This window comes from Noviherbaspirillum sp. (assembly GCF_036563305.1).
Lineage (GTDB): Bacteria > Pseudomonadota > Gammaproteobacteria > Burkholderiales > Burkholderiaceae_D > Noviherbaspirillum.
Map to the genome: position 1 here is coordinate 1 of NZ_DATCMQ010000011.1, position 225983 is coordinate 225983.

Consider the following 225983-nt stretch of genomic DNA (forward strand, 5'->3'; position numbering starts at 1 on the left):
GGAAGACTTCCGCGCAGCATTCAAGAAGAAGTTCAACGCCGACGTCCAGATCTACGCACCGTACGTGTACGACGCGGTCATGGTGATGGCCGAAGCAATGAAGAAGGCCGATTCCAGCGATCCGAAGAAGTACCTGCCCGAGCTGGCCAAGATCAACTACAAGGGCGTGACCGGCAACATCGTGTTCGATGCCAAGGGCGACATCAAGAACGGCACGCTGACCCTGTACACCTACAAGGGTGGCAAGCGTGAGCAAGTGGCTGTCGTGAAGTAACAGCAGTACCGACGCGGCCGGCATCGCGCCGGCCGCGTTTTCTTTTCCGAATCCATACGCCGGCCTCGCTGCCGCGCCGCCCCATGCAGGCTCCGAACAGAAAGCGCATCGGCATCATTGCCGGCTCCGGCCCGGAGGCGGGCATCGATCTCTGGAACAAGCTCCTGCGCGCCAACCGGCGCCTGCACGGCAGCGCATTCAGGGGCGATCTCGACGCGCCCGCGGTCACCATCATCTCCGAGCCGGCGCTGGGACTGTCTATGGAGCTCGACCGCAACGACGGGCCGGTATGGGAATGCCTGCGTGCCTGCGCCACCGACATCGCGCAGCGCACCGACTACTTTGCCATCGCCTGCAACACGCTGAACCACTACCAGCCGCAGATCGAGGCGCTCGGCCTGCCTGCGCGGTTCGTTTCCTTCGCCGACGTCGTGCTCGACCATCTCCGCGACCGTGGCGTGGGCCGCGTCGCCTTGCTGGGCGCGCGGCCGGTGACCGATCTCGGCCCGTGGTCGCACTACCGCAAGCTGGCTTCCGAGGTCGAGGTCGAGCTGCCGCGACCGGCGCAGGCGGCTGCCTTGCATGCCCTGATCTATGCGGTGAAGGCGCAGGGCGGCGACAGCGGCGAATTGCAGTCGCGGTTCCGCGCACTGCTCGACGGCATCGAGGCCGATACCGTGCTGCTGGCCTGCACCGAACTGCCGCTGATACCACTGCAGGAGACCGGCAAGAATGTGGTGGACGTCACCGATCTGGTCGCGCTGCGCCTGGCGGAACTGTCCAACCAATGACAAGCAAGGGATACAGCGCGCCATTAGCCGCAGACACATCGCCCTGATCTACGCCGGCGGCACCGTCGGCATGACAAAGACGGCGCGGGGCTATGCGCCGATGGACAACTTTGACGCGGCGCTGGCCACGCTCCTCGACGGGCAGGGCGAACGGCTGCCGCGCTACACCCTCCACGCCTACGCCGATCCGATCGACAGCTCCAACGCCACGCCGGCCGACTGGCTTCGTATCGGCAGCGACATCGCGGCCCGCTACCACGAGTACGACGGCTTCGTCGTGCTGCACGGGACCGACACCATGGCCTACACGGCGGCCGCGCTGTCGTTCATGCTGCAGGGATTGCGCAAGCCCGTGATCGTCACGGGTTCGCAGATTCCGCTCGATGCAGCACGTTCCGATGCCGCCCGCAACCTGGTCGGCGCCCTCACGCTGGCAGCGTCGGACGACATCAATGAAGTCGCGCTGTTCTTCGATACCCGACTGCTGCGGGGCAACCGCAGCACCAAGGCCAGCGCCGCGCGCATGGCCGCCTTCGACAGTCCGAACTACCCTTGGCTGGCGGAAGCAGGCATCGACATGATGTTCAATCGTGGCGCCCTGTTGCCGCGGCCGGCGCGCGAGGCCTTTGCGCTGCCTGCCGCCTATCCCGGCATGGTGCTTTCCCTGCGTTTCGTGCCCGGGATGCCGCTGGCGGCCCTGCAGGCATTGCTCGCGCTGCGCCCGGACGCGCTGATCCTCGAGTGCTATGGCGCCGGCAATGCGCCGGACCGTGATCCGGTCTTGCTCGATCTGCTCGCCCGCGCCTCGGCGGACGGCACGGCGGTCGTCGCCTGCAGCCAGTCGCCGCACGGGCGGGTCGCGATCGGCACCTATGCGGCCGGTGCCGGCATGGGGGCGGCGGGCGTGGCCGGCGCGGCCGACATGACCTTCGAGGCGACCTATGCGAAGCTGCACCATCTGCTTGCGCTTGGCCTGGATGCCGCTGCGATCCGCGACCGGTTCGTCGTGAGCCTGAGCGGCGAAGTCACTGCCTGAGCGCAGCCGCAGGCGGCGCGTGCGCAGTGGCGGACGCTCTGCGCGGCGCAAGCCGGGCCATTCATGCAACAATGTGCGCCTCCGTTTCCAGGGATCGCACGCATGTCCATCGTCAGGGATTTTTCGCTCTCCGCGCTGGCAGCCGGTTTTGTCACCGTGCTGGTCGGCTTCACCAGTTCCGCCGTCATCGTGTTCCAGGCCGCGGCCGCACTCGGCGCAGGGCCGGCCGAGATCGGGTCCTGGATGGGCGCGCTCGGGCTTGGCATGGGCCTCACCTGCATCCTGCTGTCGCTGCGCTACCGGGTGCCGGTGGTGACCGCATGGTCGACGCCGGGCGCCGCGATGCTGATCACTGGCGCCGCGGGCGTAACGCTCGGCGAGGCGACGGCGGCGTTCCTGGTGTCCGCGGCGCTGATCGCGCTGTGCGGCTTTTCCGGCTGGTTCGAGCGCGCGATCAACCGCATCCCGGTGTCGATCGCCTCCGGCATGCTGGCAGGTGTTCTGCTGCGTTTCGGCATGGATGCCTTCGTCGCGATGCGGACCCAGTTCCTGCTGGCCTTCGCCATGTTTGTCGTCTATCTCGCCGGCCGCCGGCTGTTTCCCCGTTATGCCGTGATCGCCACGCTGGGGCTGGGCGTCGCCATCGCGGCGGCACAGGGCCTGCTGCATCTCGGTGACGTGCGGCTGGAATTTGCACAGCCGGTGTTCGTCACGCCGCACCTGTCGCTGTCGGCCATGGTCGGCGTCGCGCTGCCGCTGTTCATCGTGACCATGGCATCGCAGAACGTGCCCGGCGTCGCGGTGATCCGCGCCTCCGGATACAGCGTGCCGGTGTCGCCGGTGGTCGGCTGGACCGGCGTGGCAAACCTGCTGCTGGCGCCCTTCGGCGGCTATGCCCTGAACCTTGCGGCCATCACCGCTGCCATCTGCATGGGACGGGAGGCGCACGAGGATCCGGCGCGCCGCTACGTCGCGGCAGTGGCGGCCGGTTTTTTCTACCTGCTGGTGGGGCTGTTTGGGGCGACCGTGGGCGCCTTGTTTGCGGCGTTCCCCAAGGAGCTGGTGCTGGTGATCGCCGGGCTGGCGCTGTTCGGTACGATCGGCAACGGGCTGGCAGCGGCGCTGGCCAACGAACGCGAGCGCGAGCCGGCGCTGGTGACCTTCCTGGTCACCGCGTCCGGCGTCACGCTGTTCGGGGTCGGCTCGGCATTCTGGGGCCTGGTCGCGGGCGCGCTGGCACTGGTCGTGCTGAACTACCGTCGTGCCTGAGGGCGGCGGGGGAGCGGGGCGTTCAGTCGTCCTGGACGACTGACTTCGCGTAGCTCGGCCGGTCGATCTCGACGATTTCGGCGCACAGCTGGACCGACAGGCCGGCCACCCGCGGGCAGGCCGACTGCAGCACTTCCAGCATCAGGCCGGCGACCTTCTTCTTGGTGTCGGCGTCGCGGCCGCTCAGGATCGCGAGCTGCGCATGCACGAAGCCGCGCTGCGCCTCCACCGTGCCGATGACGAAGTCGTGCAGCGCGCGGGCGCGCGCCTTGATGTCGACTTCCGTGAACTCACCGGTCGCGGCAAGGGCGCGGTTCAGGCTGCGCAGGATCGGCAGGGGATCGAAGCCATCCAGGTTTGCCGTGTATTCGAGGGTGAGGTGCGGCATCAGACGCTGCCCTCCTTCTCGATCACCAGGATGCGTGCCGCGCCTTGCGGGTGCGCCACATGTTCGCATCCGATGCCGGCGAAGAACACGTCGCCGGTCGCCAGCCTGGCCACCTTCTCGGCCCCGTCCTCGCGGTAGTGCATGTCGACCGTGCCGTCGAGCACCGCGAAGACTTCCTCGCCGTCGTTCACGTGCCACTTGTACGGCTGGTCGGTCCAGTGCAGCCGGGTCGTGATCCCGTTCATGCTGGCGATATCCAATGCGCCCCAGGCGCGTGCCGCGGTGAATTCACGGCTGCGGATGATTTTCAAAGTCGCTCCCTGTTTGTCGGTCTGTTCAATCTGTCTGTACTTCGGCCGCCGCCAGCTTCGCGCCGGGTGCGGGAAACAGCGATCCGAAGCCGAACGAGAATTCGCTCGGCCCGTGCAGCTGCAGGTACTTCAGCCGCTCCTTCGCCTCGGCGATCGTCGGCCGGTGGTCCGGCCGAATCCACCACATCGCGGTCCAGGCCTGGTCGAGACGCTCGAACCATTCCCTGCGTCGCTTCATCGTGCCTGCGTGGGCGCCGCGGTACACGAATTCCTTCAGGTCGGCGGGCGACCGCCACACCGACAGGTTCACGATGACGCGCTCGTCATCATACGCCTGGAGCGCGGTGGCATCGTTGGCCCCGGTGCCGTCCGACTTCAGCCGCCAGACGAAACCGGGACTGGACTCGGCCAGGGCATTGATGCGGTCGAGCCGTTCGACGAAGGCGGCCATCACCGGGTCGCCGATCGCCCCGCGCATGCGGGCAATATTGACCTGCGCGAGATGACAGCCAGAGTGCATCGCCGTTCCCGTCGGTGCCGACTCAGCAGCCGGCGTCACTGCAGCCGCGCGCCCGTTGCAGCAGCGCCGGTGCAACCGGGGCTGGCGTCAGCACCCGGGCAAGGCGGCGCAACACCGGGGCTGCGCCACGCAGCTTCTGCAGCGGGCCGCCGCGGCGATGCTCGACGCCGGCGTCCTGTTCCGCCTGCAACACGGTCAGGCGGCCGGGAACGGCAGTGAAGCAGTCACCCGCATGCAGGAAATAATCATGACTGATGCCCTCGACCGTGATCCATACCTGGCCGCTCCTGACACGCAGGGTCTCGGCGCGGGTGGCGGTGCCGGAGATCACTTCTCCGGCCTGGAGTGATAGCATCTGGTTTGTGAACAGGCCTCTCATGGTCGTATGCTCCTATCAGTGCCCCGGCGCGCTGCTGCGGGTTGCAGAAGCAGGCTTTTTCCTGAAGCACGATGTCATTCTAGTGCTTGCCATCGGGATGGCTAAACGATATATTTTTGCTTCTCTTGTTAGGGATGCTCACATGTCAGACTTCCGGCGACTGCCCAATCTGGCTGCGCTGCGCGCGTTTGAAGCAGCCGCCCGCCATGGCAATTTCTCGCGCGCCGCCGAGGAAATCCACGTCACGCACGGCGCCATCAGCCATCAGGTCCGGGCGCTGGAAGAGGAGCTTGGCGTCACCCTGTTTGTCCGCAACGGCAAGCGCATCAGCGTCACGCCGGACGGCGAGCGCTTCGCGGAGACCCTGCGGCGCGCGCTCGCCGAGATCGCCGGCGCTGCCGACGCGCTGCGCGTCGACGCCCGCGGCAAGAAGCTCACCGTCACCGCGCTGCCATCCTTCGCCGCACGCTGGCTGTCGCCCCGCCTCGGCCGCTTCATCGAGCAGCATCCGGACCTGGAGGTGATGCTGCAGTCGAGCGGCGCGCTGACCGACTTCGTGCGCGAGTCGGTCGACATCGGCGTCCGCTTCGGCAAGGGCAACTATCCCGGCCTGGCCACCGAGAAGATCATGGACGACCATTACTACCCGGTGGCCAGCCCCCGCTACAACGGCGGCAGGCTGCCGCGCACGCCGCAGGAGCTTGCGGGAAGCACGCTGCTCCGGTGCGAAATGGAGCCCTGGACGCCGTGGTTCCGCGCGGCCGGCCTCGACGCTTTGGAGCCGACCGGCGGCCTGGTTTTCCAGGACTCGTCGATGCTGGTGCGGGCGGCAGCGGAGGGGCATGGCATTGCGCTCGCCCGGCACGCCATCGCCATGACAGAGATTGCCTCCGGCGAGCTGGTGCGGCTGTTCGACGTGACGGTACGGTGTCCGGATTCCTATTTCCTCGTCTGCCCGCCGCAGGCGCTGCAGAAGCCGCAGGTGCAGGCCTTCCGCAGCTGGTTGCTGAAGGAACTGGAGGCGTTGCCGGCGTTGTAGGGGAGGGGCGGATGGCAGCGTGGCCGCCGCTACGCCTGCCCATGTCGATTCCGGGCGCCGCCGTTCGTCGCAGGGCCAGAGGGACTTCCTCTGTCATCGGGAGATCACCATGAGCGCCAGCAATACTGTCCGCCTTCACCGCGTCCTCCGCGCCTCTGCCGAGCGCATCTATCGGGCCTTCCTCGACCCTGGCGCGATGGCCAAGTGGCTGCCGCCGCATGGCTTCACCGGCAAGGTGTACCAGATGGATGCCGAGGTCGGCGGCAACTGGCGGATGTCGTTCACCAACTTCACGACCGGCCACACCCATGCTTTCGGCGGCACCTACCTGGAACTGGTCCCGGGCGAACGCTTGCGCTATACCAGCCAGTTCGACGACCCTCAGCTCCCTGGCGAGATGGTGACCACCGTCGTCCTGACGACGACCGCGGTCGGTACGGTGCTGCACATCGAGCAGGAGAATATCCCGTCCATGATCCCGGTCGAGGCCTGTTATCTCGGATGGCAGGAATCGCTCCTGCTGCTGGCGAGTCTGGTGGAGGCGGAGATTCCGGGCTGATGCGTCCGGGCGTGAAGTGGCCGCCATTGCGCCGCACGCCCTGCGCGCCGCGGACCGCCCTTGCCCGTCGCAAGCCGCCCCCTTTCAGGAACGCCCCGCGGTATGGGAAGATGCGGACGAGCGGCCTGTGCGTCGCGCGCCGCTCCCCGCACCGTTTCCAACCGAAAGGAAGTCCGCACCATGAAGCTCATCGGCATGCTCGATTCCCCGTTTGTCCGCCGCGTCGCGATTTCGCTGCAACTGCTCGGCCTGCGCTTCGAGCACGAGTCGCTGTCGGTCTTCCGCAGCTTCGACGCGTTCGGCAGGATCAACCCGGTGGTGAAGGCGCCGACCCTGGTTTGCGACGATGGCACGGTGCTGCTGGACTCGACGCTGATCCTGCAGTATGCCGAGGCGATGGCGCGGCCGCGCTCGCTGCTGCCGTCCTCCGTGGCGGCGCTGCAGGCCGACCTGCGCGTCATCGGCCTGGCGCTTGCGGGGTGCGAGAAAGCGGTGCAGATCGTCTACGAGCGCAGCCTGCGTCCGAGCGAGAAGCTGCATCAGCCCTGGGTGGACCGGGTGACCGGGCAGTTGCTTGCCGCCTACCGCGAACTGGAGAGCGCAGTCGCACGCACGCCGCTGGCGGATTCCAGTGCGGCCATGAGCCAGGCGGGCCTGAGTACCGCGGTGTCCTGGCACTTCACCCAGCAGATGCTGCCTGAACTCGTGCCCGCCGCGGAATTCCCGGTGCTCGCCGCCTATTCCGCCCGCGCCGAAATGCTGCCGGAGTTCAGGGCGGCCCCCTATGGGGACGCCACCTTTCGCCAGCAGGACTGAGCCTGCGGGAACGGGCAGCCGGCAACGGCAGCGCGACGGCCGGCGCTGACGGGCAAGCCCAGCCGGTCGCCGCCTACAGCACCACCTTCACCATCGGATGCGAGCTCAGTTCCCGGTAGAGGTTGTCGAGCTGTTCGCGGCTGGTAGCGACGACGGTGACCGTCAGCGACAGGTAGGTGCCCTTTGACGAAGGGCGCATTTCCATCTTTCCGGCGTGGAAATCAGGATCATGGCGGGTGACGACCTCGACCATGGTTTCGGCGAAGCCGTCCTGCATGACGCCCATGATCTTGATCGGGAAGTCGCTCGGGTATTCGATGAGGGTATCGGTGGGAGTGGCCATGATGTGAAGTGGCGGTCGGGCGCCGGGAAGGCGGCGCCGCGCCGCTGCAAGTGCACGCGCCGGAAGGCGCAATGCCGGCATTTTACGCCTTCTTGGCTTCCTGATAAGCCGCGTGCAGCTTGCGGAAGACCGGGCCTGGGCGGCCGTCGCCGACCGGGCGGCCGTCGATGCTCGCCACGGCGAGGATTTCCTTGCTGGCCGAGGACAGCAGCACCTCGTCGGCCTGCATCACTTCCTCCCGGGTGATCGGGCGCGAGGCGAAGGGAATGCCGCCGGCGGCGCACAGTTCCTCGATGAAGCCGTAGCGGATGCCTTCCAGGATCATGGCGTCCCGCGGGGGCGCATACAGCTCGCCGTTCCTCGCGATCCAGACATTCGACGCCGAGCCCTCGCTCAGCCAGTCGCCGCGAAACTGGATGACCTCGGTGGCGTCATGTTCGACGGCGAATTGCGCCGCCAGCACATTGCCCAGCAGGGAAGTCGACTTGATGTCGCAGTGCAGCCAGCGCTTGTCGTCCATCGTGACGCAGGGGACGCCGTTCGTTACCGCCTGGGGCGACGGCGGGGAGAACGGGTTCGTCATGATGAACACGGTCGGCGTCACTTCCTTCGGAAATGCATGTCCGCGCCTGGCGACGCCGCGCGTCACCTGCAGGTACACCAGCTGGTCGTCGGCCGGATGGGCGGCGGCCACCTGGTCCACCAGGCGCAGCCATTCCTCCTCGGCGTGCGGATTGGGGATGCCGATCTTGTTCAGGCTGCGGAACAGACGGGCGATGTGCTGACGCGCACGGAATAACTTTCGTGCATACATCGGCACGACTTCATAGACGCCGTCGCCGAAGATGAAGCCGCGATCGAGCACTGGAATCCTTGCCTCGGACAGCGGCGTCATCGCGCCGTTGAGGTAAACCAGGGGGTCTTGCATTGGGTGGGCCTTTCGTGAAGTGATGCTTCATTCTTGCACAGCCGGCCGGCCCTCCTCATGCAAAAAAAGTATGCGGGCAAACAAAAACGGCGGCCTGCGTTGCAGTGCCGCCGTTCTTGCCGGTGCGCGCGGCGCATCCGGCATCATGCGCAGGGTGATTACTGCATCCAGAGACGGACGGAGTCCCAGGCGCGACCGAAGATGCTGGCCTGGTTGACCTGTTCCAGTGCGACCACCGGCAGCTCGGCCAGCGGCTTGCCGTCGACGACCATCTTCAGCGTGCCGACCTTGCTGTTCTGGGCGACCGGCGCCACCAGCGGATCGGTGCGCTCCAGCACCGGCTTCATCTTGTCGGCGACGCCCTTCGGTACGGTGACGAACACGTCATGGGTGAAGCCGATCTTGACCTGGTTCTGCGAACCCTTCCAGACATCCGGGGTGGCCACTGGCTGGCCCTTTGCGTACAGCTTCACGGTGTCGAAGTTCTGGAAGCCCCAGTTCAGCAGGCGCTGGCTTTCCTGCGCGCGGACCTGGTCGGACACGGTGCCGAGCACCACCGACACCAGCCGGCGGTCGCTGCCGCCGTTCGGGCGCTTCGCGGTGGAGATCAGGCAGTAGCCGGCGGCAGCGGTATGGCCGGTCTTCATGCCGTCCACCGTCGGGTCCAGCCACAGCAGGCGGTTGCGGTTGGGCTGCTTGATCTTGTTGTAGGTGAACTCCTTGGTGGAGTAGATCTTGTAGAAGTTCGGATGGTCGTTGACCATGCGCGTCGCCAGGATGGCCAGGTCGCGCGCGGTCGAATAGTTGTCCGGGCTGGGCAGGCCATGGGCGTTGGCGAAACGGGTGTTCTTCATGCCCATGCGCTCGGCCTCGCGATTCATCAGGACGACGAAGGCATCCTCGGTGCCGGCGACGGCTTCCGCCAGCGCGACCGCCGCATCATTGCCGGACTGGACGATCAGCCCATACAGCAGGTCGTTGACCGAGACCGGGGTGGCCGGGTCGATGAACATCTTCGAGCTGCTCGCGTCGACCTTCCATGCGCGTACCGAGACATTGACCATCTGGTTCAGGTCGAGGCGCTTTTCCTTGATGGCGGAAAAGCTCAGGTAGGCCGTCATGATCTTCACCAGCGAAGCCGGCTCGATGCGCATGTCCGGCTCGTGCGCGGCAAGCTGCTGGCCGCTGGTCGCATCCAGCAGCAGCCAGGACTTGGCGGCGATGGTCGGGGGAGGAAGCGCCTGCGCGAACGCGGCAGACATCGAAAAGACGGCGGCTGCAAAAGCAGCAAGAATTTTTTTCATGGGCGTACTGTGAGATCCCGCCGGCATCAGCGGATTGCTAGGAGAAACAAGGAACGAATTATAGCTTCGCGGCATTGCCTGCCGGACTGACCGAAGCAATTTGAACACTCCGGCAAGCATTTCCAGCAAGAAAGTTAGCGATGCCAGCTTTCGACCACAAAATTCTTAATGTGTTGCAATTTGCGGTGAAAAAAATGATCGGCGCCGGGCACCACCAGGACCGGGAGGTCCTGCGGCCGGGCCCAGTCGAGCACGTGCGCCAGCGGGATGGTCTCGTCATGCTCGCCATGAATCAGCATGGTATTGGAAGGCACTGGCGGCACCTCCCACTTTCCGGCGGCGGTACCGACGAGAACCAGGCGTTCCGCGCCGCCGCCGGATTCCGCCAGGCGCTGCTGCAGCCGGGCCAGCACCACCGTGCCGAATGAGAAGCCGCCGAAGGCCACCGGCAGCCCGGCGAATTCCCGCGTCATGTGGGCGAGCAGCGCCGCCATGTCGTCCGTCTCGCCATTGCCGGCATCGTAACTGCCTTCCGACTTGCCGACGCCGCGGAAATTCATGCGTGCCGTCGCATAGCCGAGCGCGACGAAGGCGCGCGCCAGCGTCTGGGCCACCTTGTTGTCCATGGTGCCGCCGTATAGCGGATGCGGATGGGCGACCAACGCGACACCGCGGGGCGCCGCTTCCGGCAGGTCGAGCGCGCACTCCAGCACGCCCGCCGGGCCGGTGATTGAAAAGCGTCGGGTCTGCGCGTTCATATCTTCAGCCGGTCCACCGGCCTGCCCTTGACCAGGTGCTCGTCGATGATCTCGTCGATGTCTTCCTTGTCCACATAGGTGTACCACGTGCCCTCGGGATAAACCACCAGCACCGGGCCTTCCTCGCATCGGTCGAGGCAGCCCGCCTTGTTGATGCGCACCTTGCCCTGGCCGCTGAGGCCGAGTTGCTTGATGCGGGACTTCGCGTGTTCCTGCGCTTCCTTGGCCGCCTTGTCGGCGCAGCAGGGGCGACCCTCTTCCCGATGATTCAGGCAGAAGAAGACATGATGTTGGTAATACGGCTTGTCGGACATGTCGGTGTCTGGGGAGGCGATGCGGAGAACGGCAATCATACACCCGCATCCCGCCGCGCGTTTTCAGTGGCGGCGGTGCATCGGATGCAGGAGGAACCAGAGCGCGATGAACGGCCAGCACACGGACAGGAAGTGGGCGGCGCCGTTGAAGTTGAGGAATTTCCCCTGGGTCCAGGCCTGCAGGGTGGCGACGAAATACGGGTTTGCCGGCACCAGGTTGATGATCGCAAGGCCGGCGAGCAGGCTGGCGATCGCGAGCCGTCGCCGCGCGACCGCAGGCGCATACGCGAGGCCGCTCATCATCATCGCGCCGACCGCAAGGCCGCCGCGGGCGCCGGGGGTCAGCCAGGCCAGCGCGTTGGCCGGCGTAAACAGGACTGCGTTGGCAAGCGCCTTGGCGGCGATGGCGGCGATCGCCAGCGTACCGACCAGCAGCACGGTCGGGGCCTGCTTGCGCAGCACGCAGGACATGGTCAGCAGCGCGCCGGTCATGCCCAGCGCGGTGATCAGTATCTCGGCGAGCCAGTAGTCCTGGATGTCCAGCCCCAGCCCGGGCGCGAGCAGCGCGGCGAGGTCGATCGGGGTGCCGGCCCAGTCGGAAAGCCAGTCGGACAGGATGGGCATCAACTGGCCATGGCCGAACAGGTAGCCCTGCGGGTAAATCTGCGCGAGCGGCCACAGCCCGAGCACGATCAGGCCGCGGCCGGCCTCCGGCACCAGCCAGTTGCGGCGCACATGCAGCAGCCGGCTCTGCTGCAGGAAGAACGGCGTCAGCAGCATGCCCGCCAAGGCCCCGGCCGCCGCGCCCGCGGTGTTGGTGATGAAATCGAGATTGGAAGAGACCCGGTTGGGCAGGAAGGTCTGCAGCGCCTCGAGCGAGCCCGACAGCAGCATGCCGGCCGCCAGCGCGACCGCCGCCGCCCACCCGCCGCGCACGGTCGGATACAGCGCGAACACCACCAGCGCGCCGAACGGCAGGTAGCCGACCACGTTCGTGACGACGTCGAAACCCGTCCAGTAGTGCGGAAGCGGCAGCAGCAGGAAGCCCCACATCCGCAGCCCGATATCCTGCCATTGGGCGAACGGGTACAGGCTGGCGTAGATGATCAGGAAGCTGTACGCCAGCAGGCCGACGCGCGCGAATGTCGAGACCTGCGCGTGATGGACGCGGGTATCGGCATCGAGCTGAAGGCTGTCGTCGTGGGGCTGCATGCGCATGGTACGGCTACCGCTGGCGGTGACCGCCTATTCTCTCAGATGCGTGGCGGCGGGCAAGCTATTTGAGGTCCAGGGTGCCGAGCCAGGTGATCAGGTCGGCGACGGCCGCGTCGCCGGCGGCGGCCAGCGCCGCGGCACCCCCGGCGGCATCGGCGCTCGGCGCGGGCGCTTCCTGCACGAAGGCCCTGTGCGCCAGCAGCGTGCGGCCGCGAAAGACGGAGGCGCGCAGGCTGACGCGGCCGCGACTGCTCGACGGGCTGTCGAACACCTGCGTGAAGTCGTCCGCCTCGATGCGCAGCACGGGCACGTTGGCCGCGCCCTGCGACGCCGCCAGCGCCACGCCGCCGGCGCCGCTGATGCGTGATTTCAGCTGCTGCAGCAGCAACTGCGAAGGCGGCATGGTCCAGCGCGCATGGGCATAGGGACTCGGCTGCAGCGGCTTGTCGTAGCTGAGCCGATAGAACAGCAGCGTGCTGTCGAGCCAGCTCGGCGTGGCAATGCTGGCGATGCTCAGGGGCGGCAGCGCCGGCAGCGCCGTGGACGCCCGCGTTTGCAGCGGGCCGAGGTCGTACAGGCTGGGGGTATCCGGGCCGCGCGATGCGCAGCCGCCGAGCAGGATCAGTGCGGCGGCAAGCAGCAGCGGGGGGCGCGGGTTCAAACGCTTGCGCATGGGTTGCTCCCTCATTTCGAATCGAATCCCGGCTCGCCCGGACCCGGCGCCGACCGGGGCGCGCCGAACAGCACGCTCTGCGGCCGTTCGCTCAGGTTGTCCAGCGCCCGGTTCAGCGAACGCAAGGATGTGCGGACATCGGTGGCGAGCGGCAGCGTCTCGTACTCCAGCCGTTCGGCGACCGCGCCGACGCGCTCTGCCGTGTTGCTGATGGTCGCGATCGGGCCGTCCGGCTGCTGCAGGTTGGTGGACAGCCGGTCCAGGTTGTTCAGCAGGCCGCTGGCGTCGCGCGACAGCGTGTTGAGCGAGCCCAGCGTCTGCTGCGCCTGTGCGGTGAGTGCCGGCATGCGCGAAAGCGTCGGCTGGAGCTGGCGCGGGATCGCCTCCAGCTGGCTGGCGGCGCTTCCGATGCTGTCGAACGCGGCCAGGATCTTTTCCTGGTTGGCCGGCTGCAGCAGGTTGTTGATGCGCGAGGCGACTTCCTCGGTCTGCTGCAGGATGGCCAGGCCGCGGTTCTGCAACTGGTCGAAGATGCTCGGCCGCATCTCGATGCGGGCAATGCGCTCCGGTGCGCTCTCCAGCTTGACCGGCTTGCTGCCGTCGTCGTCCAGCTGGATATAGGCGATGCCCGTCACGCCCTGGTAGCCGAGGGTGGCGAAGGTCGACTGCGTGATGGGCGTGTCCGGCCGCACGCTGATGTGCACCAGGATCTGGCCGACTTCGCCAGGATTGAAGGTGATGTCGTCGACCTTGCCGACGTCGAGTCCGCGGTAGCGTACCGCCGCCTGCGGATTGAGGCCAGGAATCGACTGTTTGGTGGCGATCTGGTAGGGGACGTATTCGATCCGGTCGCGGTTGAACCAGAGGCCGGCGACCACCGCCGCCGCCAGCAGCACGATGGTGAACAGTCCGGCCATGAAGGCGTGTGATTTATTTTCCATGATCTTTTTCCAGGTTCTTTTCGCGCAGCACCTCGAGCGCGCGCAGGCCGCGTCCCCCGAGGAAGAAACGTTCGACGAACGGATGCTGCAGGGCGACGATGCGCTGCGGCGCGTCGACAGCGACCACCCGCTTCTCCGCCAGCACCGCGATCCGCGTGGACAGCGCGAACAGGGTGTCGAGGTCGTGCGTGACCATCACGACGGTCAGCTTCAGCTGCCGGTGCAGGGCGTCGATCAGCGCGACGAAACTGTCCGAGAGGTCGGGATCGAGCCCGGCAGTCGGCTCGTCCAGGAACAGCAGTTCGGGCTCCAGCGCCAGGGCGCGCGCCAGCGCGACGCGCTTGATCATCCCCCCGGACAGATCGGCCGGCATCTTCAGCGCGTCGCGCGGCGTGATGCCCACCATGTCCAGCTTCAGCAGCGCGGCGTCGCGGATCAGCGCTTCCGGCAGCACCCGCAGCTCGCGCATCGGCTGCGCAACGTTGTCGAAGGCGGTCAGCGCCGAGAACAGGGCGCCCTGCTGGAACAGCATGCCCCAGCGCGCCCGCAGCTGGCGGCGCCGATGGCCGACCAGCTGGTTGAGGTCCTCACCGAACACTTTCACGCTGCCGCGGGACGGATGTTCCAGACCCAGCATCTGCCTCAGCAAGGTCGTCTTGCCGGAGCCCGACCCGCCGACCAGGGAAAGGATTTCGCCCTGCCGCACCACCAGGTCCAGGTCCTGGTGCACCACCACGTCGCCAAAGCGCGTCCACAGCTTGTCGATTTCAACGATCGGGGCTGCCATCAGTAGAAGCCCACGCCCTTGAACAGGATCGCAAACACCGCGTCGGCCACGATCACGACGGTGATGGCCGTGACTACCGACAGTGTCGTGCCTTGCCCCAGGCTCTCGGTATCCGGCTTTACGCGCAGGCCGAAATGGCAGGCGACCAGCGCGATCAGGATGCCGAAAACGATGCCCTTGCCGATGCCGATCCAGTAGTTGGCCACCGGTACCGCGTCCGGCAGCTCGCGCAGGAAATAGCTGGCCGAGAGCCCGAGTTCCAGCTTGGCGGCGGCCATACCGCCCAGCAGCGCCACCGCATCCGTCCACACGACCAGCAACGGCATCGACAGCGCCAGCGCCAGCACGCGCGGCATGATCAGCCGGAAGCCGTGCGGCATGCCCATCACCAGCATCGCGTCGAGTTCCTCGGTCACCCGCATCACGCCGAGCTGGGCGGTGATCGCGGAGCCGGAGCGCCCAGCCACGAGGATCGCCGCCAGCAGCGGGCCGAGTTCGCGGATGACGCTCATGCCGAGGATGTTCACCAGGTAGATGTCGCCGCCGAAGGTATGCAGCTGCTGTGCGGACAGGTAGGACAGCACCACCCCGATCAGGAATCCGACCAGCGCCGTGATGCCGAGCGCGCGGTAGCCGACGTGGAACACGTTGGCGGAGATTTCCTTCCAGGGGCCGCGGCCGGGCCGCATGGCGAACGCCGCCAGATCCAGCGTGAGCTGGCCGAGCAGGCCGATGAAGCCGGAAAGGTGGCTCGCCAGCGCTCTCAGCCGGTCGTGCAGCGCGCCCGGCGTGAACCGGCCGGGACCGGGCGGGGGGAGCTGAAGGTTGCCGGCCTCCTCCAGGCGGCGGAACACCGCTTCATGTGCGGGTGCGACCGCCAGCGCGTGCGGCCGGGACCGGCCCCAGGCATTCCAGAGGAGCTGGGCGCCGATGTGATCGAGCGCGGCGAGGCCGTTCAGGTCCCACGCAGTGGCATTGCGGGCGGTGGCAAGCTGGTCCTGGATCTTGCGCATGACGCCGCGTCGGGCGAGCGCATGGACCTGCCACGCGCCTGTCGCCGCCGCAGTCTGCTTCTCCCTGTCGAAGCTGAGGACGGGTACTTGTAGTTCTGGCATCCAGTTAGTGTAAGGGAGAATTTGGCGCCGGGCATGCATGCCGCCATGACACAACTCAGCGGATTGGCGCATGCAAGCGTGCGGGCTTGCTTGCAGGCATGGCGACCCCTGCGCGACGCCGCTACAATGCCGGCATGATGATCGCACCCGCCCCGGACCCGGACCGCGTCGTCGCCCTGTGCCGCCCGGCGGCCCAGGACGTGACCGTCAGGGTCATTGAAGAAACCGGCTCCACCAATGCCGACCTGATGGCGGCGCTGCCCGGCCTGGCCGGCCCGATGTTCCTGCTGGCGAAACACCAGACGGCAGGACGCGGCCGCGCCGGCCGCGAATGGCAGTCGCAAGCCGGGAAGTCCCTGACGTTCTCGCTTGCCTGGAAATTCGCGCGGCCGCTGCACGGGCTGGTCGGTCTGCCGCTGGCCGTCGGCGTCGCGCTGGCGGAAACGCTCGCCGTGTTCGGCGCCGAGGTGCGGCTGAAGTGGCCGAACGACGTTTTGCTGCAGGGGCGCAAGCTGGCCGGCATCCTGATCGAATCCGCCGCCGCCGGCAGCGGCAGCTGGGCAGTGATCGGCATTGGCATCAACATGGGGCTGGACGCCGAGGCATCGGCCCGGGTCGGCCGGCCGGTCGCGGGCCTGCCCTGGCTGGCGGCGCTGGACCAGGATGTCTTCCTGGCGGCGCTGCTGAGCACGCTGGCGGAGACGCTCGACCTGTTCGGGCAGCAGGGGCTGGAACCGTTCACCGGGCGCTGGAATGCCTTGCATGCCTATACGGGCCAGCCGGTGATGATCCTGGAGGATGGCAAGGTGTTGCATGAGGGCGCCGCCGCGGGCGTCGACGCCGTCGGCCGCTTCCTGGTCGATACGGCCGCCGGCCGCGTGGCCGTCATGGCCGGCGACATCTCTCTGCGCGTGAAGGAGTAGGCCATGCTGCTGCTGATCGATGCCGGCAACACCCGGGTCAAGTGGGCCCTCGCGCCGGATGGGCGGGGCGGCGGCCGGGCGCTGGGGCAGTGGGTCGCCTCGGGCATGGTCGAGCATGCGCAGGTCCGTGAACTGGCCAGCGGCTGGCAGGGCCACAAGGTGACGCACGCGCTGGTCTCGAATGTGGCCGGGCAGGCGATGCGCGAGGCGCTGGAAGCGGTGCTCGGCCTGCAGCCGGTGCCGCTCGAATGGTTTGCGTCGGTGCCGGGAAGGGCAGGGGTGCGCAACGGCTACCGCAATCCCGGTCAGCTCGGATGCGACCGCTTCGCGTCGGCAATTGGCGCCCATGCGCTGTTTCCCGGCGAGGCGCTGCTCGTCGCCACCTGCGGCACCGCCACCACGGTCGATGCGCTCACCGCGGACGGGCTTTTCCTGGGTGGTATGATCCTGCCCGGACTCGGGCTGATGGCGAGTTCGCTGGCGCGGAACACCGCCCAGTTGCCGCAGGTGGCGGAACACCTGGACGTGAGCGAGCCCTTCGCCGACCACACGGACGCCGCCATCGTCAGCGGCTGCCTGGCGGCGCAGGCCGGCGCGATCGACCGGGCGCTGGCGGCGCACGGCAGGAAGCACGGCGCGCGCCGTTGCATCCTGTCCGGCGGCGCGGCGCGGCTGATCGCGCCGCACCTGGCATCCACCCCGACCATCGTGGACAACCTGGTGCTGGTGGGCCTGCACCAAGTCGCTATGGATACCTGATGCTGAAAATCCTCTTCTCGGTACTGTTGCTGGCCAACGCCGGCCTGTTCGCCTGGCAGCGCGGCTATCTCGAAAGCCTGGTGCCGAGCGGACGCGAGCCTGCGCGCATGGACAACCAGATCAATCCCGACAAGCTCCGGCTGCTGCCGCCTCCTGCGCCCGCAGAGGCGGCGCCGGCGGCGGGCGCCGGCAACGCGCCGTCGGAGGGACAGGACAAGGCGGCCACGCCGGCGCAGGCCCCGGCGATTCCCGCACCGGTTCCGGCACAGCCGCCGGCGTCACCGGCGCCTGCGTCCGGACGCAGTAACGCGCCGGCGCCCGCGGCCGATACCAGGGCGGAGGCAAGGACGGAAGGCATGCCGGTCCCGGTGAACGCGGATGCCGCGGCGCCTGCGCCCCAGCGCCTCGCGTGCACGGAGATCGGGGACTTCGACGCGGACGGGGCAAAGCGCTTCGGCGCCCGGATCGCCGCGCTCGACCTCGGCGGCCATGCGACGCGCCGGCCGTTGCAGGAGGTCAGTTCGCATGTGGTGTACATCCCGCCGCAGCCCGACAAGGAAGCGGTGGAGCGCAAGGCCGGCGAACTGCGCCGTCTCGGCGTCGAGGACTTCTTCATCATCCTCGACAACTCCCCGCTGCGCTGGGGCATCTCGCTCGGGGTGTTCAAGCAGGAGAGCGCCGCGAAGGCGCACCTGGCGGCGCTGACGGAGCGCGGCGTGCGCAGCGCGCGCATCGGGCAGCGGATGGCGCCGAGCGGCATGTTCGCGTTCCAGTTCCGCAAGCTGGACCCGGCGCAGCAGGACGCGCTGGACCGGCTCAGGGCCGGCTTCCCGCAGCAGCAGCAGCGCGCCTGCCAGGACTGAGGCTTACAGCAGGTTGCGCTGCTCGACCATCTCGCCGCCGATCACCTGGTAGATCACGACCGTACCGTCCTTGATGTCACCCTTCTCGTCGAACTCGATACCGCCCTGGATCTTGCCGGAGAACGACGCCTTGGTCAGTGTCGGCAGGAAGGTCTGCGGACTGGTTGAACGGCCTTCCTGCATCGCCTGTGCCAGTACGTGGATGCCGTCGTAGGACAGCGCGGAGTAGGCGCCCGGCTTGCCGAACTTGGCCTTGTACATCTCGGAGAATGCGATGCCCGCAGACAGCCAGGAAGAAGGCACGCCGGCGATGGTGCAGTAGTAGTTGTTGTCCGCGCTGCCCTTCGCCTTGCGAACCGTCGAGTTGTCGCACATGGCGTCCGCCACCACGAACTTCGCTTCCGAGCCGGCTGCGCGCAGGGCGACCAGCAGCGGCATGCCGGCCGCTTCGTCGCCGCCGAAGAACACCGTGTCGGCGCTGGATGCCGCGATCTTCTTCGCAACGTCGGTGAAATCGGCGCCCTTGGCGTCCAGTCCCAGCCGGGTTGCCTGCAGCATCTTCGACTGGACGCCGCGTTCGACCTCGTCCGCGATGCCGGTACCGAAGGTGGTGCGGTCGTCGACGATGTACAGGGTCTTGCTGCGCAGCTTGTCGCGGATCAGGTTGGCGAGCGCCGCGCCCTGCTGGATATCGTCGGCCGTGATGCGGAAGGTCGTCTTCAGGCCCATGCGCGTGTACTTCGGATTGGTCGAGACCGACAGCTGCGGAATGCCGGCGGCGGCATACACCGGCGCCGCCGCGATCGAGACGCCTGAATTGAAATGGCCGAATACGGCGGAAACGCCGGCGCCCGCCAGGCGCTTGGCAACGGCAACGCCTTCTTCCGGCGACGCCTTGTCATCCTCGATCGCCAGCTCGAAGCGGGCGCGCTTGCCGTCAATGTAGAAGCGGTCGGCGTTGAGTTCGTCGACGGCCACCTGCGCGCCGTTGGCGATGTCCTTGCCGTATTGCGCCAGCGGCCCGGACATCGGCGCGGCGACCCCGATCTTGACGGTGACCTCGCGGCTGCACGCGCCGAGAAGGATGATCGCAGCGAGGCTGCAAGCGATGGATGTCATGCGGTTCATTTTTCCCTCCCGGTGGATGCACGGATGCAAATTGATCATAAGAGGGGTTTGGGGAAATTTAATTTGTTTATTTTCCTTATGGAAAATATTTTATTCTGCCGACGAGCGGCTGCATGCCATCGCCTACTTGTCGGGACGGCAGGTGTCCGCCTGCATGTCGAGTAGCGTTTGCAGGCAGGCGGGGCAGAAACAACGGGCCTCCCCGTCCTGTTGCCGCACATAGGCGGCCGGCGGCAGTGCCGGTAGTCCGGTGCACCAGCAAGGGCCGCGGGCGCCGTCGGCCATGCCGCATTCGAAATGCGCGCCGCAGCGCTCGCATGTGCTCATCGGGCGTCCTCGTCGTCGCCCGGGGTCATCCTGCGCATCGCCTCGCGCAGCAGCCGCAGCTGGCCCTCGAAGTTGCGGCAGGCTTCGCAGCCCAGGAGGTGGACGCGCATGCGGGCGCGCTCGCCGAAGGTGAGGCTGCGGTCCATGCCCTCCGAGGCCAGCCGATGAGTTTCCTTGCAGGTTGTTCCCAGGCTCATGGGCGTCTCCCGAACCAGTTCAGGTCGAGGCACTCGCGCAGCTGCACCCGGGCGCGGTACAGGATGACCCAGGCGTTGGCAGCGCTGATGCCGAGTTCGCGGCAGATTTCGTCGGTGTCGAGTTCCAGCCACTCGCGCATGATGAAGATGCGTGCCATGCGCGGCGGCAGGCGTTCCAGGCAGATCTCCATCACGCGGAAGAAGTCCTTCTGCTCCAGCGTGGCATCCGGGTCGCCCCATTGCCGCGGCATGTCGATCACATGCCCGTCCGGCCGGAACAGCGCGTCGATGAAGTCGTCGTCGCTCTCGCCGTCGGCCGGCGCCAACGGCACCTCGCGCTGCCGGCTGCGCAGGCTGTCGATGATCTTGTGCTTGAGGATCCCGGTGACATAGGTCCGTAACGAGGATCGTCCCGCGTAGCTGTCCGGCTTCTCCAGCACCGCCACCAGCGTGTCCTGCACGACGTCCTCGGCGGTGCTCGGATTCCTCAGCTGCAGCAGGGCAAAGCGCACCAGGGCGGGGCGCAGGGATTCGAGGTCGCGATGCAGGAGGGCGCTGTTCATGCGGGTGGATTGTCATTTGGGCAAATGCCCTGGTGCGGCTAGTCTACCGCAGCGGGAATTCAGCGGCAGGGCCTGCAACGACGGCGGGCTTTGCCTGTAAAATCGCGAAGTTCTTTTTCAGGATCCACCATGACCAACCCCGCCGCTCCCACCGCCGACCTGAGTGCGGTATCCCCGCAGATCAAAGCGGAAATCCTGGCCGAGGCGCTGCCCTACATCCGCAAGTTCCATGGCAAGACCATCGTCGTCAAGTACGGCGGCAATGCGATGACCGAGGAGAGGCTCAAGCACGGCTTCGCGCGCGACGTGATCCTGCTCAAGCTGGTCGGGATGAACCCGGTCGTGGTGCACGGCGGCGGCCCGCAAATCGACAATGCGCTGAAGAAGATCGGCAAGCAGGGTACCTTCATCCAGGGCATGCGCGTCACCGACGAAGAGACGATGGAAGTGGTCGAGTGGGTCCTCGGCGGCGAGGTGCAGCAGGACATCGTCATGCTGATCAACCACTACGGCGGCCAGGCCGTCGGCCTGACCGGCAAGGATGGCGGGCTGATCCGCGCGCGCAAGATGCAGATGCCGGACAAGGACAACCCCGGCCAGTTCCTCGACATCGGTTTCGTCGGCGACATCGACGCCATCAACCCGGCGGTCGTCAAGGCGTTGCAGGACGATGCCTTCATCCCGATCATCTCGCCGATCGGTTTCGGCGAAGACGGCCAGGCCTACAACATCAACGCCGACGTCGTCGCCGGCAAGATCGCGGAGATCCTGAAGGCCGAGAAGCTGATCATGATGACCAACATCGCGGGCGTGCAGGACAAGAAGGGCAACCTGCTCACCGACCTCACCGCGCGCGAGATCGACGAGATGTTCGCCGACGGGACGATCTCCGGCGGGATGCTGCCGAAGATCTCCTCGGCGCTCGATGCGGCGAAGTCGGGAGTCAATACGGTGCACATCATCGACGGGCGGATCGAGCATTCGCTGTTGCTGGAGGTGCTGACGGAGCAGGCGTTCGGGACGATGATCCGGTCGCACTGAGTCTCGCCCCGGCCGACGATTGCGGCCTCGGGGCTTCGCCCCTTCGGACGCCCGGAAAGGAGAGGGGTCCCGCGGGAAATGAATCCGCGGGACCCCTCTTTTTTCTTGGGCTGCGTTCACGCGGCGCTGCCAGCGCAACTGCCACGAATTTCAATCTTCGACATCCTTGCGGCGGGAGACAGTTGGCGCAAGCGATTCATCGCGATAGCGGCTTTTGCTTGTCGTGCGGTTCTTCGGTGCTCCTGCGCTGTTGCTACTCCGTGGGGGCCAGTCCCGGCTAGCCCCCACGGAGTGGCCACAGCATCGGGGCACCGAAGAGAAGATGGTGCGAGGTGCGAGGTGCGAGGTGCGAGGTGCGAGGTAGGAGGTACGAGCAGAGAGCAGAGGACAGCCGCGAACCACGGTGGACCAAGCGGAAAATCCCAACACCCTCTCAATAAACCTTCTCCACCTCCACGCCCCTCTCCCGCAACAACGCCGGCACTCCCCCCTCCCCAACAAGATGCAGCAACCCCACCCCCACGAACGCGCTTTCCCGCCGTTCCAGCAGCCGCACGATCTTGTCCGCCATCTCCGGATTCCGCTTCTGCAGCAGCACCTTGTAGGTGAACGATGACGACACCGATCCGTCGCCGAGCGCGTCCCGTACGATCCCCTCAATCTCGTCACCGTTCCCGGTGGCCCACGCCGCGATCAGGGCCTTTGCCTTCTTCATTGCCTTGCCGTCTTCCAGTTCGGCCAGCTGCTCGCGCAGGTACTGCTCCTGCATCGCATCGTCCATGCCGTCGAAGAGCGACATCTGGTATTCAGCCGATTCCAGTTCATGCACCGACTTTGTCTGCACGTCGGCGACCGACAGCAGGAACATCTCGACGCCTCGCGCGCGCTGGTAGCCGCTGCGCTCAAGGTCGAGGCCGAGCAGCAGGTTGGCCAGCAGCCAGGGCTTGAAGCGGCGCATCGTCTCCCATGCAAGGCCGGCGCGCTGCAGCGCCTGCTGCAGTTGCGCGAGGACCGGGGTGCTCAGGTGGCGGCTGACGTCGTCGCCCGCAGCATATACGCCGTGCTTGTCCAGTGCCGCCTGAAACAGGGCGCCGTCGCGGATGTCGATCTCGAGGACCAGCTTGCTGGCCTGCGCCAGGGCATGGGTGACTTGAGCTTCGAGAGGGAAGAAGGCGGGCGTGCCGACATGGATGGTGCCGAACAGGTAGCTGGTCTGGCCGTGATGGCGAATCCGGTAGAGCGCGCCGCGGGCGGGGATGCCGGCGCCGGCGGCGGCGTGGACCGGCGGCGCTGCTTGTGCGGAAGCCGCTGCTGCTGCATTATTCTCCGCACCTGCGGGCACGGACAACAAGGCCGCGACCGCGCTTAGCAAAACTGCAATCCTGCCCTTCATGATTCTCCCTGCGCGCCTGTATGCTCTCCATGGCATGGCGTCGAAACGACTCTAACAGATGCCAAAACCGATTTGGTTGTTCGACCTCGACAACACCTTGCACAACGCCTCCCACGCAATTTTCCCGGCGATTAACGCCAACATGAACGCCTATATGGCGAAGGTGCTCGGGCAGGGCGGCATGCCGGCCGACGCCGAGGCGGTGAATGCCGCGCGCCTGCTGTACTGGAAGCGCTATGGCGCGACGCTGCTCGGCATGGTCAAGCATCACCAGGTCAGCGTCGATGAATTCCTGCACGAGGCGCACCGCTTCGACGACCTGTACACGATGATCCGCGCCGAACGGGGACTGGCGCGGCTGCTGCGCCGCCTGCCGGGACGCAAGATACTGCTCACCAATGCGCCGCGCCGCTACTCGCGCGAAGTGCTTCGCCACCTCGGACTGCATCGCCATTTCGCGAGGCATATCCCGATCGAGTCGATGCGGGTGCACGGCAAGCTTCGGCCCAAGCCGTCGCGCCACCTGTTGCGACAGCTGGTGGCTAAAGAGCGCGTACCCGCGCGCCGTTGTGTACTTGTCGAGGACACGATCGACACGCTCAAGGCAGCGAAGGCGGTCGGCATGCGGACCGTCTGGGTGACCCAGTACCTGCGGCCCGGCCCCAACGACAGCCGTGTCGCTCCCGGCCTGCCGGCGCCGGTGTTCACAAAGCGCCCCGGCTATGTCGATGTCAAAGTAAAATCGGTAACGCAGCTGCCAGGGAGGCTGCGTGAATAATTAGACAACTACATATAAAAATCATGGCAAGCATGAAACCAGGAGAACGCAAGCTGCAGATTCTGCAGACGCTTGCAGCAATGCTGGAGCAGCCAAAAGGGGATAAGGTCACGACGGCGGCGCTCGCCGCCAGGCTGGAAGTGTCCGAGGCTGCGTTGTACCGCCACTTCGCCAGCAAGGCCCAGATGTTCGAGGGACTGATCGAGTTCATCGAGTCCACGGTGTTCGGGCTGATCAACCAGATCAGCGAGCAGGAAGAGAGCGGCCTGGCGCAGGTGCAGGGGATCGCCGCCATGCTGCTCAGTTTTGCCGAGCGCAACCCGGGCATGACGCGGGTGCTGATCGGCGACGCCCTGGTGAACGAGGACGACCGGCTGCAGCAGCGCATGAACCAGTTCATCGAACGCGTCGAACTGGCGCTCAAGCAGTCGCTGCGCATCGCCGCCACCCAGGGCCAGGCGCAGGAGGCCGAAGTCGCGCTGCGTGCCAACATGGTGACGAGCGTGGTGCTGGGGCGCTGGCATCGTTTCGCCAAGAGCGGCTTCCGCCAGAGTCCGACCGAGAACGCGCAGGCGCAGGTCGCACTGCTGCTGCGCTGAGCACGACACCAGGCGCCGAAGAATCGCTGTTTTTGCAATCGCGCCGCCGAATTTGCATCGATTCTGCAGGCCTGCCCTGACGCTGCATCCCGCGCCAGCCGCTACGCTTTCGTGCAATCTTCGGCGCGCATCGTCCTGCCGCAGCGAGCGCCCCTGCAACTGCGGCGAATTGCAAACCTGAGTACACTCACTGCTTTGCAAAAACGGCCGGCCTCCGGCGTCCTCATGTCCGACACCAAGCATTTCCCCGTCGTCGCGTTCGCCGCCCTGCTGGTCGGCGGCATGGCCATCGGCTTTGCCGGCATCTTCATGCGCCTGTCCGATGTCAACCCGATTGCCTCCGCGTTCTGGCGCATGGCGCTGGCCGCACCCTTCCTCTGGGTATGGGCGCTGGCGGTAGCGAGGCAGGACGTCGCCGACGGCAAGCGTACCGACTTCACTCGGGGACTGGTGCTGGCGGGCGTCTACTTCGCCGCCGACATGGCGCTATGGCACCTGTCGCTGCATACCACCACCGTCGCCAATGCGACGCTGCTGTCGAACTTCGCGCCGATCTTCATCGCCCTGTGGGTGTGGTTCGCTCACCGCGTGCGATTCTCGCGCATCTTCATCATCGGCATGAGCTTCGCGCTGGTCGGCGCGGTGCTGCTGGTGGGGCCAAACGCGTCGGGCGGCGGCCATGGCGGGGGCAGCAAGCTGCTGGGCGACGCGCTCGGCCTGAGCAGCGCGGTCTTCTATGCCGCCTACCAACTGGTCGTGAAGGACGCGCGCAGCATGTATTCCACCGCGCGCCTCATGGCGTGGAGCACCACCATCACCGGCCTTGCGCTGCTGCCGTTCGCGCTGCTGTCGCCCGGCGATTTCTGGCCGGCCCAGGCTGCCGGCTGGATGCCGCTGCTGGCGCTGGCGCTGGTCGCCCAGATCGGCGGCCAGACCGTGATCGCCTATGCGCTGGCCCATCTCCCGGCCTCGCTTTCCTCGGTCAGCCTGCTGATCCAGCCGCTGACCGCGGCCGTTGCCGCGTGGTTGATCTTCGCCGAGGCGATCGGGCCGCTGCAGATGCTGGGCGGCGCGCTCCTGCTGTGGGGCATCTACCTGTCCAAGCGGGGCAGCTGACGATGGTCGCGGGCGTACAATGGCGGTATCCGGCATGCCGTCGCCCGGCCTGATCAGCACGCCGCTTCGCAGGACGCCCGCATGATGTCTTCCCGCACGATGCCGCCCGAATGCTTTGCCTTGCTCGACGATGCAGGGGCAGGGCAGGCCGATCCCCGCTCGCGTCTCTATACCGGCCATGCCGGCACGCTCTCCTGCAATGACGGCCGCGAGCTCGCCGCGCTGCTGGCGAAGATGGAGGCGGCGCTGCGCGAAGGCCTGCACGCGGTCGGGCTGTTCGACTACGAGCTGGGCGCGCAGATGCAGGACATCGCGCCCCGGGAGGGCGTCATGCCGACGGCGCGCATCCTGCTTTTCCGGCAGTGCGACATGCTCTCGGCCGGGCAGGTCGATGCGTGGCTGGCGCAACGGGAGGACGGGCAGGGGCCGGCGGGCATCGCCGGCGTGGAGGCGGACACCGACGAGGCCGCCTTCAACCAGGCGATTGAACGCATCCGCGCCTGGATCGCCGCCGGCGATACCTACCAGGTGAACTACACCTACCGCTTGCGCTTCGATGCCTGGGGCGAGCCGTCGGCCCTCTACCGGCGGCTGCGGGAACGCCAGCCGGTACCCTACGGCGCGTTGGTCGCCCTGCCGGACGGCGCGGCGGTGCTGTCGCTGTCGCCCGAGCTGTTCATCCGTTGCGACGGCGGCATGCTGACGGCGCGGCCCATGAAGGGTACTGCCGCCGCCTGCGGCGATGCCGAAGCCGATGCGCGCAGCGCCGACGCGCTCGCCGCCGACCCCAAGAACCGCGCCGAGAACCTGATGATCGTCGATTTGCTGCGCAACGACCTTGGCCGCATCGCCGCCACGGGCACCGTGCAGGTGCCCGCCTTGTTCAGCGTCGACCGCTACAGCAGCGTGCTGCAAATGACCTCCACCGTGCAGGCGCGACTGCGCCCGGGAACCGGACTGGCGGAGGTGTTCGGTGCGCTGTATCCCTGTGGCTCGATCACCGGCGCGCCCAAGCGGCGCACGATGCAGATCATCCGGGAACTGGAGCGCCATCCGCGCGGCCTCTATACCGGTGCGATCGGCTGGTTCGACGCGTCGGCCGGGACGGCGGCGGCCGGCGACTTCTGCCTGTCGGTGCCGATCCGCACGCTGGTGCTGCAGCCGCCGCATGGCGTCAGACTGCGCCGGGGCGAGCTTGGCGTCGGCGCCGGCATCGTCCATGACAGCAATGCCGCGGAGGAGTACGCCGAGTGCAGGCTGAAGGCAGGGTTCCTGACCGGCATGCGCCAGGGCTTTGACCTGTTCGAGACCATGCACGCGACGCGCGACGGCATACGCCATCTCGCCCTGCACCTGCAGCGCCTGCGCGGGTCCGCACGCTACTTCGGTTTCGCCCTCGACGAGGCCGCGCTGCGGGAGCACCTGCGCCGGACCTGCGACGGACTGGGCGGGGCGGGGCAGTGGCGCCTTCGCCTTGCGCTGCATGGGGACGGCACATGGACCGTGCACTCGGCACCGCTGGCGCCGCTGTCCGGACCGGTGGATGTCTTCATTTCGCGACAGGCCTGTGCCTTCGACGACCTGTTCCTGCGCCACAAGACGACACTCCGCGCAGCCTACGATGCAGGCTGGCGGGCCGCGGAGGCGCGCGGCGGCTTCGACATGCTGTACTTTAATGACCGCGGCGAGCTGACGGAAGGCGGCCGCAGCAATGTCTTCCTGAAGCTGGACGGCGCCTGGCTCACGCCACCGCTGGCGGCCGGCCTGCTGCCCGGCGTGATGCGTACCGTCCTGCTGGCCGACCCGGCGTGGCAGGCGAGCGAGCGCACGATCACTCGCGAGGACCTGCTGCGCGCCGAGGCGCTGGTGGTGTGCAATGCCCTACGCGGTCCGCTGCCGGCCCGCCTCGTCCTTGACTGAATCCGGCTGGAATACCACCAGCCAGGTGGCGGCGATCACCAGCGCGCAGCCCGCGATCGTCGCCATCGTGATCGGCTCCCCGAGGAACAGCGCGCCCCAGCCCAGTGCAAACAGCGGGATCAGGAAAGTCACGGTCAATGCCCTGGTCGGACCGATGTCCGCGATCAGGCGAAAATAGATGAAGTAGGCGACGGCGCTGCACAGCAAGGCCAGCATGGCGGCGATCAGCAGGACGAACGCGGTCGGCTCCGCGCGCACCGGCGCCAGCGGCAGGAAGGGCAGCAGCACCAGCGTCGCAGCGAGCTGGGAGCCGGTCGCCATCTGCTGTGCACCCACGGCATTCGACTTGCGTTTCGAATACACCCCTGCCAGCGCGTAGCACAGGGCCGCACCCGCGCAGGCCAGCGTGGCGACCAGCACCTCGGGCGTAAACGCCACCGGACCCAGGCGCACCAGCAGGGCCACGCCGACGATGCCGCTGGCGAGACCCGCCAGCTTGCGCAGCGTCAGTTGCTCGCCGAGCATCAGCGCGCCGGCCAGGGCACCCCAGAGCGGGCTCGTTGCGTTCAGGATGGCGGCGTACCCGGCCGGTATCGTCAGCGCGGCATACGAGAACAACGCGAAGGGCAGTGCCGAATTCAACGTGCCGAGCGCGAGGAAGTGCTTCCAGTGGGCGCCGAATTGCATCGGCTTGCGCCGCACGGCCATGAACAGCAGCATGGCGAGGCCCGCGATTGCCACGCGCGCCTCGGCGGTCCACAGCGGTCCCAGGACCGGCGCGATCATGCGGGTGAACAGGAAGGACGCGCCCCAGATGGCGGCGAGGACGACAAGTCGGATCAGGTCGGTGCTTTGCATGGCAGGCCAGTCTAAGGAAGATGCGTCAGCATAGTCCTTGCGGAGACCCCGCGCTGGCCGCATTCGGACACCTCAGTCCACCAGCGTCGCCTCCTGCAGCGGCCGCTGCCGGGACGCAATCAGCGCGCCGGCGGCCAGCGCCGCCGCCGAGAACACGAGGCCGCCGCGCAATCCACCGCCTGCGTCCGAGATCCATCCCGCCACCGTCGGCCCGACGATCTGCCCGAACGCGAAGACGGTCGTGAAGGCGCCGATGCCGGCCGACCAGAGCGGCGCGGGCAGGTTGTGCCGGACCAGCGCGGTGGTGGAGGCGACCACCGACAGGAAGACGGCGCCGAACAGCAGGCCGGATGCAAACACGGCCGGCGTTGCCGCGGTGAGCACCGGCAGCAGCGTGGCCAGCGCGAGCAGGCCGTTGAGGATGGCGAGCGCCTGGCCGCCCTTGTAGCGGTCGAGCAGACCGGCCCAGATGCGCGACGAGGCGAGCACGGCGAGGCCCAGCAGCGCATAGAATGCGGTGATCGCCCGCGCCGCCATGCCCTGCTCCCGGAGCAGCGCGACGACGAAGGTCATGTAGCCGATATAACCGACGCCGAACATGAAATACCCTGCCAGCCCGAAGGCGAAACTGCGCGGTCGGAACCCGCCGCGCGCCGCAGCCGCGGACGCCGCGCCGTCCACTGCCTGTGCGGGCAGGGCCATGAGCGCCGTCATCGCCAGGCAGGCCGCGCCCAGCGCCAGCCACGCCCACTGCCAGCCATGCGTTGCCCCGTGCCGTGCCGCCGTCTCCAGCGCCGCGGGCACGGCAAGCGCGGCCAGGGTGATACCGATGCCGGTGCCCCCGTAGTACAGGCCGATCAGGAAGCCGGCGCGCTGCGGATGCAGGGCGCCAAGGCGGGCCGCCAGCAGGCCGCCGGAAATGAAGATGAAGGCGCTGGCGAACCCGGCAAGGACACGTTGCGTCATCAGCGCCGCCGTATCGGTCATCATGCCCGACAGCAGCAGGAAGGCAGCGGTCAGCAACGCCCCGCCGAGCAGCGCGTGCTGCGCGCGCAGGCGGCGCATCAGCATCGGCGTCAACAGCGCGCCCACGAAGTAGCCGGCGGCATTCGCGGTGTTCATCGCGCCGGCCAGCAGGTAGCTCCAGCCGAGGTCATCGCGCATCGGCGGCAGCAGCAGGCCATAGGAAAAACGCGAGAGTCCGAGCGAGATGGCGGCGCCCAGCGACAGGGCAAGCGCGGTCAGCCGCGGTCGGCGCAATGCAAACCCGGCCGCCGGTTTCACAGGCGGCGTCCCGGCGCCAGCACCATCGCCATCGCGGCCAGCACTACCAGGCCGCCGAACAGGGTGGCGGCGCCGACCGCCTCGCCGAGGAACAGCACGCCCCATCCCATGCTGAACAGCGGGATCAGGAACGAGACGGACATCGCTCGTGTCGGTCCGACCCGGACGATCATCGGAATGAACAATGCCTGCGCCAGCCCGGACGACAGCAGGGCCATCGCGAGGATGCAGCCCAGCGCCAGCGGAGACGGCATGGCGTCCGGCAGCGCAAACGGCACCGTGGGCAGCATCATCAGCCCGCCGAGGGCCAGCGAACCCGCCGCCATCGCGATCGGATGGATGTCGCCTGGCCGCCCGGTCTTCTTCACCACGATGGTGGAAAGCGCGTAGCCGGCCGCGGCAAGCAGGCAGGCGCCGACTGCGACCGCCGTCGCCAGCGTCGGTGGCAGCGTACCGGCGCCGACCAGGATGGCCACGCCGGCAATGCCGAGCACCAGTCCGGCCAGCTTGCCCATGGTCAGCCGCTCGCCGAGCAGCATCACCGACAGCAGCGCGCTGAACAGCGGTGCGGTGGCGTTCAGCACGGCGGAATAGGCGGCGGGCAGAGTGAGGGCGGCGAAGGAGAAGCAGGTGAACGGCAGGACGCCGGCGAAGAAGCCGACCAGCGCGAACGGCTTCAGGTTGCGCCGCCAGTGCATCTCCACCTTGCTCAGCCGTGCGTATGTCAGCAGCGCGCCGCCGGCGATCGCGGTGCGCAGCGTGGCGGTCAGCAGCGGGCCGGCTTCGGGCACCGCGATGCGCAGGAAGATGAATGAGCCGCCCCAGATTGCGGAGAGAAAGACCAGCTTGGCGAGGTCGGCTGCCGTCATGTCGGGTGGGAGATGCAGCGAGGAAAGAAGCAGTCGATTGTAGCACCGGGCCGAAACCGTCGTCTGAAGGCCTTTGCGCCTCGGTCGCTTGCAGCAGCGCAAGGGTCCGTCGACGCCGCGATGGCGCCGTTGCGATGCGCCAAAGGTGCCCGTCGCGAACCGGCGAATAATCGCTCGGGAAGGGGAGATTGCAAAATGTTCAAGGATTCAAATCTGCCGTGCTGCTGCGCGCTGGCCTTGGCTGCCTGCCTCGCCGTACCGCTGGCCGGGTGCAAGGCCGACGGCGCCGCGCATGCCGTCTCGAATGACAGTAGTACCTTTGCCATCCGGCCTTCCGCCGAACGGGAGGCGCGGCACTTCGATCTGTATAACCACTACCGCGCAGTACACGACCGGCCCCGCCACCAGATCGCCGACAGCCTGCAGGACGACGGCGGCAGTCGGCCGATGCTGCGGGACGCGGCCCTATCGCTTGCCGGCGTCGCAGCCGAGTGCTCCAGCCGCGCCTTCACGGACGATTAGTGCGTGCCGCAGACGGCGCAGCCAGGGCTGCGCGCCACCCGGATTTCGGTCCATTCCATGTGGCGCGCGTCGAGCAGCAGCAGGCGTCCGGCGAGTGACCGGCCAATGCCGGCCAGCAGCTTCAGCGCTTCCGCCGCCTGCATGGTGCCGATGATGCCGACTAGCGGCGCGAACACGCCCATGGTCGAGCACAGCACTTCCTCGAACTGCTGGTCCGGGGGGAACAGGCAGGCGTAGCAGGGGGCGTCGTCCCGGCGACTGTCGAACACCGAGACCTGCCCGTCGAAGCGGATCGCCGCGCCCGACACCAGCGGCACCCTGCGCGCCACGCACGCCTGGTTCACCGCGTGCCGCGTCGCGAAGTTGTCGCTGCAGTCGAGCACCACGTCGGCCTCGCCGGCCAGTTCCACCAGCCGATCGCCCTGCAGCCGTTCCGCCAGTGCCACCACCTCGACCTCCGGATTGATCTCCTCCAGCGCCGCCTTCCCCGATGCGGCCTTCGGCTGCCCGACGCGGCCGGTGGTATGCATGATTTGCCGCTGCAGGTTGGTCAGGTCGACGCTGTCGTTGTCGACCAGGGTGATTTTTCCCATTCCGGCGGAGGCGAGGTAGAGCGCGGCCGGGGATCCGAGCCCGCCGGCCCCGACCACGAGCGCATGCCCGTCGAGCAGCTTCTGCTGGCCTTCTATGCCGATGTCGTCGAGGAGGATGTGGCGCGAATAGCGCAGCAGCTGATTGTCGTTCATGTCTGGTTGCCTCCTTGCCGACGGATGGCGCCTGCAATGAAAAAGGCCGCATCGCTGCGGCCTTTCTTTGCCCGGGAAGGCCTTACTTCTTCTCGGAGGTTCCGTTGCCGTTGGTCGTTTCGTTGATCGTGTTTTCCTTCTTGCTCTCGACCTTCGCCGATTTCGAGAGCTGCACCGGCAGGCCCTTCAGGTGATTCAGCGCCTGGGCAAGCTGGAAATCGTCCTTGCTGCCGAGCTCCAGCGGCTTGCGCTTCTTCTCGAGGGCGGCCAGGCGCTGCTCTTCTTCGAGCTCGTCAAGCTTGCGGGCGGCCTCTTCCTTGTCGCGGTCGTTCTGCAGATGCTTGGTCAGATCCGCTTCGCGCAGCCGCAGGCCGTTCAGGCCGTCGCCTTCAGGCGTCTCGTCCACCAGCAGGTCGGGCACGATGCCCTTGGCCTGGATCGCGCGGCCGTTGGGGGTGTAGTAGCGCGCGGTGGTGAGCTTGACCGCGGTGTCCGCGGTCAGCTGGCGGATCGTCTGCACCGATCCCTTGCCGAAGGTCTGCGTGCCCATGATGGTGGCCCGCTTGTAGTCCTGCAGCGCACCTGCAACGATTTCCGAAGCCGACGCCGAACCGGCATTCACCAGCACCACGATCGGCACCTTCTTGGCCGCTTCCGGCAGGCGCGCCAGCGGGTCGCTGCCGGACATGCGCGACGAGGTGTAGAACTCGCGGCGCGCATAGAACGTCTGCTTGGAATCGGGCAGCTGGCCGTTGGTGGACACGATCGGCACGTCCTTCGGCAGGAACGCGGCCGACACGCCGATGGCGCCGGGCAGCACACCGCCGGGGTCGTTGCGCAGGTCGAGCACCAGGCCCTTCAGGTTCGGTTCCTGCTGGAAGATGGCGGTCAGCTTCTTGGCCATGTCGTCGACGGTCGGCTCCTGGAACTGGGCCACGCGCAGCCAGGCGTAGCCCGGCTCCACGACCTTCGACTTCACGCTCTGCACGCGGATCTCCTGGCGCGTGATCGAGACGATGACCGGCTTGTCCTCATCCTTGCGGGCGATGGTCAGCGTGATCTTGGTGTTCGGCTCGCCGCGCATGCGCTTGACGGCCTCATCCAGCGTCAGGCCCTTCACCGGCGTGTTGTCGAGGCGGGTGATCAGGTCACCGGCCTTCAGCCCCGCCTTGAACGCGGGTGAGTCCTCGATCGGCGAAATCACCTTCACGTAGCCGTCTTCCATCCCGACCTCGATGCCGAGGCCGACGAACTTGCCCTGCGTGCCTTCACGCAGCTCCTTGAATGCTTTCTTGTCGAGATAGGCGGAGTGCGGATCAAGCGACGCGACCATCCCGGAAATCGCCTCGGTCAGCAGCTTCTTGTCCTCGACCGGTTCGACGTAGTCGCTTTTGATCAGGCCGAACACGTCGGCCAGCTGGCGCAACTCCTCGAGCGGCAACGGCGACGCGCTCTTCTGCGCGCTTGCCTCGAATTGCATCGAACCTGCGATGCCGGCCACGACACCAAGACCGATCAGGCCGAAATTCTTGAGTTTGCTGCCCATGTATCACCTAGTAGTTATCCACCCCAGAGGGTCGATTGCGCGGCCTTGATGCCGCATTTCAAAGTATAAACCCGATTGTTCATTGCCGCCGCTGTTGCCGGCGCTGGCAATCGTGTCCCCGGTCCTGACCGAATCGCCGACGCGCTTCAGCACCGCCTGGTTGTTGCCGTAGATCGTCATGTACTGGTTCCCATGGTCGACGATCACCAGGTTGCCGAAGCCGCGCAGCCATTCCGCGAAAATCACCTGTCCGGCTGCCACCGCCTTGACCTCGGCGCCTTCCGTTGCCTTGATGAAGAGGCCCTTCCACGCCGGACCGTCGCTGCGCTTGCTGCCGTACTTCGCGAGCAGGTCGCCCTTCACCGGCAGCCGCAGGCGACCGCGGAGCGCGCTGAAGGCCTGCCCCGGGCCACCGTCTTGGACGGTGGGGTCCGGGACGAGTTCATTCCGCGCCAGGCTTTTCGGCGGTTCGTCGTCATCAATTGCATCAGGATTGGACGGCGCCGTCTTGACGGAACGCATTTTTGCCGCCGCCTCGCTTTTCGCCTTCGCACGCGCAAGCTGTTCCTGGCGCCTTTTCTCCTGCGCCGCGGCTTCCGCCTTGCGTTGTTCTTCGATTAACCTGCCGAGCCGGTCGACCAGGGCGCTCAGCCGCACCGCATCGCGCTCGATGTTGCCGACTTCCTTGCGTTGCGCCGCCAGCCTGGTCGACAGCTGGGCCAGCAGGGCGCCGCGGCGGGACTTTTCTTTTTCGAGCTGGGCCTTCTGCTGCCGCTGCTCGGCGGCGATCTCGTCGAGGTCGTCCTTGGCTTGCTGAGTGTCCGCGCGGTTGGTCTCGATCGCCGCCAGGTTGGCTTGCAGCGATTCGATCAGCCTGGCCTGCGCCTGCGATACGTAGCCCATGTACTGCAGCTCGCGATTGATCCGGTTGGGATTGTCGCCCGACAGCAGGAGCTTCATCCGGTCTTCGTTGCCGGCGACGTATTGCCGGCGCAGCAGCGCTGCAAGACGCTGCTGCTGCCCGGCGATGGTGCGCGCGAGGCGTTCCTGCTGCTGCGCCAGGCGTGCCAGCCGCGCCTCGACTTCGCGTTGCTCGTCCGCCAGCTCATGGAGCGCGCGGTTTGCTTCCGATATCGCCTCCTCGGAGCGGGCGAGGGCGTCGGCGGCATGGCTCTTCGCAGTCTCGGTCTGGGAAATCTCGCGCTTGAGCGCGCCGAGCTTCTGCTGCAGCTCGGCGCGTTCCGCCTCGGCGACGCGCTTCTGCCTGGACCGCTCGCTGACCTTGTTCGCATGTGCCGGGGGAAGGCACAGCAGGAGCGCCGCGACGAGCGCCGGCAGGTAGCCCGCGAGGTGGAACTTGCGCTGGTGCTTCAACGGGGAATCCTGTCCGGCGTGGTGGGGATGGCGCGGGATGCTACTTCGCCTTGCCCTGGCTGGCGACTGCCTTCATCGCCGCTTCGATCGCGGCCTGGTCGCCCAGGTAGTAGCTCCGGATCGGATTCAGGTTGGCATCCAGCTCATAGACCAGCGGCTGGCCGTTGGGGATGTTCAGGCCGACGATGTCCTGGTCGCTGATGCCGTCCAGACTCTTGATGAGCGCCCGTAGGCTGTTGCCGTGCGCCGAGATCAGGATCTTGCGCCCGGCGCGGATGGCCGGAGCGATCGATTCGTCCCACGCGGGCATGACGCGCGCCACCGTGTCCTTCAGGCATTCCGTCAGCGGAATCTGCTCGTTCTTCAGATGCGCGTAGCGCGGATCCTTGAACGAGGTACGGGGATCATCGGCGGCCAGGGGGTTCGGCGGCACGTCGTAGCTGCGGCGCCAGACCAACACCTGCTCGTCGCCATACTGCGCGGCCGTCTCTGCCTTGTTCAGGCCCTGCAGCGCGCCGTAGTGGCGCTCGTTCAGGCGCCAGTCGTGCTCCACCGGCAGCCACATCAGGTCCATTTCGTCCAGTGTCAGCCAAAGCGTGCGGATCGCGCGTTTCAGCACCGAGGTATAGCAGAGGTCGAATTCGAATCCGGCTTCCTTCAGGATACGGCCGGCCTGCCGCGCCTCGTTGATCCCCTTTTCGGTCAGGTCGACGTCGGTCCATCCTGTGAATCGGTTCTCCAGGTTCCAGGTGGACTCGCCGTGGCGCATCAATACGATTTTGTACATGGTAGAGAGTGGAAAGGTAAGAAAACGGCCCAAGCGGGAAGTGCGGCTTGAAATGCTATATCGGCTTCTATTTTATAATGTTGGGATTGCTTAAAACCATTGGAGTACCGTGAAATTTCTCATTGATAACGTCTGGCTGATCGCCATCGCGCTGATTTCCGGGGGCGCGCTGCTCTGGCCCGGGCTACAGCGCCGCGGCAAGACCGTCTCCACGCTGCAGGCAACCCAGTTGATCAACCAGGGACGCGCCCTGATCCTCGACGTGCGCGACCCGGCCGCATTCAATGCAGGCCATCTGCGCGACGCCAAGAACATTCCCATCAAGGAACTGTCGAACCGGATCGGCGAACTCGACAAGTTCAAGGCCAAGACCGCCATCGTGGTCTGCCAGTCCGGCGCCCAGGCCGGGAAAGTCGCTTCCCGCCTGAAGGCCGCGGGATTCAGCGAAGCCGTCTCGCTTGAAGGCGGCATCGCCGCATGGCAGTCCCAGGGCCTGCCGCTCACCAGATAAGGAATTCAGATCATGACCGCACGCGTCCTGATGTACAGCACCGGAGTTTGCCCCTATTGCGCGATGGCCGAGCGCCTGCTCAAGTCCAAGGGCGTGGACAACATCGAGAAGGTCCGCATCGACCTCGACCCGGAGCAGCGCGCCGAGATGATGCAGAAGACCGGCCGCCGTACCGTTCCGCAGATTTACATCGGCGATACGCATGTCGGCGGTTTCGACGACCTGAGCGCGCTCGACCACGCCGGCAAGCTGGATCCGCTGCTGCAGGGAGCTTGATCTCCCTTCCCGGAGCCGGCATGCGTTAGTGCTAACATTGCGTCCTCGAGGACGGCGCGAAGCCGTCCTTTTTCCTTCCCGTACATTACGAAAGCAGCCCATGTCCGACCAGAACCAACAGCCCGTATTCCAGATCCAGCGCGTGTACCTGAAAGACCTGTCGCTGGAGCAGCCGAACTCGCCGGCGATATTCCTGGAGCAGGAAGGCCCGAACATCGAAATCGCGGTCGACGTCGGCGTCGAAGCCCTGGCCGAAACCATCTTTGAATCGACGGTCACCATCACCGTCACCGCCAAGGTCAAGGACAAGGTGGCCTTCCTGGTGGAAGGCAAGCAGGCCGGCATCTTCGAAGCCGCCAACATTCCGCCGGAGCAGCTCGATCCGCTGCTCGGGATCGGCTGCCCGAACATCATCTATCCCTACCTGCGCGCCAATATCGCCGATATCATCACCCGCGCGGGCTTCCCGCCGGTGCACCTGGCCGAGATCAACTTCGAGGCGTTCTACCAGCAGCGGCTGCAGGCATTGCAGCAACAGCAGCAGGGCGGGTCCGGTCTGGTGATGCCGGACGGCACCGCAGCCGTCAAGCAGTAACCGGAAAACGGGCAGGCCGCATGATGCGCCTGCCGCCTATTGCAGGGAGAGCCTGATGAAGATTGCGCGTCTGGCCTTGCTGGGCGCCGGCCTGCTGAGTGCGGCCGGTGCCGCGCAGGCACTCGAGTTCAAGTCGGTCGGCGCAACCCCGGCCATTCTCTATGACGCGCCCTCCAGCAAGGGCCGCAAGGTGTTCGTCGCACCGCGCGGCATGCCGGTCGAGGTAGTGCTCACCTACGGGGAATGGACCAAGGTGCGTGACGCCGCCGGCAGCCTGTCGTGGGTGGAGTCAAAGTCGCTGTCGCCAAAGCGGACCGTCATCACCGGTGCGCCGGGCGTGCGCGTGCGCGAGTCCGCCACCGATACGGCCAACGTGGTGTTCACCGCCGAGAAGGGCGTCCTGCTGGACTTCCTCGATGCCAGCAATCCTGGCTGGGTGCGCGTGCGGCATATCGACGGCCAGGCCGGTTTCATCCGTGCCGGCGAGGTCTGGGGCGAATAAGGCCCGGACACGATCCAGCAGGCGCGGAGCAGGGCGGAAGGCCGCGCACGCGGCCCCACAGAACCGATGGCGGTAAGCGTAGCGACACCCGGAAGATCCACATGAACATCACGATACTCGGCGCCGGCGCATGGGGCACCGCGCTGGCGATACTCCTTGCCGACCGCCATCCCGTCGTCCTCTGGGGGCGTTCGTCGGACGCGATGCGGGAGGCCGCCGAACACCGCGAGAACCGTGCCTACCTGCCTGGATTCCCGCTCCCGGCTCCGCTTGCCCCGACCGCGGATTTCGATGCCGCCGTTGCCCACGCGGGCAAGGACGGGCTGCTGATTGTCGCGACCTCGGTGGCGGGCCTGCGTCCGGTCGCGCAGCGGTTGCGACCGCATGCCGTGCCGAACCTCGTCTGGCTGTGCAAGGGGCTGGAGGAGGGCAGCCGGATGCTGCCGCACCAGGTGGTGAGCGAGACCCTGGGGGAGACGCTGCCGCACGGCGCATTGTCGGGACCTTCCTTTGCCCAGGAGGTTGCGCGCGGGATGCCGTGCGCGCTGACGATCGCCTCGGCGTCGCAGTCCCTGCGCGACCAGGTCGTGCAGGCGGTGCATGCGCGTGCCCTGCGGGTCTATTCCAGCGACGACCTGACGGGCGTGGAAGTCGGGGGCGCGGTGAAGAACATCCTTGCGATCGCCACCGGCGTTACCGATGGCCTCGGACTCGGGCTCAATGCGCGGGCCGCGCTGATCACGCGCGGCCTGGCGGAAATCACCCGCCTTGGCGTTGCGCTCGGCGGACGGACGGAAACCTTCATGGGGCTTACCGGGGTCGGCGACCTTATCCTGACCTGCACCGGCGACCTGTCGCGCAACCGCCAGGTTGGCCTTGCCCTGGCGCGCGGGACCAAGCTTGAAGCGATCGTGCAGGAGCTCGGCCATGTCGCCGAAGGCGTGCGCTGCGCGCAGGCGGTGCGCGCGCTGGCGAGGGAGCGCGGTGTGGAGATGCCGATTACGGAAGCGGTCGCCGCGGTGCTGTTCGACGGCGAATCGCCGGCAGCAACGCTGGAAAGATTGCTCGCGCGGGACCCGCGCAGCGAGGCCTAGGCAGGATCAGTCGTCGTCCTTGCTGTTTTCTCCCTTGCGCAACATCGTCATCAGCAGCGAGGCGTCTTCCAGCGCCGACAACGAGTAGGGGGTGTGGCCGTACAGGTAGAGCATCTCCCCCGCTGACAGCCGTTGCGCCTGGTCGCCCGTCTGCACATCGACCGTGCCCTCAAGGCATTGCAGGGTCATCTCCCCTTCGACGTGATGTTCCGGGACGGACTTACCCTTCGGCAACACGAGGCGCATCACCTCGACGTCATCGGTGCGGAACAGTGCTGTCGAAGCTGCCGCGCCTAGCCGAGGGCCAAGCGGGCGGACATCAATCGGCTCTCCGGGGCCGGGGTGGGGCAGGGACATGAGGGCTCTCCTCTTCTGTGCACGCGATACCTTCCAGACTCCGCGGCCGCCCGCTTTGTTCCTTTCACAAAACCATAGCGCTGCTGAGGCGCAATGCTTCAGGTCCGATGCGGTGGCCGAAAAATTTCTCCCGGACGAAAAACTATTTGATCCGGCTCAAGTCAGAGTGTGGGCAGGGAGGGCAATCTGCCGCCTGCCGCCCATTAATAACTACAGTAACGGGCGCCGCCGTGACGAGCCGGCCGAGAGAAAGTTTCTGTCATCTCAAGGTTCTTCCAGGAAATTAGACCGATAATGCCCCTGGCTCCAGTGCCCTGGGTGCGGAGGTCATGCCCCCGGCTCCCGATTTATACTAGGCCCTTGTCGTCCTTCACTTCTATGGAAAACATGCGCAATCATCTCGCCAACCTGTCCCGTGCAACCCGCCTTGCCAAGACCCGCGGCTTCACCCTGATCGAAATCATGGTGGTGGTCGTCATCATGGGCATCCTTGCCGCCCTCGTGGTGCCGAAGCTGATGGGTCGCGCGGACGATGCCCGAATCACTGCCGCTAGGCAGGACATCTCCACGATGATGGCGGCGCTCAAACTCTACCGGCTCGACAACCAGCGCTATCCGACCACCGAGCAGGGCCTGCAGGCACTCGTCAGCAAGCCCACCTCGGGACCCGCCGCCAACGGCTGGAAGAGCGGCGGCTACATCGACAAGCTGCCGAAGGATCCCTGGGGCGGCCAGTACCAGTACCTCTCGCCGGGAGTGAAGGGCGAGGTGGACGTCTTCTCCTACGGCGCCGACGGCCAGCCCGGCGGCGCCGGCAATGATGCCGACATCGGTTCGTGGGACCAGTAAGCCAAGCCATCCGGCAGCCGCAACGACGCGCCGCCGCGCGCGGATTCACCCTGCTCGAGCTGCTGGTGGTGCTGGTCATCGCCGGCATCCTGCTCGGCATGATTGCCTTCAACGCGATGCCGGGCGAACGCCAGGCGCTGCAGAACGAAGCCCAGCGCCTGGCGCTGCTGATGCAGCTGGCGCGTGACGAGGCGATCGTGCGCAACCGCCCGATCGCCTTCGAGGCGGACGGCGACCGCTATCGTTTCCTGGTGCGCGACGGCCAGACCTGGACCGTCCTGAGGGATGACGAACTGCTGCGCGAGCGGCAGTTCGAGCGCACTCCGCTGGCGCTCTCGATCGCGCCCCAGGTTGCCGCAGACGACGGCCCGCTGCGGATCGTGTTCGGCCGCGAGCCGGTCGACAAGCCCTTCCTGCTCACCCTGTCTTCCGGCGAGACCAGCGTCTCGGTCCGCGCGGATGGGGTGGGGCATTTCACCGTGGAGTGACGCAGATGCGCTCGCGTTCCTTCCAGTCCAGCCTTGGCTTCACCTTGCTCGAAGTGCTCGTGGCGCTGGTCGTGGTCGGTACCGCGCTCGGCGCCAGCCTGCGCGCGGTCGCCAGCCTGACCCAGAACAGCGTCGGCCTGCGTTCGGCCATGATGGCGACCTGGTCGGCCGAGAACCATCTGGCCAACATCCGGCTACGGGGCGAATTCCCCGAGTTCGGAAAGCGTAGCGTCGAATGCCCGCAGGGCGAATTGCGCCTGGTGTGCGAGGAGGAAGTCATCGCCACCCCGAATCCCTATTTCCGCCGGGTCGAGGTCAACGTGTTCGATGCGGAGAACCCGGGCCGCCGCATCATCAAGCTGTCGCAGATCGTGGGGCGCTGAACGATGAGACCGCAGCGCCGCAGCCGCGGCTTTACCCTGATCGAACTCCTGGTCGCCATCACCGTGATGGCGATCGTCGCCGTGCTCGGCTGGCGCGGCCTCGACAGCATCATCCGCGCCCGCGTCTCGCTGAACGACGAGCTGGCACTGACCCGCGGCCTCCAGCTCGCCTTCGCCCAGATGCAGAGCGATTGCGCGAACATCGCGCAGGCGGCGGATATCGGGAACCGGCCGACGCTCGCCGCCCAGGCCGGCAGGATTGCCCTCATTCGCATGACCTATGCCGAGAACCAGCCGTCACGGATACAGGTCGTGAGCTACCGGGTGGAGGATGGCCGGCTGGTGCGGCGCGAATCGGTGCCGACGCGCGAACTGCAGGCGCTCGATGCGGCATGGAGCAATGCCATCGGCGACCGCGACGCCACCCAGGGCGTCGTGCTGAGTGCCAACGTGGGCGGCATGGGTGTGCGCAACTGGAACCTTGCCGGCGGCGGCTGGCAGGCCGCGAACGGCATCGTCGGCGGCACGCCGCAGGCCGGTCAGGTCGTTCCTCCCCCTGCCGGCGGCGGCGCGCCCGCGGCGTCGAGCCAGGCGCAACAGGGACCGACGGGCATCGAGGTATCCCTGCAGCTGAACGGGCAGCCGGCCAGCCTGGTGAAGGTCTTCCTGCTGGGGGCCTCATGAGGACCCGTCTCTCCCGCCAGCGCGGCGTCGCGGTGATCACCGCCCTGCTGCTGACGACGCTGGCCATCACGATCGTCGCCAGCCTGTTCTGGCAGCAGCAGGTGCAGGTGCGCTCGATCGAGAACCAGCGCCTCCAGCTGCAGAAGCAATGGATCCTGCGCGGTGCGCTCGACTGGAGCAGCCTGATCCTGCGCGAGGACAAAATCGTCGACACCCGGGGCGGCAAGCCCGGCATCGACCACCTGGGCGAGCCCTGGGCAGTGCCGCTGGCAGAGACCCGGCTCGACCAGTACGTGGACAATCCGCAAGCCGCCGGCGACATGCCGGATGCGGCGCTTTCCGGCGGCATCGTCGACGCCACTTCCCGCTACAACCTCGGCAACCTGGTCAAGGGCGGCCAGTTGCAGCCGGAGGAGGTCGCGGTCTTTGGCCGCCTGCTCGGTTTCCTCCAGCTCAACCCTTCGCTCGCCCAGGCCGCCGCCAACCTGATGCAGAGCGCCGCGGCCAGCGCAGGCGCCGGCGGCACCGGAACTGGCGCGCCGGCCAGCACGCCGGGCGCGGGATCCGGCAGCCAGCCTCTGAAGATGATGCAGGTCGAGGACCTCCTGGCGGTACCCGGATTTACGCCGGAGGCCGTTGAGAAGCTGAAGAATTACGTGGTATTCATTCCGCTGCAGCCTTCGCAGGAGGGCAACAAGCCGGTGCCGATCAATGTGAACACGGCGCCGGCGGAGGTCATTGCCGCGAGAATTGCTACACTTCCGCTGTCGGAAGCAACCAGCGTTGTTGCCAAACGTCAAAACGCGGCATTCTCGGATGTGCAATCTTTCGTGACCGCCCTGGGCCGGCAGTCGCTCAGTTCCACCGGCCTGGCGGTAAGCACTGACTATTTTCTGATCAACGGCATTGTTCGCCTGAACCGCGCGGGAATGGAAATGCAAGCAATGATCGACCGGGGCGGACTGAACGCCAGGAAGCCCAAGGTCCTGTGGATCCGTCAGAACTAAGAAAAAGAGAAACGACATCTTGAGCACACTCTTCATTCGCCTGCCCTCCCATGCCGTGGCCCAGGGCCTGCAGCCGGGCATGCCCCTGTACTGCGAGTTCGCGCTGTCCGGCGCCGGCCGCAACGTGGAGCGGGAAGGAGTCGCCGCGCTGCCCGACATGGGCGAGATGGTGTCGCGCGCGCAGCGCGTCGTGCTGCTGCTTGCCGCCAGCGACGTCACGCTGCTGCGGGTGCAGGTGCCGCCGCTGTCGCCCGCGCGACTGCGTGCGGCGCTGCCGAACATGGTGGAAGACCAGCTGATGAGCGACCCGGCCGAGTGCGTCGTCGTCGCCGACAATACCCGCAACACCACGCGCACCGTCGCCGTCATGCAGCGCAGTTGGCTGGAGGTGCTGTCGCGCACGCTGCTCGGCCTCGGCGCGCGCAGCGTCACCGCCCTTCCAGCTCAGCTCTGTCTGCCCGCGGCTCCCGGCGCCGTCAGCGCCGCCGTGGCCGAGCACGGCCTCGACGTCGATGTCGCCGTGCGCCTGGCCGAGCATGAAGGTATCGGCCTGTCGGTCGTCGCCGATCAGCAGGAGTCGGCCGCCTTCGAGGTGCTGCAGTCGCTGGCAGCGGTGGTGCGCGAGGGCCCGCTCGATCTTTACGTCCCGCCGCCGCGGTTGCGCGACTACGAAGAATCGCTGCATATCGCGCCTGGCCTGAATGAACGCATCACGGTGCACGCCGACAGCTGGCAGCGTTGGATCGCCGCCGCAGGCGACGCGCCGCTCGAGATGATGGCCGGCCTTGGCGCCGCCGCCGGTCCCCGCCTGGACTGGAAGCGCTGGCGCTGGCCGCTGGCGCTGGCGGCGGCCCTGTTGCTGGTCAACGTCATCGCCCTGAATATCGACTGGTTGCGAATGCGTCGCGAAGCGGACGCGCTCAGCGCCGGGATGATCCAGACCTACCGCGCCGCGTTTCCCAAGGACCCGGTGGTGATCGATCCGCTGGCGCAGTTGCGGCAGAAGCTGTCGGCGTCGCAACGCGGCACGGGCCAGCTCGCTCCCGACGATTTCCTGGCGCTTTCCGCCGCGTTCGGCGAGGCATGGAACGGCGCGGGGAACAACCCCGGCGTGCTGGCAGGCCTCGAATATCGTGATCGCGTGCTGAATGTCCGGCTCAAACCGGGCAGCGAAGTGCAGATCGAGCCGCTGCAAAGCGCGCTGGCATCCCGCAACCTGTCGATCAGCCGGAGCGGCGACAACCTGTTGCAGGTCAGGAGCGGCAAATGAACGCAACGACAAAGTCAGCAACACGCGTGGGCGGATGGAAGCAGTCGGCCGCCGCATTCTGGAACGACCGCAACCAGCGCGAACGCAGGATGCTGGCGGCTGCGGCGGCCGTCGTCGTGCTGGGCCTCATCTACGCGCTGTTGATCGATCCGGCGCTGAGCGGGCGCGGCGACCTCGAAAAGCGGCTTCCCGCGCTGCGCCAGCAGGCGGCGGAAGTGCAGGCCCTGGCGAAGCAGGCCCGCGATGTGCCGGCAGCGCCGGCAGCGGCCGCGCCGGCGACGCCGATGACGCGCGAGAGCCTGGAGACCGCGCTCTCACGCAAGGGATTGAAGGCGCAGAACCTCAGCGTGACCGGCGAGCTGGCGAAGGTGCAGTTGAACGGCGTACCTTTCTCCGCGCTGGTCGACTGGCTGGTCGAGATGCAGGGCGCCCCGCGGGTGTCCGTGCTGGATGCCAATATCGAGGCGCAGGCACAGCCGGATACGGTCAATGCGACGCTCACGCTGCGCCAGCAGCGCGGCGAGCAGGCGCGCTGAGGGGCCGGGCGTGCGGCGATTCCTGTTATGGTTGAGCGCCGGCCTGTTGGCAGTGCTGGCAACGGTGGTGGTGTTCTGTCCGGCGTCGTGGATGTCGGTGCTGGTCGAAAGGCAGACCGGCGGACGGCTGACCCTGGGCGATGCGCAAGGGACCTTGTGGCGCGGTTCGGCCTTCGTCGGCGGCGCGCCGAGCGGCAGCGATCCGGTCACGCCGCTGTTGCCCGGCCGCTTCAGCTGGACACTGTCTCCGCTGGTCCTGCTGGGCCAGGTCGACGCCGCCGTGAGCAATCCCGATGCGCTGGCCCAGGAGCTGCGCATCACCGGCAGCTGGAACCAGTGGCAGGTCAATGCCGGCAGCATGATGCTGCCGGCCGAGCGTCTCGCCGGCCTCGGCGCGCCGCTCAACACGATACAACCGGCCGGGCGCATCCGGCTGGAGTGGACGCCGCTGCGGCTGACCCGCGCAGGCAACGAGATCGCGGTCGGCGGCACCACGACGCTGCACATGGAGGACATGGCCTCGCGTCTGTCACCGATCAAACCCCTGGGCGCTTACCAACTGATAATGGATTGGCGCGGCAGCCAGGCGGCGCTTGAGTTGAAGTCGGTGCGGGGGCCGCTCTTGCTTAACGGCAGCGGGTCACTGACGAACGGCAGGCTGCAGTTTTCAGGCAGGGCGGAAGCAGAAGAAGGGCAGGAAGACAGGCTGGCAAATCTCTTGAATTTGCTGGGACAACGCCGGAGGATCGGCGACAAGGACGTAATCGCGCTAGAGTTCAAATGAAAAAAAATCCATCAGCAGCAACATCGGGCAAGGGCGGCTGGCGCCGCCTCGGGGCAACCGCAATGCTGGCCTGCTTCATCGCCGGCCAGCCGTTCGCCGTCGTCCATGCCCAGGACCCGTCCTCGAACCAGGCCACGCTCAATTTCGTCGGCGCCGACATCGACTCGGTGGTGAAGGCGATCGGGCACTACACCCGCACCACCTTCGTCATCGACCCGCGGGTCAAGGGCACCATCAACCTGGTGTCGGAGCAGCCGGTGAGCAAGGCGCAGGCGCTCGACATGCTGGGCTCCGCGCTGCGACTGCAGGGCTACGCGATGGTGCGCAGCGGCACGGTCACCAAGGTGGTGCCGGAAGCCGAGGGCAAGCTGCAGGCCGGCCCGATCCAGACCGGTGAGGTCCGCGGCGACCAGATCGCGACGCAGATCTTCCGTCTCAGCTATGAATCGGCGAACAACCTGGTGCAGATCCTGCGTCCGCTCATCTCCCCGAACAACACGATCAACGTCAATCCGGGCAACAACAGCATCGTCATCACCGACTATGCCGACAACCTCCGCCGCCTCGGCCGCATCATCGCCTCGCTCGACGTGCCGGCCACCGGCGACATGGACGTGGTGCCGGTCCGCCATGCGGTGGCCACCGACATCGCCGTGATGGTCAATCGCCTGATGGAGGGCGCCGCCGCGCCCGGCGCCGCCGATCCCGGCCGGGTGTCGGTACTCGCCGACGCCCGCACCAACTCCCTGATCATCCGTGCGCCCTCGCCCGCGCGGGCCAGCCTCGCGCGGTCCTTGATCCAGAAGCTGGACCAGCCCACCGCGCAACCCGGCAACGTGCACGTCGTCTACCTGCGCAATGCCGATGCGGTGCGGCTCGCGCAGACATTGCGTGCCGTCGTCGCCGGCGACTCGTCCTCGCAGCCCGGCGGCCAGGCCACGCAGCAGCAGCAGCCGCAGCAGCAGAACAGCGGCCTCAACAGCAACACCGGCAACCAGCAGGGCGGGCTCGGGCAGGGGGCGATGAACCCGTCCGGCGTGCAGACGCCGGTGGCCCTGCCGACCGGCGGACCCGGCGGCTTCATCCAGGCCGACCCGGCCACCAACACCCTGATCATCACCGCGAGCGAAGCGGTCTACCGCAACCTGCGGACCGTGATCGACCAGCTCGACGCGCGCCGCGCCCAGGTCTACGTCGAATCGCTGATCGTCGAGGTGTCGGCGGAGAAGGCCGCCGAGCTCGGCGTGCAATGGCTCGGCCTGTCCGGCGACGATGCCAGCCGCTACCGCGTCGGCGGCGGCACCGCCTTCTCCACCGGCGGCAACAACATCATCAACCAGGTCGTGGCCGCCAACAGCGCCAACGGCACGCTGGCGCCGCCGGGCAACGGTCTCACGCTCGGCGTGTTCCGGCAGATCAACGGCGCCCTCGGCCTGGGCGCGCTGGCCCGGGCACTGGAAACCGATGCCGGTGCCAACATCCTGTCGATCCCGAACCTGATCACGCTCGACAACGAAGAGGCGCGCATCATCGTCGGCCAGAACGTGCCGTTCATCACCGGCCAGTACACGACGCAGGCTTCCGGCGGCGCCGCAGGCGTCAACCCCTTCCAGACGGTCGAACGGCGGGACGTCGGCCTGTCGCTGCGCGTGCGTCCGCAGATCTCCGAAGGCGGCACCATCAAGCTGGCGATTTACCAGGAAACCTCGAGCATCCGCGATACCACGAATGCAGCCGGGATCATTACCAACAAGCGCTCGATCGAGTCCAACGTGCTGGTCGATGACGGCCAGGTCATCGTGCTCGGCGGCCTGATTCAGGAAGAAGGCCAGGACGGCAACGAGAAGGTGCCCGGACTTGGCGACGTGCCGGTACTCGGCAACCTCTTCAAATACCAGACGCGCAGGAACACCAAGACCAATTTGATGGTCTTCCTACGTCCGACCGTGATCCGCACCGCCGAGCAGAGCGTCGACGTGATGGCAAATCGCTACGACTACATCCGCGGCGTGCAGACGCAGGGCCAGAGGAGCAATTCGCTGCTGCTGCCCAACGCGGTGGCGCCGACCCTGCCGCCGATGCAGGACGGCCAGCCGGTCGGCGGCGCGATGCTGAATATCGTGCCGCAGCGGTCGCCCCAGCAGGCGCCGCCGCAGCAGGCGCCGCAACAGCCCGGCGTCCCGGCGTCGCCGGCGCCCATTCCGAACAGCCCGGCGCCGCCGCCGGAGCAGAACCTGAACAGAACGCAGTAACAGAGAGTGAGTAACGCCATGACCGATGCCCGACTTCTACCCTATGCATTTGCACGCGACCACGCCGTGCTCGCGCGCCGCAGCGAGGCGGCGGCCAATGCCGTCGAGGTATGGGTATCGGAAGCCACCGCCCCCTCGGCCATCTCCGAGGTGAGCCGCCGTTTCGGCCGGGTCAAGCTGAAGTCGCTGCCGCGAGAGGACCTCGAAGCGGCGATTGCCAACGCCTATGCCAATTCCGGCGGCGACGCCGCCCAGGTGGTCGACGAGGTGGAATCCGACCTCGATCTCGCCAAGCTGATGCTGGACATGCCGGCCATCGAGGACCTGCTGGAGTCGGCCGACGACGCCCCGGTGATCCGCATGATCAATGCGCTGCTGACCCAGGCCCTGCGAGAGGAGGCATCCGATATCCACATCGAGCCGTTCGAGCAGGTGTCGGTGGTGCGCTTCCGGGTGGACGGCGCCCTGCGCGACATCGTGCGGCCGAAGAAGGCCATCCACGCATCGCTCATTTCCCGTATCAAGATCATGGCCCAGCTCGACATCGCCGAGAAGCGCCTGCCGCAGGACGGCCGCATTGCACTGCGGGTTGGCGGCAAGGCGGTCGACGTGCGTGTCTCGACGCTGCCGACCGGCCACGGCGAGCGCGCCGTGCTGCGTCTGCTGGACAAGGAAGGCGGCCGCATGGACCTGAGCCATCTCGGCATGAGCGCCGACGTGCAGCAGCGTTTCGACAGGCTGATCAGCCAGCCGCACGGCATCGTGCTGGTGACGGGCCCGACCGGCTCGGGCAAGACCACCACCCTGTATGCCGCCCTGACCAAGCTGAACGCGCCCGCGACCAACATCCTGACGGTGGAGGACCCGATCGAATACGAGCTGGCCGGCGTCGGCCAGACCCAGGTCAACGCGCGCATCGACATGACGTTTGCGAAGGCGCTGCGCGCCATCCTGCGCCAGGATCCCGACGTCATCATGATCGGCGAGATCCGCGACCTCGAGACCGCGCAGATCGCGGTGCAGGCATCGCTGACCGGCCACCTGGTGCTGGCCACCCTGCACACCAACGACTCGGCGGCGGCGATCACCCGCCTGCTCGACATGGGCATCGAGCCCTTCCTGCTGTCCTCGTCCCTGCTCGGCGTGGTCGCCCAGCGGCTCGTGCGCAAGCTGTGTCCGGTCTGCCGCCGGCACGACGGCCAGCAGTGGCATGCGGTGGGCTGCGACAAGTGCGGGATGACCGGCTTCCAGGGGCGCGTCGGTATTTATGAACTGCTCGAAACCACCGACGAGATCCGCTCGCAGATTCACGACCGTGCTTCCGAGGCCGACATCCGGGCCATTGCCCAGCGCAACGGCATGCGCACCATGCGCGAGGACGGCGAGCGCTGGATCGCCGACGGCATCACCACGCCGGCCGAGCTGCTGCGCGTGGCGAAAGAGTAAAGAAAGATCATGCCCGCATTTCGCTATGAGGCCGTCGACGCGGCCGGCGCCACCCGGAAAGGCGTGATCAACGCCGAAAGCCCGCGCGGCGCCCGTTCCGACCTGCGCGCGCAGGGCCTCGTGCCCATCGTGGTCGACGCCATCGCCGCCCAGGTCGATGAACTCGGCCAGGCGCGGCGGCGCACCTTCGGCGACCGCCTGTCCACGACCGAGCTCGCGCTGTTCACCCGACAACTCGCCAGCCTGCTGGAAGCCAGCCTGCCGCTGGAGCAGGCATTCACCGCCCTGCTCGAACAGGCCGAGCGTACTTACGTGCGCGACCTGGTCGCGTCGATTCGCGCCGAGGTAATGGGCGGCTCCTCGCTGTCCGACGCCTTGTCCCGCCATCCACGCGACTTCACCGACATCTACCGGGCGCTGGTCGCCTCGGGCGAACAGATCGGCCAGCTGTCGCGCGTCCTGTCGCGCCTGGCGGACTACATCGAACGCCGCAATTCGCTGGTGCAGAAGGTGCGGCTGGCATTCACCTATCCGGCGATCGTGACCGTGGTCGCGTTCGCGATCGTGATCTTCCTGCTGGCCTACGTGGTGCCGCAGATTGTCTCGGTGTTCGCCAACACCAAGCAGAAGCTGCCGCTGCTGACCGTCATCATGCTCGCCATCTCCGATTTCGTCCGCAGCTACGGCTGGATCGTGGCCCTGGCCCTGGTCGGCGGCTTCCTTGCGTGGCGAAGCGCCCTGAAGAATCCGGACATCAAGTATCGCTGGCACCGCTGGCTGCTGACCGCGCCCTTGTACGGCAAGTTCGAGCGCAGCCTCAATACCGCCCGCTTCGCCAGCACGCTGGCCATCACGACCGGCTCCGGCGTGCCGATCCTGCGCGCGCTGCAGACGAGCCGCGACACGCTCTCCAACGTCGCCATGCGCGAGCAGGTCGAGGAGGCCACCACCAGCGTGCGCGAAGGGGTGGGGCTGGCGCGGGCGCTGGCGACACACAAGCACTTTCCCCCCATGCTGGTGCACATGATCCGGGCCGGGGAGGCTACCGGAGAACTGCCGGCGATGCTGGAACGCGCATCCAATGCGCAGGAGCAGGACCTCGAGCGTCGCGCGCTGACCATCGCAGGCCTGCTGGAACCGGCGCTGATCCTGGTGATGGGCGTGGTGGTGCTGCTGATCGTGCTGGCCGTGCTGATGCCGATCATCGAAATCAACCAGCTGGTGCGGTGACCAAGAACAACAACTAGAAAAGGATAGAGATGAGGCGCTTGCCGCTCGTTGCGAGTTTTCTGCTGTTCATCCTGCTGTGCGCGTCGATTGCGTACTGGGCGATGCAGTTGTTCAAGCCGCCGCTGCGTCCGGTCGCCGCACCGCCGCGCGCGGCGCAGGCGGAAATCCGGCCGCAGGCTGCGGCGGCCCTGTTCGGCGCCCGCAGCCGCGCTGCCGCGGCATCGAGCAACTATCAGCTTCGCGGTGTGATTTTCTCCGGCAATCCGCGCGACAGCGTCGCGATCATCAGCGCGGACGGCAAGCCCGCCCAGGCGATACGGGTGGATTCGGAGATCGTGCCGGGCGTGACGGTGAAGGAGGTGCACCGCGGCTACGTCCTGATCGCCGAAGGCGGCGCGACCAAGCGGCTCGAGTTGCCGGAGGACGCGCCGTCGCAGGCGATCAGCACCGCCGGCGCAACGCCTTCGCCGGCACTGCCGCCAGTGCAGCGCACGCCGATCCCGATGCCCAGCCTGCCCGCACCTACCCGTGCCCAGACTGCAGCGGCAGGGGGGCAGGTGCCGCAGATCGGTCCGACCGGCGGACTGCCGAATGGCCCTGGTACGCAGCAGCAGCAGCAGGGTCAGCAGCCCGCGGCTCCGGTGCCCGGACAGGCGCCGATGGGCAATGCCACGGCGCCGCCGCCCAGCGTCGGATTCGTGCCGCCCCAGCCCGGCGCTGTCCCGACACCGGGAACCGAAGGCCTGGCTCCCCCGCCGCCGCCTGCGCAGAATCCCGCCGTACAGGGGCAGGGCGCCCAGCAATGAAAAAGGCCGCGGATGCGACGCGGCCCATGCCATCAATGTCCGCCTGCGGACAGCTTCTTCAGCAGGCGCGCCGGCAAGCCCGGCACCGCCGGCTTGTTCGTCCCGCCTGATGACTTGTCCTGCCGCGCCGGCGGGTCCTGCCGATGCCCCTTCGTCGCCTTCCGGGAAGGCTCCGCGCGTAACGTCATCTTCTGCCGCTTGGCCAGCGCCTTGTTTGCCATGACCGTGTCTACAGGACGTAGCGCGACAGGTCCTCATCCACCGAGAGCGCGCCAAGCTTGTCATTGACGTAGGCGGCATCGATCGTGACGACCTGCCCGCTGGTCTCCGATGCGCCAAAGGAAACTTCCTCGAGCAGCTTCTCCATCACCGTGTACAGGCGGCGCGCGCCGATGTTCTCGGTCTTTTCATTCACCGAGTACGCAATCCCGGCCAGGCGCTCGATGCCATCGGGGGTGAACGCGACCTTCACGCCTTCCGTCTCGAGCAATGCCTCGTACTGCCGCGTCAGGCACGCGTCTGTGCTGGTCAGGATGCGTTCGAAGTCGGCGGGCGACAGCGACTCCAGTTCGACCCGGATCGGGAAGCGTCCCTGCAGTTCAGGAATCAGGTCCGAGGGCTTGGCGAGGTGGAAGGCGCCCGATGCGATGAACAGGATATGGTCGGTCTTGATCATGCCGTACTTGGTGTTCACGGTCGTGCCTTCCACCAGCGGCAGGAGATCGCGCTGCACACCGGCGCGCGACACGTCGGCGCCGCCGTTCTCCGACCGCGTCGCGATCTTGTCGATCTCGTCGAGGAAGACAATGCCGTTCTGCTCGACGTTGGCAATCGCCTTCTGCCGCAGCTCATCCTCGTTGACCAGCTTCGCGGCTTCCTCTTCGAGCAACAGCTTCATCGCCTCGCGGATCTTGAGCCTGCGCTTCTTCTTGCGGGAAGCGCCGAGACCGGAAAACATCGACTTGATCTGCTCGGTCATCTCCTCCATGCCCGGGGGCGCCATGATCTCCATGTGGGGGGGGACATCCGCCACTTCGATTTCGACTTCCCGATCGTCGAGGGCGCCCTCCCGCAGGCGCTTGCGGAAGGTCTGGCGCGTATTGCTGCCGCTGCCGCTGCCCGCGTCCTCGCCGGCGGCCGGCGGCGTGGCACTGAAGCCGAAGTCCCGCGGCGGCGGAAGCAGGATGTCGAGCACCCGGTCCTCCGCCGCGTCCTCGGCCCGCGCACGCACCTTGCGCATCTCGGATTCGCGCGTCTGCTTGATGCCGATGTCGACCAGGTCTCGCACGATCGTATCGACGTCGCGCCCGACATAGCCGACCTCGGTAAACTTGGTCGCCTCGATCTTGATGAACGGTGCGTCGGCGAGCTTTGCCAGCCGTCGGGCGATTTCGGTCTTGCCGACGCCGGTGGGGCCGATCATCAGAATGTTCTTCGGGGTGATCTCGTGCCGCAGCGGCTCGGCGACCTGCTGCCGGCGCCACCGGTTGCGCAATGCGATCGCCACCGCGCGCTTGGCGCGCGCCTGGCCCACCACATGCTTGTCGAGTTCGGACACTATCTCTTTCGGGGTCATGTTCATGATGTCTGGTACCGTTAATCGAGGGTTTCGATGGTGTGCGAGAGGTTGGTGTAGATGCACAACTCGCCGGCGATGGTCAGCGCCTTGCTGACGATCTCCTTCGGCGACAGCTCGGTGTTCTCCTGCAAGGCCTTCGCCGCGGACTGTGCATAGACGCCCCCGGAACCGATGGCGCCGACCCCGGCCTCGGGCTCGAGCACGTCGCCGTTGCCGGTAATGATCAAGGTCGACTCGCGGTCGGCCACCAGCAGCATCGCCTCCAGCCGCCGCAGGATGCGGTCGGTACGCCAGTCCTTGGCCAGCTCGACCGAAGCGCGCATCAGATTTCCCTGGTGCTTTTCCAGCTTTGCCTCGAAGCGTTCGATCAGGGTGAATGCGTCGGCGGTGCCACCGGCAAAACCAGCCAGCACCTTCCCCTGGTACAGCTTGCGCACCTTGCGGGCGGTGCCTTTCATGACGACGTTGCCGAGCGTGACCTGGCCGTCGCCACCGAGCGCGACGATGTTGCCGCGACGGACAGACAGGATGGTCGTGCCGTGAAATTGTTCCATGCTTGCCCCTGGTAATCCCTTTGCAGTAATCCGCTGCAAGTGAGGGCGGGCGAACGGAAAACAAGTGGCCGGCAGGCGCGCGGCAGCCGCGACGCCGCATGCAGCGGCGACAATGGCAGCAGATGGGAAACGATGCGGAGGTCGGAAGCGGATAAAGCGGGTGAAAGAAGCAGCGGGCGCCAGCGGCACCCGCGCTTCAGTTCTTGCGGGGAATGATGCGAACCAGCTCGTGCAGACCGATCACATGGAACAGTTCGGCGACCAGGTGGTTCACCTCGCGGAATTCCAGGGCCTTGCCGGCGCTGCAGAAAGGAGCCAGGCCGGTCAACATCCGGCCTGCCGCGTTGAAGTCGACGCGCGCGAGCGGGGCGCAATCGATGATGGCCGGCTCGTGATCGTCGGCCCAGGCCGCAATGGCGACGACCAGTTCGTCGACCCGTCCTTCGATCACCTTGGGCATGACGTAGGCTTCGGTGGTCTCCGCCGGCGGCGCATCGCCGGCGGCGGTCGTGACCTGTCCCTGCGGGGCGCTGAAGGCCGGCGGCGACACCTCGAAGGTCACGCAATAGTCGATGCTGACTTCCTCGAACTCGTGTTCCCGGTTGAGCAGCCGCAGGACTTCCAGCAGCAGCAGCCAGGCCTGTTCGTTGTCGCCCCGGCGCCCCACTTCCAGTGTCGCGCGTATCTTGTCGGCGAGTTCGGCGGCGCCGACCAGGATCAGGTCGTGTCCCGATTTCTGCAGCCGGTTCAATGCTTCGAGCAGCATGCCGCAGCCGGTCCCGTCGACATCGGTGACGCGCGCGAACTCCAGGCGAATCGTGCGGTAGTTCGATGCCAGCTTCTGGATGCGTTCGATCTGCTTCGCGCAGCCGGCGTCGAGCTTGCCGGTGAAAGGTACTGCCGGGGTGGCGGACGCCGCTTCCTTTGGCGCCTGGTCGCGATTGCCGGCCCAGCCAGGCGGAGACGTCTCGAACTTGTTCGCATAGGCGACGGCGAGCTGTTCAAATTCCTGCTGCTTTCCGGCGATCTGGTACAGGTCGAACAGCATCAGCCAGGCGCGGGCCGCGGCTTCGCCCAGGTTGTCCTCGGCAATCGCTGCGCTCAGCATCTGCTCGGTCAGCACTTGCTGCCCGTTCGCATACATGATCGCCGCCTCCTCGACCACCGCCGCCGCTTCGGAGCTCAGTTCGGCGAGCGCGCTGACCGCGGTCTGGCCGTCGAGCAGCATTTCGGTGGTGTCGCCGAGTTCGGGCGAGGCCGCTTGCCGGGCTGGCGCCTCGGGCTCGCGCGTGCTAGCCGGAGCGCGCGGCTTGTCGGCCGCGGCGGGAGAGGCGGGCGCCGGCTTCGGCGTCCGGGTGTGCGGCTGTGTGGTGGTCGGTACGGTGACGAATTCCGACGACATTTCGGATTCGATGGCGTCGATCTTCAGCGCGGTGGCACGTGCCGCCTGCGCGTCGCGCTTGACGTTGGTCGAGCGGCTGCTTTTCGTGCCGCCGGAACGGCTGCCGGAAGAGGAGCTGCCAGCGGAACCGCTGCCGGAGGAACTACGCTTGGCGCGCGAAACGTCCTTTTCGGCCGTGGTGGCCGTCTGCCGGTCCTTCTTGCCAAAAAGCGAAAAAATCCCCACGTGTGTCCTTGTTATGCGGCGTTGCGTCTTCCCTGATCCAGGGGAGGGCTTTGTCGGTCTGAAAAGATAACACAACAAATTGCCGGCGGCACATCATTACATCCCGCTGCGATTGCTTTGTCAAACCGCGGCCATGTGGTTCGTTTTCCTGCAACGTTCCCGAGGAAGGACTGCCCGCCCCGGAAAACAAACAAGCGTACGCGCCTGGCGGCGGCGTACGCTTGTCAGGGAGGGGATACGGCGGCGGATTCAGTCGCCGTACAGTTTCTGCTTCAGCTCGCGTCGCTGCTGCGCTTCCAGCGAGAGGGTTGCGGTAGGACGGGCCAGCAGGCGCGGGATGCCGATCGGCTCGCCGGTCTCCTCGCACCAGCCGTATTCGCCGGCGTCGATGCTGGCGATCGACTGCTGCACTTTCTTCAGCAGCTTGCGCTCGCGGTCGCGGGTGCGCAGTTCCAGCGCATGCTCTTCCTCGATGGTGGCGCGGTCCGCCGGATCCGGTACCAGGACAGTTTCACGCAGGTGCTCCGTCGTTTCCCCCGCATTCTTCAGCAGGTCGCGCTCCAGCTGCTGCAGGCGGGCCTTGAAGAAGGCGAGCTGGGCCTCGTTCATGTAGTCCTCGTCGGACATCTTGAGGATCTGTTCTTCGGTCAGCAAGGAGCCGTCTGCAGGGACGGCCGGTGTCGGTTTAGTTGTTTTGGTAGCCACTTCGCTTACTTTCGAAACTACGGGTTTTTCTATTGTATCTGCTAAATCCGGGGCTGCTTCCCTGCCGGCGGTCGATGCCTGGCGCTTCGCAGTCCCGCTTTTCGCAGGCGTCGCGGCCTCTATCCTGCCGGTCCTTCCGGACTGGACGGGCACTCCCGGCACTTTTGCCGCGACGGCCGCCTTTTTTGTTGCTGCCTCCTTCACGGCTTTGGTGCCTGCCCCGCTGTCAGGGGCAAGGGTGCTTTTTACCGTGCTTTGGGCCGGTTTGGCAATGGATTTCGATTTGGCTGCGGAAGCACTGCCGCGCTTGGCAGTGGCGCTTGCCTCCGACGTCGCCGTAGCAGGTGCCGCCGCCTTGCTCTTGGCGGTCTTGGCGGCGCTGCCCTTGGCGGCGGATCTTGTAACGGTTGCGTTCATGTCGTCCCCTCATTGAACTGCCCGAAACCTTCGATCTCGCCCGAATTCCGGTCCCGCATCATCCGGGCGGGAGCGGGCCGTCTCAAGCACCTTTGCCGGCGCCATTGTGTCACTGTGCCAAACGGCCGGCGATGCTGCTTGAACCTTGATCAAAAGTACAAATAGTTTATACCAAACACTGTTCCAGACCCTTCATAAAAGTTTCTTCAGGGAGATTCTTCCCGATGAATACCATCTTGCTGCCGCGCTGCTCGCCTTCGGCCCACTTGGCACCGATGTCGGTACCCATCATCTGGTGCACGCCCTGAAAAACCACCTTGCGGTCCGCGCCATCCATCCAGAGCACACCCTTGTAGCGCAGCATGCGCGGCCCGAACACCTGCACCAGGCCGCCGAGAAATTCGTCGAGGCGGGCCGTGTCGAATGGCCGGTCGCTGCGGAACACGAACGCGGCGATGTCGTCGGCGTGACGGGCATGATGATGGTCGTGCACATGGTCGTGCCCGCAGTGCGCGTCGCACGCGTGTCCGTGGTCGTGCTCATGCTCGCCCTCATGCGCGTGGTGTCCGTGGGCGTCTTCCGCCGCCAGGAAGTCCGGATCGAGTTCCAGCTTGTCATTCAGGTTGAAGCCGCGCAGGTCGAGCACTTCGCCGATCGGCACCTGGCCGAAGTCGGTCCTGCCGATCGCGGCGCGCGGGTTGATGCGGCGCAGGCGGGCGGTGAGGGCGTCGACCCGCGCAGCGTCGACCAGGTCGGTCTTCGACAGCAGCAGCTTGTCGGCAAACCCGACCTGGCGCTGTGCCTCCTCGTGCTCGTCCAGTTGCTGCATGGCGTGGCGCGCGTCGACCACGGTGACCACCGCATCCAGCAGGTAGTGCGCGGCGACCTCGTCATCCATGAAGAATGTCTGCGCCACCGGGCCGGGGTTGGCCAGGCCGGTGGTCTCGATCACCACATGGTCGAAGTCGAGCTCGCCTGCGGCACGTTTCTGCGCCAGCGTGCCGAGCGCGACGATGAGGTCGCCGCGTACGGTGCAGCAGACGCAGCCGTTGCTCATCTCCACGATCTGCTCATTGCTGTCCTGGACCAGGATCTCGTTGTCGATGTTCTCCTGGCCGAATTCGTTCTCGATCACGGCGATGCGATGGCCATGCGGCTCGCGCAGGATGCGGTTGAGCAGGGTGGTCTTGCCGGCGCCGAGGAAGCCGGTGAGGATCGTGGCGGGTACGAGTTTCATGTCTTCCGTGCGCAGTCGGCGCACCATCCTTTCACTGTGAATTCGATGTCGTGGCTGCGGAACCCCTTGCCCAGCGCTTCCTGCAGCGCCTTCTGGACCATTCCGGCTTCGGCGATGCTGTCCAGGCAGAATACCTGCGTACAGCGCGTGCACTTGAAGTGGCCGTGCTGGTGGTCGGGGGCCGCATGCTCGGCGCCGGCGCTGTAGCGGAATATCCGGTCATCGCCCGGGATCTTGTGTGCCAGTCCGGCGTCGGTGAGGCAGTCGAGGGCGCGATACAGGGTCACCCGGTCCATGTCGGCGAGCGCGTCCTGCACATCCTGATGGCTGTATGCCCGGCGGGCATCGAGCAGGGCGGCCAGCACCCGGACGCGGGCCGTCGTGATGCGCACCGAGGCGGCGCGCAGCTGTGATTCGGCGAGCGCCGCGTTGCTGCCTTGGCCGGTATCCGCGCCGGCCGCGCTGGTCCTGCTGGTCATGTTCGGGTCACCTGAAAGCGCGAATGAAAATTATGACGCAAATCTGCAATCAAGTTGCAAGTCTTCGCAGCATGGTGCATGGCGGCCTCAGGGCTTGCACAGCATCAAGCCCTTCAGGTATTCGCCTTCGGGAAAGGCGGTAGTCATCGGATGGTCTGCGCCGGCGGACAGGCGCTTCACGATGCGGGCATCGACCCGCGCGTCATTGGCTGCGCCGGCAACGATCTTCTGGAACAGGTCGGCACTGATGGCGCCCGAGCAGGAGTAGGTGAACAGCAGTCCGCCCGGCCGCAGCAGCTGGAAGCCGAGCAGGTTGATGTCCTTGTAGGCGCGCGCCGCCCGCTCCGCGTGCGCGGGCGAGGAGGCGAACTTCGGCGGATCGAGCACGATCAGGTCGAACTGCCGGCCCTGTTCGCGCAGCGTGCGCAGGGTCTTGAACACGTCGGCGTCCCACCACTCGGCCTTGTCGCCGTCGAAGCCGTTGAGCGCGACGTTGCGCTTACCGATCGCCAGTGCCTCGCCGGAGGAGTCGATCGACACCACGCTGGACGCCCCGCCCTTGAGCGCCGCCAGCGAGAAGCCGCCGGTGTAGCAGAAGCAGTTGAGCACCTCCCGTCCGGCCGCGTGCGCCATCACCAGTGCGCGGTTGTCGCGCTGGTCGATGTAGAACCCGGTCTTGTGGCCGTTCTTGATGTCGACGGCGTAGCGCACGCCGTTTTCCGTCACCGGGACTTCCGGGCCGGGTTCGTCGCCCGCCAGCACGCCGGTAACGAGCGGCATGCCTTCGCGCTCGCGCACCGAGGCATCGGAACGTTCGTACACGTTGCGGCAGCCGGTTTCGGCGATCAGCGCCTGCACCAGCGGCACTTTCCAGGCCTCGACCCCGGCCGACTGGAACTGGCAGACCAGGAAACCGGCAACGCCGCCGTACCAGTCCACCACCAGGCCGGGGAAGCCGTCCGCCTCGCCGAATATCAGCCGGATCGCATCGGTGTCGCGCACGGCTGCCGCCCGGTAGTCGATCGCCTGCCGGACACGGCGCTTGATCAGCGCGTGGTCGACGGCTTCGTTTTCGCTGAAGGTCCAGACCCGCGCCCGTATCTGGGAATGCGGACTGTGGGCGGCGCGCGCGAGGAACTGGCCGGAGGCGGCGCGCACGACGGCGGTGGCGCCCGCACGGTTGCGTTCCTCCGGCTTGCCCTCGATATGTTCGATGGCGGTGGGAAAGATCCAGGGATGGCGCCGCAGCAGGCTTTTTTCCTTGCCCGGCTTGAGTGTGATGGTCAGCATGGAATTGTCCCGAAAGGGGGTCAGCCCGGCTTGTCCGATTTCTTCGCGCGGGGATGGGTGGCGTCGTAGACCTGGGCCAGGCGCTGGAAATCCAGCGAGGTATAAATTTGCGTGGCAGCAATGGAGGCGTGGCCGAGCATCTCCTGCACTGCGCGCAGGTCGCCTGAGGACTGCAGCACGTGCGTGGCGAACGAATGCCGCAAGACGTGCGGATGGACGTTGACGGGAAGGCCGAGCGCCCGCGCGTGCCGGGTGAGGCGCTGGTACAGCGCATTCGGCGATATCCGGTTGCCGCGCGCGCTCAGGAACAGCGGGCGGGGATCTCCCTTAACGAGGGTGTCGCGTACCTGCAGCCAGGCTTCGATCGCAGCCAGTGCCGGCCCGCCGACCGGCACGCGGCGCTGCTTGCTGCCCTTGCCGGTGACGCTGACCTCGCGCTCGGCGAGATCGACCCAGCCTGCCGACTGGTAGTCACCGTCGCGGATGAAGCGCACATCGAGGCCGCTCAGTTCCGACACCCGCAGGCCGCTCGAGTACAGCAGTTCGAACATCGCCCGGTTGCACCGCTGCTCCGGGCTGTCCGGGTCTCGGCCAGGCATGCCTTCCGCCACCACGCGCACCGCATCGTCCGCGGACAACGCTTTCGGCAGCGGCCTGTCCCGCTTCGGCGGCTTGACGCCTTCCACCGGGTTGGACGGCAGCGGGTCATGGTCGGCAAGCCAGTCGAAGAAACCGCGCCAGGCCGACAGCTTGCGCGCGATCGACCGCGGGTTGAGGCCGCCGCCATGCAGCTGCGAGGCGAACTTCCGGACGTGGAAATGGCTGACCGCGACGAATGCGGGCTCGCCGGGGAGCGACTGCACCAGCCCGGCGAGTTCCCGCAGGTCGCGGCCGTAGCTGGCGATCGTGTGGGCCGAGAGTTTGCGCTGCCTCAGGCTGTCGAGATAGCCGGCGATGCGCGACTGGTTGCTGGCGGCGCTCACGACGGGACAGCTCAGTCGAGCAGGCAGGTCAGGGCGGCGCCAGCGGTGTCGGCGATCTTGGTCAGGAAGTCGGTCGCCATGTCGCTGGTGAAGCGTTCCGCATCCGGGGAGGCCAGCACCAGCAGGCCGAAGGCTTCGGTGGCGCCTTCGACGCGCAGCGGCAGCATCGCGATCGACTTCGGTTGCTCCGCCTCCTCGATCCAGGTCGCCGCCTCGAATTCCTGGTTCGGCCCGCAATAAGGCGCCGTCAGTCCATTGCAGAAGATGCGGGCATCGTCCGAGACTGGGCTGGCGAACCAGGTGTGGGCGAACTGTTCGGACACGCCCCAGATGCGCAGCGTCGCATGCGGCACCCCGAAGATGGACTGCAGTCCGGCAACCAGCGTGTGCGGCATGTCGACGTCGTTACGGGCGCTGAGCAGCGAGCGCGTCCAGAGGTGGAATTTCTCGGTGATCGCGTCGTTGTCCTGCGCAATGCGCAGCAGCTCGGCAAGCCGCAGTTCCATCAGCTTGATCTTGTCGCGCAATACCTCCATCTGCCGCTCCTGCAGCGAAACGGCGCGGCCGGTGAGCGGGCTCGACAGCTTGACCCTGGCCAGCAGTTCGCTGTGTTCCTCGAAGAAGTCCGGATTGTCGATCAGGAATTCGGCGATGGTGTTGGTATCCAGTTGTTGGCTCATGGTCTGCGTCGGTCGGCTTCGGTCTGCTTGATTAAGGGCGCGGGATTGCGAGGTTGCGGTGGACGGGCAAGCGGTGATTCTAACCGATGGGTTTCAGACATCGATCGTGCCTTCGAATACGCAGACGGCGGGACCGGTCATCAGCACCGGCGCGTCGCCGCCGTCCCAGGCGATCCGCAATTCGCCGCCCCGGGTGTCCACCCTTACCGGCGAGTCCAGCAGGCCGCGCCGGATGCCGGCAACCACTGCCGCGCAGGCGCCCGTGCCGCATGCCAGGGTTTCGCCGGCGCCGCGCTCGTACACCCGCAGCCGGACGTGGCCGCGGTCGAGCACCTGCATGAAACCGGCATTGACCCGGTTGGGGAAGCGCGGATGGTGCTCGATTGCCGGGCCATCGGAGGCGACCGGGGCCAGTTCCGTATCAGGCACCACTTGCACCGCATGCGGGTTGCCCATCGAAACCGCGGAGATCCAGACGGTTTTGCCGGCAAGCTCCAGCGGCCACAGCGTGTCGTCGCCCTCGCGCCGTCCCTCCAGCCCATCGGCCTTGAAAGGCACGCGCTCCGTCTGCAGGATTGGCGCGCCCATGTCGACGGTAATGGCACCGTCGGCCTCGAGCCGCGGTTCGATCACGCCGGACAGGGTTTCAACCCGGATCGCGCGCTTGCCGGTCAGGCCTTTTTCCGTGACGAAGCGGACGAAGGCCCGGGCGCCGTTGCCGCACTGTTCGACCTCGCCCCCGTCGGCGTTGTAGATCCGGTAGCGGAAATCGGTGTCGGGCGAGCGCGGCCGTTCCACAACGAGGATCTGGTCGGCCCCGATGCCAAAGCGGCGGTCGGCCAGGCGCTGCCATTGTGCCGGCGTGAAATCGACCTGCTGGTTGACGGCGTCGATCACGATGAAATCGTTGCCGGCGCCATGCATCTTGGTGAATGTGAGTTTCATCCCGCGATTATAGGGGCTGGCCGCCGCCACTGTCGCCTCCGCCGGCCGGCCGTGCCACCCCTTTTGGCGTCTTGTAGCGGTCGTAGCTCCAGAAATACTGTGCCGGGCACCGGGCGATCAGGGCTTCCATGGCGGCATTGATGGTGGCGGCCTGTTGTTCCGCCGTGTCGCCGAGCGCTTCCTGCAGCCGGGCAAAGCGCACCACGAATCCGGCGCCGCGGGGCATGCGTTCGGCATAGGTGAGGATGACCGGCGCGCCCGACATCTGCTGCAGCTTGCCGGGCAGGGTCATGGTATAGGCCGGCTTGCCGAAGAAGGGTGCCCAGACGCCCTCGCCGTTCTGCGGCACCTGGTCGGGCAGGATGCCGATCGGCTCGCCGCGCCTCAAGGTCTTGAGCAGCGTACGCACCCCGGCGAGCGTCGCCGGCGCCAGCTTGAGCCGGCCGCGTGCCCGGGCGCCTTCGATCAGCGGTTTCAGCGCCTGCTTGCGCGGCGGGCGGTACATCGCGGTCAGGGGCGTCCTGGCCGCCACGACCTGGGCGGTGATCTCGAAGCAGCCGAGGTGCGGGGTCAGGAAGATCACGCCGCGGCCGCCGTCCAGCGCCTCCTGCACCGCGTCCCAGTTCTCGACTTTCACGCTGGCCTGCACGCGGCGCTCCGCCGCGCACCAGACAAAAGGCAGCTCCAGGATGTTCTTGCCGGCTTCGCGGATCGCCGGGGTCAGGTTGCCGTCGAACCCGGCTTGCCGCATGTTGGCCGCCAGTCGCCGGCGGTAGGAGGGCGATCCCAGGTACACCAGCCATCCGGTCATCGCCCCGATGGCATGCAGGACAGGCAACGGCAGCGCGGAGAGCAGGCGGAATAAGGTGACAAGCATCAAGGAATGGACGCCGGCTGCCGCCGGCGGTTTGTTATTTCTTTGCAGACGCGTAAAATAGCATACCGTTGCCACCTGTCCCCCGACAGCCGGCAACGCCGCCGAGTTAACAGACAACTTGCGAGGCGGCTGATAAATCTCGCTAAAGCGTCGCAGGCTCGCAGAATCGGCCGCGACATGGTCGAATTCACATCAGCAAGGAGCCTGCAATGGCAAACGAATATCTCTTCACTTCCGAATCCGTCTCCGAGGGGCATCCCGACAAGGTGGCGGACCAGATCTCCGATTCCATCCTCGACGCCATCCTGGCGGTCGATCCCAAGGCCCGCGTCGCGGCCGAGACGCTGTGCAATACCGGCCTGGTGGTGCTCGCCGGCGAAATCACCACCCACGCCAATGTCGACTACATCGGCGTTGCCCGTGACACCATCAAACGCATCGGCTACGACAACGCCGACTTCGGCATCGACTACAAGAGCTGCGCGGTCATGGTCTGCTACGACAAGCAGTCGCCGGACATCGCGCAGGGCGTCGACGAAGGCCGCGGCATCGACCTCGACCAGGGCGCGGGCGACCAGGGCCTGATGTTCGGCTACGCCTGCGACGAGACGCCTGAACTGATGCCGGCCGCGATCTACTATGCGCACCGCATCGTCGAGCGCCAGTCGCAACTGCGCAAGGACGGCCGGCTGCCGTGGCTGCGCCCCGACGCGAAGTCCCAGGTCACCCTGCGCTACGTCGACGGCGTGCCGGTCGCCATCGACACCGTGGTGCTGTCCACCCAGCACGCTCCGGAGATGGAACACAAGGCGATCGAGGAAGCCGCGATCGAGGAAATCATCAAGCCGGTGGTGCCGTCCGACTGGCTCAAGAACACCCGCTACCTGGTCAACCCGACCGGTCGGTTCGTGATCGGTGGCCCGCAGGGCGACTGCGGTCTCACCGGCCGCAAGATCATCGTCGACACCTATGGCGGCGCGGCGCCGCATGGCGGCGGCGCGTTCTCCGGCAAGGACCCGTCCAAGGTCGACCGCTCCGCCGCCTATGCCGGCCGCTACGTCGCCAAGAACATCGTCGCCGCCGGCCTCGCCAAGCGCTGCCAGATCCAGGTCTCCTACGCGATCGGGATTGCGCGCCCGACCTCGGTCATGGTCACGACCTTCGGCACCGGCAAGATTGCCGACGACAAGCTGGCGGCCCTGGTCCAGGAACTGTTCGACCTGCGCCCGAAGGGCATCGTCCAGATGCTCGACCTGCTGCGCCCGGTCTATGCGAAAACCGCCGCCTACGGCCATTTCGGCCGCGAGGAGCCGGAGTTTTCCTGGGAGCGCACCGACAAGGCGGCGGCGCTGCGCGCTGCGGCCGGGCTGTAGGACGGGCCTGGCCGGATGCTGCGTCCCCTGGGACTTGCCGTTTTACTGGCGGCCGCTTGCGCTGTCGGGCCGGCGGCAGCCGAGTCCGCGCCGCCGGCTTCTCCCGCAGAGTGGTGCAAGCGCCTGACCCAGCGCCTCCCCGGCGTTTCCCAGCAGGACTGCGAACGCGCCCAGCTCGCGCCGAGCGGGGCGGTGTCGCGCAACGGCTTTCCGATCCTGACCCGTGCGGTGCCGCCGAAAAGCGGCAAGAAGGATGCGCTGCGGGTCCTGCTGCTCGGAGGCATACACGGCGACGAGCTGACGGCGGCCGCCATCGTCTTCGAATGGATGCAATGGCTGCAGGGGCCGCAGGCGCAGGAAATGCACTGGCATGTTGCGCCGGTCGTCAATCCGGACGGCCTGCTCGCGGCCAAGCCCCAGCGCGTCAATGCCAACGGTGTCGACCTCAACCGCAATTTCCCGACGCCCGGCTGGGAGCGGGATGCCAAGCACTACTGGGTCAAGACCACCGGCCGCGATCCGCGCCGCTTTCCCGGACAGACGCCCCTTTCCGAGCCGGAATCGCGCTGGCTGGACGAGGAAATGGACCGGTTCAGGCCGGACGTGATCATCTCGGTCCATGCGCCGTTCGGGGTGCTTGATCTCGACGGGCCCGCCAAGGCGCCGCGCAGGTTCGGGCGGCTCCATTTCAGCCGTGTCGGTGTCTATCCCGGCTCGCTGGGCAACTACGGCGGCATGCACAAGAATGTCCCGGTCATCACCATCGAGCTGCCGAACGCGCTGGAAATGCCGGCGAAGGCGGAGGTCCGGCGCATCTGGGTCGACATGGTCGAATGGATCGTGCGCAGCGTGCCGCAGGGCGGCGCGGTCCAGCGCGTCTCGACGCGGACAGAAGCGCACTCCCACTGATTTTTTCGCACAGGCCGGGGTATAATCCGCGGTTCCAAGGAGCGTTGCAGCATCGCCGCCCGGCGATGTCAGGCTTGGAGATCACACGCAACGGCGCTCACGTTACTTTTTTCTATCTTCAACAGGAAAGGAGGGCGTGATGAGCGCCGTTATTTCAACATCTGCCGATGCGTCGGCAACCGCTTCCCAGGACTACTTCGTCGCCGACCTCGGCCTGGCCGATTGGGGCCGCAAGGAAATCAAGATTGCCGAGACGGAAATGCCCGGCCTGATGGCAATCCGCGAGGAATACGCCGCCGCGCAGCCGCTGAAAGGCGCGCGCATCACCGGTTCGCTCCACATGACGATCCAGACCGCGGTGCTGATCCAGACGCTGGAAGCGCTCGGCGCGCAGGTGCGCTGGGCATCGTGCAACATCTATTCGACCCAGGACCATGCCGCCGCGGCGATCGCCGCCAATGGCACGCCAGTGTTCGCTTTCAAGGGTGAATCCCTGGACGAGTACTGGGAGTTCACCCACCGCATCTTCGAATGGAAGGACGGCGGCTATTCCAACATGATCCTCGATGACGGCGGCGATGCCACGCTGCTTCTGCACCTCGGCACGCGCGCCGAGAAGGACCAGTCCGTGCTGGCGAACCCGGATTCCGAGGAGGCGACCTGCCTGTTCAACTCGATCCGCAAGCGCCTGGCCATCGATCCCACCTGGTATTCGACCCGCCTGGCCCAGGTCAAGGGCGTGACCGAAGAGACCACCACCGGCGTGCACCGCCTGTACCAGATGCACAAGGAAGGCAAGCTCGCCTTCCCGGCGATCAACGTCAACGACTCGGTCACCAAATCCAAGTTCGACAATCTCTATGGCTGCCGGGAGTCCCTGGTGGACGGCATCAAGCGTGCCACCGACGTCATGGTCGCGGGCAAGATCGCGGTCGTCTGCGGTTACGGCGACGTGGGCAAGGGGTCGGCGCAGGCACTGCGCGCGCTGTCGGCGCAGGTGTGGGTGACCGAGGTGGATCCGATCTGCGCCCTGCAGGCGGCAATGGAAGGCTATCGCGTCGTGACCATGGAGTACGCGGCGGAGCACGGCGACATCTTCGTCACCGCAACCGGCAACTACCACGTGATCACCCACGACCACATGAAGCGGATGAAGGACCAGGCGATCGTCTGCAACATCGGCCACTTCGACAATGAAATCGAAGTCGCCGCATTGCGCCAGTACACCTGGGAGAACATCAAGCCGCAGGTCGACCATGTGATCTTCCCCGACGGCAAGCGCATCATCCTGCTGGCCGAAGGCCGACTGGTCAACCTTGGTTGCGGCACCGGCCATCCGTCCTACGTGATGAGCTCCTCGTTCGCGAACCAGACGATTGCGCAGATCGAGCTGTACACCAATACGGCCGCGTATCCGGTCGGCGTCTACACCCTGCCGAAACACCTCGACGAAAAGGTCGCGCGCCTGCAGCTCAAGAAGCTCAATGCCCAGCTGACCGAGCTGACCGACGAGCAGGCGGCCTATATCGGCGTCGCCAAGCAGGGACCGTACAAGCCGGAACACTACCGCTACTGATGCGGCGCGGCCACGGCGTGCCGCTTTTCGCGGCGTGCCGGTTCCTGCCGCCTCCCGTGCATGCGCCGGCCTGCGATGCCGGCGCATGCAATGTGTTTTCCCGAACCTGAGCAGAGGACTTGCCATGCGTTTGCTGATTACCTGGCTGATCAATGCCGTATCGCTGTTTGCGCTGCCTTACCTGATGCAGTCCATCCGTGTCGAAAGCTTCGTCGTCGCACTGATCGCGGCGCTGGTGCTGGGACTGGTGAACACGCTGGTGCGACCGGTATTGTTTTTCCTGACGCTGCCCGCGACCGTGCTGACGCTCGGCCTGTTCATCTTCGTGCTCAACGCGTTGATGTTCTGGCTGGTCGCCACCTTTGTGGACGGCTTCCAGGTCGCCGGCTTCTGGTCGGCGCTGATCGGCGCGATCCTGTACAGCCTGATTTCGTGGGCGCTGTCCGCCCTCCTGCTCAACTCAAAAAATGACTGACAAAAACTTCAGCATCGAATTCTTCCCGCCGAAGACGCCCGAGGGCGCGGAAAAGCTGCGCGCGGTGCGCGCCCGGCTGGCAGCCCTGCAGCCACGGTATTACTCCGTCACTTTCGGCGCCGGCGGATCCACGCAGCAGGGCACGCTGGAGACGGTGCGCGAGATCAAGGCGGAAGGGCACGACGCCGCTCCCCACCTGTCCTGCATCGGCAGCTCGCGCGAAAGCCTGCGCGCCATCCTCGCCGAGTACAAGGCCAGCGGCATCCGCCGGATCGTCGCCTTGCGCGGCGACCTGCCGAGCGGCTATGGCGCGTTCGGCGAGATCCGGTATGCCAATGAACTGGTGGAATTCATCCGCGCCGAGACCGGCGACTGGTTTCACCTTGAAGTGGCGGCCTACCCCGAGGTGCATCCGCAGGCCAAATCCCCGCAGGACGACCTGCAGAATTTCGTGCGCAAGGTGCGGGCCGGCGCCAATGCCGCGATCACGCAGTATTTCTACAATGCGGACGCCTACTTCCAGTTCATCGACGCCGCCCGCCGCGAAGGGGTCGAGGTGCCGGTGGTCGCCGGCATCATGCCGATCACCAATTACGCGCAGCTGACCCGGTTCTCCGACATGTGCGGCGCCGAGATTCCGCGCTGGATACGGCTCAAGCTGGCCAGTTACGGCGATGACGCCGCGTCGATCAAGGCTTTCGGGCTGGACGTCGTGACACGGCTGTGCGAGCGCCTGCTCGCCGGCGGCGCGCCCGGACTCCACTTCTATACCCTGAACCAGGCCAACGCCACCCTGGAAATCTGTCGCCGCCTCGGTCTTTCCGGCGGCTGACAGACCGCCGCCGTCCGGACTGCAGGTGTTGCGTTTACCTGTACGTCCGGCATGAATTTTCATTTCCGGTACCCTTTCCGTGCGGAAACGAACTATTATTTCGTTTGACCGTGCCCGCGCACGTGCCGCTCTATGGAACGCGGTTTTTGCTGTCAGCCGCGAGAAGAAAAGGGAGACCCGACGATGAAATTTTTTAGACTTGGTATGGCGGCACGCCTGTACGCCGCGTTTGCTGCCGTGCTGGCCCTGGTTGCCGTCCTGCTTGCGGTCGCGGCTGCCAACACCAGTGGCGACGCCAACAGCCTGGTGCTCGGCTGCGGCATACCGGTGCTGCTCCTGGTGGCCGTGACCGGCTGGTGGGCAATCCGGGCGACCATCGGCTCGCTGCAGGAAGTCCTCTCCACCGCGGAGCGCCTCAGTGCCGGCGACCTGACGATACACGTTGACGCCGCGGGCGACGACGAGATCGGCCGCCTGATGAAGGCGCTGGGCGAACTCAAGGACCGGGTGTTCAAGATCGTCGGCAACGTCCGCGCCGGCACCACGACCGTCGCCACCACCTCGTCCCAGATCAACCGCGACAACACCGCGCTCTCCACCCGGACCGAGACACAGACGGCGTCCCTGGAAACCACCGCATCCTCCCTGGAAGAGCTGACCTCGACCGTCAAGCACAATGCCGACAACGCACAGCAGGCCAACCAGCTGGTGGCATCGGCAGCCGGACTCGCGACCCGCGGCGGCGAAGTGGTGGGGCAGGTGGTCGACACGATGGGATCGATCAAGGACAGTTCACGCAAGATCGTCGACATCATCAGCGTGATCGACGGGATCGCCTTCCAGACCAATATCCTGGCGCTCAATGCGGCGGTGGAAGCCGCCCGTGCGGGCGAGCAGGGCCGCGGCTTCGCCGTGGTCGCCAGCGAGGTGCGCACCCTCGCACAGCGTTCGGCCAGCGCCGCCAAGGAAATCAAGGAACTGATCGTCGACTCGGTGGAGAAGGTCGACGCCGGCAACAAGCTGGTCGACGAGGCGGGCAAGACGATGGGCGACATCGTGCAGGCGGTGCAGCATGTCGCCTCCCTGATCCGCGACATCAGCGAAGCCAGCCGCGAGCAGAGCATCGGCATCGAGTCGGTCAACCAGGCCGTCACCGAGATCGACACCATGGTCCAGCAGAACGGCATCTTGCTGCAGGACGCGATGAAGACCGCCGGCAGCCTGAACGAGCAGGCCGTGTCGCTGCTGCAGTCTGTGGCCGGATTCAACCTCGGCTCGCGGGAGTACGGCGACCGCGACGAGGCGATCGCCCTGGTGAAGCAGGGCGTCGCCTTCATGAAGCAGCACGGCCGCGAAGCGCTGATCGCCGAGATCAACAAGCTCGGCAAGGGGCAGTTCATCGACCGCGACCTCTACCTCAGCGCCTACAGCTGCGAGAATCACCAGGTGATCGCGCACGGCAGCAATCCGCGCGTGATCGGCGCCGACGGCTCGCAGAGCAAGGACACCGACGGCAAGTTCTTCATTCGGGAAATGATCGCGACCGCGAAGAGCAAGGGATCGGGCTGGGTCGAATACAAGTGGGCGCACCCGGTCACCAATGCAAACGAAGTGAAGAACTCCTACTTCGAACGTTGCGGCGACCTGTCCATCGCTTGCGGCGTGTACAAGCGTTAGGCCTGCTCGGTGATGATCGTGTCGAGCGCGACGTCGAAGGCGTCGGGCTCGAAGCGCACCCGTGCGCTTGCATAGGCGATCCCCGCGGTCTTCGGTCGCGGCGCCTGCGCCAGCGTGCGGTCGTAGTATCCCCCTCCGTAGCCCAGCCTGTAGCCGGCTTCGTTGAAGCCGACGCAGGGCACCAGCAACGCCTCGGGCACGCATTCCACTCCTGACACCGGTACCGGCACGCCATGCGCGTCCCTGCGTGTCGGCTCGCCCGGCCGCCATGCGACGAAGACCAGCGGCCGCGTTGCGCTCGTGACGGTCGGCAGCGCCAGCCGCACGCCGCGCGCGTCCAGCTCCGCATAGGCGTGATGCAGTTGCGGTTCGCTGCGGATCGGCCAGTAGACGCCGAGCGTGCGGACGCCGTGGCGCGCGCACCAGGCGAGCACGTTGCTGCCGATCGCCGCGTCCCAGACATGCCGAACTTCGGGAGCGATCGCTTGTCTCTGTGCAAGCAGCATGGCCCGCAGGCCGGCTTTTGTCGAGGTGTCATCAGGCATGGCGGGGTGCGATCACTAGGGTTACGCATGCTATTCTAAAAGCCGTTGTCCCGACTTAACTGAGAAAGCATTCTTGATGTTTCCAACAAAATGGATTGCCGGCGCCGCGCTCGCAACCGCGTCCATCGCCCTCGTCGCGCCGCAGGCACAGGCAAAGAAGCCGGTTGCCGCTTCCGCCTTCGCCAGCGACGACGACGTCTTCCTCGCTTTGCGCGATGCGTCCCGCAGCAATGACGCCGCGCGTGCCGCGGAGCTGGCCGGGCGCCTTGGCAATTATGCCATTCCTTCCTATGTCGATTATTTCCGCCTGCGCCCGCGCCTGGCGACCGCATCAGAGCAGGAGATCCGCGACTACCTGACACGGTACGACGGCCAGGCGATCGCCGACCGGCTGCGCAACGACTGGCTGCTGGACCTGGGCCGCAACCGCAACTGGACCCTGTTCGACGAGCAGTACCCGTTGTTCGTGCTGAATGACGATACCCAGCTGAAGTGCTACGCCCTGATGTCGAAGGCATTGAAAGGCCAGGACGTGGCGGCGGAGGCGCGCGCGCTCCTGACGACGCCGCAGCAGTACGGCGAGGCCTGCCCGGCACTCATCGCGACCCTGGTCGAGAACGGCCAGTTCACGGTGGAGGACGTCTGGTCCCAGGTACGGCTCGCATCCGAGCTTGACGCGGCTGCGGTCGCCCGCCGGATCGCGCCCCTGACCGACGCCAACGAGACCACGCTGATGCAGGCCTTCGACCGGCCGGCCGCGGTCCTGGCGCGCGGACCCGGGAAGACGCGGGCCGCCCACGAGACCTTCATCGTCGCGCTCGGGCGCACGGCCCGCAACGATATCGATGCGGCGATCAAGGCGCTCACCGCCGGGGCGGACAACCTGAACGGGAAGGAGCGGGCCAACGCCTGGGCGCAGGTCGCCTATGCCGCCTCCTTCAAGCTGCTGCCCGAGGCCCCGGTGTTCTGGCGCCGCACCGAGGACATCGCGCTCTCGCCGGAGGCGCACCGCCGCAAGGCGAGGATGGCACTTCGCGCCGGCGAGTGGAAGCAATTGCGCGAGGCGATCGAGGCGATGCCCGCGTCGCTGCGCAGCGAGCCCGCATGGATCTACTGGCTGGGCCGGGCGTTTCGCGTCGAGGGCCGCAAGGACGAGGCGAACCGGCTGTTCGAATCGCTCTCCGGCCAGACCGGGTTCTACGGCCAGCTTGCGCTGGAGGAGCTGGGGCGGCCCGTCACGCTGCCGCCGCGGCCGCAGCCCTTGAGCGCGGAAGAGGTGGCCGTCATGGCGAACAACGCCGGCCTGCGCCGCGCCCTCAAGTTCTTCGACATGAACCTGCGTTTCGAGGGCGTGCGGGAATGGAACTGGGAACTGCGCAGGATGAACGACCGGGAGCTGCTTGCGGCCGCCGAGTTTGCGCGCCAGAAGAACGTGCTCGACCGCATGGTCAACACCTCCGACCGGACCAAGGCCGAGCTGGACTTCACCCAGCGTTTCCCAATGCCGTTCCGTGACGTCATGAGCGCCGCCACCGAGCGTATCCAGCTCGACATGGCGTGGGTGTACGGCCTGATCAGGCAGGAGTCGCGGTTCGTGCAAAACGCCCGTTCGCATGTCGGCGCATCCGGCCTCATGCAGCTGATGCCGGCCACCGCCAAATGGGTGGCGCGCAAGATCGGCCTCAGCGATTTCTCGCCGCAGCAGGTGAACGAGATCGGCACCAATGTCACGCTCGGCACCAACTACCTGAACATGGTGCTCAACGATCTCGAGGGTTCGCAGGCGATGGCGACCGCCGCGTATAACGCGGGCCCCGGGCGCCCGCGCGCCTGGCGCTCGACCCTGTCGCGGCCGGTGGAGGGCGCCGTGTTCGCCGAGTCGATCCCGTTCTCGGAGACCCGCGACTACGTGAAGAACGTGCTGTCCAATGCCACCTATTACGCGGCCCTGCTCGAAGGCAAGCCGCAGTCGCTGAAGGCACGCCTCGGCACGATCGCTCCCCAGGGCTATTCGCCCAGCGAACTCCCCTGAGTCGCAGAACGGGCGGCAGTGCCGCCCGTTCCTTCCATTCTTCCTTCCTGTTTGCAAACGCCGGCAAAAGCTTTATCCTCGAAGACCGCCCCCCGCGGGCATTTTCCAGCTTCGGACCCGACGCATGCAAAGCACTGAACTCGACCCGACCCTTTCCCAGACCCTCGACGCAGCAGGCCGCGCCGGGCTGAAACTCGTCATCGGCAACAAGAACTACTCGTCCTGGTCGATGCGGCCATGGCTGGCGCTGAAAGCCTTCGGCATTCCGTTCGAGGAGGTGCGGGTCCTGCTCGGCCAGCCCGACAGCTCGTCGCGCATTGCCGCCTACTCGACGGCGGGCCGCGTCCCGGTGCTGATCGACGGTCAGACCACGGTGTGGGATTCGCTCGCGATCTGCGAGTACCTGGCCGAGCAGTTTCCCGACAAGGGCATGTGGCCGCGCGACCTGGCCGCCCGCGCGCTGGCGCGGTCGATTTGCGCGGAGATGCACTCCGGCTTCACCGCCTTGCGCTCGGCAATGTGGATGAACATCAAGGCCAGCTTTCCCAGCAAGGGGCGCACGCCGGAAGCGCAGTCGGACATTGCCCGCATCTGCGAGCTCTGGGAAGACTGCCTCGCCCGCTCGGGAGGCCGTGGCTTCCTGTTCGGCGACTTCACCATCGCCGACGCCTACTTCGCGCCGGTGGTCATGCGTTTCCGCACCTATGGCGTGTGGCTTGCCCCGACTGTCCAGGCCTACGTCGACCGGGTGGTCGCCCATCCGGCGGTCGCGCAGTGGATGCGCGAGGCGCTGGCCGAAACCGAGTGCCTGGAGAAGTACGACACCTATCCCGAATGATGCGGCAGCAATGAAGACCTATGTCGTCGGCGGCGCGGTGCGCGACGCCCTGCTTGGATTGCCGGTGCAGGATCATGACCACGTGGTGGTCGGGGCGACGCCGGAGCAGATGCTGGCCGCCGGCTTCACGCCGGTGGGCAAGGACTTCCCCGTGTTCCTGCATCCGGAGACGCACGAGGAATACGCGCTGGCGCGGACCGAACGCAAGACCGCGCCGGGCTACAAGGGCTTCCTGTTCCATGCCGACCCCGACGTCACGCTCGAGCAGGACCTGATCCGGCGCGATCTTACGATCAATGCGATGGCCCGTGACGAGGCAGGCACCATCGTCGATCCCTTCGGCGGGCAGCGCGACCTGCAGGCGCGCGTGTTCCGCCATGTGTCGCCGGCCTTTGCCGAGGACCCGGTGCGCATCCTGCGGCTTGCGCGGTTTGCCGCGCGTTTCGACGGCTTTACCGTGGCGCCGGAAACCGAGGGCCTGATGCGCGCGATGGTCGATGCCGGCGAAGTCGACGCGCTGGTGCCGGAGCGCGTCTGGCAGGAGCTGTCGCGCGGCTTGATGGAGCGCAGGCCGTCGCGCATGTTCGCGGTGCTGCGGGCCTGTGGCGCGCTGGCCCGCATCCTGCCTGAACTCGATGCCCTGTGGGGCGTTCCGCAACCGGAGAAACACCATCCCGAGGTGGACACCGGCGTGCATGTGATGATGGTGGTCGACACTGCCGCCGCGTGCGGCTACCCCCTGCCGGTCCGGGTCGCGGCCCTGCTGCACGACCTCGGCAAGGGCGTGACCGCGCCGGAGGAATGGCCGAAGCACCACGGGCATGAGGGTCGCAGCGTCCGGCTGGTCGAGCAGGTCTGCAAGCGGCTGAAGATTCCGAACGATTGCCGCGACCTGGCGGTGATGACCGCGCGCGAGCACGGCAATGTCGGCCGCGCCCTGGCGCTGCGGCCGAACACCATCGTCACGTTGCTGGAGCGCTGTGACGCCTTCCGCAAGCCGCAACGTTTTGCCGGGATGCTGCAGGCCTGCGAGTGCGACCACCGCGGCCGCCTCGGCTTTGGCGAGCGGCCGTTTCCGCAGGCAGGGCACCTGCAAGCCGCCCTGGACGCGGCGCGCTCGGTCAACGCCGGCGACGTGGCCCGCGGGCTTGCGGACAATCCGTCGCGCATTCCGGAGGCGGTCCACGCCGCCCGGGTTGGCGCGGTCGCCGCCGCACTGGCTACGGGGAATTGAATCGCGCGCGCCGCCACCGGGCGGCGCGGCAAGGCGGTCAGCGAATGAAGCGGCCGTCCCTGCCGATCATCGTCAACTCGACGAATTCGCTGCCGGTGTGGTCGTCCGGCCCGTAGGTCACCATCAGGCCGCCGAAGTCCAGCCGCTGCATCGATTCCAGCGCCCGCACGAAACCCTGCCGCGTCGGCTGCGGGCCGGTGCGGCGCAACGCCTCCACCAGCACCTTGGCATTCACGAATCCCTCCATGGCCGCATAGGACACGGTGATCTTGCGCTCCCGGGCCAGCAGGTTGAACTCCTGCCCGAGCGGCGTGCTGATCAAATGCGGCGCCGGCGTGATCTGCGACACGATGACACCGGCACCGGCAGGACCGAGGTCCTTCACGAACGCGTCCGAGGAGTTGTTCGACATGGTCATGATTTGCACCTGGCTACCCTGCGCGCGGATCTCCTTGATGACTTCGATCGTGTTCTTCGCGGAGCTGACGATGATCACCGCCGCCGGCTTCGCCTTGATGACTTCTGCCGCCGCCGCCTTGTAGTTCGGATTGACGCGGGCGAACCTGACCACGCCCGCCGGTTCAAGCTTCTGTGCCGCCATGGCTTTCCTGAAGCCTTCCAGGCCGTCCAGCCCGAAGGCGTCGTCGACATGCAGGATGGCGATCGAGCGCACGCCCACCGTGTTGAAGTGCTCGACCGCGCGTATCACCTCGTCCTGGTATTTCGCGCGGATGTTGAACAGCAGCTTGCGGGCCGGCTGGTGGAACACGGCCGCACCCGTGCTCGGCGCCAGCAGCGGCACGCCATTGGCCTCCAGCAGCGGCAGCAATGCCTGGGTATGCGGCGTTCCCCGCCCCTGGAACATCGCGAAAACGCCGTCTTTCTTGACCAGGATCTCGCCGTTGGCCACCGTCAGCGCCGGGTCGAACTTGTCGTCCAGCGTCTTGAGCGCGATCTTCCGGCCGTGCACGCCGCCCTGCTTGTTGATGTGATCGATATAGGCCTGTGCGCCTTCGTTCACTTCCCTGACCGGGCCGGCGACCGTGCCGGTGACGCCGACGGTTTGTCCGATCAGGATGGAGTTTGCCGTGACACCGGTTTCGGCGCGTGCGGCGAGCAGTGTGCTTCCGCACAGGAGGGCGAGGAGGAATCGCAGGCGCAAGGCTGGCATGTCATTTCTTTCCTGAACAGTGTGAACCATTGTTGATTTGAGGAAATAACGGGACAATTGTGGTTTTTACGTACGTCCCCGTGACACCCGTGCCCGCGCGATTGACGCCACTCAGCTGTACCGGATAAAAGTCGCATCAAGCCGCCCGTTACCGGGAGATCGCCTAGAATGAAGTTTGTGCAGTGCACAAGATGCGGACCCTGCCTTCCTTGCATTCCGCTTCCATCCTTTGATAACCATTTGCCCGGCACGCCCATGGATCCCCTGTCCGCTCCCGAGATTGCTGCCCCCTCCCGTCCGTCCGTCCGGGTCAAGTCGCTGTCGGAGCGCGACCGGCGGCGCCTGCTGATGCACTTTCTCGCCCTGGATGACAGCGACCGCCTGTTGCGTTTCGGGACCGCCCTGCCCGATGAGCTGATCACGCGCTACGTGCAGAAGATCGATTTCTCGCGCGACGCCGTCTTTGGCGTCTATAGCGAGAACCTGCGGCTGATCGGGGTCGGCCACCTGGCTTTCGCGCCACGGGAGACTTCGCCGCTGCTGACGAACGCCACCGTCAAGGAACGCATTGCCGAGTTCGGCGTGTCGGTGCTGCCGGAAGCGCGCGGGCTGGGCGTCGGCTCCAGGCTGTTCGAGCGGGCCGCCATCCATTGCCGCAACGAGGACGTGGATACCCTTTACATGCACTGCCTGGCCACGAACCGGACCATGATCCACATCGCATCCAAGGCCGGCATGCAGATTCATCGCGACTACGGCGAAGCCGACGCCTACCTGCGCCTGACGCCTGCAAGCCCGGGCACGATGCTGGCCGAGGCGGTCGAGGAGCAGTTCGCCGCCATCGATTACGGCCTCAAGGCGAATGCCAAGGCGGCGATGAAATGGTGGCGGCGGCTGCCCGGCATACGGCGGAAGTAGTCCGCCGCTTCAGACCAGCGGCAGCGCGGTGGTGTCCTTGATCCGCTGCAGCGCGAAGCTCGACCGTACGTCAAGCACCGCCGGATGCTTGAGCAGCGTCTCCATCATGAAGTGGGAGAAATGCTCCATGTCCTCCACGTGCACCCGCAGCAAAAAATCCATCTCCCCGGTCATCGCATAGCACGCGACCACCTCCGGCCATGCGGCAACCGAGGCGGAAAAATGGGTGCGGGGCGAGCGGCTGGCGGCACCCGGCACCTCGCTGTGCTTCTCCAGCCGCACATTCACATAGGCGAGCAGGCCGAGCCCGATCTTGTCCGGATCGAGCAGGGCGACGTACTGCCGGATCACTCCCGACTCCTCGAGCTGCTTGATCCGCCGCAGGCAGGGCGAGGGCGACAGGTTCACCCGTTCCGCCAGCTCCTGGTTGCTCAGCCGGCCTTCCGCCTGCAGGATCGCAAGGATCTTGCGGTCCGTCTTGTCGAGTTTGATGCTTGGCATGTTCATTCAGAATAGGAAAAGAAACAGCAATATTATTGCCAACTTTTGCAAGACGCAGGTTGATTTGGCAATTTTCTGCCTGAAGGCCTTGACTATACTTCCGTCATCCATTTGCCAGGACAACATCGGGAACAACCCGGGCGCGGCAACGACACCAGTTCAAGTGACGGAGACGAGATGAATACAAGCGTGGACCAGGCGGACTTCTTCCGCACCCTGGAAGAGAAATCGGACAACGGCAAGCTGCGCGGCGACTACAGCCAGTGCGACGAGCGCTACGTGGTACGGCAGGACTGGGATGCGTATACGCCCGAGCAGCACGCATTGTGGCGGCGCCTCTACCAGCGCCAGGCAAAGCTAGTCCCCGGCCGTGCATGCCAGGTATTCCTCGACAGCCTGGCGAAGATGGACGCCGCCAACGAGATTCCCCGATTCGACCGCACGACCGAGGCGCTTTACAAGGCCACCGGCTGGGAGCTGGTGGCCGTTCCGGGACTGGTGCCCGACCAGACCTTCTTCGAACATCTCGCCAACCGCCGCTTCCCGGTCACCGTCTGGCTGCGCGAGCCGCACGAATTCGACTACATCGTCGAGCCCGACGTTTTCCACGACTTCTTCGGCCATGTGCCGCTGCTGTTCAACCCGGTGTTTGCCGACTACATGGAGCAGTACGGCAAGGGCGGCCTGAAGGCGAGCCGGCTTGACGGACTGAGCAACCTGTCCCGCCTCTACTGGTACACGGTGGAATTCGGCCTGATCCAGACCGCGGAAGGACTGCGCGCCTACGGCGCCGGCATCCTGTCTTCCGGCGGAGAAGTGGAATACTGCCTGACCGATCCCCGCCCGCGCCGCGTCGCATTCAATGCCGAACGTGTGATGCGCACCCTGTACAAGATCGATTCGTATCAGGAAACCTATTTCGTGATCCGGGATTTCCAGCAGCTGTTTGAAGAGACGGCGCCGGACTTCGCACCGGTGTACGAACGCCTGAAACAGCAGGAAGTACTGGCGGCGAACACGCTGCTTCCCGGCGAGACCGACCTCCCGCCCAATCCGGCCTGACGCCGCGGGCGCGCGCGGTCGCTTAGCTGGAGATCCGGCTGCGCAGGAGCGCCCGGAGTTCGGCAGGCGTCAGCCGTCCGTTGCGGTCGCCGTCGAGGCGGTCGAAGGATTCGACGACATGGCCCATCTTTGCACGCTCCGCTTCCATCTTGCTCAGGCCGCCGTCACCGTCCGCATCGGCGGCGCGGAACTGATCCTGGAAGCGGGCGAGATGGGAAGAGGGACGGGGTGCGGGCACAGCCTGTTCGGTCGCAATCGCGAGGCCGGCGCCGAACAGCGTACCGAAGGCCATGCACAGCAATATCGGATGCATTTTTTCCTCGGAGATACTTTCAACGACCGGTCAACTTTAAGGAGCGCTCCGAAGCTTGACGAAACCATTTACGGCTTGTTACAGCTTCGGGCAAGGTATCGGAATGGTGCAGCGTGCATTGAGCACGACCGGCGCCTGTGCTAATGTCCACGGCGTCAAAAGAATGAACGGCAGGTCCAAAAGATACTGTCGGTTTGACAGCGAGACGATCGCACCCAAGAACACAATTTTTGGCATGGAGACTGAATGAACGCACCCCTCTCCTCCGGACAGCGCCTGCTGCTGGAGAACGTTTCCCTTGATGACAAGTTCACGCTGGAGCGCGGCAGGGCATTCCTGACCGGCACCCAGGCGCTGATCCGGCTGCCGATGATGCAGCGGCAGCGCGACTTGAAGGCAGGGCTCAACACGGCCGGCTACATCACGGGCTACCGCGGCTCGCCGCTGGGCGGCGTCGACATGACCGCCATGAAGGCGCGCAAGTACCTGGAAGCGCACCATGTGAAGTTTCATCCGGGGATGAACGAAGACCTCGCCGCGACCGCGGTCTGGGGCACCCAGCAGGTCAACCTGTTCCCGGGAGCGAAGTACGACGGCGTGTTCTCGATGTGGTACGGCAAGGGACCCGGCGTGGACCGCTGCGGCGACGTGTTCAAGCATGCCAACATGGCGGGCACCGACCGCCACGGCGGGGTGCTGGTGCTGGCGGGCGACGACCACGCCGCCAAGTCCTCCACCACCGCGCACCAGAGCGAACACATCCTCAAGGCCTGCGGCATTCCGGTGCTGTACCCGTCCACCATCCAGGAATACCTCGACTACGGCCTGCACGGCTGGGCGCTGTCGCGCTACACCGGGCTGTGGGTGTCGATGAAATGCGTGACCGACCTGGTCGAGTCCGGCGCCAGTGTCGACCTCGATCCGGAGCGTACGCGCATCGTGCTCCCCGACGACTTCGAGCTGCCGCCCGGCGGCCTCAACATCCGCTATCCCGACGCCGTGCTGGACCAGGAAGCGCGGATGAACAATTTCAAGTGGTATGCGGCGCTGGCCTATGCGCGTGCCAACAAGCTGAACCAGGTCGTCTGGGACAGCCCGCGCGCGCGCATCGGCATCATCACCGCCGGCAAGTCCTACCTCGACACCCGGCAGGCGCTGGCCGATCTCGGCATCGACGAGCAGGTCGCGCACGACATCGGCATCCGCCTGTACAAGATCGGCATGACCTGGCCGCTGGAGGCGGAAGGCGTGCGCGCGTTCGCGCAGGGGCTGGAAGAGATCATCGTGGTCGAGGAAAAGCGTCAGATCCTCGAATACCAGCTCAAGGAAGAGCTGTACAACTGGCGCGACGATGTGCGCCCCCGCGTGGTCGGCAAGTTCGACGATACCGGGGAATGGAGCAGCAACCACCGCGAAGGGCATGGCAACTGGCTGCTGCCGGCGACCTACGAGCTCAATCCTGCGCAGATCGCGCGTGCGATCGCCACCCGCATCTCGAAATACTTTGCAGGACATCCGATCGAGCAGCGGGTGAAGGAGCGGATCGCGTACCTGGAGGCCAAGGAAGCGGTGCTGAAGGCCGGTACCGGAAAGCCCGATCCGGCGCGCGACCGCACCCCGCATTTCTGCTCCGGCTGTCCGCACAACACCTCGACCAAGGTACCGGAAGGCAGCCGCGCGCTGGCCGGCATCGGCTGCCACTACATGGTGCTGTGGATGGACCGCGAGACGTCCACCTTCACCCACATGGGCGCCGAAGGCGTCACCTGGGTTGGCCATGCGCCCTTCACCGAAGAACAGCATGTGTTTTCCAACCTGGGCGACGGCACTTACTTTCATTCCGGTATCCTCGCCATCCGCGCGGCGGTGGCGGCGAAGGTCAACATCACGTACAAGATCCTCTACAACGACGCGGTCGCGATGACCGGCGGCCAGAACGTCGACGGTCCGCTGGATCCGGCGATGATCTCGCGCCAGATCGCCGCCGAAGGCGTGCAGCCCATCGTGGTCGTCACCGACGATCCGGACAAGTATCCGGCCGGGGTCAACTGGGCGCCGGGCGTCACGATCCGCCATCGCGACGAGCTGGACGCGGTGCAGAAGGAGCTGCGCGGGGCCAAGGGCGTGTCCGCCGTCATCTATGACCAGACCTGCGCCTCGGAAAAGCGGCGCCGCCGCAAGAAGATCGGACCGGACGGCAAGCCGGCCTATCCCGATCCGGCCAAGCGCGCGGTGATCAACGAGGCGGTCTGCGAAGGCTGCGGCGACTGCAGCGTGCAGTCGAACTGCCTGTCGGTGGAGCCGCTGGATACCGAATTCGGCCGCAAGCGCCAGATCAACCAGTCCTCGTGCAACAAGGATTTCTCCTGCGTGAAAGGCTTCTGCCCCAGCTTCGTGACGGTCGAGGGCGGCCAGCTCAGGAAGCCGAAGAAAGCCGCAGTCGGCGATGATGCGGGGACGGCAAAGCTGCCCATCCTGCAGGGCAACCGCCTGCCGCAACCGCAGCTGCCCGGGACCGCGCACCCATTCGGCATCATCGTCACCGGCGTCGGCGGCACGGGCGTGATCACCATCGGCCAGATCCTGGCGATGGCCGCGCACCTGGAAGGCAAGGGCGTGTCGGTGCTGGACATGAGCGGCCTTGCCCAGAAAGGCGGACCGGTGATGTCGCACGTGCGCCTGGCGGACCGCCAGGAGGACATCCATTCGACTCGCGTGGGTACCGGCGCGGCCGACCTGGTCATTGGCTGCGATGCCATCGTCACCGCCGGCCGGGACGCCTTGTCGCGCATGGGAGAGGGACGCACCTACGCCGCGGTGAACACCACGGGCACGCCGACGGCGGCGTTCGTGAAGAACCCGGACTGGCAGCATCCGGGCGCGCTTGCCGAGCGCGACATCCAGGCAGCATGCGGCAGCGACCGCGCCGATTTCATCGACGCCGGCAGGGTGGCGACCGCACTGATGGGCGACAGCATCGCGACCAACATGTTCATGCTCGGCTATGCATGGCAAAAGGGATGGGTGCCGCTGTCGGAGGCGGCATTGATCAGGGCGATCGAGCTCAACGATGTATCCGTCGAGTTCAACAAGCAGGCGTTTGTCTGGGGCCGCAACGCGGCGCACGACTGGGCCGCGGTGGAACGCCTGGCCGGACTCAACGGGGTGCAGGCGCAGGTCATCGCGTTCAAGCGCACGCCGTCGCTCGACGACCTGATCCGCTCGCGCAGCGAATACCTGACGAAGTACCAGGATGCCCGCTATGCGGCGCAGTACCGCGACTTCGTCGAGCAGGTGCGGTCGGCGGAGCGCGGCGTCGTGGGCGAGCGCACGCCGCGCCTGACCGAGGCGGTGGCGCGCTACCTGTTCAAGCTCATGGCCTACAAGGACGAGTACGAGGTCGCGCGCCTGCATTCGGACGCGGCGTTCCGGTCCAAGATCGAGGGCATGTTCGAGGGCGACTACAAGGTGAAATTCCACCTTGCGCCGCCGCTCCTGGCACGGCGCGATGCGGATGGCCACCTGGTCAAGCGGGAATTCGGGCCGTGGATGATGAAGGGCTTCGGCCTGCTCGCGAAGTTCCGGTTCCTGCGCGGCACGCCGTTCGACGTGTTCGGCCATACCGCCGAGCGCAAGGGCGAGCGGGCGCTGATTGCCCGTTATCGCGAGACGGTGTTGTCGCTGCTGCCGAAGCTGACGGAGTCCAATGCCTCGGTGGCCGCCGCGATCGCCAGCATTCCGGAGGACATTCGCGGCTTCGGCCACGTGAAGGAGCGGCACCTGAAGGCGGCCATGGAGAAGGAGGCGGCATTGCTGCGGACCTTCTTCGATGGCCCGGCTACGGGCGGGGCCAACCCGTCCCAGCACGCCGCCTGAAGCGGTGCGGAGGCCGCCGCGGCTGGTACGCGGCGGCTTCTCATTTCCTGCATGAGAATCAGCCCGAGAAACACGATGTACGAAGACCTGCTCTCCCGATGGATCGAAGCCGATCCCTTGCGCATGCGCGCCCTCCATCTCGCCTTCGAACTCGATCTTCCCGACTGGTGCATTGCCGCCGGCTTCGTGCGCAACCTGGTGTGGGACAAGTTGCACGGCTTTGCGACGCCGACGCCGCTCGCTGACATCGACCTGGTGTACTTCGATCCTTTCCAGGTCGGACCGGTGCGCGACCGCGAACTCGAGGCGCACCTGGCCACTGTCGATCCGTCCTTGCCCTGGTCGGTGCGCAATCAGGCCCGCATGCACGAGCGCAACGGCGACGCGCCGTATGTGGACACGCTCGATGCGATGCGGCACTGGGTGGAGCTGGAGACCGCCGTCGGGGTACGCCTGAATGCGCAGAAGGAGATCGAGATCGTCTCCGCCTTCGGCCTCGATACGCTGTTCGCAAAGAAGCTGACGCCCAACCGCCTGCGCTACAAGCCTGCGGAATTCAGCGCGCGGCTGAATGGCAAGAACTGGCTGTGGACCTGGCCGCAGCTGCAGGTCGATGCTTGAGCATGGTGTGAACGCGCCCCGGATTCTGGCGCCCGTTCGGTCGAGCTGGTACTTCAGGGCCGACAGAGCGCGTAGTCCTTGACGTCGTCAAGTCCCCCGTTTTCTAAGAACCGATTCGATGAACGCCGCCGGACGAAATTCCGGCACGTCGACAACATTGCCCCGCTTTCCTGCGTCCGCGCAGGATGTCCCGCTGTCAGCACGGCACAATGGGCCCGTGCATAGTACAAGCGAGGAGACGTGGTGGAGGCGGGCGAGCAACAGGCATGCATGATCGGCTGTGCGGGCTGGAGCATACCGGGAGCCGAGGCCGCGCGTTTCCCGGGCGCGGGTACGCACCTGGAGCGCTATGCGGCAATATTGCCGGCGGTTGAAATCAACTCCTCGTTCTACCGGCCGCACCGGCCGGCCACCTACGCCCGGTGGCGCGACAGCGTGCCGGAGGATTTCCGCTTTTCCGTGAAGATGCCCAAGGAGATCTCGCACCTGCGCAAGCTGGCGGGATGCGAGGAGCCGCTGGAACGCTTTCTCGCCGAGTGCGGCGAACTGCGGCAGAAGCTTGGCTGCCTGCTGCTGCAGCTGCCGCCGGGCCTGGCCTTCGATCCTGTCGTCGCCGCGGCCTTCCTTCGCCTGCTGCGCACCGGGTGCGGCGCCGACGTGGTGTGCGAACCGCGCCATGCGAGCTGGTTCGGTGCGGAGGCCGCCGCCTTGCTCGAGGAACATGGCATCGCGTACGTCGACGCCGATCCGCCGGTGCGGCCGCTGCCGACACCGCAAGCGCGGCCGGCACGGCTTGCCTACCTGCGTTTGCATGGCTCGCCGCGCATCTACTACTCCCCCTATGCGGATGGCTTCATCACCGCGCTCGGCGCGCGCGTGCGCCAGCTGCAGGGGGCGGGCATGCGCGTCTGGTGCGTGTTCGACAACACCGCGGCCGGGGCGGCCGTGCCTAACGCCCTGTCCCTGCTTGCGGAGGTGGCGCCGCCTCCTCCCGCGCACCGGCGCCCTTGACGACGGTCACCGTGCAGTCGGCCTCGGCCACGACCTGCGACGACACGCTGCCGAGGTAGCGCCGCAATGCCGATGCCCCGCGCGAGCCGATGACGATGTGGTCGACGTCGTTGAGCCGCGCGTAGTCGACGATGGCGCCGGCGGGATCCGGCGCCTCCAGCACGTGAAAGGTGATCTTCTCCGGCGGGATGCCGAGCGGCCGTGCCCAATGCTTGAGGCTCACCAGGTGCTTGACATGGATATTGCGACCCTGGCGGTCGACGTGGTCGTCCATCCCGATGCGGCTGGTCCTTTTCACGGTCACGCATGCAAGGCGCGCTCCCGGCGCGGTCTGCAGGATGCGGCGCGCGGCGACTCGCAGCGACTCCGCCAGTTCTTCGGAACCGTGCGTGATGTCGATGGCGACCGCGATGATGGGCGCGCGGGCCAGCTGCTGCTCCGCCGACTGCATCGGCGCCGATTCCATCCCGACCGCGTGGAACCAGCGGCGTGCCACCGTGAGCAGGCCGTCGCGCGCCTGCTTGGCGGCGCGCGACGTCAGCTTCACCTGGTCCGGGTTCTGCAGTTCGAACGCCAGCTGCGCGGCGGTATCGTGACGGGCCGACGGGTCGACCTCGAGGCAACGCAGGATGATCTCCTGCAGCCAGGGCGGCACCCGGGGATTGATGGCGCGCGGCGGCACCGGGTCGCGGTAGAGGCGGCGGCGCAGGCCTCGTACCGAGTTCGGATGGCCGTGAGGACGTTCGCCGGTGAGGAGATGGTAGAGCAGCACGCCGAGCGCGAACAGATCGCTGCGCGGATCGTTGCGTATATGCAGGACCTGCTCCGGCGAGATGTACGGCCCGGTGCCCATCGGCAGGCGGAACTCTTCCGCCAGCAGGTCCGGCAGCTTGTCGTGGCGCGACAGGCCGTAGTCGATCAGGATCGCCTCGCCGCTTGCCCGGAACATGATGTTGCTGGGCTTGATGTCGAGGTGGATCACATGCTGACGGTGCAGGTCATGCAGCGCGCTGGCCACGCGCGCGCCGATGGCGACCACCTCGTCCACCGCCAGGGGAGCGTGGTCGAAGCGCGCGCGCAACGATTCGCCGGCGATGCGCTCCATCACGATGTACGGATGGCCGGTGAAGTCGCCGGAGGCGATGAAATGCGGGACGTGGATGCCGGCGAGCTTCGGCATGATCATCTGCTCGACCTCGAAGCCGACGATCGCCGTCGGGTCGTCGTTGTCGCCGAGGATGGGAATTTTCATCAGCAGCGGCGCCTCCCCGGGAACCGGGGCGACCCGGCTTACCGCCCAGAGGAAGGCCATGCCGCCCTTGTGCAGGCGTTGCTCCAGGCGGAAGCCGTCGATCTCCATGCCCGCCTCCAGCCGCTGCATCTCAGCGTCCTTCAAGCAGGCGCTGCGCGAGGCCTTCCGGCAGGCCGGCGGCGCGTATCCGGGCGGCGGCGGCGTCGGTGTCGTAGGGCACGCGGAAAAAGGTCAGCTCGTGGGTGGTGTCGTCGAACAGCGCATAGCAGGCAGCCGGGTTGCCGTCGCGCGGCTGCCCGACCGAGCCCGGCAGCACCAGCCAGCGCCGCTGGGTGCTGAGCGGGATGCTGCTGTCGCCGGCCGGCACGAAAGAGGATATCTTCCCGGTCATCGACAGGTTGTACAACGCCGGTTCATGCACGTGTCCGGCGAAGGTGGTACGGCAGTGCGTCGCATGCATGCTCTTGACAGCCTCGAGCGTGCCGGTGATGTACTCCCAGCTGCGGGGATCGGCCGCGGTCGCATGCACGAACAGGCAGTCGCCGGATTCCCGCGTCAGCGGCAGGCTGTCCAGGAACTGCAGCTGTTCGGCGCCAAGCTGTGCGCGGGTCCATTCGACCGCCTGGCGCGCCTGCGCATGCATCTGCGCGCCGCCGGCCTGCGCCACCGCGGCGTCGTGATTGCCCTGGACCGCGATCGCTCCTTCGCGGACGTATGTCATCACGGTGTTGACTACCCAGCCAGGATCGCCGCCATAGCCGACGAGGTCCCCGAGGAAGGCATGGCGCTGCGCGCGTTTTTCCTGCGCGTGGGCTAGGCAGGCGGTAAGCGCTTCACGATTGGCGTGGATGTCGGTGAGTATGGCGATGAGCATGGTCGGCTGGGCGGTTCGGTGACGGCGGGCGCGAGGGCAGGGCGCCCGCGATCGCCATCGTACTCCCCGATTCTTTGAATTTGCTTACAAGCAGACACCGGAAATGTGATTTTCCGGAAACTTCGCCGGAGACCGGGTTTCCAAGCAATGCCCTTCCGTCATGAAATGCACAATGCGCCACGCCAGTTTTTCCCCTGCACAAGGCCGCCCGGACCGGTGGCTGCACCGGCTGCTGCCGCTCTGGCTGATACTGGCCGTGCTCGTGCTCGTGCCGGTGCATGCGCAGTCGCCGCCGGCAGCGTCCCCGGCGCCCGCCGCCGGCGTACCGGCAGGGTCCGCCGCCCCTGCCGCTGCTGCCGCCCCCGCCCCCGCAGCCATTCCTGTGCCGGACGTCGCGGTGCGGGCGGAAAACGCGCTCGCCGACATCCGCCAGCTGGAGGAACGCATCCGCGGCAAGGATATCGACGAGACCGCCGCCTCGAGCATCGCGCAGCTCGAGCGCGAGACGGCATTCCGCCTGCGCGAGGTGCGCCAGCTGAAGAACATGAACGTGTCGCTGGAAACCGTGCAGGGACTGGAGGAAGCACTGCGCGACATCGAGACGCGCAATGGGCCTGTGCTGCGCGCGCTGACCCAGGCCGCCTTGCAGGTGGACCGCGATCTGAAGGAGCTCGACCGTCTTGAGGAAACCTGGAACGTGACCATCGCCGCCGCGGCCGGGGCCGAAGCGCCTCCGGCGGTGGTGACGCGCGCCAGGGAGGTCGTGCGCGCCATTGCCCAGGCCAAGAAGGGCGTGCTGGACGACAGGGAAAAGGTGCTGGCGCTGCAGGGACGCGCCACCGACATCGGGACCCGCATCGGCGAGGCGCGCGTGCCGCTGGCGGCGGCCGCGGAACGCGCGGTCACCCGCCTGCTTTACCGCGACAGTCCGCCGCTGTGGAGCGGCGAGTTCTGGGTGAGCCCGATCGCCAACTTCTCCGATGAAGCCCGGGACAGCCTGCAGAACCAGGCCAACACCCTGGCGGATTACCTGCGCACGCAGCAGGACGGCTTCATCCTGCACCTGATGTTCTTCGTTGCCGTCATGGCCATGTTCATCGCTGTCAGGAACCGGATGGATGCCGCCCCCATCAGCGAGGACGGCCCCGGCAGCCGCCAGATCTTCGACATGCCCATGGTCAGCGCGCTGCTGCTCGCCCTGCTGTGCAGCAGCTGGTTCTATCCGCGTCCGCCGCGCACGCTATGGCTGCTGATCGGGGTGCTCGTGGCCGGGCCCTTGCTGGTGTTTGCGCGGCGCGTGGTGGAAACGCGCATCTATCCGCTGCTGCTCGCGCTCGTTGCCTTTTACCTGGCCGACCGCTTGCGCGCGCTGTTCGCGCCCTTGCCCGGCGTACACCGGGTCCTGCTGCTGCTCGAAGTGCTCAGCCTGATCCTGTTCTTCCTCACCTGGCTGCGCCACCATCGCGGCGCGCCCCAGGAAGTCGCGCCGGAGCAGCGGCTGGCGTGGCGGCTCTCGCTGTTCGGCATACGCGGCGCCCTGCTGCTGGCACTGGTCGTGCTCGGCGCCGCGGCGGGCGGCTACACGCGTTTTGCAGACCTGCTGATGCGGGCGCTGCTCGCCAGCGGCTATACCGCGGTGGTGCTGTACGCGCTGACGCGCGAAGGCCTGGTGAAAGGGCTGCTGCATGTTCCGCCCATCTCCTTCCTGGCCGGGGTGCGGCGGCATCGCGCCACGATCGCACCGCGGCTCAACACCTGGCTGAAACGATTCGCCTTCCTGCTGTGGCTGTTGTTGAGCCTGCAGGCGCCGGGCTTCCTGCCGCAGCTGATGGCATTCCTGGCGTCGGCGTGGAACGCATCGTGGCAGATCGGCACGCTGAACATCTCGGTACGCGAAATCTGCCTGTTCTTCCTGATCCTGTGGACGACCTGGATGCTGTCGCGGCTGACGCGCTTCCTGCTGGAAGAGGAGATCTTCTCGCGGGTGCGGCTCGACCGCGGGCTGCCGTACGCGGTGTCGACCACCGTGCACTACATCATTCTGCTGTCCGGTTTCGTGCTGGCGCTGACGGCCGTCGGCGTCGACATGACCAAGTTCACGATCGTCGCCGGCGCGCTCACCGTCGGCGTGGGCTTCGGCCTGCAGAACATCGTGAACAATTTCGTGTCCGGGCTGATCGTGCTGTTCGAGCGTCCGGTCAAGGTCGGCGACACCATACAGATCGGCGACATGGTGGGGCGGGTGCAGCATATCGGCATCCGCGCGACCATCGTCCACAGCACCAGCGGTGCGGAAGTCATCATCCCGAACGGCAAGCTGATCGCCGACCAGCTTACCAACTGGACGCTGTCTAGCCAGCTGCGCCAGCTCGCGGTACCCGTCATCACCAAGCCCGATGTCAGCGTCGCGCAACTGAAGGGTTTGCTGCTCGATATTGCCGGCGGCAACCGGCAGGTGCTGGAGACGCCGGCGCCCGAGGTGCTCTTCCTGAAGCGTGGCGTCGACCTGTTCGAATTCGAGCTGCGGGTCTGGACCGGCGACCTTGATGCATGGCTGCAGGTACGCAGCGACCTGATCACCGCAATCAACGATGCATTGAGCAGCAGTGCACTGGCAGCGGCGGCGGCATTGCCGCAGGCGCCGCCGGAACAAGCGGGGCCGACCGCGCAACCGGGGCCGCCGCCGAACGGCTGAGTCGATGGCCGGATACCGGCGGGCACATGCAGGAGGCAGGCGCCGCAGGTGCGGTTGCTGTCCGCAACGGCGGCGTCCGTCTAGGGCGTCGCGCCGCCTGCCGATCCCGCCGAACCGGCAGTACCGGCCGTGCCGCCGGACGCACCCGACGGTCCGGCGGCGTCGATGCCGCCCGGCGCGCCGCTCTCGCCGGTCGAAGTGTCGTCGCCCTGCCTGCCTACGTGCCGTACCGTCACGCCATCCTGCAAGCCCTGCAGACGGCCGGCGCCTTCCGGACTGAGGCTGGTGCTGCCCGGCGCGTTGCGGTTGACGAGCTGGTCCGGCGTGACTTCGACAGCGTCGGCCGGATCGCCGGTAGACGAAGCCTCGGTGTCGGGATGCATGCGGTCGGCGAGCAGATTGGATCCGACGAAGCCGGTCGCGGTGCCGACCGCCGAGCCCGCACTCGCCGTGCCGGTCGGCGCAACCCGCGCCGTGCGGTCCGGCTCGGACGGCGAGGACAGTTGCTCCAGCACCTGGCCGACATGCTGCCGGCCGCCACTGCCGCCGATGTCGGTGGCGATGTCGCCGAGCGAGACGATGCCGACCAGACGCGGCGCGTCATCGTGCGACAGCACGGGGACGCGGCGGATCTGGGTATCGGCCATCTGCCGCATGACCTCGTCCACCGGCTGATCCTCGAAACACCAGCGCACGTCGGTGCTCATCACCGCGTCCACCGCCGCATCGTCCGGCGCGAGTCCCGCCGATACGCCGCGAACCGTGATGTCGCGGTCCGTGACCATGCCTACCAGGCGCTCGCCGTCGCACACCGGGAGGGCGCCGACATTCAGGTCGTCCATCAGTTGCGCCGCGCGGCGCAAGCTCTCGCGCGGCGACACGGACTGGACGTTGCGTGTCATGACTTGGGAAACCATCTGCATTGTCATCACCTTTCATTGCAAGAACAGGGCGTGGCCGTCGCATGGCGGCCGCGTGTCGTCGGCGCGCGCGCTGCGCAGGCAGCAGCGCCGCCAGTCGTGGTGGGATAGCGCGAGCGCTGCCTTAGTTCAAACCGCGCGGCACGGCTGGCATTCCTTATGCAATCCATCCGGACGTCGCCGTTCCGCCGCGTAAATGATTCCCGGCCGGCGGCGCTCAGGGTAGCGGCTTGCCCTGCATTGTTTCTACGAAAGGAAGCACCATGGACCTCAACGACAGGCTGCTCGGCGCGGTGATGCAATCGGATGCCGCGGCGATCGAAGCCTGCCTGGCGCAGGGCGCCGGCGTCAACGTCACCGACCTGGACGGCTGGACCGCGCTGCACTATGCGGCCGGACTGACGGATACCGGCATCAGCCGCATCCTCCTTGCCCGCGGGAGCGATGTGCTTGCGAAGGACAAATACGGGATGACGCCGCTGCATATCGCCGCGCTCGGCGGCAGCGGTGCGATGGTATCGCTCCTGCTCGATGCGGGCAGCGCTCCCGATGAGAAGGATCTCTACGGCGTCACGCCCTTGTCGCTCGCCGCCGGCAACGGGGCCGACGAGGTCGTATGGGAACTGCTCCGGGCGGGAAGCAGTGTAGATATTACCGATGACCTCGGCTATACGCCGATGCATTGGGCTGCCAGCAACAGGAAGACGGAGGCCCTCAGGCTGTTGCTGCAGGCAGGCGCCTCGGTGCTCGCGCAGGACAGCGACGGCGCCACGCCGCTGCACCTCGCCACCTTTGCAGGCCATGCCGATGTGGCCAACCTGTTGCTGTCCGCCGGTTGCGTCGTCGATGCCCGGGACCGCGAGGGACGCACCGCGCTGCATGTTGCGGCGCAGGAAGGGCGCGGATTCCTGGTGACGATGCTGGTCGCGGCCGGCGCCGACCCCAACGGGCGCGACCATCACGGCGACACGCCGCACGACCTCGCCACTGCACAGCATCATGAGACGGTGGTGCGGCTGCTGGCGGATGCCGGCCGCAAGAGAGGCGGCCAGCAGGGCGATGCGCCGGCCTACGGCCCGCCGCGTGCCGTGGCGGGCAAAACCCGGCAGGGAAAGAACTGGAGATAGGCCTGGGTCAGGCCCCGCCGACAAACTGGCGGTAGCCTCGTGCGCGCAGTGCGCAGGCGGGACATTTTCCGCACCCATGTCCCCAGTCGTGCAGCGCCCCGCGCTCGCCGAGGTAGCAGGTGTGGGTGTCGGTCCGGATCAGGTCCACCAGCGGCGCGCCGCCGAGCTCCCGTGCCAGCCCCCATGTCGCCGCCTTGTCGATCCACATCAGCGGCGTCTCCAGCTTCAGGCGCGATGCCATGCCGAGATTGAGCGTTACCTGCAGGGCCTTCATCGTGTCGTCCCGGCAGTCCGGATACCCGGAGAAATCGGTTTCGCACATGCCGCCCACCAGCACATCCAGCCCGCGCCGGTAGGCGAGCGCCGCGGCCACCGTCATGAACAGCAGGTTGCGGCCGGGGACGAAGGTGTTGGGCAGGCCGTTCGCCTGCATGGCGATCTCGGTATCGCTGGTCAGGGCCGTGTCCGAGATGGCCCCGATCACGCCGAGGTCGACAACATGGTCTTCGCCGAGCCGCCGGTCCCATTCGGCGGACAGCAGGCGCAGCTTCTGCAGCAGCGCGGGACGCACCTGCATCTCGACCGCGTGGCGTTGTCCGTAGTCGAAGCCAATGGTCTCCACGCGGGCATGGCGTGACAGCGCCCAGGCGAGGCAGGTGGTGGAATCCTGGCCGCCGCTGAAGAGCACCAGCGCGCCGTTGTTGATGGTCATGTCGGACACCGTGTATCGGAAAAAGCCGGATTCTAGCGCTTCACCTGCTGCAGCGTCTGCTCGATGTAGTCGCCGTCATCCTCGCTGTAGCGGAGCTGTACCGGGTACCACTCCATGGATGGCGCCAGCCACAGGTCGAGCTGCTGCTCCTTCGAATCCGCCGGGGGCGTGCGCACGATATGCAGCGTATTCAGCTCGCCGGCGCCGGTGCTGATCTTCTCCTGGCCGATCGCCTTGAAGGTCCAGCGGTCGACGTCGCGGCGGCCGGCGACGTCGAAAGTCCACTGCGCGCCGGTTTTCGCCTTCGACGGCGCGGCGCGCGCCACCGAGATCAGCTGCCACAGCACGCTGCCGCGGTCCTGCTCGCCGCCCCTGATCGGTGCCGTCTCGCCGGATTCGTTGAAGCGAATGGTCTTGCCGGCGCGGTCGAAGGTGGTGGTGGTGGCGTCGCGCCGCATCCGCTTCTCCTGGAAGGCCGCGGGGGCCAGGCCGTAGGCGTCGATCGTGCCTTCGCTGCGGGTGTCGAGGATCTTGCCCAGCAAGGCCGCCCTGACCTGGTTGGTGGTGCTGAAACTGCCGGCGGAAGCCGTCCATTTCGTCACTGCCTCGCCCTCCAGCGAAAGGCCCTTCTGCTTCGCCTTGATGGCGTAGCGCAGTTCGACGGGCGGTGGCGGATTGAGCTTCTGGCGGACGGCGGCGGGCTTGGCCGCCGGCGCAGAGGTTGCCGCCTGGGCGGCGCCGAAGATGGTTATGCCGGCCAGCACGGCCGGCAGCGTGGTATGAAGGATGCGCATCATGGATTCGGGCGCGGTGCGCCGGGCGTCAGTTCGGTCAGGGACATGTCGAGGAATTCTCCGTTTGCATAATTATGGCGCACCCGCACCGGATACCATTCGAGCTGCGGTGCCAGCCAGATGTCGATGCCCTGGTCGCGGCGGCCGCGCGGCTCGCGCTGCAGGTGCCACGCACTGTAGCTGCCGTGCGGCGTCTCCACCTGCTCGATGCCGAGGACGCGGATCCGCCAGCGGTCCGCATTGCGCGCGCCGGCCACCACGATGTCGAGTTCGCCGCCGGATGCGAAGCGGTTCGGGTCGCCGCGGCCGAGTGCAGCCAGTTGCCAGGAGATGCTGGCACGATCCTGCGCGGCCTCATCCAGCGGGTGGGAAGCCGCGGACGCGGAGAAGCCGATCCTGCCGCCTTGCCTGTCGAAGGTGGTGACGGCTGTTTCCCGTCGCCACGGTTTCTCCGTGTAAAACTCGGGCGCAATGCCCGACGGGTTGATTATGCCCGTGCTCCGGAAGTTCAACACCGTGATCCGGAACAGGACGGTAATGCTCGCCTCGCCGTCGATGCGGTAGCGGCCATCCTCTGCCTGCCACTCGAAGCGCCCGGTGCCGTGCCAGTTCTGGCCGTCGCGCAAGGCGGTCACCGCATATTCCAGCGCGGCGGACGGCGGCGGGTCGGCAGGCCAGGGGCTGGCCGCCGCCGCTTCTTCCTCGGCCGGTGCCGCCGGCATTGCACTTTCCGGCGGCGACGAGCCGGTTCGCCCCGGGTCGGACGTGGCCGGCTCCTGCGCGGGGGTCGCGTCCGCCGCCGACGTTGCTGCCGTTGCTGCCGCGGCAGGGGCGGCTGGCGCCGGGGGCTGCGGCTTCGGCCTGGGCCGGGGCTTTGGCTTCGGCTGCGTTGCCGCCGGTGCGGCCTTCGGCGGTGGCGCTGGTGGCGGCGGCGCCAACAGCGCCACGCTGACCGGCGGCGATTCGGGAGCCGATTCATTCATCGGCAGCCCAAGATGGCCGCTTGCCCAGCCGATGGCGAGCAAGTGCGTGAAGACGGACAACGCGAGGATGAGCAGCCAGCGCCAGGAGCGGCGATGCGGCCGGGGATGCATGACGGACATGCCGCTAGTGTAGCAATCCGCGGCGCGGCGCGGCGCGCCGCAGCATCCTTGCGCTGGCGCACATGACAGCCCCTGGCGCCCGGCGCATACTGCGGTTTTCACCGCTCCGGCCGCGGAGCGGACAATCCCGCCAGAGGAGCATGATGATGACAAACCCGAACATGCCGAATATGCCGCACATCCCGGGGATGGACGCCATGGCCGATTCCCTCGAATTCGTGAAGAAGCTGTGGGGCAGCATGGGGATTCCCGGCGTCGGCGGAGCCGGGACCGGGACGCCCGGCATGTCGGGCATTCCCGGCATGAACATTCCCGGCATCGTGATGCCGACGCTTTCCGTGGAGGAGATCAACAAGAAGATCGCCGACCTGAAGGCGGTCGAATCCTGGCTCAACCTCAACATGGGCATGCTGCGCAGTACCATCCAGGCGCTGGAAGTGCAGGCGGCGACCATCAGTACCCTGCAATCCATGGGCGAGACCTTTGCCGCGGGCATGAATGCCGGGTTCAAGGACGGCGGGTTTGCCGGGGCAGCCGCCGCGGGGTCCGCCGGCGGCGCAGCCGGCGACGGCGCGCGCGGCGACGGCGCAGCCACCGGCAACGGGAATGCGGAAGGCGCTCCCCGGCCGACCAGCAAGGACCAGAGCGACGCCGCCGCGCTGACCGCGCCGCTGGTCAATGCCGCCGCCTGGTGGAACATGCTGCAGGACCAGTTCAAGCAGGCAGTGGATACGGCAATGGCGGAAAACGCACCGGCAACGACGCCGGCAACGGAGAAGCCGGAGGCCGCCAGAACGGCCGCGAAGGGGCGGTCGAAGGCAAGGAACGGCGAGTCGGCGCCGCCCAAGGCCCCGAAGTAGTTCAGGCCCGGGTGCCCGGCACCCGTCCCGACAGTGCGGCGACGGCCGCGTTGTCGGTCGGGAAGAAGCGTTCCGGCCCCAGCGCCGCGACAAAACCCGCCTTTTCCAGCATCTCCGTGACCTGTTTCTTCACCGCCGACAGGTAGAGTTCGATGCCCTCGGCCTCGAGTGAGGCCTTCAGCTGGGCCAGGGCATCGGTGCCGGTGGTGTCGATGTCGTTGATGCCGCTCGCGCACAGCAGCACCCGGCGGACATGGGGTGCTTCCCGGGAGCGGTCATTGATGAAGCGCTGCAGCGCTGCGGACGTCAGGAAATTCAGCGCCGCGTCGATGCGCACTGCAAGCAGGTCCGGCGCCAGCGGCGGCAACTGAAAGCGGGCGCGGTCGCGCAGCGTGCCGTCCCCGTGCAGGCTGACCTCGATGATGCGCGGCGCGGTGCGGCGGTACAGAAAGGCGCCCATGGTCAGGCCGACGCCGGCCACCACGCCCCAGTGCAGGCGCGGAATCGAGGACAGCGTCACCGCGAACGTGACCACCGCGATGACGCCATCCAGCCGCGACACCTTGAAGATGCGGCGCACCGCGCGGAAGTCGAGCAGCGAGAACACCGGCATCATGATCATCGCGGCCAGCACCGCCCTTGGCAGGTGGCGGATCAGGTCGGTCAGGAACAGCAGGCTGAACAGCACGCACAGCGTCGCCACCAGCGTGGCCCACGCGCTCTGCGCGCCGGCATACAGGTTGAGCGCCGAACGCGAGAACGAGCCGCTGACCGGAAAGGCGCCGGTGAACCCGCTCGCCACCTTCGCCATTCCCTGGCCGAGCAGCTCCTGGTTCTCGTCCCAGCGCTCGTTGCGCTTGCGGCTGAGCGCCTTGCAGCTCGACATCGCCTCCGTGAAGCTGATCAGCGCCAGCACCAGCGCCGCAGGCCACAGCTCCTGGTGGCTCGCAAGGGGGATCGCGGGCGGCCAGTGCAGCGAAGGCAGGCCTGCCGGGATCGCGCCGACCACGGCGCCGCCCATGCCGGCGTAGTCGATGGCGATGCTGGCTGCAATTCCCAGCGCACTGACCGCCAGCATCCCCGGGAAGGCCGGCAGCAGTCGCTTGAACGCGTACAGCAGCAGCAACGCGCCGAGGCCAAAGCCTGTGCTCAACAGTACATGCGGCGCAGCGCCGGCCAGAGCCGCGGACAGCGTCCCGAGCGTATTGGCCCCTTCCAGGCCGGTCAGTGCCGGCAGTTGCGACAGGATGATGATGATGGCGGCCGCGTTGATGAATCCGGTCATGACGGGCTGCGACACCAGGTTGGCGATACGCCCGAGCCGGAAGGCGCCGAGCGCGAACTGGATCAGTCCCGAGTACAGCGACAGCCAGATCGCGAGCGCGACCCAGGACGCGCTGCCGGGGGCGGCCATCGACGCGAGCGAACCGTAGGTGAGCAGGCTGGTCAGCGCGACCGGGCCAACCGCTAGCAACGGCGCGGAGCCCCACAGGATGCCGATGACCGCCGGCAGCAGGGCGGCGTACAGGCCGGTCTCCGGCGGCATCCCCGCGAGCGCCGCATAGGCGACGGCCTGCGGTATCAGAACCAGGCCGACCGTGATGCCCGCCCAGAGATCCTGGAGGAGGGACGCGCGGGTAGGCCTAGGCCAGCCGAGGAAGGGAAGCAGGGGTCGGATGCGCTGGAGGAGTTTCATGCCGTTCGATCATCGCCGCGGTATTCCCTGGCGGCACTCATACCGGAACGATACGGCAGTTCGGCAATAATTGCTCGGCCGGCCTCAAAACGACGAGGCCCGCGCTGTCAGAGCGCGGGCCTGTCGGGTCTCCTCACCATCCTCGAGAATGGATTCTTTATCAACACACGGCGTGAAGGGGCCGTGGCTGGAGTCTACAAGCCGATACTTAGCGGAATCTTAAGACGGGGTGCCATGCTGCTTGCCCTTGCCGCGCAGGCGTGCCTACAATCCGTCGCTCTCCCTGATCTTCGTCGCCCCAACCGGCGCTCCCCCCGATGAAAGTACTCCTGGTCGAAGACGACACCATGATCGGCGAAAACATCCAGATCGCGCTCGAGGGCGAAGGCATCCTTGCCGAATGGGTGCGTGACGGCGCCGCAGCCGAAGCGGCGCTGGCCGCCAATGCCTATGACGCGATGCTGCTCGACCTCGGCCTGCCGCGCAAGGACGGCATCGACGTGCTGCGCGGCCTGCGCGCACGCGGCAACAACATGCCGGTGCTGGTCATTACCGCCCGCGACACCATCGCCCAGCGGGTGCAGGGCCTCAACAGCGGCGCCGACGACTATCTGGTCAAGCCCTTCGACCTGGAAGAGCTGATCGCCCGCCTGAATGCCCTGGTGCGCCGCGCGCGCGGCGCGGTGGAGCCCGTCTACCGCAACGGCGAGGTGGAGGTCAACACCGCAACCCGCCAGGTCATGGCCGGCGACAGGCAAGTCATCCTGTCATCGCGCGAATGGACCATCCTCGACGCGCTGGTCACCCGACCGGGCGCGATCCTTTCGCGCGCCCAGCTGGAGGAGCGCCTGTACGGCTGGTCCGGCGACGTCGAGAGCAACGCCGTCGAGGTCTATATCCACGGGCTGCGCAAGAAGCTCGGCCAGCAGTTCATCATCAATGTGCGCGGCCTCGGCTACATGGTCGAGAAGACCGCATGATGCGCTCGCTCCGCATCCGCCTGATCCTGCTGCTCGGGATCGCGATCGCCGGCGCGACGCTGCTGCAGTTCGCGGTGACCTTCAACACCTCGATGAAGAAGGCCGACACGCTGTTCGATTACCACATGCAGCAGATGGCGATGGCCCTGCAGGACAGCAATTTCGAGCAACCCGACTGGTACACCACGCAGAAGGAAGATGAGATCAACTTCGACTTCGTGATCCAGGTCTGGACCGACGACGGCGTGCGCGTCTACCAGTCGCGCCCCTATCGCTCGCTGCCGGAGCAGGGCATCCTCGGCTACTCCACCGTCACCCTCGACAACGGCGACTGGCGCATCTACTCCGTGCACACCGACACCCGCGTGATCCAGGTCGCGCAGAAGATGGACAGCCGTCGCGACCGCTCGATCGACCTGACGCTGCAGTCGGTATGGCCGATCATCCCGGTGTCGCTGCTGCTGCTGGCTGCCGCCTGGTGGGTGGTGACCTCGGCGCTGGCGCCCCTCAACCGTATCGGCAACGACCTCGCGCGGCGCGACGCCGGTTCGCTGGCGCCGGTGTCCGATGCCGGCGTGCCCAAGGAAGTCTCGCGGCTGGTGGCCGAACTCAATTCCCTGCTGGTGCGGGTCGATGGCGCGCTGCAGTCGCAGCAGCGCTTCGTCGCCGACGCCGCCCACGAACTGCGCTCGCCGCTCACCGCGCTCAAGCTGCAAGTGCAGACCCTTGCCCGCGCGCGCGACGACGCGGCGCGCGGCCACGGCATCAGCCGCCTCCTGGCCGGCGTCGACCGCGCATCGCGGCTGGTCGAGCAGTTGCTGTCGCTCGCGCGCGAAGATCCGCTGGCCCACGAGAGCGGCCCGGTCGAAGTCGACCTCTCGGCCTGCCTCGATGCGGCGGTGGCGGACGTCGCCGTGCTGGCCTCCGCCCGCGCCATCTCGCTGCAGCGCACGCCGTCGGGACCGGCGGTCGTCAACGGCGACGGCGAAAGCCTCCGCATCATGTGCCGCAACCTGCTCGACAACGCGGTGCGGTACACCCCGGAGGGCGGCACCGTGCGTGCCGATCTCGTCGCGGGCGCCGACGGCGCGGAACTGCGCGTGGCGGATTCCGGCCCCGGCATCAGTGAGCAGGACCGGGGCCGGGTGTTCGACCGCTTCTACCGGCTGCCCGGCACGAGTGCCGGCGGCAGCGGCCTCGGACTGGCGATCGTGCGGGCCATCGCCGATCGGCACGGCGCCGACATCCAGCTCGGCCAAAGCGATCTGGGCGGCCTGCTGGTCGCACTGCGCATGCCGCTTTCCCATCCAGGCCCGCGCATCGAGGAGGCGGCAGCGGCGGATGCCTGAGCCCTTCCCGACCTTAAGTTTCCCTTAAGCATACTGGTGCAAGATACGTCGCATGCACGGCAAGCGCCGTGCGGCAGCCACCCGTTGGCGTGCCATGCCGTACATCGGCCTGCCGGCGCAGGCAAGTGGGGTTCCGTCCGTATCGGGGCCGCACGCAAAGAGCAACGACGTTGCACAACAGAGGAAGGCATTGCGCCTTTTTAAGCCCCCCTTCAGCAAGGGGGATTTTTTTGCCGGCGATGCCCTTTGACGGATGCCGCGCGCCGCCGCTTGGCGAGAGCGTTCCAGGACCCGGAGCTTTGGCAGTATCGAAAGACACGTGCAGCGGACCCGCGTCCGCCAGGTGCCCGCAGACCCGCATTCATTCGCACCGGCGCCATGGCGCGCCTTGACGCGCTGCCGGAAGACATGCGCGGTTTCGTCCTTGACAACGTGCCGTCGGTGCCGTTCCTCGAAGCGCTGCTGCTGGTGCGGCGAACGGTAACCCGCATGGAACGCGCGGCGCCTGGCACATCGGCTGTACATCAACGACATGGCGGCCGCGGCCCTGCTGAAGCAACTGCAGCAGGCAGGCCTCCTCGCCAGCGCCGGTGAAGGCCAGGGCAATTTCGTCTTTGCGCCGGCCCCGCCCGGGCTCGAGGACCCGGTAACCCGCCTGTCCGAGGTCCATCGCTTCCGTCTGGTCTAGATCACCAGGCTGATCCATGAAGCCGGCGCGCTGCGCGCCGCGCAGGACGCGGCAAGGCTTCCACCCGGGGACGGCTGAACCTCCCCGTCCCCGGCGCGATACTGCGCTTTCGCAATGCCCCCGTTTGCGCCGCGTCAGACAATGCGCGGTTGCAGTGAAGGCACGAGATGAACAAGAAGGGAGAAATGCATGACCGAAATCATTCTGTCGGCGGCCGACCTGGTCTGGCCGCTGGCATTCGCACTCGCATGGGTGCTCGGCGAGCTGGGCCACCGCTTCACCGGCCTGCCCAGGGTGAGCGTCTACGCGCTCACCGGCTTTCTGCTGTCCTTCTGGCAGACCGGCTTCCTGCCCCGGATTTCCGACAGCGCGATGCTGCTGCTGGCGAATATCGCGTTCGGCCTGATCCTCTTCGAGTTCGGCTACCGGATCAACCTGCGCTGGCTGCGCACCAACTTGTGGATCGGCGTCAGCGGCGTGGTCGAGGCCGCGCTGACCTTCGCCCTGGTCTACTTTGTCGCGCATGCGCTTGGCATGCCCGGACTGCAGGCGATGCTGCTGGCCGCATTGGCGATTCCGACCTCGCCCGCCGAACTGATGCGGGTCGTGAATGAGCGCCGCAGTTCGGGGCAGGTGACGGAACGGGCGCTGCACCTGAGTGCGCTCAACTGCTTCCTCGCCGTCTTCGCCTTCAACCTCGTCGTGGGCCTGTGGACCTTCGAAAGTTCCGGCAGCGCATGGGGCGCCGTCTCCAACAGCCTGCTCGTGCTGCTGGTATCGGGCGCGCTCGGCGCCGTCGTCGGCCTCGCCGTGCCCGGACTGCTGCGCAAGCTCGGGACCCTCGGCGCCGACGCCACGCTGGTGTTCGCGCTGGCAGTGATCCTGCTGGCGGCGCTGGCGCAGACGCTCAAGGTTTCGCCGATGCTGGCCGCGCTCACCTGCGGCTGCGTGGCGCGGCACCGGCGCGTCACGCTCAACCAGACGCAGCGCAATTTCGGTGTGCTCGGCGACCTGCTGACGGTCCTGCTGTTCGTGGTGATCGGCGCCGGCCTGTCCTGGGCCCGCGTCTACAACGGCCTGGCCATCGGCCTGGCGCTGCTTGCCGCGCGCTTTGCCGGCAAGCTGATCGGCACCACCATCTTCGCCCACGCCAGCGGTACCTCGTGGCGCAAGGGGGTCCTGAGCGGGATCGCCTTGTCGCCGATGTCGGTACTGGTGGTCCTGCTGCTGCTGCAGACGAGGCAGATGGGTGTCGATCTGCTCGACCAGCTGGCGCCCCTGAGCACCGCGGCGCTGTTCCTGGCGATTGGCGGCCCCATCCTGGCGCAGTGGGCGCTGCGCCTTGCACACGAGACTTCCGACGACGAGGAGCAATAAGCGATGCCGCTCGAAACATTCAAGACATCCAATCCGCTGACGCTGGGCGTGGAGCTGGAGCTGCAGCTGGTCAGCCTGAGCGACTTCGACCTGATCGATGCCAGCCCCGACATGCTGGACCTGCTCGGTCGGCGCAAATTTCCCGGCAATGTCGTTCCGGAGATTACTGAAAGCATGATCGAAATCTCGACCGACGTGCATACCGGCCATCGCGGGCTGCTGGAGCAACTGCACGAGATCCGGGACGCGCTGGTGCGCGCCGGCGACACGCTCAATGTCGGGGTGTGCGGCGGCGGCACGCATCCGTTCCAGAAGTGGGCGGAGCGGAAGATCTTCTCCAAGCCGCGCTTCAAGCAGGTCTCCAGCCTGTACGGCTATCTTGCCAAGCAGTTCACCATCTTCGGCCAGCATGTGCATGTCGGTTGCAGCAGCGGCGACGACGCGCTGTACCTGCTGCATTCGCTCAACCGCTACATCCCGCACTTCATTGCGCTGTCGGCGTCCTCGCCGTACTCGCAGGGCAGCGACACGTTGTTCAATTCGGCGCGCCTCAATTCGGTGTTTGCGTTTCCGCTCAGCGGCCGTGCCCCTTTTCTCCTGTCGTGGGACGACTTCCGCCACGACTACTTCGCCCGCATGGAGGAGACCGGCATCGTCAGCAGCATGAAGGACTTCTACTGGGATATCCGGCCCAAGCCGGAATTCGGCACCATCGAACTCCGGGTCTGCGACACGCCGCTCACGGTCGACCGCGCCGCAGCGCTGGCGTGCTATCTCCAGGCCCTGTGCAGCCACCTGCTGGAAAGGTCGGAGCCGCCGCCGGAAGAAGACGACTATCTGGTCTACAACTACAACCGTTTCCAGGCCTGCCGTTTCGGTCTCGACGGCACCCTGGTCCACCCGCAGTCGCATGAAAGCCTGTCGATCCGGGAAGACATCCTGGCAACATTGCGCAAGCTGGAACCGCACGCCGAGAAGCTCGGCAGCACCGCGGCCCTCGAGCACCTCTACCAGGTCAGCCACAGCGGCAGCGATGCCCATTTCCTGCGCCAGGAGCGCATGAACAGCGGCAGCACCGAGGGCATGGTCGACGCAGCCCTGCAGCGCTTCCGCATGTAAGACCCCGGTTCGCGGCACTTGTCGCGCCGGCCGCGGTCATACGTCCTGCAACGCCCGGGCAGTGGGCGGATCGTTGGATTGCCGGCCCGAAAACATGCGGGACCGCCGGGGAAAAATGGCAAAAACACATTCTGCGGCCTGAATCGCCGCTCCATTTTCGCCGGGAGGCGGTCGCCCGCCCCGGCCTCGTCTGCTTTTCTTGGTAGAATCAAACACTTAACCCATACATGAAGGTGCGTAATGCTGTACCCAGAATTATTCAAATCGCTCGAACAGGTTCGCTGGAACATGGAAACGGATATTCCCTGGGATAAGTTCGACGCTTCCAAGCTGTCGGACGAGCAAGCGCAGACCATCCGGATGAATGCAATCACCGAGTGGTCGGCACTGCCGGCAACCGAAATGTTCCTCCGCGATAATCGCGGCGACAGCGACTTTTCCGCATTCATGTCGGTCTGGTTTTTCGAGGAGCAGAAGCACTCCCTCGTGCTGATGGAATATCTCCGCCGCTTCCGCCCGGACCTGGTGCCCACCGAGGAGGAGTTGCACAACGTGCGCTTCGAATTCGACCCCGCGCCGCCGCTGGAAACGCTGATGCTGCACTTCTGCGGCGAGATCCGCCTCAACCACTGGTACCGCTGCGCATCGGACTGGCATACGGAGCCGGTGATCAAGCACATCTACAAGATCATCAGCCAGGATGAGGCACGCCACGGCGGCGCCTACCTGCGCTACATGAAGAAGGCGCTGAATGAAGCCGGCGACGCAGCGCGCGCGGCTTTCGCGAAGATCGGCGTGCTGATGGCGTCCGCACGCCGCACCGAAAAGCCGCTGCACCCGACCAATCTGCACGTCAACCAGGCGCTTTTCCCCAACGACACCGTGCAGAGCCGCCTGCCCGACCCGAACTGGCTGGAGCGCTGGCTCGACGGCCAGATCAAGTTCGATGGCGAATGGGAACGGAAGGTCGTGGAACGGATCCTGCACAACATGTCGCTGCTGTTCGAGCGCACCTTCGAATCGGTGCAGGACCTCAATCGCTATCGCAAGGAAATCACGAACCGCCTCGGACAGAGCGGGGCGAAGCCCGCGGCGGCCTGAGGTCGCGCAGGGGGCCGCTTCCGGCGAAGCGCTACACTAGAGGCCGCAGGCATTCCGCCTGCGGCCTTTTTCATTTGCCATGCCCGAATTCGAAAAGAAGATCTGTCCCCGCCCGGCGCTCGCCGAGCGCATCGCCGGCCTGCCCCGGCCGGTGGTACTCACCAACGGCGTGTTCGACATCCTGCACCGCGGCCACGTGACCTACCTCGCCCAGGCGCGCGCGCTTGGCGCCTCCCTGGTCGTGGCGGTGAATACCGATGCGTCGGTGCGCCGCCTCGGCAAGGGTGACGACCGGCCGGTCAACGCTTGCGAAGACCGGATGGCAATCCTTGCCGCGCTGGAGTCGGTCAGCCTGGTGGTGCCGTTCGGGGAAGACACGGCGCTGGAGGTGGTGCAGGAGGCCCGACCCGAGATCTATGTGAAGGGCGGCGACTACGACATGGCGGCGATCCCGGAAGGGCAGGCCGTCAACGCCTACGGCGGACGAGCGGTGGCCATCGCCTTCGAGCATGACCGTTCGACCAGCAAGCTGCTGTCGAGGGTGCGCAAGCAATGAGCAGCTTTCCCAACCTGGTTCCGCTGGCGGAGCTGACGCGCGGCGGCCACGCCGAATCCGTGCATTTCGGCGCCGTCGCCGTGGTCGACACCGCTGGTCGTGTGCTCTACAGCGCGGGCGATCCGGATTTCCCGACCTTTACCCGGTCGACGATCAAGCCGTTCCAGGCGCTGCCCCTGCTGCGCGGCGACGGCCATGAAAGATTCGGCTACGGCAGCCGTGAACTGGCGCTGCTGTGCGCCAGCCACTCCGGCGAAGACATGCATACGGCGGTAGTGCAGGGCATGCTCGACAAGTCGGGCTGCGACGAAGGCCACCTGCGCTGCGGCTGCCATCTCCCGATGCGTTACGCGGGAACGGACCAGTTGCCTCCCGCTGGCGTGTCGTTCAACCAGTTGCACAACAACTGCAGCGGCAAGCACGCCGGCTTTCTCGCCTATTGCGTGCAGCACGGATTGCCGCTGGAGCATTACCTGGATTCGGGACACCCTTTGCAGCAGGCAGTGCGCAACCATGTCGCCGCCGCTGCCGGGCTGCCGCCGGAGGCGCTCGACCAGGGGATCGACGGTTGCTCGGCGCCGAATTTCGCCATGCCGCTGTCACGCCTGGCACACGCCTATGCGCGGCTGGCCCAGGGAGCCCGGGATCCGGAGTTCGGCAGTCTCTACGCCCTCCTGTTCGACGCGATGACGACGCATCCGGAACTGGTCTCGGGTACCGGCCGCAGCGACCTCGCGTTCATGCGCAGCGCCCCGGGAGACTGGGTCGCGAAAGTAGGCGCCGAGGCGGTACAGGTCATCGGCGTGCGCTCCGCAGGCCTGGGCATCGCTGTCAAGGTGGTCGACGGCAGCAACCGGGCCTTGTACCCGGCCGTGATCGCCGTGCTGCAGCAGATTGGCCTGCTCGCGGATACCGCGGCCTCGCCCCTGTCGGAATGGGAGCGGCCGCAGATGCAGAGCTTCCGCGGCGTCAACACCGGCGAGATACGCGCTGCGCTGCAGCTGCGCAAGCATTGACCAGGAGGCAGGATGAAGAACAGACCGAAACCGGTGCTGGCGGGCGCTGTTTTTTCCACACTCGCACTGCTGTTCGCTGCAGCAGCGCCGTCGGTGGCGGCCGAGAGTCCCTATGCGGGGCAGGAGCAGCGCGCGATCAAGGCATTGTCGCAGCAGGAAATCGACGACTACCTGCAAGGGCGCGGAATGGGAACATCGAAGGCCGCCGAGCTGAACCGCTACCCGGGGCCGCGTCATGTGCTGGACCATGCCCGGCAGCTGGAGCTGACGCCGGCGCAGGCCGCCGGCGCGCAACAACTGTATGACACGATGGCGAGCGAGGCCGCGGGCATCGGCCGGCGCATCGTCGACAAGGAGGCGGCGCTGGAGGCGCTGTATGCGGGCGGACGGGCGGACGGGCAATCCACCCGTGCGCTGGTGCGCGAAATCGCGTCGCTACAGGCGGACTTCCGCATCGTCCATCTGGACGCGCACCTGGCGATGCGCGCGCTCCTCACGCCGGCGCAGATCGCTCGCTACGATGCACTGCGCGGCTATGGGGGCGGGCAGCCGCAGCAACGTGGCGCGGCCGACGCCACGCCCGCCGGCCATGGCGGCCATCGGGCTCACAGCGGCGGCCATCACGGCCGCTGAAAGCGTCCAAGGGGCTGCCGGATCCGTCAGTGACCGTGCTGATGCCCGCCTGCGGCGGCCTTGTCCTGCACGCTGGCCTCGACGGCAAGCTTGCCGGCCTTCTCGAAGTGCAGCGTCAGCGGAAACCGCTCGCCGGCCTTCAGCGGCTGCCGCAGGCCCATCAGCATCAGGTGATAGCCGTCGCCTGGCTTCATCTCCACCCTGGCCGATGGTTGCAGTTCGATGCCAGGGACTTCGCGCATTCTCATCACGTTGCCTTCCATTGACATCGTGTGGATCTCCACCGATTTCGCCACCGGTGTGGATGCACCCACCAGCTTGTCGGCGCGCTTGCCGCCGTTCTCCAGGGTCAGGTAGGCGCTACCGGCCGGCTGGCCGGGCACGGTCGCCCGTGCGTACGCCTGGCTGACCCGCAGGTCCTGCGCCTGCACGCAGGCGGCGGCGCCGAGCGCGGCGATGAAGGTGATGAGCGGGCGAATCTGCATGTTGTCTTCCTTTGGTGAATTGGGCTGGTCAGCTGCCGCCGGCGAAGCCATTCTGGCGCCAGGCTTCATACACGACGACGGCGACCGTGTTGGACAGGTTCAGGCTGCGGTTCTCGGGACGCATCGGCAGGCGGATCCGTTGCGCCGCCGGAAAAGCGTCGCGCAGCTCGGGCGCGAGGCCGCGCGTTTCGGAACCGAACACAAAGAAATCTCCCGGCCGGAAGCCGACACCTGCAAACGGCGTCGCGCCGTGCGTCGTGAGCGCGAACATGCGCGCGGGATCGGGATTTTCCGACTGCAGGAAAGCCTCCCAGCCGGAGTGGACCTTCATCGTCGCGTAGTCATGGTAGTCGAGTCCGGCACGCCGCATCTTTGCATCATCGAGCGGAAAGCCCAGCGGCTCGACCAGGTGCAGGCGGGCGCCGGTATTTGCGCAGAGGCGGATCACATTGCCGGTATTCGGCGGAATTTCAGGTTCGACAAGCACCACGTTAAACAATCACCACTCCTTCAATCAACGGTACGGGCGAAGACGAGCGCAGTCACGCGCGCGGCACCGAAGCGCTTGAGTGCGCGCGCCGCCTCGCTCAGCGTTTCCCCCGTGGTCATCACGTCGTCCACGACGGCGACATGTGCGCCGTGTACCTGCCGCAGGTGCGACGGCGCAACAGTGAACGCCCGTCGCATGTTCCTGCGCCGCTCGTCCGGGTGCAACAGCGCCTGCGGCAGGGTGTCGCGGCGCCGTTCCAGCAGCCGCAGGTCGAGCGGCAGCTGCAGCAGCTGCGCCAGCGGCCGGGCGATTTCCGCGGCCTGGTTGAAGCCGCGCTCCGCTAGCCGGGCACTCCCCAGGGGCACCGCGGTGAGCAGTGACGGCCGCGCCACCTGCGCCGCCTGGCACGCCGCATGCAGTTTCTGCGCAAGCAGCGCCGCGAGCGGCAGCCTGCCGCCGAACTTCAGGCCCAGCACCAGCTGCTCCAGCGGCTGGACGTAGTCGACTGCCGCCACCGCGGCGTCGAAGGCGGGCGGACGTTGCAGGCAGGCGCCGCAGATATGCACTGCCGATGCATCGGCCGGCAGCGGAATCGCGCACATCCGGCAGCGCCCGATGCGGGCAGTGAAGAACTGGCGGTTGCAGCCGTCGCACACGATGTCGCCGCTCTCGCCGCCGCATAGTGCGCAGGCGCACGGGATCAGCGCACGCACAATGCCGGACAGGCGTTGCGATCGGTGTAGGGCTTTCGTCAACATGGGAGCAGGGCGGATGCCAAGCGTGTAAACTCCGCCATTATCTCATTGCATCGCGCCTTCACTTGTCTTCCTCACCCAATGACCAAAGCGCAAGCGGTCCGATCGATCTCGGGCTCGTGCGTCGGCTGTTCCAGTCACCCCGCCATTTCGCCGATTCGGATTTCCTGCGGCGGGAGATCGCGTCGCGCATGCACGAGCGCCTTGCGTTGATCAGGATCGCGCCGCGGCGGGTGCTGGATATCGGCTGTGGCGACGGCCCGGACCTCGGACGCCTGCAGGAGCAATACCCGCGAGCCGAAGTGCTCGGACTCGACGCTTCGGAGCGGCTGCTGCGTGAGGCACGAAGCCGTCACCAGGCCGCAAGCTCCGCCGTGGGCCGCCTGCTCGGTCGATGGTTGCGCCAGGGCACCCCGCACTTGGGACCTGCCGGCCTGGTCTGCGCGGATCTGGCACAGCTTCCGCTGCAGACCGCCGCCGTCGACCTGGCCTGGTCCAATCTGGCGTTGCACTGGCATCCGCAACCCGATCGCGTGTTCGCCGAATGGCGACGCATCCTGGCGGTCGACGGGCTGCTCATGTTCTCCTGTTTCGGGCCGGACACCTTCAAGGAAGTGCGCGCCGCGTTCGCCGAGGCCGACCGCGATGCGCATACGCTGGCCTTTGTCGACATGCACGACTTCGGCGACATGCTGGTGAATGCCGGCTTTTCCACGCCGGTGATGGACATGGAAACCATCACGGTGACTTACGAGGACGTCGACAAGCTGATGCGCGATGTCCGGGCATGGGGCGGCAATCCGCTGCTGACGCGGCGCCGCGCGCTGCTCGGACGCGCCGCATGGCAGCGCGCGCGGCAGGCGCTGGAGGCAATGCGGGGGGCGGACGGTCGCATTTCGCTGACTTTCGAGGTGGTGTACGGGCACGCATTCCGCCCGGCGCCGTCAAAAACGGCGGGTGGCGAATCGATCATCCGCTTCGAACCGCGTCGCAAGTAGGTTTTGCAAGGCCGGAAAAGCCGGCGGCGAGAGTGTGAGAAGGACATTTGCCTCTTGATAACCGCCCAAATTCCGACTTATACTTCCGTGGTTTTGCGCTGTGCACGCGTCTCCCCGGACCGAACCAGGCAACAATTCACGACCACGCGCGATATCTCCAGGCTGATTGCTCGATACTGCCGCGGCGCCAGTTTCCGATTCTTCCGGCTGTGTGCGGCGTTCCGTCCTTCGTAGCAATTCCTTTCGTGGCCGCCGAAGGCCCATGCGATCCATCCGGGGATGTTGTCATCGGGAATCGTTTTTGTTGTATGCTCCCCTGCTGTCGCAAGCGGCCAGGGCAGGGCAAACAGCTGCCGTTGATGCCTTTTCGATCCTGCTCGCGGGTGAAGGAACCGGAAGCGGTGCCGCAGACGAATGGAACAGACGCCGGATGGCGCCCGGAGTGGCGCGTTCGGGAGATGGACAGAATTCCAATTTAAGGCTTTTGAGGAAATTATGAAACTTGCGAAGCGCGTCCAATCCTTGATGCTCGGTGCGTCGCTGCTGGCCGCCGGCCTGCCCGCGTGGGCAGTGGTCGACAGCGAGGGCGGTCCCGCCGTCCGCCAGCTGAACTTCCAGCAACCCGTCACCCGGATCGCCGAGGAAATCTATTCGCTGCACAATCTGATGCTGATCATCTGCCTGGTGATCTTCATCGGTGTGTTCGGCGTGATGTTCTACTCCATCCTCAAGCATCGTCGCTCGCTCGGCCACAAGCCTGCCTCGTTCCACGAAAGCACCGCAGTCGAAATCGCCTGGACCATCGTGCCTTTCCTGATCGTCATCGGGATGGCCCTGCCGGCTACCAAAACCGTGGTCGCGATGAAGGACACGTCCAATGCGGACATCACCATCAAGGCGACCGGTATGCAGTGGAAGTGGGGTTACGACTACCTGAAGGGCGAAGGCGAAGGCATTTCCTTCCTGTCCGCGCTGTCCACCCCGCGCGAGCAGGTCGTCAACGCCTCCGTCACCAAGAACGACAACTACCTGATCGAAGTCGACAACCCGGTCGTCGTCCCGGTCAACAAGAAAATCCGCATTGTCACCACCGCCAACGACGTGATCCACGGCTGGACCATCCCGGCCTTCGGCGTGAAGCAGGATGCCATCCCCGGTTTCGTCCGCGACACCTGGTTCCGCGCGGAGAAGATCGGCACCTACCGCGGCCAGTGCGTCGAGCTGTGCGGCAAGGAACACGCGTTCATGCCCATCGTCGTCAACGTCGTCAGCGAAGACGACTACAAGAAGTGGGTCGACGGCAAGAAAAAGGAAATGGCCGCACTCGCGGACGATCCGAACAAGACCTGGACCGTGGATGAGCTGAAGCAGCGCGGCGAAAAAGTCTATGCCGCCAACTGCGTCGCCTGCCACCAGGCTACCGGCAAGGGTGTTCCGGGCGCATTCCCCGCGCTCGACGGCTCCCCGGTGGTCAACGGTCCGCGCGCGGAACAGATCAACGTCCTCCTGAACGGCCGCAAGGCAATGCCGGCCTTCAAGGGAACGCTGTCCGAGACAGATATTGCTGCGGTGATTACCTACACGCGCAACAGCTGGTCCAACAAGGCCCAGGAAAACATCGTACAACCGGCTGAAGTGCTGGCCGCGCGCAAGTAATCGCATTAGGAGATTGATATGAGCACCACCGTAGTTGATCACGCCCACGATCACTCCCACGACCACGCGCACGACCATCCTCACGGCTGGCGCCGCTGGTTGTTCGCCACCAACCACAAGGACATCGGTACGCTGTACCTGTGGTTCTCGTTCGTCATGCTGCTTTCCGGCGGCGTGCTGGCGCTCGGCATCCGCGCCGAACTGTTCCAGCCGGGCCTGCAACTGGTGCAGCCGGAGTTTTTCAACCAGCTGACCACCATGCACGGCCTGATCATGGTGTTCGGCGCGATCATGCCGGCCTTCGTCGGCTTCGCCAACTGGATGATTCCGCTGCAGATCGGCGCTTCCGACATGGCGTTCGCGCGGATGAACAACTTCTCGTTCTGGCTGCTGCCGCCCGCGGGCATCCTGCTGGTCGCATCCTTCCTCGCGCCCGGCGGCGCCACCGCTGCCGGCTGGACGCTGTACGCGCCGCTGTCGACCCAGATGGGCATCGGCATGGACATGGGCATCTTCGCGATGCACATCATGGGCGCGTCGTCGATCATGGGCTCGATCAACATCATCGTCACCATCCTCAACATGCGCGCTCCCGGCATGACGCTGATGAAGATGCCGATGTTCTGCTGGACCTGGCTGATCACCGCCTACCTGCTGATCGCCGTGATGCCGGTTCTCGCAGGCGCCATCACGATGACCCTGACCGACCGCCACTTCGGTACCTCGTTCTTCAACGCGGCCGGCGGCGGCGACCCGGTGATGTACCAGCACATCTTCTGGTTCTTCGGCCACCCCGAGGTTTACATCATGATCCTGCCGGCGTTCGGCATTGTTTCGCAGATCATCCCCGCATTCGCCCGCAAGCCGCTGTTCGGCTATGCATCGATGGTTTATGCGACTGCTTCGATCGCGATCCTCTCGTTCATCGTCTGGGCACATCACATGTTCACCACCGGCATGCCGGTGACCGCGCAGCTGTTCTTCATGTACGCGACCATGCTGATCTCGGTGCCGACCGGCGTGAAGGTGTTCAACTGGATCGCCACGATGTGGAAGGGCTCGATGACCTTCGAGACCCCGATGCTGTTCGCCGTCGGCTTCATCTTCGTGTTCACGATGGGCGGCTTCACCGGCCTGATCCTCGCGGTCACCCCGATCGACATCCAGATGCAGGACACCTACTACGTGGTCGCGCACTTCCACTATGTGCTGGTTGCCGGCTCGCTGTTCGCACTGTTCGCCGGCTTCTACTACTGGGGTCCGAAGTGGACGGGGTACATGTACAACGAGACCCGCGGCAAGATCCACTTCTGGGGTTCGATCATCACGTTCAACATCACCTTCTTCCCGATGCACTTCCTGGGACTGGCCGGCATGCCGCGTCGCTACGCCGACTACCCGGCGCAGTTCACCGACTTCAACATGATTGCCACGATCGGCGCGTTCGGCTTCGGCCTGATGCAGGTGTACTTCCTGTTCGCCGTGGTGCTGCCGTCGATCAAGGGCGGTGCGAAGGCGGCCGACAAGCCGTGGGACGGCGCCGAAGGCCTGGAGTGGACCGTGGCCAGCCCGGCTCCTTTCCACACCTTCGAAGTGCCGCCGACGGTGAAGTAACCGGAAGAAAAACGGAAGCGGCGGGTGCAAGCCCGCCGCGAAAACGATGCCCGATCCGCGCAAACCGAATAACCTGAAAACAGGCCTGATCCTGGCGTCGATTGCGCTGATGTTCTTTATCGGCCTTTTCGTCAAGAAAATCTGGCTCAGCTGACATGACTCCTCGGACCGATACTGGCGGAACCCGCAAGCTCAACAGGCAAATGCTTGGCAAGCTGCTGGTGATCGCCGTGATGATGTTCGGTTTCGGATATGCGCTGGTGCCGATCTACAAGAAGATCTGCGAAATCACGGGCATCAACCTGTTGACGCCGAAAGACGTCACAGTCGAGGAAATAGGAAATACGCAGGTCGACAAGACCCGCACCATTACGATCGAGTTCGATGCAACGGCGCAGGGCCCGTGGCGTTTCCGCCCGACGGTCTCCAGCATGCAGGTGCATCCAGGCGAAATGGCGCAGGTCGTCTATGAAGTGGTGAATACCCAGCCGCGCAGCATCGACGCGCAGGCGATTCCAAGCTATGCCCCGCAGCAGGCATCGGCGCACTTCAAGAAGATGGAGTGTTTCTGCTTCAAGCAGCAGACGCTGGGCCCCAACCAGGCAAAGCAGATGCCGGTCGTGTTCTATATCGACCCGGCGCTGCCGAAGGACGTGAGGACAATCACCTTGTCGTACACCTTCTTCGAAATCGGTGGGCCGGGCAAGAAATCGAGCTGAATATGGACGATTTGAAGAAGGCGTCGCAGCGCAAGGCGTCCTTCGGGGCGACAGTGAAGGCAGTGTTGTGGTCGTTTTTCGGCGTCCGGAAGAAAAGCGACTATGAACAGGATGCGCAGCAACTGAATCCGGTGCATGTGATCATTGCCGGCATCATCGGCGCGCTGATCTTCATCGCAACCTTGCTGTTGATCGTGAAGAGTGTCGTCGCGCAGTAACTAATTTGATATTTGTATCGGGAGATGGAGATGAGTTCTCAACACGCTACCAAGGTGCCGTACTACTTCGTACCCGGCCCGTCGATGTGGCCGGTGCTCGCAGGTGCATCGATGCTGGTCACGATGGCCGGCGCGTCCGGCTGGGTCAATGGCCTCGGCTGGGGACCGGCGGTAACCATCGTCGGCATTCTGGCCGTGCTGGTCGTGCTGTACAAGTGGTTTGGCGACGCCATCGCGGAGTCGGAAAGCGGCCTGTATGGCCCGCGCATCGATCTGTCGTACCGCTGGAGCATGAGCTGGTTCATCTTTTCCGAAGTCATGTTCTTCGCCGGTTTCTTCGGCGCGCTGTTCTACGCCCGGGCTGTGACCGCGCCCTGGCTCGCCGACCTGGACCACAAGATCCTGTGGCCGGACTTCTCGCCGCAGTGGGGCAACACCCCGGCCGGCACGATCGACCCGTTCACCAAGATGGGTCCGTTCCCGATCCCGACCATTAATACCGCGCTCCTGCTGGCCTCCGGCGTCACGCTGACCATCTCGCATCATGCACTGCGCGCCGGCGTGCGCGGCAAGGCGATCTTCTGGCTCGCCGCGACCATCCTGCTGGGAGCGGTGTTCATGGGCTTCCAGGTGTACGAGTACATGCATGCGTACAGCGACCTGAACCTGAAACTGACCTCCGGTATCTATGGTTCGACCTTCTTCATGCTGACCGGCTTCCACGGTTTCCATGTGACGCTCGGCGCGATCATGCTCGCGGTGATCCTGTACCGCCTCATGAAGGGCCACTTCACCGCCGACCAGCATTTCGGCTTTGAAGGTGCTGCCTGGTACTGGCACTTTGTCGACGTGGTCTGGCTCGGCCTGTACGTCGTCGTCTACTGGCTCTGAGCAGAAACTGCAGTGATGCAAAAGCCGCACCTCGGTGCGGCTTTTTTACTGAGGCGCGCGCCGGCTCGCCGTGCGCCTTCAAACGTGATACGCGGGCGACATCGCGCTGGCGCTTGCCGCAGGCAGCTACGGGTTGTCAGGCCGGCAAGGGAACACAGGCGGGATCAGTCCCATTGCGCGAGATCGCAACGGAACGCGACAGACAAGCGGCAGTCGGATTGCGCGACAGGCCCGAAGCAGGTGTAGTTGGAAAGCCAGGCGGCGCCCGAGGGACGCTGACGCGTGCTTAACGGATGCCGGTGGGCTGAATCCAGCCCTGGCTGTGGGCGATCAGGATCAGCACGAACAGCGTGATGGAAAATCCGACCCGGAACGCAAGTGCCTTCACCGTGCGATTGCTCTTGCCCTTGTCGCGCATCAGGAAAACGAGCGCGGAACCGAGGCTGGCAAGGATCAGGATGAAGGCGATGGCGACCAGGATTTTCATGAGATTCGACAGGGGCGCCGAGGCGCGCTGCAGTGCCCGCCGCGCCAAGGGCAGCAAGGCGGCGGAAATCGGAAAACACACATTGTAATGCCAATGACCTTCCGCTTCAGATGGATTCCCTTCATTGCCGCACTCTGCGTGGCCGCGCTCGGTTTCGCGCTCGGGCAGTGGCAGACCCGGCGCGCGCTGGAGAAAGAGGCCATCGAGGCAAGGATGATCGATCGCGCTTCGGCGCCGCCGCTGATCTTGAGTTCGGCCCTGCAGCACCCAGATGACATCGAGTTCCGCCGAGTGCGCGCCAGCGGCGAGTTCATGCAGGACTGGCATGTCTACCTCGACAACCGGCCGCATGCCGGTGTAGCGGGTTTCCACCTGCTCACACCATTCAAGCCTGCCGGCAGCGACAGCTACGTGCTGATCGCAAGGGGGTGGCTGCCGCGCGACCCGGTAGAACGTACCCGCATCCCGCAGGTCGCGACGCCGGCCGGAACGGTGCAGGTGGAAGGCGTGGCCAGGCGCAATACCGGGCGCGTGTTGCAACTCGGTGACGCCGCGCCGCTCAGGCCGGGCGCCATCGTCCAGAATGTCGAGATCGAGGCGCTCGCGCGCGCCGCGGGCATCCGCCTGCAGCCCTTCATCATCGAGCAGGGCGGGGACATGGATGACGGCCTGGTGCGGGACTGGCCGCGGCCTTCTAGCGGCGCCGAGAAGCACCGCGGCTATGCGTTTCAATGGTATGCGCTGGCACTGATGGCGCTGGTATTTTTCGTAGTGACTGGATTCAGACGTGGAACAAGATAAGCAAAAAAGAGGCGGACGCTGGAAGCTGTTCGCGGTGCTCGCGGTCTGCGCATCGCCGATGATCGCGTCCTATCTCACCTACTATGTGATCAAGCCCGAGAGCCGGACCAACTACGGCGCACTGATCGATCCTCGCGCCTATCCGATCCCCGCGCTCGGCGCCACCTCCCTGGACGGTAAGCCGGTCGCGCTCGACGCGTTCAAGGGCAAGTGGATCATGCTGCACAGCGCCGCAGCGGACTGTGACGAAGCGTGCCGGAAGCGCCTGCACGACATGCGCCAGCTACGCCTGGCACAGGGCAAGGACATGGACCGCATCGAACGCGTGTGGCTGGTCACCGACGACAAGCCGGTGGAGACCATGCTGATGCGCGAATACGACGGCACGCACTTCCTCCGGGTACCGGAGCAGGCACTGAACAAATGGCTGCCGACCGAGAACGGTACCGTGCCGCAGGACCACATCTACATGATCGACCCCCTGGGCAATCTCATGATGCGTTTTCCAAAGGACGCGGACCCGAACAAGGTGAAGAAAGACCTTTCCAAGCTGCTGAAGGCTTCCCGCATAGGATGATGGAGCAGCAATGCTGATACAACTCGCGATCATGGGCCTGCTGGCCGCGATGCTGCCGCTCGCCATCGTCTGGGTGTCGAACAATCCCGACAAGTACCGCAAGCTGGTCTGGGTCACGGTTTTCCTGACCTTCGACCTGATCATGTTCGGCGCCTTCACCCGCCTCACCGACTCCGGCCTCGGCTGCCCCGACTGGCCCGGTTGCTACGGCCATGCCAACCCGCTGCAGGCGCACGAGCACATCAGTGCCGCCGAAGCCGCGATGCCGACCGGTCCGGTGACCGTCGTGAAGGCATGGATCGAGATGATCCACCGTTACCTGGCGATGGGGGTCGGCGTGCTGATTATTGCCATCATGGTCATTGCCTGGCGCCGCTGGCTGCAATCGCGGAGGCAGGCACTGCGCTTCTCGCCGGGGTTGCCGACGATGCTGTTCGTATTCGTCTGCCTGCAAGGCGCGTTCGGCGCCTGGACCGTCACCCTCAAGCTGCAGCCCGTGATCGTCACCATCCACCTCATGCTCGGGATGGTCCTGCTGGCCATGCTGACCTGGCTCGGCGCCCGGCAGTCCGGGGACGGCCGGGCGGTTGCCATCAATGCCAGCCCGCTGAGCCTGTCGGCCGCCGCCGCCATGGTCCTGCTGGCCGTGCAAGTCGCGCTCGGCGGCTGGGTCAGCACCAACTACGCGGCGCTGGCATGCCTCGACTTCCCGCTTTGCCATGGGAAGGTCGTCCCCGAGATGGACTTTGCCAACGGGTTCGCGCTGTGGCGCCATCTGGGCAAGACCGTCGATGGCGACTGGCTGCCGTTCCCCGCCCTGACCGCGATCCATTGGGTGCACCGCAATTTTGCCTTCGTTGTCGTCCTGTTCATTGCCTGGGTCGGCTACAAGGCCATGCAGCGGGAAGCAACACGGCGCACCGGAAAGCGCCTGCTGATCCTGGTGTGCTTGCAGTTCATCACCGGCATGTCAACCATTTTCCTGCAGTGGCCGCTGGCGCTGGCCGTGATCCACAATGGCGGGGCCGCCGCCCTCGTGCTGCTGCTGACCATGTTAAACTTCGAGGTTCGCAATTCGGCGCAAGGCGCCGCGGACCGGGCGCCGACCCGGCTCTCGCCCGCATGAGATCCAAGTGAATACTCTGACTATCCCTCCCAACCGGCTGGCCCAGTACTGGGCGCTCACCAAGCCCCGCGTCACGCAGCTTGCGGTGTTCTGCGCCGTGATCGGCATGTTCCTCGCGTCGCCCGGACTGCCCGACTGGAAGATCCTGGTGGCCGCGACCATCGGCATCTGGCTGCTGGCGGGGGCTGCGTTCGCGGTCAATTGCCTGGTCGAGCGCGAGATCGACTCGCGCATGGCGCGTACCGCGCGTCGGCCGATGGCCCGGGGCGAGCTGACGGTGCCGCAGACCCTGGTCTTCTCCGGCGTCATCGGCGGCGCCGGCATGTGGGTGCTGTTCACCTTCGTCAATCCGCTGACCATGTGGCTCACCTTCGCCACCTTCGTCGGTTATGCCGTGATCTACACCATGCTGCTCAAGCCGGCGACGCCGCAAAACATCGTGATCGGCGGGCTGTCCGGCGCGATGCCGCCCGCGCTCGGTTGGGCAGCGGTCGCCAACGATGTCCCGATGCAGGCATGGATCCTGGTGCTGATCATCTTCGTCTGGACCCCGCCGCACTTCTGGGCGCTTGCGCTGTACCGCAGGGATGATTATGCGAAATCCGGATTGCCGATGCTGCCGGTCACGCATGGCCTCAAGTTCACCCAGTTCCACATCTGGCTGTACACGATTGCCCTGGTCGCGACGACCATGCTGCCGTTCGCGGTCCAGATGAGCGGCCTGCTTTACCTGGCCAGCGCCGTCGTGCTCGGCGCGATCTTCCTGCGCTATGCCTGGCGGATGTACCGCGACTACAGCGATCTTCTTGCGCGCCAGACGTTTGCCTATTCCATCGTCTACCTGTCGCTGCTCTTTGCGGCGCTGCTGGTCGACCACTATTTCAGATTCTGATCGTGATGCCTCTCCTGTCCCTACGTTCCCTCGCGCCGCTCACACTGGCGGTGGCCAGCCTGTTCCTTGCCGGGTGCGACCGTCAGCAGGGCGAGGGCGCCCAGATGGTGCTGTCGCCGGTGAACTCGACATTCAAGAACACCGACGTCACCGGCCTTGACTATGCAAAGGGCTTCTCGATCAAGGATCATAACGGCCAGCTGCGTACCCTCGAGAGCTTCAAGGGCAAGGCGGTCGTCGTCTTCTTCGGCTACACGCAGTGCCCCGACGTCTGCCCGACCACCATGTCGGAGATGGCAAACGTCATGCAGCAACTCGGCCCGCTGGCGGACCGGGTGCAGGTACTGTTCGTGACCGTCGATCCGGAGCGCGACACGCCGGAACTGCTGTCGAAGTACGTGCCCGCCTTCGATTCCCGCTTCCTCGGCCTGGTCGGGGACAAGGCCGAAACCGAGAAGATCGCGAAGGATTTCAAGGTATTTTTCCAGAAGGTGCCGGGCAAGGAAGCCGGCAGCTACACCATGGACCATACTGCCGGCAGCTACGTATTCGACCCCGAGGGCAGGATCAGGCTGTTCGTCCGCCATGGCCAGGGCGCAGAGCCGATCGCCCACGACCTCAAGCTGCTGCTGTCCTGATACCGGCCCCGACGGTCGGGAAAAGAAAAAAGGCGCTCGTTATCGAGCGCCTTTTCGTTTGGGACGTTGCCGCCCGGTGCCTCAGGCGTACGAGGCCAGCGTGCTTTTCATTTTCTTCAGTGCTGCGCTTTCGATCTGGCGGATGCGCTCCGCCGACACGCCGAATTCGTCCGCCAGTTCATGCAGCGTCGCGCCAGAGCCGTCGTCGTTGGCCAGCCAGCGCGCCTCGACGATGCGGCGCGAACGCGGGTCGAGCTTGGCGAGGGCGGTTTCCAGTCCTTCCGATTGCAGCCGGTCGAACTGACGTGCCTCGATCTCCCTGGTCGGCTCGTTCGACTCCGACGACAGATAGGCGATAGGAGCGAACTTGTCGTCCTCGTCATCCGTCGGCGCATCAAGCGCGATGTCATGGCCGGACATCCGGGTTTCCATCTCGATGACTTCCTCGCGCTTGACGTTCAGCGTCCTCGCCAGGTCATCAACCTGCGCCGGCGTCATTGCATCCAGCCCGGCCTTGTGGCTGCGCAGGTTGAAAAACAGCTTGCGCTGGGCCTTGGTCGTCGCCACTTTGACCAGGCGCCAGTTCTTGAGGATGTACTCGTGGATCTCGGCCTTGATCCAGTGCATCGCATAGGACACCAGGCGGACACCCTGTTCCGGATCAAAGCGTTTCACGGCCTTCATCAGGCCGATATTGCCTTCCTGGATCAGGTCCGCGTGCGGCAGGCCGTAGCCGAGATATCCGCGGGCGATGGAGACCACCAGCCGCAGATGCGACAGCACCAGTTTCTGGGCGGCGCCCAGATCGTTTTCATTGCGCAGCCGGCGCGCCAGCGAGGTTTCTTCCTCCGGCGTCAGCATCGGAATGCGGTTAACGGCGGAAATATAAGCTTCGATATTGCCGAGATTGCCGGAAAAACCTAGCGCCAGGGCCTTGTTGCCAAACGGGACCAGTGCAGATTGTGCTTCCATTCTTTCTCCTTGCTTCCCAAGCTGCTGCAGGCAGGACTGCCTGCAGCCTTCATGGCAAGTATATTAGCACTCCGGTAGGGAGAGTGCTAATCGCCGCTTTTTACCGGACCGATAGGGGCTGCCTAATTGCATTCCTGACAAGGCGAGCAATTACTTTAATGGACCGCGTGGCTGCCTTGTTGCGGGCCGTCAAGATCTGCCGTCAGGCAAGCCGGGCCAGGTAGCGTCTGACGCAAAGGGCGGCGCCCATCAAGCCCAGTAAGGCGCTGGAACCCAGGAGCAGGACGGAAATGCCGGGGGGCAGCGGGGCCATCCGGAATTCGGACGCATATAGACGGGCAAAGTCTGCGATGGCGCCATTCAGCGGCTGCAGCGCAAGCGCGACGACGGCCAGGGCCAGCGCGCCGGCAATCAGCCCGAGCAGGGCGCCCGCATAGTAGAACGGCCGGCAGACGTAGCTGTCGGTTGCGCCGATCATCCGGCACACCTCGATCTCCTCGCGCTGCGTCATGACCTGCAGCCGGATGGTATTGAATACCACCGCAATCACCACCACCCCCAGGGTGGCTGCGAAGAACAGCAGCGCCAGCCGCAGCACCCGCAACAACGCCGCCAGACGTTTCACCCAGGCCGAGTCGATCTGCACGTATTCGACGCCGGGCAAGGCCTTGATGCGGGAGCCGATGTCTTCCGCCCTGGCCGCCCCGGCCGGGTCCTGCACGCCGGAGAGTTTCAGTACGTAGCCGTCGGGAAGCGGATTCTCTCCGAGCGCGGTGATTGCTTCCGACAGGCCGGACTTGTCCTTCAATGTCGTCAGCGCGCGCTCGCGGGGGATGAACTCCAGGCGGCCGGCAGCGCCTGACTCCTGGACGATGCTGCGAATCTTCGGGGCGAGGCCGTTGGCCTGCTCGCGGCTGGCGTCGAGTGCCAGAAAGATGCTGATCTCGGGTTCCACGGCGAGCTGCTCGGATACGGGACGTACATTTTCCAGGATGGTCAGCCCGGCGAAGGGCAGCGCCAGCGCGATCGCGACCACAAGCGCGTTCAGGATGAAGCTCCCGCGCGATCGCAGGACATGGCGCAGCGCATCCGCCAGCGCAAGGGAATGGAGGCGTAGCCAGCCGCTCATGCGTAAACCTCCGGCGCCGGTTCGACAGCAGGCACGCCGGTCAGGCGGCCGCGCTCGAGGTAGATCACGCGGGAGGCATTGCGCAGGATCGTCTCGTCGTGGGTTGCGATCAGGCAGGTGACGCCCACGCCGTGAAACGCCTCCAGCGCGCCCATCACGCGGTTCGCGCTCGCGCGGTCGAGGTTGGCCGTGGGTTCGTCGGCGAGGATGATCTGAGGCCGGTTGACGATGGCCCGGGCAATCGCCACCCGCTGCTGTTCGCCGCCGGACAGCGCCAGCGGCTCGCTGGCGGCATGGTCGAGCAAGCCGACCTTGTCCAGCGCGGCGCGGGCGCGTTTCTCGGCGTCCGCGCGCGGCGTGCCGGTGACCAGCAGCGGCAAGGTCACGTTGGCCAGAACGCTGCGATCGGTCAGCAGACAGTGCGGCTGGAAGATCAGGCCGAGGTTGCGGCGCAGGTAGGGCAGGCCGGATGCCTTCAGTCTCCCGACATCCTGCCCGTTGACGGTGACGGTGCCGCTGCTCGGCCGCTCCATTGCCGCAATCATCCTGAGCAGCGTCGACTTGCCCGCGCCGGACGGGCCGGACAGGAACACCAGCTCGCCCTTGTCGATCCGCAGGTTGATGTCGGACAGCGCCGGCGCATTGCCGGCATAGAACTTGGATACCTGCTGAAATTCGATCATGACAGCAGCGCGTCCACAAATTCCTGGGCGTTGAACGGCTGCAGGTCCTCGATCTTCTCGCCGACGCCGATGAAATAAACCGGGACCGGCCGGGTCTTGGCGATCGCCGCCAGCACGCCCCCCTTGGCAGTGCCGTCCAGCTTGGTCACCACCAGGCCGGTAAGCTGCAGCGCGTCGTCGAAGGCCTTGACCTGGGCCAGCGCGTTCTGGCCGGTGTTGCCATCGATGACCAGCAGCACTTCGTGCGGAGCGCCGTCCATCCCCTTGCCGATCACCCGGCGAATCTTCTTGAGCTCCTCCATCAGGTGAAGCTGGGTGGGCAGGCGCCCGGCGGTATCGACCATCACGACGTCGAGCTTGCGTGCCTTCGCCGACTGCACCGCGTCGAAGGCCACCGCGGCCGGATCGCCGGACTCCTGGGCGATCACGGCGACGTTGTTCCGTTCGCCCCAGATTGCCAGCTGTTCACGTGCGGCGGCACGGAAGGTGTCGCCGGCGGCAAGCAGTACCGACTGCCGGTGTGCCTGCAGGTGCTTGGCCAGCTTGCCGATGGTGGTGGTCTTGCCGGCGCCGTTGACGCCCGCGATCATCACGACCAGCGGCTGCTGCCGTCCGAGCACGAACGGCTTTTGCAGCGGCGCGAGCATGTCGACCAGCAGGGCGCGCAGCGCCGCCTTCACCTGCTGCGCGTCGGTCAGCTTTTCGCTCCGGACCTTTTTCTTCAGCGCGTCGAGCAGGAAGCGGGTCGCCTCGACACCGGCGTCCGCCATCAGCAACGCGGCTTCGAGCTCATCGTAGAGATCGTCGTCAATGCGCGCGCCCACGAACAGGGTGGTGAGGCTGGAGGAGGTCTTGGACAGGCCCGACCGCAGGCGCTGCATCCAGGACTGCTTCTGCTCCTGGGTCTGCACGTCGGCGACCAGTTCGGATTCGTCGTCCTCCTCGACTGGCAGGACGTCGGTCGGGGTAGCCGGAGCGGTCGGAATGGCGGCCTCGGACGAGGCCGGGGTTGCTTGCGTCGCTCCTTCTGCCGGCGCCTCGTCCTTCTTGAACCAGGATGGAATCCAGGACGACTTCTGTTCGGCGGGCGCCGCGGTCTCGCCGGTGGCGCCTGCGGTTTCCGCTGCGGCGTCCGGGGCGGTGTCCTGCACCGGCGCCGCGTCTTTCTGTTTTTTCTTCAGGAAACTAAACATCTGTGGAGGCGGGATAAGCGATCAGGCGCGCGCAAAGGCGCACGACAGAAAGAAGATACAATCGGAACCTCATTTTTGCGGCGCCGGGGCAACCCGGGTTTCCGCATCAAAACCAGCCTCGTATTTTATCAGAGCACAGACCATGAAATTTCGGATTGCCCTTACCGCGGCGGCCTGGGCGCTCGGCCTGTTCGTGCTGCCGGCGCATGCCCAGGATGCGCAGGAGTTCATGCTGAAGAACGGCATGAAGGTGATTGTGAAGGAAGACCATCGCGCTCCCACGGTCGCCCACATGGTGTGGTACCGGACCGGCTCGATCGACGAACAGAACGGCACCACGGGGATTGCCCATGCACTCGAGCACATGATGTTCAAGGGTACCAAGACCCTGAAACCGGGCGAGTTCAGCCAGCGGGTGGCAGCCCTCGGCGGCCGCGAGAATGCCTTCACGAGCAAGGACTACACCGCCTATTTCCAGCAGATCGAGAAGTCAAACCTCGAAAAGGTGATGGCGCTGGAGGCGGATCGCATGGCCAACCTGATATTCAGCAAGGAAGAATTCGGGCGCGAGATCCGGGTGGTGATGGAGGAGCGGCGCTGGCGCACCGAGGACCAGCCGATCCCGCTGTTGTACGAAGCGCTGTACGCGACCGCGTTCATGGCCCACCCTTACCGCCATCCGATCGTCGGCTGGATGAGCGACCTGCAGAGCATGACCGTGCAGGACGCAAAGAACTGGTACGACCGCTGGTATGCGCCCAACAACGCAACCCTGGTTGTGACGGGGGATGTGGAGGCGAAGAAGGTGCTGGCGCTGGCCGAGAAGCATTACGGAAAGATCGCGCGCAAGGCGGTGCCGGAGACCCGGCCGCAGGTCGAGCCGGAACAGAGGGGGATCCGCCGCACCACCGTGAAGGCGCCGGCCGAAAATCCATACGTGGTGCTGGCATTCAAGGTGCCCGCCATGCGCGACGTCGAGAAGGACGACGAGTCCCACGCGCTGGATGTGCTGGCCGCCATCCTCGACGGCTACGACAACGCCCGCCTGAACGCGCGCCTGGTGCGTACCGAGCGGGTGGCCAATTCGGCGGGCGCCGGCTACTCCAACATCAGCCGCGGCCCGGCCCTGTTCCTGCTGGACGGCACGCCGGCGGACGGCGTGACCACCGCGGAGCTGGAGAAACTGCTGCGCGCCGAAGTCGAACGGATCGCCAACGAAGGCGTCTCGGAGGAAGAGCTGCAGCGCGTGAAGACGCAGCTGATCGCCAGCCAGATCTACAAGCGCGATTCCATCTTCGGCCAGGCGATGGAGATCGGCACGATGGAGATGTCGGGCATCTCCCACCGCCAGATCGACCGCATCATCGAGAAGCTCAAGGCGGTGCGGGCCGATCAGGTCCAGGCGGTGGCAAGAAAGTATTTCGGCGACGACACGCTGACGGTGGCCACCCTGGTGCCGCTGCCGCTGTCGGAGAAGAAGACGCCGCCTGCCCCCAAGGGCCTGCGGCATTGATTGCACGAGGATAGGAAGATGATCAAGCGTTTCTGGTGGGTGGCGGCAATCGCGTTTTCGGTCTGTGCGCCGGCATATGCCGCCCTGCAGATCCAGTCCTGGACTTTGGACAACGGCGCCCGCGTCCTGTTCGTTGAGAACCGTTCCATTCCCATCCTCGATGTCAGCGTGGAGTTCGATGCCGGTTCGCGCCGCGATCCGGCCGGCAAGGCGGGAACGGCCGATCTGACGGTGGCGATGCTGGCCCGCGGACTGCGCGAGGCGACCGGGCCCCGGTCCGAGCCGGCAATGAGCGAGGCCGCGATATCGGACGCGTTCGCGGACCTTGCCGCCCAGCGCGGCGGCGGCGCCGGTGCCGACCGGGCGGGCGCAACCCTGCGCACGCTGTCCAGCAGCCGGGAAAGGGAAACCTCGGTCGCCTTGCTGGCGCGCATCCTCGCGCACCCCGCGTTCCCGGCGGACCTGCTTGCGCGCGACAAGGCACGCACCATCGCGGCGATCAAGGAGGACGAGACCAAGCCGGAGTCGATCGGCAACAAGGCCTTCTGGCGCATGATGTACGGCGACCATCCGTATGCCCAGCACGAGACGGTGGCATCGGTCGAGGCGATCGGCCGCGACGACCTCGTCAACTTCCACCGTACCCACTACGTTGCGAACCGCGCAGTCATTTCGATGATCGGCGACGTCAGCCGCAACGAGGCGGACGCCATCGCGCGCGAGCTGACAGCACGCCTGCCGCAGGGCGCGCCGCTGCCTGCGCTGCCGCCGGTCCAGCTGCCGCCGCCGCGGGAGCAATACATTGCCCATCCGGCTTCGCAGGCGCACATCCTGCTCGGCGTGCCGGCAATCGTGCGCGGCGATCCCGATTATTTCCCGCTGCTGGTGGGGAACTACACGCTGGGCGGCGGCGGCTTCGTGTCCCGCCTCACGCATGAGGTGAGGGAGAAGCGCGGCCTCTCCTACAGCGTCTACAGCTATTTCAACCCAATGGCGCAGGCGGGGCCGTTCCAGGCCGGCCTGCAAACCCAGAAGGACCAGGCCGACGAAGCCCTGAAGATCGTGCGCAGCACCATCGCCGATTTCCTGCGCGAAGGCCCCACGCAGCAGGAGCTGAAGGCCGCCAAGGACAACCTGGTCGGCGGCTTTGCACTGCGCATCGACAATAACCGGAAGATCCTCGACAACATCGCGGCGATCGGGTTTTACGGACTGCCGCTCGACTACCTCGACACCTGGACCGCGCGCGTCTCCAAGGTGACGGCGGCGGAAATCCGCGCCGCCTTCCAGCGCAAGATTGCGCTCGACAAGATGACCACCGTCGTGGTCGGCAATGAGAAATAAGCCTGCGCGTTCCGGCCGCGCCCACGCCGGTCCGGCACGTCAGGTGCGCATCATCGGCGGCCAGTGGAAGCGTACGCCGCTGCCCGTACTTGATGCGGAGGGGCTGCGTCCGACCCCGGACCGGGTGCGCGAGACGGTGTTCAACTGGATCGGGCACTTCGTCGGCAATGACTGGACCCCGCTGCGTTGCCTGGACCTGTTTGCCGGCACCGGCGCGCTCGGCTTCGAGGCAGCCAGCCGAGGCGCGCAAGCCGTCACCATGGTCGAATCGGGCATGCCTGCGCTGCGGCAGCTGCAGGCCAACCAAGCCAAGCTGGACGCACGCCAGGTGAACATCGTGCGCGGCGACGCGCTGGCGGTGCTGCAGTCGCTGCAAAGCCGCGGCGAGCGCTACGACCTGATCTTCCTCGATCCACCCTACCACCAGGACTGGCTGGTAAAAATACTGCCCCTGTGCGAACCGTTATTGAATGTTTCGGGCATGGTATATGCTGAAGCTGAAATGCCGCTCGACCCCGCGTCGGGCGCGGACTGGCTGCAGCGCTGGGAGGTGCTTCGCAACGACCGCGCGGGCATGGTGTTCTACCACTTGTTGCGCCGCAATAGCCCACCTTAAATTCAGGCATAATGCGCGTTCCGGAATTTGTACAGAATTGGTCAGGGAGCCGCGATGGTTACAGCTGTTTATCCAGGAACATTCGATCCGCTCACCCGCGGACACGAAGATTTGGTCCGCCGGGCGTCGGGGCTGTTTGACAAGCTGGTGGTCGGCGTGGCCGACAGCAAGAACAAGAAGCCGTTCTTTTCCCTCGACGAGCGCCTGTCGATCGCCAACGAGGTGCTTGGGCACTATCCGAACGTGCAGGTGCAAAGCTTCTCCGGCCTGCTGAAGGATTTCGTGCGCGCACAGGATGCGCGGGTGATCGTGCGCGGACTGCGCGCCGTGTCCGACTTCGAATACGAATTCCAGATGGCCGGCATGAACCGCTACCTGCTGCCCGACGTCGAAACCCTGTTCCTCACGCCATCCGACCAGTACCAGTTCATCTCCGGCACCATCGTGCGCGAGATCGCCACGCTGGGCGGAGACGTATCCAAGTTCGTTTTCCCGTCCGTGGAAAAGTGGCTGAAGAAAAAATTGGCGGCCGGAGGCGGCCAGTAATTCCCGCAGCAATCAGGACAACATCATGGCCTTGATGATCACCGACGAGTGCATCAACTGCGACGTCTGCGAGCCCGAATGCCCCAACGACGCGATCTACATGGGGCCCGAGATCTACGAGATCGATCCCAACAAGTGCACCGAATGCGTCGGCCATTTCGACGAGCCGCAATGCCAGCAGGTGTGCCCCGTCGAATGCATCCCGTTCAATCCCGCCTGGCGCGAGAGCAGGGATGAACTGCAGGCCAAGTACGAGCGGCTGCAGGCGTTCCTGAAGCCCGCTGCCTAGGCGGCGGCCACCACCCGGTTGCGCCCGTCCGACTTGGCGCGGTAGAGCGCGCGGTCGGCGCGCGCCAGGAAGGCTTGCGACAGCACGTCGAGGGGACTCTTGTCGCTGCTTCCGAGCGACGCCACCCCGATGGAGACCGTCACCGCCTGCGTGTGTCCGCCCGCCAGCTGCAGGGGTTGTTCGGACACGCTTTGCCGGATGCGCTCCGCGACGCTCATCGCATCGTCCAGCTCCGCCTCGATCAGCAGTACGACGAACTCCTCCCCGCCGAAGCGGCCCAGCGCATCGCTCAGCCGCAGCTCGGCCTTGATGCGGCCCGCGACTTCCCGCAGCACTTCGTCGCCGGCCTGGTGGCCGAGGCTGTCGTTGATCTTCTTGAAGTGGTCAATGTCGATGTACATGCACGACAGCGCATAGCCCTGGCGACGGCTGCGGCCCAGCTCCTCCAGCAGCCGCCGCTCCACGTAGCGGCGGTTGTTCACCCCCGTCAGCGGGTCGGTCAGGCCGATATGCTTGAGTCGTTCATTGTTGATCACGTTCTCGAGGCAGATGGCGATGATGGAGGCGCGGTGCTCGATGAAGTCGGTGCCCATGCCGGGCAGGAAACGGCCCTTGTCGCGGCTGCCGAGGTTGAGGCAGCCGATCATCTGGCCGCGCCGCAGCAGCGGCATGATCGCCACGCTCGCCGGCGGCCGCAGCGGCTCGGGAAACATCGCGCCATGCATCTGCTCGGTGTAGTCCGCGAGCACCGGGCGCGACAGGCGGCCGGCCAGTTCGCCGAACTCGGATTCGTCCTGCACGAAGATCAGCTGCGGCCATGCGGAGAGGCTGATGTCGAGGCCGGCGAGCATGCGCCGGATCTCGTACTCCGGATCCAGCAGCGAGAGCGTGACCGGGTCGAGGCCGGAAGCGCGCGCAAAGGACTGGAACAGGGTTTCCAGCAGATCCCGGAAACCGGAGGCGGCGATGAACTGGAGGTCGAATGCCTGGTGGCGGCGCAGGATCTGCTGGTTATGCTCGGCCTGTTCCAGCAGCTGCGAAAGCTGTGCCTGCAAGCGCCGGTTTTCCGCCACCAGTTCACGTGACATCCGCACTCTCCAAGTGAAATTCAGGCCGCGGGCGGCGGCCCGATGGCCGTCGTCAGAAGGCGATGCGGACGTCGACTTCCTGGCCGATCCGCAGTACCTGCCCTTCACCTTCGAGCAGGATCGTGTTCATGCCGAAGGCAACGCCGCCGCCGACCCGCGCATTGGTCCGGTACGTCTGCATGACATCCAGCGGATCGGCCCCGGCCTCGCCGGACGCCTGGTCGATCGAGGGAATGCCGCAGCGCGCGCAGGGCTTCACCGGCTTGAGCAGCGCGTCACCGATCCGGATGTGCTCCGCATGATCCTCCTCGAAGGCGCCGGCGCCGCTGATCACGATGTTCGGCCGGAAGCGGTTCATCGGCAGCTTCTGGCGCCCCTGGGCCTGCAGCTTGCCGTTCAGGTCGTCCAGCGACTCCTGCGAAATCACGAGCATCGGGAAACCGTCCGAGAACAGCGTCGGCGCCTCTGTATCTCCTGTCCATTCCGCGCTGGCGGTGCGCTTCGCGTCGGCATGGAAGCGCACCAGCCGGCAGGGCGTGCCGAGGAAGTTGCTGAACCAGGTCGCGGTGGTCTCGTCGCAATCGTAGGCCCGGATCGTCTCGCCCCAGACGCGCACCTCCAGCGTGCGTTCATCTTCCGGCGCCGGCAGTCCCAGCGGCACTTCCAGGCGCAGCATGCCCGGCGCACGCAGCTCCAGCGTGTCGGCCTTGATGCGCGGGACGATCAGCGCCATGCGCGGATACTCGCGCTGCGTCATGAAGTTGCCGCTGAGGTCGACCACCATCCATTCACGGTCGTAGATCTGCTCGACCATCAGGCCGGCGGGCGTCACGACGGCTTCGCGCAGGGCGATGCCGGCGCATGACTTGACGGGATAGAGGTTGAGTTCGGTGAGGATAGGCATCGCAGCGGCGTCAGACGTTGAACAGGAAGTTGAGCACGTCTCCATCCTTGACGATGTACTCCTTGCCTTCTGCGCGCATCTTGCCGGCTTCCTTCGCACCCTGTTCGCCCTTGTAGGCGATGAAGTCATCGAAGGCGATGGTCTGCGCGCGGATGAAGCCGCGCTCGAAGTCGGTGTGGATCACGCCGGCGGCCTGCGGCGCGGTGGCGCCGACCGGTACGGTCCATGCCCGCACTTCCTTCACGCCGGCGGTGAAGTAGGTCTGCAGGCCGAGCAGCTTGAAGCCGGCGCGGATCAAGCGGTTGAGGCCCGGCTCCTCCATGCCCATGTCGGCCAGGAACGCGCCCTTGTCCTCTTCTTCCAGGTCGGCGATTTCGGCCTCGATGGCGGCGCAGATCGCCACGATCGGTGCATTCTGCTCGCCGGCGTAGGCGGTCAGTTGGTCGAGCAGCGGATTGCCGCTGAAGCCGTTTTCCGCCACGTTGGCGACATACATCGCCGGCTTCGCGGTGATCAGGCACAGCGGCTTGATGATCGCCATTTCCTCGGCGTCGAGTCCCAGCGCGCGCACAGGCCGTGCCTCGTTCAACTCGGGGACGATGCGCTCCAGCAGTGCCACCAGCTTCTGCGCGTCCTTGTCGCCCGACTTGGCCTTCTTGCCTTCGCGCTGAATCGCCTTCTCGACCGTGCCGAGGTCGGCCAGCGCAAGTTCGGTCTGGATCACGGCGATGTCGTCGAGCGGACTCACCTTGCCCGCGACGTGCACCACGTTCGGGTCTTCGAAGCAGCGCACCACGTTGACGATCGCATCGGTCTCGCGAATATGCGCGAGGAACTGGTTGCCGAGTCCTTCGCCTTTCGACGCGCCGGCGACCAGGCCGGCGATGTCGACGAACTCCACGACGGCCGGCACGATGCGCTCGGGTTTCACGATGGCGGCGAGCGCGGCGAGGCGCTGGTCGGGCACCTCGACGATGCCCACATTGGGTTCAATGGTGCAGAACGGATAGTTCTCGGCGGCGATGCCGGCCTTGGTCAGCGCATTGAACAGGGTGGATTTGCCGACGTTAGGCAAGCCGACGATGCCGCATTTGAGACTCATGGAACGCTTTCTGATCAGTGTTGAAGGACTGCGCGCATTACTGCGCGTTAGGTGGAGCAGCCCTGGAGATGACGGAACGCAAATTGCCGCCAGCTCGCAAAGCGCCAATTGTAACCCTGCTGCATCGGCTTATCCAAAGCCGGGGGCGGGCGAGGGTGGGGGCGGATGCCGTTTCAGAGCGGCTGCACCAGGCCCGGGTCCGGCTTCTCGGCAAAGGAGGCGAGCGCGTCGCGCAGCCGTTCGCCTTCGCCGATGGCAAGTTGCCAGTTCAGGATGCGGGCGTCATGGTTGAGGCCGTAGTAATGGAAGTCGTTCCGGTCCGGCAGCTTGCCGCGCGACAGGGTCTGCAGGAAGGCCCGTGACGGCGACACCAGGACGACGTTGTCGAGCCAGCCTCGGTTGACGCCGACGCCTGCACGTCGCCAGGGCAGCGACTTGTCCAGCCAGCCCGGAATGATGCGGTTGCCGAAGTGCGGATACAGCACGAGGCCGCCTTCCGGATTGCCGGCCACGCGCGAGTACGGCAGCGCCAGGTGGTAATCGATCAGGCCGCCGTCCCAGTAGGTGCCTTCCGGCGCGCCGGGGATGCCGGCAACCGGTTCCATCGTGAACGGCAGGGTGCCGGAGGCGAGCAGGGCCCGTCGCAGGTTGCCTTGGTCCAGGCTGGCGAACTGCGTGTCGAAGCTGTCGAACTTCGCTTTCAGCCAGAACAACGGATCCCGTGCATCCCCGATCACGACCCGGGCCAGATGATCGGCCAGGCGCGCGCGCGAGGCGAGGTTGCCGAGCACCGCAAGGCCGAAGCCTGAGCTGAGCGCGAGATTGCGGCGCGGCGCGCGGAGCAGGCCCCGGCCGCGCGATACCAGCACCTGCAGTCGGTAGTGCGGATGGCTGACGATCTCCGCTTCATGCCCGTCGAGCAGGCCGCCGAGCACGTTCTGGCAGGTTTCGGTGACATAGGCAGCGGATGGCCGGTGTGGGTAGCGCTGGCTGCAGTACAGCGTGCCGAGCCGTTCGAACGCGGCGACGGGATCGGCGGTGCAGGCCGCCGCCATCCGCCATGCGCCGATGGAGGCGCCGATCAGCGTGCGCTCGCGCGGCGCGGAAGGCAGCCAGCTGCCGAACAGCCACTGGTCCAGCTTCTGCAGGATCAGGCCCTTCGGCCCCCCGGCTGCACCGGGCACGACGGCGACGTCGGCGGCGCGCAGTCCATGCGCGTGCAGGTGCGCCAGTGCTTTCGGCCCGGCATGGATCGCTATCGGACTGGGCTTCTTCATCATTTTGCGCTGTGCAGCTGCATCATCGCCGCTTCGAACTTCCCCTCGCAGAGCAGCGGCACCACGTCGATGCTGCGGCTGATCGCGTCGTCGATCAGCGGCTGTTCTTCCTTGCGCGGGCGGTGCAATACAAAGTCGACGACCGGTTGCTGCAGGTTCAGGCTGCGCGGATGGCCGATGCCGATCCGCAGGCGCCAGTAGTCCTGCGTCCCAAGCGCGGCGGTGATGTCCTTCAGGCCGTTATGGCCCCCCGAGGATCCGCCCTTCTTGATCTTGGCGCTTCCCGGATGCAGGTCGAGTTCGTCGTGCACCACCAGCACGTCTTCAGGTGCGATCTTGTAGAAGCGGGCAATCGCGCCGACCGACTGGCCAGAGCGGTTCATATAGGTTTGCGGCTCCAGCAGCCAGACTTCCTGCCCCGCGATGCGGGTCTTGCAGGCGAGGGCGTTGTAGCGGCTTTCGCGCACGAGTGCGCCGCGCGCCAGCTGGTCGACCAGCCAGAAACCGGCGTTGTGGCGCGTTTGTTCATACTCGGCCCCGGGGTTGCCGAGGCCGGCGATCAGGCGGATGGGCATGCTTGCGAAGCCCTGCGCCGGCGGCGCGGGGCGGTGACTGACGAAAGCGCTGATTATCCCGGAAGTGCGGCCTCTGCGTCCAACCGGCGCCCATAATAAAAAACCCCGCCAGCGGGGCGGGGCTTTTTTCCGGCGCTGCCGATTACTTCTTGTCGCCGCCTTCTTCCGAAGCAGCAGCATCGTCTGCCGAGACCTGGCCAGCCGGAACGCTTGCATTGGCGATGGTCGGGTTTTCCTGGCCATGCAGCACAGCGGTCACGCCCTTGGGCAGCTTGATGTCCGACAGGTGGATCGATGCGCCTGCTTCGACGTTGGACAGGTCGACTTCGACGAATTCCGGCAGGTCGCCCGGCAGGCAGGAGATGTCCAGTTCGTTCATCACGTGGCTGATGACTGCGCCGCCCAGCTTGACGGCCGGCGAGATTTCCGCGTTCACGAAGTGCAGCGGCACCTTCACGTGGATCTTCTGGTTCTGGTCGACGCGCTGGAAGTCGACGTGCAGCACGAGCTGCTTGAACGCGTGCATCTGGAAGTCACGCAGCAGGACCTTCTCGACCTTGCCTTCGACTTCCATGTCGAGGATGGACGAGTGGAACGCCTCCTTTTTCAGGGCGTGGAACAGTGCGTTGTGGTCCAGCGCGACCGTGACCGGCGCGGCGCTGCCGCCATAGATGATGCCCGGGGTCTGGCCGGCATTGCGCAGGCGGCGGCTCGCTCCGGTCCCCTGCTCCTTGCGCGGAAATGCGACTACTTTCATGTCAAAACTCCATTGATGGCAAGGCCAGGCCTTGCGTTGAGGCTCCCCGCGACCAGGGAGCCGGAAAACCTTCGTCCGCACGAGGCGGGCGAAGGGAAATGCGAAATCTTAATCGGCGAACAACAGGCTGACCGAGTCGCCCTTGGTAATGCGCTTGATGGTTTCCGCCAGCAGGTCCGCGCAGGTAAGCTGACGAATTTTCGGGCAGGCCAGGGCTGCGGGCGACAGCGGGATGGTGTCGGTCACCACCAGCTCGTCCAGCGGCGAGGTCGCAATGCGCTCGATCGCCGGGCCGGACAGCACCGGGTGCGTACAGTAGGCGATCACCTTCTTCGCGCCGCGGTCCTTCAGCACCTCTGCCGCCTTGGTCAGCGTGCCCGCGGTGTCCACCATGTCGTCCATGATCACGCAGTTGCGGCCTTCGACTTCGCCGATGATGTGCATGACTTCCGAAACATTGGCCTTGGGACGCCGCTTGTCGATGATCGCCAGGTCGCAGTTCAGGCGCTTGGCCAGCGCACGTGCGCGCACCACACCGCCGACGTCGGGCGATACGACCAGCAGGTCGTCGTAGTTCTTGGTGATCAGGTCGCTCAGCAGCACCGGCGACGCGTAGATGTTGTCGACCGGGATATCGAAGAAACCCTGAATCTGGTCCGCGTGCAGGTCCATGATCAGCACGCGGCCGACGCCGACCTGCTGCAGCATGTTGGCGACGACCTTGGCGGAGATCGCCACGCGCGCCGAACGGGGGCGGCGATCCTGGCGGGCATAGCCGAAGTAGGGAATGGCGGCGGTGATCCGGCCGGCGGAAGCGCGCTTGAGCGCATCGACCATCAGCAGGATTTCCATCAGGTTGTCGTTGGTGGGTGCGCAGGTCGACTGCAGCACGAAGACGTCCTTGCCGCGGACGTTCTCGTTGATCTCGACCATCACTTCGCCGTCGGAAAACTTCGAGACGACTGCCTTGCCCAGTGGAATACCCAGTTGCTTGGCTACCCCGGCTGCCAGCTCCGGGTTAGCGTTGCCGGTAAAGACCATCAGGTTTTCAAGCGCCATGGGACACCCTGGATACTATGTGGAGTTGGAGTTGAAAAGCCGCCAAGGCTTGACTGTCGTCCTGCGTTGGCGGCTTTTGGTTCTTGCTTTGTATTTAATGGCAGGGGAACAAGGATTCGAACCTTGGTATGCCGGAATCAAAATCCGGTGCCTTAACCAACTTGGCGATTCCCCTACACAAACGGTTGCCTGTCATTCTGCATGAACAGCCTGCCAGGCGAATTCTTTGGCTACGATTCCAGCAGGTGCGAGAGCGGGTGGCGCTCGATCGACTTTGCTTTCCAGACTTTCCAGCCAGGCTTACCGGTAGTCCCTGCCGCCTGCAGTACGGCATCGGCTTCGTGCTTACGCGCGAAAGCGCAAAACACACATGCGCCGGAACCGGTCATCCTTGCTTCGCCAAACTGCCGGAGCCATTCGAGGGCTTCGGAGACCGGCGGGAAAAGCCTTTCGGCTACTGCTTGGAGATCGTTTTTCCTGAAGCGAAAGGCCGCGTCAGGAAAGTCCGTTATTCTGACGGCTTTCGAATCCCTTGTCAATTCCGGATTGGAAAATATCGCCGCCGTCGGGACGGCCACGCCGGGCTCGAGCACCACGTACCAGCAGTCCGGCGTCGCCACTTCGGTCAACGCTTCGCCGACCCCTTCGGCAAATGCATTGCGCCCGAAAATGAAGAACGGCACGTCGGCGCCGAGACGCAGCCCGAGCGCCATCAGTGCACGGCGATCCAGTCCTGCCTGCCACAGATGGTTCAGCACCACCAGGGTCGTCGCGGCATCGGAGGAGCCACCGCCCAGTCCGCCCCCCATCGGCAGCCGCTTGTCGATGCCAATATCGACGCCGGCATGCCGGGCGCGCTCCCGATCCGGCATCGCCTCTTTCAGCAGTCTGGCTGCCCGGACCACCAGGTCATCGTCTTCCGGCACGCCTTCGATCGGGGTCGTCCTGCGGATGATGCCGTCGTCCCGGCACGCAAAGTCCAGGCTGTCGCCGGCGTCCAGCAACTGGAACACGGTCTGCAGCAGGTGGTAGCCGTCCGGCCGGCGGCCGGTGACATGGAGGAACAGGTTCAGCTTGGCGGGAGCCGGGCAATTCTTCAGGACGCTTGCCATGTGTCGATCACGATGCGGATGGAAACTTCGCCTGCCTGCTGGGTATTGCGGGCGAGGTCGATGCGGCGCGGCCGGCCGTCGTCCGACCAGGCGGCATAGTGGATGCGCCAGCCGTCGCGGGTGAGCAGCGTGTCCCGCGCGGGGGAGGCGACGGCCCGGCGGCCCTCGGGATCGGTGGCGAAACCCTGCAGCCAGTCGCGCATGCCGGCGACCGGCAGCGGCCAGCCGAGCGCCTCGGCGGTCAGCGTGTCGACGTCGGCCGCCACCCGCAACGGCTGTCCCGCCTGGGTCATGGTGGCGCCGGCCGGACCGGCTTCGATCAGCGCGACAGTCTGGCCGAGCGGGGACAGCAGGGTGACCGTCGTGCGTTCCGCTGTCTGCGCCCAGGAGAAGCTGCCATGGATCGCTTCTTCCTTCTGCGGCCCCTGGTACCGGACCGACAGGCGCCCGCCCAGCGACAGCTGCTGCCGGAAGGCGCGCTCCGCCGTCGCGGCAGGGCCATCCGGGGCGGCGGTCGGGCTGACGGTGGCGCAGGCGGACAAAACCAGGGTGGACGCGATCGCCACCCGGATACCGACGGGCAGGGTCATAGCCGGACGTTGAGCCGTGCGAGCGTGCTCTTCAGCGTGTCGTTCTGCGGGTCCTTGTTTTGCGCATCGCGCCAAAGCTTCTGCGCATCGTCGCGCTGGCCGCGTACCCACAGGACCTCACCCAGGTGCGTCGCGATCTCGACGTCCGGACGCAAGGCGTAGGCGCGGCGCAGCAGGTCTTCCGCTTCCTTCAGGCGGCCGAGCCGGAACTGGATCCAGCCCATGCTATCGATGATGAAGGGATCGTCCGGCGCCAGCTTCAGTGCCTTCTCGATCAGCGCATGGGCTTCGTCGAGGCGAATGTTGCGCTCCGCAAGCGAGTAGCCGAGCGCGTTGTACGCATGCTGGTTGTCGGGGGCGAGCGACATGATCTTGCGCAGCGCGCTTTCCATCTCATCCCACAGCCCGCGTTTCTCCGCCAGCATCGCGAAGTCGTAGAGCAGGTCGGTATTGGACGGGAAGCGCTTCATCCCCTGGCGCAGCACGTCCAGCGCCGCAGGCAGCTGGCCGTTGTCGCGCAGGAGCTGGCCCTCCGCAATGATCAGCTGGGCCTGCTCGCGCTCGCCGCTCGCGGGCACTTCCTGCAGCAGCTTGCGCGCCGCGTCGAGTTCGCCGCGCTTGGCCATCACCTGGGCGCGCTTGACTTGCGCGCTCAGGAAGGCTTCACCGGGCTCGATCTGGCCGAGCCACTTCAGCACCGCCTCGCTGTCCTTGCGCTCCTCGGCGATCTGCGCCAGCAGCAGCAGTGCCTGCGACGGATCGCGTTCCTCGTCCGGCCTGGATTCCAGCACGGACAGATACCGGGTCAGGTAAGCCTCCGCCGCCTTGAGGTCATTGGTTTGCGCAGCCAGCACGCCGAGGGCGTACAGCGAGGTCAGGTCGTCGGGTTCGTCCTTCAGCAGCGTTTCGAATTCGCGGCGCGCCTCGGGATATTCCTTTTGTTCGACCAGCAGGCGCGCATGCGCGAGGCGTACATCGCGCGATTTCGGATAGCGGTTGAGGAAGTCGCGCAGGATGCCGGTAGCGGCAGCCTTGTCAGGTGTGACCTGGGCCAGCGCCAGCACCGCCAGCTCCGAATCCGGCTTGCTGCGCAAGGCGGCCTGCGCCTCCCTGCGCGCACGTTCGGCGTCGCCGTTGGCAAAGGCGGCCTGCGCCAGCGCGAGCCGGGCTTCAGGCAGGTCGCGGTAGGGCGCGAGCACCTCCTCCAGCAATGCAAAGGCAGCGGTCTTGTCCTTGGCCCGGGCCAGCAGGCGCTGCATCTGGAAAGCCAGCAGGCCACGTGTCTGCGGTCGGGCTTCCTTCAGCCTTTGCTCAAGGATCGGCTTCGCTTCCGCCAGGTTTTCGGTGAGGATGGCGAAACTCAGGTAGTACTGCGCCGCCTCGTCGGACTCGGGCGCGATGCTGCGCCACAGTCGCACCGCCGCGAGCGCCTCGTCGACCTGCTTGGCGCCCAGCGCAATCTCCGCAGCACGCCGCGCGAGACGCGGGTCGCGGGTCTGCTGCGCCGCCCCGAGGACGGTCACGTAGGCCGATTGCCATTCGCCGCGCTGCAATGCGATTTCCGAACTCAGCAGCTTGAAAAGCAGCTCCTCGCTCAGGTCCATTGCAGGCAGCGCTTCCTCCACCTTTTCTTCGCCTGCGGCGCGGGACGTCTGCGCGACCGGCAGCCGCCGCGGAGAGGTGCGCCCCTGCGCCTGCGCGACGTCGGATGCCGCGATCGGCGGAATGTCCGCCTTCTGTGGCGCGCGCGTTGCGCACGCCGCGAGAGCGATCGGCAGAGTTACAATGAGAAGCGTGTTTTTCAAGGGGATTTCCCGAAGAATAAGGCCTGGGCCATTTTACGCCCAATGTCATGCGGCTGCGCTCGGCGGTGACCGGGTCCCGCCCGCGCGATCCCTGGATCGTCGTTCGCTGTCCGGAAGCATGCCGGCATTCCGCGGTGCCCGACCCGGAAGCCCGGCCTCGCGTGACGCCAGGGCTACTGATAGCACGCTCGCACGGCATCAAATTTGTCATTCTGCAAAAAGTACGCCTTCCATGCCCGAACTGCCCGAAGTAGAAGTTACCCGCCGCGGCGTCGCGCCGCATCTGGATGGCCGCCAGGTCACGTCCGTCGTCCTGCGGCATACCGGCCTGCGCTGGCCCTTTCCATCGGACCTGCCCGCGCTGCTGCGCGGCAGGCGAATTCTTTCGACGGGGCGGCGCGGGAAATACCTGCTGATCGGCTTCGAGCACGGCACCCTGATTGTCCATCTGGGGATGTCGGGTCACCTGCGCATCCTTCCGGCCGACACGCCGGCGCAGAAGCACGACCACTTCGACCTCGTCATCGGTCCGCAGGTGATGCGCCTGACCGATCCCCGCCGCTTCGGGGCGGTGCTGTGGCACGACCGCGAGGACGGCGACCTGGAAGAGCACATTCTGCTGCGCAGCCTTGGCGTCGAGCCTCTGCTCGACGGCTTCAACGGGCAGCTTCTCTACCGGCTGACACGCCACCGGAGCGCGCCGATCAAACAGGTGTTGCTTGCCGGAGACATCGTCGTTGGCGTCGGGAACATCTACGCATCCGAAAGCCTGTTCAGGGCAGGCATCAATCCGAAGACGGCCGCACATCGCATCGGTCCTGCGCGGTACGGCAAGCTGGCGGAGGCAATCCGGGAAACGCTGACCGCCGCCATCGCGAAAGGCGGCAGCACGCTGCGCGATTTCATGGCGGCCGATGGGCAGCCGGGCTACTTCCAGCAGAGCTATTTTGTCTACGACAGGGCGGGCGAGGACTGCCGCACATGCGGCAGCCTGGTGCGACAGTTGAAGCAAGGACAACGCTCGACCTTCTATTGCCCAAATTGTCAAAAGTAGCTCCGGAATGCTAGATTGCTGCATATCACTATCAAGACCGGGGTTACCGTGAGCAATCTGGTGCAGAAGTTCCAGGAATACAGCGGATGGCGCAACGCGGTGCTGTCCGCACTGGCGCGCTACCGCGCCTGCGTCGAATCAGCCGAGCTGAGCGATGCGGCCGGGGAGCAGCGCCTGGCGCGCCTGGCGGCCCGGCTGACCGATGACAAGCTGTCGATCGCCTTCGTCGCCGAGTTCTCGCGCGGGAAATCCGAGCTGATCAATGCAATCTTCTTTGCCGATTACGGCCAGCGCATCCTGCCGTCCTCGGCCGGCCGCACGACCATGTGCCCGACCGAGCTGCTCTACGACGAGACCTTCCCGCCTTCGATCCGGCTGCTGCCGATCGAGACGCGGGCGCAGGCAGCGTCGACCAGCGACTTCAAGGACCAGAGCCATGTCTGGACGGTTCTCCCGCTCGACATCCATTCCGGCGACGGCATGCTCGAGGCGTTCAAGCAGGTCAGCCTGACCAAGCGCGTGTCGGTCGAGGAAGCCAGGCTGTACGGCCTGTACCACGAGGACGATGCGGATTCGGCCATGGCCGTCGGCGAGGACGGGCTGGTCGAGGTATCGCAATGGCGGCACGCCATCGTCAACTTCCCGCATCCGCTGCTCAAGCAGGGCCTGGTGATCATTGACACCCCGGGCCTCAATGCGATCGGCACGGAGCCGGAGCTGACGCTCAACCTGATCCCCAACGCGCATGCGGTGCTGTATGTGCTGGCGGCGGATACCGGCGTCACGAAGAGCGATATCGATGTCTGGCGCGACCACATTGGCGCAGGACCGGCGCGCATGGTCGTGCTCAACAAGATCGACAGCATGTGGGACGAGCTGCGCACGGCATCCGAAGTGGAAGAGCAGATCGACCGCCAGGTGGGAAGCGTCGCGCAGACGCTCAGCTTGCAGAAGGGACAGGTCTTCCCGATCTCCGCGCAGAAGGGGCTGGTCGGCAAGGTCAATCGCGACGCCGCGCTGCTGGCGAAGAGCCGCCTCCCGCAGCTCGAATCCGCGCTGTCCGAGGAACTGATCCCGCGCAAGCAGGAAATCGTTCGCGAGCAGCTGGTGACCGAGATCGACGAGCTGGCCGGCGCAAGCCAGTCGCTGCTTGCGGCACGCAGTCGCAGCGTGGTCGAGCAGCTGGTCGAGCTCAGGAGCCTGCGCGGCAAGAACCAGAACATCATCGAGCACATGATGAAGCGGGTCGACCTCGAGAAGAAGGAGTTCGACGGCAGCCTGTTGAAGCTGCAGGGCACGCGCGCGGTCTTCACGCGCCTGTCGACCGAGGTATTCACCAACCTCGGCATGGATATCCTGAAGCAGGACATCGCCGAGACCCGCAAGGCGATGGAGGAGAGCCGCTTCACAGCCGGCATCCGGGCGGCGGTGAAGGAGTTCTTCACCCGCGTGCGGTACAACCTCGGCCAGTCCGCCAGGAAGACCGAGGAAATCACGGCGATGATGAGCGTGATGTACCGGAAGTTCTCGACCGAGCACGGGCTCGCGCTGTCGTCCCCGATGCCGTTCTCCCTCGACAAGTACCAGAAGGAGATCGCGCTGATCGAGGCCGTCTATCACAAGCAGTTCGGTGCAGCCGCGGTACTCACCATGCCGCAGGTGGCGCTGATGTCGAAATTCTTCGATTCGATCGCCTCCCGCGTCAAGCAAAGCTTCCTGCAGGCCAACCGCGATGTCGAGGCCTGGCTGAAGGTGGTGATGGCGCCGCTGGAAGCCCAGATATGGGAACACAAGCAGCAGCTGAAGAAGCGCCGGCAATCGATAGAGCGCATCCACGTCGCCACCGACAGCCTGGAAGAGAAGGTGGCCGCGCTGGAGGCGATCCAGAACGAACTTGACGAGCAAAAGGCGAGGCTGGACGCACTGGAAACCGAATTGCGCAACGCGGTCCGCGCCGAACTCTCGGCACTGAAAGCGGCGGCCTAGCGAAAATGAAGAAACTGCTGGACCCGGCGCCCGCCGAAACGGGCGCCGCAGCGCCGTTGCCGCCCGGCGCCGGTTTCGCCGAAGAGGTGATCGCGTGGCAGCAGCAGCATGGGCGTCACGCGCTGCCGTGGCAGAACACCCGCGATCCGTATCGCGTCTGGCTGTCCGAGATCATGCTGCAGCAGACTCAGGTCAGCGCGGTCATTCCCTACTACCAGCGCTTTCTGCAACGCTTTCCGGACGTCGGTGCACTCGCCGCGGCTTCTTCCGAAGACGTGATGGCGCACTGGAGCGGCCTCGGCTACTACAGCCGCGCCCGCAACCTGCACCGATGCGCCCGGCAGGTCGTTGCCGAATACGGCGGCAGCTTTCCGCAGGATCCGCTGCAGCTCGCGGCACTGCCGGGGATTGGTCGTTCCACCGCAGCGGCGATTGCCGCCTTTTCCTTCGGCGCCCGCGCTGCCATCCTCGACGGCAATGTAAAGCGCGTCTTCTGCCGGGTCTTTGGCATCGACGGGTACCCGGGCGCGAAAGCCGTGGAAGACAAGCTATGGCAGCGCGCAGAAGCGCTCCTGCCGCAGACCGGGATGGAGGCGTATACCCAGGGCCTGATGGATCTCGGCGCTACCCTGTGCACCCGCAGTCGCCCGTCCTGCGCGCGTTGCCCGCTGGCGCATCGTTGTGTCGCGCTGGCGCAGGGCAGGACCCATCTGCTCCCCATGCGCAAGCCGAAGAAGGCGATCCCGGAACGGCATACCGCAATGCTGGTCGTCACCAGCGGCATGGAGGTGCTGCTGGAACAGCGACCTGACAGCGGTATCTGGGGCGGACTGCTGTCGCTACCGGAACTGGATCGGGGCGCCGGGCCGGATGCCATTTCCGCTGCCGCTGCCCGTTTCGGCCATCCCGGGACATGCGAGAAGCTGCAAGCGTTCTCGCATGTCTTCACGCATTTCAGGCTGCATGTCGATCCCTACCGCGTGCGGCTGGAGCGACGGGAAGAACGGGTGGCACAGAGCGGCTACGTCTGGTACGCCGCGGATGGGCTTGCCGATGCGCCATTGCCGGCGCCGGTGAAGAAGCTACTGCTGGCTGTATTCCGCGCCGACCTGTTCGGCTGACCATTCCACCCGGTTGCGGCCGAGCTGCTTGGCGCGGTACAAGGCGGCGTCCGCGCGCGCGATGAGGTCGGTCAGCTTCTCGCCGGGGCGGTACTCGGCGACGCCGATGGATAGCGAAATGTGCTTCTGCGGCAGCACCTTCTGGAAATCGAGGAAGTGGGCGTAGACCCGCAGGCGCTCCGCATGCATGACCGCGCCTTTCACGTCGGTGTCGGGCAGGATCTGCATGAACTCGTCCCCGCCGTAGCGCCCCAGGATGTCGGTATCGCGAATGGTGTTGCGGGCGGTCCGGGCAAATTCCTTGAGGATGGTGTCGCCCACAAGGTGACCGTTGGTGTCGTTGATCTGCTTGAACCGGTCGATATCGATCAGGCAGATCGAAAAAGGAACGCCCCGGGTTCCGGCCTGCAGGCGGGCCTGTTCGAGTTCGGTCTGCAACTGGCGGCGGTTGTACAGGCCGGTCAGCTCGTCCCGTACCGACTTTTCCTCGTAGTGTTCGAGCTGGTAGCGCGTTGCCCGCAGCAGCTGGCGCATGTTCTGGATCTGCTTGCCGACCAGGATCATGCCGGGCAGTGTCAGTGCAAGCACGCACCACTGCACGAGATCGGCGCGGAACATGTCGTTGAAGCCGGCGCTCTGGCCGCGCTGCAGGATGATCCCGAGATAGGTGGACAGGCAAAGGATGGACAGCAGGATGAGCGACGAGGTCGTCAGCCGGAAGATACCGAATGAAAAGGCGATCAACATGAACGGCACCAGCGCGATCTGGGTCGCGCGTTCCATCCACGCCACGCCGAGCATGATCCCGAGCGATACCACCAGCTGCGGCAGCATCAGGCTCGGCTCCCTGAAGCGGGCATGGTAGCCGAGGCGGAACATCGCATAGAAGCCGGCGATGCTGCCGACGACGATAAGGGCGATCACGACGAACTTGGTCCCGCTGATGAAACCCTGGCGGTAGAAGATGAACAGGCTGAGCGCGTACAACAGCGAGATCAGGCTGATCGGGGAAACCTGCGGCATCCGTACCGGCGGCATGGTCCTGCGTCGGTTGATCGACTCGGACCGCAGGGTCTCGCGTGCGTCATCCATTAACATACGATATGCGCTCAAGATGGTACCTGACAGGGCCTGCGAGGCAGGAAGCAAGGGGTTTGGCGAAACAGGAAGGCGACCCCTGCATTTATCCTATGAATGCCTTTGGCCGATTTTGCGCACCGACAAACGGGTTCAAGAAAAGGCGCGGGGCAAGGGACGGGGCAGGGCGGCCGGCCGCCGACGATATTCTTTTGGCATTTCCGGCGCGACGGCGACGGTCAGACGATGCCGTGCTGCTGCAGAAACTGGTGCACCACCGCGAGGCGCGACTGCGCATCGTCCAGTTCAAGCAGTTTCTGACGGGCCTTGAGCGGAATCGGCAGCAGCTCGCACCAGCGGTTGGCGATCCAGCCGGCGCTGTCGAGCCGGAACGGCTGCGAAAATGGGCTGATGAAATCGCCGCCCTGTTCGTTCCGTCCCTGCCGCTCGATATTGTCGATCACCGTTTTCAGCGCCGTCGCGCATTGCACGTGCAAGGCGTCGGGAGGCTGGACGGCATCCGCCGGCAGCATCGCGACCCGCGCTTCCAGGCGCTGGTCCTGCAGCACGCGGCTTTCCAGTATGCGGAAGCGTGCGCCGCCTTCGGTCTGCAGCATCATCATCCCGAGCTGCGGCACGTCCCACGACCGGATATGCGCCAGCGTGCCGACCTCCTCGGGCTCGGCCGCAGCCCCGACTTCCAGGCCCGACCTGATCAGCACCACGCCGAACGGCTGGTCGCGCTTCATGCATTCCCTGACCATGTCGACATAGCGCGTCTCGAATACCCTGAGCGGCAGCACGCCCTGCGGGAACAGGACGGTCTTCAGGGGAAAAAGCGGCAGCCATTCGTTTTGCTGCATGGACGGTCGGATTGGGTGGGAGGTGTCAGGACAGCTCGCGGTGGCGCAGGAGTACGCGCTCGCTCAAGCGGCGGAAGTGTTTTGCCAGCTGCTCGACCATGTACACCGAGCGGTGCTGGCCGCCGGTGCATCCGATGGCGACCGTGAGGTAGCTGCGGTTGTCGTTCTTGAAAGCGGGCAGCCACTTCTCGATGAAGGTGCGGATGTCCGCCATCAGCTCGGCGGCATGGGCCTGGGAATCGAGGAAGGCAATCACCGGCTCGTCGCGCCCGGTGAATGGGCGCAAGGCCGTATCGTAGTACGGATTGGGCAGCACCCGGACGTCGAACACCAGGTCGGCATCGAGCGGCACACCGTACTTGAATGCGAAGGACTCGAACAGGAGCGTCAGCGCGGTCCTTTCGGTTTCGACCAGGTCCTTGATCCAGGAGCGCAGCTTGTTGGCGGAGAGGCCCGAAGTGTCGATCATGTGCCCGAGTCCTTCGATCCCCGACAGCATTTCGCGCTCGCGCAGGATGCATTCGGTGAGCGTGGGCTGGTCCTCCGAAACGCGGTCGGGGCGCACCCGGTGCGACAGCGGATGGCTGCGGCGGGTCTCGGAAAAGCGGGTGATCAGGGACTCGGTCTTGGCCGTCAGGAAAAGCACCTTCACGTCATGACCTTCGCGCTTGAGCTGCTGGATGTCGCCGGGCAGGCTGAGCAGCGAGTCGGCGCTGCGGGCATCCATCGCCACGGCGAGCGGTTCGCCGCCTTCCTCCATCCGCGTCTCAACCAGCTGCCGCAGCAACTTGGGCGGCAGGTTGTCGACGCAAAAATAGCCGGCATCCTCCAGGGCGTTGAGCCCGACGGATTTTCCGGAACCGGAGATGCCGGTGATGAGTATGATGCGCATGCGGCAATCATACCGTAAGCATCTGCCGGTCGCATGCGCGCAGGCGGGCATGGCGGCGCTAGTCGTTGCCCATCGCCCTTTGCTGGCGCTCCATGAATTCCTTCAGCGTATCGATGCCGCGCAGCTGCAGGATGGTATTGCGCACGGCGGCCTCGAGCAGGACTGCGAGATTGCGGCCGGCCTCGACCGGAATCACGACCTTGCGGATCGGAAGGCCCAGCACCTCTTCCGTCTGCGAATGCAGCGGCAGACGCTCGTAGTTCTCCTCCAGGGTGCTGCGGCGAACGAGGTGCACGATCAGCTTGAGCCGCATCTTGCGCCGCACCGCGGTCTCGCCGAAGATCGTCTTGATATCCAGCAGGCCGAGGCCGCGCACTTCGAGCAGGTTCTGCAGCAGCGGCGGGCAGCGGCCTTCGATCATGTTCGGGGCAATGCGGGCGAACTCCACGGCGTCATCGGCCACCAGACCATGGTTGCGGGAGATGAGTTCGAGACCGAGCTCGCTCTTGCCCAGGCCGGACTCGCCCGTGATCAACACGCCCACGCCCAGCACATCCATGAAGACGCCGTGCATCGTCACCCGTTGCGCCAGTTCCTTGGACAGGTAGACGCGCAGGTAGTCGATCACCTGTGCCGCGGGCAGCGGGGTCGAAAACAGCGGTATGTTCTTCTCGTCGCAGATCGCCAGGATGTAGGGCGGCGTTTCCAGGCCCTGGGCGATGATGAACGCCGGCGGCTCGCCGGCGACCAGTTCTTCGGTCTGGTACTTGCGCGACGCCGGCGAGAGACGGTTGTAGTACTGGATCTCCTGGTGGCCGAATACCTGCAGGCGGCCCGGGTGGATCAGGTTCAGGTGGCCAACCTGGTCGGCGGCGGAAGTGGCGTCACCCGAAATCCGGCGCTCGCCCCCGGGGAAGCCCGCGAACCAGCCGAGCTGCAGCGCCTCGCGGGTATCGTCGAACAGCTGCTGGATCGTCAGATGGGTGGAAGCGGGCATGCGCTTGCAGGGTCAGGCGTGGATGCTGGGTTGCCACGCGAGGATCCGCGCATGCACCGAAACGGGGTCCGGATCGCTCGCCAGCACCTGTCGGAAAGCCTCGTCGGAGAACATTTCGGCGACCTCGGAAAGGATTTCGAGATGCTGCTGGGTGACGTGGTCGGGGATCAGCAGGAAAACCAGCAGGCTGACCGGCTGGCCGTCCGGGGATTCGAAGGGGATGGCTTCCTTCAGCCTGACGAACGCCGCGAGCGGCGCCTTCAGTCCCTTGATCCGTCCATGGGGTACCGCCACGCCGTGACCGAGGCCGGTGGATCCGAGGCGCTCGCGGGCGAACAGGTTATCCGACACAACCGAGCGCGCGATGCCGCAGTTGTTCTCAAATATCAATCCTGCCTGCTCGAATGCGCGCTTCTTGCTCGACACTTCCAGATCAAGCACGACATTGTTCGCTGACAGGATTCTCGCCAGATTCGTCATTTTGGGGAAAGCCCTTGGTGCACTGCACAAAACACGGTTTCGAGACGCATTATAGGCCTCTTTGCGGGATGCGTAATCCAAAGGATAGGATCCCTTCCAGAACGCCCATTGATGCCGAGCAGGAAAGCAACGCCCCGCCGATGTCGCGTATCAGCAGCAACGGCGCGGGGCTTGGACAAGCTGCTGCAGAAAAAGTTTTTCAGGAGCAAACCCGACCTTGCCTTTCTACTGGCGTGCGTTGCGCGCGTTGGACGGACGCTGTCCGGTGGTGAAATTGCTGCGCCAGGGATTGATATCCAGTCCACCCCGTCGGGTGTAGCGGGCGTACACCGCCAGCTTCTGTGGACGGCAGCGGCGCAGGATATCCATGAAGATGCGTTCCACGCATTGCTCGTGGAATTCGTTGTGATTCCGGAAACCGATCAGGTAGCGCAGCAGGCTTTCCTGGTCGATCGGCGCACCGACATAGCGGATCTGCACGCTGCCCCAGTCCGGCTGGCCGGTGACCAGGCAGTTCGACTTCAGCAGGTGCGACACCAGGGTCTCTTCCACCGGAGACTCGTCGTGACGCGCCTGCAGCAGGCCGGCATCGGGCGTGTAAGCGTCGACTTCGATGTCCAGGCGGTCGAGGAGCAGACCGTCGAGCTCGCCCATCTGCAGGGTGCCGAAGGCGTCCGGCAGCGTCAGTTTCACATTGACGCCGCTGCCGAAACCATCCGACAGGTCGGCCCGCAGCATGTCTGCCAGCGCTTCAGGGCTTGCCACCCGCGTCTGGTTGAAGGAATTGAGGTAGAGCTTCAGGGACTTGGATTCGATGATGTTGGGCGAATCGGCCGGCACCATGAAGCTGGCGACCGCCACCTGGGGCTTGCCCCGCATGTTGAGCCAGGACAGTTCGTAGGCATTCCAGATGTCCATGCCGAAGAACGGCAGGGTGCCACTGACGCCGATCTCATCACGCTTCTGCTGGCGTCCGATCGGGAACAGCAGCGAGGGCGTGTACTCCGCCTGGTAGGCGGTCGGTTTGCCGAGCGGCGAAGCGTCGGGCTGGTTGGGGGTGGTCATACGCAAAAATTTCTAGGACAGCCGGCACGTCGTGTTGTTCACGCGCCCGCCGCCAGGTTACAGGAACAGCTTGTACGCCGGATTGTCGCTCTCGTCCCAGTAGCGGTAGCCGAGGCCGGCGAGGAATCCGCGGAAGTCCTTCATCTCCTTCTTCGGCACCTGCAGGCCGACCAGGATGCGGCCGACATCACCGCCCTGGTTGCGGTAGTGGAACAGGCTGATGTTCCAGTTCGGCGCCATGCAGGCAAGGAAGCGCATCAGCGCGCCGGGGCGCTCGGGAAATTCGAAGCGGTATAGCAATTCGTCGTGCGCAAGCGGGCTCTTGCCGCCGACGAGGTGGCGGATGTGCAGCTTGGCCAGCTCATCGTGCGTCAGGTCGAGCGCCTTGAAGCCGTGCTTCTCGTAGTTGCTGGTGATCCTGCCGGATTCCTCGCTGTTCGAGATTTGCAGGCCGACGAACACATGCGCCTGTTTCGAATCGCTGATCCGATAGACGAACTCCGTCACATTGCGCGGGCCGGTCAGTTCGCAGAAGCGCCGGAAACTGCCGCGCTCCTCCGGGATGGTGACTGCGAACACCGCCTCGCGTGCCTCGCCGACCTCGGCCCGGTCCGCGACGAAGCGCAGGCGATCAAAGTTCATGTTGGCGCCGCACGCGATCGTGACCAGGTTCTCGTTGCGCACCGGTTTCCTGGATGCCTTGGCGCGCTCGATGTATTCCTTGGCACCGGCAATGGCCAGCGCACCGGCCGGCTCGAGGATGCTGCGGGTGTCCTGGAAAACGTCCTTCAGCGCGGCGCAGACGGCGTCGGTATCCACCAGGATGATGTCGTCGACATACTTGCGCGCAAGACGGAAGGTCTCTTCGCCGACCAGCTTGACGGCGGTGCCGTCGCAGAACAGGCCGACGTCGGGCAGCGTCACGCGCCGGCCGGCCTTCAGGCTGCGCGCCATGGCGTCGGAGTCGGTCGACTGCACCCCGATGATCCTGATGTCGGGCCGCACCGCCTTCACGTAGGCGGCGACGCCGGAGATCAGGCCGCCGCCGCCGATCGCCACGAAGATCGCGTGGATCGGGCCGGGATGCTGGCGCAGGATCTCCATGCCGATGGTGCCCTGGCCGGCGATCACGTCCGGATCGTCGAACGGATGTACGAAGGTCAGCTTCTGCTTCTTTTCCAGCGTCAGCGCATGGTTGTAGGCGTCGGTATAGGAATCGCCGAACAGCACGACCTCGCCGCCACGCGCCTTCACCGCGTCGATCTTGACCGGCGGCGTGGTGGTGGGCATGACGATCACCGCACGGCAGCCGAGTCGTCTGGCGGACAGCGCGACGCCCTGCGCATGGTTGCCGGCCGAGGCGCAGATCACGCCGCGCTTGAGCTGCGCGGGACTAAGGTGCGCCATCTTGTTGTAGGCGCCGCGCAGCTTGAAGCTGAACACGCTCTGCACGTCCTCGCGCTTCAGGTAAATCCGGTTGTCCATCCGCTCGGAGAGGGTGGGGGCAAGCTCCAGTGGCGATTCCACCGCAACGTCGTAGACGCGCGCAGTGAGGATTTTCTTCAGGTAGTCGGTAGTCATCGGCATGCGGTTTTCGGCAGATCCCGTGCGACGCGCAAGGGAACTCGTCATTATAATGGACGCCCCTTGCCTTCCCGCATCTCCTGCCTCCGATGATCGAAACCGCAACACGCTGGCTGCTGGAAGTCCTCGCCGTTCCCGACGTCGGGCTGACCTCGGTCTTCCTGATCAGCATGCTGTCGGCGACGCTGCTGCCGATGGGGTCCGAGCCGGCGGTATTTGCGGTCGTGAAGGCCAATGCGTCGCTGTTTTGGCCGGCGATCCTGGTGGCGACGCTCGGCAATACGATCGGCGGCGTGATCGACTACTGGATGGGCTATGGGGCCAAGCAAGCGTTCGCGAGGGAGCGGGAGAGCCGCTGGTTCGGCTGGCTGCAGCGTTACGGGGCCAAGACCATGCTGCTGTCCTGGCTGCCCGGTCTCGGCGACCCGATCTGCACGCTGGCGGGGTGGCTCAAGTTGCCATTCTGGCCATCGGTCGGCTACATGGCGATCGGGAAGTTCCTCCGCTACCTGACCATGACCGGCGCGCTGCTCTGGATCCCCGACGGCTTCTGGCGGCAGCTGGCAACCTGGCTGTAGTTGCCTTCCCCCGCCAAAATCCGCTGGCTTGGAAAAGAATTCAACATTTTCAATGGTTTAGCCACACGTCGTGTAAGGCCGTTCAGACCTCGCCTATGGCAATACGCTAAAATGCGCCTTTAATGCTTAGCGCACCACCTTAGATGAACGCCCCAGCACAAATCCAGGCACTGATTTCCGATGCGCAGAGTGAAGCGGCACCCACCCGCCTGCGCGAGATACCCTACAACTACACCTCCTTCTCCGATCGCGAGATCGTGATCCGCCTGCTTGGCGAGGACGCGTGGCGCCTGCTCGACGAGCTGCGCGGCGAGCGCCAGACCGGTCGCTCGGCGCGCATGCTGTACGAGGTGCTCGGCGACATCTGGGTGGTGCGGCGCAATCCCTACCTGCAGGACGACATGCTGGAAAACCCGCGTCGTCGCCAGGCGCTGGTCGACGCACTCACGCATCGCCTGAACGAAGTGGAGAAGCGCCGCCTGACCAGCGACCTGGCCGAGGCGGGCGACCCGCATGCGCGCCGTCGTAGCGCCAGCGTGGAAGCGCTGGTGAAGGCCGCGCGCAAGGCGGTGGCCGATTTCGGCGAGGAGTTCCGCAGTACCTACGACCTGCGCAAGCGCGCGACCCGGGTGCTGGGCCGCTATACCGCGAAGGACAACATCAAGTTCGACGGATTGTCGCGCGTATCGCATGTGACCGACGCCACCGACTGGCGTGTCGAGTATCCGTTCGTGGTGCTGACGCCGGATTCGGAGGACGAGATGGCCGGCCTGGTGAAGGCCTGCATCGAGCTCGGCCTGACCATCATCCCGCGCGGGGGCGGCACCGGCTATACCGGCGGCGCCGTGCCGCTGACGCCGATGTCCGCGGTCATCAATACCGAAAAGCTGGAGCAGCTCGGCGCGGTGGAAATGACCACGCTGCCGGGCGTGGACCGGCCGTACGCAACCATCTATTCCGGCGCCGGCGTCGTTACCAAGCGCGTGTCGGACGCGGCCGAGAAAGCCGGCTTCGTGTTCGCCGTTGATCCGACCTCGGCGGAGGCTTCCTGCATCGGCGGCAATATCGCGATGAACGCCGGAGGAAAGAAGGCGGTCCTGTGGGGCACGGCGCTCGACAACCTGGCGAGCTGGCGCATGGTCGACCCCAACGGCGACTGGCTGGAAGTGACCCGGCTCGACCACAACCTCGGCAAGATCCACGACGCCCCGGTGGCGCGGTTCAAGCTGGAGTGGACCCATCCGGCCGAGAAGGGCAAGGCGGCCGAGCCGTTCCGCACCGAATACCTGGAGATCGAAGGCCGCCGCTTCCGCAAGGAGGGGCTGGGCAAGGACGTTACCGACAAGTTCCTGGCCGGCCTGCCGGGCATCCAGAAAGAGGGCTGCGACGGGCTGATCACTTCCGCCCGCTGGATCCTGCACCGCATGCCGAAGTTCGCCCGCACCGTCTGCCTCGAGTTCTTCGGCCAGGCGCGCGATGCGATCCCGTCCATCGTCGAAATCAAGGACTTCCTCGACGCCGAGGCGAAGAAGGGCGGCGCGATCCTGGCCGGCCTCGAGCATCTCGACGAACGCTACCTGCGCGCGGTCGGCTACGCGACCAAGTCCAAGCGCGGCGTGCTGCCGAAGATGGCGCTGTTCGGCGACATTGTCGGCGACGACGAGGAAGCGGTCGCCCGCGCCGCATCGGAAGTGGTGCGCATAGCCAATACCCGTGTGGGCGAAGGCTTCGTCGCCGTCAGCCCGGAGACGCGCAAGAAGTTCTGGCTGGACCGCGCGCGCACCGCGGCGATAGCCCGGCATACCAATGCATTCAAGATCAACGAGGACGTGGTCATCCCGCTCGACCGCATGGGCGAGTACACCGACGGGATCGAACGCATCAACATCGAGCTGTCGATCAAGAACAAGCTGCAGCTGGCGGAAGCGCTGCGCGACTTCTTTGCGTCCAGCCACCTCCCGGTCGGCAAGAGCGAGGATGCCGATGCCGACATCCCGGCCGAGGAATTGCTGGAAGACCGCGTGGTGCAGGCCCGCCAGCTGGTCGACCAGGTCGGCGCGCGCTGGAGCTACCTGCTGGCCAACCTCGACAAGCCGTTGCGCGAAGCGCACGACGACCTGGCCGCGCTCGGCCTGTCCATGACCTGGATCGACGAGCGCCTGCAGCGCCAGCCCGATGCCGCGCTGTTCCACGTGCTGCAGGACCGTACGATACGCGTTTCCTGGAAGGCGGAACTGCGCGCGCCGCTGCGCCAGATATTCAACGGCGCGGCATTCAAGCTGATCCTCGACGAGTGCAGTGCGCTGCACAAGCGGGTGCTGCGCGGACGCGTGTTCGTCGCGCTGCACATGCATGCCGGCGACGGCAATGTCCATACCAATATCCCGGTCAACTCGGACGACTACGAGATGCTGCAGGATGCGCATGCCGCCGTGGCGCGCATCATGGTGCTGGCGCGCTCGCTCAACGGCGTGATCTCCGGCGAGCACGGCATCGGCATCACCAAGCTGGAGTTTCTGACCGATGACGAGATCAAGGACTTCCGCGACTACAAGCTGCGGGTCGATCCGGAAGGCCGCTTCAACAAGGGCAAGCTGCTGAATGACCCGGCCATGCCGTCCGACCTGCGCAATGCCTACACGCCGTCGTTCGGCCTGATGGGGCATGAATCGCTGATCATGCAGCAGAGCGATATCGGGGCCATCGCCAACAGCGTGAAGGATTGCCTGCGCTGCGGCAAATGCAAGCCGGTCTGCTCGACCCACGTGCCGCGCGCCAACCTGCTCTACTCGCCGCGCAACAAGATCCTCGCCACGTCGCTGCTGGTGGAAGCCTTCCTGTACGAGGAGCAGACCCGGCGCGGCATCTCGATCCGCCACTGGGAGGAGTTCGAGGATGTGGCCGACCACTGCACCGTCTGCCACAAGTGCGTGACGCCGTGCCCGGTCGACATCGATTTCGGCGACGTCTCGATGAACATGCGCAACCTGCTGCGCAAGATGGGCAAGAAGTCGTTCAACCCGGGCACCGCGACCGCGATGTTCTTCCTGAACGCCACCGATCCTGCCACGATCAACGCGACGCGCCAGGCGATGACCGGCATCGGCTTCAAGGCGCAGCGGATGGCGAACGACGTATTGAAGAAGTTTGCGAAGAAGCAGACCAAGGCGCCGCCGGCGACCCACGGAAAGCCGCCGGTGAAGGAGCAGGTGATCCACTTCATCAACAAGAAGATGCCGGGCAACCTGCCGAAGAAGACCGCGCGCGCATTGCTCGACATCGAGGATGACAAGGTGGTGCCGATCATCCGCGACCCGAAAAAGACCACGGCGGATACCGAGGCCGTCTTCTACTTCCCGGGATGCGGCTCCGAGCGGTTGTTCTCGCAGGTCGGCCTGGCTACGCAGGCGATGCTCTGGCATGTCGGCGTGCAGACCGTGCTGCCGCCGGGCTACCTGTGCTGCGGCTATCCGCAGCGCGGCGCCGGCCAGTACGACAAGGCCGAGAAGATGATGACCGACAACCGGGTGCTGTTCCACCGCGTCGCCAACACGCTGAACTACCTCGACATCAAGACCGTGGTGGTCTCCTGCGGCACCTGCTACGACCAGCTGCAGAGCTATGAATTCGAGAAGATCTTCCCGGGCTGCCGGATCATCGACATCCATGAGTTCCTGCTCGAGAAGGGCGTGAAGCTGGAGGGGGTGGACGGGGTGCGCTACATGTACCACGATCCCTGCCACAGCCCGATGAAGCAGCAGGATCCGCTCAAGACGGTGAATGCGCTGATCACGACCGCCGATGCGCAGAAGATCGAAAAGAACGACCGCTGCTGCGGCGAATCCGGCACCTTCGGCGTCAGCCGTCCCGACATCTCGACGCAGGTCCGATTCCGCAAGGAAGAGGAGATGCGCAAGGGCGCCGACAAGCTACGCGGCGACGGCTTCGGCGGCGAGGTCAAGATCCTGACCTCCTGCCCGTCCTGCTTCCAGGGCCTGTCGCGATACAACGAGGACGCAGGTACCAGCGCCGATTACATCGTGATCGAGATGGCGAAGCACCTGCTCGGCGAGAACTGGCTGCCGGAGTACGTCTCGCGGGCCAACAACGGCGGCATCGAACGGGTACTGGTGTAATCATGGGCAAGCAAGCATCCTGCGAACTGTGCGCACAGGCCGGCGGCGAGGTCATCTACCGGGATGACAACTACCGCGTCGTGCTGGTCGACGATGAACGCTATCCCGGCTTCTGCCGGGTGATCTGGAACGCCCATGCACGCGAGATGACCGACCTGACCGGGCAGGAGAGGGCGATTCTGATCGCCGCCGTCTGGCAGGTCGAGGAGGCGGTGCGCGAGGCGATGCAGCCGCACAAGGTCAACGTCGCCAGCCTCGGCAACGTCGTGCCGCACCTGCACTGGCACGTAATCCCGCGCTACGAAAGCGATGCGCATTTTCCCAACCCGATCTGGGGCGAGGTCATGCGCACGCCGGACTCGGCCGACCTCGAACGACGCCGCGCGATGGTCGCGCAGCTGCGCGCGCTGTTGCAGGACCGCTTCCAGGAATCGCTGCTCTAGGACACCGACATGGCCGATACGCCTTCCCCGACCGCGCTCACCGTGCACAAGCAATCCCGTACGCTGGACATCGCTTTCGATTCCGGCGAGCGCTTCGTGCTGCCGTTTGAATTCCTGCGCGTGTATTCGCCGTCGGCGGAAGTGCGCGGCCATGGCGCCGGCCAGGAGGTGTTGCAGACCGGGATGCGCGAGGTGCTGCTGACCGCCGTTGAGCCGGTGGGCAATTATGCCGTCCAGCTGACGTTTTCCGACGGCCACAACTCCGGCATCTATTCCTGGGACTACCTCTATTCGCTCGGCAAGGACCAGGAGAAACTCTGGGCCGACTACCTTCGCCGCCTGGAGCTGGCCGGATTCACTGCCGAAACCGGGCGCGACGCCCCGATGACCGCCAAGGGCAGCGCCTGCGGACACCACCACTGAGCCTGCCCGGGTTTGCGCCCGGCAACCCTATTTCTTCCGTGTTTCTCGCCTTGCGGAACGCTTGCCGGTCGCGCTGGTCTGCACTTGTATAATGCGGCCTGGATCAACGAGGCTGGCGTCATGACCAATACCACCCATTTCGGTTATCAAACCGTCGCAGAAGAAGAGAAGGCGCACAAGGTCGCCGAGGTTTTTCATTCCGTCGCAGCGAAGTACGACGTGATGAACGACCTGATGTCGGCCGGCATGCACCGCCTCTGGAAGACGTTCACCATCGCACAGGCGGGGGTGCGCCCCGGCTTCAAGGTGCTGGACATCGCCGGCGGCACCGGCGACCTGGCGAAGGCCTTCGCCAGGCAGGCGGGTCCGAGCGGCGAAGTCTGGCTCACGGACATCAACGAATCCATGTTGCGGGTCGGACGCGATCGCCTGTTGAACAAGGGCGTACTGACCCCCACCTTGTTATGTGACGCAGAAAAGCTGCCTTTCCCGAGCGACTACTTCGACCGCGTCACCGTCGCCTTCGGCCTGCGCAACATGACGCACAAGGACCAGGCGCTGGCCGAAATGCGGCGCGTGCTCAAGCCGGGCGGCAAGCTGCTGGTGCTGGAATTCTCGAAGGTGTGGGAGCCGCTGCAGAAGCCGTATGACGTGTATTCATTCTCGGTCCTCCCCTGGCTGGGCCAGCGGATCGCGAACGATGCGGAAAGCTACCGCTACCTGGCGGAGTCCATCCGGATGCATCCGGACCAGGATACGCTCAAGGGGATGATGCAGGACGCGGGGCTGGAACGTGTGGAGTACTTCAACCTGACTGCCGGCGTGGCTGCGCTGCACACCGGCATCAAACTGTAGGAGCTGGCCATGAAGAAATACCTGATCGCACTGATGATTGCCGTCAGCAGCATGTCCGTCGTGGTGGCGGATGCGGAAGCCAAGCGCCTTGGCGGCGGCGGATCGTTCGGCCGCCAGTCGCAAGGCATCGGCAGGCAGGCGACGCCGCCGTCATCGGCCAACCAGCCATCGTCCGCGCAGCGCGCGCAACCGAACTCGCCGGCCGCCGCGGGCGCGACCGCCCCGCGTCCCAGCCCGTGGCGGGGGATACTCGGCGGCGCGTTGCTCGGCCTCGGCCTCGGCGCATTGCTGTCGCACCTCGGGATCGGCGGCGCGCTTGCCAGTGTGATCGGCACCCTGCTGACGTTTGCGCTGATCGCACTGGCGATCATGTTCATCCTGCGCCTGGTGCGCGGCAAGAACGGCGGCGGTCGTGCCGGCCAGCCGGCATTTGCGGGTGGCTACGGTAACCAGCCGATGGCGCGTACACCGGAGATCGGATCGCGCGTCGACCAGCCGTCCCGCCCGCTCGCCTTCCAGGACGTCAATGATGCAGGAACCGTCGGGGCGGCCGGTGCCGCCGCCATGGACATCCCGGCCGATTTCGACGTGCAGGGCTTCCTGCGCCATGCGAAGACCTATTTCATCCGCCTGCAGGCGGCCTGGGACCGTGCGGACGTCAGCGACATCCGCGAATTCACCACGCCGGAAATGTTCGGCGAACTGCGCCTGCAACTGCAGGAGCGGGGCGCGTCGCCCAACCATACCGACGTGATGTCGCTGGAGGCGGAACTGGCGGGCATGGAGCGGACCGGGGACGAGTACGTCGCGAGCGTGCGCTTCTCCGGCATGATCAAGGAGGAGCAGGACGGGTCGGCGCAGCCGTTCTCCGAGGCCTGGAACCTGGTCAAGCCGGTGTCGGGGCAGGGTGGATGGCTACTCGCAGGCATCCAGCAATTGTCCTGACCCCGGGATTACTCCCGGCAAGCTGTTAAACTTGGGCCGCCCGTGACGTCACGGGCGGCTTTGTTTTGCGACCATGATTCCATCTCTGTTTTCCGGTCCGGTCTCCGGCTCGGCTTCCGCCGTCGTTAATCATCTCCTGGCATCCGAGCCCTGGGCGCGGGAGAAGCTCGTCCGGCATGCCGGCAAGGTCGCGCTGTTCGACGCCGGCCCCCTGTCGCTGCGCCTGCAGGTGACGGCCGATGGCATGGTCCGGCAGGCCGAGGAGGGCAGGGCGCCGGAAGTGACGATACGCGCCAGCCTGGGCGACCTGCCGCTGATCCTGCGCAATCGCGAGCAGGCGTTTTCCTACGTGCAGATCGACGGCGACGCCGACTTCGCGCATACCATCTCGCAACTGTCCCAATCGCTGCGCTGGGAAGCGGAAGCCGACCTGTCCCGCCTGGTCGGCGACGTCGCCGCGGTGCGCCTGGTACAGGGCGCGCGCGGTGCGGCCGATGCCGTCCGCACCACCCATCGCAAACTGGCCGAGAACCTGGCCGAATATTTTCTCGAGGAGCAACCGGTGCTGGTACGGCCGCAGGCAGTCAACGATTTTTCCGCCGAGGTCACCCGGCTGCGCGACGATGTCGAACGCCTCGTCAAGCGCGTCGACAAGCTGAAGGGACGCCGCTAAATGTTCTTCAGGTTTCTGCGGCTGTTCAAGATCGCGCGCGTCGCGGTCAAATACGGGCTGGACGACATGGCCGTTTCCGGGCTGGCCAGCCCGCGCCTCGCCCGTGTGATTGCCACCCTGGTCTTCTGGCGCGACATCTCCGCGCCGCGTGGCAAGCGGCTGCGCATGGCGCTGGAGGAGCTGGGGCCGATCTTCGTGAAGTTCGGCCAGGTGCTGTCCACCCGGCGCGACCTGATGCCGCCGGACGTGGCCAATGAACTCGCGCTGCTGCAGGACAGGGTGCCGCCCTTCGACAGCGCCCTCGCGGTACGCCAGATCGAGAAGTCGCTCGGCGCCCATCCGGAGGAACTGTTTGCCGAGTTTGACCGGGAGCCTGTCGCGTCCGCGTCCATCGCCCAGGTGCATTTTGCCCGGCTCAAGGACGGCACCGCGGTCGCGGTGAAGGTGCTGCGCCCCGGCATGAAGCGCTCGATCGAGGAAGACATTGCGCTGATGAAGGTCGCCGCCGGCCTGATGGAACGCCTGTGGGCGGACGGCCGCCGGCTCAAGCCGCGCGAGGTGGTCGGCGAGTTCGACAAATACCTGCACGACGAGCTCGACCTGATGCGCGAGGCGGCCAATGCCAGCCAGCTTCGCCGCAATTTCACGGGTTCCGACCTGTTGCTGGTGCCGGAGATGTTCTGGGACTACTGCTCGACCTCGGTGATCGTGATGGAGCGCATGCGCGGCATTCCCATCTCGCAGACCGAGCGCCTGGTGGCGGAGGGCGTGGACCTGAAGAAGCTGTCGCGGGACGGCGTGGAGATTTTCTTCACCCAGGTGTTCCGCGACGGCTTCTTCCATGCCGACATGCATCCGGGGAACATCCTGGTCTCGGTCGAGCCCGAAACGTTCGGGCGCTACATCGCGCTGGACTTCGGCATCGTGGGCACGCTGACCGACTTCGACAAGGACTACCTGTCGCAGAATTTCCTCGCCTTCTTCCGCCGCGACTACAAGCGCGTGGCGGAAGCGCACATCGAGTCGGGCTGGGCGCCGAAGGATACCCGCGTCGACGAACTCGAGTCCGCCGTGCGCGCCTGCTGCGAGCCGATCTTCGACCGGCCGCTGCGCGACATTTCGTTCGGCCAGGTGCTGCTGCGCCTATTCCAGACCTCGCGCCGCTTCAACGTCGAAGTGCAGCCGCAACTGGTGCTGCTGCAGAAGACCCTGCTCAACATCGAGGGCCTCGGACGGCAGCTCGATCCGGACCTCGACCTGTGGAAGACGGCCAAGCCGTATCTTGAACGCTGGATGCAGGAGCAGGTGGGCTGGCGGGGCATGATCGCCAAGCTGCGCGAAGAGGCACCTCATTACAACAAGGTGCTGCCGCAGCTGCCGCGCCTGGTGCACCAGGCCCTGACCGGCGCCTCCGAGCGTCCGCAGGAGACCGTCGACCTGCTGCGCCGGGTGCTGGACGAACAGCGCCGCACCAACCGGCTGCTCACCTTCGGTGTCTACTTCGGCGGTGGCCTGGCTGCCGGGATCGTCATCGCGCAGATGCTGCAGCGATGGGCGCAGTTCCTGCACTGGTAATCGATGGCGCCCGAATTCACCTCCCGTGATCCGTCGCAGCCGCAGTTCTGGTCGGATCGATTCGAACGCAAGTTCACGCCCTGGGACCGGGGCGGCGTGCCCGAAGCCTTCAGGACGTTCGTCGCCGGCGCGGCACGCCCTTGCGCGACCCTGATTCCCGGCTGCGGCGCCGGCCACGAAGTCGCCCTGCTGGCTGCGGCTGGCTGGGACGTGACGGCGATCGATTTTTCCCCCGCGGCGGTCGCTGCGGCGCGGCAGGCGCTTGGTCCGCTCGCCGACCGCGTGCAGCTCGCCGACTTCTTCAGCTTCGCGCCATCCACGCCGCCCGACCTGATTTACGAACAGGCTTTCCTGTGCGCGCTGCCGCGCGACCGGTGGCCGGCCATCGTCGAGCGCTGGGCGCATCTCCTGACGCCCGGAGGCCTGCTCGCCGGGTACTTCTATTTTGACAATGCTGAAAAGGGACCGCCGTTTGGCGCGGACCCCGGGCAACTGCGCCGGATGCTCGCGCCCCATTTCGCGCAGGTAGAGGACCACGCGGTGACCGACTCCATCCCGATTTTTGCCGGCAAGGAACGCTGGCAGGTGTGGCGGCGCCTGCCGCTGGCCGACAGCGCGCGGTAGGGCCGCAACAAGGGGGCGGCAATGCGGTGCCGGCGACGCGGAATCGGCATCGATTTTCACTATAATTGAGCCCACTTTTTCTACGGAGCAAGCCCAGATGAACGCCACCCTGATCTCCTTCGTCGTGCTGTATCTGCTGGGCACCCTGGCGCTGGGGGTCTGGGCCGGTACCCGGGTGCGCAGCACCTCCGATTTCGCGGTGGCCGGCCGCAGCCTGCCGCTCATCATGGTCATCACGACGACGTTCGCGACCTGGTTCGGCGCTGAAACGGTGATGGGAATACCGGCGCGGTTCGTGCAGGGCGGGTTGAACGCCATCGTCGAAGACCCGTTCGGCGCCGGCACCTGCCTGATCCTGGTCGGCCTGTTCTTCGCCGCGCGCCTCTACCGGCTGAACCTCCTGACCATCGGCGATTTCTTCCGGCAGCGCTACGGCAAGGGCGTCGAGGTGTTCTGCTCGGTCGCGATCATCCTGAGCTACCTGGGGTGGGTGGCGGCGCAGATCACCGCCCTCGGCCTGGTGTTCTCGGTACTGACCAACGGCGCCATGTCGGAGACCACCGGCATGATCGTGGGGACGCTTGCCGTGCTTATCTACGTCGTGGTCGGCGGTTTCCTCGCGGTGGCATGGACCGATTTCATCCAGATGATCGTGCTGGTGGTGGGTCTGTCCGTGATCGCCTTCTTCTCCGCCGACCTTGCCGGCGGCGCCGACAACGTACTTGCCGTCGCCACCGAGCAGTCGCTCTGGAACTTCCTCCCGCAACCGGGCTTCACCGAGCTCGCCGGTTTCATCGGCGCCGGCCTGACCATGATGCTGGGCAGCATTCCGCAGCAGGACGTCTTCCAGCGCGTGATGTCGGCCAAGGACGCCGCAACCGCGCGCAAGGGCGCCGTGATCGGCGGCGTCAGCTACATCCTGTTCGCCTTCGTGCCGATGTTCATCGTGCTGTGCGCGGTGATCGTGATGGGCAATGCCGGGCTGGAGATGGCGAAGAACGACTACCAGCGCCTGCTGCCGACCTTCGTGCTGACCCAGATGCCCCTGATGATGCAGATCCTGTTCTTCGGCGCGCTGCTGTCCGCCATCAAGAGCACGTCGTCGGCCACCCTGCTCGCGCCATCGACCAGCTTCGTCGAGAACATCCTCAAGAACCTGCGCCCGGGCATGACCGACCGCGAGCAGCTGTTCGCGATGCGGGTCAGCATCGTGGTATTCGCGGCACTGGTGCTGGCCTACGCGATCGCCATGAAAGGCACGTCGATCTACGACCTGGTGTCGTCGGCCTATCAGGTCACGCTGGTCGGCGCATTCGTGCCGCTGACCCTCGGCCTGTACTGGAAACGTGCGACCACGCAGGGCGCGATCTTCTCGATCGCTGCCGGCGTCGGCACCTGGATCCTGTTCTTCCCGCAGGTCAGCGGCCTCGGCGACGCCTTCCCGCCGCAGCTTGCGGGCCTCATCGCCGCGTTCGCGGGCATCTTCGTCGGTAGCCTGATGCCGCAGGTGCTCAAGAATCACCGCGAGGACCTGGCCGGGCACCGGCACGGCGCGGCGACGCAAAGCTGAGTAGCCCGGACAAAACGAGGCGACGGGATAGACCCGGTCGAAGCAGGCGGCAGGATGCAGGGTCGGGTATCCGCCTGCTTTCCACGATGACAGGCCGGCATCCAATATTTCCTGAAAAACCTTTATAATTCAGGGTTTTGGATAATTTTTGCGGAGATATCCCATGCCGATCTATGCTTATCGCTGCGAAACCTGCGGTTTTTCCAAGGACGTATTGCAAAAGGTCTCTGACGCGCCGTTGACGGAATGCCCGTCCTGCGCGAAGAGCACTTTCAAGAAGCAGGTGACCGCGGCCGGCTTCCAGCTCAAGGGTACCGGCTGGTACGTGACCGACTTCCGTGGCGGCAGCGGCGGCAGCGCCGCAAGCGCGCCCGCAACCGGCGCAACGACGGAGAAGGCGGCTTCCTCCGACGGCGGGTCCTCGCCTGCCGCGCCGGCAGCGTCAGCCACCTGATCCACCAAGGGGTGCACCGCATCCCGTCCGAAGAAAACCATGCGCAAATACTTCGTTACCGGCCTGCTGATCCTCGTGCCCCTGGTCATCACGGTCTGGGTGCTGAAGCTGATCCTGACCACGATGGACCAGTCCCTGCTGTTGCTGCCCGAGCAATGGCAGCCGAACAAGCTGTTCGGCTTTCAGATCACCGGCATGGGCGCCGTGCTGACGGTGCTCGCCGTGTTCATGACCGGCGTGCTGGCGCGCAATTTCATCGGCAAGCGGGTGGTGCACGTCTGGGAGCGCCTGCTCGGCCGCATCCCGATCGTCAACTCGATCTACTCCAGCGTGAAACAGGTGTCGGACACGCTGTTTTCCTCGTCCGGCAATGCCTTCCGCAAGGCGGTACTGGTGCGTTATCCGCACCAGGGATCCTGGACCATTGCCTTCCTGACCGGCGTTCCCGGCGGTGACGTGCGGAACCATCTCGCCGGCGACTACATCAGCGTCTACGTGCCCACCACGCCCAACCCGACTTCGGGCTTCTTCCTGATGATGGCGCGTGCGGATACCATAGAGCTCGACATGTCGGTCGACGAAGCCCTCAAGTACATCGTGTCGATGGGCGTTGTGGCGCCGGAGTCGCTCGCATCGAAGAACCTGAAAGCCCTGCCGCCCCAACACTGACCGCCCTTTTTTCGGCGCCGCCTGCTGCCGCTGCAGCGCCGGCATCCTCACAAGATCTGCTACTGGAACCCACTATGTCTATGCGAACTCATTACTGCGGCCTCACCACCGAGGAACTGCTCGGCCAAACCGTCAGCCTGTGCGGCTGGGTGCATCGCCGGCGCGACCATGGCGGCGTGATCTTCATCGACCTGCGCGACCGTGAAGGCCTGGTGCAGGTGGTATGCGATCCGGACCGCGCCGACGTGTTCAAGACCGCGGAAGCGGTGCGTAACGAGTTCTGCGTGCGCGTCACCGGCCTGGTGCGCAACCGCCCGGAGGGCACGACCAACGCCAACCTGAAGTCCGGCAAGATCGAGGTGCTGTGCCAGCAGCTGGAAGTGCTGAACGCGTCGGTGACGCCGCCGTTCCAGCTTGACGACGACAACCTGTCCGAGACCACCCGCTTGACGCACCGCGTGCTCGACCTGCGCCGGCCGCAGATGCAGAAGAACCTGCGCCTGCGCTATCAGGTGACGATGGAAGTGCGCAAGTTCCTCGACGCCAACGGCTTCATCGATATCGAAACGCCGATGCTCACCAAGTCGACACCGGAAGGCGCGCGCGACTACCTGGTGCCCTCGCGTGTCAACCCGGGCAACTTCTTCGCGCTGCCGCAGTCGCCGCAGCTGTTCAAGCAGCTGCTGATGGTCGCCAACTTCGACCGCTACTACCAGATCACCAAGTGCTTCCGGGACGAGGACCTGCGCGCGGACCGCCAGCCGGAGTTCACCCAGATCGACTGCGAGACGTCGTTCATGGGCGAGCAGGAAATCCGCGACATGTTCGAAGGCATGATCCGCGGCGTGTTCAAGAACGTGCTCGACATCGACCTGCCGAACCCGTTCCCGGTCATGCAGTACGCCGAGGCGATGGGCCTGTACGGTTCCGACAAGCCCGACATGCGCGTCAAGCTGCAGTTCACCGATCTGACCGCGGTGATGAAGGACGTGGACTTCAAGGTGTTCTCCGCTGCCGCCAACATGGACAACGGCCGCGTGGTCGGCCTGCGCATCCCGGGTGGCGGCGCCATGCCGCGTTCCGAGATCGACGCCTACACCCAGTTCGTCGCCATCTACGGCGCCAAGGGACTCGCCTACATAAAGGTCAATGAGAAGGCCAAGGGCCGCGATGGCCTGCAATCGCCGATCGTCAAGAACATCCATGACGCCGCGCTGACCGCGATCCTGGAGCAGACCGGCGCGCAGGACGGGGACCTGATCTTCTTCGGCGCCGACAAGGCCAAGGTCGTCAACGACGCGATCGGCGCCCTGCGCGTGAAGATCGGCCACAGCGATTTCGGCCGCAAGAACGGCCTGTTCGAGGACACCTGGAAGCCGCTGTGGGTAATCGACTTCCCGATGTTCGAATTCGACGAGGAAGACCAGCGCTACACCGCCGCCCATCATCCGTTCACCTCGCCGAAGGACGGTCATGAAGACCTGCTCGAGACCGACCCGGGCAAGGCGCTGGCGAAGGCCTACGACATGGTGCTCAACGGCTGGGAGCTCGGCGGCGGCTCGGTGCGTATCCACCGCGCGGACGTGCAGAGCAAGGTGTTCCGCGCGCTGAAGATCGACGCCGAGGAAGCCCAGCTGAAGTTCGGCTTCCTGCTCGACGCGCTGCAGTATGGTGCGCCCCCGCACGGCGGCCTCGCCTTCGGCCTCGACCGCATCGTCACCATGATGACCGGCGCCGAGTCGATCCGCGATGTGATCGCCTTCCCGAAGACCCAGCGTGCGCAGTGCCTGCTGACGCAGGCGCCGTCGGAAGTCGACGAGAAGCAGTTGCGGGAACTTCATATCCGCCTGCGGAACGTGGAGGCGGCGAAGAGCTGATTGTGGTTTGCGCCGGCTTTTCGCCGGTGTTGAACTTGTTGTCGAAAGGCCGTTCCCGACTGCTCGGGGACGGCCTTTCTTATTAGGGACAAGTTAGGGTAACAATGCCGGTACATCCTAAATCCGGCGGCTGCGCGGTGAATGTCTAACGGCCCAAATGGCAATGCAAGTGACAATTTTTTTGAACCGGAATGACTTCTTCTTGTTCTTCGTACTGTGCGTGATTCGAGTCTAGCTGTAGTCAAAGAACCGGTCCCACCATGTCAGTTCTGGTGAGTGACTGAACGAGTTGCGTCCATCGTAAATACGGTCGAGCGCTTCGGGCGGTATGAACGTGTAGCCCTTCGACGCTACGACGCGTTCGACGATATCGAGTATTTCCCGAACATCAAGCCTAGCGCCAACATTAGAAGGATTTTGACTTTCTAGCCACGCTGAAAACATGTTTCCAAAGCTGGAAAATCGAACGATTAAAAGGTAGCCGGCGGCATCTCCCGCCAAGAACAAGTGCATGAGCTGGGCAAAAAAATATGCGTCCTGAACCTGAGTATCCAGTTCTAGAGCAATCCCGAGCAATCCGTCCAGGTCTTTCTTCAATAGGCTCAACCGTCGAACCTCGGCTTGATAGTCGAGGTCCGGCGGCGACTCCTTGCTCCAGTCATACTGGGCATCGAGTTTCATCAGAAGCAGATGGGCGTGGTCTTGCGTCATATGATTACTTCGCTATAGGGTAGGCACTGACGACATCGCTGGCGGTATTTTCTTTGATTACTATCCTCACTGTCGTTTCCCCTCTTGTTCCAATTGGGCGGCCAAGGTCCACTTCATACACCGCTCGGCCGAGTTGACCAGATTTCTTTCCGCTACCTCGCTTCTGCCAAGCTTCATCCATCAGTGCAAGCAACCGTGAAGGAGGCACATCAAACACGCTGTGTGCCGCCTTTGCCGTGTCAATGAAGAGGTGCTCTATGACATGCTCAATTCTGTCCCTGCCTGCTTTGTCCAAGCCATCGAAGCGCAGTCCCGATTTTGTCTCCCAAGTGTGGCTTCCCAGCTGACGGAGGACGCCCGACTGGATGCTATAAGTCTTTGCCTCGTTAGCGGTATTTTTGACCGTGTTGGCCCTGATGGCAAGCTTGCCCTGCGACGGAGTTCCTGTCGGCGCTGCCGAATTCCTATTCTCGGTGGAGGCATTCGCTTTCTTTCCTCCGCTAAAAATACTGCCTATCGCCTGCCCACCCGACTTCCCGCGCGGCCCGACGCTTGCCGCCAGCACCAATGTCGCCTCCGCGAGACTGCTTCCCGCCTGCTGCAGGTCGCTCTCACAGCGGGCATCGTTGATCGACTCCACCATATCGATGGTGCCGCGGACGAAATCCAGCGCCGCAGATCCCAGCATGTAGTAAGCCATGCCGGCCATCGCCACATCCGCGATGAAGCCGACACCGACCGCGTGGGACGCGCCCCATAAGGCCAGCACTGCCGCGGTGGTGGGAATGTCCTCCAGCCATGCGTCGTATGCCTGACCCAGTTCGCCCGGTAGTGCGGCAACCGTGTGCTCCAGGACGCGCTGCAGCTTGTCGTTGAAACTTCGCTGCCCCACCGGCAGCGCTTGCAGTCCCAGGGGATCGACGTTGGCGATCGGGTTGTTGCCGGCGAACGCATACAGGTTGATCCCGCCAGCCTGCCCGCTCGGATCGGTCGACAGGTAGCGTCCGGTAGCAGGGTCGAGGTAGCGCCGCAGGTTGTAGTGCAGGCCGGTCTCTTCGTCGAGGTACTGGTTCGAGCCGCGCAGGTGCAACTGCTGGCGGCTGCCGGGGTCGAGGACGGCATGCCCGAAGCCAGCGACTTCCGATTGCCAGGCGACGCGCCTGTCGCGGGCGACGAGCGCACGTGGTGCGCCGGTGTGGTCGGCAACCACGGCATAGACATCAATGCCTGCGGAGGTGGTGACAGTGCGCAGCGCCTGTCCGACGAGACTGTCCTGCGCCTGCAGCATCGCGATTGGACGCGTGCCCGCCTGGTCCTTGAGCCACACGTATTGCCTGGTGATCTTCGCCGCATCCCGGCTGGCCTGGGCATCCGCTTCCGCAGTCAACTGGTTGCCTTCGTACAGGAAGTACGTCACCTTCTTCCGGTTGCCGTTGAAGATCGTCTTGCTGATGCGCTGGCCGTAGGGGTTGTAGCGATACTCGGCAACCAATTTGCCGTCGCGGCTGACGCTTTCGAGGCGTTGCTGGCTGTCCCAGCGATAGACGGTGCCGCCGATGGCAGTGACGCTGCCGGCAGCGTTATACGTGTAGCGATCCAGCCTGCCATCGCGCTCGGCGCTGAGCATGCGATTGCTGTCCTGCTCGATCGTAAACCGTGCAGCGGTCTGGTCCATGCGGTGGGTGAGCAGGTTGCCGCCGTGGTCGTAGCCCAGCTGCTGGACGTCGGCCGGCGCCGCGCCGGCTTTGAAGAGGCCGTTGCGCTTCAACCCGGCGAGACGGCCGAGGTGGTCGTACTGGTAGGTGAAGCCATGCGCGGCAGCAGGCGCCGCCGGCCGTCGTTCGCTTAGCCGGCCGGCGACGTCGCGGACGTGGCTTTCTTCCCACACGCCCGGTGAACCAATGCGGCTGATGCCGCCCTGCCGGTCAAGCCGATGCCGGTAAGCGACGCCATTGGCGAGCTGGTAGTCCCGTCGGGCGTGGCCATCATCCGCGTCATTCAGTCCCTGCAGCAGCGCCGTGCTGCCGAACATGTCCTTGCGGGTGATTGCCTGCAGCAATCCTGCCTTGGGATGCACCGCACCGTTGTAGTGATAGTGCAGGACCTGGCCGTCAGGCAGGGTCTTTTGCTGCAGCCGGCCCTGGCTGTCATAAATATAGACGGTGGTGAATTGATGACCGTCTATGCGGCGGGTGTGCCGGGTGAGCCGGGCCGCATGATCGTAGCGATATTCTTCTTCCCCTCCTGGATAGCGTATGCGCAGCGGCCGGCCGTGCTCGCCATACGCAAACTGCGTTACCCCTTCGGCGCTGGTGTGCGCAATCATGCGGCCCGCAGCGTCGTAGCGGTAGCCGGTAGTGTGCGCGTCGGGCGTGCCGTAGGCGCCGGTTTTCGCGGTCAGACGGTGCCCGGCGTCCCACTGATACCGGGTGACGCCGCTGTCGGGGCTCGCGGTCCGTACCAGGCGGCCGAAGTCGTCGTGCAGGTAGTCGGTGGAGAGCTTACGCGCATCGATCAGTGCCGCGAGATTGCGGTGGCTGTCGTAAACGAGCCGGGTGGCGAGCCCGGCTGATTCGAACACGGCATCGGGCAAGCCGTCGGCGGCACGCCCCACGTGCGTGGTATAGCGTGGCGAGTGGCCCGGCGCATCCATCGCGGCTGCAATTAAACGCATGCCGCCCGGTGCTTCAGTATCGATCGGTGGGGTGAGAGGCGCGTCCTGCTGTGCCGTGCTGCCATCCGGATCGTGGAGGCTGCGCGCCTGAAGCTTGCCTTCGCTGTCGCGCTCGATGCGGATGCGGTTGTTCTGTGTATCGAACAGTGCGTCAGGACGTCCATCGGCACGATAGGAGAGGTGAATGCGCTGCCCGGTTGCCTGCGTCACGTCGGACAACTGGCCGAGTACGTCATAGGCGTAATGCTGGACGACGCCCGCCGCCGACAGCCGGGTGATACGGCCATTCGGATCGAGTTGGTAGTGCAGACGCGCGCCCGTGGGTGCGACGATCTCCTGTGGCCGCCCGGCCTCGTCCCGGCGCACGATGGCGAGCAGGCGCTTGCCCGGCGCAATGATCGTTGACGGGTAGCTGCCGCTGCGATCGTACGTGTACTGCGTGATGTCGGAGTCGATCGGACTTGCACTCGCACCATTCGGCAGCGGACCGTCCATGCTGGCAAGCAGGCTGCGGTTGTTGATCCGTATGTATGTGAAGCGCGTGGTGCGCTGGAGCTGCTGCGCGGGCAGCGCATCGGTTGGCGGACTCCAGCCGCGCTCGGTGACCTGCACTACCTGTTGCGCCGCGTTGTAGCGGATGCGGACCTCGTGTTCCCTGCCGGGCACCACGCTGGGTCGCGCGATCAGGACCGGTTGCGGCAGCGGCAGGCCGCCTTCGGGGGGATCGGGCGGATATGCCAGACGGACCAGCAGCTCCGGCGCGGCGGCTGTGCCGTTGTCGTGGCGGACGCGCTCAATGGAGGTGCGCCGGCCGTGCCGGTCCAGAGTGTAGCGCAGGGTCTCGACGGGAGTGCCGTCGCCGCCGAGACGCGTGGTTTCCGTCAGTCGCCCAATGCCGTCGTAGCGGTAGCGCACATTGCTCTCCGGGCAGCTGGAACAGCCCGGCCCGCGCACTTCCAGCATCCGGAACTCGCCGCCGGCGACGGTGTGCCGAAACATCGTCACTTCGCCCAGGCTGTTTGTGAGCCTGGTCGTGCCGGGCACGCTGCGATCGAAGCTGACTTGTTCGAGGCCGGTGCCTGCGACCGGCTTACCGTACCGGTCATGCTGCAGGGCCTCGCCCCTGACGCTCAGGACGGCCTTGCCGTCGGCGCCATAGGCGTATGTCGCGATGCGTCGATGCACAGCCTTGCCGTCGCTGCCGGCGCCGCTGACGCTGATGCCGGTGAGCAGGGACGGGTGGCGCGGGTCGTCGAAGTGGTAGTGACGGGTGACGGCGGCGGGTTTGCCGCCATGGACCTGGCCGGACGGCAGATGAACGCGGACCAGGTTGGCGAGCAGGTCGGGCGCGTTGAAACTGTTGACGCCGGCAGGCGGCCGGCTGCCGTATTCGTAGCGGAACTCGCCGACCGGACTCGCGATGGCCGCGACCCCCTTGTAGCGGGGCGTGCCGGCTGCTGTCGTCCGGCCGGGATAGTGCAGTCGCAGGCTGCGGCCCTGCGGGTCGGTGACGTTGAGCAGGTCGCCGTTGGGCGCGCGCTGCAGGGAGACGAATTCACCTGTCGGCGCCAGTATCTGGACCAGCCTGCCCCGGGCGTTGAAATCCAGCCTGCGGCCATCGGCCCAGGTCCAGGCGTACTCCACCCTGCCGGCGGTGCGACGAACGCTGATCCTGCCGCGCGCGGGATCGGCGCCGGGGAACGTGTCCGGATTGGCCCGGTCGCGGTCGAAGACCAGGCGCGTGCCGTCGGCCTGAAGGACGTGGATGGTGTCGCCGCGCACGAAGAGGTCCGTCTCGTAGGACAGGCGCCAGCCGCGGCCGATGATGCCGGCCTGCTGCCAGGGCAGGCCCATGCTGCTGTTGTAGTGTCGGACGATCTCGAGTCCGAGCACGCCGGGAAGGGCGGGCAGGTCGACCTCGCGCTGGTATTTGTTGCCGGTAATGATGTTGACCGGGTTGCTCGCGCCGCGGGCGGGTCCGCCCGGTGCAAGGGAGGCCGGGCCGGGAGCATCGCACGTGGCGCCGGTAACGGCCGGAGTGCAGGAGGCGGTGGCGCCGTTGGCAGCCTGGCCGATGGCGGCGGGCTGGGCAAGCATCAGTACGACGGTGACGGCAATGCTGCGCCAGGCAAGCAGCCTGGAGGGAAATTTTTTCATGCGTATGGAGCAGAGAGGTTGGGACGGCGTTCTCTTGCTCCGGCGGGCGGCGGCGGGTCAATGCTACCCGGATGTTATTTGCGTCCTGACTCTGTCGGTCGGACCATCTATTGCAAAATTTGCAATCGTGCAGTGTAGGAAGACATTGCCGTTTTGTCCATTGTTGCGTGTGTAAGCGCAACAGTCCTCAGTTATCATGTCCGCCACCGTCGCTGCTTCCACCCATGCAAAAGCCCTACAAGATCCCCGAATCAGTCCTTGTCGTGATCCACTCGCCACAGCTCGACGTACTGCTGCTCGAGCGGGCCGATCGTCCCGGGTTCTGGCAGTCCGTGACCGGTTCCCGGGACAGCGGGGAGGAGGCGCTCGAGCAGACCGCCGTGCGCGAAGTGTTCGAGGAGACGGGTATTCGTATCGCTGATGAAACTTCAACGGAAGTCAGCGGTTCCAACCGGGTGTCCCGTCACCATCTGGTCAATTGGCAACTGTCGAACATCTACGAAATCTATCCGGTCTGGCGGCACCGCTATGCCCCCGGCGTGACGAAAAATACCGAGCATGTGTTCGGACTGTGCGTGCCGCGCGACATCCCGGTCCTGCTCGCGCCCCGGGAGCACACCGCCTTTCGCTGGTTGCCGTGGCGCGAGGCGGCCGACCAGTGCTTTTCTCCTTCCAACGCGGAAGCCATCCTGCAACTGCCGGCCCATCAAGGGGGATGACGGCACCCGCGGGGCGCCGCTAAAAGCCGACATGGAACGCATGAAAATCCGCATAGCAACCTACAACATCCACAAGGGCGTGAGCACATTGCGCAGCATGCCGCGGGTGCATGCGCTCAAGCAGGCGCTGGCCTCGATGGAAGCCGACATCCTGTTCCTGCAGGAAGTGCAGGGCAGGCATGACAAGTACCAGACGCGCCACGCGGCGCTGTGGCCGGAAGTCGAGCAGCACCGTTTCCTGGCGGGGGAGTCGCATCATTCGGCATACGGGATGAACGCGGTGTACGACCATGGGCACCACGGCAATGCCCTGCTCAGCCGCTACCACATCGCGTCGTCCAGCAATCACGATGTCTCCGATCATGCGTACGAATCGCGCGGTATCCTGCATTGCGTGGTGCAGGCACCGGCAGCCGAAGTGCACTGCTATGTGATCCATCTCGGCCTGTTTGCGCGCAGCCGGCGGCGCCAGACCGAAGCGCTGATCGAGGCGGTGGACAAATCCTCGCCGCCGGGTGCGCCGCTGATCATCGCGGGCGACTTCAATGACTGGACCAACCAGTTGAGCCATACGCTGCGCGACCGCCTCGGCGTCACCGAGGTGTTCGACGAGGGCTTGCCGGCGCGCGGTTTCGGCGGCTACTTGCGGCGCATCAGCGGACGCGGCCCGCAAATGCGGCCGGCCCGCACATTCCCGGCCGCGCTGCCCTGGCTGAGGCTGGACCGGATCTATGTGCGCGGCTTTCGCATCGAGTCCGCCCAGGTGCTGCACGGCGGAGTGTGGGCCAAGCTGTCCGACCATGCGCCGATCGTGGCGTCCCTTGAACTCAGGCAGTAGCCGGATGTAGCATGCCGACCGCCGCCCGTCCGCACACTTGGTCATTCCCATGCGTCCGGTAGAGTTTGTCGCCTACAACCACATCGAGCTGCTGTACCGCGGCGCGGAGTACTTCCCTGCGCTGCTCGGGGCGATCGACGAGGCCCGCTTCGAGGTCTACCTCGAGACCTACATCTTCAGCCTCGACGAGACCGGTATGCAGGTCAGGGACGCGCTGGTGCGTGCGGCGCGCCGCGGCGTCACGGTCAACGTGATTACCGACTGGCTCGGCACCGGGCACCGGCAGTCCGTGCTGCTGCATCGCGACTTTGCCGCCGGCGGGGTCAACCATCGGGTCTTCAACTCCTGGTTCCGGCGCGGCATCACCCGCAGCCATCGCAAGATCTGCATGGTGGACCGTCGCGTCGCCTTCCTCGGCGGGCTCAACATCAACTACGACTACGTGTCGGATGACGGATTCGAGACGCCGCTGCCAGCGCCCCGCTGGGACTTCGGCGTGCGCATCCGCGGCCCGCTCGTGGCGCACATTCACCGCGAGGTGCAAGGGCAATGGCTGATGCTGCACGGGCTGGGCCTGCGCCATCGCTGGGAGCTGTTCCGCGAACGCCGTCGCGTACCGCACGATGCGCGGGTCGGCCCGGCGGAGGCGGCGTTGGTGGTGCGCGACAACCTGCGCAACCGGCGCACGATACAGCGTTCCTACCTGAAGGCGCTCGGCCGCGCACGCAGGAGTGCGCTGCTGGCCAATCCGTACTTCGCGCCGGGCCGCAAGCTGCGCGAGGGGCTCGAGGCGGCGGCGCGCCGCGGCGTCGACGTGACGCTGCTGCTGGGCGTGGGCCAGTTCCGGATACAGGATGCGGTGGCGCATTCGTTCTATCCCAAGCTGCTCAAGAGCGGAGTGAAGGTGGTCGAATACCGCAAGACGCAGCTGCACGGCAAGGTGGCAGTGATCGACGACGAATGGGCCACGGTCGGGTCCAGCAACTGGGACGGGCTCAGCCTGCTGGTGAACCAGGAGGCCAACGTGGTGGTGCGCGACCATGTGTTCGCCCGCTCGTTGCGCGAACACATCGAACGCGCCGTCGAGGAGGGCGTCCACGTGCGGCTCGAGGATTACGCCAACATTCCTTGGTACGAGCGTGCCTGGTACGGCGCCGCCTACTGGATCTACCGCGCCATACTGCGCGTCATCACCCTGGGCCGCTACACCGAGTGAGCCCAGGATGCCCGGGCCTCACGCGCTTCCTTCCTGATCCACTCGCAGAACACGCGCACCGCGGGCCGCGCGTCCGCGCCCGGAAGGTGCAGCAGGTGGAAGCGATAGGGACCGGTCAGGCGTTGCGGCAGCAGCCGCACCAGCCTGCCGGCCTGCAGGTCCTGCGCGATATAGCACTCGGCGGCCAGCGCCACACCCTGGCCACTGGCGGCGGCTTCCAGCGTGAGGTAGGTATGCGAGAAGCTGGGCCGCGTCCCGCCACGGTAGTCGACGCCGAACTGCGCCAGCCAGGTGCGCCAGGAGACCTCTTCGGGAATGCGCATTTCGGTCTCGTCGTGCAGCAGCGGATGTCGGAGCAGGTCCGCCGGGGTGCGCACCGGCGGCGCCGTGTCGCGGTAGGCAGGACTGCAGACGGCGGAGAAGCACTCCTCCAGCAGCACTTCCGATACCAGGCCGGGGTAGGGGCCGGTGCCAAGCCGGATGGCGACATCGACCCCTTCGCGAATGAAATCGACCGGATGCAACGAAGCCAGCACCCGCATGTCGACCTCGGGCAGTTCCTCGCGCAGGCGCCCGAGGCGTGGCATCAGCCAGCGCGACACCAGTGACGGCACCGAGGTCACCGTCACCACCCGCTCGTCGCCGCGCTGCCGGACCGCCTCCGACGCATCGGCCAATCCGGACAGCAGCGGCTGCAGCGCCTGTGCGTACTGGCGGCCGGCCGGCGTCAGCGCCACGCCGCGCGGCAGGCGCTGGAACAACGCGATACCGAGCCAGGCTTCCAGCTGCTTGACCTGGTGCGCGACGGCACCGGCGGAAACGTGCAGCTCCTCGGCAGCACTCTGGAAGCCGCCGTGGCGCGCGGCGGCCTCGAAGGCGCGGACAGCGGCGAGCGGCGGCAGTCGATACGGCATGTCAGGCCTAACGAAATTGGGGCAATCCAGCAAGAATATTGATTTGTTGCAGCGGTGGCAAGCGCATAGACTGCAGCACAGCCCAAACCATATTCAGCCTGTCCCGGCCGCCATCCAACCTGAAAGAGTGTCCATCGTGCCGCATCGCTACGCCGTCATCCTGATCCTGTTGTCCGCGCTTGGTTTCGGCAGCATGGCCCTCTTCGCCAAGCTCGCCTATGCCTCCGGCATGTCGCCGGCGATGCTGCTCACCCTGCGCTTCGCGCTGGCGGTGGCGATGCTCGCGCCGCTGGTCTGGATACGCCGGCTGCCGCTGCCGCGCGGGCGCGCGCTGCTCGGATTCGCCTTCATGGGCCTGCTCTACACCGCGCAGTCGCAGGCGTACTTCACCGCGCTGCTGCACGCCAGCAGCGGACTGGTCGGCCTGCTGCTGTACGTCTATCCGATCCTGGTGGCGGCGCTGTCGATCGCCTTTGGCTGGGAGCGCCTCGACCGGCGCACCTTCTTCCTGCTTCTCCTGGCGGTCACGGGCATCGCCATCACCCTCGGCGGCGACCTGCAGGGCACGCCGCTCGGCATCACGCTCGGCCTGTCGGCTGCGGCGATCTACGCCGTCTACATCCTGGTCGGCGGACGCATCATGGCCGGCACCGACCCGCTCGCAGGCACGCTGGTCATCATGGCCGCAGCCGCCCTGGGCAATGGCATCCTTGCGGCGGGCGGCGAATCCGGGTTGCCTGGGGGGATGCTGGCCTGGGGCGCGACGGCGGCCATTGCGCTGTTCTCGACGGTGATCGCGGTGGCCTGTTTCCTGGTCGGCATCAAGCACGTCGGGCCGTCGCGGGCATCCATCATCTCGACGCTCGAGCCGGTGATCACCATCTGCCTCGGCATGGTCGTGCTCGGCGAGCAGGTCAGCGCGGGGCAGCTGATTGGCGGTGCGATGGTGCTGACCGCGGTCATCCTGCTGGCCTCGCGGCCCCGCGAACAGGCGGCGTCCGGCGCACCGGCGGCGACGGCCTGAGCGGGCGCGGACCCGGCGCTATACTGAGGTTACACCACCCGTCCCGCCGCACATGTCCTTCGATACCGTACTGCTGGAGAAGCTGCGTTCCGCCCGCCATCTTGTCGTCTTCAGCGGAGCAGGCATGTCCGCCGAAAGCGGCATCCCGACCTTCAGGGATGCGCAGACCGGCCTCTGGGCGCAGTATCGCGCCGAGGATCTCGCCACGCCCGACGCTTTCCGGCGCGATCCCGTCACCGTCTGGAACTGGTACGCGTGGCGGCGCGCGATGATGCGCGAGAGGCAACCGAACGCCGGCCATCTCGCGGTCGCACGCCTCGAACGCCTGCTGCCCGAGGTGAACGTAATCACCCAGAACGTGGACGGGCTGCACCAGGCGGCAGGCAGCGGCAGTGTCATCGAACTCCACGGTAATATTCATGGCAGCAGATGTTTCGACTGCGGCCGCACGTCCGGCGAGGCGGACGGCGCGAACGGCATCGACATCCCGCCGCGCTGCACGTACTGCGGCGGCATGCTGCGGCCGGCCGTGGTGTGGTTCGGGGAAGCGCTGCCGATGCAGGCATGGCAGCGCGCCGAGGACATCGTCACCGATGCGGACCTGTTTCTCTGCGTCGGCACTTCCAGCCTGGTCGAGCCGGCCGCCAGCCTGCCGCGTCTCGCACGTTCCCGTGGATGCACGGTGGTGCAGATCAACCCCGATGTCACCGCACACGACGCGATCGCGCAGTTCGTCCTGCGTGGAAAGGCGGGCGGAGTGTTGCCCGGCCTGCTCGCCGCCGCCTGGCCTGACGACTCCTGAGAACTCCTGACGCATCCGCCGCATCCCGTCCCGGCGGAACTTTCCTTCCTTGCACTGGTTCTCCTGTAGGTCGCCGCACCGCCCCGGCGCGGCCCTATAAAGGAGCTTTCCATGGACGTGCAGGAACAGAACCGTGGCGACCTGCAACAGGTCGCCGAGCTGGTCGAGGAGATCAAGTTCGCGATGATGACCACCGAGGAAATCGACGGCACCTTGCGCAGCCGGCCGATGTCGACCATGCAGATGGACAGCGACGGCTGTCTCTGGTTTTTCACCGCGATGTCCTCACCCAAGATGGACGAAGTGGACCAGCATCGCCAGGTCAATCTCAGCTACGCCCGCCCGGACAAACAGGATTACCTGTCGATATCCGGCACCTGCGAGATGGTGCGGGACAAGGACAAGATGCAGGCGTTGTGGACGCCGTGGGTCAAGCCCTGGTTCCCGCAGGGCGTGGACGACCCGGACCTGGTGCTGCTGAAGGTGACGATCACCGAGGCCGAGTACTGGATGGCCCCCGGCAGCGCGGCCAAGCGTTTGTACGGACTGGCGAAGGGCATCATGACCGGCAATACCGACGCCCTCGGCGACAACCGCAAGATCCTGATGTAGCCCGGCTGTAAGGCTTACCCGGTGTCCGTGTAAAAACGCTCGTCGCTTTCCTGGCGATGCACGTGGAAGGAAGGCTCGCGCCCGCACCAGTGCGGCTTTTCCCGCGTTTGTTCTTCGCGGCATTGCCTTACGGATGAAATCCTCGCCGGACGCACCCGGCACGAAGCTTGCGGCGGTAGGCGGCTCAGCCTGGACCGCCCGCTCGCGGACGGCAACTCCTCCTCACCAAACGGCTACACGAAAGGAGCAACACAATGGCATTGGACTTATTCAGCGCTAAAGGCATGCCGCTGGACCAGCAGCGCTTCACCTGGCGGGACATGGTCGGCAAGCCGATCAGCAAACTCGATGACGACGCCTTCACACGCGTGCGCATCATCCTGATGAACGGCATCGAGCTCGATGCGCTGCGCATGAAACATATCGCCGCACGCAGGAACCGCGAGCTGCGCGTACCGCTGGCCAAGATTCGCCGCTGCGAGCAGCACCAGGCGACGATGATCAACTGGCTGCTCGGCCCCGACCATTCGCCGCTGGAAACCACGATCGCGTATGAGCAGGTGGCGATCGAGGTTACCGCCGCGGTTGCGCAGCGCGAACCCGATCCGTACATGGCGCAGGCCTACCGGTTCGGCCTGCTGGAGGACTTCGATCACATGTACCGTTACTCCGCGCTGCTGGACCGGCTGGAAGGCAAGGATGCGAACAACATCCTGCAGAGCTACACGGACATCCTGCCGGGCCGGCCGACCGTGGTGGAACATCGCGCGCCGGAAGACGACGTGCGCGAATCCTACGACCGCAGCAAGGCCGACCAGTTGACCAAGCTGCACGCGCTGATGATTACCGCATCCGAATTCCAGACCCACGACTACTACATGAACATCGGCCCGCTGTTTGCCGATCCGGTCGCGCGCCAGTTGTATGCGGAGATCGCCTCCATCGAGGAGCAGCACGTGACCCAGTACGGTTCGCTGATCGATCCGGACGAATCGCTGCTGGAGCAGATGCTGCTGCACGAGGCGATGGAAGCGTACAACTACTACAGCTGCGTACAGCAGGAGACCAATCCGCGCATCAAGGCGATGTGGGAACGCTTCCTCGACTACGAGCTCGGCCATTTCCACATGGTGGCGGAACTGTTCAAGCAGTACGAGAAGCGCGACCCGGCGGAGATCATCACCGGGCCGCTTGCCGAGCCGGTGACCTTCGCCAGCCAGCGCGAATTCGTGCGCCAGGTGCTGTCGCAGGAAGTGGACCTGCGGGCCAACGGCACCCAGTTCGTCGACAAGGCGCAGGAAAGCCAGGCGTCGATCGACTATCGTACCCAGCTCAACTCCGCCGGCTCGCCGAGCGAGACCGTGGCCGCCGGCTACGTGTGGTCGCCGGGTACCGAGCTCAACCGGAGGGCCGCGGTCGCGGTGTGAACCATGCAATGCAGAGTGACAGCCAGCTTTCGTCAGCCGGTCACAATCCCGTGGTGCGGCGGTGGAGGCATGGCTGGCTATTTCGCCATATTCAGCAGGAAGGAACAGCCATGAAAGAACAACCCTCGATGGGCATGAACCGGACCGGCATGCAGATGTCCCCGCTCGACAGCAAGGAGATGCAGGGCGTGCCGCCGCCGGGCCTGACCGCGCCGACGCCGGGCGACGATACCGGCATCATGCAGATGCGCAGCGAATACATCCTCGCTTCCGACCCGGTCGGATCGGTGCCGGTACCCGGGACGGTGCGCGGCGCGATCACTACCGGCGCATCGATGCTGACCGGGGACCAGCCGCAACTGCTGCTCGACAAGCTGGGCGAACGCCTGGCATTCGAACGCACCGGCTCCCGCCTCTATGATGCGCTGATCACCAAGTTCGAGGCTACGCAGGACGGCACGACCAGCATGACGCTGGCCGACCTCCAGAAGATCCGCGAGGACGAAGTCCGTCACTTCCAGCTCATTGCAGGCGCGATCGAAAGCATGGGCGGCGACCCGACCTCGCAAACCCCCTGCGCCGACGTGACAGGCGTCGAATCGATGGGACTGATGCAGGTGCTGACCGATCCGCGCACCACCATGGCGCAGTCGTTGCACGCGATCATGGTGGCGGAGATGACGGACAACGCCGGGTGGGAACTGCTGATCGCGCTGGCCGAAGACCAGGGCCAGGACGCGCTGATCAGCGACTTCACCGTCGCGCTCGACGAGGAGCGTGCCCACCTGCAGATGGTGCGCAGCTGGTTCGAGGAGGCTACCCTCGGCAAGGCCATTTCCAGCGGGGCGATCGTCGACGACATCGGCGATGCCAATCAGTCGCAGCAGCTGCACTGACCGGTAGTCGGCGGCCAGTCTGCCGCTGACCGTCCTTGCACGGCCCCCGGGCTTGCCCCGACGGGCCGTCTCCGTGCGTCTTCCGCCCGGGCCTGTCGATGCATGGCCAAGCCCGGCGCGGGCCACGGTCCTTTTCCCCTCCCTCCCTGTCGCGGGCACTGCGGCCCCGACACGCGGCCGGCCTCGCGCCATCCCGGATGCCACGCGGTCCCAGCCCCCTTCCCATGGATTTTGCCGACTGCGCAAAAAGCGCATCGTCCGTCTAAATCCCTGCAAGTACGTGTTTCTCCCGAGAAAAATTTGGCAGAAATCGCTGTACACTCGTATCGGGAACGGTCCGGCCGCACTGCCGCATCCGTTCGTCCGGCAAGAACCTTCGTCGTACTTCCGAGAGACCCGACATGCGCACCACATTCTCCATCCGCTCCCGCCTGATTTTCGTGATCGGCTTCCTGTCGCTGCAACTGGTCATCGGCGGGGTGATCGGCATCGCCAGTCTCGGCGGCGCCAATGGTGCCATGCAGGCTCTGTATGACCAGCGCCTGGTGGTGCTCGGCCAGCTCGACCAGGCGGTGCGCCTGCTCGACGCCAACCAGCTCGACATCGCCAAGGCGATCAGCGACGAACCGGAAGAAGCCAGCTTCGTCCTCGACCAGGTGGAGGCCGATATTGCGAAGCTCGACGGCATCTGGAACGCCTATACGGCGTCCGCGCTGAGCCCCGAGGAGCGCAAGCTGGCAGACCAGTTCGCCGCCCAGCGCAAGACCTTCGTCAGCGAGGGCCTGCGTCCGGCGATCTCCGCGGTCCGCTCCGGCAACCGCGAGCAGGCGAACGAACTGCTGCAGGGGGTGATGGAGGAAAACTTCGAGCCGGTGCGCAAGACCATCGACGCGTTGATCCAGCTGCAATTGCAGGTGGCGCGCGCTGATTTCGAGCGCTCGCAGAAGACCTATGACCTGGTGCGTTACAGCTGCTCCGCGGGTATCCTGTTCGGCCTGCTGGTCGCGGCGGCCCTCGGCGTGTGGCTGGTGCGCGCGATCACCCGCCCGCTCGACAAGGCGGTGCGCATTGCCGGCGGCATCGCGGCCGGCGACCTGACCCAGGATATCCAGGCGCGCACGCAGGACGAGACCGGGCGCCTGCTGCAGGCGTTGAAGGAAATGAACGGCAGCCTGGTGAACATTGTCGGCCAGGTGCGCGCCAGCACCGAGACCATCGGCACCGGCTCGACCGAGATCGCGGCCGGCAACCTCGACCTCTCGGCCCGCACCGAGCAGCAGGCCAGCTCGCTGCAGGAGACCGCATCGTCGATGGAAGAGCTGACCTCCACCGTCAAGCAGAACGCCGAGAACGCACGGCAGGCCAACCAGCTCGCCACATCGGCCTCCGAAGTCGCCAACAAGGGCGGTGCGGTCGTCGCGGAGGTGGTCAGCACGATGGAAGCGATCAACGACGCCTCGAAGAAGATCGTCGACATCATCGGCGTGATCGACAGCATTGCCTTCCAGACCAACATCCTGGCGCTGAACGCGGCGGTGGAAGCGGCGCGCGCCGGCGAGCAGGGCCGCGGCTTCGCCGTGGTGGCCGCCGAGGTGCGCATCCTGGCGCAACGGTCGGCCGGCGCCGCGAAGGAGATCAAGACCCTGATCGACGATTCGGTGAGCAAGGTCGCCAGCGGCACGGCACTGGTCGGCAAGGCCGGCGCAACGATGGAAGAGGTGGTGGCCAGCGTGCGCAGGGTGACCGACATCATGGCCGAGATCAGCGCCGCCAGCCAGGAACAGACCGCCGGCATCGAGCAGGTCAACCAGGCGATTGCGCAGATGGATGAGGCCACGCAGCAGAATGCCAGCCTGGTCGAGCAGGCGGCGGCGGCATCGAGCGCCATGCAGCAGGAAGCGGCGCGCCTGGCCGAAGCGGTCGGTGTGTTCCGGTTGCAGGCAGGCCCGCGGAACGCCATGAGCCCCGGCGCGCCTGCCCTTGCATCCGCACCGGCGCCTGCCGCGCCATCCGCAACCGCCCCGGTCCGCGCCCGGCTTCCCGTGCAGGCAGGCACCGGCCCGGATTGGGAAGAATTCTGAAGGATGCGCCGCCACAAGCAGGAGAAGTCATCACAGTAGCTTGTTGCATTACAGCAACGTAAGCCTGCTTTCTGCATGCAGGCCCGCTCTTGCCAGGCATGATTGCTTTTTTCCAAGTCGTGCAGCGCGTACACTTGCTGCACGCGCTGCGCCGCATGACGCCGGTCGCCCCGGATTCTCCCCGCCCCGCCTGATTTTCCGCTTCCTCAAGCGCATGCGCGCCTGACGCCGCCTGGTGATGCAACGGGTTGACCAGGTCGGCCGCGTGCCGGCATCCGGGCACTGCCGCAACATGCATGCCTCGCGCATCCCTGTCCATTTCCACCGTCTAACAATGAAACTCCGCACACGTATCCTGTTCCTCGGCGTCGCCGCCCTGATCGGCATGGTCCTGCTCGCCGCCTTCTCGCTATCCGCATTGCGCAGCGCCATGATGAAGGAGCGCTTGTCCCAATTGTCCACGCTGGTCGTGCTCGCCAAGGCCTCGCTCGAACATATCCACGCCGAGGAAGCCGCCGGCAAGCTGTCGCGCGAGGACGCCCAGCGCGAGGCGAAGCGCCTGATCGGCAGCCTGAAGAAGGATGAGCGGTACTACTTCGTGCGCGGCTACAGCGACGACGTCAACCACGTGCATCCCAACCCGAAGCGGGTCGGCATCGTTGATCCCAAGGGAGGCAGGGAAGCCGGCGAACGCTATCGCGCTGCCCTGCAGGGCAAGGAGATCGGCGTCGTCTTTGCACCGGGAACCAGGCCGGGCGCAACGGAAAAAGTGGAAAAGATGTATGCGGTCGTCAAGTTCGAGCCCTGGGACTGGATCATCGGATTCGGCGACTACATCGACGACATTGACCAGGCCTTCTGGCGCAATACCGCCATCCTGCTGGCGATCGGCGGCGTCCTGATGATCGTGATGGGGGCACTGGCCTGGAGCATGATGCGCAGCATCTACCGCCAGCTGGGCGGCGAGCCGGACTATGCGGCGCGGGTGGTCGGCAGCATCGCCGACGGCGACCTCACCATGCCGGTCGAGGTAAGGCCGGGCGATACCGGCAGCCTGCTGGCCGCCATGCGAAACATGCAGCAGAAGCTGGGGCAGACGATAGGCGAGATCCGTCAGTCCACCGCATCGATCGCCGCCGCATCCGGTGAAATCGCCGCCGGCAACCAGGACCTGTCGGCGCGCACCGAGGATCAGGCCAGCTCGCTGCAGCAGACCGCCGCATCGATGGAGGAGCTGACGTCCACCGTCAGGCAGAACGCGGACAACGCGGTGCAGGCCAGCCAGCTGGCCGCGACAGCGTCGGATGTGGCGACCAGGGGCGGAAGCGTGATTGCCAGCGTCGTCGACACCATGGGCTCCATCAACGATTCCTCGAAGAAGATCGTCGACATCATCGGCGTCATCGACAGCATTGCCTTCCAGACCAACATCCTGGCGCTCAACGCAGCAGTGGAAGCGGCGCGCGCCGGCGAGCAGGGACGCGGCTTCGCCGTGGTGGCCGCGGAGGTGCGCAGCCTTGCGCAGCGCTCCGCATCCGCCGCGAGGGAAATCAAGGGGCTGATCGACGACTCGGTCAGCAAGGTCGACGCCGGCAGCGCGCTGGTGGATCAGGCCGGCCATACGATGCAGGAGATCGTCGACAGCGTGCGTCGCGTGACGGAGATTATCGGCGAGATCTCTTCCGCCGGCCGGGAGCAGACCGCGGGCATCGAGCAGGTCAACCAGGCAGTGACCCAGATGGACCAGAGCACGCAGCAGAATGCGGCGCTGGTGGAACAGGCGGCGGCGGCCGCTGCCGCCATGCAGGAGCAGGCGCGCAACCTGGACCAGGCGATCGGCGCGTTCAGGGTTGCCGGCGCCGCGCCGGTACGTGCGGTGACTGCCGCGCCGGTGCGGCAGCAGGCTGCCAGGCCGCAGCCACGCCCGGCGGCAAGGCGGCAGGTCGCACTGCCTGCCGCCCGGCCGGGGGCGCGGAAGGACGACGGAGATTGGACCGAGTTCTGACCTTCCGCCTGCGGCAGGATACGGCGGCTGGCTGCCCAGCCGGCCGCGACGCCGTCCTGCAAGCGCTACCCGGGTTTACAATCGGTGGTTTTGCAGGTGCCGCGATGACTACCGAATCCGTCCGTATCGACAAGTGGCTCTGGGCCGCCCGCTTCTTCAAGACCCGTTCTCTGGCGACCGACGCCGTGGACGGCGGCAAGGTGAAGCTCAATGGCGAGCGGGTCAAGCCGGCGCGCGGCGTCAAGCCGGGTGACCGGCTCGAGATCGACAACGGCGCCACCGAATGGGAAGTCGTCGTGACCGGACTGGCCGACAAGCGCGGTTCCGCCACCATTGCGCAGGGCCTCTACACCGAGACCGAAAACAGCATTGCGGAACGCCAGCGCAAAGCCGAGCAGCGCAAGCTGTTCCGGGAGCCCGGCGAGGCGATCAAGGGCCGCCCGACCAAGCGCGACCGGCGCCAGCTCGACCGCTTCTGAGGCCTCGCCGACCGCCCGAAAAAGCGCGTCGCCAGGCCGGAACAAGCCGTTCCCGCGGCGTGACGGAACTAGAATCCGGCCTCTAAGCTTCCCGTTTGACATTTATACTTCGGTAGATAATAGTACGAGCGTTCGCTTACGTGAGCGCCGTACTGATTCTGATTTCTTTCCGAACAGGCACCACAAGGCAACCAACATGAACGACTCGACTACCAAAGTGATGCGTAAAGGCGAACTGACCCGCGCGGCGATTCTCGACGTGGCGCTCGACCTCGCCAGCCGCGACGGACTGGAAGGCCTGACCATCGGCCTGCTCGCAGACAAGATGAACATGAGCAAGTCCGGCGTGTTCGCCCACTTCGGTTCCCGCGAGGATCTGCAGATCGAGGTGGTGAAGCTGTACCACCACCACTTCGAGCAGGAGGTGTTCTACCCGAGCATGAAGGAGCCACGCGGCCTGCCGCGCCTGCAGGGCATGTTCGCCCGCTGGGTCAAGCGCGTCTCGGTGGAGATTGCATCGGGCTGCATCTACATCAGCGGCGCGGTCGAGTACGACGACCGTCCCGGCGCGATCCGCGAGGAGCTGGCCGGCATGGTGCGCGCATGGAAGAATGCCCTGCGTCGTTGCGTGGTGCAGGCCATCGAGATGGACCATTTGTCGTCTGTCACCGATCCGGATCAACTGGTGTTCGAGATGTACGGATTAATCTTGGCGCTGCATCACGATGCCCGCTTCCTGAAATTGCCAGGAAGCGTCAATCGCGCCGAGGTCGGCTTCGAACGCCTGATCACGAGCTACCAGCACCCGGCCGACGCCATAGCGAACACGTCCACAAGCAAGAAAACTGCTTAACCGCACAACCCGTTTGCCGTCAGGAGAATAGAACCATGGGTCAATACGTCGCTCCCTTGCGAGACATGCAATTCGTGCTGCACGAACTGCTGAAGGTGGAAGAAGAATTCAAGCAGCTGCCGAAGCATGCGGAAATCGACCGGGACATCATCAACCAGGTGCTGGAAGAGGGCGGCAAGTTCGCTTCCGAGGTGGTGTTCCCGCTGAACCATCCGGGTGATCGCGAAGGCTGCCGCCTCGACAAGGAAACCCATGTCGTGCAGACCCCGCAGGGCTTCAGGGAAGCCTACCAGCAGTACGTTGAAGCCGGCTGGCCGTCGCTGTCCTGCGATCCCGAGTACGGCGGGCAGGGCCTGCCGATCGTGCTGAACAACAGCTTCTACGAGATGCTGAACTCGGCGAACCAGGCATGGACCATGTACCCCGGCCTGTCGCATGGCGCGTACGAGGCGCTGCACGAGCACGGCACGCCAGAGCAGAAGGCGCTGTACCTGCCCAAGCTGGTGTCGGGCGAATGGACCGGCACCATGTGCCTGACCGAGCCGCATTGCGGCACCGACCTCGGCCTGCTGCGCACCAAGGCCGAGCCGCAGGCGGACGGTTCCTACCGCATCACCGGCGGCAAGATCTTCATCTCGGCCGGCGAGCATGAGATGTCGGCCAACATCATTCACCTGGTGCTGGCGCGCCTGCCGGATGCGCCGGCCGGGACCAAGGGCATCTCGCTGTTCCTGGTGCCGAAGTTCGTTCCCGATGCCGCCGGCAACCCGGGCGAGCGCAACACGATCTTCTGCGGCGCCATCGAGGAAAAGATGGGCATCCACGGCAACTCGACCTGCCAGATGAACCTGGACGGCGCCAAGGGCTGGCTGATCGGCGAGCCGAACAAGGGCCTCAATGCGATGTTCGTGATGATGAACGCTGCCCGCCTCGGCGTCGGCATGCAGTCGCTCGGCTTGACCGAGGTCGCGTACCAGAACGCGGTCGTCTACGCCAAGGACCGCCTGCAGATGCGCAGCCTGTCCGGCGTGAAGGCGCCGGAGAAGGCGGCCGACCCGATCATCGTCCACCCGGATGTGCGCCGCATGCTGATGACCGCGCGCGCCTTCGCCGAGGGCGGCCGCGCGTTCAGCTCCTACGTCGCGCTGCAGATCGACCGCGAACTGAACCATCCGGACGAGGAAGTGCGCAAGGAAGCGGCCGACGAGGTCGCGCTGCTGACGCCGATCATCAAGGCCTTCCTGACCGACAACGGCTGGATCGCCACGTCGGAAGCGATGCAGGTCTACGGCGGCCACGGCTTCATCGCCGAGTGGGGCATGGAGCAGTACGTGCGCGACGCCCGCATCAACATGATCTATGAAGGCACCAACACAATCCAGTCGCTGGACCTGCTGGGCCGCAAGATCCTGATGGACAACGGCGCCAAGCTGCGCAAGTTCGGCGGCAAGGTGCAGGCCTTCGTCGAGGAAAACGGCCTCGACGAGAAGATGTCCGAGTTCGTCGGCCCGCTGGCCGATCTTGGCGAGAAGGTCACCAAGCTGACGATGGAGATCGGCATGAAGGCCTTCCAGAACCAGGATGAAGTCGGCGCCGCCGCAGTGCCCTACCTGCGCGTGGTCGGCCACCTGGTGTTCTCCTACTTCTTCGCGCAGATGGCCAAGATCGCGCTGGAGAAGCAGGATTCCGGCGACAGCTTCTACAAGGCCAAGCTGGCCACCGCGCGGTTCTACTTCGCGCGCCTGCAGCCGGAAACCGCGATGCTGATCCGCCAGGCGCGTTCGGGCGCCGCCAGCCTGATGGCGCTGGAAGAAGACCTGTTCTAAGCACAACCACCACCGCCCGCGGCTCCTGCAGGGAGCGGCGGGCACACCAGGATATCCCCATGACCAACTTCATCGTCAAGAAAGTCGCCGTCCTCGGCGCCGGCGTGATGGGCGCGCAGATCGCCGCCCACTGCGTGAATGCCAAAGTGCCCGTCGTGCTGTTCGACCTGCCGGCCAAGGAAGGTCCGAAGAACGGCATCGTGCTGCGCGCGATCGAGAACCTGAAGAAGCTGAACCCGGCGCCGCTCGGCAACAAGGATGACGCCGCGCTGATCCAGGTCGCCAACTACGAGGACAACCTCGAGCTGCTGAAAGGCTGCGACCTGATCATCGAAGCCATCGCCGAGCGCATGGACTGGAAGCATGACCTGTACAAGAAGGTCGCATCCTTCATCGCGCCCAACGCGATCTTCGCATCCAACACCTCCGGCCTGTCCATCACCGCGCTGTCGGAAGGCTTCGACGCCGAACTGAAGGCCCGCTTCTGCGGCGTGCACTTCTTCAACCCGCCGCGCTACATGCACCTGGTGGAGCTGATTCCGACGGTGTCGACCCGTCCGGAAATCCTCGACCAGCTCGAAGGCTTCCTCACCACCACGCTCGGCAAAGGCGTGGTGCGGGCCAACGACACGCCCAACTTCATCGCCAACCGGGTCGGCATCTTCGGCATGCTCGCGACCATCTATGAAGCGGAGAAGTTCGGCCTGACCTACGACGTGGTCGACGACCTGACGGGCAAGAAGCTGGGCCGCGCATCGAGCGGCACCTTCCGCACCGCGGACGTGGTCGGTCTCGATACCATGGGTCACGTGATCAAGACCATGCAGGACAACCTGTCCAATGACCCGTTCTTCCCGGTGTACAAGACGCCGGAAGTGCTGGGCAAGCTGGTGGCTGCGGGCGCGCTCGGCCAGAAGACCGGCGCCGGCTTCTACAAGAAGGTGGGCAAGGACATCCTGCGCTTCGACGCGGCAAAGAATGACTATGTGCCGGGCGGCGGCAAGGCCGACGACATCATCAACCGCATCCTGAAGGAAAAGGATCCGGCAAAGAAGATGAAGGCGCTGCGCGAGTCGACCAACCCCCAGGCCCAGTTCCTGTGGGCGATCTTCCGCGACGGTTTCCACTACATGGCGGTGCACCTGGCGTCGATCGCCGACAATGCCCGCGACATCGACTTCGCGCTGCGCTGGGGCTTCGGCTGGAAGACCGGCCCGTTCGAGAACTGGCAGGCGGCCGGCTGGCAGCAGATCGCCACCTGGGTGCAGGAAGACATCGACGCCGGCAAGGCCCTGTGCAACGTGCCGCTGCCGGCCTGGGTGTTCGACGGCCGCACCGGCGTGCATACCCCCGAGGGCTCCTGGTCGCCGGAGAAGCAGGCCTATGTGCCGCGTTCCACGCTGCCGGTCTATCAGCGCCAGGCCTTCCGCGCGACGCTGCTGGGCGAAGGCACGGCGGACGGCAGCAAGGCCGGCACCACGGTGTTCGAGGATGAGTCGGTACGCATCTGGCACCAGAACGACGACGTGCTGGTCCTGTCGCTGAAGACCAAGATGCACGTGATCGGCCAGGGCGTGATCAACGGCCTGTACAAGGCGGTCGCCGAGGCCGAGCAGAACTACAAGGGCCTGGTGATCTGGAGCGCGGATGCGGCCGAAGGCGGCGCCTTCTCCGCCGGCGCCGACCTGCAGTCGATGCTGCCGGTGTTCATGTCCGGCGGCGCCAAGGCGATCGCCCCGGAAGTCGCCAAGCTGCAGCAGGCGCACCAGGCGCTCAAGTACGCGAGCGTGCCGGTCGTGGCAGCGGTTGCCGGCCTTGCGCTCGGCGGCGGCGCCGAGCTGATGATGCACGCGTCCAAGCGCGTGGTGTCCATCGAGTCCTATATCGGCCTGGTGGAAGTGGGCGTCGGCCTGGTTCCCGCCGGCGGCGGCCTGAAGGAGGCCGCGGTGCGTGCGGCCAACGACGCCAAGGGCAACGACATCCTGCAGTTCCTGAAGAACTACTTCACCAATGCCGCCACGGCGAACGTGTCGAAGTCGGCGCTGGAAGCGCAGAAGATGGGGTACCTGTCGCAGAACGACGTCATCGTGTTCAACCCGTACGAGCTGCTGCACGTGGCCAAGGTCGAGGCGCGCGCGATGTTCGACGCCGGCTACCGCCCCCAGCTGCCGAAGCTGGTGCCGGTGGTCGGTCGCACCGGCATGGCCACCATCATGGCGCAGCTGGTCAACATGCGCGACGGCGGCTTCATTTCGGCCCACGACTACAAGCTGGGTGCAATGATCGCCGAGATCGTCTGCGGCGGCGACGTCGAGCCGGGCAGCCTGGTCAGCGAGCAATGGCTGCTCGACCTGGAGCGCAAGGCCTTCGTCGAACTGCTGAACCACCCGAAGACGCAGGAACGCATCATGGGCATGATGCAGACCGGCAAACCGGTCCGCAACTGATCGCGCGCAGGAGCGACCGTGGACATGCTCGAACTCGGCAGGCAGGCGCTGGCATCGCAGCCCTTCAGTGCGCTGGTCGGCGCCCGCCTGGTCCGGTTCGCGCCGGAAGGCACCGAGCTGCGCATCCCGGTCGCCGACGCGCTGAAGCAGCAGCATGGGTTCGTGCACGGCGGCGTGCTCAGCTACGCCGCCGACAATGCGCTGACCTTTGCCGGCGGCGCGGTGCTCGGCACCTCGGTGGTCACCGCCGAGTACAAGATCAATTACGTGCGGCCGGCAATCGGGCAGGAAATCATTGCCCGCGCGGTCGCGCTTCAAGCGGGTAAAACGCAGGCGGCCTGCCGCTGCGACGTCTTTGTCGTCAATGAAGGTAAAGAGCTTTTGTGCGCAATCGCGCAGGGAACCATCGCACGGTTGTCCGCCGCCCCGTCGGCTGAATGAATCTGGAGAATTTTGAAATGAGCAAACAACTGCAAGAAGCATACGTCGTCGCCGCTGTCCGCACCCCGATCGGCAAGGCGCCGCGCGGGATGTTCAAGAACGTCCGCCCGGACGACCTGCTGGTGCGCGCGATCCAGGCCGCCGTGGCCCAGGTGCCCGGCCTGGATCCGTCCACCATCCAGGACGCCATCGTCGGCTGCTCCTTCCCGGAAGCCGAGCAGGGCATGAACATGGCACGCAACGCAGTGCTGCTGGCCGGCCTGCCGAACACCGTCGGCGGCGTCACCATCAACCGTTACTGCGCCTCCGGCATCACGGCGGTGGCGATGGCGGCCGACCGCATCCGCGTGGGCGAGGCCGATGTGATGATCGCGGCCGGCGCCGAGTCCATGTCCATGGTGCCGATGATGGGCCACCACCCGGCGATCAACATGGGCGTGTTCAAGGACGAGAACATCGGCATGGCCTACGGCATGGGCCTGACCGCGGAGAAGGTCGCCCAGCAATGGAAGGTGTCGCGCGAGGCCCAGGACCAGTTTGCGCTGGAGTCGCACCGCCGCGCCATCGCCGCGCAGGACGGCAACGCCCGTGGTGACGAGATCTGTGCGGTCGAGATCGTCGAGCGCTTCCCCAACCTCGAGACGGGCGAGATCGACGTCCGTACCCGCACCGTCAACCAGGACGAGGGCGCGCGTCGCGACACCAGCCTGGAAGTGCTGGGCAAGCTCAAGCCGGTTTTCGCCAACAAGGGCTCGGTCACGGCCGGCAACAGCTCGCAGACTTCGGACGGCGCCGGTGCGCTGATCCTGGTCAGCGAAAAGATCCTCAAGCAGTTCAACCTGACCCCGCTCGCCAAGTTCTCGTCGTTCGCCGTGCGCGGCGTGCCGCCGGAGATCATGGGCATCGGGCCGAAGGAAGCGATTCCGGCCGCCTGCCGCGCCGCCGGCATCAGCCAGGACCAGCTCGACTGGATCGAGCTGAACGAGGCGTTCGCCGCGCAGGCGATCGCCGTCATCCAGGATCTCGGACTCGATCCGGCCAAGGTCAACCCGTTCGGCGGCGCCATCGCGCTCGGCCATCCGCTGGGCGCGACCGGTGCCATCCGCGCGGCGACCACGATCCACGCGATGCGCAACCGCAACCTGAAGTACGGCATGGTCACGATGTGCGTCGGCACCGGCATGGGCGCAGCCGGTATCTTCGAGCGCGTCTGAGGACCGGCATTCGGGACAGGAAAGCCGTGCGGCCTCGCGCTGTACGGCTTTTTTTCATGGAGCGGAATCATGGAACCGGGAATGGAAACTGTCACGATTGAAACCAGCGACGGCATGCCTGTCGCCGGACTGCGCTACACGCCGCAGGGACGCGCCCGTGCAGTGGTGGTGCTTGCCGCGGCGATGGGCGTCAGGCAGGACTTCTATGCGGCATTTGCCGCATTCCTGGCGGAGCAGGGCATCGCGGTCCTGAGCTTCGACTACCGCGGCGTCGGGCGCTCGGTGCCTGTCGCATTCCGGCGTTCGCTGCGCGGCTTCCAGGCCGACCTGTTCGACTGGGCCGAACGCGACTACAACGCGGCGCTGCTGGCGGCCAAGGCCTGGCAGCCGGACGTTCCGCTGCTGATCGTCGGCCATTCGCTCGGCGGCCAGCTGCCCGGCCTGCTGCCGGACAATCACCTGGTCGACGGCATTCTGACCATCGCCACCGGAAGCGGTTACTGGCGGGAGAATGCCCCGCAGCTGAAGCGCTTCGTCTGGTTCATGTGGTACTTCGCCGTGCCTGTCTACACCCGGCTGTTCGGCTACTTTCCCGGCAAGAAGGTCAGGAAGGTCGGCGACCTGCCGAAAGGCGTGATCTACCAGTGGTCGCGCTGGTGCCGCAATCCGCATTACGTGTCGGATGCCCGCGGACGGCCGATCCGGGCCGGATTCGAGAAGATCCGCGTGCCCTTCCTCAGCATCAGTTTCACCGACGACGAAATGATGAGCCGCACGAACATCGACCGCCTGCATGACTGCTACCGCAACGCCCGGATGGAGCGCCGCTACATCCGGCCCTCGGATGTGCAGGCTGCGCGCATCGGCCATTTCGGTTTCTTCCGTCCGCAGTTCCGGGAAAGCCTGTGGCGCGATGCGCTGACCTGGATCGAGCAGCGCACCGCCGACCGGAATCAGGCACAATCGGCAGCCTGAACGCACACACCAACCAAGGAGACTACATGGATATCCTCACCCGCAAGGAAAGCGGCGTACTCACGATCGAATTCAATCGTCCCGACAAGAAGAACGCAATCACCTCGGCGATGTACCAGCTGATGGCCGATGCCCTGAAGGATGCCGAGGCCGATGCCGCCGTGCGCGCCATCCTCATCACCGGCAAGCCGGAGGTCTTCACCGCCGGCAACGACCTTGATGATTTCATGAAGAATGCGTCGGCCGGCGTCGGCGACCGTCCGGTCGCGCAGTTCATGCGCGCGCTCAGCACCGCCGGCAAGCCGGTGGTGGCGGCCGTGGCCGGCAACGCGGTCGGCATCGGCACAACGATGCTGATGCATTGCGACCTCGTGTACGCCGCCGAGAACGCCAAATTCTCGATGCCCTTCACCCAGCTCGGACTGTGCCCGGAATTTGCGTCCAGCATGCTGTTCCCGGCGATGGTCGGCTACCAGCGCGCCGCCGAAAAGCTGCTCCTCGGGGAAGCCTTCCTGGCCGACGAGGCGCTGGACATCGGTCTCGTCAGCCGCGTGCTGCCGGCAGCCGACCTGCTGCAATTCGCGCAGTCCCAGGCTGCCAAGCTGGCTGCGTTGCCGGCCTCGTCGTTGCGCGTAACCAAGGCGCTGCTCAAGGGCGGCCAGGCGCAGGCGGTGCAGGCGCGCATGCAGGAAGAGAACAAGCACTTCGGCGAGATGCTGGGCGCGCCGGAGGCGAAGGAAGCATTCACCGCCTTCTTCGAGAAGCGGCGCCCGGACTTCAGCAAGTTCGCCTGAGAAACCTCGCCGGGGGCAGCCGGGCAGGACGCAATCGATTCCATTGCACGCCGCTTCGTCCGCCCGGCATCGCCATTGAAGTCCTGTGCGAGGAGAAGGCCTGCAGTGCCAGCTTTCTTTCGCCCGCGGGAGCATCGTCGCGCATGGCGACGCAGGCCCTGAACCGTCCGCCCGCCGAAACGGCCCGCAAGGGGCGGAAGCGGGGAAAGCAATGTTCGCCCTATAATCCGTCCCGGGACAGGCCCAACACCGGACTGTCCGCGGCGCGGCGCCACCGCGTACTCCGGCAAGAGAACGCATGAAACGCACATTCCCAGTCAACGCCGACGGCCTCGCCGTACTCCTGATCGTCCTGTACGTGGCCCTGCTGGCGGCACTGCCGGCCTACCTGCCGACGGACACGGTCATGGCGCTGTTCTCGGAGACCGGCCCTTTCGAGATGCTGTCCATCGCCACCTGGATCCTCGCCGCCCTCACCGTGCTGGTCGCGTTTCGCGCGACGTCCGCCGGACGCGGGCCCTTGCTGACCAGCCTGCTGTTCCTGATGTTCGCGATGCGCGAAGCCGACTGGCACAAGAAATTCACGGCCGACAGCCTGCTCAAGTCGAACTACTACCGCCATGCAGACGCACCGATGGCCGAGAAGGTGCTGGCGCTGATTGCCGCGCTCGTGTTCATCGGCCTGGTGGCCTACGTCGGCATCGTCATCCTGCGCTTCCTCTTCCTGCGCCGCGGCTGGCGTTCGCGCGGCGGCGCCTGGCTGCTGGCCGGGGCGCTGCTGGTGGTCTTCGGCAAGGTGCTCGACCGCGCCCCCGCGGAACTGGCGCTGGCCGGACATGCGATCGGCCCCGCACTCAAGCTGTACGCATCCGCGTTCGAGGAAGGGCTGGAGATGATCCATCCGCTGATCGTCGCCTGGGCGTTCTGGCTGTGCAGGTCGAAGCCGCTGTTCGGGCTGGTGCGCGACCCGCGCTACGGCGGGCTCATTCACCGATGATCTTGACCAGCACGCGCTTCCTGCGCATGCCGTCGAACTCGCCGTAGAAGATTTGCTCCCAGGGGCCGAAATCGAGGCGGCACTCCGTTACCGCGACCACGACTTCCCGCCCCATCACCTGCCGCTTGATGTGGGCGTCGGCATTGTCCTCGCCGGTGTCGTTGTGCCGGTACTGGTCCAGCGGCTCATGGGGCGCCAGCCGTTCCAGCCAGGCCTCGTAATCGCGATGCAGTCCGGGTTCGTCGTCGTTGATGAAGACCGAGGCCGAGATGTGCATTGCGTTCACCAGTACCAGTCCCTCGCGCACGCCGCTCTCGGCCAGCGCCGCCTCCACCTGCCGCGTGATGTTGATGAAGGCGCGCCGCGTCGGCGTATTGAACCAGAGTTCCTTGCGGCTGCTCTTCATGGACGTCCTCCGTCGTGTCCCCGCCCGAACAGTCTCGCCCACCAACCCTTGCGCGCAGGCGGACGCGAGAAGGCCTTGACGCGCCTTGGCGGCTGCTCCGCGGGCGCGTCGCGCTCGTCGGGCTCCCGACGCGCACGCGCTTCCGCCCCGCCTGCCGCGCGGGCGTCGTGGTCCGCGGGATGCTGCGGGTCGTGCGGACCTGCGACGACCTGCCGGTCATACTCGAGGAACAGCACCTTGCTCTCGAGCACCTTGATCACGTTGTCCTTGTCGGCCAGCCGGGCGCGAAGCTCGGTCGTCACCTGGTCCTTCACCTTGCGCAGCTCCGCCTCCAGCTGCAGCGCCCTTTCCAGCGAGCGGTTCCTTTCCTCGAGCAAGGCGATGCGCATGCGCTCGCGCGCCAGCGCGTCGCTGCCGTGCTCGTCGTCATTCGCGTGCAGGCGGCCATAGGTACGCAGGAGTTCGGAAGTCTCGATCTGGGTATCGCCCTCGGGCGAGACGGTCTTGCTCAAACGGCCGCGTTCGATGTCGCGATACAGGGTCGACCGGTTCCTTCTGACAAGCTTCGCTGCTTCGGTAATGGAAACAAGTGCCATGGGCTGAACGTTAGGGACGGCATGGAAGCGTGGGGATCGCAGGGGCGAGCGTGTCGCCACGTCCGTCCCGCGCCGTCATCATTGACAGGCATTTACCGAAAAGATTCTGTTTCCCGGGATGCCTGCCGAAGCTTCAGCTGCGTGCCGCGACTGCGGCAGCCCGGATTGCCGACAGGCTCGCATTCGGCGTGATAAGTTCGGTGTCGTACCGCAATTCGACGAGGGCTGGCAGCCCGGTCGCCTCGATATGCGCGAGCGCGCGGGCGATGGCGGGCGGGAAGTCCGCCGTCGTGTCCACGGCTTCCCCGGACGCGCCGTAGCTGCGCGCAAGGGCAGCAAAATCCGGGTTCCGCAGTTCGGTTCCCGAGACCCGTGCCGGAAACTCGCGTTCCTGGTGCATGCGTATCGTGCCGTACGCGCCGTTGTTGAACACGATGAAAAGCACAGCCGCGCCGTACTGCACCGCCGTCGCCAGCTCCTGCCCGGTCATCAGGAAGTCGCCATCGCCCGCGAAATTGACGACCGCGCGTCGCCTGCCTTGCTGCGCGGTGACGATACTGGCGGCGACTGCCGCAGGCACCCCGTAGCCCATCGCGCCGGAGGTCGGCGCAAGCTGCGTCCGGAAGCCGCCGTAGCGCCAGAAGCGATGCGCCCACGTGGCGAAGTTGCCGGCACCATTGGTGACGATGGCGTCGCCAGGCAGCGCTGCCTGGAGCGCCTGCACCACCTGCCACAGATTGAGCTTCGCTGCCCCCTGGCGGAATACCGGCGGTTCCTGCTGCCATGCCTCGTACTCGGCCCGGGCCTGTTCCAGCGCGCTGCGCCAGCGGCCGGGCTCGACCGGCGGCATGGCCGCCAGCGCCGCCGCCATCTCGGCCATGCCGCTGTTGATCATCATATCCGCCTGGTACACCCGGCCCAGTTCTTCCGCCCCGGCGTGCACGTGCACCAGTTTCTGACGCGGGCAGGGGGCTTGCAGCAAGGTATAACCGCTGGTCGTCATTTCCCCCAGCCGCGGCCCGATGGCGATCAGCAGGTCGGCCTCGCGCACGCGCGCGGCAAGCTTCGGGCTGATGCCGATGCCGACATCGCCAACGTAATGCGGATGACGATTGTCGAACAAGTCCTGAAAACGGAATGCGCAGGCAACCGGCAGGCCGCTGGCTTCAGCGAACCGGCGCAGGTCGTCGCAGGCCTGCCGGTTCCAGCCGGCGCCGCCGAGCAGCACCAGCGGACGCGCAGCCTCTGCAAGCATTGCGCGCATCTGCTCCACCTGGTGGGCCGACGGCGAGGCCTGGACCGGCTGGTAGGGCCGCGCGTCAGGCACTTCGGCCGTTGCCGACAGCATGTCCTCGGGCAGCGCCAGCACCACCGGGCCAGGCCGGCCGCTGGTTGCGCACTGGAAGGCGTGGGCGACATACTCCGGCACCCGGTCCGCGCGATCGATCTGCGCGACCCACTTGGCCATGCTGCCGAACATGCGCCGGTAGTCGATTTCCTGGAAGGCTTCGCGCTCGACGAAATCGTTGCCGACCTGGCCGACGAACAGGATCAGCGGCGTCGAGTCCTGCTGAGCGGTGTGCACGCCGATGGCCGCGTTGGTCGCGCCGGGTCCGCGCGTGACGAAGCAGATGCCCGGACGGCCGGTCAGCTTCGCATGGGCTTCCGCCATGAAGGCGGCGCCGCCTTCATGGCGATTGGTGATGTAGCGGATCGGGGCGTCATGCAGCGCGTCGAGTACCGGCAGATAGCTTTCCCCCGGTACGCCGAACACGAGGTCGACGCCATGGGTGCGCAACGCATCGACCAGGAGCTGGCCACCTGTTCTGGATTTGAGCATCGTGGATCACGTCAAGGACAAAACGCTAACGTAGCAGAAAACCCCGGACGGCATATAGCCGGTACAATGCCGCCTGAAGCAAGCCAGACAGCCGCTGGCCGTCGCAAGACGGCGGGAGGAAGGTCCGGACTCCACAGAGCAGGGTGACGGCTAACGGCCGTCCGCCGAAAACCGCAAGGCATAAGGCGAGGAACAGGGCCACAGAGACGAGCGTATTAAGTTACGGTGAAACGCGGTAACCTCCATCCGGAGCAATTCCAAATAGGCACGCGATGATGTTGCTCGCGGAGCGTGCGGGTAGGAAGCTTGAGCCGTGGAGCAATTCACGGCCTAGAGGAATGGCTGTCATAACGGGGCGACCCGTCGTAACAGAATCCGGCCTATCGGCTTGCTTCACTGATTTCGCCGGCATTGCGCATCGCTTGATGCCATTGAGCCAACTCAACGCGGTCCTCCGCGCGTGCCGGTAAAGTGGCACCTCAAGAACCCGCTGGCCGTGGGATGGAAACAGTGAATGGTGGAGGATCGCGAAGCGTCACGCGCCTCTCGATTAGCGGCCGCTAAACCAGCAGTAATTCGGCGCTTGTCCGTATTTGCTTTCCCGCTTCCGAATCTTCATCCCACGACCAGCCGGTTCTTGCTTTTCACTGCAGCGCAAGCAGTTCTTCAGCTGCACATCAAGCCCCCGCATTCCAGGCCGGAATTCCCCTATCGGCCTGCGCATTCGTCGTCCGGTTCCGGTCGTCCATGACCAGCATCCGCTCTCGGGCCGTCGGTCGCCGCGAGTGAGTGCCGCGACCTTGTTTCTTTGCCGCGAATTTCACGTCCCGTCCTCCGCCAGTTCGCTTCGCACGCCCCACGGTTGCTTCCCCGTGAGCAACCGCCGCTTTTGACCGTGCATGGTCGGAGGTGAGTGTCGACTTTTCTCCCTCGCCGCGCGGGGACTTGCTTTCAGGCAGTGTCTCGCTGCATTTCGGCACACATGTTTATACCTCACAGTTCACCTTCAGACTCTCAGCTAAGTCTTTCATTTTCTTGGTTTTTCGGCCGACAGATTGCCTCAACGAAACGCGCTAAGTCATTGACTCCATTGAGAAAATCCTCATTTTTGTTTCCGAATATTACTTGACCGCAAATAAAGCATCCTCTAAAGTGGGCGGAAGTGTGAAAAAGTGTAGTTTTGTGGGGGAAAGAAGGCCTTCGCCACGACAATCACGGTTCACCGCAAATATTAAAAAACGACAACCACGAGGGTAATCAGGGTGTTTCAGGGCGCTTCAGCACTGAGTCTCGACGCGAAAGGGCGGATGACCATTCCGTCCAAGCATCGCGACGCCCTGTCCCTTCAATGCGAAGGCCGGGTGACCCTGACCAAGCATCCCCACGGTTGTCTGCTGTTCTTCCCCCGTCCCGTCTGGGAAATCCATCGCGAACAGATCGCCGCGTGGCCAATGTCGGCCCGCGCCTGGCAGCGCATTTTCCTGGGCAATGCATCCGATGTCGAAATGGATTCCGCGGGCCGCATCCTGATCGCGCCCGAACTGCGCTCGGCGGTCGGCATGACGCGTGACGTGATGCTGCTCGGCATGGGCAGTCATTTCGAGATCTGGGATGCGGAGAAGCTCGCCGAAAGCGAAGCGCAGGCAGTGGCCAATGGCATGCCTGATGTGTTGAACAATTTCTCCTTCTGACGGGCCGTGATGAATTCACAAGCGGTGCCCGAATTGCAGCACCGGACGGTGCTGCTGGAGGAGGCGGTGGATGCGCTGCAGATCGACGGCGCACGCGCCGGCGGTGTTTTTGTTGACGGAACCTTCGGGCGCGGCGGCCACAGCCGGCGGATCCTGGAGCGCTTGGGCCCCCGGGGCAGGCTGATCGCCTTCGACAAGGATCCGCAGGCGATCGCCACGGCGGAGCAGGTGGCCGACCCGCGATTCACGATCGTGCATGACAGTTTCGCCACGCTGGGCGAGGCGCTGGGCGCGCGCAGCGTGCATCAGGCAGACGGAATCCTGCTGGACCTCGGCATCTCGTCGCCGCAGGTGGATGACGCGGCGCGTGGTTTCAGTTTTCGGCTGGATGGTCCGCTCGACATGCGCATGGACACGACGCGCGGCATGTCGGCGGCGGAGTGGCTCGCAAGCGAGTCGGAACAGACGATAGGAAAGGTGATACGGGATTATGGGGAAGAACGGTTTGCTTTTCAGATTGCAAAGGCGATTGTTGCTCGCCGGGCAGTCAGCCCAATTTCAAGCACACGACAGCTTGCCGAGATCGTGGCACACGCCGTCAAAACCCGCGAGAAGGGCAAGGATCCGGCCACTCGCACATTTCAGGCTATCCGGATTTACATCAATAAAGAGCTTGAAGAACTCGAAGTAGCACTCGACGCCGCACTGGAAAAACTCGGCCCGCAGGGGAGACTGGTTGTGATCAGCTTTCATTCACTTGAAGATCGCATCGTCAAGCGCTTCATGGCCTCCCGGGCCAATGCGCCGCAGCCCGACCGCCGCCTGCCGATCCGTGCGGCCGACCTGCCCCAGCCCGTCCTCAGGCTGATGGCGAAGATGAAACCCACCGACGCCGAGATCGCCGCCAATCCCCGCGCGCGCTCGGCGATCATGCGTGTCGCCGAACGTACGGCGGCACCCCTCCGGAGCAAGCAGTGAGCGGCCGCCTGAACCTCATCCTGACCGTGGCGCTCGTGCTTTGCGCGCTGTCGCTGGTCAATGCGCAGTATCAGGCGCGTCGCCTGTTCATCGAGCTCGAGCGCGCGCAGGCGACGGCCCGCCAGCTGGAGATCGAATGGTCGCAGCTGCAGCTTGACCAGTCGACGCTGGCCAAGCACGCAAGGATCGAAGCCAATGCACGGCGCGACCTGGCGATGGTGGCGCTGACGCCCGCCCGTACCCAATACATCAACAAGGGAGCGAAGTGATGCGCAGCGCTTCCCGTACCGCAGCCGGCAAGGGCGTGCAGTTCAGCGCGAGCCCCGTGCTCGCGGTGAAGCTGCCGGTCTGGCGCTCGCGCGTGGTGCTGTTCGTGATGTTCGCCGCGTTCGCCGCGCTCGCCGGCCGGGCGCTCTGGCTGCAGGGCATTTCCACCGAATTCCTGCAAAAGCAGGGCGCGTCCCGCTATGCGCGCACCCTGGAGCTCCCGGCCACGCGCGGCAAGATCACCGACCGCAACGGCCAGGTGCTGGCGTCCTCGTTGCCGGTGAAGGCAGTGTGGGCGATTCCCGAGGACGTCGCCGAAGCCCCGCCCGAGAAGCTGCGCGAACTCGCGAAGCTGCTGGACATGAGCGAGCGCGACCTGAACAAGAAGCTGGATTCCGACCGTACCTTCGTCTACCTGAAGCGCCAGGTCGAACTGGAGACGGTCGACAAGATCCTCAAGCTCGGCATCGCCGGTATCGAGACGCGCAAGGAATACAAGCGCTACTACCCTGAAGGCGAGGTGATGGCGCATATCGTCGGCTTCACCAATGTCGAGGATGCCGGGCAGGAAGGCATGGAGCTGGCCTTCCAGAAGACACTGGCCGGCACCACCGGCAGCCGGCGCGTGATCAAGGACCGGCTCGGCCGGGTGGTGGAGGACATCGGCGCGACGAGCCCGCCGCACGACGGCAAGGACCTCGCGCTGTCGATCGACCGCAAGATCCAGTACATCGCGTTCTCGCACCTGAAGGAAGCGGTCGAGACGCACAAGGCCAAGGCGGCGGGCATCGTCGTGCTCGACGTGAAGACAGGCGAGGTGCTGGCGCTGGCGAATTTGCCGACCTACAACCCCAACGATCGCGGCCGCCTTACCGGCGCGCAACTGCGCAACCGGGTGCTGACCGACACCTTCGAGCCGGGTTCGGTGATGAAGCCGTTCACCGTCGCGCTGGCGCTGGAGAACAAGCTGGCAACGCCGTCCACGATGATCCAGACCGCGCCTGGACGGATGACCATCGGCCGCGCGACTATCGGCGACGCGCACCCGCACGGCCTGCTGTCGGTCTCGGAAGTACTCGAGAAATCGTCGAACGTGGGCACCGCGAAGCTGGCGCTGCAGTTGGCGCCCGAGCAGATGTGGGACATGTTTACCGAGGTGGGCTTCGGCCAGGCGCCGAAGCTGGGCTTCCCCGGCGCGGTAGCCGGACGCGTGCGCCCGCACAAGTCCTGGCGCCCGATCGAGCAGGCGACGATGAGCTACGGCCACGGCATCTCCACCTCGCTGATCCAGATGGCCCATTCGTACATGATCTTCGCCAGGGACGGCGAAATGATCCCGATCACTTTCCATAAGGCAAACGACAACCCGATCGGGCGCCGGGTGATCTCCGAAAAGACCGCGCGCGAAGTGCGCGCGATGCTGGAACTGGCTGCCGGCCCGACCGGCACCGCGCCGAAGGCCCAGGTGCCGGGCTACCGTGTCGCCGGCAAGACAGGCACCGCCCACAAGCTGGTGGGCGGGCAGTACGCGAACAAATACGTATCCGGTTTCGTCGGATTCGCGCCCGTCTCCGATCCGCGCATCATCGTGGCGGTGATGGTGGACGAACCTTCCAACGGCGCGCACTATGGCGGACAGGTCGCCGCACCGGTATTCGCCGCCGTCACCCAGAACGCGCTGCGCGCGCTCAACGTCGCGCCCGACTCCGCGGTGACCGACATCATCATTCCCGCCGAAAGCGTGAAGGAGAGCCTGTGAGCGCGGCCATGCCCACGTCCGTGTCCGATGTGCTGGGCTGGCTGCAGGCGGCGGCGCCTGCTGCGCACCTGTGCTCGGACTCGCGCGCGGTCGGGGCCGGCGACGTGTTCCTCGCGTATCCGGGCGATTCGGCGGACGGCCGCCACTATATTTCGCAGGCGATCGCCAGGGGCGCCCGCGCGGTCGTCTACGAAGCCGAGGATTTCAGCTGGGACGCCGGATGGACCGTGCCCTCGCTGGCCATCACCGGGCTCAAGAAACTCGCCGGCCCCATCGCCGCCGCGCGTTACGGTCACCCGGACGAAGCGATGTTCTCGGTTGCGGTGACCGGCACCAACGGCAAGACTTCCTGCACGCAGTGGCTGGGACGCGCGCTGTCGCGGCTGGGCCAGCCCACTGCCGTGATCGGCACCCTCGGGGCCGGACTCTTCCGTGCCGGCGCCGACCAGGGCCTCGATGCAACCGGCTACACCACGCCGGACGCGGTGATCCTGCAGCGTCGTCTCGCCGCACTGCGCGACCAGGGCGCGAAGGCGCTCGCGATCGAGGCCTCCTCGATCGGACTGGACCAGGGACGCCTGAACGGCATGCATTTCGACGTTGCCGTCTTCACCAATTTCACGCGCGACCACCTGGATTACCACGGCAGCATGGAGGCCTATGAAGAGGCAAAGCGCATGCTGTTCGACTGGCCCGGGCTGTCGCAGGCGGTGATCAATCTCGACGATGCGATGGGGCAGCGGCTGGTGGGCCATCTCCGGACCTCGCGCCCGGCATTGCCGTTGCTCGGCTATACCGTTGGCGCCGCGCACGCGCCGGACGGCGTGGCCGCGTTGCGGGCGAGCGAAATCCGCAGCAGCCATGGCGGCACGGCGTTCCGCCTCGACGCGCCACAGGGTTCGGCGCAGGTGAAGACGCAGCTGATCGGGCAGTTCAATGTGAGCAACGTGCTCGCGGTGCTCGGCGTGCTGATGGCCCGTGGCATCGATTTCCGTACCGCGCTGGACGCGGTCGAGGCGCTCACCCCGGTGCCCGGTCGCCTGCAGCAGCTTGGCGGGCAGGATGCGCCGCTGATGGTGATCGACTATGCGCATACGCCCGACGCACTTGAAAAGACACTGGACACCCTGCGGCAGGTTGCCCGCCAGCGCGGCGGCCAGTTGTGGTGCGTGTTCGGATGCGGCGGCGACCGCGATCCCGGCAAGCGGCCGCAGATGGGTGCTGCGGCCCAGGCGGCGGACCATGTGATCGTCACCAGCGACAATCCGCGTAGCGAGGACCCGGCCGCGATCGTGGCGCAGGTGGTGGCCGGCATCGACCGCAACAAGCTGAAAGGCGACGCGCTGCAGGTGATCGAGGACCGTGCCGCCGCCATCCTGTGGGCCGGCCGGCACGCGGCGAAGAATGACGTGGTCCTGCTCGCGGGCAAAGGACACGAGGCGTACCAGGAGATCAAGGGCAAGAAGCTGCCGTTCCTGGACGCCGACCATGCCGCGCTGGCACTGGCCGCGCGCGCAACGATGAAGGGGACGATCTGATGAAATCGACATTGGCCACGATCCAGCCATGGGTTTCACAGGCGCGCGTGGAGCAGGGCGCGGCGCAGGACACGGCATTCGACGGCGTGACGACGGACAGCCGGAACGCCGCTCCCGGCAATCTTTTTGTCGCACTGCGCGGCGAGCGCTTCGACGCGCATGACTTCCTGGCCGACGTCGCCGCCCGGGGCGTGGCCGCCGTCGTGGTGGAGCGCGTGCCGGCCGGATTTGCACTGCCGGCGCTGGTGGTGCCGGACACCCGCATCGCTCTCGGCGAGATCGCCGCGTTCTGGCGCCGCCAGTTCACGCTGCCGGTCATCGGCGTCACTGGCAGCAATGGCAAGACGACGGTCAAGGAAATGATCGCCTCCATTCTCGCCGCGGCCCATGGCGCCGAACAGGTGATGGCGACCCGCGGCAACCTGAACAACGATATCGGCGTGCCGCTCACGGTGTTCCGCCTGCATGCGGGCTACAAGGCCGCCGTGATCGAACTCGGCATGAACCATCCGGGCGAGATCGCCGCCATCACCGCGATCGCCCAGCCGGCGGTCTCCCTGGTGAACAATGCACAACGCGAGCACCAGGAATTCATGGAAAGCGTGGAGGCGGTGGCAAAGGAAAACGGCAGCGTGATCCAGGGTCTGCCCGCCGACGGCGTCGCCGTATTCCCCGCCGGCGACCCGTATACAGCGCTGTGGCAGGGCCTGGCGGGACAACGTAAAACAATGACATTCGGGCTTGCACCGGATGCAGACGTCAGCTGCACATTCAGGGTGAACGATTTCGGCAGTGACCTGTCCATAACTGCCGGCGGGAAACATTTCCAGGTAACACTCTCGGCGGCGGGCGAACACAACGTCCGCAACGCGCTTGCCGCGACAGCCTGCACGCTCGCGATCGGCGTCCCGACGGACGCCATCGTACGCGGACTCGAGGCATTTGCCCCGGTCAACGGCAGGCTGCAGCGCAAGACGGCCACGAGTGGCGCCCTGGTGATCGACGATACGTACAACGCCAACCCGGACTCGGTGCGGGCCGCGATCGATGTGCTGGCGAATGCCGGCGCACCGCGCGTGCTGGTGCTGGGCGACATGGGGGAAGTGGGCGATGAAGGGCCGCAGTTCCATGCCGAGGTCGGCAATTACGCGCGCGACCGCGGCATTGAGCACCTGCTGACGCTGGGTGCGCTCGCCATGCATGCGAGCAGCGCCTTCGGACCCGGGGCGCGGCATTTCGACGATATCGACGCGATCAGCAAGGCTGCCGAGGCGATGGTTTCCGCCGGCACGACGGCGTTGGTCAAGGGCTCGCGTTTCATGAAGATGGAGCGCGTGGTCGCTTGCCTCGTCAATACACAAGATCAAGGACAGGGATCCCACTGACATGCTGCTTTGGCTGGCGCAATACTTCCAACAAGAACTCGGACCGCTCCGGGTTTTCAACTTCATCACTTTCCGCGCCGTGTTCGCCACGCTGACCGCGCTCGTGATCGGCCTCATCGCCGGTCCGGCAATGATCCGCATGCTGACGCGGATGAAGGTCGGACAGGCGGTACGTACCGACGGCCCGCAGACCCACCTGGTCAAGTCCGGCACGCCGACCATGGGCGGCGCGCTGATCCTGCTCGCCATCGGCATCTCGACCATTCTCTGGTCTGACTTCTCCAACCGCTTTGTCTGGGTGGTGCTGGTCGTCACGCTGGGCTACGGCGCGATCGGCTGGGTCGACGACTATCGCAAGGTGGTCTACAAGGACCCGGAGGGCATGCGCTCGCGCGAAAAATACTTCTGGCAGTCCCTGATCGGCCTCGTCGCCGCGGTCTACCTTGCCTTCTCGGTATCGGCGCCGACCAACACCCAGGTACTGCAGCTGTTCCTGGAGTGGGTGCAGTCCGGCTTCAGCCTCGACCTGCCGCCCAAGGCCGACCTGATCGTCCCGTTCTTCAAGACCATCAGCTATCCGCTCGGCGTCTGGGGCTTCATCGCGCTGACCTACTTCGTCATCGTCGGCACCAGCAATGCGGTAAACCTGACGGACGGCCTCGACGGCCTGGCCATCATGCCGACCGTGATGGTGGGTTCTGCGCTCGGGCTGATCGCCTACCTGACCGGCAGCACCGTCTATTCCAAGTACCTGTTCATCCCCTACATCCCGGGTGCGGGCGAGCTGCTGATCTTCTGCGGCGCGCTGGCGGGCGCTGGCCTCGCCTTCCTGTGGTTCAACACCTATCCGGCCCAGGTCTTCATGGGCGACGTCGGCGCGCTCGCGCTCGGCGGCGCGCTCGGCACCATCGCCGTGATCGTGCGCCAGGAGATCGTGCTGTTCATCATGGGCGGCATCTTCGTGGTCGAGACGTTGTCGGTGATGCTGCAGGTCGGCTATTTCAAGTACAGCAAGAAGCGCTACGGCGTTGGGCGCCGCATCCTGCTGATGGCGCCGTTGCATCATCACTTTGAACAAAAGGGATGGAAAGAGACCAAGGTCGTGGTGCGTTTCTGGATCATCACGATGATGCTGGTGCTGTTCGGACTGTCAACCCTGAAGCTGCGGTAATGGAAAACGGCGTGCAAAACATGAACGACGACGCGGACAAGGATCTGCAGGCGGCTGCGCCGGAAACGGCGCAGGAAGCGCCGCTTGCGCCGCGCGTCGAAACGGGCGCCGGCGATCTGGACGACGACGGCTTCGCACCGGGCGGCGATGCGCCGGCTGGCCTGACCGCAGGCGACGAGGGCGCGGGCGGAACCTCCGCGGCACCGGCCGCGCCGGCAGCCGCGGACACAGGCACGGACACCAGCACAGACGCGGGCTGGGGCGAGCCGGAGCCGCTGCGCAGCATGGAAGAATGCCTGGGCTACGAGGGCAAGCGCGCGCTGGTGCTCGGACTCGGCGAGACCGGTCTGGCCATCGCCCGCTGGCTGTCCGGGTACGGCGTCGCATTGCGCGTCGCCGACACGCGGCAAGCACCGGAGCGTCTGCAGGAACTGCGCGAATCGTTGCCGGCGATGGAATTCGTCGGCGGTCCCTTCACCGCGGACCTGCTCGATGGTGTCGATTTCGTCGCCCTCAGCCCCGGCCTCGCTCCCGGGCGCGAGCTGGCCGACATCGCCCCGGCGGCGAGCGAGCGCAACATCCCGCTGTGGAGCGAGATCGAGCTGTTTGCCCAGGCGCTCGCCGCGCTGAAGGCGTCTCGGCGCTATGCCCCCAAGGTCATTGCCATCACCGGCACCAACGGCAAGACCACCGTGACCAGCCTGACCGGCTTGCTGTGCCGGCGCGCGGGACTTTCCGCGCAGGTCGCCGGCAACATCAGTCCGGCCGCGCTGGACGTGCTGCGCGCGGCCCTCGCGGACGATGCGCTGCCGCAGGCCTGGGTGCTCGAGCTGTCCAGCTTCCAGCTGCACTCGACGAGCAGCCTGCAGCCGGACGTGGCCACGGTGCTGAACGTGACGCAGGATCACCTGGACTGGCATGGCGACATGGAGACCTACGCCACCGCCAAAGCCCGCATCTTTGGCGCCAACACGATACGCGTGCTCAACCGCGACGACCCGCTGGTCGCGCGCATGGCGTCGCCGCTTGCCGTCAACCTCAGCTATGGCACCGATGCCCCCGCGCAGCCGGACTGCTTCGGCCTGGTCGACGACAACGGCATGCAATGGCTGTCGGTCGCCGTTGCCGCCGAAGAAGGCGTGAAGCGCCGCCGCCGCAAGGACAGCATCGAAGAAGTGGAAGTGCTGGTGAACCGGCTGATGCCGGCGGACGCGCTGAAGATCCGCGGCCGCCACAACGCCGCCAACGTGCTCGCCGCGCTGGCCCTGTGCCGGGCGATCGGCCTGCCGCTTGCCCCACTGCTGCACGCGCTGCGCGACTACCGCGGCGAGCCGCACCGGGTCGAGATGGTGGGCAGCATCGGCGGCGTCGACTACTACGACGACAGCAAGGGCACCAACGTCGGCGCCACCGTGGCCGCGCTCAACGGCCTCGGCCAGGACCAGGCCGGCAGGCTGGTCCTGATCGCCGGGGGCGACGGCAAGGGCCAGGATTTCGCGCCGCTGGCCGACCCAGTCGCCCGTTTCGCCCGCGCGGTGATCCTGATCGGCAAGGACGCGCCTGCGATCCGGGCCGCCATCGCCCGCGACGATCTCGCGCTGATCGATTGTGCGTCGCTCGAGCAGGCCGTCCGGCAGGCGGCGGACTTGGCCCAGCCCGGTGACGCGGTGCTGCTGTCGCCGGCCTGCGCCAGCCTCGACATGTTCCGGAATTACAAGCATCGGGCCGAAGTATTCGTCGAGGCGGTGCGGGAAGTCGCGTTGTCGAAAGGCGAGGTGGTCGCATGAAGTTCGCGCTGCCATCCTTCGGGTCGACCGCCGCGGCGCCGCGCGTTGCCGGCGTCGGCCAGCGCTCGAAGATGATGGAATACGACCAGCCGCTGGTCTGGGTGGTCGTGCTGCTCATGCTGTTCGGCATGGTGATGGTGTACTCCGCGTCGATTGCGCTGCCGGACTCGCCGAAGTATGCGAACTACAAGAATTCGCACTTCCTGATCCGCCAGGCGAGCTTCATCGCCGTCGCGCTGGTGGCCGGCCTGCTTGCCTTCCGCGTGCGCATCGAGACCTGGCAGCGCCTTGCCCCCTGGCTTTTCGTCGCGACCATGGTGCTGCTGGTGCTGGTGCTGGTGCCGGGCATCGGCAAGGGCGTCAACGGCGCCCGTCGCTGGCTGTCGCTGAAAGTGTTCAACCTGCAGCCGTCGGAGATGATGAAGTTGTTCGTGGTGCTGTACGCGGCCGACTACACCGTCCGCAAGCAGGCGTACATGCACAAGCTGACCAAGGGCTTTCTGCCGATGACGGTGGCAATCGGTTTCGTCGGCCTGCTGTTGCTGCTCGAACCCGACCTCGGCGCGTTCGGCGTCATCGTCTGCATCGCCATGGGCATCCTGTTCCTGGGCGGTATCAACGGCATCTGGTTCGGCGGCATCGGCGCAACCCTGGTCGGCATCTTCACCATGGTGATCGTGCTGTCCCCGTGGCGGCGCGAGCGCATTTTCGCCTATCTGAATCCCTGGGAAGAAGGCAATGCCCTCGGCAAGGCCTACCAGCTGTCGCATTCGCTGATCGCGTTCGGCCGCGGCGAGCTGTTCGGCGTCGGCCTCGGCGGCAGCGTCGAGAAGCTGCACTACCTGCCGGAAGCGCACACCGACTTCCTGCTGGCGGTGATCGGCGAGGAGCTCGGCTTTGCCGGCGTGCTGGTGGTGGTCGCGCTGTTCTACTGGATCGTCAAGCGCGCATTCGAGATCGGCCGCCAGGCTATCGCCATGGACCTGACCTTTGCAGGACTCGCGGCCAAGGGCATCGGCATCTGGATCGGCGTGCAGGCCTTCATCAACATGGGCGTCAACCTCGGCCTGCTGCCGACCAAGGGGCTGACCTTGCCGCTGATGAGCTACGGCGGCTCCGGCGTCGTGCTGAACTGCGTCGGCCTCGCCATCCTGCTGCGCATCGATTACGAGAACCGGGTGCTGATGCGGGGAGGCCGTATATGAAGCGGCTGCTGATCATGGCTGCCGGCACCGGCGGCCACATCTTCCCCGGCCTGGCGATCGCTCGCACGATGCGCGAGCGCGGCTGGCAGGTTTCCTGGCTCGGCACCATGCACGGCATGGAGCGGGAGCTGGTGCCGAAGCACGGCATCGAGATGGACGCGATTGATTTTGCGGGACTGCGCGGCAAGGGCTGGCAGCACAGCCTGCGCGGCGGCTTCAAGATGCTGGCGGGCTTCGCCGAATGCTTCCGCGTGATCGGCCGCCGCCGTCCCGACGTCGTGCTGGGCATGGGCGGCTATGTGACCGTCCCCGGCGGCATGATGGCAAAACTGCGCGGCGTGCCGCTGGCGCTGGTCAATGCCGACGCGGCCCTGCTGCTGTCGAACAAGGCATTGGCGCCGGTCGCGCGGCGGGTGCTGTTCGGCTTCCCGGCCGACTTCGGCAACGCCGCCGGCAAGGCCATGGTGACCGGCAATCCGGTGCGCAAGGAAATCGTCGAGTTGCCGTCTCCGCCCGCGCGCTATGCGGGGCGTGCCGGTGTGCTGCGCATCCTCGTCGTCGGCGGCAGCCTCGGCGCGAAGGTGCTGAACGAATGCCTGCCGGCGGCGCTGGCGCTGATTCCGCAAGGGCAGCGGCCGATCGTCACGCACCAGTCGGGCAAGCAGCACATCGAAGCGCTGCGGCAGGCCTATGCAGGCGCGCAGGTGCAGGCGGAAGTGGTCGACTTCATCGACGACATGCCGCGCCGCTATGCGGAAGCGGATCTGGTGATCTGCCGCGCCGGCGCGATCACGGTATCCGAGCTGACTGCCGCCGGCGTCGCCAGCGTGTTGGTGCCGCTGACCGTGTCGACCACCTCGCACCAGCGCGACAACGCGCGCTGGATGGCAAAGCAGGGCGCCGCGATCCACCTGCCGCAGGGCGAGATGTCGCCGGCGCAGATGGCGGGGCTGCTGCAAAGCCTGGAAAGGGAAAAATGCCTGGCGATGGCGCAGGCCGCCTACGCGCTGGGCAAGCGCGAGGCCAATGACAGCATCGCCGCGGTACTTGAAGAATTGGCAGGAAAGGCATGAAACACAAAGTCAAGAACATTCACTTCGTCGGCATCGGCGGCGCCGGCATGAGCGGCATTGCCGAGGTGCTGCTGAACCTGGGCTACACCGTGACCGGTTCCGACCTCGGCAGCAATGCGGCGACGCAGCGCCTGGCCGAGCTGGGCGCCAGGGTCACGCTCGGCCACGCCGCCGAGCATGTGCAGGCGGCGGACGCGGTGGTCACCTCCACTGCCGTGCGCAACGACAACCCGGAAGTCGTGGCCGCGCGCGCGCGCCGCATCCCGATCGTGCCGCGCGCGATCATGCTGGCGGAACTGATGCGCCTGAAGCAGGGCATCGCCATTGCCGGTACCCACGGCAAGACCACCACCACCAGCCTCGTCGCCAGCGTGCTGGCCGAGGGCGGGCTCGATCCCACCTTCGTGATCGGCGGCCGGCTCAACAGCGCCGGCGCCAACGCCAAGCTGGGCGCGGGCGATTTCATCGTGGCGGAAGCGGACGAATCCGACGCCTCCTTCCTCAACCTGTCGCCGTCGATCGAGGTGATCACCAATATCGACGCCGACCACATGGAGACCTACGACCACAGCTTCGCCAAGCTGAAGCAGGCGTTCGTGGAGTTCACCAACCGCCTGCCGTTCTACGGCGTGGCGATGCTGTGCATCGACGATCCCAGCGTGCGCGAGATCATGCCCTTCATCTCGAAGCCCGTCCTGACCTACGGCTTCCATGCCGAAGCGCAAGTGCGCGCGGTCGACGCCCGGGCGGTCAACAGCCACATGGAATTCACCGTGCTGCAGGACGGCTATGCGCCGCTGACCGTGCACCTGAACCAGCCCGGCATGCATAACGTGCAGAACGCCTGCGCGGCGATCGCCATCGCGCGCGAAGTCGGTGTCGACGACGCGGCAACGCAGAAGGCGCTGCGCGAGTTCAACGGCGTCGGCCGCCGCTTCACCCGCTACGGCGACATCAAGCTGCCGTCCGGCGGCGCGTTCACCCTGGTCGACGACTACGGCCATCATCCGGTCGAGACCGCGGCGACGCTGGCGGCGGCGCGCGGCGCCTATCCCGGGCGCAGGCTGGTGCTGGCGTTCCAGCCCCACCGCTATACCCGCACCCGCGACCTGTTCGAGGATTTCGTGAAGGTGCTGTCGAGCGCCGACGCGCTGGTGCTGGCCGAAGTCTATCCGGCCGGCGAGCAGCCGATCGTCGCGGCCGACGGCAGGGCGCTTGCGCATGCGCTGCGCGTGCTCGGCAAGGTCGAGCCGATTTTTGTGGAAGACATTGCGGAGATGCCGGCCACGATCATGGAAATGGCAAGGGACGGTGATGTCGTCATCACCATGGGCGCGGGCTCGATCAGCGGCGTGCCCGCCAAGCTGTCCCGGACGAGCTGACAGGAAAAAACATGAGTGCTACCAATATCAAGAATGCGTTCGGCAAGGTCGGTGTCCTCTACGGCGGACGCTCGGCGGAACGTGAAGTCTCGCTGATGTCCGGCAAGGGCGTGCTGCAGGCATTGCAGAGCAAGGGGGTCGACGCCCACGGCTTCGACCCGGCCGAGCGCAGCCTGGCGGACCTCGCTGCGGAGAAGTTCGACCGCGTGTTCATCGCACTGCACGGCCGCTACGGCGAGGACGGCACGCTGCAGGGCGTACTCGAGCAGCTCGGCATCCCCTACACCGGGTCCGGCGTGATGGCGTCGTCGATCGGCATGGACAAGGTGATGACGAAGCGCATTTGGCTCAGCCATGGCCTGCCGACGCCGCGATTCGCGGTGCTGGATGCGAAGGAAACGACCGCCGCGGAACTCGGCAAGCTGCCGGCCGAGCTCGGTCTGCCCCTGATGCTGAAGGCGCCGCACGAGGGCTCGACCATCGGCATCGCCAAGGTGAGCGGCGAGGGCGACCTGCAGCCGGGATTCGACCTCTGCGCCAGGTACGACGAAGCAGTGCTGGCCGAGGAGTTCATCGCCGGCCGCGAGCTCACCGTGCCCGTCCTCGGCACCGGACGCGGCGCGCGCGCGCTGCCCGTCGTCGAGATCGTCGCGCCGCAGGGCAACTACGACTACGAACACAAGTATTTCAGCGACGACACGCAGTACCTGTGCCCGGCGCCGCTCGACGATGCGCTGACGCAACGGATCCAGGCGATCGCCGTGCGCGCCTTCAATGCGGTCGGCAGCAGCGGATGGGCGCGCGTCGACTTCATGCTGCGCGCGAGCGACAACGCGCCCTTCCTGCTGGAGATCAACACCTCTCCCGGCATGACCGGCCACTCGCTGGTGCCGATGTCGGCCCGCGCCGCCGGCATGAGCTATGAAGACCTGTGCGTCGAGATCCTGCGTTCCGCCGACCTCGACCTGAAGGCGACGCAGGACTGGAAACCGGTTTAAGGAAAGGGAACGGGAACAACCATGTGGCACGACCTGAGAATGCTCAATGCAACCACCAGCGCGCTGATCGCCGTGCTGGTGCTGAGCCTGCTCGGTTCCGGCCTGTGGTGGGTTGCGCACCGGCCGATGTTCACGCTGAAGGTGATCCGGGTGGAAGGCATGGACGGCGGGCAGCTTCGCCATGTCAACCCGTCCACAGTGCGCAGCGCCGCCCTTCCGCGTATCCGGGGCAATTTCTTCACCGCCAACCTCGACAACGTCCGGCAGGCCTTCGAGGCCGTGCCCTGGGTGCGCAAGGCCTCGGTGCGGCGCGAATGGCCGAACAAGCTGATCGTCAGCGTCGAGGAGCACCAGCCGCTGGGCACCTGGGGCGACGACGGCCGCCTGCTGTCGGTGAAGGGCGACGTGTTCACCGCCAACCTGGCGGAAGCGGAGGAGGATGCCGACCTGGCTGCATTCTCCGGGCCGGAAGGCAGCCAGAAGGAAGTGCTCGCGCGCTACTACCAGCTTGCGGAGTGGCTCAAGCCCGCAAGCCTGGCGCCGCGCGGCCTGCAGTTGTCCGACCGCTATGGCTGGAGCATGCGGCTCGACAACGGCCTGCGGGTGGAGTTGGGAAGGGAGCAGCAGCCGGCGCTGCTCAGGGGAAGGGTGGAACGGCTGGTGAATATCTATCCGCAGCTGACGTCACTGCTGCAGGACAGGATAGAAAGCGTGGACATGCGGTATCCGAACGGCCTCGCACTGAAGGCCCAGGGACTCGCACTCGATAGTAAGAAAGTCAAGCGATAAACATGACAAAAGACGCAAAGAACCTGATCGTCGGCCTCGACATTGGCACCTCGAAAGTGGTGGCGGTGGTGGCGGAGGTAATGCCCAACGGGAGGCATGAGGTCATCGGACTCGGGCAGCATGAGTCCAAGGGCCTCAAGAAGGGCGTGGTGGTCAATATCGAGGCGACCGTCGAATCGATACAGCGCGCGCTGGAAGAAGCCGAGCTGATGGCCGACTGCAAGATCAAGAACGTCTACACCGGGATCGCCGGCAGCCATATCCGCAGCTTCAATTCGAGCGGCATGGTGGCGATCAAGGACAAGGAAGTGACCTCGGCCGACGTCGCCCGCGTGATCGAGACGGCGAAGGCGGTCAACATTCCCACCGACCAGCAGCTGCTGCATACCGTGCCGCAGGAGTTCATCGTCGACAACCAGGACGACGTGCGCGAGCCGATCGGCATGAGCGGCATCCGCCTCGAGGTCAAGGTGCACATCGTGACCGGCGCGGTATCGGCGGTGCAGAACATCGTCAAGTGCGTGCGCCGCTGCGGGCTCGAGGTCTCGGACCTGATCCTGCAGCCGATGGCCTCGGCCGACGCGGTGCTGACACCGGACGAGAAGGAACTCGGCGTGGTGCTGATCGACATCGGCGGCGGCACCACCGACGTCGCCATCTTCACCGAAGGCGCGATCCGGCATACCGCCGTGATCCCGATCGCCGGCGACCAGATCACCAACGACATCGCGATGGCACTGCGCACCCCGACCGCCGAGGCGGAGGAGATCAAGCTGCGCTTCGGCGTCGCCAAGCAGGTGCTGGCCGACCCGGGCGAGTCGCTCGAGGTCCCCGGCCTGGGCGACCGCGGCCCCCGCAGTCTGTCGCGTCAGGCGCTGGCTGCCGTCATCGAGCCGCGCGTGGAGGAATTGTTCGCGCTCGTGCACCAGGTGGTGCGCGAGTCCGGATATGAGGAAGTGCTGTCGTCCGGCCTGGTCCTGACCGGCGGCTCGGCCATGATGCCGGGCATGGTCGAACTGGCCGAGGACATCTTCCTCAAGCCGGCGCGCCTCGGCGTGCCCGAGTACAGCGGCCAGCTCGCCGACGTGGTGCGCAGCCCGCGCTACTCGACGGTGTTGGGCTTGTTATTGGAAGCAAAGAAGCAGTACCTGCGCGGCCATATCGTCACTCGCCAGGACGGTTCGGTGAAGGCGGTCTGGCAGCGCATGAAAGAGTGGTTTCTGGGTAATTTTTAAGCAAACGGGTTCTGGGAAAGCAACCGCAGTTGGCAGTCGCCAGTCGCCGCACCGCGCGGTGACTATCGACTGAAAACTGCAATATCTGAGGAGTTAATAATGGAAATCGATATGATCGATAACGCAAATCAGGGCACCATCATCAAGGTCGTCGGTGTCGGCGGGGCAGGAGGCAATGCGGTACAGCACATGATCAACAAGGGCGTGTCCGGCGTCGAATTCATCGCCGCCAATACCGATGCGCAGGCGCTCGCCGCCTCCAAGGCCGGCAACCTGATCCAGATCGGCGACAGCGGCCTTGGGGCCGGCATGAAGCCGGAAGTCGGCCGCAAGCTGGCAGAGGATTCCCGCGCCCGCATCGAAGACGCGCTGCGCGGCTCGCACATGGTGTTCATCGCCGCCGGCATGGGCGGCGGCACCGGCACCGGCGCCGCGCCGGTGGTCGCCCAGGTGGCGAAGGAGCTCGGCGCCCTGACCGTCGCCGTGGTCTCCAAGCCGTTCTCCTACGAGGGCGCGAAGTGCATGGAAATCGCCGAGGAAGGCCTGGAGGCGCTGTCGCAGCACGTCGATTCGCTGATCGTGATCCTCAACGAGAAGCTGGAAGAGATCTATGAAGACGACAGCATGATCGAGTGGCTGCAGCATGCGGACGACGTCCTCAACAACGCGGTCGCCGGCATCGCCGAGATCATCAATGTGCCGGGCCACATCAACGTCGACTTCAACGACGTCAAGACCATCATGGGCGAGCAGGGCAAGGCGATGATGGGCACCGCCACCGCCTCCGGCGTCGACCGCGCGCGCATCGCCGCGGAGCAGGCGGTCGCTTCGCCGCTGCTGGACGGCATCGACCTGTCCGGCGCGCGTGGCGTGCTGGTCAACGTCACCGCCAGCCGCAGCCTGAAGGGCAAGGAGATCAAGGAAGTGATGGCAACCGTGCGCGCATTCGCCGCACCCGACGCCTCGATCGCGCAGGGCATCGCCTACGACGACACGATGGGCGACGACATCCGCGTGACGGTGGTCGCCACCGGCCTCGGCCGCGCACGCAAGAACGTGCAGCTGGTGCAGACGCCGGTCCTGCGCACCGGTACCCACAACGAGCCCATCATGGCGCACGGCGGCATGGCGCAAGGCGGCAGCACCGGGTTCGAAGGGCTGAGCAAGCCTGCCGTATGGCGTCGCGAGTCCGCATCCGAGACGGTGCGCGCGCTCGAGAAGAACGGCATGGAAACCTACGACATCCCCGCTTTCCTGCGCAAGCAGGCGGACTGAGACCGCTTCCCTGGCGCAGGGACCCGCCTGCAATCTCGCCAGGAAACGGGCATACTTGCCGCGCCCCCGTGCAAACGGGGCGCGGCATTTTTTTGAGCGCAGCGCTCGCAACCCATGCAAAGGAGAGGACAGATCATGACCATCAAAGTCGGCGACCGCCTGCCGGAAGGCTCCCTGTCGGAATTCATCGAAGTCGAGACCGAGGGATGCGCGCTCGGCCCCAATAATTTCAGCGTCGCCGATCTGGCCAAGGGCAAGAAGATCGCGATCTTCGGCCTGCCTGGCGCCTTCACCCCCACCTGTTCGGCCAAGCATGTGCCGGGCTATGTCACGCTGGCCGATCAGCTGAAGGCAAAGGGCGTGGATGAGATCTGGTGCATCTCGGTCAACGACGCCTTCGTCATGGGGGCCTGGGGACGCGACCAGAAGTCGACCGGCATCGTGCGCATGATGGCAGACGGCAACGCGTCCTTCACCAAGGCACTGGGCCTCGACGCCGATTTCAACAAGTTCGGCATGGGCACTCGCTCGCAACGCTACTCGATGCTGGTCGAGGATGGCGTCGTCAAGCAGCTGAACCTGGAGCAGCCGGGCAAGTTCGAAGTGTCGAACGCGGAAACGCTGCTCGCCCAGCTCGGCTGAATCTGCATTTACCGGAAAGCGGCGCCTGCGGGCGCCGTTTTTTTGGAGGACTCAGGGCGCCACCACCAGCTTCACCTGCGCCTCCTTCAACACGCGCGCCAGGTTTTCCGGGGGGCGGGCATCGGTGAACAGCATGTCCACCTGGGACAGGTGCGCCATCCGTACCAGCGCCTGGCGGCCGAACTTGTCCCGATCGGCCACCAGCCAGACCTCGCGCGACTGTTCGATGATGGTCTGCGCCACCTTCACTTCCCGCGCATCGAAGTCGCGCAGCGTGCCGTCCGCCTCGATGCTCGAGATGCCGATGATGCCGATGTCCACCTTGAACTGGCGGATGAAGTCGATGGTCGCCTCGCCGATGATGCCGCGATCCCGCCCGCGCACGACGCCGCCGGCAATGATCACCTCGCAATGCGGATTGTCGGCAAGGATCGCCGCGACGTTCAGGTTGTTCGTCACGACGTGCAGGCCCTGGTGCCGCACCAGGGCACGCGCCACCTCCTCCGTCGTGGTGCCGATGTTGATCAGCAGCGAGCAGCCGGGAGGCACTTGTTTCGCGACGGCTTCCGCTATGCGCCGCTTGGCCTCGATGTTCATCACCTGCCGCTGGCTGTAGTCGATATTCTCGACCGAGGACGGTAAGCCGACACCCCCGTGGTAGCGCGCCAGCAGGCGCTCCTCTTCCATCTGCTTGACGTCGCGCCGCACCGTCTGCGGCGTCACGCCCAGTTCCTGCGCCAGGTCTTCGACCGACATCGTTACCCGCTGGCGGACGACCTCCAGCAGGCGCCTTTGACGTGGATTAAGGGCCATTCATTCTTCCCCGGAAATGACGACAAACTTCATAAAATTAGACCATACGAAACAAAACGAAAATAGGCAAGCAAGAAAAATGTTGATTTCTTTTCGTTTTGTATCGTATCTTATGCTGATGTTATCTCAATGAAATCCCTCTGTCCCCGGCGAGAAGCGGATGAACAACAGTAGGAACACCCTGGCTTGCGACCTGCTGGTCATTGGCGGCGGCATCAACGGCGCCGGCATCGCGCGCGATGCCGCCGGCCGCGGCCTTTCCGTCGTGCTGTGCGAGAAGGACGACCTTGCCGCGCATACCTCATCGGCCTCGACCAAGCTGATACACGGCGGGCTGCGCTACCTGGAGCACTACGAGTTCGGCCTGGTCCGCAAGGCCCTGGTGGAGCGCGAGGTGCTGTTGCGGGCGGCGCCGCACATCATGTGGCCGCTGCGTTTCGTCATGCCCCACGACAAGGGCCAGCGACCGGCATGGATGATCCGCGCCGGCCTCTTTCTCTACGACAGCCTGGCCAAGCGCGAACTGCTGCCGGGGTCCCGCTCCGTCAACCTGCGCACGCATCCATCGGGCGAGCCCCTCAAGCCGGAATTCAGCAAGGGCTTCGTCTATTCGGACGGCTGGGTCGACGACGCCCGCCTGGTTATCCTCAACGCAGTCGACGCCGAGCTCAAGGGGGCCACCGTCCTGCCGCGCACCCGGTGCGTCGCCGCCCGGCGCGAGGGCGACCGCTGGCAGGCGACGCTGGCGCAGGACGGACGCGAGATCGATGTCAGCGCACGCTGCCTCGTCAACGCGGCCGGGCCGTGGGCCGCCCAGTTCCTGGCAAGCGCCATGCAGCGGCCCTCGGACAAGGTGCTGCGCCTGATCAAGGGCAGCCACATCGTGGTGCGGCGCATGTTCGATCATCCCTATGCCTACATCTTCCAGCATCCGGACGGTCGCATCGTGTTCGCCATCCCTTATGAGCAGGACTTCACGCTGGTGGGGACGACCGACCTCGACTACCAGGGCGACATGAATGCCGTGCGCATCTCCGACGAGGAAGTGGCCTATCTGTGCGAACTCACCAGCCACTATTTCCGCAAGCCCATCGTGCCCGCGGACGTGGTCTGGAGTTATTCGGGTGTGCGGCCCCTGGTGGAGGACGATTCGGCCTCGGCATCGGCCGTGACGCGCGACTACCGGTTCGAATTCGACACCGACGGCGCGCCGCTGCTGTCGGTCTTCGGCGGCAAGATCACCACCTTCCGCAAGCTGGCCGAAGAAGCGGTCGACATGCTTGCGGCCCGCTTAGGCAGCGCCGGTGGCGCATGGACCGCCGGCGCCTGCCTGCCAGGGGGCGACCTGTACGGCGCCCGTCCGAGCAAGCGTGCGGTGCTGGAATTCGACAAGTATGTGCAGGCGATGCAGCGCAAGTACGAATGGCTCCCCGCGTCGCTGGTGGCCCGTTTTGCCCGGTCCTACGGCACCCGCATGGGGCTGCTGCTGGCCGGGCGCAACTGCCGCGACGACATGGGCGAGGAAATTGCCCCGGGCCTGTTCGCGGCGGAGGTCGACTACCTGCGGCGGCATGAATGGGCAAGCAGCGCGGCGGACATCCTGTGGCGGCGCACCAAGCTCGGGCTGCACCTGCCGGCCGGCAGCGAGCAGAAACTCACCCAGTGGATGCAGGCCAGCCGCGCCGCCGCATGAACAAGAAGCCCCGATAAAAAGCAGGGGCGCAAGGAATCTTAGGAGGAGACACGTGCATCTCGCATTGGAAAACGTCAGCAGCAAGGTCGGTCCGCAACAGCACATCTATCCGCTGTCGCTGGCGCTGGCGCCCCGCACCATCAACGTGCTGCTCGGCACGACGCTGGCGGGAAAGACCTCGTTGATGCGCCTGATGGCCGGACTCGACCGGCCCACGGAGGGGCGCGTGCTCGCCGACGACCGGGACGTCACGGGCGTACCGGTGCGCGAACGCGACCTGGCAATGGTCTACCAGCAGTTCATCAACTACCCGTCCTACACCGTGTACGACAACATCGCCTCTCCACTGCGCATCAAGCGCGTTCCGGAGGCCCAGATCCGGCAGCGGGTGCACGAGATGGCCGAACGCCTCCACATCACTCCCTACCTTCAGCGCATGCCGGCCGAACTGTCCGGCGGCCAGCAGCAGCGCACCGCGCTGGCGCGGGCGCTGGTGAAGGAAGCCGGCCTGTTGCTGCTGGACGAGCCGCTCGTCAACCTCGACTACAAGCTGCGCGAGGAGTTGCGGCGGGAGCTGGCCGAGCTGTTTGCGGAAGGAAAGACCACGGTGGTCTATGCCACCACCGAGCCGCTGGAAGCGTTGCAGATGGGCGGGCACGTGGCGCTCCTGCACGAGGGCCGGCTGCTGCAGGCCGGTCCCACCGTCGATGTCTTCAACGCGCCGCAATCGATCCAGGCCGCGCGCACGTTCAGCGACCCGCCGATCAACCTGCTGCCGGCACGCCTGGACGCCTCCGGCCGGGCGCAGCTCGGGGAAGGCCTGGCGGTGCCGCTCAATGCCGAGCAGCGCATGCTGGCCGGCGACCGCGCGGAGCTGGTGCTCGGTCTGCGCGCCCACAGCCTGCGCCTCTCCCGCCGCGGCGACGAGGATCTTGCCATCGAGGCAGAGGTGGCGCTGTCGGAGATCAGCGGTTCCGAAACCTATGTGCACGCGCACCGCGGCGAGGTCGCGCTGGTGGCACAGTTGCCCGGGGTGCAGGACATGACCATCGGGACGCGCTGCACGCTGTACTGCCGTCCGGCGGACGTGTTCCTGTATGCGCAGGATGGCGCGCTGCTGTCCGCACCAAAGAAGAAGGGAGCCTGAGCATGGCACGCATCGAACTCCGGGAACTCGCCCACGCCTACAAGCCCAATCCGGCATCCCCCGCGGACTATGCGCTGCGTCCGATGGACATGGAATGGAAGGACGGCGGCGCCTACGCGCTGCTCGGTCCGTCCGGCTGCGGCAAGACCACGCTGCTCAACATCATCTCCGGCCTGGTCAAACCGTCGCACGGCCGGGTACTGTTCGACGGCAAGGACGTGACCGACCTGCCGCCGGAGTCGCGCAACATCGCGCAAGTGTTCCAGTTCCCCGTCATCTACGACACGATGACGGTATTCGATAATCTCGCCTTCCCGCTGCGCAACCGCGGCTGGAAGGGCGCGGAGATCAACAAGCGGGTCCACCAGGTGGCGGAAATGCTCGAGCTCACCCCCGACCTCAAGCATCGCGCCAGCGGTCTCTCGGCCGACGCCAAGCAGAAGATCTCGCTCGGACGCGGCCTGGCCCGGCCGGACGTCGCCGCCGTCCTGTTCGACGAGCCGCTGACGGTGATCGACCCGCATCTCAAATGGCTGTTGCGACGCAAGCTCAAGGAGATCCACCACGAGCTGAAGCTGTCGCTGATCTATGTCACGCACGACCAGGTGGAGGCGCTGACCTTCGCCGACCAGGTGGTGGTGATGACCCAGGGCGAGGTGGTGCAGGCCGGCAGTGCGCAGCAGTTGTTCGAGGAGCCTGCGCATACCTTCGTCGGCTATTTCATCGGCAGCCCGGGGATGAACCTGCTGCCGTGCAGGATCGACGGCGCCGCCGCCGACCTCGGCGGCGTCAGTCTCCCGCTGTCGCCGGCCGCGCAGGCGGCGCTGGCCGGCGCACGAGGCGACGTCAAGCTGGGCATCCGCCCGGAATTCGTGGAATGCGGCTTCGTCCCGCAACCCGGAGCGGTGCCGGCCGTCGTCCAGTCGGTGCGCGACCTCGGCACGCACACGCTGGCGGAATTCCGGCTCGGCGGCCTGAGCATTGCCGCCAAACTGCGCCACCTGGAGGCAAGCGCCGGCGAACAGGCCTGGTTGACGCTGCCGCCGGAACGCAGCCTTTACTACGTCGACGACAAGCGGGTGGCATGAGATGAAAACCCTCAACAACAAAGCCTGGTTCCTGGTCCTGCCGGTCATTCTGAGCGTGGCCTTTTCGGCGATCATCCCGCTGATGACCATCGTGAACTATTCGGTGCAGGACATCCTCGGGCCCAACCAGCGGGTCTTCGTCGGGACCGAGTGGTTCCAGATGGTGATGCGCGACGAAGAGCTGCATGGCGCGCTGTACCGGCAGATGCTGTACTCGCTTTCCGTGCTGCTGATCGAGATTCCGCTCGGCATCCTGATTGCCCTGACGCTGCCGGCCCAGGGCTGGCGCGCGTCGCTGTCGCTGGTGCTGGTCGCGCTGCCGCTGCTGATTCCATGGAACGTGGTCGGCACCATCTGGCAGATTTTCGGGCGCGGCGACATCGGCCTGCTCGGTTTTGCCCTCAACCGCGCCGGCATCGACTACAACTACACCGGCGACTCGATCGACGCCTGGGTGACCGTGCTGGCGATGGACGTGTGGCACTGGACGCCGCTGGTGGTACTGCTCTGCTATGCCGGCCTGCGCGCGATCCCGGACGCCTACTACCAGGCGGCGCGCATCGATGGCGCCTCGCGCTGGGCGGTGTTCCGCTTCATCCAGCTGCCGAAGCTGCGCAACGTGCTGATGATTGCCGTGCTGCTGCGCTTCATGGACAGCTTCATGATCTACACCGAGCCCTTCGTGCTGACCGGCGGCGGCCCCGGCAACGCCACTACCTTCCTGTCGCAGTACCTGACGCAGAAGGCGGTGGGCCAGTTCGACCTGGGCCCGGCAGCGGCCTTCTCGCTGATCTACTTCATGATCATCCTGCTGTTCTGCTTCGTGCTGTACAACTGGATGCAAAGACTGGGAACGGGAGACAAGAAATGATGAGCAAACGCCTGACGGCACCGATCCTGCTGGTCTACCTGCTGCTGTCGCTGCTGCCGATCTACTGGATGCTGAACATGTCCCTCAAGACCAACGAGGAGATCATCGGCACGCTGACGATGGTGCCGCACCAGCTGACCTTCGACAACTTCAAGACCATCTTCACCGATCCGTCCTGGTACGACGGCTACATCAACTCCATCATCTACGTCGCCATCAACATGGTGCTGTCGGTGCTGGTCGCGCTGCCCGCCGCCTATGCGTTCTCGCGCTATTCCTTCCTCGGCGACAAGCACCTGTTCTTCTGGCTGCTGACCAACCGGATGACGCCGCCCGCGGTGTTCCTGCTGCCATTCTTCCAGCTGTATTCCACGTTCGGCCTGATGGATACCCATATCGCGGTGGCGCTGGCGCACATGGTGTTCAACGTGCCGCTCGCGGTCTGGATCCTCGAAGGATTCATGTCCGGCATCCCGAAGGAGATCGACGAGACCGCCTACATCGACGGCTACAGCTTCCCGGCCTTCTTCGTGAAGATCTTCCTGCCGATGATCAAGGCCGGCATCGGCGTCACCGCGTTCTTCTGCTTCATGTTCAGCTGGGTGGAGCTGTTGCTGGCGCGTACCCTCACCTCGGTCAATGCCAAGCCGATCGCGGCCACGATGACGCGCACCGTGTCGGCGGCGGGCATGGACTGGGGCGTGCTGGCCGCCGCGGGCGTGCTCACCATCGTGCCCGGCGCGCTCGTGATCTGGTTCGTCCGGCACTACATCGCCAAGGGCTTTGCCATGGGAAGGGTCTGAAATGGAAAACGCATTCGAATGGATGGCATGGACGCCCCCGGTGGCGGTGTTCTTCAGCGCGGTGGTGCTGATGCTGGCCGTGATGACGGTATGGGAGATACGCTCGCCGACGATGGAGCGCAAGGGCTTCCTGCCGATCCCGACCACCCGCGGCGACCGGCTGTTCATCGGCCTGCTGGCGGCCGCCTACGTCAATCTTGCCTGGTCGGGCGCAACCGACCTGACGCAATGGATTGGGGCGGGAATCGGGTTTATCGTGTTGTTGGTTGTGATGCGCTGGGGCTGACCGCAGCGCCGCGGCGCCGCGTGGGCTCCTTCCCACCGCGCGGCGTTCCTGTCCAGGGGAAGGCAATGAAAATAGGTGGAGATATGAAAATCAAACTGACAGCGTTCGCGGCGGCAGCCATGCTTGCATGCGGCGCAAGCTGGGCGGATACCAAGGCTGCGGAGAAGTGGATCGACCAGGAGTTTCAGCCGTCGACCCTGAACCGGCAGCAGCAGCTCGACGAGATGAAATGGTTCATCGCGGCGGCCGAGAAGCTCAAGGCCAAGGGCATCAAGGAGATCAACGTGGTGTCGGAGACCATCGATACCCACGTCTACGAATCGAAGACGCTGGCCCGCGCGTTCGAGGAGATCACCGGCATCCGCGTGCGGCACGACCTGATCCAGGAAGGCGACGTGGTCGAGAAGCTGCAGACGTCGATGCAGTCGGGCAAGAGCATCTATGACGGCTGGATTTCGGATTCCGACCTAATCGGCACCCACTACCGCTACGGGGCGATCGAGCCGCTGTCCGACTACATGGCGGGCAAGGGCAAGGAGTTCACCAATCCCAACCTCGACCTCAAGGATTTCATCGGCACCAGCTTCACCACGGCGCCCGACGGCAAGCTGTACCAGCTGCCCGACCAGCAGTTCGCCAACCTGTACTGGTTCCGCGCCGACTGGTTCGAGCGCAAGGACCTGAAGGAGAAATTCAAGGCCAAGTACGGCTATGAGCTCGGTGTGCCCGTCAACTGGTCCGCCTACGAGGATATCGCCAACTTCTTCACCAACGACGTCAAGGAAATCGACGGCAAGAAGGTGTACGGCCACATGGATTACGGCAAGAAGGACCCGTCGCTCGGCTGGCGCTTCACCGATGCCTGGCTGTCGATGGCAGGCACCGCCGACAAGGGCATCCCCAACGGCATGCCGGTCGACGAGTGGGGCATCCGCGTCGCCGCCGACAAGTGCACCCCGGTCGGCGCTTCGGTCGCCCGCGGCGGCGCCACCAATTCCCCGGCAGCCGTCTACGCGCTGACCAAGTACGTCGACTGGATGAAGAAGTATGCGCCGCCGCAGGCGCAGGGCATGACCTTCTCCGAGTCCGGCCCGGTCCCGGGGCAGGGTGAAATTGCGCAACAGATCTTTTGGTACACTGCGTTCACCGCGCCGATGACCAAGGCGCAGGCCGTGATCAACCCGGACGGCACGCCCAAGTGGCGCATGGCGCCCGGCCCGCACGGCCCGTACTGGAAGGAAGGCATGCAGAACGGTTACCAGGACGTCGGCTCCTGGACCTTCTTCAAGTCGACCCCGGACGACCGCAAGGCCGCCGCCTGGCTGTATGCGCAGTTCGTGAATGCGAAGACCACCTCGCTGAAGAAGTCGATCGTCGGCGTCACCTTCGTGCGCGACTCCGACATCCGCCACGAGTACTTCACCAAGAACGCCGCCAAGTACGGCGGCCTGATCGAGTTCTACCGCAGCCCGGCGCGCGTCGCGTGGACGCCGACCGGCACCAACGTGCCGGACTATCCGAAGCTGGCGCAGCTCTGGTGGAAGAACGTGGCTACCGCGGTCACCGGCGAGAAGACGGCGCAGGCGGCAATGGACAACCTGGCGGAGGAAATGGACCAGGTGATGTCGCGGCTGCAGCGCGCCGGCATGAAGAACTGCGCGCCGAAGCTGAACGCGAAGGGCGATCCGAACAAGTACCTGTCGGACACCGGCGCGCCCTGGAAGAAGCTGGCCAACGAGAAGCCGAAGGGCGAAACCATCGCCTATGACAAGCTGCTCCAGGCGTGGAAGGAAGGCCGGGTCAACTGACCGACCGGCGCTGGCATGACCCGGCGCGGCATCGTCCGCGCCGGTTTCACTTTTGGGGACAAGAACATGACCAAGTACATCCTCGCCCTCGACCAGGGCACGACCAGTTCGCGTGCCATCCTGTTCGGCCATGACGGTCGCCCGCATTGCATCGCCCAGCAGGAATTCCGCCAGATCTTTCCGCATTCCGGCTGGGTGGAGCATGACGCCAACGAGATCTGGGAAAGCCAGCTGGCCGTCGCGCGCCAGGTGCTGCAACAGGCCGGGGTGGGCCCGGAACAGGTCGCCGCGCTCGGCATCACCAACCAGCGCGAGACCGTGGTCCTGTGGGATCGCGCCACCGGCGCGCCGGTCACGAACGCCATCGTGTGGCAGGACCACCGCAGCGCCGCGCTGTGCGACGAATTGCGCAAGCAGGGCAGGGAAGCACTGTTCCAGCAGAAGACCGGACTCGTGGTCGATGCCTATTTCTCCGGCACCAAGCTCAAATGGCTGCTGGACAACGTGCCGGGAGCGCGCGAACGCGCAGGCCGCGGCGAGCTGGCTTTCGGCACCGTCGACTCGTGGCTGATCTACCGCCTGAGCGGGGTGCACGTGGCCGACGTGAGCAATGCCTCCCGCACGCTGCTGTTTAACATCCATACCCTGGCCTGGGATGAAGAGCTGCTCGCGCTGCTCGACATTCCGTCCAGCCTGCTGCCATGGGTGGTGCCGAGCAGCGGCATCGTCGCCGAAACGCGCCCCGGCCTGCTCGGCGCGGCGATTCCGATTGCCGGCATCGCCGGCGACCAGCAGGCGGCCACGTTCGGCCAGGCGTGCCATCGCCCCGGCATGGCAAAGAACACCTACGGCACCGGCTGTTTCATGCTGATGCATACCGGGCAGGAGGCGATCGCGTCCGCCAACAATCTTCTCACCACGGTCGGCTGGCGGATCGGCAGCCGTACCGACTACATGCTGGAGGGCAGCGTGTTCAATGCCGGCGCGGCGGTGCAATGGCTGCGCGATGGGCTTGGAATCATCCGCAGCTCGGACGAGGTCGAGGCGCTCGCGCTGACCGTGCCGGATGCGGGAGGCGTGTATTTCGTTCCGGCTTTCGCTGGCCTCGGCGCGCCTTACTGGGATGCCTATGCCCGCGGCACCATGGTCGGCATCAGCCGTGGCACCACGAGCGGGCACATTGCAAGGGCGACACTGGCGAGCATCGCGTACCAGAGCGCCGATGTGCTGGAAGCGATGCAGAAGGATGCATCGATCCGCCTGACGGAGCTGCGGGTCGACGGCGGCGCCGCCCGCAACGACCTGCTGATGCAGTTCCAGGCCGATGTGCTGGGCGTGCCCGTCGTGCGTCCCATGGTCACCGAGACCACCGCGCTGGGCGCGGCCTACCTGGCTGGCCTTGCGGTCGGCTACTGGCATTCGCAGGAGGAAATCGGCGCCCAGTGGCAGGTGCAGAAGCGCTTCGAGCCGGCCATGTCCGAGGATGAGCGGCACGGCCGCCTGGGCGAATGGCGGCGCGCCGTGCAGAAGGCGCAGCACTGGCTGGCGCATGGTTGAGGAGCGCGCCGGCAACGCGTGGTGCCGGTCCAACAAGAAGACCGGCCCTGCAACTGACCGAAGGGTAAGTTGCTATACTGCCGCTATGCTCAAACAACGCACAATCAAGCAGCTGGTCAAGACGGTCGGCGTCGGCCTGCACTCCGGCACCAAGGTGGAACTCACCCTGCGTCCCGCCGCGGCGGATACCGGCATCATCTTCCGTCGCGTCGACCAGGTTCCCCCGGTCGACCTGCCGGCCTCCGCCACCGGCGTCGGCGACACCCGCATGGCGTCGGTGCTGGACCGCGGCGGCATCCGCGTCTCGACCGTCGAGCATCTGATGTCCGCCTGCGCCGGCCTCGGCATCGATAACCTCTACGTTGATGTCACCGCCGAGGAAATCCCGATCATGGACGGGTCGGCTTCCTCCTTCGTGTTCCTGCTCCAGCAGGCCGGACTGGAAGAGCAGAATGCGCCGAAGCGTTTCATCCGCGTGCTCAAGCCGGTGGAGGTGCGCGAGGGCAGCGGTGCGCAGGAAAAGTGGGCGCGGCTGGAGCCCTACGACGGCTTCAAGCTGAAGTTCTTCATCGAGTTCAACCATCCCGCCGTCGACGTCACCGGCCAGATCGCCGAAGTCGACTTCGACACCGAGTCCTATGTACGCGAAATCGCCCGGGCCCGCACCTTTGGCTTCATGCAGGACGTCGAAACCCTGCGCGGCCTCGGGCTGATCCGCGGCGGCTCGCTCGAGAACGCGATCGTGATGGACGAATACCGTATCCTCAATCCGGACGGCCTGCGCTACGACAACGAGTTCGTGCGCCACAAGATCCTCGACGCCATCGGCGATCTCTACCTCGTCGGCCGCCCGCTGCTGGCCAGCTACGTCGCCCACAAGTCGGGGCACACCCTCAACAACCTGCTGCTGCGCGAACTGCTTTCCCGGCCGGACGCCTACGAGATCGTTACCTTCGAATCCGCAGAGCGGGCGCCTCGTGCGTATGCCCTGCAGCCCGCGGCCGAGTGGGCATAGGACGGTAACCGGCTAGCGTCGGCGGTGGCGCGAGAGCATGGTCTCCAGCGCCGCCTTCAACTCCCGGTTCCGGGGCGTTTCCTCCAGAGACTGCGTCAGCGAAGACAGCGCGTGCAATGCCGCTTGCGGCAGCACCAGCTCCTTCGCCGCTCTTGTCTTTTCGGAAATCTTTCTCACTTGCACTTTTATACGTATTGCGCTAACCTGCCACCCACACTTCAGCAGGCCGTCTTGCAGTTTCGGCAATTGCTGCTTCAGCTTCGCGGCGAATGCGGCATTCGGCGCCGCCAGGACCAGGTGGCCCGACTCGAACGAAAGCACGGAGCAGGCGTCAAAAAGCGCGGGCAGCACCGACGCGCAGTCCTGCTGAATCGCGGCCAGGCGTGCCACCGTCGGCAACAGCGCGGCCATCTTTTCGTTGCCGCGCAAGAAATCCGAAACGCCACGCGAGGCCTGGCCATTACGTCCGGGTCGCGCGCCTGTCTGCCAGTTTGCAAATGAGGACGGTCGATTCATGGGCGCACCATATCACACATCATGCGTCACCTCATCCGCTGTCGACGGCCGGGAGGAGACGTAATGCAGATCATCTTGTTGCACCCCCGTTTCGCAAGAACCGTCACGGTCACGCAATGGCATCTGTTGTTCGGGGCGCTGCTGTTTACAAGCTCCGTGATCCTCTCCGCCTCCCTTCTGTATTACCTGACCTTCCGCTACGCCGTCCATCTCGACCTGCCCTTGGTGCGCGAGATGCTGGCCAGCGCGACCCAGGACGATACTTCGCGCAAGGACAAGTATGTGCGGGAGAATCTCGCTGCAATGGCAATGCGGGTCGGCGAGATGCAGGCCCAGCTGATGCGCCTGGACGCGCTCGGCGAGCGGGTGCAGGGCCTGGCGGGCGTCAAACCGCAGGAATTCAACTTCCGGGAGCTGCCGGGCCGGGGCGGTGCGGAGGCCTCCGGCGCGCCGGGAGCCCAACTCACCATGCCGGAGTTCCAGCGCCTGCTCGACGCAATGGCAAGGGACGTCGAGCATCGTGCCGACTACATGAACGTCGTCGAGACCACGCTCATGTCGCAAAAGATCCGCACCAAGCTGCTGCCGACGATCCAGCCGGTGAACGTGAGCTACAACGCTTCCGGTTTCGGCTGGCGGCTTGACCCGTTCAGCGGCCGCAGCGCCTTCCATGAAGGCATTGATTTCGCCGCGGCCGCCGGCACGCCCATCGTCGCCGCCGCGGGCGGCGTGGTGATCGCCGCGGAATTTCATCACCAGTTCGGCAACATGATCGAGATCGACCACGGCAACGACATGGTCACCCGGTACGCCCACGCTTCGCGCCTGCACGCCAAGCTCGGCGACATCGTCCGGCGCGGGCAGCATATCGCCGACATCGGATCCACCGGCCGCTCCACCGGCGCCCACCTGCATTTCGAGGTGCTGGTCAAGGGTGTGCAGCAGGATCCCCACAAGTTCCTGTCCGCCGGCGCAGACCAGGCCAAACTGAACGCCCTTGCGTCAAGATAAGGCCGGCTGTTGTTTCTCGGCTGACAATCCCCATCTGCCCCGCATGGCCGTCGGGCGGTCCCATACCGGTGGCCGCCCGAAAGCCGCATGCTAAAATCCGCAATTCAGCCTGGCCGGTTTCAGCCCTTTTCCAGTATTTGCATCTCCCAATATTCATAATTCAGCATGTCATTACTGACCCAGATTTTCGGCAGCCGCAACCAGCGGCTCGTCAAGCAGTACCAGAAAACCGTTCGTGAGATCAATGCGCTCGAACCGGCGATGGAAAAACTGTCCGACGCCGAACTGCAGGCAAAGACCCCCGAGTTCAAGCAGCGCATCGCCCAGGGCGAGAAGCTGGACGACCTCCTGCCGGAAGCCTTCGCGGTCTGCCGCGAGGCCAGCAAGCGGGTGCTGAAGATGCGCCACTTCGACGTGCAGATGATCGGCGGCATGGTGCTCCACTACGGAAAGATCGCAGAAATGGGCACCGGCGAGGGCAAGACCCTGATGGCGACCCTGGCGGCCTACCTGAATGCGCTGTCCGGCAAGGGCGTGCACGTGGTGACCGTCAACGACTACCTTGCGCAGCGCGACGCCGAGTGGATGGGCCGGCTCTACGGCTGGCTCGGCCTCACGACCGGCATCAACCTGTCGCAGATGGCGCACGACGTGAAACAGGCGGCCTACGCCGCCGACATCACCTACGGCACCAACAACGAGTACGGCTTCGACTACCTGCGCGACAACATGGTCTACGACACCCGGGACCGGGTCCAGCGCGGGCTGAACTTCGCGATCGTCGATGAAGTCGATTCGATCCTGATCGACGAGGCGCGCACGCCGCTGATCATCTCCGGTCAGGCCGAGGACCATACCGAGATGTACGTCAGGATGAATGAAATCCCGCCGCTGCTGACCCAGCAGGTCGGCGAGGAGACGCCGGACGGCAAGGGCAAGATTGAAGTCCCCGGCGACTACACCAAGGACGAGAAGGCGCACCAGGTGCTGCTGACCGAGGCCGGCCACGAGAAGGCGGAAGAAATCCTGACCCGCATGGGCCTGCTGCCGGAAGGCGCGTCGCTGTACGACCCGTCCAACATCACGCTCATCCACCACCTTTACGCCGCCCTGCGCGCCCACGTCCTTTACCACAAGGACCAGCATTACGTGGTGCAGAACGGCGAAGTGGTCATCGTTGACGAATTCACCGGCCGCCTCATGACCGGGCGCCGCTGGTCCGAGGGCCTGCACCAGGCGGTGGAGGCCAAGGAGCGCGTCAAGATCCAGGCCGAGAACCAGACCCTGGCCTCGATCACCTTCCAGAACTACTTCCGCATGTACGGCAAGCTGGCCGGCATGACCGGCACCGCCGACACCGAAGCCTACGAGTTCCAGGAGATCTATTCGCTCGAGACGGTCGTGATTCCCCCGAACCGGCCTAGCCAGCGCAAGGACCGGCAGGACCAGGTTTATCGCAGCGCGCAGGAGAAGTACAACGCGGTCATCAACGACATCAAGGATTGCTACGAGCGCGGACAGCCGGTGCTGGTGGGCACCACCTCGATCGAGAACTCCGAGCTGCTGTCGGGCATCCTGAACCAGGCCAAGCTTCCCCACAACGTGCTCAACGCGAAGCAGCACGCCCGCGAAGCGGAGATCATTGCCCAGGCCGGCCGGCCGAAGATGATCACCATCGCCACCAACATGGCGGGCCGCGGTACCGACATCGTGCTGGGCGGGAACGTCGAGAAGCAAATCCAGATCATCGAGGCAAACCCGGCGCTGAGCGACGCCGACAAGCAGGCGCAGGCGGAGACCCTGCGCGGCGAATGGCAGTCGCTGCATGAGCAGGTGGTCGCCGCAGGCGGCCTGCACATCATCGGCACCGAACGCCACGAATCGCGCCGCATCGACAACCAGTTGCGTGGCCGTTCCGGCCGCCAGGGCGATCCGGGCTCGTCGCGCTTCTATCTCTCGCTGGACGATCCGCTGCTGCGCATCTTTGCGGGCGACCGCGTGCGCGCGATCATGGATCGGCTGAAGATGCCCGAAGGCGAACCGATCGAGGCCGGCATCGTATCGCGTTCGATCGAGTCCGCGCAACGCAAGGTCGAGGCACGCAACTTTGACATCCGCAAGCAGCTGCTCGAGTACGACGACGTCGCCAACGACCAGCGCAAGGTGATCTACCAGCAGCGCAATGAACTGCTGGAGTCGCAGGACGTCGCGGAAATGATCGTGGCGCTGCGCCAGGGTGTGTTCACCGAGCTGTTCCGCAGCCATGTGCCGGCAGACTCGATGGAAGAGCAGTGGGACATCAAGGGCCTGGAGGCCGTGCTGGCCGCCGAATGGCAGCTCGAAGTGCCGCTGACCAGGATGCTGGAAGCCGAACCCGACCTGACCGACGAGGACCTGCTCGAGCGCACGCTCAAGGCCGCCGACGATGCCTATCAGGCGAAGGTGGCCGTGGTGGGCAGGGAAGGCTTCGGCGGTTTCGAACGCAGCGTCATGTTGCAGAGCATCGACAGCCACTGGCGCGAGCACCTTGCCGCGCTCGACCACCTGCGCCAGGGCATCCACCTGCGCGGCTATGCGCAGAAGAACCCGAAGCAGGAGTACAAGCGTGAAGCCTTCGAGCTCTTCGGTCAGATGCTGGACCTGATCAGGAACGAAGTGGTGAGCACCGTGATGACGGTACGCATCCAGTCGCAGGCGCAGATCGAGGCGGCGGAGGCGCAGCTCGCCCAGTCGCACGTCGAGAACGTTCACTACCAGCACGCCGATTTCAATCCCGACGCCGCGCCCGAGGACCTGCTGGCG

General features: G+C 65.7%; 222 protein-coding genes, 1 tRNA gene, 1 other RNA gene and 1 riboswitch (1 of these 225 running past the window's edge). Of the genes, 140 read left to right on the forward strand and 84 right to left on the reverse strand.

The genetic code is table 11. The features are described from left to right. The 4 genes from VIM12_RS07940 to VIM12_RS07955 all read left to right on the forward strand — a co-directional run. Window positions 1-274, forward strand: a 274-nt coding sequence (locus VIM12_RS07940) for an ABC transporter substrate-binding protein (protein ID WP_331941076.1), incomplete at its 5' end; no start/stop codon positions are given. 83 nt (window positions 275-357) lie between these two features. Continuing rightward, window positions 358-1065 carry an aspartate/glutamate racemase family protein gene (locus VIM12_RS07945; RefSeq protein ID WP_331941077.1) on the forward strand — a complete coding sequence of 236 codons (708 nt, stop codon included), beginning with the start codon at window positions 358-360 and terminating at the stop codon, window positions 1063-1065. Further along, window positions 1007-2101: an asparaginase domain-containing protein gene (locus VIM12_RS07950; RefSeq protein ID WP_331941078.1), complete on the forward strand. Its 1095-nt coding sequence runs from the start codon at window positions 1007-1009 to the stop codon at window positions 2099-2101. The genes VIM12_RS07945 and VIM12_RS07950 overlap by 59 nt, the downstream gene beginning before the upstream one ends. A 102-nt stretch (window positions 2102-2203) precedes the next feature. Next, window positions 2204-3370, forward strand: coding sequence for a benzoate/H(+) symporter BenE family transporter (locus VIM12_RS07955; protein WP_331941079.1), 1167 nt, complete (start codon window positions 2204-2206; stop codon window positions 3368-3370). A gap of 22 nt (window positions 3371-3392) precedes the next feature. On the opposite strand, the gene VIM12_RS07960 is transcribed toward VIM12_RS07955, so the two are convergent. Genes VIM12_RS07960 through VIM12_RS07975 form a run of 4 tightly spaced genes read right to left on the reverse strand, consistent with a single transcriptional unit; the run spans window position 3393 to window position 4944 of the window. Next, window positions 3393-3758 carry a 5-carboxymethyl-2-hydroxymuconate Delta-isomerase gene (locus VIM12_RS07960; RefSeq protein ID WP_331941080.1) on the reverse strand — a complete coding sequence of 122 codons (366 nt, stop codon included), beginning with the start codon at window positions 3756-3758 and terminating at the stop codon, window positions 3393-3395. Then, the gene (locus VIM12_RS07965; protein WP_331941081.1) at window positions 3758-4069 is read right to left on the reverse strand and encodes a cupin; all 312 of its coding nucleotides are present in this window, start codon (window positions 4067-4069) and stop codon (window positions 3758-3760) included. The genes VIM12_RS07960 and VIM12_RS07965 overlap by 1 nt, the downstream gene beginning before the upstream one ends. 25 nt (window positions 4070-4094) lie before the next feature. Next, window positions 4095-4589, reverse strand: coding sequence for a DUF3291 domain-containing protein (locus VIM12_RS07970; RefSeq protein ID WP_331941082.1), 495 nt, complete (start codon window positions 4587-4589; stop codon window positions 4095-4097). A gap of 22 nt (window positions 4590-4611) precedes the next feature. Beyond that, a complete protein-coding gene (locus tag VIM12_RS07975; protein WP_331941083.1) occupies window positions 4612-4944 on the reverse strand; it encodes a DUF2917 domain-containing protein in 333 nt (110 codons plus the stop codon). Between the two features lie 166 nt (window positions 4945-5110). Between VIM12_RS07975 and gcvA (VIM12_RS07980) the strand changes: the two genes are divergently transcribed. The 3 genes from gcvA (VIM12_RS07980) to VIM12_RS07990 all read left to right on the forward strand — a co-directional run bounded on the left by gcvA (VIM12_RS07980) (window position 5111) and on the right by VIM12_RS07990 (window position 7382). Then, window positions 5111-6007 carry a transcriptional regulator GcvA gene (gene gcvA / locus VIM12_RS07980; RefSeq protein ID WP_331941084.1) on the forward strand — a complete coding sequence of 299 codons (897 nt, stop codon included), beginning with the start codon at window positions 5111-5113 and terminating at the stop codon, window positions 6005-6007. A 109-nt stretch (window positions 6008-6116) separates the two neighbouring features. Continuing rightward, the gene (locus VIM12_RS07985) at window positions 6117-6566 is read left to right on the forward strand and encodes an SRPBCC family protein (RefSeq protein WP_331941085.1); all 450 of its coding nucleotides are present in this window, start codon (window positions 6117-6119) and stop codon (window positions 6564-6566) included. 180 nt (window positions 6567-6746) lie between these two features. Further along, window positions 6747-7382, forward strand: a complete 636-nt coding sequence (locus tag VIM12_RS07990) for a glutathione S-transferase (RefSeq protein WP_331941086.1) — start codon at window positions 6747-6749, stop codon at window positions 7380-7382. A gap of 73 nt (window positions 7383-7455) precedes the next feature. Here VIM12_RS07990 and VIM12_RS07995 read toward each other — a convergent pair whose 3' ends face one another. The 10 genes from VIM12_RS07995 to VIM12_RS08040 form a co-directional block, all read right to left on the reverse strand. Further along, window positions 7456-7725, reverse strand: coding sequence for an HP0495 family protein (locus tag VIM12_RS07995; RefSeq protein WP_331941087.1), 270 nt, complete (start codon window positions 7723-7725; stop codon window positions 7456-7458). Window positions 7726-7807: 82 nt separating this feature from the next. After that, window positions 7808-8653, reverse strand: a complete 846-nt coding sequence (locus VIM12_RS08000; protein WP_331941088.1) for a D-amino acid aminotransferase — start codon at window positions 8651-8653, stop codon at window positions 7808-7810. A gap of 158 nt (window positions 8654-8811) precedes the next feature. Next, a complete protein-coding gene (locus VIM12_RS08005; RefSeq protein ID WP_331941089.1) occupies window positions 8812-9957 on the reverse strand; it encodes a D-alanyl-D-alanine carboxypeptidase family protein in 1146 nt (381 codons plus the stop codon). A gap of 134 nt (window positions 9958-10091) precedes the next feature. Continuing rightward, window positions 10092-10715: an alpha/beta hydrolase gene (locus VIM12_RS08010; RefSeq protein ID WP_331941090.1), complete on the reverse strand. Its 624-nt coding sequence runs from the start codon at window positions 10713-10715 to the stop codon at window positions 10092-10094. After that, on the reverse strand, window positions 10712-11068 hold the full coding sequence (locus tag VIM12_RS08015; RefSeq protein WP_331941091.1) for a (2Fe-2S) ferredoxin domain-containing protein: 357 nt from the start codon (window positions 11066-11068) through the stop codon (window positions 10712-10714). The genes VIM12_RS08010 and VIM12_RS08015 overlap by 4 nt, the downstream gene beginning before the upstream one ends. Window positions 11069-11092: 24 nt before the next feature. Continuing rightward, complete coding sequence (locus tag VIM12_RS08020) at window positions 11093-12247, reverse strand: VanZ family protein (RefSeq protein WP_331941092.1); 1155 nt, start codon at window positions 12245-12247, stop codon at window positions 11093-11095. A gap of 58 nt (window positions 12248-12305) precedes the next feature. Then, the gene (locus VIM12_RS08025; protein WP_331941093.1) at window positions 12306-12917 is read right to left on the reverse strand and encodes an ABC-type transport auxiliary lipoprotein family protein; all 612 of its coding nucleotides are present in this window, start codon (window positions 12915-12917) and stop codon (window positions 12306-12308) included. Window positions 12918-12928: 11 nt separating this feature from the next. Further along, complete coding sequence (locus tag VIM12_RS08030) at window positions 12929-13858, reverse strand: MlaD family protein (protein WP_331941094.1); 930 nt, start codon at window positions 13856-13858, stop codon at window positions 12929-12931. Beyond that, window positions 13848-14645, reverse strand: a complete 798-nt coding sequence (locus tag VIM12_RS08035) for an ABC transporter ATP-binding protein (RefSeq protein WP_331941095.1) — start codon at window positions 14643-14645, stop codon at window positions 13848-13850. Before VIM12_RS08035 ends, VIM12_RS08030 begins: the two co-directional genes overlap by 11 nt. Then, on the reverse strand, window positions 14645-15760 hold the full coding sequence (locus tag VIM12_RS08040; protein WP_331941096.1) for an ABC transporter permease: 1116 nt from the start codon (window positions 15758-15760) through the stop codon (window positions 14645-14647). The genes VIM12_RS08035 and VIM12_RS08040 overlap by 1 nt, the downstream gene beginning before the upstream one ends. A gap of 134 nt (window positions 15761-15894) precedes the next feature. Here VIM12_RS08040 and VIM12_RS08045 point away from each other — a divergent pair, with 134 nt between their 5' ends. The 3 genes from VIM12_RS08045 to VIM12_RS08055 are packed head-to-tail and all read left to right on the forward strand — an operon-like array spanning window position 15895 to window position 18305. Continuing rightward, window positions 15895-16683, forward strand: a complete 789-nt coding sequence (locus tag VIM12_RS08045; RefSeq protein WP_331941097.1) for a biotin--[acetyl-CoA-carboxylase] ligase — start codon at window positions 15895-15897, stop codon at window positions 16681-16683. Between the two features lie 3 nt (window positions 16684-16686). Further along, on the forward strand, window positions 16687-17442 hold the full coding sequence (locus VIM12_RS08050) for a type III pantothenate kinase (RefSeq protein WP_331941098.1): 756 nt from the start codon (window positions 16687-16689) through the stop codon (window positions 17440-17442). After that, on the forward strand, window positions 17442-18305 hold the full coding sequence (locus VIM12_RS08055) for an SPOR domain-containing protein (protein ID WP_331941099.1): 864 nt from the start codon (window positions 17442-17444) through the stop codon (window positions 18303-18305). Before VIM12_RS08050 ends, VIM12_RS08055 begins: the two co-directional genes overlap by 1 nt. A gap of 3 nt (window positions 18306-18308) precedes the next feature. Here the strand turns inward: VIM12_RS08055 and VIM12_RS08060 are convergent, their stop codons facing one another. The 4 genes from VIM12_RS08060 to VIM12_RS08075 all read right to left on the reverse strand — a co-directional run bounded on the left by VIM12_RS08060 (window position 18309) and on the right by VIM12_RS08075 (window position 20520). Beyond that, window positions 18309-19433: a branched-chain amino acid ABC transporter substrate-binding protein gene (locus tag VIM12_RS08060; RefSeq protein WP_331941100.1), complete on the reverse strand. Its 1125-nt coding sequence runs from the start codon at window positions 19431-19433 to the stop codon at window positions 18309-18311. A gap of 123 nt (window positions 19434-19556) precedes the next feature. Further along, window positions 19557-19760, reverse strand: coding sequence for a cysteine-rich CWC family protein (locus tag VIM12_RS08065; protein ID WP_331941101.1), 204 nt, complete (start codon window positions 19758-19760; stop codon window positions 19557-19559). Then, window positions 19757-19957 (reverse strand): zf-HC2 domain-containing protein, encoded by a 201-nt coding sequence (locus tag VIM12_RS08070; RefSeq protein ID WP_331941102.1) that lies wholly within the window; start codon window positions 19955-19957, stop codon window positions 19757-19759. Before VIM12_RS08070 ends, VIM12_RS08065 begins: the two co-directional genes overlap by 4 nt. After that, the gene (locus VIM12_RS08075; protein WP_331941103.1) at window positions 19954-20520 is read right to left on the reverse strand and encodes a sigma-70 family RNA polymerase sigma factor; all 567 of its coding nucleotides are present in this window, start codon (window positions 20518-20520) and stop codon (window positions 19954-19956) included. Before VIM12_RS08075 ends, VIM12_RS08070 begins: the two co-directional genes overlap by 4 nt. 129 nt (window positions 20521-20649) lie before the next feature. On the opposite strand from VIM12_RS08075, the gene argB reads away from it, so the two are divergent. Next, complete coding sequence (gene argB / locus VIM12_RS08080; RefSeq protein ID WP_331941104.1) at window positions 20650-21561, forward strand: acetylglutamate kinase; 912 nt, start codon at window positions 20650-20652, stop codon at window positions 21559-21561. A gap of 433 nt (window positions 21562-21994) precedes the next feature. Here the strand turns inward: argB and VIM12_RS08085 are convergent, their stop codons facing one another. Continuing rightward, window positions 21995-22954: a TraB/GumN family protein gene (locus tag VIM12_RS08085; protein WP_331941105.1), complete on the reverse strand. Its 960-nt coding sequence runs from the start codon at window positions 22952-22954 to the stop codon at window positions 21995-21997. A 58-nt stretch (window positions 22955-23012) separates the two neighbouring features. On the opposite strand from VIM12_RS08085, the gene VIM12_RS08090 reads away from it, so the two are divergent. The 4 genes from VIM12_RS08090 (at window position 23013) to pabB (ending at window position 27367) form a co-directional block, all read left to right on the forward strand. Continuing rightward, a complete protein-coding gene (locus VIM12_RS08090; RefSeq protein ID WP_331941106.1) occupies window positions 23013-23732 on the forward strand; it encodes a pyrimidine 5'-nucleotidase in 720 nt (239 codons plus the stop codon). Window positions 23733-23755: 23 nt separating this feature from the next. Next, complete coding sequence (gene slmA, locus VIM12_RS08095) at window positions 23756-24331, forward strand: nucleoid occlusion factor SlmA (RefSeq protein WP_331941107.1); 576 nt, start codon at window positions 23756-23758, stop codon at window positions 24329-24331. A 225-nt stretch (window positions 24332-24556) separates the two neighbouring features. Next, entirely contained in the window at window positions 24557-25447 is an 891-nt protein-coding gene (locus tag VIM12_RS08100) for a DMT family transporter (RefSeq protein ID WP_331941108.1), read from the forward strand. 81 nt (window positions 25448-25528) lie between these two features. Further along, window positions 25529-27367 carry an aminodeoxychorismate synthase component I gene (pabB, locus tag VIM12_RS08105; RefSeq protein WP_331941109.1) on the forward strand — a complete coding sequence of 613 codons (1839 nt, stop codon included), beginning with the start codon at window positions 25529-25531 and terminating at the stop codon, window positions 27365-27367. On the opposite strand, the gene VIM12_RS08110 is transcribed toward pabB, so the two are convergent. The 3 genes from VIM12_RS08110 to VIM12_RS08120 all read right to left on the reverse strand — a co-directional run bounded on the left by VIM12_RS08110 (window position 27329) and on the right by VIM12_RS08120 (window position 30378). After that, entirely contained in the window at window positions 27329-28225 is an 897-nt protein-coding gene (locus VIM12_RS08110) for a DMT family transporter (protein ID WP_331941110.1), read from the reverse strand. The two genes, pabB and VIM12_RS08110, sit on opposite strands and share 39 nt — an antisense overlap. Window positions 28226-28297: 72 nt before the next feature. After that, complete coding sequence (locus VIM12_RS08115) at window positions 28298-29614, reverse strand: YbfB/YjiJ family MFS transporter (protein ID WP_414691769.1); 1317 nt, start codon at window positions 29612-29614, stop codon at window positions 28298-28300. Beyond that, complete coding sequence (locus tag VIM12_RS08120; RefSeq protein WP_331941112.1) at window positions 29506-30378, reverse strand: DMT family transporter; 873 nt, start codon at window positions 30376-30378, stop codon at window positions 29506-29508. Before VIM12_RS08120 ends, VIM12_RS08115 begins: the two co-directional genes overlap by 109 nt. Before the next feature lie 195 nt (window positions 30379-30573). On the opposite strand from VIM12_RS08120, the gene VIM12_RS08125 reads away from it, so the two are divergent. Beyond that, a complete protein-coding gene (locus VIM12_RS08125; protein WP_331941113.1) occupies window positions 30574-30900 on the forward strand; it encodes a hypothetical protein in 327 nt (108 codons plus the stop codon). On the opposite strand, the gene VIM12_RS08130 is transcribed toward VIM12_RS08125, so the two are convergent. The 4 genes from VIM12_RS08130 to gpmA all read right to left on the reverse strand — a co-directional run bounded on the left by VIM12_RS08130 (window position 30897) and on the right by gpmA (window position 35353). Further along, window positions 30897-31646, reverse strand: coding sequence for a molybdopterin-synthase adenylyltransferase MoeB (locus VIM12_RS08130; RefSeq protein ID WP_331941114.1), 750 nt, complete (start codon window positions 31644-31646; stop codon window positions 30897-30899). The genes VIM12_RS08125 and VIM12_RS08130 overlap by 4 nt on opposite strands. A gap of 82 nt (window positions 31647-31728) precedes the next feature. Continuing rightward, window positions 31729-33192, reverse strand: coding sequence for a S41 family peptidase (locus VIM12_RS08135; RefSeq protein ID WP_331941115.1), 1464 nt, complete (start codon window positions 33190-33192; stop codon window positions 31729-31731). A gap of 3 nt (window positions 33193-33195) precedes the next feature. Next, a complete protein-coding gene (locus VIM12_RS08140) occupies window positions 33196-34566 on the reverse strand; it encodes a murein hydrolase activator EnvC family protein (protein ID WP_414691770.1) in 1371 nt (456 codons plus the stop codon). A gap of 40 nt (window positions 34567-34606) precedes the next feature. Next, complete coding sequence (gene gpmA, locus VIM12_RS08145) at window positions 34607-35353, reverse strand: 2,3-diphosphoglycerate-dependent phosphoglycerate mutase (RefSeq protein WP_331941116.1); 747 nt, start codon at window positions 35351-35353, stop codon at window positions 34607-34609. A gap of 109 nt (window positions 35354-35462) precedes the next feature. Between gpmA and VIM12_RS08150 the strand changes: the two genes are divergently transcribed. From VIM12_RS08150 to VIM12_RS08170, 5 genes are all read left to right on the forward strand, one after another. Next, window positions 35463-35864 (forward strand): rhodanese-like domain-containing protein, encoded by a 402-nt coding sequence (locus VIM12_RS08150; protein WP_331941117.1) that lies wholly within the window; start codon window positions 35463-35465, stop codon window positions 35862-35864. 12 nt (window positions 35865-35876) lie between these two features. Continuing rightward, window positions 35877-36140: a glutaredoxin 3 gene (grxC, locus tag VIM12_RS08155; RefSeq protein ID WP_331941118.1), complete on the forward strand. Its 264-nt coding sequence runs from the start codon at window positions 35877-35879 to the stop codon at window positions 36138-36140. Between the two features lie 100 nt (window positions 36141-36240). Then, a complete protein-coding gene (gene secB / locus VIM12_RS08160) occupies window positions 36241-36735 on the forward strand; it encodes a protein-export chaperone SecB (protein WP_331941119.1) in 495 nt (164 codons plus the stop codon). 55 nt (window positions 36736-36790) lie between these two features. Next, window positions 36791-37237, forward strand: coding sequence for an SH3 domain-containing protein (locus VIM12_RS08165; protein WP_331941120.1), 447 nt, complete (start codon window positions 36791-36793; stop codon window positions 37235-37237). Window positions 37238-37338: 101 nt separating this feature from the next. Continuing rightward, window positions 37339-38331, forward strand: a complete 993-nt coding sequence (locus VIM12_RS08170) for an NAD(P)H-dependent glycerol-3-phosphate dehydrogenase (protein ID WP_331941121.1) — start codon at window positions 37339-37341, stop codon at window positions 38329-38331. Window positions 38332-38337: 6 nt separating this feature from the next. On the opposite strand, the gene VIM12_RS08175 is transcribed toward VIM12_RS08170, so the two are convergent. Beyond that, window positions 38338-38688, reverse strand: a complete 351-nt coding sequence (locus tag VIM12_RS08175; protein WP_331941122.1) for a cupin domain-containing protein — start codon at window positions 38686-38688, stop codon at window positions 38338-38340. Window positions 38689-39075: 387 nt separating this feature from the next. Between VIM12_RS08175 and gspG the strand changes: the two genes are divergently transcribed. From gspG to VIM12_RS08235, 12 genes are read left to right on the forward strand one after another with little or no spacing between them, the layout of a single operon-like run. Beyond that, window positions 39076-39537, forward strand: coding sequence for a type II secretion system major pseudopilin GspG (gspG, locus tag VIM12_RS08180; RefSeq protein WP_331941123.1), 462 nt, complete (start codon window positions 39076-39078; stop codon window positions 39535-39537). Further along, a complete protein-coding gene (locus tag VIM12_RS08185; RefSeq protein WP_331941124.1) occupies window positions 39525-40025 on the forward strand; it encodes a GspH/FimT family protein in 501 nt (166 codons plus the stop codon). Before gspG ends, VIM12_RS08185 begins: the two co-directional genes overlap by 13 nt. 5 nt (window positions 40026-40030) lie before the next feature. Continuing rightward, on the forward strand, window positions 40031-40408 hold the full coding sequence (gspI, locus tag VIM12_RS08190; protein WP_331941125.1) for a type II secretion system minor pseudopilin GspI: 378 nt from the start codon (window positions 40031-40033) through the stop codon (window positions 40406-40408). 3 nt (window positions 40409-40411) lie between these two features. After that, window positions 40412-41092 (forward strand): PulJ/GspJ family protein, encoded by a 681-nt coding sequence (locus VIM12_RS08195; RefSeq protein ID WP_331941126.1) that lies wholly within the window; start codon window positions 40412-40414, stop codon window positions 41090-41092. Next, a complete protein-coding gene (gene gspK / locus VIM12_RS08200; protein ID WP_331941127.1) occupies window positions 41089-42099 on the forward strand; it encodes a type II secretion system minor pseudopilin GspK in 1011 nt (336 codons plus the stop codon). Before VIM12_RS08195 ends, gspK begins: the two co-directional genes overlap by 4 nt. A 19-nt stretch (window positions 42100-42118) precedes the next feature. Continuing rightward, window positions 42119-43369 (forward strand): type II secretion system protein GspL, encoded by a 1251-nt coding sequence (gspL, locus tag VIM12_RS08205; RefSeq protein ID WP_331941128.1) that lies wholly within the window; start codon window positions 42119-42121, stop codon window positions 43367-43369. Further along, on the forward strand, window positions 43366-43905 hold the full coding sequence (gene gspM, locus VIM12_RS08210) for a type II secretion system protein GspM (RefSeq protein WP_331941129.1): 540 nt from the start codon (window positions 43366-43368) through the stop codon (window positions 43903-43905). Before gspL ends, gspM begins: the two co-directional genes overlap by 4 nt. Window positions 43906-43915: 10 nt before the next feature. Next, on the forward strand, window positions 43916-44689 hold the full coding sequence (locus VIM12_RS08215; RefSeq protein WP_331941353.1) for a type II secretion system protein N: 774 nt from the start codon (window positions 43916-43918) through the stop codon (window positions 44687-44689). Then, complete coding sequence (gene gspD, locus VIM12_RS08220) at window positions 44686-46941, forward strand: type II secretion system secretin GspD (protein WP_331941130.1); 2256 nt, start codon at window positions 44686-44688, stop codon at window positions 46939-46941. The genes VIM12_RS08215 and gspD overlap by 4 nt, the downstream gene beginning before the upstream one ends. Before the next feature lie 18 nt (window positions 46942-46959). After that, the gene (gene gspE, locus VIM12_RS08225; RefSeq protein WP_331941131.1) at window positions 46960-48387 is read left to right on the forward strand and encodes a type II secretion system ATPase GspE; all 1428 of its coding nucleotides are present in this window, start codon (window positions 46960-46962) and stop codon (window positions 48385-48387) included. Window positions 48388-48396: 9 nt separating this feature from the next. Beyond that, the gene (gene gspF, locus VIM12_RS08230) at window positions 48397-49617 is read left to right on the forward strand and encodes a type II secretion system inner membrane protein GspF (protein WP_331941132.1); all 1221 of its coding nucleotides are present in this window, start codon (window positions 48397-48399) and stop codon (window positions 49615-49617) included. Window positions 49618-49646: 29 nt separating this feature from the next. Next, window positions 49647-50423, forward strand: coding sequence for a type II secretion system protein N (locus VIM12_RS08235; protein WP_331941133.1), 777 nt, complete (start codon window positions 49647-49649; stop codon window positions 50421-50423). A 32-nt stretch (window positions 50424-50455) separates the two neighbouring features. Here the strand turns inward: VIM12_RS08235 and VIM12_RS08240 are convergent, their stop codons facing one another. From VIM12_RS08240 to dksA, 5 genes are all read right to left on the reverse strand, one after another. After that, window positions 50456-50644 carry a hypothetical protein gene (locus tag VIM12_RS08240; protein ID WP_331941134.1) on the reverse strand — a complete coding sequence of 63 codons (189 nt, stop codon included), beginning with the start codon at window positions 50642-50644 and terminating at the stop codon, window positions 50456-50458. 8 nt (window positions 50645-50652) lie between these two features. Then, a complete protein-coding gene (hslU, locus tag VIM12_RS08245) occupies window positions 50653-52005 on the reverse strand; it encodes an ATP-dependent protease ATPase subunit HslU (RefSeq protein ID WP_331941135.1) in 1353 nt (450 codons plus the stop codon). A 14-nt stretch (window positions 52006-52019) separates the two neighbouring features. Next, window positions 52020-52556 (reverse strand): ATP-dependent protease subunit HslV, encoded by a 537-nt coding sequence (gene hslV / locus VIM12_RS08250; protein WP_331941136.1) that lies wholly within the window; start codon window positions 52554-52556, stop codon window positions 52020-52022. Window positions 52557-52752: 196 nt separating this feature from the next. Then, a complete protein-coding gene (locus tag VIM12_RS08255; RefSeq protein ID WP_331941137.1) occupies window positions 52753-54183 on the reverse strand; it encodes an STAS domain-containing protein in 1431 nt (476 codons plus the stop codon). A gap of 249 nt (window positions 54184-54432) precedes the next feature. Beyond that, entirely contained in the window at window positions 54433-54837 is a 405-nt protein-coding gene (dksA, locus tag VIM12_RS08260) for an RNA polymerase-binding protein DksA (RefSeq protein WP_331941138.1), read from the reverse strand. On the opposite strand from dksA, the gene VIM12_RS08265 reads away from it, so the two are divergent. Then, entirely contained in the window at window positions 54812-55321 is a 510-nt protein-coding gene (locus VIM12_RS08265; protein WP_331941139.1) for a hypothetical protein, read from the forward strand. The genes dksA and VIM12_RS08265 overlap by 26 nt on opposite strands. Window positions 55322-55471: 150 nt before the next feature. Here the strand turns inward: VIM12_RS08265 and VIM12_RS08270 are convergent, their stop codons facing one another. From VIM12_RS08270 to VIM12_RS08300, 7 genes are all read right to left on the reverse strand, one after another. Further along, window positions 55472-56542 carry a GTP-binding protein gene (locus VIM12_RS08270; protein ID WP_331941140.1) on the reverse strand — a complete coding sequence of 357 codons (1071 nt, stop codon included), beginning with the start codon at window positions 56540-56542 and terminating at the stop codon, window positions 55472-55474. Beyond that, window positions 56539-57021: a Fur family transcriptional regulator gene (locus tag VIM12_RS08275; protein WP_331941141.1), complete on the reverse strand. Its 483-nt coding sequence runs from the start codon at window positions 57019-57021 to the stop codon at window positions 56539-56541. The genes VIM12_RS08270 and VIM12_RS08275 overlap by 4 nt, the downstream gene beginning before the upstream one ends. Window positions 57022-57108: 87 nt before the next feature. Further along, on the reverse strand, window positions 57109-58311 hold the full coding sequence (locus tag VIM12_RS08280) for a class I SAM-dependent rRNA methyltransferase (RefSeq protein WP_331941142.1): 1203 nt from the start codon (window positions 58309-58311) through the stop codon (window positions 57109-57111). Window positions 58312-58331: 20 nt separating this feature from the next. Then, window positions 58332-59294 (reverse strand): tyrosine recombinase XerC, encoded by a 963-nt coding sequence (locus tag VIM12_RS08285; protein WP_331941143.1) that lies wholly within the window; start codon window positions 59292-59294, stop codon window positions 58332-58334. Window positions 59295-59305: 11 nt separating this feature from the next. Beyond that, window positions 59306-59974 carry a DUF484 family protein gene (locus VIM12_RS08290; protein WP_331941144.1) on the reverse strand — a complete coding sequence of 223 codons (669 nt, stop codon included), beginning with the start codon at window positions 59972-59974 and terminating at the stop codon, window positions 59306-59308. Window positions 59975-60067: 93 nt separating this feature from the next. Then, window positions 60068-60919: a diaminopimelate epimerase gene (dapF, locus tag VIM12_RS08295; protein WP_331941145.1), complete on the reverse strand. Its 852-nt coding sequence runs from the start codon at window positions 60917-60919 to the stop codon at window positions 60068-60070. 7 nt (window positions 60920-60926) lie between these two features. After that, window positions 60927-61796, reverse strand: a complete 870-nt coding sequence (locus VIM12_RS08300; RefSeq protein WP_331941146.1) for a lysophospholipid acyltransferase family protein — start codon at window positions 61794-61796, stop codon at window positions 60927-60929. A 209-nt stretch (window positions 61797-62005) separates the two neighbouring features. On the opposite strand from VIM12_RS08300, the gene metK reads away from it, so the two are divergent. The 6 genes from metK to VIM12_RS08330 all read left to right on the forward strand — a co-directional run bounded on the left by metK (window position 62006) and on the right by VIM12_RS08330 (window position 68638). Then, window positions 62006-63169: a methionine adenosyltransferase gene (gene metK / locus VIM12_RS08305; protein ID WP_331941147.1), complete on the forward strand. Its 1164-nt coding sequence runs from the start codon at window positions 62006-62008 to the stop codon at window positions 63167-63169. A gap of 15 nt (window positions 63170-63184) precedes the next feature. Continuing rightward, the gene (locus VIM12_RS08310; RefSeq protein WP_331941148.1) at window positions 63185-64078 is read left to right on the forward strand and encodes a M14 family zinc carboxypeptidase; all 894 of its coding nucleotides are present in this window, start codon (window positions 63185-63187) and stop codon (window positions 64076-64078) included. 30 nt (window positions 64079-64108) lie between these two features. Continuing rightward, window positions 64109-64184, forward strand: a riboswitch (S-adenosyl-L-homocysteine riboswitch). 33 nt (window positions 64185-64217) lie between these two features. Further along, window positions 64218-65654 carry an adenosylhomocysteinase gene (ahcY, locus tag VIM12_RS08315; protein ID WP_331941149.1) on the forward strand — a complete coding sequence of 479 codons (1437 nt, stop codon included), beginning with the start codon at window positions 64218-64220 and terminating at the stop codon, window positions 65652-65654. Between the two features lie 124 nt (window positions 65655-65778). After that, complete coding sequence (locus tag VIM12_RS08320; RefSeq protein WP_331941150.1) at window positions 65779-66129, forward strand: phage holin family protein; 351 nt, start codon at window positions 65779-65781, stop codon at window positions 66127-66129. Next, the gene (metF, locus tag VIM12_RS08325) at window positions 66122-66961 is read left to right on the forward strand and encodes a methylenetetrahydrofolate reductase [NAD(P)H] (protein WP_331941151.1); all 840 of its coding nucleotides are present in this window, start codon (window positions 66122-66124) and stop codon (window positions 66959-66961) included. The genes VIM12_RS08320 and metF overlap by 8 nt, the downstream gene beginning before the upstream one ends. 183 nt (window positions 66962-67144) lie before the next feature. Continuing rightward, complete coding sequence (locus VIM12_RS08330; RefSeq protein ID WP_331941152.1) at window positions 67145-68638, forward strand: methyl-accepting chemotaxis protein; 1494 nt, start codon at window positions 67145-67147, stop codon at window positions 68636-68638. Here VIM12_RS08330 and VIM12_RS08335 read toward each other — a convergent pair. Then, complete coding sequence (locus tag VIM12_RS08335) at window positions 68635-69183, reverse strand: 5-formyltetrahydrofolate cyclo-ligase (protein WP_331941153.1); 549 nt, start codon at window positions 69181-69183, stop codon at window positions 68635-68637. The two genes, VIM12_RS08330 and VIM12_RS08335, sit on opposite strands and share 4 nt — an antisense overlap. 76 nt (window positions 69184-69259) lie before the next feature. Here VIM12_RS08335 and VIM12_RS08340 point away from each other — a divergent pair, with 76 nt between their 5' ends. The 3 genes from VIM12_RS08340 to VIM12_RS08350 all read left to right on the forward strand — a co-directional run bounded on the left by VIM12_RS08340 (window position 69260) and on the right by VIM12_RS08350 (window position 73287). Further along, the gene (locus VIM12_RS08340) at window positions 69260-71215 is read left to right on the forward strand and encodes a lytic transglycosylase domain-containing protein (RefSeq protein ID WP_331941154.1); all 1956 of its coding nucleotides are present in this window, start codon (window positions 69260-69262) and stop codon (window positions 71213-71215) included. 124 nt (window positions 71216-71339) lie between these two features. Continuing rightward, the gene (locus VIM12_RS08345; protein ID WP_331941155.1) at window positions 71340-72053 is read left to right on the forward strand and encodes a glutathione S-transferase family protein; all 714 of its coding nucleotides are present in this window, start codon (window positions 71340-71342) and stop codon (window positions 72051-72053) included. A gap of 10 nt (window positions 72054-72063) precedes the next feature. Beyond that, the gene (locus VIM12_RS08350) at window positions 72064-73287 is read left to right on the forward strand and encodes a multifunctional CCA addition/repair protein (protein ID WP_331941156.1); all 1224 of its coding nucleotides are present in this window, start codon (window positions 72064-72066) and stop codon (window positions 73285-73287) included. A 37-nt stretch (window positions 73288-73324) separates the two neighbouring features. On the opposite strand, the gene VIM12_RS08355 is transcribed toward VIM12_RS08350, so the two are convergent. Beyond that, window positions 73325-74458: an ABC transporter substrate-binding protein gene (locus VIM12_RS08355; RefSeq protein WP_331941157.1), complete on the reverse strand. Its 1134-nt coding sequence runs from the start codon at window positions 74456-74458 to the stop codon at window positions 73325-73327. A gap of 255 nt (window positions 74459-74713) precedes the next feature. On the opposite strand from VIM12_RS08355, the gene VIM12_RS08360 reads away from it, so the two are divergent. Then, window positions 74714-75376, forward strand: a complete 663-nt coding sequence (locus VIM12_RS08360) for a GNAT family N-acetyltransferase (protein WP_331941158.1) — start codon at window positions 74714-74716, stop codon at window positions 75374-75376. Window positions 75377-75385: 9 nt separating this feature from the next. On the opposite strand, the gene VIM12_RS08365 is transcribed toward VIM12_RS08360, so the two are convergent. Next, window positions 75386-75877, reverse strand: a complete 492-nt coding sequence (locus VIM12_RS08365) for an Lrp/AsnC family transcriptional regulator (protein ID WP_331941159.1) — start codon at window positions 75875-75877, stop codon at window positions 75386-75388. Between the two features lie 177 nt (window positions 75878-76054). Between VIM12_RS08365 and phhA the strand changes: the two genes are divergently transcribed. Beyond that, window positions 76055-76939, forward strand: coding sequence for a phenylalanine 4-monooxygenase (gene phhA / locus VIM12_RS08370; protein ID WP_331941160.1), 885 nt, complete (start codon window positions 76055-76057; stop codon window positions 76937-76939). Window positions 76940-76961: 22 nt separating this feature from the next. On the opposite strand, the gene VIM12_RS08375 is transcribed toward phhA, so the two are convergent. Then, window positions 76962-77252 (reverse strand): hypothetical protein, encoded by a 291-nt coding sequence (locus VIM12_RS08375; RefSeq protein WP_331941161.1) that lies wholly within the window; start codon window positions 77250-77252, stop codon window positions 76962-76964. 246 nt (window positions 77253-77498) lie between these two features. Here VIM12_RS08375 and VIM12_RS08380 point away from each other — a divergent pair, with 246 nt between their 5' ends. The 3 genes from VIM12_RS08380 to VIM12_RS08390 all read left to right on the forward strand — a co-directional run bounded on the left by VIM12_RS08380 (window position 77499) and on the right by VIM12_RS08390 (window position 82760). Beyond that, window positions 77499-81128 carry an indolepyruvate ferredoxin oxidoreductase family protein gene (locus VIM12_RS08380; protein WP_331941162.1) on the forward strand — a complete coding sequence of 1210 codons (3630 nt, stop codon included), beginning with the start codon at window positions 77499-77501 and terminating at the stop codon, window positions 81126-81128. A gap of 75 nt (window positions 81129-81203) precedes the next feature. Further along, the gene (locus VIM12_RS08385) at window positions 81204-81749 is read left to right on the forward strand and encodes a nucleotidyltransferase family protein (protein ID WP_331941163.1); all 546 of its coding nucleotides are present in this window, start codon (window positions 81204-81206) and stop codon (window positions 81747-81749) included. Between the two features lie 270 nt (window positions 81750-82019). Further along, on the forward strand, window positions 82020-82760 hold the full coding sequence (locus VIM12_RS08390; protein WP_331941164.1) for a DUF72 domain-containing protein: 741 nt from the start codon (window positions 82020-82022) through the stop codon (window positions 82758-82760). Here VIM12_RS08390 and VIM12_RS08395 read toward each other — a convergent pair. Further along, window positions 82699-84156 carry a bifunctional serine/threonine-protein kinase/universal stress protein gene (locus VIM12_RS08395; protein ID WP_331941165.1) on the reverse strand — a complete coding sequence of 486 codons (1458 nt, stop codon included), beginning with the start codon at window positions 84154-84156 and terminating at the stop codon, window positions 82699-82701. The two genes, VIM12_RS08390 and VIM12_RS08395, sit on opposite strands and share 62 nt — an antisense overlap. After that, complete coding sequence (locus VIM12_RS08400; RefSeq protein WP_331941166.1) at window positions 84143-84886, reverse strand: metallophosphoesterase family protein; 744 nt, start codon at window positions 84884-84886, stop codon at window positions 84143-84145. The genes VIM12_RS08395 and VIM12_RS08400 overlap by 14 nt, the downstream gene beginning before the upstream one ends. 172 nt (window positions 84887-85058) lie before the next feature. Between VIM12_RS08400 and VIM12_RS08405 the strand changes: the two genes are divergently transcribed. After that, window positions 85059-87581, forward strand: a complete 2523-nt coding sequence (locus VIM12_RS08405) for a mechanosensitive ion channel family protein (protein WP_331941167.1) — start codon at window positions 85059-85061, stop codon at window positions 87579-87581. 80 nt (window positions 87582-87661) lie between these two features. Here VIM12_RS08405 and VIM12_RS08410 read toward each other — a convergent pair whose 3' ends face one another. Next, window positions 87662-88498 carry a CBS domain-containing protein gene (locus tag VIM12_RS08410; protein ID WP_331941168.1) on the reverse strand — a complete coding sequence of 279 codons (837 nt, stop codon included), beginning with the start codon at window positions 88496-88498 and terminating at the stop codon, window positions 87662-87664. 266 nt (window positions 88499-88764) lie between these two features. Here VIM12_RS08410 and VIM12_RS08415 point away from each other — a divergent pair, with 266 nt between their 5' ends. Next, entirely contained in the window at window positions 88765-89628 is an 864-nt protein-coding gene (locus tag VIM12_RS08415; RefSeq protein WP_331941169.1) for an ankyrin repeat domain-containing protein, read from the forward strand. 7 nt (window positions 89629-89635) lie between these two features. Here VIM12_RS08415 and queC read toward each other — a convergent pair whose 3' ends face one another. From queC to VIM12_RS08430, 3 genes are read right to left on the reverse strand one after another with little or no spacing between them, the layout of a single operon-like run. Further along, the gene (gene queC / locus VIM12_RS08420; protein WP_331941170.1) at window positions 89636-90340 is read right to left on the reverse strand and encodes a 7-cyano-7-deazaguanine synthase QueC; all 705 of its coding nucleotides are present in this window, start codon (window positions 90338-90340) and stop codon (window positions 89636-89638) included. A gap of 32 nt (window positions 90341-90372) precedes the next feature. Then, the gene (locus tag VIM12_RS08425) at window positions 90373-91137 is read right to left on the reverse strand and encodes a DUF3108 domain-containing protein (RefSeq protein WP_331941171.1); all 765 of its coding nucleotides are present in this window, start codon (window positions 91135-91137) and stop codon (window positions 90373-90375) included. Further along, entirely contained in the window at window positions 91134-92228 is a 1095-nt protein-coding gene (locus VIM12_RS08430) for a DUF3108 domain-containing protein (protein WP_331941172.1), read from the reverse strand. Before VIM12_RS08430 ends, VIM12_RS08425 begins: the two co-directional genes overlap by 4 nt. A 149-nt stretch (window positions 92229-92377) precedes the next feature. On the opposite strand from VIM12_RS08430, the gene VIM12_RS08435 reads away from it, so the two are divergent. After that, a complete protein-coding gene (locus VIM12_RS08435) occupies window positions 92378-93097 on the forward strand; it encodes a PhaM family polyhydroxyalkanoate granule multifunctional regulatory protein (protein WP_331941173.1) in 720 nt (239 codons plus the stop codon). Between the two features lies 1 nt (window position 93098). On the opposite strand, the gene VIM12_RS08440 is transcribed toward VIM12_RS08435, so the two are convergent. Then, on the reverse strand, window positions 93099-94793 hold the full coding sequence (locus tag VIM12_RS08440) for a SulP family inorganic anion transporter (protein WP_331941174.1): 1695 nt from the start codon (window positions 94791-94793) through the stop codon (window positions 93099-93101). Between the two features lie 317 nt (window positions 94794-95110). Between VIM12_RS08440 and VIM12_RS08445 the strand changes: the two genes are divergently transcribed. The 9 genes from VIM12_RS08445 to VIM12_RS08485 all read left to right on the forward strand — a co-directional run bounded on the left by VIM12_RS08445 (window position 95111) and on the right by VIM12_RS08485 (window position 103612). Then, on the forward strand, window positions 95111-95773 hold the full coding sequence (locus VIM12_RS08445; RefSeq protein WP_331941175.1) for a response regulator transcription factor: 663 nt from the start codon (window positions 95111-95113) through the stop codon (window positions 95771-95773). Then, window positions 95770-97122: an ATP-binding protein gene (locus VIM12_RS08450; protein ID WP_331941176.1), complete on the forward strand. Its 1353-nt coding sequence runs from the start codon at window positions 95770-95772 to the stop codon at window positions 97120-97122. The genes VIM12_RS08445 and VIM12_RS08450 overlap by 4 nt, the downstream gene beginning before the upstream one ends. Window positions 97123-97654: 532 nt before the next feature. Beyond that, window positions 97655-97810 (forward strand): hypothetical protein, encoded by a 156-nt coding sequence (locus tag VIM12_RS08455; RefSeq protein ID WP_331941177.1) that lies wholly within the window; start codon window positions 97655-97657, stop codon window positions 97808-97810. 189 nt (window positions 97811-97999) lie between these two features. Next, window positions 98000-99187, forward strand: coding sequence for a cation:proton antiporter (locus VIM12_RS08460; protein WP_331941178.1), 1188 nt, complete (start codon window positions 98000-98002; stop codon window positions 99185-99187). A 3-nt stretch (window positions 99188-99190) separates the two neighbouring features. Then, the gene (locus tag VIM12_RS08465; RefSeq protein ID WP_331941179.1) at window positions 99191-100306 is read left to right on the forward strand and encodes a YbdK family carboxylate-amine ligase; all 1116 of its coding nucleotides are present in this window, start codon (window positions 99191-99193) and stop codon (window positions 100304-100306) included. A 240-nt stretch (window positions 100307-100546) separates the two neighbouring features. Then, the gene (locus VIM12_RS08470) at window positions 100547-101407 is read left to right on the forward strand and encodes a ferritin-like domain-containing protein (protein ID WP_331941180.1); all 861 of its coding nucleotides are present in this window, start codon (window positions 100547-100549) and stop codon (window positions 101405-101407) included. 79 nt (window positions 101408-101486) lie between these two features. Continuing rightward, window positions 101487-101963 carry a D-glycero-beta-D-manno-heptose 1-phosphate adenylyltransferase gene (rfaE2, locus tag VIM12_RS08475; protein WP_331941181.1) on the forward strand — a complete coding sequence of 159 codons (477 nt, stop codon included), beginning with the start codon at window positions 101487-101489 and terminating at the stop codon, window positions 101961-101963. Then, window positions 101960-102979, forward strand: coding sequence for an asparaginase (locus tag VIM12_RS08480; protein WP_331941182.1), 1020 nt, complete (start codon window positions 101960-101962; stop codon window positions 102977-102979). Before rfaE2 ends, VIM12_RS08480 begins: the two co-directional genes overlap by 4 nt. A gap of 12 nt (window positions 102980-102991) precedes the next feature. Then, complete coding sequence (locus VIM12_RS08485) at window positions 102992-103612, forward strand: Spy/CpxP family protein refolding chaperone (RefSeq protein WP_331941183.1); 621 nt, start codon at window positions 102992-102994, stop codon at window positions 103610-103612. A 26-nt stretch (window positions 103613-103638) separates the two neighbouring features. Here the strand turns inward: VIM12_RS08485 and VIM12_RS08490 are convergent, their stop codons facing one another. From VIM12_RS08490 to VIM12_RS08500, 3 genes are read right to left on the reverse strand one after another with little or no spacing between them, the layout of a single operon-like run. Beyond that, the gene (locus VIM12_RS08490; RefSeq protein WP_331941184.1) at window positions 103639-104097 is read right to left on the reverse strand and encodes a copper chaperone PCu(A)C; all 459 of its coding nucleotides are present in this window, start codon (window positions 104095-104097) and stop codon (window positions 103639-103641) included. A 28-nt stretch (window positions 104098-104125) separates the two neighbouring features. After that, the gene (trmL, locus tag VIM12_RS08495) at window positions 104126-104596 is read right to left on the reverse strand and encodes a tRNA (uridine(34)/cytosine(34)/5-carboxymethylaminomethyluridine(34)-2'-O)-methyltransferase TrmL (RefSeq protein ID WP_331941185.1); all 471 of its coding nucleotides are present in this window, start codon (window positions 104594-104596) and stop codon (window positions 104126-104128) included. Window positions 104597-104607: 11 nt separating this feature from the next. Then, complete coding sequence (locus VIM12_RS08500) at window positions 104608-105345, reverse strand: ComF family protein (protein WP_331941186.1); 738 nt, start codon at window positions 105343-105345, stop codon at window positions 104608-104610. Between the two features lie 62 nt (window positions 105346-105407). Between VIM12_RS08500 and VIM12_RS08505 the strand changes: the two genes are divergently transcribed. From VIM12_RS08505 to VIM12_RS08535, 7 genes are all read left to right on the forward strand, one after another. Continuing rightward, a complete protein-coding gene (locus tag VIM12_RS08505) occupies window positions 105408-106340 on the forward strand; it encodes a methyltransferase domain-containing protein (RefSeq protein WP_331941187.1) in 933 nt (310 codons plus the stop codon). A 495-nt stretch (window positions 106341-106835) separates the two neighbouring features. Continuing rightward, entirely contained in the window at window positions 106836-107996 is a 1161-nt protein-coding gene (coxB, locus tag VIM12_RS08510; RefSeq protein ID WP_331941188.1) for a cytochrome c oxidase subunit II, read from the forward strand. An 18-nt stretch (window positions 107997-108014) separates the two neighbouring features. Next, the gene (gene ctaD / locus VIM12_RS08515) at window positions 108015-109610 is read left to right on the forward strand and encodes a cytochrome c oxidase subunit I (protein WP_331941189.1); all 1596 of its coding nucleotides are present in this window, start codon (window positions 108015-108017) and stop codon (window positions 109608-109610) included. A 46-nt stretch (window positions 109611-109656) separates the two neighbouring features. Further along, a complete protein-coding gene (locus VIM12_RS08520) occupies window positions 109657-109764 on the forward strand; it encodes a cytochrome oxidase small assembly protein (protein WP_331941190.1) in 108 nt (35 codons plus the stop codon). A 1-nt stretch (window position 109765) separates the two neighbouring features. Then, window positions 109766-110329 (forward strand): cytochrome c oxidase assembly protein, encoded by a 564-nt coding sequence (locus VIM12_RS08525; RefSeq protein WP_331941191.1) that lies wholly within the window; start codon window positions 109766-109768, stop codon window positions 110327-110329. Between the two features lie 2 nt (window positions 110330-110331). Beyond that, the gene (locus VIM12_RS08530) at window positions 110332-110547 is read left to right on the forward strand and encodes a DUF2970 domain-containing protein (RefSeq protein WP_331941192.1); all 216 of its coding nucleotides are present in this window, start codon (window positions 110332-110334) and stop codon (window positions 110545-110547) included. 30 nt (window positions 110548-110577) lie between these two features. Beyond that, window positions 110578-111438 carry a cytochrome c oxidase subunit 3 gene (locus VIM12_RS08535; RefSeq protein ID WP_331941193.1) on the forward strand — a complete coding sequence of 287 codons (861 nt, stop codon included), beginning with the start codon at window positions 110578-110580 and terminating at the stop codon, window positions 111436-111438. Between the two features lie 286 nt (window positions 111439-111724). Here the strand turns inward: VIM12_RS08535 and VIM12_RS08540 are convergent, their stop codons facing one another. After that, window positions 111725-111925 carry a twin transmembrane helix small protein gene (locus VIM12_RS08540; protein WP_331941194.1) on the reverse strand — a complete coding sequence of 67 codons (201 nt, stop codon included), beginning with the start codon at window positions 111923-111925 and terminating at the stop codon, window positions 111725-111727. Between the two features lie 87 nt (window positions 111926-112012). On the opposite strand from VIM12_RS08540, the gene VIM12_RS08545 reads away from it, so the two are divergent. The 5 genes from VIM12_RS08545 to VIM12_RS08565 are packed head-to-tail and all read left to right on the forward strand — an operon-like array spanning window position 112013 to window position 115959. Continuing rightward, window positions 112013-112726, forward strand: a complete 714-nt coding sequence (locus VIM12_RS08545; RefSeq protein WP_331941195.1) for an SURF1 family protein — start codon at window positions 112013-112015, stop codon at window positions 112724-112726. After that, complete coding sequence (locus VIM12_RS08550) at window positions 112713-113303, forward strand: cytochrome C oxidase subunit I (protein ID WP_331941196.1); 591 nt, start codon at window positions 112713-112715, stop codon at window positions 113301-113303. The genes VIM12_RS08545 and VIM12_RS08550 overlap by 14 nt, the downstream gene beginning before the upstream one ends. A gap of 10 nt (window positions 113304-113313) precedes the next feature. Next, a complete protein-coding gene (locus VIM12_RS08555; RefSeq protein ID WP_331941197.1) occupies window positions 113314-114429 on the forward strand; it encodes a COX15/CtaA family protein in 1116 nt (371 codons plus the stop codon). Window positions 114430-114436: 7 nt separating this feature from the next. Next, window positions 114437-115321, forward strand: a complete 885-nt coding sequence (cyoE, locus tag VIM12_RS08560) for a heme o synthase (protein ID WP_331941198.1) — start codon at window positions 114437-114439, stop codon at window positions 115319-115321. Window positions 115322-115326: 5 nt separating this feature from the next. Continuing rightward, window positions 115327-115959, forward strand: coding sequence for an SCO family protein (locus VIM12_RS08565; protein WP_414691771.1), 633 nt, complete (start codon window positions 115327-115329; stop codon window positions 115957-115959). Window positions 115960-116040: 81 nt separating this feature from the next. Here VIM12_RS08565 and rpoH read toward each other — a convergent pair whose 3' ends face one another. The 4 genes from rpoH to ftsY all read right to left on the reverse strand — a co-directional run bounded on the left by rpoH (window position 116041) and on the right by ftsY (window position 119936). Next, entirely contained in the window at window positions 116041-116931 is an 891-nt protein-coding gene (rpoH, locus tag VIM12_RS08570) for an RNA polymerase sigma factor RpoH (RefSeq protein ID WP_331941199.1), read from the reverse strand. Window positions 116932-117133: 202 nt separating this feature from the next. Beyond that, a complete protein-coding gene (locus VIM12_RS08575; protein ID WP_331941200.1) occupies window positions 117134-118060 on the reverse strand; it encodes an ABC transporter permease in 927 nt (308 codons plus the stop codon). Then, entirely contained in the window at window positions 118057-118743 is a 687-nt protein-coding gene (locus VIM12_RS08580) for a cell division ATP-binding protein FtsE (protein ID WP_331941201.1), read from the reverse strand. The genes VIM12_RS08575 and VIM12_RS08580 overlap by 4 nt, the downstream gene beginning before the upstream one ends. Next, window positions 118740-119936 (reverse strand): signal recognition particle-docking protein FtsY, encoded by a 1197-nt coding sequence (ftsY, locus tag VIM12_RS08585; RefSeq protein ID WP_331941202.1) that lies wholly within the window; start codon window positions 119934-119936, stop codon window positions 118740-118742. The genes VIM12_RS08580 and ftsY overlap by 4 nt, the downstream gene beginning before the upstream one ends. Window positions 119937-120078: 142 nt before the next feature. Between ftsY and VIM12_RS08590 the strand changes: the two genes are divergently transcribed. Genes VIM12_RS08590 through VIM12_RS08610 form a run of 5 tightly spaced genes read left to right on the forward strand, consistent with a single transcriptional unit; the run spans window position 120079 to window position 124244 of the window. Next, entirely contained in the window at window positions 120079-121449 is a 1371-nt protein-coding gene (locus tag VIM12_RS08590) for a pitrilysin family protein (protein ID WP_331941203.1), read from the forward strand. Window positions 121450-121467: 18 nt separating this feature from the next. Continuing rightward, the gene (locus VIM12_RS08595; RefSeq protein WP_331941204.1) at window positions 121468-122793 is read left to right on the forward strand and encodes a pitrilysin family protein; all 1326 of its coding nucleotides are present in this window, start codon (window positions 121468-121470) and stop codon (window positions 122791-122793) included. Continuing rightward, on the forward strand, window positions 122783-123409 hold the full coding sequence (gene rsmD, locus VIM12_RS08600) for a 16S rRNA (guanine(966)-N(2))-methyltransferase RsmD (RefSeq protein ID WP_331941205.1): 627 nt from the start codon (window positions 122783-122785) through the stop codon (window positions 123407-123409). Before VIM12_RS08595 ends, rsmD begins: the two co-directional genes overlap by 11 nt. Before the next feature lie 54 nt (window positions 123410-123463). Next, window positions 123464-123955: a pantetheine-phosphate adenylyltransferase gene (gene coaD / locus VIM12_RS08605; protein WP_331941206.1), complete on the forward strand. Its 492-nt coding sequence runs from the start codon at window positions 123464-123466 to the stop codon at window positions 123953-123955. A gap of 25 nt (window positions 123956-123980) precedes the next feature. Next, window positions 123981-124244: a YfhL family 4Fe-4S dicluster ferredoxin gene (locus VIM12_RS08610; RefSeq protein ID WP_331941207.1), complete on the forward strand. Its 264-nt coding sequence runs from the start codon at window positions 123981-123983 to the stop codon at window positions 124242-124244. On the opposite strand, the gene VIM12_RS08615 is transcribed toward VIM12_RS08610, so the two are convergent. The 11 genes from VIM12_RS08615 to VIM12_RS08665 form a co-directional block, all read right to left on the reverse strand. After that, window positions 124241-125332, reverse strand: coding sequence for a GGDEF domain-containing protein (locus tag VIM12_RS08615; protein WP_331941208.1), 1092 nt, complete (start codon window positions 125330-125332; stop codon window positions 124241-124243). The genes VIM12_RS08610 and VIM12_RS08615 overlap by 4 nt on opposite strands. A gap of 52 nt (window positions 125333-125384) precedes the next feature. Then, entirely contained in the window at window positions 125385-126236 is an 852-nt protein-coding gene (locus tag VIM12_RS08620; protein ID WP_331941209.1) for an MOSC domain-containing protein, read from the reverse strand. A gap of 10 nt (window positions 126237-126246) precedes the next feature. Further along, a complete protein-coding gene (gene ychF / locus VIM12_RS08625) occupies window positions 126247-127338 on the reverse strand; it encodes a redox-regulated ATPase YchF (protein ID WP_331941210.1) in 1092 nt (363 codons plus the stop codon). A gap of 173 nt (window positions 127339-127511) precedes the next feature. Next, window positions 127512-128618, reverse strand: a complete 1107-nt coding sequence (locus VIM12_RS08630) for a patatin-like phospholipase family protein (protein WP_331941211.1) — start codon at window positions 128616-128618, stop codon at window positions 127512-127514. Then, window positions 128615-129190: an aminoacyl-tRNA hydrolase gene (gene pth, locus VIM12_RS08635; protein ID WP_331941212.1), complete on the reverse strand. Its 576-nt coding sequence runs from the start codon at window positions 129188-129190 to the stop codon at window positions 128615-128617. Before pth ends, VIM12_RS08630 begins: the two co-directional genes overlap by 4 nt. 142 nt (window positions 129191-129332) lie before the next feature. Then, the gene (locus VIM12_RS08640) at window positions 129333-129947 is read right to left on the reverse strand and encodes a 50S ribosomal protein L25/general stress protein Ctc (protein ID WP_331941213.1); all 615 of its coding nucleotides are present in this window, start codon (window positions 129945-129947) and stop codon (window positions 129333-129335) included. A 108-nt stretch (window positions 129948-130055) separates the two neighbouring features. Next, window positions 130056-131006, reverse strand: a complete 951-nt coding sequence (locus VIM12_RS08645) for a ribose-phosphate pyrophosphokinase (protein ID WP_331941214.1) — start codon at window positions 131004-131006, stop codon at window positions 130056-130058. Between the two features lie 98 nt (window positions 131007-131104). Further along, window positions 131105-131181, reverse strand: a tRNA-Gln gene (locus VIM12_RS08650). Window positions 131182-131236: 55 nt separating this feature from the next. Then, window positions 131237-132118, reverse strand: coding sequence for a 4-(cytidine 5'-diphospho)-2-C-methyl-D-erythritol kinase (ispE, locus tag VIM12_RS08655; RefSeq protein ID WP_331941215.1), 882 nt, complete (start codon window positions 132116-132118; stop codon window positions 131237-131239). Further along, window positions 132103-132708 carry a lipoprotein insertase outer membrane protein LolB gene (gene lolB / locus VIM12_RS08660; RefSeq protein ID WP_331941216.1) on the reverse strand — a complete coding sequence of 202 codons (606 nt, stop codon included), beginning with the start codon at window positions 132706-132708 and terminating at the stop codon, window positions 132103-132105. Before lolB ends, ispE begins: the two co-directional genes overlap by 16 nt. Then, complete coding sequence (locus tag VIM12_RS08665; RefSeq protein ID WP_331941217.1) at window positions 132705-134513, reverse strand: tetratricopeptide repeat protein; 1809 nt, start codon at window positions 134511-134513, stop codon at window positions 132705-132707. The genes lolB and VIM12_RS08665 overlap by 4 nt, the downstream gene beginning before the upstream one ends. A gap of 232 nt (window positions 134514-134745) precedes the next feature. Between VIM12_RS08665 and mutM the strand changes: the two genes are divergently transcribed. Genes mutM through mutY form a run of 3 tightly spaced genes read left to right on the forward strand, consistent with a single transcriptional unit; the run spans window position 134746 to window position 138674 of the window. After that, window positions 134746-135567, forward strand: a complete 822-nt coding sequence (gene mutM, locus VIM12_RS08670) for a bifunctional DNA-formamidopyrimidine glycosylase/DNA-(apurinic or apyrimidinic site) lyase (RefSeq protein WP_331941355.1) — start codon at window positions 134746-134748, stop codon at window positions 135565-135567. A 48-nt stretch (window positions 135568-135615) separates the two neighbouring features. After that, on the forward strand, window positions 135616-137553 hold the full coding sequence (locus VIM12_RS08675; RefSeq protein WP_331941356.1) for a dynamin family protein: 1938 nt from the start codon (window positions 135616-135618) through the stop codon (window positions 137551-137553). A 5-nt stretch (window positions 137554-137558) separates the two neighbouring features. Next, window positions 137559-138674, forward strand: coding sequence for an A/G-specific adenine glycosylase (gene mutY, locus VIM12_RS08680; RefSeq protein ID WP_331941218.1), 1116 nt, complete (start codon window positions 137559-137561; stop codon window positions 138672-138674). Here the strand turns inward: mutY and VIM12_RS08685 are convergent. From VIM12_RS08685 to ilvA, 7 genes are all read right to left on the reverse strand, one after another. Beyond that, complete coding sequence (locus tag VIM12_RS08685) at window positions 138636-139772, reverse strand: GGDEF domain-containing protein (protein WP_331941219.1); 1137 nt, start codon at window positions 139770-139772, stop codon at window positions 138636-138638. The genes mutY and VIM12_RS08685 overlap by 39 nt on opposite strands. A 218-nt stretch (window positions 139773-139990) precedes the next feature. After that, window positions 139991-140614, reverse strand: a complete 624-nt coding sequence (locus VIM12_RS08690) for an LON peptidase substrate-binding domain-containing protein (protein WP_331941220.1) — start codon at window positions 140612-140614, stop codon at window positions 139991-139993. A 25-nt stretch (window positions 140615-140639) separates the two neighbouring features. Beyond that, complete coding sequence (gene rapZ, locus VIM12_RS08695; RefSeq protein ID WP_331941221.1) at window positions 140640-141506, reverse strand: RNase adapter RapZ; 867 nt, start codon at window positions 141504-141506, stop codon at window positions 140640-140642. A 58-nt stretch (window positions 141507-141564) separates the two neighbouring features. Then, entirely contained in the window at window positions 141565-142503 is a 939-nt protein-coding gene (hprK, locus tag VIM12_RS08700) for an HPr(Ser) kinase/phosphatase (protein ID WP_331941222.1), read from the reverse strand. Between the two features lie 12 nt (window positions 142504-142515). After that, window positions 142516-142983 carry a PTS sugar transporter subunit IIA gene (locus tag VIM12_RS08705; RefSeq protein ID WP_331941223.1) on the reverse strand — a complete coding sequence of 156 codons (468 nt, stop codon included), beginning with the start codon at window positions 142981-142983 and terminating at the stop codon, window positions 142516-142518. Window positions 142984-143208: 225 nt separating this feature from the next. Continuing rightward, window positions 143209-144048 carry an NADPH-dependent 7-cyano-7-deazaguanine reductase QueF gene (gene queF, locus VIM12_RS08710; protein ID WP_331941224.1) on the reverse strand — a complete coding sequence of 280 codons (840 nt, stop codon included), beginning with the start codon at window positions 144046-144048 and terminating at the stop codon, window positions 143209-143211. Window positions 144049-144105: 57 nt separating this feature from the next. Further along, a complete protein-coding gene (ilvA, locus tag VIM12_RS08715) occupies window positions 144106-145680 on the reverse strand; it encodes a threonine ammonia-lyase, biosynthetic (RefSeq protein WP_331941225.1) in 1575 nt (524 codons plus the stop codon). Window positions 145681-145721: 41 nt separating this feature from the next. Here ilvA and VIM12_RS08720 point away from each other — a divergent pair, with 41 nt between their 5' ends. The 13 genes from VIM12_RS08720 to aspS all read left to right on the forward strand — a co-directional run bounded on the left by VIM12_RS08720 (window position 145722) and on the right by aspS (window position 160454). After that, window positions 145722-146210, forward strand: coding sequence for a YqaA family protein (locus tag VIM12_RS08720; RefSeq protein ID WP_331941226.1), 489 nt, complete (start codon window positions 145722-145724; stop codon window positions 146208-146210). 143 nt (window positions 146211-146353) lie between these two features. After that, window positions 146354-150346: an FAD/FMN-binding oxidoreductase gene (locus VIM12_RS08725; protein WP_331941227.1), complete on the forward strand. Its 3993-nt coding sequence runs from the start codon at window positions 146354-146356 to the stop codon at window positions 150344-150346. Between the two features lie 2 nt (window positions 150347-150348). Next, window positions 150349-150789 carry an HIT family protein gene (locus VIM12_RS08730; RefSeq protein WP_331941228.1) on the forward strand — a complete coding sequence of 147 codons (441 nt, stop codon included), beginning with the start codon at window positions 150349-150351 and terminating at the stop codon, window positions 150787-150789. 9 nt (window positions 150790-150798) lie between these two features. Beyond that, window positions 150799-151212, forward strand: a complete 414-nt coding sequence (locus tag VIM12_RS08735) for a DUF971 domain-containing protein (RefSeq protein WP_331941229.1) — start codon at window positions 150799-150801, stop codon at window positions 151210-151212. A 120-nt stretch (window positions 151213-151332) separates the two neighbouring features. Further along, a complete protein-coding gene (gene ubiE, locus VIM12_RS08740) occupies window positions 151333-152067 on the forward strand; it encodes a bifunctional demethylmenaquinone methyltransferase/2-methoxy-6-polyprenyl-1,4-benzoquinol methylase UbiE (RefSeq protein ID WP_331941230.1) in 735 nt (244 codons plus the stop codon). Between the two features lie 9 nt (window positions 152068-152076). Beyond that, complete coding sequence (locus VIM12_RS08745; protein WP_331941231.1) at window positions 152077-153012, forward strand: Tim44 domain-containing protein; 936 nt, start codon at window positions 152077-152079, stop codon at window positions 153010-153012. Between the two features lie 73 nt (window positions 153013-153085). After that, on the forward strand, window positions 153086-153685 hold the full coding sequence (locus VIM12_RS08750) for a ubiquinone biosynthesis accessory factor UbiJ (protein ID WP_331941232.1): 600 nt from the start codon (window positions 153086-153088) through the stop codon (window positions 153683-153685). Continuing rightward, the gene (ubiB, locus tag VIM12_RS08755; RefSeq protein ID WP_331941233.1) at window positions 153686-155260 is read left to right on the forward strand and encodes a ubiquinone biosynthesis regulatory protein kinase UbiB; all 1575 of its coding nucleotides are present in this window, start codon (window positions 153686-153688) and stop codon (window positions 155258-155260) included. Window positions 155261-155263: 3 nt separating this feature from the next. Continuing rightward, on the forward strand, window positions 155264-155884 hold the full coding sequence (locus VIM12_RS08760; protein WP_331941234.1) for a methyltransferase: 621 nt from the start codon (window positions 155264-155266) through the stop codon (window positions 155882-155884). A gap of 97 nt (window positions 155885-155981) precedes the next feature. Further along, complete coding sequence (locus VIM12_RS08765) at window positions 155982-157454, forward strand: sodium:solute symporter family protein (RefSeq protein ID WP_331941235.1); 1473 nt, start codon at window positions 155982-155984, stop codon at window positions 157452-157454. A 163-nt stretch (window positions 157455-157617) separates the two neighbouring features. Beyond that, window positions 157618-157908 carry an FmdB family zinc ribbon protein gene (locus tag VIM12_RS08770; protein WP_331941236.1) on the forward strand — a complete coding sequence of 97 codons (291 nt, stop codon included), beginning with the start codon at window positions 157618-157620 and terminating at the stop codon, window positions 157906-157908. Window positions 157909-157947: 39 nt separating this feature from the next. Further along, on the forward strand, window positions 157948-158577 hold the full coding sequence (locus VIM12_RS08775) for a DUF502 domain-containing protein (protein WP_331941237.1): 630 nt from the start codon (window positions 157948-157950) through the stop codon (window positions 158575-158577). A 74-nt stretch (window positions 158578-158651) separates the two neighbouring features. Then, on the forward strand, window positions 158652-160454 hold the full coding sequence (gene aspS, locus VIM12_RS08780; protein ID WP_331941238.1) for an aspartate--tRNA ligase: 1803 nt from the start codon (window positions 158652-158654) through the stop codon (window positions 160452-160454). Window positions 160455-160685: 231 nt separating this feature from the next. On the opposite strand, the gene VIM12_RS08785 is transcribed toward aspS, so the two are convergent. Continuing rightward, on the reverse strand, window positions 160686-161165 hold the full coding sequence (locus tag VIM12_RS08785) for a hypothetical protein (RefSeq protein WP_331941239.1): 480 nt from the start codon (window positions 161163-161165) through the stop codon (window positions 160686-160688). Window positions 161166-161169: 4 nt separating this feature from the next. Next, window positions 161170-165996 carry an RHS repeat-associated core domain-containing protein gene (locus VIM12_RS08790; protein ID WP_331941240.1) on the reverse strand — a complete coding sequence of 1609 codons (4827 nt, stop codon included), beginning with the start codon at window positions 165994-165996 and terminating at the stop codon, window positions 161170-161172. Window positions 165997-166220: 224 nt separating this feature from the next. Here VIM12_RS08790 and nudB point away from each other — a divergent pair, with 224 nt between their 5' ends. Genes nudB through clsB form a run of 3 tightly spaced genes read left to right on the forward strand, consistent with a single transcriptional unit; the run spans window position 166221 to window position 168769 of the window. After that, window positions 166221-166715, forward strand: a complete 495-nt coding sequence (gene nudB / locus VIM12_RS08795) for a dihydroneopterin triphosphate diphosphatase (protein WP_331941241.1) — start codon at window positions 166221-166223, stop codon at window positions 166713-166715. 40 nt (window positions 166716-166755) lie between these two features. Then, window positions 166756-167553 (forward strand): endonuclease/exonuclease/phosphatase family protein, encoded by a 798-nt coding sequence (locus tag VIM12_RS08800; protein ID WP_331941242.1) that lies wholly within the window; start codon window positions 166756-166758, stop codon window positions 167551-167553. Window positions 167554-167602: 49 nt separating this feature from the next. Continuing rightward, on the forward strand, window positions 167603-168769 hold the full coding sequence (gene clsB / locus VIM12_RS08805; protein WP_331941243.1) for a cardiolipin synthase ClsB: 1167 nt from the start codon (window positions 167603-167605) through the stop codon (window positions 168767-168769). Here the strand turns inward: clsB and gcvA (VIM12_RS08810) are convergent. Further along, window positions 168757-169683, reverse strand: a complete 927-nt coding sequence (gcvA, locus tag VIM12_RS08810) for a transcriptional regulator GcvA (protein ID WP_331941244.1) — start codon at window positions 169681-169683, stop codon at window positions 168757-168759. The two genes, clsB and gcvA (VIM12_RS08810), sit on opposite strands and share 13 nt — an antisense overlap. A 136-nt stretch (window positions 169684-169819) precedes the next feature. Here gcvA (VIM12_RS08810) and VIM12_RS08815 point away from each other — a divergent pair, with 136 nt between their 5' ends. From VIM12_RS08815 to VIM12_RS08890, 16 genes are all read left to right on the forward strand, one after another. Further along, window positions 169820-170707, forward strand: a complete 888-nt coding sequence (locus VIM12_RS08815; protein ID WP_331941245.1) for a DMT family transporter — start codon at window positions 169820-169822, stop codon at window positions 170705-170707. 52 nt (window positions 170708-170759) lie between these two features. After that, window positions 170760-171509, forward strand: coding sequence for an NAD-dependent deacylase (locus VIM12_RS08820; protein ID WP_331941246.1), 750 nt, complete (start codon window positions 170760-170762; stop codon window positions 171507-171509). Between the two features lie 111 nt (window positions 171510-171620). Next, window positions 171621-172121: a pyridoxamine 5'-phosphate oxidase family protein gene (locus VIM12_RS08825; protein ID WP_331941247.1), complete on the forward strand. Its 501-nt coding sequence runs from the start codon at window positions 171621-171623 to the stop codon at window positions 172119-172121. 254 nt (window positions 172122-172375) lie between these two features. After that, a complete protein-coding gene (locus VIM12_RS08830; protein WP_331941248.1) occupies window positions 172376-173548 on the forward strand; it encodes a hypothetical protein in 1173 nt (390 codons plus the stop codon). 110 nt (window positions 173549-173658) lie between these two features. Beyond that, complete coding sequence (locus VIM12_RS08835; RefSeq protein ID WP_331941249.1) at window positions 173659-174444, forward strand: ferritin-like domain-containing protein; 786 nt, start codon at window positions 173659-173661, stop codon at window positions 174442-174444. Between the two features lie 401 nt (window positions 174445-174845). Next, window positions 174846-176525 carry a methyl-accepting chemotaxis protein gene (locus tag VIM12_RS08840; RefSeq protein ID WP_331941250.1) on the forward strand — a complete coding sequence of 560 codons (1680 nt, stop codon included), beginning with the start codon at window positions 174846-174848 and terminating at the stop codon, window positions 176523-176525. A gap of 334 nt (window positions 176526-176859) precedes the next feature. After that, complete coding sequence (locus VIM12_RS08845; protein ID WP_331941251.1) at window positions 176860-178530, forward strand: methyl-accepting chemotaxis protein; 1671 nt, start codon at window positions 176860-176862, stop codon at window positions 178528-178530. 104 nt (window positions 178531-178634) lie between these two features. Then, on the forward strand, window positions 178635-179009 hold the full coding sequence (locus VIM12_RS08850) for an RNA-binding S4 domain-containing protein (protein ID WP_331941252.1): 375 nt from the start codon (window positions 178635-178637) through the stop codon (window positions 179007-179009). A gap of 220 nt (window positions 179010-179229) precedes the next feature. Beyond that, window positions 179230-179862, forward strand: a complete 633-nt coding sequence (locus VIM12_RS08855; protein WP_331941357.1) for a TetR/AcrR family transcriptional regulator — start codon at window positions 179230-179232, stop codon at window positions 179860-179862. Window positions 179863-179897: 35 nt separating this feature from the next. Further along, window positions 179898-181688 carry an acyl-CoA dehydrogenase C-terminal domain-containing protein gene (locus VIM12_RS08860; RefSeq protein WP_331941253.1) on the forward strand — a complete coding sequence of 597 codons (1791 nt, stop codon included), beginning with the start codon at window positions 179898-179900 and terminating at the stop codon, window positions 181686-181688. Window positions 181689-181747: 59 nt separating this feature from the next. Further along, window positions 181748-184135: a 3-hydroxyacyl-CoA dehydrogenase/enoyl-CoA hydratase family protein gene (locus VIM12_RS08865; RefSeq protein ID WP_331941254.1), complete on the forward strand. Its 2388-nt coding sequence runs from the start codon at window positions 181748-181750 to the stop codon at window positions 184133-184135. 24 nt (window positions 184136-184159) lie between these two features. Next, on the forward strand, window positions 184160-184576 hold the full coding sequence (locus tag VIM12_RS08870) for a PaaI family thioesterase (RefSeq protein ID WP_331941358.1): 417 nt from the start codon (window positions 184160-184162) through the stop codon (window positions 184574-184576). A 17-nt stretch (window positions 184577-184593) separates the two neighbouring features. Beyond that, the gene (locus VIM12_RS08875) at window positions 184594-185790 is read left to right on the forward strand and encodes an acetyl-CoA C-acyltransferase (RefSeq protein WP_331941255.1); all 1197 of its coding nucleotides are present in this window, start codon (window positions 184594-184596) and stop codon (window positions 185788-185790) included. Window positions 185791-185871: 81 nt separating this feature from the next. Next, window positions 185872-186765: an alpha/beta fold hydrolase gene (locus VIM12_RS08880; protein WP_331941256.1), complete on the forward strand. Its 894-nt coding sequence runs from the start codon at window positions 185872-185874 to the stop codon at window positions 186763-186765. Window positions 186766-186791: 26 nt separating this feature from the next. After that, on the forward strand, window positions 186792-187559 hold the full coding sequence (locus VIM12_RS08885; protein WP_331941257.1) for an enoyl-CoA hydratase: 768 nt from the start codon (window positions 186792-186794) through the stop codon (window positions 187557-187559). 298 nt (window positions 187560-187857) lie between these two features. Continuing rightward, window positions 187858-188556 (forward strand): hypothetical protein, encoded by a 699-nt coding sequence (locus VIM12_RS08890; protein ID WP_331941258.1) that lies wholly within the window; start codon window positions 187858-187860, stop codon window positions 188554-188556. Here the strand turns inward: VIM12_RS08890 and VIM12_RS08895 are convergent. The 3 genes from VIM12_RS08895 to VIM12_RS08905 form a co-directional block, all read right to left on the reverse strand. After that, window positions 188543-188962: a secondary thiamine-phosphate synthase enzyme YjbQ gene (locus tag VIM12_RS08895; RefSeq protein ID WP_331941259.1), complete on the reverse strand. Its 420-nt coding sequence runs from the start codon at window positions 188960-188962 to the stop codon at window positions 188543-188545. The two genes, VIM12_RS08890 and VIM12_RS08895, sit on opposite strands and share 14 nt — an antisense overlap. After that, entirely contained in the window at window positions 188959-189558 is a 600-nt protein-coding gene (locus tag VIM12_RS08900; protein WP_331941260.1) for a hypothetical protein, read from the reverse strand. Before VIM12_RS08900 ends, VIM12_RS08895 begins: the two co-directional genes overlap by 4 nt. Before the next feature lie 133 nt (window positions 189559-189691). After that, window positions 189692-191398, reverse strand: a complete 1707-nt coding sequence (locus VIM12_RS08905) for a thiamine pyrophosphate-binding protein (RefSeq protein ID WP_331941261.1) — start codon at window positions 191396-191398, stop codon at window positions 189692-189694. Window positions 191399-191473: 75 nt separating this feature from the next. Between VIM12_RS08905 and rnpB the strand changes: the two genes are divergently transcribed. The 17 genes from rnpB to VIM12_RS08990 all read left to right on the forward strand — a co-directional run bounded on the left by rnpB (window position 191474) and on the right by VIM12_RS08990 (window position 210573). Then, window positions 191474-191797, forward strand: an RNA gene (gene rnpB / locus VIM12_RS08910) — RNase P RNA component class A. Between the two features lie 863 nt (window positions 191798-192660). After that, a complete protein-coding gene (gene mraZ / locus VIM12_RS08915; RefSeq protein WP_331941262.1) occupies window positions 192661-193089 on the forward strand; it encodes a division/cell wall cluster transcriptional repressor MraZ in 429 nt (142 codons plus the stop codon). Between the two features lie 9 nt (window positions 193090-193098). Next, entirely contained in the window at window positions 193099-194067 is a 969-nt protein-coding gene (gene rsmH, locus VIM12_RS08920; protein WP_331941263.1) for a 16S rRNA (cytosine(1402)-N(4))-methyltransferase RsmH, read from the forward strand. Continuing rightward, window positions 194064-194336 carry a cell division protein FtsL gene (ftsL, locus tag VIM12_RS08925; RefSeq protein WP_331941264.1) on the forward strand — a complete coding sequence of 91 codons (273 nt, stop codon included), beginning with the start codon at window positions 194064-194066 and terminating at the stop codon, window positions 194334-194336. The genes rsmH and ftsL overlap by 4 nt, the downstream gene beginning before the upstream one ends. Beyond that, window positions 194336-196093 (forward strand): penicillin-binding protein 2, encoded by a 1758-nt coding sequence (locus tag VIM12_RS08930; protein WP_331941265.1) that lies wholly within the window; start codon window positions 194336-194338, stop codon window positions 196091-196093. The genes ftsL and VIM12_RS08930 overlap by 1 nt, the downstream gene beginning before the upstream one ends. A gap of 8 nt (window positions 196094-196101) precedes the next feature. Next, the gene (locus tag VIM12_RS08935) at window positions 196102-197631 is read left to right on the forward strand and encodes a UDP-N-acetylmuramoyl-L-alanyl-D-glutamate--2,6-diaminopimelate ligase (protein ID WP_331941359.1); all 1530 of its coding nucleotides are present in this window, start codon (window positions 196102-196104) and stop codon (window positions 197629-197631) included. Continuing rightward, the gene (locus VIM12_RS08940; protein WP_331941266.1) at window positions 197631-199016 is read left to right on the forward strand and encodes a UDP-N-acetylmuramoyl-tripeptide--D-alanyl-D-alanine ligase; all 1386 of its coding nucleotides are present in this window, start codon (window positions 197631-197633) and stop codon (window positions 199014-199016) included. Before VIM12_RS08935 ends, VIM12_RS08940 begins: the two co-directional genes overlap by 1 nt. Window position 199017: 1 nt before the next feature. After that, on the forward strand, window positions 199018-200187 hold the full coding sequence (gene mraY / locus VIM12_RS08945) for a phospho-N-acetylmuramoyl-pentapeptide-transferase (RefSeq protein WP_331941267.1): 1170 nt from the start codon (window positions 199018-199020) through the stop codon (window positions 200185-200187). Between the two features lie 296 nt (window positions 200188-200483). Further along, the gene (gene murD / locus VIM12_RS08950; RefSeq protein ID WP_331941360.1) at window positions 200484-201974 is read left to right on the forward strand and encodes a UDP-N-acetylmuramoyl-L-alanine--D-glutamate ligase; all 1491 of its coding nucleotides are present in this window, start codon (window positions 200484-200486) and stop codon (window positions 201972-201974) included. Next, entirely contained in the window at window positions 201971-203179 is a 1209-nt protein-coding gene (gene ftsW / locus VIM12_RS08955; protein WP_331941268.1) for a putative lipid II flippase FtsW, read from the forward strand. Before murD ends, ftsW begins: the two co-directional genes overlap by 4 nt. Then, on the forward strand, window positions 203176-204252 hold the full coding sequence (gene murG, locus VIM12_RS08960) for an undecaprenyldiphospho-muramoylpentapeptide beta-N-acetylglucosaminyltransferase (protein WP_331941269.1): 1077 nt from the start codon (window positions 203176-203178) through the stop codon (window positions 204250-204252). The genes ftsW and murG overlap by 4 nt, the downstream gene beginning before the upstream one ends. After that, on the forward strand, window positions 204249-205634 hold the full coding sequence (gene murC / locus VIM12_RS08965) for a UDP-N-acetylmuramate--L-alanine ligase (protein ID WP_331941270.1): 1386 nt from the start codon (window positions 204249-204251) through the stop codon (window positions 205632-205634). The genes murG and murC overlap by 4 nt, the downstream gene beginning before the upstream one ends. A gap of 11 nt (window positions 205635-205645) precedes the next feature. Further along, entirely contained in the window at window positions 205646-206632 is a 987-nt protein-coding gene (locus VIM12_RS08970; RefSeq protein ID WP_331941271.1) for a D-alanine--D-alanine ligase, read from the forward strand. Between the two features lie 21 nt (window positions 206633-206653). Then, on the forward strand, window positions 206654-207421 hold the full coding sequence (locus tag VIM12_RS08975; RefSeq protein ID WP_331941272.1) for a cell division protein FtsQ/DivIB: 768 nt from the start codon (window positions 206654-206656) through the stop codon (window positions 207419-207421). 2 nt (window positions 207422-207423) lie between these two features. Beyond that, on the forward strand, window positions 207424-208656 hold the full coding sequence (ftsA, locus tag VIM12_RS08980; RefSeq protein ID WP_331941273.1) for a cell division protein FtsA: 1233 nt from the start codon (window positions 207424-207426) through the stop codon (window positions 208654-208656). 99 nt (window positions 208657-208755) lie between these two features. Then, a complete protein-coding gene (ftsZ, locus tag VIM12_RS08985; RefSeq protein WP_331941274.1) occupies window positions 208756-209931 on the forward strand; it encodes a cell division protein FtsZ in 1176 nt (391 codons plus the stop codon). Window positions 209932-210066: 135 nt separating this feature from the next. Next, window positions 210067-210573, forward strand: coding sequence for a peroxiredoxin (locus VIM12_RS08990; protein ID WP_331941275.1), 507 nt, complete (start codon window positions 210067-210069; stop codon window positions 210571-210573). Window positions 210574-210624: 51 nt separating this feature from the next. On the opposite strand, the gene VIM12_RS08995 is transcribed toward VIM12_RS08990, so the two are convergent. Further along, on the reverse strand, window positions 210625-211386 hold the full coding sequence (locus VIM12_RS08995) for a DeoR/GlpR family DNA-binding transcription regulator (protein WP_331941276.1): 762 nt from the start codon (window positions 211384-211386) through the stop codon (window positions 210625-210627). A gap of 160 nt (window positions 211387-211546) precedes the next feature. Here VIM12_RS08995 and glpD point away from each other — a divergent pair, with 160 nt between their 5' ends. The 9 genes from glpD to lpxC all read left to right on the forward strand — a co-directional run bounded on the left by glpD (window position 211547) and on the right by lpxC (window position 221654). Next, on the forward strand, window positions 211547-213079 hold the full coding sequence (glpD, locus tag VIM12_RS09000) for a glycerol-3-phosphate dehydrogenase (RefSeq protein WP_331941277.1): 1533 nt from the start codon (window positions 211547-211549) through the stop codon (window positions 213077-213079). 52 nt (window positions 213080-213131) lie between these two features. Continuing rightward, window positions 213132-214226, forward strand: a complete 1095-nt coding sequence (locus tag VIM12_RS09005; protein WP_331941278.1) for an ABC transporter ATP-binding protein — start codon at window positions 213132-213134, stop codon at window positions 214224-214226. Between the two features lie 2 nt (window positions 214227-214228). Beyond that, window positions 214229-215314, forward strand: a complete 1086-nt coding sequence (locus VIM12_RS09010) for an ABC transporter ATP-binding protein (protein WP_331941279.1) — start codon at window positions 214229-214231, stop codon at window positions 215312-215314. 1 nt (window position 215315) lies between these two features. Beyond that, entirely contained in the window at window positions 215316-216185 is an 870-nt protein-coding gene (locus VIM12_RS09015; RefSeq protein WP_331941280.1) for a sugar ABC transporter permease, read from the forward strand. After that, window positions 216185-216988, forward strand: a complete 804-nt coding sequence (locus tag VIM12_RS09020) for a carbohydrate ABC transporter permease (RefSeq protein WP_331941361.1) — start codon at window positions 216185-216187, stop codon at window positions 216986-216988. The genes VIM12_RS09015 and VIM12_RS09020 overlap by 1 nt, the downstream gene beginning before the upstream one ends. Window position 216989: 1 nt before the next feature. Further along, complete coding sequence (locus VIM12_RS09025) at window positions 216990-217274, forward strand: DUF2160 domain-containing protein (protein ID WP_331941281.1); 285 nt, start codon at window positions 216990-216992, stop codon at window positions 217272-217274. Window positions 217275-217357: 83 nt separating this feature from the next. After that, window positions 217358-219082 carry an ABC transporter substrate-binding protein gene (locus VIM12_RS09030; RefSeq protein ID WP_331941282.1) on the forward strand — a complete coding sequence of 575 codons (1725 nt, stop codon included), beginning with the start codon at window positions 217358-217360 and terminating at the stop codon, window positions 219080-219082. 66 nt (window positions 219083-219148) lie between these two features. Continuing rightward, window positions 219149-220639, forward strand: coding sequence for a glycerol kinase GlpK (gene glpK / locus VIM12_RS09035; RefSeq protein WP_331941283.1), 1491 nt, complete (start codon window positions 219149-219151; stop codon window positions 220637-220639). A gap of 85 nt (window positions 220640-220724) precedes the next feature. Beyond that, the gene (gene lpxC / locus VIM12_RS09040) at window positions 220725-221654 is read left to right on the forward strand and encodes a UDP-3-O-acyl-N-acetylglucosamine deacetylase (protein ID WP_331941284.1); all 930 of its coding nucleotides are present in this window, start codon (window positions 220725-220727) and stop codon (window positions 221652-221654) included. A gap of 12 nt (window positions 221655-221666) precedes the next feature. Here lpxC and VIM12_RS09045 read toward each other — a convergent pair whose 3' ends face one another. Beyond that, on the reverse strand, window positions 221667-222170 hold the full coding sequence (locus tag VIM12_RS09045) for a DciA family protein (protein WP_331941285.1): 504 nt from the start codon (window positions 222168-222170) through the stop codon (window positions 221667-221669). Between the two features lie 63 nt (window positions 222171-222233). Here VIM12_RS09045 and VIM12_RS09050 point away from each other — a divergent pair, with 63 nt between their 5' ends. After that, window positions 222234-223181, forward strand: coding sequence for a M23 family metallopeptidase (locus tag VIM12_RS09050; protein ID WP_331941286.1), 948 nt, complete (start codon window positions 222234-222236; stop codon window positions 223179-223181). Between the two features lie 165 nt (window positions 223182-223346). After that, window positions 223347-225983: the 5' portion of a preprotein translocase subunit SecA gene (gene secA, locus VIM12_RS09055; RefSeq protein ID WP_331941287.1), read on the forward strand. The gene runs 126 nt beyond the window's last position; only the first 2637 of its 2763 coding nucleotides appear in the window; the start codon lies at window positions 223347-223349; the stop codon falls past the right edge of the window.

Bases quoted from the DNA above. Each gene is read 5' to 3' on its own strand.
- VIM12_RS08540 (WP_331941194.1), bottom strand. From the start codon at position 111,925: ATGAAAATCCTGGTCGCCATCGCCTTCATCCTGATCCTTGCCAGCCTC.
- VIM12_RS08705 (WP_331941223.1), bottom strand. From the start codon at position 142,983: ATGACGAATCTGGCGAGAATCCTGTCAGCGAACAATGTCGTGCTTGAT.
- dapF (WP_331941145.1), bottom strand. From the start codon at position 60,919: ATGAAACTCACATTCACCAAGATGCATGGCGCCGGCAACGATTTCATC.
- queF (WP_331941224.1), bottom strand. From the start codon at position 144,048: ATGACCACCCCCAACCAGCCCGACGCTTCGCCGCTCGGCAAACCGACC.
- VIM12_RS08060 (WP_331941100.1), bottom strand. From the start codon at position 19,433: ATGAACCGCATGACATCCATCGCTTGCAGCCTCGCTGCGATCATCCTT.
- mutM (WP_331941355.1), top strand. From the start codon at position 134,746: ATGCCCGAACTGCCCGAAGTAGAAGTTACCCGCCGCGGCGTCGCGCCG.
- VIM12_RS08490 (WP_331941184.1), bottom strand. From the start codon at position 104,097: ATGCAGATTCGCCCGCTCATCACCTTCATCGCCGCGCTCGGCGCCGCC.
- VIM12_RS08975 (WP_331941272.1), top strand. From the start codon at position 206,654: ATGTGGCACGACCTGAGAATGCTCAATGCAACCACCAGCGCGCTGATC.
- VIM12_RS08035 (WP_331941095.1), bottom strand. From the start codon at position 14,645: ATGGCAGCCCCGATCGTTGAAATCGACAAGCTGTGGACGCGCTTTGGC.
- ilvA (WP_331941225.1), bottom strand. From the start codon at position 145,680: ATGACGAGTTCCCTTGCGCGTCGCACGGGATCTGCCGAAAACCGCATG.
- VIM12_RS08590 (WP_331941203.1), top strand. From the start codon at position 120,079: ATGAAATTTCGGATTGCCCTTACCGCGGCGGCCTGGGCGCTCGGCCTG.
- gspK (WP_331941127.1), top strand. From the start codon at position 41,089: ATGAGGACCCGTCTCTCCCGCCAGCGCGGCGTCGCGGTGATCACCGCC.
- VIM12_RS09025 (WP_331941281.1), top strand. From the start codon at position 216,990: ATGGAAAACGCATTCGAATGGATGGCATGGACGCCCCCGGTGGCGGTG.
- VIM12_RS08235 (WP_331941133.1), top strand. From the start codon at position 49,647: ATGAGGCGCTTGCCGCTCGTTGCGAGTTTTCTGCTGTTCATCCTGCTG.
- VIM12_RS08065 (WP_331941101.1), bottom strand. From the start codon at position 19,760: ATGAGCACATGCGAGCGCTGCGGCGCGCATTTCGAATGCGGCATGGCC.
- rfaE2 (WP_331941181.1), top strand. From the start codon at position 101,487: ATGCCCGAATTCGAAAAGAAGATCTGTCCCCGCCCGGCGCTCGCCGAG.
- VIM12_RS08930 (WP_331941265.1), top strand. From the start codon at position 194,336: ATGCGCAGCGCTTCCCGTACCGCAGCCGGCAAGGGCGTGCAGTTCAGC.
- VIM12_RS08645 (WP_331941214.1), bottom strand. From the start codon at position 131,006: ATGGCGCTTGAAAACCTGATGGTCTTTACCGGCAACGCTAACCCGGAG.
- VIM12_RS08545 (WP_331941195.1), top strand. From the start codon at position 112,013: ATGCCAATGACCTTCCGCTTCAGATGGATTCCCTTCATTGCCGCACTC.
- VIM12_RS08835 (WP_331941249.1), top strand. From the start codon at position 173,659: ATGAAAGAACAACCCTCGATGGGCATGAACCGGACCGGCATGCAGATG.
- VIM12_RS08000 (WP_331941088.1), bottom strand. From the start codon at position 8,653: ATGCAAGACCCCCTGGTTTACCTCAACGGCGCGATGACGCCGCTGTCC.
- ubiB (WP_331941233.1), top strand. From the start codon at position 153,686: ATGTTCTTCAGGTTTCTGCGGCTGTTCAAGATCGCGCGCGTCGCGGTC.
- VIM12_RS08410 (WP_331941168.1), bottom strand. From the start codon at position 88,498: ATGGTTTCCCAAGTCATGACACGCAACGTCCAGTCCGTGTCGCCGCGC.
- gspM (WP_331941129.1), top strand. From the start codon at position 43,366: ATGAACGCAACGACAAAGTCAGCAACACGCGTGGGCGGATGGAAGCAG.
- ftsW (WP_331941268.1), top strand. From the start codon at position 201,971: ATGAAGTTCGCGCTGCCATCCTTCGGGTCGACCGCCGCGGCGCCGCGC.
- VIM12_RS08355 (WP_331941157.1), bottom strand. From the start codon at position 74,458: ATGCCAGCCTTGCGCCTGCGATTCCTCCTCGCCCTCCTGTGCGGAAGC.
- ftsA (WP_331941273.1), top strand. From the start codon at position 207,424: ATGACAAAAGACGCAAAGAACCTGATCGTCGGCCTCGACATTGGCACC.
- VIM12_RS07960 (WP_331941080.1), bottom strand. From the start codon at position 3,758: ATGCCGCACCTCACCCTCGAATACACGGCAAACCTGGATGGCTTCGAT.
- VIM12_RS08090 (WP_331941106.1), top strand. From the start codon at position 23,013: ATGCCAAAACCGATTTGGTTGTTCGACCTCGACAACACCTTGCACAAC.
- ftsZ (WP_331941274.1), top strand. From the start codon at position 208,756: ATGGAAATCGATATGATCGATAACGCAAATCAGGGCACCATCATCAAG.
- metF (WP_331941151.1), top strand. From the start codon at position 66,122: ATGACTGACAAAAACTTCAGCATCGAATTCTTCCCGCCGAAGACGCCC.
- VIM12_RS08890 (WP_331941258.1), top strand. From the start codon at position 187,858: ATGAAACGCACATTCCCAGTCAACGCCGACGGCCTCGCCGTACTCCTG.
- VIM12_RS07950 (WP_331941078.1), top strand. From the start codon at position 1,007: ATGTGGTGGACGTCACCGATCTGGTCGCGCTGCGCCTGGCGGAACTGT.
- VIM12_RS08170 (WP_331941121.1), top strand. From the start codon at position 37,339: ATGAACATCACGATACTCGGCGCCGGCGCATGGGGCACCGCGCTGGCG.
- VIM12_RS08450 (WP_331941176.1), top strand. From the start codon at position 95,770: ATGATGCGCTCGCTCCGCATCCGCCTGATCCTGCTGCTCGGGATCGCG.
- VIM12_RS08610 (WP_331941207.1), top strand. From the start codon at position 123,981: ATGGCCTTGATGATCACCGACGAGTGCATCAACTGCGACGTCTGCGAG.
- VIM12_RS09010 (WP_331941279.1), top strand. From the start codon at position 214,229: ATGGCACGCATCGAACTCCGGGAACTCGCCCACGCCTACAAGCCCAAT.
- VIM12_RS08415 (WP_331941169.1), top strand. From the start codon at position 88,765: ATGGACCTCAACGACAGGCTGCTCGGCGCGGTGATGCAATCGGATGCC.
- VIM12_RS08840 (WP_331941250.1), top strand. From the start codon at position 174,846: ATGCGCACCACATTCTCCATCCGCTCCCGCCTGATTTTCGTGATCGGC.
- VIM12_RS08530 (WP_331941192.1), top strand. From the start codon at position 110,332: ATGGACGATTTGAAGAAGGCGTCGCAGCGCAAGGCGTCCTTCGGGGCG.
- VIM12_RS08365 (WP_331941159.1), bottom strand. From the start codon at position 75,877: ATGCCAAGCATCAAACTCGACAAGACGGACCGCAAGATCCTTGCGATC.
- VIM12_RS08905 (WP_331941261.1), bottom strand. From the start codon at position 191,398: ATGCTCAAATCCAGAACAGGTGGCCAGCTCCTGGTCGATGCGTTGCGC.
- gspG (WP_331941123.1), top strand. From the start codon at position 39,076: ATGCGCAATCATCTCGCCAACCTGTCCCGTGCAACCCGCCTTGCCAAG.
- lolB (WP_331941216.1), bottom strand. From the start codon at position 132,708: ATGACCCTGCCCGTCGGTATCCGGGTGGCGATCGCGTCCACCCTGGTT.
- hslU (WP_331941135.1), bottom strand. From the start codon at position 52,005: ATGAACATGACCCCGAAAGAGATAGTGTCCGAACTCGACAAGCATGTG.
- VIM12_RS08380 (WP_331941162.1), top strand. From the start codon at position 77,499: ATGAACGCACCCCTCTCCTCCGGACAGCGCCTGCTGCTGGAGAACGTT.
- VIM12_RS08460 (WP_331941178.1), top strand. From the start codon at position 98,000: ATGACCGAAATCATTCTGTCGGCGGCCGACCTGGTCTGGCCGCTGGCA.
- VIM12_RS08730 (WP_331941228.1), top strand. From the start codon at position 150,349: ATGGGCAAGCAAGCATCCTGCGAACTGTGCGCACAGGCCGGCGGCGAG.
- VIM12_RS08005 (WP_331941089.1), bottom strand. From the start codon at position 9,957: ATGAAAAAAATTCTTGCTGCTTTTGCAGCCGCCGTCTTTTCGATGTCT.
- pabB (WP_331941109.1), top strand. From the start codon at position 25,529: ATGATGTCTTCCCGCACGATGCCGCCCGAATGCTTTGCCTTGCTCGAC.
- ctaD (WP_331941189.1), top strand. From the start codon at position 108,015: ATGAGCACCACCGTAGTTGATCACGCCCACGATCACTCCCACGACCAC.
- VIM12_RS08720 (WP_331941226.1), top strand. From the start codon at position 145,722: ATGATCGAAACCGCAACACGCTGGCTGCTGGAAGTCCTCGCCGTTCCC.
- VIM12_RS08110 (WP_331941110.1), bottom strand. From the start codon at position 28,225: ATGCAAAGCACCGACCTGATCCGACTTGTCGTCCTCGCCGCCATCTGG.
- VIM12_RS08620 (WP_331941209.1), bottom strand. From the start codon at position 126,236: ATGCCTATCCTCACCGAACTCAACCTCTATCCCGTCAAGTCATGCGCC.
- VIM12_RS08350 (WP_331941156.1), top strand. From the start codon at position 72,064: ATGAAGACCTATGTCGTCGGCGGCGCGGTGCGCGACGCCCTGCTTGGA.
- VIM12_RS08125 (WP_331941113.1), top strand. From the start codon at position 30,574: ATGTTCAAGGATTCAAATCTGCCGTGCTGCTGCGCGCTGGCCTTGGCT.
- VIM12_RS08455 (WP_331941177.1), top strand. From the start codon at position 97,655: ATGGCGGCCGCGGCCCTGCTGAAGCAACTGCAGCAGGCAGGCCTCCTC.
- VIM12_RS08290 (WP_331941144.1), bottom strand. From the start codon at position 59,974: ATGAGCCAACAACTGGATACCAACACCATCGCCGAATTCCTGATCGAC.
- VIM12_RS07945 (WP_331941077.1), top strand. From the start codon at position 358: ATGCAGGCTCCGAACAGAAAGCGCATCGGCATCATTGCCGGCTCCGGC.
- VIM12_RS08555 (WP_331941197.1), top strand. From the start codon at position 113,314: ATGCTGATACAACTCGCGATCATGGGCCTGCTGGCCGCGATGCTGCCG.
- VIM12_RS08115 (WP_414691769.1), bottom strand. From the start codon at position 29,614: ATGGGGCGTGCTGTTCCTCGGCGAGGCGGTCGGCGCCGCCACCCTGTT.
- VIM12_RS08440 (WP_331941174.1), bottom strand. From the start codon at position 94,793: ATGAAACTCCTCCAGCGCATCCGACCCCTGCTTCCCTTCCTCGGCTGG.
- VIM12_RS07985 (WP_331941085.1), top strand. From the start codon at position 6,117: ATGAGCGCCAGCAATACTGTCCGCCTTCACCGCGTCCTCCGCGCCTCT.
- phhA (WP_331941160.1), top strand. From the start codon at position 76,055: ATGAATACAAGCGTGGACCAGGCGGACTTCTTCCGCACCCTGGAAGAG.
- murG (WP_331941269.1), top strand. From the start codon at position 203,176: ATGAAGCGGCTGCTGATCATGGCTGCCGGCACCGGCGGCCACATCTTC.
- VIM12_RS08735 (WP_331941229.1), top strand. From the start codon at position 150,799: ATGGCCGATACGCCTTCCCCGACCGCGCTCACCGTGCACAAGCAATCC.
- VIM12_RS08990 (WP_331941275.1), top strand. From the start codon at position 210,067: ATGACCATCAAAGTCGGCGACCGCCTGCCGGAAGGCTCCCTGTCGGAA.
- VIM12_RS08075 (WP_331941103.1), bottom strand. From the start codon at position 20,520: ATGAACAGCGCCCTCCTGCATCGCGACCTCGAATCCCTGCGCCCCGCC.
- rsmD (WP_331941205.1), top strand. From the start codon at position 122,783: ATGAGAAATAAGCCTGCGCGTTCCGGCCGCGCCCACGCCGGTCCGGCA.
- VIM12_RS08575 (WP_331941200.1), bottom strand. From the start codon at position 118,060: ATGAGCGGCTGGCTACGCCTCCATTCCCTTGCGCTGGCGGATGCGCTG.
- pth (WP_331941212.1), bottom strand. From the start codon at position 129,190: ATGCCCATCCGCCTGATCGCCGGCCTCGGCAACCCCGGGGCCGAGTAT.
- VIM12_RS08850 (WP_331941252.1), top strand. From the start codon at position 178,635: ATGACTACCGAATCCGTCCGTATCGACAAGTGGCTCTGGGCCGCCCGC.
- VIM12_RS08640 (WP_331941213.1), bottom strand. From the start codon at position 129,947: ATGAAAGTAGTCGCATTTCCGCGCAAGGAGCAGGGGACCGGAGCGAGC.
- VIM12_RS08345 (WP_331941155.1), top strand. From the start codon at position 71,340: ATGCAAAGCACTGAACTCGACCCGACCCTTTCCCAGACCCTCGACGCA.
- VIM12_RS08175 (WP_331941122.1), bottom strand. From the start codon at position 38,688: ATGTCCCTGCCCCACCCCGGCCCCGGAGAGCCGATTGATGTCCGCCCG.
- murC (WP_331941270.1), top strand. From the start codon at position 204,249: ATGAAACACAAAGTCAAGAACATTCACTTCGTCGGCATCGGCGGCGCC.
- coxB (WP_331941188.1), top strand. From the start codon at position 106,836: ATGAAACTTGCGAAGCGCGTCCAATCCTTGATGCTCGGTGCGTCGCTG.
- VIM12_RS08330 (WP_331941152.1), top strand. From the start codon at position 67,145: ATGAAATTTTTTAGACTTGGTATGGCGGCACGCCTGTACGCCGCGTTT.
- VIM12_RS08785 (WP_331941239.1), bottom strand. From the start codon at position 161,165: ATGACGCAAGACCACGCCCATCTGCTTCTGATGAAACTCGATGCCCAG.
- VIM12_RS09015 (WP_331941280.1), top strand. From the start codon at position 215,316: ATGAAAACCCTCAACAACAAAGCCTGGTTCCTGGTCCTGCCGGTCATT.
- VIM12_RS08820 (WP_331941246.1), top strand. From the start codon at position 170,760: ATGTCCTTCGATACCGTACTGCTGGAGAAGCTGCGTTCCGCCCGCCAT.
- ychF (WP_331941210.1), bottom strand. From the start codon at position 127,338: ATGAGTCTCAAATGCGGCATCGTCGGCTTGCCTAACGTCGGCAAATCC.
- VIM12_RS08790 (WP_331941240.1), bottom strand. From the start codon at position 165,996: ATGAAAAAATTTCCCTCCAGGCTGCTTGCCTGGCGCAGCATTGCCGTC.
- VIM12_RS08565 (WP_414691771.1), top strand. From the start codon at position 115,327: ATGCCTCTCCTGTCCCTACGTTCCCTCGCGCCGCTCACACTGGCGGTG.
- VIM12_RS08165 (WP_331941120.1), top strand. From the start codon at position 36,791: ATGAAGATTGCGCGTCTGGCCTTGCTGGGCGCCGGCCTGCTGAGTGCG.
- VIM12_RS08055 (WP_331941099.1), top strand. From the start codon at position 17,442: ATGCTGAAAATCCTCTTCTCGGTACTGTTGCTGGCCAACGCCGGCCTG.
- VIM12_RS08940 (WP_331941266.1), top strand. From the start codon at position 197,631: ATGAAATCGACATTGGCCACGATCCAGCCATGGGTTTCACAGGCGCGC.
- VIM12_RS09030 (WP_331941282.1), top strand. From the start codon at position 217,358: ATGAAAATCAAACTGACAGCGTTCGCGGCGGCAGCCATGCTTGCATGC.
- VIM12_RS08425 (WP_331941171.1), bottom strand. From the start codon at position 91,137: ATGATGCGCATCCTTCATACCACGCTGCCGGCCGTGCTGGCCGGCATA.
- VIM12_RS08375 (WP_331941161.1), bottom strand. From the start codon at position 77,252: ATGCATCCGATATTGCTGTGCATGGCCTTCGGTACGCTGTTCGGCGCC.
- VIM12_RS08320 (WP_331941150.1), top strand. From the start codon at position 65,779: ATGCGTTTGCTGATTACCTGGCTGATCAATGCCGTATCGCTGTTTGCG.
- VIM12_RS07990 (WP_331941086.1), top strand. From the start codon at position 6,747: ATGAAGCTCATCGGCATGCTCGATTCCCCGTTTGTCCGCCGCGTCGCG.
- VIM12_RS08445 (WP_331941175.1), top strand. From the start codon at position 95,111: ATGAAAGTACTCCTGGTCGAAGACGACACCATGATCGGCGAAAACATC.
- VIM12_RS08430 (WP_331941172.1), bottom strand. From the start codon at position 92,228: ATGCATCCCCGGCCGCATCGCCGCTCCTGGCGCTGGCTGCTCATCCTC.
- gspI (WP_331941125.1), top strand. From the start codon at position 40,031: ATGCGCTCGCGTTCCTTCCAGTCCAGCCTTGGCTTCACCTTGCTCGAA.
- VIM12_RS08240 (WP_331941134.1), bottom strand. From the start codon at position 50,644: ATGGCAAACAAGGCGCTGGCCAAGCGGCAGAAGATGACGTTACGCGCG.
- VIM12_RS08775 (WP_331941237.1), top strand. From the start codon at position 157,948: ATGCGCAAATACTTCGTTACCGGCCTGCTGATCCTCGTGCCCCTGGTC.
- aspS (WP_331941238.1), top strand. From the start codon at position 158,652: ATGTCTATGCGAACTCATTACTGCGGCCTCACCACCGAGGAACTGCTC.
- VIM12_RS08485 (WP_331941183.1), top strand. From the start codon at position 102,992: ATGAAGAACAGACCGAAACCGGTGCTGGCGGGCGCTGTTTTTTCCACA.
- VIM12_RS07975 (WP_331941083.1), bottom strand. From the start codon at position 4,944: ATGCTATCACTCCAGGCCGGAGAAGTGATCTCCGGCACCGCCACCCGC.
- VIM12_RS08615 (WP_331941208.1), bottom strand. From the start codon at position 125,332: ATGTCACGTGAACTGGTGGCGGAAAACCGGCGCTTGCAGGCACAGCTT.
- VIM12_RS08390 (WP_331941164.1), top strand. From the start codon at position 82,020: ATGATCGGCTGTGCGGGCTGGAGCATACCGGGAGCCGAGGCCGCGCGT.
- VIM12_RS08725 (WP_331941227.1), top strand. From the start codon at position 146,354: ATGAACGCCCCAGCACAAATCCAGGCACTGATTTCCGATGCGCAGAGT.
- VIM12_RS08870 (WP_331941358.1), top strand. From the start codon at position 184,160: ATGCTCGAACTCGGCAGGCAGGCGCTGGCATCGCAGCCCTTCAGTGCG.
- ubiE (WP_331941230.1), top strand. From the start codon at position 151,333: ATGACCAATACCACCCATTTCGGTTATCAAACCGTCGCAGAAGAAGAG.
- VIM12_RS08300 (WP_331941146.1), bottom strand. From the start codon at position 61,796: ATGCTTGTCACCTTATTCCGCCTGCTCTCCGCGCTGCCGTTGCCTGTC.
- VIM12_RS08500 (WP_331941186.1), bottom strand. From the start codon at position 105,345: ATGTTGACGAAAGCCCTACACCGATCGCAACGCCTGTCCGGCATTGTG.
- VIM12_RS08050 (WP_331941098.1), top strand. From the start codon at position 16,687: ATGCTGCTGCTGATCGATGCCGGCAACACCCGGGTCAAGTGGGCCCTC.
- glpD (WP_331941277.1), top strand. From the start codon at position 211,547: ATGAACAACAGTAGGAACACCCTGGCTTGCGACCTGCTGGTCATTGGC.
- VIM12_RS08120 (WP_331941112.1), bottom strand. From the start codon at position 30,378: ATGACGGCAGCCGACCTCGCCAAGCTGGTCTTTCTCTCCGCAATCTGG.
- VIM12_RS08970 (WP_331941271.1), top strand. From the start codon at position 205,646: ATGAGTGCTACCAATATCAAGAATGCGTTCGGCAAGGTCGGTGTCCTC.
- argB (WP_331941104.1), top strand. From the start codon at position 20,650: ATGACCAACCCCGCCGCTCCCACCGCCGACCTGAGTGCGGTATCCCCG.
- VIM12_RS08465 (WP_331941179.1), top strand. From the start codon at position 99,191: ATGCCGCTCGAAACATTCAAGACATCCAATCCGCTGACGCTGGGCGTG.
- VIM12_RS08860 (WP_331941253.1), top strand. From the start codon at position 179,898: ATGGGTCAATACGTCGCTCCCTTGCGAGACATGCAATTCGTGCTGCAC.
- VIM12_RS08020 (WP_331941092.1), bottom strand. From the start codon at position 12,247: ATGCGCATGCAGCCCCACGACGACAGCCTTCAGCTCGATGCCGATACC.
- VIM12_RS08580 (WP_331941201.1), bottom strand. From the start codon at position 118,743: ATGATCGAATTTCAGCAGGTATCCAAGTTCTATGCCGGCAATGCGCCG.
- nudB (WP_331941241.1), top strand. From the start codon at position 166,221: ATGCAAAAGCCCTACAAGATCCCCGAATCAGTCCTTGTCGTGATCCAC.
- gspD (WP_331941130.1), top strand. From the start codon at position 44,686: ATGAAAAAAAATCCATCAGCAGCAACATCGGGCAAGGGCGGCTGGCGC.
- VIM12_RS08130 (WP_331941114.1), bottom strand. From the start codon at position 31,646: ATGAACGACAATCAGCTGCTGCGCTATTCGCGCCACATCCTCCTCGAC.
- VIM12_RS08825 (WP_331941247.1), top strand. From the start codon at position 171,621: ATGGACGTGCAGGAACAGAACCGTGGCGACCTGCAACAGGTCGCCGAG.
- coaD (WP_331941206.1), top strand. From the start codon at position 123,464: ATGGTTACAGCTGTTTATCCAGGAACATTCGATCCGCTCACCCGCGGA.
- VIM12_RS08470 (WP_331941180.1), top strand. From the start codon at position 100,547: ATGCTGTACCCAGAATTATTCAAATCGCTCGAACAGGTTCGCTGGAAC.
- grxC (WP_331941118.1), top strand. From the start codon at position 35,877: ATGACCGCACGCGTCCTGATGTACAGCACCGGAGTTTGCCCCTATTGC.
- VIM12_RS08895 (WP_331941259.1), bottom strand. From the start codon at position 188,962: ATGAAGAGCAGCCGCAAGGAACTCTGGTTCAATACGCCGACGCGGCGC.
- VIM12_RS08830 (WP_331941248.1), top strand. From the start codon at position 172,376: ATGGCATTGGACTTATTCAGCGCTAAAGGCATGCCGCTGGACCAGCAG.
- clsB (WP_331941243.1), top strand. From the start codon at position 167,603: ATGCGTCCGGTAGAGTTTGTCGCCTACAACCACATCGAGCTGCTGTAC.
- VIM12_RS08340 (WP_331941154.1), top strand. From the start codon at position 69,260: ATGTTTCCAACAAAATGGATTGCCGGCGCCGCGCTCGCAACCGCGTCC.
- VIM12_RS08025 (WP_331941093.1), bottom strand. From the start codon at position 12,917: ATGCGCAAGCGTTTGAACCCGCGCCCCCCGCTGCTGCTTGCCGCCGCA.
- VIM12_RS08800 (WP_331941242.1), top strand. From the start codon at position 166,756: ATGAAAATCCGCATAGCAACCTACAACATCCACAAGGGCGTGAGCACA.
- VIM12_RS09020 (WP_331941361.1), top strand. From the start codon at position 216,185: ATGAGCAAACGCCTGACGGCACCGATCCTGCTGGTCTACCTGCTGCTG.
- VIM12_RS08030 (WP_331941094.1), bottom strand. From the start codon at position 13,858: ATGGAAAATAAATCACACGCCTTCATGGCCGGACTGTTCACCATCGTG.
- VIM12_RS08595 (WP_331941204.1), top strand. From the start codon at position 121,468: ATGATCAAGCGTTTCTGGTGGGTGGCGGCAATCGCGTTTTCGGTCTGT.
- VIM12_RS08760 (WP_331941234.1), top strand. From the start codon at position 155,264: ATGGCGCCCGAATTCACCTCCCGTGATCCGTCGCAGCCGCAGTTCTGG.
- VIM12_RS08135 (WP_331941115.1), bottom strand. From the start codon at position 33,192: ATGGGCAGCAAACTCAAGAATTTCGGCCTGATCGGTCTTGGTGTCGTG.
- gspE (WP_331941131.1), top strand. From the start codon at position 46,960: ATGACCGATGCCCGACTTCTACCCTATGCATTTGCACGCGACCACGCC.
- VIM12_RS08275 (WP_331941141.1), bottom strand. From the start codon at position 57,021: ATGACCAGCAGGACCAGCGCGGCCGGCGCGGATACCGGCCAAGGCAGC.
- glpK (WP_331941283.1), top strand. From the start codon at position 219,149: ATGACCAAGTACATCCTCGCCCTCGACCAGGGCACGACCAGTTCGCGT.
- VIM12_RS08405 (WP_331941167.1), top strand. From the start codon at position 85,059: ATGCGCCACGCCAGTTTTTCCCCTGCACAAGGCCGCCCGGACCGGTGG.
- rpoH (WP_331941199.1), bottom strand. From the start codon at position 116,931: ATGGAAGCACAATCTGCACTGGTCCCGTTTGGCAACAAGGCCCTGGCG.
- VIM12_RS08630 (WP_331941211.1), bottom strand. From the start codon at position 128,618: ATGATGAAGAAGCCCAGTCCGATAGCGATCCATGCCGGGCCGAAAGCA.
- gcvA (WP_331941244.1), bottom strand. From the start codon at position 169,683: ATGCCGTATCGACTGCCGCCGCTCGCCGCTGTCCGCGCCTTCGAGGCC.
- VIM12_RS08765 (WP_331941235.1), top strand. From the start codon at position 155,982: ATGAACGCCACCCTGATCTCCTTCGTCGTGCTGTATCTGCTGGGCACC.
- VIM12_RS08435 (WP_331941173.1), top strand. From the start codon at position 92,378: ATGATGATGACAAACCCGAACATGCCGAATATGCCGCACATCCCGGGG.
- VIM12_RS08195 (WP_331941126.1), top strand. From the start codon at position 40,412: ATGAGACCGCAGCGCCGCAGCCGCGGCTTTACCCTGATCGAACTCCTG.
- VIM12_RS08280 (WP_331941142.1), bottom strand. From the start codon at position 58,311: ATGCTGACCATCACACTCAAGCCGGGCAAGGAAAAAAGCCTGCTGCGG.
- ftsY (WP_331941202.1), bottom strand. From the start codon at position 119,936: ATGTTTAGTTTCCTGAAGAAAAAACAGAAAGACGCGGCGCCGGTGCAG.
- VIM12_RS08040 (WP_331941096.1), bottom strand. From the start codon at position 15,760: ATGCCAGAACTACAAGTACCCGTCCTCAGCTTCGACAGGGAGAAGCAG.
- rapZ (WP_331941221.1), bottom strand. From the start codon at position 141,506: ATGCGCATCATACTCATCACCGGCATCTCCGGTTCCGGAAAATCCGTC.
- VIM12_RS08525 (WP_331941191.1), top strand. From the start codon at position 109,766: ATGACTCCTCGGACCGATACTGGCGGAACCCGCAAGCTCAACAGGCAA.
- VIM12_RS08745 (WP_331941231.1), top strand. From the start codon at position 152,077: ATGAAGAAATACCTGATCGCACTGATGATTGCCGTCAGCAGCATGTCC.
- gpmA (WP_331941116.1), bottom strand. From the start codon at position 35,353: ATGTACAAAATCGTATTGATGCGCCACGGCGAGTCCACCTGGAACCTG.
- mutY (WP_331941218.1), top strand. From the start codon at position 137,559: ATGAAGAAACTGCTGGACCCGGCGCCCGCCGAAACGGGCGCCGCAGCG.
- rsmH (WP_331941263.1), top strand. From the start codon at position 193,099: ATGAATTCACAAGCGGTGCCCGAATTGCAGCACCGGACGGTGCTGCTG.
- gspF (WP_331941132.1), top strand. From the start codon at position 48,397: ATGCCCGCATTTCGCTATGAGGCCGTCGACGCGGCCGGCGCCACCCGG.
- VIM12_RS08400 (WP_331941166.1), bottom strand. From the start codon at position 84,886: ATGCTCATCGCCATACTCACCGACATCCACGCCAATCGTGAAGCGCTT.
- VIM12_RS08015 (WP_331941091.1), bottom strand. From the start codon at position 11,068: ATGATTGCCGTTCTCCGCATCGCCTCCCCAGACACCGACATGTCCGAC.
- VIM12_RS08875 (WP_331941255.1), top strand. From the start codon at position 184,594: ATGAGCAAACAACTGCAAGAAGCATACGTCGTCGCCGCTGTCCGCACC.
- lpxC (WP_331941284.1), top strand. From the start codon at position 220,725: ATGCTCAAACAACGCACAATCAAGCAGCTGGTCAAGACGGTCGGCGTC.
- slmA (WP_331941107.1), top strand. From the start codon at position 23,756: ATGGCAAGCATGAAACCAGGAGAACGCAAGCTGCAGATTCTGCAGACG.
- VIM12_RS08690 (WP_331941220.1), bottom strand. From the start codon at position 140,614: ATGCAGCAAAACGAATGGCTGCCGCTTTTTCCCCTGAAGACCGTCCTG.
- VIM12_RS08070 (WP_331941102.1), bottom strand. From the start codon at position 19,957: ATGAGCCTGGGAACAACCTGCAAGGAAACTCATCGGCTGGCCTCGGAG.
- VIM12_RS08880 (WP_331941256.1), top strand. From the start codon at position 185,872: ATGGAAACTGTCACGATTGAAACCAGCGACGGCATGCCTGTCGCCGGA.
- VIM12_RS09050 (WP_331941286.1), top strand. From the start codon at position 222,234: ATGCAGATCATCTTGTTGCACCCCCGTTTCGCAAGAACCGTCACGGTC.
- ahcY (WP_331941149.1), top strand. From the start codon at position 64,218: ATGAGCGCCGTTATTTCAACATCTGCCGATGCGTCGGCAACCGCTTCC.
- VIM12_RS08085 (WP_331941105.1), bottom strand. From the start codon at position 22,954: ATGAAGGGCAGGATTGCAGTTTTGCTAAGCGCGGTCGCGGCCTTGTTG.
- VIM12_RS08935 (WP_331941359.1), top strand. From the start codon at position 196,102: ATGCCCACGTCCGTGTCCGATGTGCTGGGCTGGCTGCAGGCGGCGGCG.
- VIM12_RS08520 (WP_331941190.1), top strand. From the start codon at position 109,657: ATGCCCGATCCGCGCAAACCGAATAACCTGAAAACAGGCCTGATCCTG.
- VIM12_RS08900 (WP_331941260.1), bottom strand. From the start codon at position 189,558: ATGGCACTTGTTTCCATTACCGAAGCAGCGAAGCTTGTCAGAAGGAAC.
- VIM12_RS08885 (WP_331941257.1), top strand. From the start codon at position 186,792: ATGGATATCCTCACCCGCAAGGAAAGCGGCGTACTCACGATCGAATTC.
- hslV (WP_331941136.1), bottom strand. From the start codon at position 52,556: ATGGAACAATTTCACGGCACGACCATCCTGTCTGTCCGTCGCGGCAAC.
- ispE (WP_331941215.1), bottom strand. From the start codon at position 132,118: ATGGCAAGCGTCCTGAAGAATTGCCCGGCTCCCGCCAAGCTGAACCTG.
- gcvA (WP_331941084.1), top strand. From the start codon at position 5,111: ATGTCAGACTTCCGGCGACTGCCCAATCTGGCTGCGCTGCGCGCGTTT.
- VIM12_RS07995 (WP_331941087.1), bottom strand. From the start codon at position 7,725: ATGGCCACTCCCACCGATACCCTCATCGAATACCCGAGCGACTTCCCG.
- VIM12_RS08010 (WP_331941090.1), bottom strand. From the start codon at position 10,715: ATGAACGCGCAGACCCGACGCTTTTCAATCACCGGCCCGGCGGGCGTG.
- VIM12_RS08310 (WP_331941148.1), top strand. From the start codon at position 63,185: ATGCTGCGTCCCCTGGGACTTGCCGTTTTACTGGCGGCCGCTTGCGCT.
- VIM12_RS08270 (WP_331941140.1), bottom strand. From the start codon at position 56,542: ATGAAACTCGTACCCGCCACGATCCTCACCGGCTTCCTCGGCGCCGGC.
- VIM12_RS08770 (WP_331941236.1), top strand. From the start codon at position 157,618: ATGCCGATCTATGCTTATCGCTGCGAAACCTGCGGTTTTTCCAAGGAC.
- VIM12_RS09045 (WP_331941285.1), bottom strand. From the start codon at position 222,170: ATGAATCGACCGTCCTCATTTGCAAACTGGCAGACAGGCGCGCGACCC.
- VIM12_RS08045 (WP_331941097.1), top strand. From the start codon at position 15,895: ATGATGATCGCACCCGCCCCGGACCCGGACCGCGTCGTCGCCCTGTGC.
- VIM12_RS07970 (WP_331941082.1), bottom strand. From the start codon at position 4,589: ATGCACTCTGGCTGTCATCTCGCGCAGGTCAATATTGCCCGCATGCGC.
- VIM12_RS08385 (WP_331941163.1), top strand. From the start codon at position 81,204: ATGTACGAAGACCTGCTCTCCCGATGGATCGAAGCCGATCCCTTGCGC.
- VIM12_RS08855 (WP_331941357.1), top strand. From the start codon at position 179,230: ATGCGTAAAGGCGAACTGACCCGCGCGGCGATTCTCGACGTGGCGCTC.
- hprK (WP_331941222.1), bottom strand. From the start codon at position 142,503: ATGCCCGCTTCCACCCATCTGACGATCCAGCAGCTGTTCGACGATACC.
- mraY (WP_331941267.1), top strand. From the start codon at position 199,018: ATGCTGCTTTGGCTGGCGCAATACTTCCAACAAGAACTCGGACCGCTC.
- VIM12_RS08535 (WP_331941193.1), top strand. From the start codon at position 110,578: ATGAGTTCTCAACACGCTACCAAGGTGCCGTACTACTTCGTACCCGGC.
- VIM12_RS08845 (WP_331941251.1), top strand. From the start codon at position 176,860: ATGAAACTCCGCACACGTATCCTGTTCCTCGGCGTCGCCGCCCTGATC.
- VIM12_RS08750 (WP_331941232.1), top strand. From the start codon at position 153,086: ATGATTCCATCTCTGTTTTCCGGTCCGGTCTCCGGCTCGGCTTCCGCC.
- VIM12_RS08865 (WP_331941254.1), top strand. From the start codon at position 181,748: ATGACCAACTTCATCGTCAAGAAAGTCGCCGTCCTCGGCGCCGGCGTG.
- VIM12_RS08480 (WP_331941182.1), top strand. From the start codon at position 101,960: ATGAGCAGCTTTCCCAACCTGGTTCCGCTGGCGGAGCTGACGCGCGGC.
- metK (WP_331941147.1), top strand. From the start codon at position 62,006: ATGGCAAACGAATATCTCTTCACTTCCGAATCCGTCTCCGAGGGGCAT.
- VIM12_RS08685 (WP_331941219.1), bottom strand. From the start codon at position 139,772: ATGTTAATGGATGACGCACGCGAGACCCTGCGGTCCGAGTCGATCAAC.
- VIM12_RS08995 (WP_331941276.1), bottom strand. From the start codon at position 211,386: ATGGCCCTTAATCCACGTCAAAGGCGCCTGCTGGAGGTCGTCCGCCAG.
- VIM12_RS08100 (WP_331941108.1), top strand. From the start codon at position 24,557: ATGTCCGACACCAAGCATTTCCCCGTCGTCGCGTTCGCCGCCCTGCTG.
- secB (WP_331941119.1), top strand. From the start codon at position 36,241: ATGTCCGACCAGAACCAACAGCCCGTATTCCAGATCCAGCGCGTGTAC.
- VIM12_RS07955 (WP_331941079.1), top strand. From the start codon at position 2,204: ATGTCCATCGTCAGGGATTTTTCGCTCTCCGCGCTGGCAGCCGGTTTT.
- VIM12_RS08335 (WP_331941153.1), bottom strand. From the start codon at position 69,183: ATGCCTGATGACACCTCGACAAAAGCCGGCCTGCGGGCCATGCTGCTT.
- queC (WP_331941170.1), bottom strand. From the start codon at position 90,340: ATGACCATCAACAACGGCGCGCTGGTGCTCTTCAGCGGCGGCCAGGAT.
- VIM12_RS08360 (WP_331941158.1), top strand. From the start codon at position 74,714: ATGGATCCCCTGTCCGCTCCCGAGATTGCTGCCCCCTCCCGTCCGTCC.